This is a genomic window from Bacillus sp. FJAT-14266, assembly GCF_001719225.1.
Classification (GTDB): Bacteria; Bacillota; Bacilli; order Bacillales; family Bacillaceae; genus Bacillus; species Bacillus subtilis.
In genome coordinates this window covers 264,727-495,412 of the sequence record NZ_CP017072.1, presented here as the reverse complement: position 1 = coordinate 495,412, position 230,686 = coordinate 264,727, and the positions used below count along the sequence as shown (strand labels likewise).

Sequence of the window (230,686 nt, the reverse complement as noted above, 5' to 3'; positions counted from 1 at the left end):
TAATGATTTGCAGCTGCTTCTGATTAGAAAGCCCCTGGAGCACACCCGAATAAAAATCTTCTGAAAAGGGCTGAGTGGCAATGAGCACAATTTTTTTAGTCGGCTGAAAAGCAAGTTTTCGATAGAATATGGACATATCCATAGGCGTTCTGTTAAAAATCTGATCGAAGCGGGGATGTCCCGTTACGAGAATCTGCTCGGGTTTACAGCCTTTTCGTATGAACCACTCTGCTTCATACGCACCAAAAACAGCTTGATAGGTTGTAAAAACAGGAATGAAGGCTTCATCTCCCATCAATGCGCCATGCTGAAGACAAATGCTGACGGCCCCTTTTCTTTGACACATGAGAGCGAGCACCCTGCTGTAAATGTCTTCTGCCGTTCCGACAATAACAGCTGAAATCTTTTCCTGCTCAAACAGCGCATCAACTGTATCAATGGCCTCTATAAATAAAGGAATATCTTTGAAAAGCCGGTCGCGAAACGCTTGATCACCAAATGCCGGGTGATCATCATAAGGGGCGAGAAGCGAACAGGCTGTTTCGAGATACTGCTTCGAATCGCCTTTTTGGCATGAATCCGCAATCTCCCGCTTGCTAATTACAGGCAGATCACAATAATGCGGCAAACTCCATCTGGCCAAAACAGCCGTTTTTTCAGGATCAAATTGATAGTAATTTTCGTTTGAAAAACGCAGGTAATCAAAGTGCAAAATGACTTTCCCTTTAACAGGTTTGTCATTTGTTTTAACGATTTTTTGGATTCTTCCTTCAAAAAACGGCTGAATCTGTCCCTCATCGATATGCTGATCCACCGATCCGAATAATTCCGGTTCTTCTTCCATCATCACCCTCAGCTCAGGGCTGATGTATTGATAAAAATTACTGATAAGCCCAAGCGGAATCCCTTTGTAGCGAAGTTTGTCAAAAAGCTCCACGTACTTCCGGTACAGCACCCAATAATTGCTTAAATAGGCCGACAAGCTCTCACCCCATTCCAAGCTTTTTTAATGATTCACGCAGCTCTCGGCAATTTCGCTGCGGAGGAAGGTTCCTGACAAATTCATTTTTTTCTGATTCAAACAGCTGAAAGTGAATCGATTGGTCGGTAATATAATTCAGGTCCAGCTCCTCATCCAGTGGGTAAAACGGATAAAAATGATTGACTCTCCAAAAGAACCGGGCATCTCCTATACGGTAAAACGCCGGGCTTTCATCCCAATAGGAGCCAAACTTCTCCTTTACCTTCTCAAGCACCGAATACCTGTGCATCACCGAGCAATGATCAATTGCGCACGGTGCGTTCCATGTCACTTGAGCGGCAGGCCTGACAGTTTCTTTTACAATGTCGCGATTCTCGTTTAAATGATAGGTTTTGGAGGCTGAGTAAATCACAGCCTTTTCAGGATGGGTATCGAGCTCCCGCACCATTTTCAGGAGGCGGTCCGGCATATAGATGTTGTCATCCGTCGCATAGGTGATATATTCACCCTCCGCCATCTCAATCGCCTGATTGATCAGTGCCGCGTATCTCGTTTTTTCTGTTCTTTCCTTCACTCCAGATATATCGCTTTGATAAAAACGCACTCGGTTATCATTCAAAAAAGGACGGATTACATTCAGCGTCTCTTCATTGGAGTTGTCATCCATAATAAACAATTCAAAATCTGAAAACGTTTGTGAGAGTATGCTAGAAATGGACTTTGCCACATAATCGCTTTTGTTATAGCTCGTCATAATGACTGATACTTTAGGCAAATCCTACACCTCCTTCTTGGAACTTCACACCTGAAACTATCGTTATCTTATGTTGCTTATGCTCAAGTTGCGCTAGGGATACAAACCAATATGCGAAAAGTTTGTGTATGTCTCTGAAAAACAGCGGCTGCCTAGAGCGAAATCTGATCGGTCCGCTGTTCTTTTTCAGCATAATCCAAGCATCAGCCTCATAAGGTGAAAGAGATAAAAATCGCACCAGCGACTAAGATCGTTTTCCATCGGAGGTGAGTCATCGCGGAGCGTTCACCTATACATCCAGAACATGTTTTGAATGGTTTTCATAAAAAGGAGGAACGATATGAAACCGAAAAAAAATCAATATCAGCAAATGCAGGCATTTGATAATATGCAGGGGTATCAGCCTCAGTTTGGCGCCAACCCGTACCCGCAGCAAGGCCAAGGCTCACAAATGCAGCCAATGGGGATGCAGCCAATGATGCCAATGCAGCAGGGACAGCAAGGACAACAAGGACAGCAGGGATTTGGATTCCCGGGCCAGCAGCAGGGCGGCGGTTTTCAAATTCCATCGGGGCCTACACCGTCAGGACCGGGCCAAAGCGTTCCCGGCATGCTGCCTGTTGAGGAATCTTACATCGAGAATATTTTGCGCCTGAATCGGGGAAAAACGGCCACCATTTATATGACATTTGAAAACAGCAAGGAATGGGGCTCGAAGATTTTTCGCGGCGTCATCGAAGCTGCGGGCCGGGATCACATTATTATCAGCGACCCGAAATCAGGAACACGCTACCTGCTCCTGACAATCTACCTCGATTACATTACATTTGATGAAGAAATTGCTTATACGTATCCATATTCCATGGCGTCCTATTCGCCAAGATAAGAAAAAAGCCAATCACTCATATGATGAGGATTGGCTTTTTTGATTATAGATATTTGACGGCTGCGACAACGATCATAATCCAAGAAATAATAAACGCCACACCGCCGAGCGGGGTGATCGCTCCAAGAATGGAGATTTGCGTCACACTTAGAATATATAAGCTTCCGGAAAACAGTACAATTCCCGCAAACATCAGCCATCCGGCTGTCGTGACACTGCCTATGCCGGATAATTTATCAGCCAGAAACGCGACAACGAATAACCCAAGGGCGTGATACATATGATACTGCACGCCTGTGTGCCAAACCTGAAGATATTTATCAGGTATTTTCCCTTCTAATCCGTGAGCGCCGAATGCTCCGAGTCCCACGGCAAGCAGGGCGTTAATAGCCCCTAATATGATAAAAACTTTCATCTATCTCTCCCGCCTTTTCGTTAAACTCATATCATTTATCTTATCGCACCTGCACCAAAATTCAATGTTTGTTCTCCGTTGACACGAGATTGTCGGATTTTCTCCTGCGCCAAAGCTGGAACTGGTCAGCTGCTATTGCAGCAAGCGTCCCTAATACGAGCCCGTTGCTTAATAGAGAAATAAATACCGGATGCAATCCCTTTAACGCAGTTTCAGGAACAAACATGATACCGACCCCTGTCAGCAGTGAGATGCCGATGATAGACCGCACCCTTTTTGATTCTTCTTTCTCATACGAATCAAATTCGGCAAAGGCCAGACCGCCCATTGCGGAGAACACAACAAAATTCACCGCAAATCCAACGGGTGACGGCAGGCTCGCAAACGTATTCATAAAAAACGGGATTACGCTGATCACGATAACCAAAATACTGCCGAGCATAAACGGTTTTTTAGAAGGCATTTTGGTCGTTTCAATAAAACCCGCGGCTCCCGAAATCGGAACAGGCGCAATAGCTCCCGTCAAACCGCTAAGCAGATGGCTGAATGAAGCGGCAAAACCGGCATGGCGTTCATGATGCTTTCCATCAGGCTGTTTGCTGAATTTTTTCACGGCGATGTCCACAACCTTCATGCTCGCCAGCATATTCACAATCAGCAAGATGGTAATAAAAATAGAAGTGATGATCAGGCCGCTGTTAAATAACGGTGTCCCAAAAGGAAACAGGGAAGGCAGCTGAAACAGCCGGTCCGGCATTTCAATCGGCTTTGCCGCTCCGGCAGCCGCAAACAGCACCCACCCGCCGAACAAGGCTAATAAAATAGAATATTGCTTAAAAAACATGATGTTCGAATTTGTCATTATAAAAGCGGCAGCGATCACAACAAGCGCCAGGCCAAATACAAGACCGTCCACCCCGTCCTGTCGATAACCGATTCCGAGAATTCCTTTTATAATGGGCTGACTCAGCTGCATGACAAGAAGCAATAAATAGACGCCCGTTACAACCGGAGTAAACAATTTTGCAAGTCTGTCAATGACCTTGAAAACACTTAACAAAAAGAAACATACAGCGCTTACAAGAAGAGCTCCCTGCAACCCCCGCAGTGTGTCTCCATATGTCGCAAACACAGTTCCCGTCAGCCCTGCGTAGATCGTATACACTCCCCACCACAAGCCGGCTGGGCTTTCATTGATCGGCAGTCTGTGGCCTTTCAAACACTGAATGACGGCGGCAATTCCCAGTACAAAAAAAGTGCTTTGAATCAATCTTGCAGAATCTGAGTGATCCAGATGAAACGACTGGGCAACCGCCACCGGAACAACAATCGCCGCAGCAATAATAAACGCTGTCCATTGCAGCGCGCCAAGAACCAATTTCACGTAAGCTCAACCTCTCTCTTTAAAAATCAAATAAAGACTCTCCGTTTCCATCCTCTTCCTGCTTCTCTTTTTCTTGCTTTCGATATTTGTTTAATCCCGCGCTCCCCATCATTTTTTCCATCATCAGCTGGTCTGTCGATGGCGGCGCGGCGGGACTTGGCGTAACGCTCGGCTGTATGCGGGGCGCGCTCGCGTTCTCCGGCTGATCAAGCACGACATCACACAGAGAACGGACAACCGCTACATAACGCTTCAGCTCCTCATCCCGTTCAGCTGTTTTTGCTTTTTTCAGCTCCTCTTCCATCTTTTGAATTAATGCAGATATATGAATGTTCATGAAGCACCCTCCAAAAAAATAAATGTTGTCTTCCTGCATTTTATCAAATTCCTGCTGTAAACGCAGATATGAGTTTGTTATTTTTTCTGACAAACCTTGCGCGATTGACAAGCAGAAGAGATTTTTCACATAATAAATCACCATACATTACAAAAAGGAGAAACGGAATGAACAGCATCCCCTCTATCATCAGCAAGCATAAAGCCTATTTTGCGGCGGGACATACGAGACCGCTTGAATCGAGACTGAACATTTTGCGAAAGCTGAAACAAGCCGTCAGAACTCATGAAGCCGATCTCATAGCCGCTCTCTACCAGGATCTCCATAAATCCGAGCAAGAAGCATACTCAACAGAAATCGGAATCGTCTTGGAGGAAATCAGCTTTGTCATGAAACGGCTGAGAAAATGGTCCAAGCCGAAACGAGTCAAAACGCCGCTGACTCATCTAGGCTCCAAAAGCATCATCATTCCTGAGCCGTATGGAACCGTTTTGGTGATTGCGCCTTGGAACTATCCCTTGCAACTGGCGCTTTCTCCGTTGATTGGAGCCATTGCGGCGGGGAACACGGTCGTTCTCAAGCCATCAGAATATACGCCGGCTGTTTCCGCTGCACTTTCGGAACTCATCAGCAGCGTTTTTCCGACCGATTATGTCGCTATGGCAGAAGGCGGGCCCGACGTCAGCACAGCATTATTACAGCAGCCCTTTGACTACATTTTCTTTACAGGCAGTGTAGCTGTAGGAAAAATCGTCATGGAGGCCGCCGCCAAACAATTAATTCCCGTAACCTTGGAGCTCGGCGGCAAAAGCCCCTGCATCGTCCATAAAGATGCTGACATTCAGCTTGCCGCCAAACGCATCGTCTTCGGGAAATTTACAAATGCGGGACAAACCTGCATCGCACCGGATTATTTATTTGTACACGAGGACATCAAAACGAAGCTCACAGAAGAAATGAAGCGTGCGATCAGAGAATTTTACGGCCCTAAGCCTGAACGGAATCCACAGTACGGCAAAATCGTCAGTGAGCGCCACTATCAGCGGCTGCTCAGCTTTCTGAATGATGGCATCCCGCTCACAGGCGGACAATCTGATCCCACTCATCACAAAATTGCGCCGACCATTCTCGAACAAGTGAGGGATGACTCTCCAGTGATGCAGGAGGAGATTTTCGGGCCGATTCTTCCGCTCTTTACATACCGTGATATCGGGGAAGTCATTGAAAAAGTCCAATCGCGCCCAAAGCCGCTCGCCCTATATCTCTTCACCACAAACAAAGAAATTGAGCGCGCTGTTTTAGGAAATCTGTCGTTTGGCGGGGGCTGTGTCAATGATACGTTAATGCATGTGGCGACGCCGTATTTGCCATTCGGCGGCGTCGGGGAAAGCGGCATCGGCAGCTATCACGGCTTTGACAGTTTTAACACATTCACGCACAAAAAAAGCGTCGTCAAACAAACGAACCGCTTCGACTTCGCATTTCGTTATCCTTCCTCCAAAAACGGGCTGCGAATGATTCGAAAAATACTCAAATAAAAAAGCGCAGATCACCTGCGCTTTTTACAAATCCTTAATACACCAATCAATCGGCGCCTCACCCATTTTCTCCAAATAGGCATTCGCCCGGGAAAACGGTCTGCTCCCGAAAAATCCGTTTCTCGCCGAAAACGGGCTGGGATGCGTCGATTCAATGATAAAATGCTTGGACGTGTCGATCCGTTCTTTTTTCATTTGAGCATGCCGTCCCCACAAAATAAAGATAACCGGCCGCTCCCTTTCATTCAGCACGTCAATAATTCGGTCCGTCAGTCGCTCCCAGCCTTTTCCCTTATGGGAATTCGCCTGTCCGCGCCTTACTGTCAGCACAGTATTCAGCAAAAGAACGCCTTGCTTTGCCCAGCTCACCAGCGACCCGTGATTCGGGATGCTGCACCCGATGTCCTGCTGCAGCTCAAGAAAGATATTTTTTAACGAAGGCGGCTGCTTTACACCGGGCTTGACAGAGAAGCTTAAACCTTGAGCCTGTCCCGGCCCGTGATACGGATCTTGACCCAAAATGACGACCTTGACATCATCATATGATGTATAATGCAGCGCGTTGAAAATATCCCGGCTGTCCGGATAAATCGTTTGCTCCGCGTATTCCCGCTTCAGCATTTCTCTGAGCTCTTGATAATACGGTTTCTCAAACTCTTCCTTTAGCTGATTCCACCAGCTGTCTTGTAAAAGCTGTTTCAAGATTAGGCCCCCTTACGAACGATGAAGTCTGGAATAGACAGGCTCGCCATCCCAAACCATTTCACTTTTTGCTTCCCGCCTCTTCATCTCAGGCTCTTCAAGCAGGACGGCAAAGTTTTTCGTCGGCAGCTCCCCGAGTCCGTGCTTTTCACTTAAACGATCCAAATATTGCTTCCGCTTGGCGCCAAGGTCAGCAGACTGATTGTCTCCCGCGTCACTGAAGGCATAAATCACGCTGGCGCAAGGGACACGCTTCACCCGGTAATCCTTGGCCGCGCGCAGATAAAAATCCCAATCCCAGTAATTGTGCACATCAGCATCGAAATACCCGATTTCATCATGCAGAAAACGTCTGTACATGCTGCCCGACGGCACGTATGTAGAAAACACTCTCATATCCTCATAGTCAGCGGTATAAGCAAACAATTTCCTTGACACTGGATACCTTGTTCCGTTTTTCTCTTCAAACGAAACTATTTCCGCATCAGAATGAACGAAGTCTGCCGTTTCTATTTCCTTTGCCATTTTTTCGATATGCCCTGGCGTAAAGAAATCATCGTCATCACACAGCATAATGCAATCGCCAGACGCCTCTTTTACACCGGCATTTCTCGCAGCCACATGCCCCGAGTTCTTTTCTAAATTGATGACAGCAATCGGCAGCTCCGGATACAGTGCTTTGACCGGCACGACCGATTCACCGGCATCATTCACAATAATAATTTCATACGGCTTCAAGGTCTGGCGGGAAATCGACTCCAAAAGCTCACACAGAGCCGGAATCCGATTATAGGTCACAATTACGATAGAAATCTTCATGATGCTCTCCTTCTCATTTTCATAGTCATGTACTATTAAAACATATATTGGACGGGAGATCAGTGGGAATATCCTACTGAAACAGGAAAGGAGACCTTGAGAATACCAGATGATTTGCTAAGCCTTCTATATTGTGATACAGAGAAAATCTAACTATAATGAAAGACAAAACATGATGGAGGTTCAAGACATGTCTATGCATAAAGCACTCACCATTGCCGGCTCAGATTCCAGCGGCGGTGCTGGGATTCAAGCTGATTTAAAAACATTTCAAGAAAAAAACGTATACGGGATGACCGCCTTAACGGTGATCGTTGCGATGGACCCAAACAACAGCTGGGACCATCAGGTATTCCCGATCGATACTGATACAATCCGCGCCCAGCTTGCAACAATTACGGACGGCATCGGCGTGGACGCCATGAAAACAGGAATGCTGCCAACCGTTGACATTATCGAGCTTGCGGCAAAAACGATCAAAGAAAAACAATTAAAAAATGTGGTAATTGACCCGGTTATGGTTTGCAAAGGTGCTAATGAAGTCCTTTATCCGGAGCACGCCCAAGCCCTGCGTGAGCAATTGGCTCCGCTAGCCACTGTCATTACGCCCAACTTGTTTGAAGCCAGCCAGCTCAGCGGCATGGATGAACTAAAAACAGTTGACGATATGATCGAAGCCGCGAAAAAAATTCACGCACTCGGCGCTCAATATGTCGTCATTACAGGCGGAGGCAAACTCAAACATGAGAAAGCCGTTGATGTTCTCTATGACGGAGAAACAGCAGAAGTCCTTGAAAGCGAAATGATCGATACGCCTTATACACATGGCGCAGGCTGTACATTCTCAGCAGCCGTGACAGCGGAGCTCGCCAAAGGTGCGGAAGTCAAAGAAGCCATTTACGCAGCGAAAGAATTCATCACAGCGGCTATTAAAGAATCCTTCCCGCTAAACCAGTATGTTGGTCCTACGAAGCATTCTGCACTGCGCCTGAATCAACAATCATAAACAAAAGGGGCTGCCTTACAGAGAGGCAGCCCTTTTTAAATCACCGAAGACTTTTCACAGAAAAAACTGCCGATCCCATCGGCAGCCTGTTTATTTGATTTTTAAATTGTTTGCAGATTTCCTCAAAAATGTTTCTATCGACTGAACAAAAAGTGCATATTCCTTCATTTGTTCATATGCCCGCGTGAGAATTTCCGCCGTTTCACTGTGCGGCGTTGTTCCGCCAAGCATTTTTTTCAGCTGAAGCAGCACATCCTTATATTCTTCTCGCTTATCTTCAACTTGGTTAGCAGCCTTTTCCAAACATTCCGGTGTTATCTTCTGTTCATGTATATTCAAGAAAACAACTCCTTTTACAGAAAAAAATAGTAGGTTATCGTTGAAGAATAGCACAGATGGCTCAGATTTCACATAAGAAAATAGAAGGATTTTCTACATAAGTGTCCAAATTCCGACATTCATTTCAGATTTCCCGGTCGAACTGGCTGTTACTTCATGATTTCCCGGGAAAGGAAAATATCTCGCACTAAAGACCTCTTCTCCGTTATTCATAAAGATTTCCACAGATGACGCGTCCAGAAACATGTGTACGGTATGCAAATCCTTGATTCGGCAATGTCTCGCTTCTGTTCTTTTTCCGTCAAAGCTCTTTCGTTCCAGCGTAACAATCCCCTCGTCTTTATGGAAGGAAAACGTAGCCGTTCCGCGGATACTGATTGAAAAGCCAGACTCCGTATGAATGTCTTCCAGCAGAATCTCAGCTCTTTCAGGTTTTTCCACTGGAAGCGTACCAGATGATCCATGCATATTGATGTGTATTTTTTTCTCATTTCTGCGCATGGCTTTTAGCTCAGGCAGCGGCTGCTGAATCAGCTTCTGGCCTGAAAGCGTCAGCTGTCTCGGCAGCGTCATGCAGTGAATCCAGTGGCAGTCAATGGTCGGATGGGACCCTTCATCCTGATCAGGCACCGCCATCCATGCAAACAAAATCCGCCTTCCCTGATCGTCTTCAAGTGTTTGCGGCGCGTAAAAATCAAAACCTTGATCAAGCTCCGTAAATTCACCATGCTTCAGTTCAGGCTTGTTATAATCGAGACGGCCGACAAAATAACCTGATTGATATACGTTCTGATAACGGAAACCGTCAGCCTCAAGCCCTTGAGGCGAAACAATCAGCACGTCCGATCCTTGAAGGGAAAACAAATCAGGGCATTCCCACATGTATCCAAAATCGTCCAGCCCGTTGAAGCCCGCGCCGGTTATCGGGCCAAGAAATCTCCACTCACTCAGGTTATCAGAAGCAAACAATACAGCCTGCCCTTTCAAATTCTCTGTTTGCGCACCAATCACCATATACCATGTGCCTTCATGCTCCCATACCTTCGGATCGCGAAAATGCGCCGTATATCCTTCCGGAAGGCGGGCGACAACACCCTTTTTCTCAAAGGACAGCCCGTCGTCAGAAACAGCAAGGCATTGATACGTTTCCCGATTTCCATCCTGATCCCTGACATTTCCTGTGTAAAACAGATAGAGCCGATCGTCTTTCGTGACAGCGCTGCCCGAGTAGCAGCCGTTTTTATCAAACCAATCACTCGGAGCCAGCGCAATCTCTTCCCGCTTCCAATTCACAACATCCTGTGTCGTATAATGCCCCCAAAATTTTGCGCCGTGCCCTGTCTGAAACGGCTGCCACTGAAAGAATACATGATAGCTGCCCTTCCAATAAATCACGCCATTCGGGTCATTCAGCAGCCCAACCGGCGGCATGATGTGAAAATGCTGGCGGTACGGATCGCTGTTAGCGATGGGCTCTTTTTTCTCCACTTCTTCATAAGCCCGGCGACGAAGCTCCTGGTCATGTGCTGTCATTTTTTCCTCTCCTCATCCTCATTAATCTTCATGACAAATGCTGCAATGAACGCTGACACTGCTGCAATCGCCATGCCAATCAGATAGTGAATCAAGTTGCTGACGCCAAACGGAGCCGCAATGGCGATCATCGGAATTCCCGTTAACCCGTAAGCGTTTGCAGCTACATGTGTAAAGACGACATATGCTCCACCCAATGCGCCTCCGATCATCGCGGCGATAAACGGTTTTCGGTAGCGAAGATTGACTCCGAATATGACGGGCTCAGTAATGCCGAGAAAAGCGGAAAATGCTGCCGGAAGCGCGATTTCTTTTGTCTTTGCCTTTTTCGCCATAAAGAAGACGGCAAGACCTGCCCCGCCCTGTGCGACATTCGCCATTGACCAGATCGGCAGCAAGTAGTTTTTGCCTATATCTGCAATAAGCCCAGCCTCAATCGCATGGAAGCTATGATGAACGCCTGTCAGCACGATGAGTGAATACGTGCCCCCGAAAATCAGGCCCGCAACAAAACCGGCATGGTCATACACATAAGTTAAAGCAACCGTAATGCCGGAGCCAAGCGCTCTGCCTAGAGGGCCAATCGCGATAAAAGCAACAAACCCGGTGACAATCACAGTAACAAATGGTGTAACAAGCAAATCCACCGCATGTGGAACCACTTTTCTCGTCCATTTCTCTACCTTGCTCATCACATACACCGCAAGCAGGACAGGGATAACAGTTCCCTGGTAGCCGAGAAGAGCGATATCAAATCCGAAAAGATGCATGTAATCAGGTGTCGCTTCCGCCAATCCCCATGGATTTAAAAGATTCGGATGAATCATGATTCCCCCGATGACCGCTCCCAAGTATGGATTGCTGCCAAACTCTTTTGAAGCGCTTACTCCGATTAGAATCGGCAAGAAAATGAATGCTGCACTTGAAAACATATCAAGCAGCTGCAAAAGCGCAGAATCCTTGCTCATCCAATGAAACGCATTGATCATACCCAGCAATCCCATTAATAGGCCGCTGGCTACAATAGCCGGGATGATTGGAACAAAAATATTAGAAAGCGTTTTCGCAAATCTCGCAGCGGGATTCAGCTTTTCTTTTGCCGCATCCTGATGATTTACGTGTTCTTCACGCTCGATATCAGCTTCTTTAGCAAAGGCATCGAATACTTTATTCACAAGGCCTGTTCCGAAAATGATCTGGTACTGGCCAGAGCTGCTGAAAGCCCCTTTGACGCCATCAAGCTCTTCTACTTGTGCTTGATCTATCTTTGATTCATCTTTCATCACTAAACGCAGTCTTGTTGCACAATGAGCCGCGCTGATAATATTTTCTTTCCCTCCGAGAAGCTCAATGAGGCGTTTTGCAGTCTCTTTGTAATCCATCTATTTCTCCCCCTTTTATTTAAACAAAAAAGACCTAAAATTCGCCAACGAATAAAGGACACAGCGATCCTTTTTCATTTACGCAAATTTTAGGTCTTGCCTGCTTTACCAGTCACAATCCCGCTTATTCAGATTAAGAATACGCTTTCATCATAAATCATGACAGCGTTTTCGTCAACTATTTTTTTAGTTAAATAGTTTGATAAAACATGTAGACAAAAATTCGTAAAAATTAATTGTGAAATACTTCACAATATCGTGCTATACTATGCTCAATCATGAAAGAAAGCAGGAAAAGACAATGGAAACTCAAGCATTGCAAAAGGTTGAACAGTATGCTTTGAAAAAACAAAACATATTCGCTTCAAGCAAAATCCGTTATGTGCTTCGGTCCATTTTGGCCAGTATGTTTATTGGTTTTGGCATTACAGCCGCAAGCAAAACAGGCAGCTATTTCTTTATGGCTGATTCTCCGTTTGCCTTTCCGGCAGCCGCTGTCACTTTCGGGGCCGCTATTCTGCTGATTGCTTACGGAGGCGGAGATTTATTTACCGGCAACACCTTTTATTTCACCTATACCGCGCTCCGGAAAAAACTCAGCTGGCGCAACACCCTGTACTTGTGGATGTCAAGCTATGCCGGCAATTTAATCGGCGCCATTCTGTTTGCCATCCTGATCAGCGCGACGGGACTTTTTGAGGAGCCTTCTGTTCATTCCTTTTTGATTCATTTGGCAGAGCACAAAATGGAGCCGCCGGCTTCCGAATTGTTTTTCAGAGGAATGCTGTGCAATTGGCTTGTGTGCCTCGCCTTTTTCATTCCAATGTCTCTCAAAGGGGAAGGAGCAAAGCTTTTTACCATGATGCTTTTCGTTTTCTGCTTCTTTATTTCCGGCTTTGAACACAGCATTGCCAATATGTGCACATTCGCCATCTCGCTTTTGATCGAGCACCCTGATACAGTGACACTGATGGGAGCAGTCAGAAACTTAATCCCCGTTACGCTCGGCAATCTGACCGCGGGAATAGTTATGATGGGCTGGATGTACTACACACTGAATCCTGATCAATAAAAAAACTTCCAGAGATCACTCCCTGCAAGTCAAAGCGGTTATTCCGAGAGATCTTGAAGACGCTGGACATGCAGCGTGATATAGCCGGCCTCGGATTCCGGCAAATGTAATTGATATTCATTTTTCAAAAACTCCGCCAGCTCCAGCGCACATTGATAGGCGAATGAATACTTTTTTTGGATGAAATAAAGCATCTCCTCGTCCATACGATGGAGCGCTTCATTTGATTCCAACCGGCTGACCGCGTATCGCAAATGCGTGACAAGGCGTTGATAGGAAATGCTGTTTTCATCCACCTTTCGATTAAAGTATTGTTCTATTTTCTCTATCATTTCTTTGATCATGGTCGTATGCTTCAGCGCTGAATACATGCTCTCCGCATCCATCTTCGCCGTATGGATGTGAAGGGCAATATAACCCGCTTCATCTTCAGGCAGAGACACGCCCAATGTCTCTTTTACATGTCCGATCGCCCACAGGCCGATCTCATATTCTTTTTTATAGAGCGCCTTTATCTCATGCAGCAATTTATTCTGCACAAGCAGCCCATTTTGAATCCTTTCGATCGCAAAGGACAAATGGTCGGAAAGCGCGATATGAATGTGATCGCTCAGCGGCGCCGCGAGCTCTCCTTCCGCATAGCTGATGATATCCTCAGCTATTTCTATATGCTCCTCCGGCAGTGTTTGCAGGATTTGTTTGAACTTTTCATTCTCGTCGCGCACGACAAAGATCTTTTCCACTTTATTCATAGGGATGAGATCATTTTTCTTTTTTTGAAAAGCGATTCCCGGTCCCATCACGATTTTTTCCTGATCATCCTCTTTTATTAAAGCCGCATTGTTGTTTAATACTTTATAGATTTTCAAGAGGTTATCTCTCCCGCCAATTTGCTTTTGACTGGGATTTTACCTCCTTTTGACCGCCATGTAAAGATGCGGGCCCGCTCTCTCCTGCTTTGGCGATTCCTTGAAGGCTTGCAAACATCTTCTTTTATAAAGCGCGGCGGCTTTCGCTTTCTGCTTTTCTTCCTCATTCACAGCCATCCGCCACTCATAAAACGAAACGAGTCCTGCGGCCTGCACAGCCGCCTTTCTTTGGTATGTACGCTGAGCCGAATAGACCGCGGCAGCCGCAGTTTTTCTGTCCGGCGTCACCCAGTTCATCAAAAAGACCATCCACACCCGTAAAGATACAAGCAAACGTTTCATAGAAAAACATCCCTCCGCTTCTTTTTGGCAGGCAGCCTTTTTAGCAGCCCGTTTTCTCAGCCGCAGCCCGCAAGAAAAGACGGCCGATTTCTTTTCTCGCAAACTAGCGGCTCTAGCAAAACTCATGACTCTATGATAGACCGTGGAAAGAGAATTCTTTGTCACAATATGAGTGAAAAAACCAACTAGTTTTTAGAAGTTTTGTTGAAAGCTGAAAGAATTGAAATGAAAATTGGAGAACCGCTTTGAAAACTTTATACACAAGTTATCCCAAAGATAAGAACAACTTAATCACAAGAGATATCCACATGTCCACAAACTCTATCTATATTTTGTATACGAACGTATATTCCTAACTATATATATACACAGGTTTATTCACTTATACACAGGGTTCTGTGTATAACTCCTTCGTTATACACAAACAAAATCCAATAAATGGTCCAAATGACACAAGGATTTTTTTGAATTTTCAAGAAATATATACTAGATCTTTCACATTTTTTCTAAATACAAAGGGGGAAACACATTGAAAAAGGGGATCATTCGCTTTCTGCTTGTAAGTTTCGTCTTATTTTTTGCGTTATCCACAGGTATTACGGGCGTCCAGGCAGCTCCGGCTTCTTCAAAAACGTCGGCTGATCTGGAAAAAGCCGAGGTATTCGGTGATATCGACATGACGACAAGCAAAAAAACAACCGTTATAGTGGAATTAAAAGAAAAATCCTTGGCAGAAGCGAAGGAAGCGGGAGAAAGCCAATCGAAAAGCAAGCTGAAAACCGCTCGCACCAAAGCAAAAAATAAAGCAATCAAAGCGGTGAAAAACGGAAAAGTAAACCGAGAATATGAGCAGGTATTCTCAGGCTTCTCTATGAAGCTTCCAGCTAATGAGATTCCAAAACTTCTCGCGGTAAAAGACGTTAAGGCAGTGTACCCGAACGTCACATATAAAACAGACAATATAAAGGATAAAGACGTCACAATCTCCGAAGACGCCGTATCTCCGCAAATGGATGACAGTGCGCCTTATATCGGAGCAAACGATGCATGGGATTTAGGCTACACAGGAAAAGGCATCAAGGTGGCGATTATTGACACTGGGGTTGAATACAATCACCCAGATCTGAAGAAAAACTTTGGACAATATAAAGGATACGATTTTGTGGACAATGATTACGATCCAAAAGAAACACCAACAGGCGATCCGAGGGGCGGAGCGACTGACCACGGCACACACGTAGCCGGAACTGTGGCTGCAAACGGAACAATTAAAGGCGTAGCGCCTGATGCCACACTTCTTGCTTATCGTGTGTTAGGGCCTGGCGGAAGCGGCACAACGGAAAACGTCATCGCGGGCGTGGAACGTGCAGTGCAGGACGGGGCAGATGTGATGAACCTGTCTCTCGGAAACTCTTTAAACAACCCGGACTGGGCGACAAGCACAGCGCTTGACTGGGCCATGTCAGAAGGCGTTGTCGCTGTTACCTCAAACGGCAACAGCGGACCGAACGGCTGGACAGTCGGATCGCCGGGCACATCAAGAGAAGCGATTTCTGTCGGTGCGACTCAGCTGCCGCTCAATGAATACGCAGTCACTTTCGGCTCCTACTCTTCAGCAAAAGTGATGGGCTATAACAAAGAGGACGACGTCAAAGCGCTCAATAACAAAGAAGTTGAGCTTGTCGAAGCGGGAATCGGCGAAGAAAAGGATTTTGAAGGGAAAGACCTGACAGGCAAAGTCGCCGTTGTCAAACGAGGCAGCATTGCATTTGTGGATAAAGCGGATAACGCTAAAAAAGCCGGTGCCATCGGCATGGTTGTGTATAACAACCTCTCTGGAGAAATTGAAGCCAATGTGCCAGGCATGTCTGTCCCAACGATTAAGCTTTCATTAGAAGACGGCGAAAAACTCGTCAGCGCCCTGAAAGCTGGTGAGACAAAAACAACATTCAAGTTGACGGTCTCAAAAGCGCTCGGTGAACAAGTGGCTGATTTCTCATCACGCGGCCCTGTTATGGATACGTGGATGATTAAGCCTGATATTTCGGCGCCAGGGGTCAATATCGTGAGCACGATCCCAACACACGATCCTGACCATCCATACGGCTACGGATCAAAACAAGGAACAAGCATGGCATCGCCTCATATTGCCGGAGCGGTTGCCGTTATTAAACAAGCCAAACCAAAGTGGAGCGTTGAACAGATTAAAACCGCCATCATGAATACCGCTGTCACTTTAAAGGATAGCGATGGGGAAGTATATCCGCATAACGCTCAAGGCGCAGGCAGCGCAAGAATCATGAACGCGATCAAAGCCGATTCGCTCGTCTCACCTGGAAGCTATTCATACGGCACGTTCTTGAAGGAAAACGGAAACGAAACAAAAAATGAAACGTTTACGATTGAAAATCAATCTTCCATTAGAAAGTCATACACACTTGAATACTCATTTAATGGCAGCGGCATTTCCACATCCGGCACAAGCCGTGTTGTGATTCCGGCACATCAAACCGGGAAAGCCACTGCAAAAGTAAAGGTCAATACGAAGAAAACAAAAGCTGGCACCTATGAAGGAACGGTTATCGTCAGAGAAGGCGGAAAAACGGTCGCTAAGGTACCTACATTGCTGATTGTGAAAGAGCCCGATTATCCGAGAGTCACATCTGTCTCTGTCAGCGAAGGGTCTGTACAAGGCACCTATCAAATTGAAACCTACCTTCCTGCGGGAGCGGAAGAGCTGGCGTTCCTCGTCTATGACAGCAACCTTGATTTCGCAGGCCAAGCCGGCATTTATAAAAACCAAGATAAAGGTTACCAGTACTTTGACTGGGATGGCACGATTAATGGCGGAACCAAACTTCCGGCCGGAGAGTATTACTTGCTCGCATATGCCGCGAACAAAGGCAAGTCAAGCCAGGTTTTGACCGAAGAACCTTTCACTGTTGAATAAGAAAAAGCCCTGCCGATTCGGCAGGGCTTTTTAAAGATCAGTCAGCAAACGCCTCCTGCAATAATCGATACGATCGGAGCTTATCTTCAAAATGATGCGTGATGGTCACCACCATGATTTCCTCTGTTTCATACGCTTTACTCAAAGCTAGCAGCCGCTCCTTAACCTGTTCTTTCGTACCAACAATCATTCGATTTCGATTATCAGCAATTCGTCTCTGTTCATAAGGAGAATACGTATTTTTCCGAACAGCTTCATACGAAGGAACTCCCTCTAAAGGAATACCCTGCTCTCCCGCCAAAAGTGTAAAATCAAGCACAGCCCCAAGCTCCTCTGCCTTCTCCTCCGTGTCAGCACAAAGAACAAAAACAGCAACTGCCGCTCGGGGCGTATCTCCTAACACAGATGGTTTGAATCGCCTCTTATACTGTCTGACAGTACCCTCTCCGCCCTCTCCATTGATAAAATGGGCAAACATATAGCCAGCGCCAGATTCAGCTGCGAGCAGCGCGCTTTCTCCAGATGAGCCGAGCAGCCACACATCCGGAGCCGTTGAAATATGCGGCGCAGCCGTCAGATTCGGAAAACGGTGTTTATCATCCGCCAAATCATGCAAATACATGGTCAGCTCCTTGATTTGCTGCGGATACTGATCAGCATTGCGCTTACCGCCCTCATTCAGCGCCCATGATGCAATCGGCATTCCCCCCGGTGCTCTGCCAAGCCCCAGGTCAATTCTTCCTGGTGTCAGCCCCTCCAGAACACGAAAGTTTTCAGCAACTTTATAAGCACTGTAATGCGGCAGCATGACTCCTCCTGATCCAACACGGATTCGCTTTGTTTTCGCCGCTATATGACTGATTAGCACCTCAGGACTGGACCCTGCCAGCCGTTTTGAAAAGTGATGCTCAGAAACCCAAAATCTCTTATATCCAAGGTCCTCAGCAGCTTGAGCAAGCGCAACGGTTTGCTGTAAGGCCGTTTCTGCATTGCTGCCCTCTGATACTGGAGATTGATCTAATATACTTAATGAAACCATCCCTACCACCTCATCCTCATCGTATCACTGATCTTCTATTTTTTCTCCAAAGCCGCTCACACTGCTTATCAGTGTTCCCTATCATTCGCCATTTATTTGTGAAAGCCTGTCCCTATTTGTCGGAATATGTTACACGTGAAACATAAAAACCCCTCCAGACGGAGAGGTTTGCTTTAGTTTTTATTAAAGCCCTTTTCTTTCACGTAGTCATTTAAATACGTACGCGGCTTTTGCTTCATAAAGTTCAGTATTTGATCGGACCACGTTTCTTCCCGCTGCCCGTTTGTTCTTTCTCTATAGTAATCAGAAATGGTTTTGTCATACGTATTCATAGTATGACGGAAATCGTCTGTGTTCACATTATACGTATTCTCATGATAAACGGCCTGCTTTGGCAATCTCGGTTTTTTGCCGGAAAGGTTCGCAGGATGGCCTACTGCCAGTCCGAAAAGCGGGAGTACATGGTCAGGCGTTTGCAGCACCTCTGTCACCTTGTCCAGTTCATTCCGAATGCCGCCGATATAGCAAATGCCAAGCCCCATGGATTCAGCGGCAATGCTCATATTTTGCGCTGCCAGCGCCGCATCAATCAAGCTAACCATAAACATTTCTGTATTCTCGAGCAGCTCAGAAATATGTTCACCTTTTTCCTCAGCCAGTTGTTGATGGCGGTACAAATCCGCACAAAATACAAAAAAGTGTCCGTTCTTCTCAACGTAAGGCTGATTCCCAGCAAGCACGGACAGCTCGCGTTTTTTCTCAGGATCAGAAACCCCGATAATCGAATATGCCTGCACATAGCTGGATGTAGACGCAGCCTGCGCACTTTTCACTAATGTATCAATTTCTTCAGCTGTCAAAAGCTGATCAGTAAAAGACCGGATTGACCGATGATTCAAAATGGTTTCGATTGTGTTATTCATCACAAGAACCTCCTTATCACTTTTTATCATATCCGAAAAAAAGTGATCTCAAAAGTGAAATGCTCTGCACAAAAAAAAGACAGCCTCTGTAAAGGCTGTCTGCATATTAAGAATTAAAAAGATAACTTCTGTATTTCGTCAGCTGCACACTTGCATTATATACAATCCCAAATCCGATTAACGTGGAAAGTGTCGAGCTTCCCCCATAGCTGACAAACAGCAGCGGAATCCCGGTAACAGGCATAATGCCGATGTTCATTCCGATATTCTGGAATGTGTGGATCACAATTAACGCCGTATAGCCAACACAAAAGAAAGAAGCGAAACGGTTAAACGGATGTATTTTGTCTATCAGAACAACAAGCCTGTAGATTAAAAAGAAGAACATGATGACAACAATCGCACAGCCTATAAAGCCAAATGACTCACCTATTATAGAAAAGATAAAGTCAGTCGTACTCTCTGGAACATAAACCTTCAAATTAGAAATACCATTACCTAAAATACCACCAGATCCTATTGCCATGATGGCCTGGTCAACTTGCCAGCTGTCATTTGAATCTTCCTGTGTCTCATTTGAAGCAGACACCCAAGAAGTGACCCGCTTAATTTGATAATCCTGTATTCCAACTGATTTAGCAACGTCAGGAAAGTTTATCATTACTAATAAAATTAATGAAATGAGTAAGATACCTGAACCAGCTATGATCGCAATCAATTTCCAATTTATACCTGACATAAAAACCATTACAAGAACGATAAACATACATATTCCCGCAGTCCCAGCATCCTGCATCAGGATAAGACCTACAGGAATAACTGCGACACCCGCAATCTTTAATAACAAGTGGATATCATCCCTAAGCGTCCGAACTCCTTTAGGATTAGCTTTTCCAATAACTGAAGCAAGCATCATAATCAAACCAACCTTCATAAACTCTGACGGCTGTATTGTTATTCTACCGATCCTAAACCAACTTTTTGCCCCTTTAATAACAGGTGCAATAGACTCGGGACTGATTTTAAGAATAATCAAAGATAAAATACCAATGATAAAAATATATAAACTTAACTTTTCAAGCTGTTCTAAATCAAAGTACAAAAGAACTGTAATGGCAACAGCTCCCAAAAAATAAAACACAATTTGCTGAATCCAATCCGTGTTCCCATACTGCCCAAACTGACCGGCAGCATAAATTGATACTACGCTTATAATAAAAAACACACCAAATATAAAAATCAAATCCCCCTGGTAAAAGGGGCTTTGCTGTTTCTTATATCGACTCATTCTATCCCGCCTTACATTTTCATCGGAAAATCACTAATGTTTATTATACATGAACCACGTTCAAGATGACACGTGAAGCTCGCTTCCTTTTATGTTTTTTCAGCATTTGCAGCGCTTTTTCAGCTACACGAAATATGACGTATCATAAACCGAAATGTTTCGATTGACACAAAACTTTTCAAATGAAAAAAACGCCATACCAAAAGAATTTGTTAAAAAACGAATGCGATAATGTGTTATGTTCCCAAATAATGTGATACCTCATATAGAAACAGCTAAAAATTCAGAGCCCCATGCCCATACATTCTCCTAGCATATTGAACGAAAAAAATAAGACGATAGATCCAGTCCATTTCTGCAAAAACACGTATCAATTTCTGGAAAACATGGTATAATAATTGTAACAGAATGTTCAAAAAACAATCACAAAACAGACACAACTCAGTTCCTCTATTTCATTTTTGTAAACGCTATCACAAAATGAAAGGAGACGGGTATGATGGACATGTTTTTTGCTTACTTATTGGTTGCCAGCGCAACGCCTCTCTTTATTTGGCTTGATAACAAAAAAGTCGCACTCTCAGCTATACCGCCAATCATTTTAATGTGGGTATTCTTCTTCTTTTACGCAACAGAAAGCCTTTCTCCACTTGGACACACTCTCATGATTATCTTGTTTGCCGTTAACGTCATTGTCGCTCATATCGCCGCATTTATCATTTACGGCCTTCCGTATCTTCGCAGAAAGCGAAGCAGCTGAAGACAGCAAAAAACCCTCTTCCAATGAAGAGGGTTTTTGTATTATTCGTTATGGCCTGAATGCTCTGAGTGTTCAGCGCCTCCAGGAGGATTTCCGTCCATATGGTCACCATGGTGATAGTGAGCCGCGAAAATCCAGATGGATCCAAGTACGATAACGATCGCGCCAAAGAATCCGAACAGCGTGTTTCCGACTTGGATCGTGCCGTTTTCGCTCTCTGTCATATGCATAAACATGAGAAGCTGCAGCGCCGCCTGAATGAAGGCGAAGCCGAAGATAATCCAAAGTTTTGCTGATGAGCTCAGGTCAGTATACACTGCAACCCATAGAGCCAGCAGGGTCAAAACGATAGACAGGATAAAACCTACAATGTGTTTCCATGGAAAGTGACTGTGTTCAGCAGATTTGTTTGCCATTTTACAGACCCCCCAATCCCATGAGATAGACACCTGTAAAGATGAAAATCCATACAACATCTAAGAAGTGCCAGTACAAGCTTGAGATAAAGATTTTAGATGAAGTTTGCGGGGTTAAGCCGCGTTTCTTCAACTGAATCAGAATTCCTGTGATCCAGAAAATCCCGATTGTTACGTGAGTTCCGTGAGTTCCAAGTAAAACAAAGAATCCAGACCAGAACGCACTTGTACTGAGAGCCGCTCCTTCATGTACATAGTGAACAAACTCGTTGATCTCGCATCCGACGAAGCCGGCCCCGAGAAGAAGAGTGATAATTGTCCAAATGACTACGCCTTTTAAACTTCCGCGGCGCATTTCATGAACAGCGATCCCGCAGGTAAAGCTGCTGATCAGCAGCAAGAACGTCATAATCATTACCAGATTGACTTCAAATAGTTCGTCTGGCAAGACACCTCCAGCTGTTCTGTTTTTAAGAACGAAGAAGGTTGCAAATAGTGTTGAGAACAACACAATTTCTGCCCCTAAAAAGATCCAAAACCCGAGAATATTAAGTCTGCCGGTTTCAGATTGATATTCCATAGGCGCGTTAGAATTGCCGTGTTCTGCATGTTCCATAACTCACGCCTCCTTATTCGGAAATCTTTCTTTCCGTCTCTTTTATTTCATCAACACTAATGTAGTAGCCGTTGTCGTATTCGAATGAACGCAGAACCATGCAGAGCAGGACTCCGATCAATCCGACTACGCCCATCCAGTACCATTCAAAGACAAGTCCAAAGCCTGCAAGACCGAAGGCAACAGACATAAAGAACGGTCTGCCTGAGTTGCTTGGCATATGGATTTTCTTAAATTTGCTTTCAGGGTATAATTCAGTTTTTTCTTCTTTCATATGCAGGAATGCATCTTGAGATTTGACTTCAGGAAGCACCGCAAAGTTGTAATGCGGCGGAATCGCAGAAGAAGTCGCCCAATCAAGCGTACGTCCCACACCCCATGAATCTCCGCTGATTTCACGAGTAGAGTAACGGAAGCTGTAGTAGATGTTATAGCAAAGGATTAAGAATCCTACACCCATCATGAAAGCTCCGACTGTTGAGATAAAGTTCAATGTTGTCCAGCCGTCGTTCGGTCCGTATGTGTAAATACGGCGAGGCATGCCTTGAAGCCCCAAGAAATATTGCGGGAAGAAACAAATATTGAACCCGATCATAAAGATCCAGAAGAACCATTTTCCGATTCTTTCGTTCAGCTTGTGGCCGAACATTTTTGGATACCAGAAAATAAATCCGGCGAAACAAGCAAATACAGTACCCGCGATCAGCACATAGTGGAAGTGAGATACAAGGAAGTACGTATTATGGTATTGATAATCCGCTGCTGCCATCGCAAGCATAACCCCTGTAACCCCGCCGATAACGAAGTTAGGAATGAACGCAAGCGCCCACAGCATAGGTGTTGTAAAGCTGATTCGGCCTTTATACATTGTAAAGAGCCAGTTAAAGATTTTAACCCCGGTTGGGATTGAGATTGCCATTGTCGTAATTGAGAAGAATGAGTTAACGGACGCACTGTTCCCCATTGTGAAGAAGTGGTGAGTCCAAACTAAGAAACTCAATACAGAGATGGCGATAATAGAACCAACCATCGCTTTGTAACCAAACAATTGTTTTCTTGCAAAGCTTGAGATGATTTCTGAGAAAATACCAAACGCCGGAAGAATAACGATATATACTTCAGGATGTCCCCAAATCCAGAACAAGTTAGCCCAAAGCATCGGCATACCGCCTGCTTCCAATGTGAAAAAGTGAGCGCCGAACAAACGATCAAATGATAAAAGTGCTAATGCTACTGTAAGTACAGGGAAAGCAAACACGATAATAACCATTGTGATCAGTGTTGTCCATGTGAACATTGGCATACGCATTAATGTCATGCCTTTTGTTCTCATTTTTAAGATTGTTACCATAAAGTTGATCCCTGTCATCAGGGTACCGATACCGGCAATCTGAAGTCCGAGGAGGTAGTAGTTCTCACCCGGCCCAGGGCTCATGTCGTTACTTGCAAGCGGCATATAACTCGTCCAGCCTGCGTTCGGAGAACCTCCGATAACGAAAGAAATATTGAAAAGCATCGCCCCTACAAAGAACGTCCAGAAGCTCAGGTTGTTCAAGTAAGGGAACGCAACGTCGCGGGCACCGATTTGAAGAGGCACAACAACGTTAATAAGACCGATTAAGAACGGCATCGCCATGAAGATGATCATGATTGTACCGTGAGTTGTAAAAATTTCATTATAGTGGTTTGAGTCTAAAAAACTGTTATTCGGAAGCGCTAGCTGGGCACGCATCATCAGACCGTCGACACCGCCGCGGAATAACATAATTACAGCAGATATAATGTACATGATTCCGAGTTTTTTATGGTCAACAGTAGTTATCCATTCAGACCACAGCCATTTCCACTTTTTGAAGTAAGTCAGTACAAAAATAATGGCAATGGTTGAAAGCGCAATGGAAACTTGTGCGCCCAGAATTAATGGGTCACCAGTTACGAAAAATTCGTCCCATTTGAATTTCATGCAGGCTTCCTCCTTTCCTGATCAATATCATTCTTCTGTATCATCAGACTTCTTAAATTCGTTTTTCTTTACGTTTTCAAACGGATCTGTTTTAGAGTGCGGTGAAACGGCTTGATAGCCAAGGCGTTTGCGCGCCTCCATCGCGTACTCAGCGTCTTGTCCGTGATCAACGTATTTCAAGTGAGTAGAAGAGAACGTTAATTCGTCCACATTTTCAGGAAGCATCAATTCATCATACTTCTCTTTTGTCAGCTTAGGAGCCTCGTTCTGAGTCTTTTTCACCCAGCTGTTAAAGTCTTTTTCTGTAACTGCATTCACATCAAACTCTTGGTCTGCAAAATGTTCACCTGTGAAGTTCGCGTTGCGGCCTTCGTAAGTACCCACTTTGTCAGCCTGTAAGTATTGATCCATCAGCATTCCTGCCATCGCATATTTTTGCCCTCCAAGCTGAGGAATCCATAGCGAAGCCATTGAATCTGCAGATGAGATTTTGAACAAGATCGGGCGGTCGACAGGAATGTTTAAGTAGTTGACCGTTTCAATATCCTGTTCAGGGTAGCTGAATACCCATTTCCAGTCTACCGAAGTAGCATAAACAACAAGAGGCTCTTTATCTTTTGTTGCTTCAGGAGCTTTTTCTAACGAATATATCGTCTGTACTGTTGGCACAGAAAGTGCAATGACGATTAAAATTGGGATCACTGTCCAGACTACTTCTAAAAACGTGTTACCGTGAATTTCTGGGTTATAAGATCCATTATCTTTGCCTTTACGGTCGCGGTATTTTACTAAAATAATGGTAAATAGAACAAAGACGACCCCGACGATAAACAGCATAAATCCGATAGATAACAGGATTAAATCACTTTGCTGTTCAGCTACAGGTCCTTTCGGATCTAGTACTGAAGCATTGCTGCATCCCCCAAGGACGAAAACCACAGTTAACAGCGCTAATACAAGCAACGGTTTTAATGCTCTGAACAAGAAGATCACCATCCTTCCTATTGATGTAATAAATCTGAAGTGCATACTTCCTCAAAATCTTTTCTCTACTTTGTTATGCTATCAAAAACTTCACTTATTAGCTTTATTTTTTTATAAACTTCATCCCATTTTCGCTTAAATGTCATAAAATCGACAAAAATTGCTCCAACTTTATTCACATCTATCGCTTAAGATGAAAAGTTTCTAGTTATTTCCGCATATAAGTAAAGAAAAGATGATGAAGAACTAATTCTGACAAATAAAGGTTTACCACAATAAAAAACTTAGGTCAATCAAAAATTTCATTTTGTTAAACTTTCTAGATAGGAATTATTTTTTCCTTGTCTAGCATCTTTTCACACGGTTACCATTTTAACGCATCAAATATTGAAAGAAAAGGCGCAATGAAGAGCCAATATGCTCTGAATTGTCCGTATTTTTTAATGAGAGCATCCAGTTGTTTATCTTATACAAAAAAGAGGAATGATATAAGCAAATAAATAAAAAATAGGATGTGTTGCATGATGAGTTTTCTTATTTCACTTATCGTCGCTATTATTATCGGATGGCTTGGAAGCCTGTTTGTAAAAGGAGATATGCCCGGAGGAATTATCGGGTCTATGATCGCAGGTCTTATTGGCGCCTGGATCGGACACGGGCTGCTTGGAACATGGGGGCCGCACCTAGCCGGATTTGCCATTATTCCAGCGGTAATCGGTGCAGCCATTGTTGTCTTTCTAGTAAGCCTGTTAACCAGAAAAAGAGGATAAAAGCAGCAGCACCCGAAGCGTCAGCGCTTTGGGTGTTTGTTTTGCCATAAAAATCGAAAAAGCCTCAACCCTAGCGGTTGAGGCTTTTGACTGGTTTGGCGCCCAACTGGTCGATAAACCTTCTGAAGGCCTGTTTTCCTTCTGTTGTCTGTTTAAACACACCGGCGTGTTCAAGGATGCGCGCGAATACATGTCCCAGCTCTTCTTTTATGACTAGATCTGCATTCTCTTTTGTTATGGTTCTTTTTTCCATCATCCGATTAGCCCACTCACTATGTTTTGCCGTGAGCGGATTTTGTTCTAAAGCTGTTTTCGGATCAGCAGAGCATAGCGCCGCTGCCGTTTCTTTCATTTCCTCCTGTAAGCGGCCCGGCAATATCGCCAATCCCATGACCTCAATCAGGCCGATATTTTCTTTTTTAATATGGTGAACTTCTTTATGGGGATGAAATATCCCTAATGGATGCTCCTCATCCGTCCGGTTGTTCCTCAGTACGATATCGAGTTCGTACAAGTCTCCCCTGCGCCGCGCAATCGGTGTGACCGTATTATGGGGCGTATCGCCTGTATAGGCGGCAATGCCGGCTTTTTCATCGGAATACGTCTGCCACGTGCGGAAGATATGGTCAGCAGCTTCGGCGACATGACCCGGTTCGTCTCCTTGGAGCCTGAGCACAGACATCGGCCACTTCACTAAGCCCAGCGACACGCCGGGATAATCATTTAATCCATAAACGTCTTCTGCTTCTGCACGTGCCATTGGAAAATCATGCGCGCCGCCTTGAAAATGATCATGGCTTAGGATGCTGCCGCCGACAATCGGCAGATCCGCGTTTGAACCGATAAAATAATGCGGATACTGCCCGAGAAATGACAGCAGCCTTTCAAATGTTTTTTTGCTGATCTCCATCGGTTCATGTTCACCTTTTAAGACAATGCAGTGCTCTGGATAATAGACATATGGCGAGAATTGCAGGAACCATTGTTCGTCCTCAAGGGTGACCGGAATGATTCTGTGATTTTGCCGGGCTGGATGATTCACGCTACCCTCGAACCCGACATTTTCTTTACACAGCAAACACATCGGATAATTTGTCTGTTCCTGCTCTTTTGCAGCCGCAATCGCTTGCGGGTCCTTTTCAGGCTTTGATAGGTTAATGGTCATTTCCAGTTCGCCATATTCGGTCGGCACCGTCCAATGAACATTTTTGGCGATTCTGTCAGTCCGTATATAATAGACATCCTCTGAATATTGATAGAATTCCTTTGTCGCCTGTTTTGGGCCGTATAATGCTTTTGTCTCTTCAAATTTGCGAATGACCTCTGACGGAGCAGGTACAAAACAGCCCATCAGCTTTGCGCTGAGCAGGTCACGGTACGTATCTGTATCCGCTTCCATTCGGCCGGTTTCGGCAGCCCATTTATAGATGGGAGCGAGCAAGTCCGGCAGGCTTTGTGACTGCTTGATGCAGATGCCGGAGACCGGCTCGGGATGTGTGATGCCCAGCGCTTCATAAAGACGGTTTCTCGTATATTCCCGATCCCAGATCGAAATCAATTTTCGTTCCAGGCCATACTCAAGCAGCTGTTCCAGATGTTCAAAAATACTCATATGTCACTCCCCCTTTAGTTCTCTCGCTCCCTCTCCGATATCCGCGACATAAAAATCCGCTCGGAGCCCTGTTTTTTCTTGATATCTGTCTCCAACCTTCTGAATAAAATCATCAACGAATTCATCTTTTACAATGCTGATGGTGCATCCGCCAAAGCCTGCTCCCGTCATTCTTGATCCAATTACACCTTCGTGATCCCATGCCGCAAACACAAGCTCATCAAGTTCAGGGCATGTTACTTCATAGTCATCCTTCAATGAAAGGTGGGATTCCTTCATTAACTGCCCGATTTCATCTATATTGTTCTCTTTGAACATATGGGCCGTCTTAATAGCACGATGATTTTCGTATACAGCGTGCTTTGCCCGGCGTCTGTTCGTTTCATTTTGGATCAGGCTGGAATGCGCATCGAAATCAGAAGGCTTGATGTCGCCCAGTGCGGCAATATCGAGGCCTTTTTTCAAATCAAGCAATGCATCATTGCATTCTTGGCGTCTCGTATTATAGCTTGAGTCAGCCAATGTCCTTTTTTTGTTCGTGTTCGCGATGACCAGCGCGAGGCCTGAGACATTGAGTTTGCTATATTCATAGTCAAGCGTGTCGCAGTTCAGCAGCATCGCATGATGTTTTTTCCCCATTCCAATTGCAAATTGGTCCATAATTCCGCAATTGACGCCGATAAAATGGTTTTCCGCATGCTGCGCCATTTTCACAAGCTCAAGCGCATCTACTTCAGGATGAAAATAGCTTCGGAGCACGACCCCCATCAGCAGTTCAATAGAAGCGGAAGACGACAGCCCCGCCCCGTTTGGAATATTCCCTGAAAATACAATGTCAAAGCCATGGGGAACTGCATATCCCCTCTGTTGAAATTCATAAATCACGCCTTTTGGGTAGTTCGCCCAGTCGTCTTCTTTTTGATAGCGAATGTCGTCAAGGCTGCATTCCTTGATGCCTGCGTTTCTAAAGTTATCTGAATACATCCGGACAAGCCCGTCGTTTCTTTCTGCAACAGCAGCATATGTACCCATTGTCAGCGCGCACGGAAATACATGCCCGCCGTTATAGTCTGTATGTTCTCCAATCAGATTCACTCTTCCAGGTGCGAAAAAAAACCGTAACCCCTCTTTTTCTCCGAATACACTTGCAAATATCCCCTTTAGCTCTTCCCGCATGTGCAATCACCTTTCTGGTTTTTATTTTTTATTCCCCTTATTTCTCCATAGAAAACGGCAGATCATATGCTGCTGTCCTCTGTCATACCCCTTCTTCTTTTGTTTTTTTAAAGACGAGCCATTTGCTCGCAACATAGTTGACGACAACAATGACCGCGTTGTCGAGTATTTTGGCCAAGGTTTCATTTGTATTGAACTGGCTGACAAGAATGATCATCATGCCTAAATCTATGCCGAGAGACAGGACCCGAACGCTGAAAAAAGCAGTGAGCTCTTTCAGCAGGCTCTGCAGATCATGTGTTTTTTGCTGAAACACATATAATTTATTTGTTATGTAAGCAAACAGCACGGACAAAATCCAAGCGGCGACAGTGGCGGCTTTGTAATCCATATTCATGATCTCTACCAATATATAAAAGCTGGCGATATTCACAATGGTTGTGAAAACCCCCATAATGATATACATAATTATTTCTCTATACTTCACTGATGTTCCTCGCTTTCTGAAAAACTTTTCAAAATTCTTGGCGTCTCGTGCTCTCTGTCTAAAGTGAAAAATACCGAGAGTGCGTCTAAAAAGCTGCGGAAGGTGGCTGGCTGGCCCAATACATATGATTGTTTGATGATTCCGTCGAGGACTGCACATATTATTTTAGCCGTATATTCAGGATCAATACAGGCGTCAATCAGCTTTCTCTCCTTCAGCCACTTAATATATAACACATTTTCTTCCACCCACAATTCGTACAGCCGGACATAGGCCTTGCATTTCTTTAAAACTTTATATGTCGGCATGTTCATGGCAAACGAGGTGATGTCCCACGACGGCTTATTTATGTAATAGGAATAAAGCAGTTCTGCAGCGTGTTTTGCAGCCTCGTCCAATGTCAGCGATTTCACTGACTCCCGCTCCATTTGATCAAGATACCCTATAATGATCTTTTTTTTCATCTGACGTTTTTCGAGAAGGTACAGCAGAAAATCGTCCTTGCTGACAAAATGAACATAAAATGCTCCTTTGCTGTACCCGGCGGCTCTGCTGATATCTTCTACAGAAACCGGATCATACGCTCGGTCAATCAACAAATTCACGCCAGCGTCTATAAAACTTTCAAATGTTGCTTCTCTTTTAATTTGAAATTTGTTTTTTTTCATATTTTTCTCCTGGCGGTAATGATTACCCTTATCTTACACCGGATCAATCTTTAGCGGTATTTATTTCTTTGAACGGTTATGCTATTCGGTTTCCCAGGGGTCATTTTTAATAGGCTAAATGATTTATTTTCATTTACATACTATCCAGTCAGTATTTAATTGTTTATTATTATAAATAAGGTCCATTGGTTATATTAGTCATTTTTTTAGGGAATAGGTAGGTGGTTTTTCCTTCAGTTTGTGAACACCGAGCAACTATGTGTGAAATTTGTTGTACTCGCCTCATCATCGCGCTGGCTTGTCTTTTATTGCCCGCATGTTGCAGGAAAACATTTTATACAATTGGAGGTTACTATGAAAACTCATGTTAAAAAAGATTTGGACAAAGGTTGGCATATGTTAATTCAAGAAGCTAGATCCATTGGATTAGGCATTCATGATGTGAGGCAGTTTTTAGAATCTGAGACAGCATCGAGAAAGAAAAACCACAAAAAAACCGTCCGGCAAGACTAGTCCGAACAGGCGGATCTATTTACCTCTGGCTTTTCTATCACCTGATCTGAGTTTTCACCATATCCTCTATTCAAAAGCAAATCGCTGCGCTGAGCTTGAGGACAAACGGTGTGTCAGCTAACTACGACAGACAGCCGGTGATGCGATCACCTCTTGGCACATGCATTGTCATAAAGAGGTGATGCGAACATGATAACCGTGCTCTGGTAAACAGCAGCTTTGCTGAGAACAAGCTGCATTCGGTGAGGTTTTGAAAGCAAACTCGTTTATACACGGCCGAGCTTGAAAACCTTCGCCTGTCTTTAGACCACTGTGTTCACCTCTTCACGACTTCCTTCTTTTTTCATCCTCCAGATATTGTTCAACGCATAAATCGGACTTTCAGTACATACCTATTGGTGTACCTTTTTGCTTACGTTTAGCGAATAAAAGGAGGAAAGCCATGTACAAAGCTGATTATAAACAGATTGCTGCAACGCCGTCTTTTCAAGCTTTTTTAAAGCAGAAACGCGCTTTTATTGTTCCTTCTGCGATTTTCTTTTTTGTCTTTTATTTTTCACTCCCTGTTTTGACATCTTGTTTCACCTTTTTGAATGCACCGGCCATTGGAGCTGTTTCATGGGCTTGGCTGTTCGCCATCGCCCAATTCGCTATGACCTGGATACTGAGTACTGTGTATTCCCGGAGAGCCGCCCATTTCGATAAGTATGTAAGCGCTTTAAAAGAGGATCTGAAGGGTGAACAGACATGAATATGACTGCTTTTTTATTATTTTTGGCGATTGTTGGCCTGACGCTTATTATCACGTATTTTGCCGCGAAGCGGACGAAAACGACGAGTGAGTTTTATACGGCGGGCGGCGGGCTCACCGGCGTTCAGAATGGACTGGCAATTGCCGGTGACTACATGTCTGCCGCCTCGTTTCTCGGGATTGCCGGAATGATTGCGTTATATGGATTTGATGGCTTCTTTTACAGCATCGGTTTTCTGGTGGCTTATCTCGTTGTCTTGTACATCGTGGCGGAGCCGCTTCGGAATCTTGGAAAGTACACGATGGCAGACATGATTGCCGCTCGCTTTAAAGAAAAGAAAATCCGCGGTGTCGCGGCTCTCAATACCATTGCCATCTCTACTTTTTATATGATCGCCCAGCTCGTGGGGGCGGGCGCGCTGATCAAACTGCTTCTAGGGCTGGATTATACCGCGGCTGTCCTCATCGTCGGAGTGCTGATGACCATTTATGTCGTGTTTGGCGGCATGATCGCGACAAGCTGGGTTCAAATTATTAAAGCCGTTTTGCTGATGGCCGGGACACTCGTGATTTCGATTATCGTGTTTTCGAAATTCGGCTTTAGCCTTAATACCATGTTTGAACAGATGAAAACGGCTACTCCGCTGGGCGCTGATTTTTTGAACCCCGGAAATAAATACAAGGTGCCGCTTGAGACCTTGTCGTTAAACTTGGCACTCGTGCTGGGAACCGCCGGGCTTCCGCATATATTGATCCGGTTTTATACCGTTAAGGATGCCAAGACGGCCCGTACATCCGTTGTGTCAGCGACATGGATTATCGGTGTGTTTTACATTATGACGGTATTTCTCGGCTTTGGTGCCGCGGCATTTGTCGGTTTTGACGCGATTACGGCGGCTGATCAAGCGGGAAATATGGCGGCTCCGCTTTTAGCAAAAGCACTCGGAGGAGACTTTCTGTTCGCGTTTGTGTCAGCCATCGCCTTTGCCACCATTTTGGCTGTCGTGACAGGGTTGGTGCTGTCTGCCGCCTCAGCATTTGCCCATGATATTTACAGCCAGATCATCAGAAAGGGAGAAGCAACTGAAAAAGAACAGATGAAAGCGGCCAGATGGGCTTCTGTCGCCGTGTCAGTGCTCTCGATTCTCCTTGCGATTTTTGCACAATCCTTAAATGTGGCGTTCCTTGTTGCACTCGCGTTTGCGGTAGCCGCCAGCGCAAACCTTCCGCTGATTGTGTTTACAGTCTTCTGGAAACGATTCAATCCCTCAGGCGCTTTATGGGGCAGCCTGACAGGCCTGATCAGCGCGCTTGTGCTGGTGTCGATGAGCCCTAGTGTGTGGGACCCGGCCGGAGGTGCTATTTTTACCGGTGATCCGCTCATTCCGCTGTCTAATCCAGGGATTATTTCCATCCCGCTCGGCTTCCTCGGCGCGTGGCTCGGAACGGTGCTGTCGTCTGATAAAACAATTGATGAAGATACGTTTGCGGAAATACAGGTGAAGGCGCATACTGGCGTCCATATGGAACAGGAATAAAAAAAGCTCTCTTTATAGAGAGCTTTTTCCTTACTTTTTCTTCTGCTCGTCAGAAATCGCTTTTTCAAATACATCCTTGCCGGCAGCACCCGGAATTACAGTGTCGCCGATAATAAAGGTTGGAACGGCTGTGATGTCAGCCTCTTCATAGGCGTGCTTCAAGGCTTGGCGCTGCACGTCCTGATATGTTCTTGTTTCCAGTGCTGATTTGAATGATGCACCGTCTAATCCCACTTCCTCGGCGAGCTTCGTCAAGATGTCAATGTCGCCGATATTTTGGCCCTCCTGGAAAAACGCCTGAAAGACACGGGTGTTGTATTCATGTCCTTTATTGTATTTCTTCGCAAAATGGAAGCCTTCAAACGCGAGGTCTGTATACGGATGGGGCGAGACGTTTGGAAAATTGATCTCAACTCCTAATTTCTCCGCCATTGGCTGAATTGATGTCTGCCACATGTACTGTTTGGAAGGATCATTGACCGGATCAAGCTGAGGAGATGGGCTTGGGCGCAGTTCAAACGGCATCCACTCGACATCAACATCCTTTCCTTTTATCGCTTCTTCAAAAGCGGCTTTTCCAACGAAACAAAATGGGCAGACGTAATCTGAATAAACTTTAATGTGTACTGTCATGATAATCTCCTTTCGTATAAATTGATTTTAAACTGTAACAATTAAAGTTACAACTGTTTTTTAAATAAAGAAGCCTGTAAAGGCTTCTTTTATGATTCCAGCAAACGCTGGGCAATATATTCTCCTTTTTTGCAGCCGCCTGGGCATGCATATAAAGCAGAACCGATTGTTTGTGTATATTCGTTTAACGCATCCTTTGCTGAAAGAGCCTTCAGCATCGGGATAAACTGATTGTCGGGATTTTTTTGAAAACTGATAAACAGAAGACCTGCATCCATATAGCCGGTTTTCGGATCAAGTCCTTCTGTGTAAGAGAAAGCTCTTCGCAAAATTTGTTTTCCCGTAGATTTCGCTAGACTGACGTGTGAATTAGACGGAATTTGATTCAGCTTCACGGGATCTGTTTCCTTTTTCTGTCCGAAAGGCGCCCCTGAGCTTTTTCTGCGGCCGAAGGTATCCTCTTGGTCCTTGAGGGAAGAGCGGTCCCATATCTCAAGGAACATTTTGATTTTCCGGAAAGCCATATAGGTGCCGCCCGTCATCCAGTCAGGCTCACCGGACTGAACCCACACGATCGAGTTCATCAAGCTGTCATCCTCCGTGCTCTGGTTGCCTGTTCCATCTTTAAACCCGAAGAGATTGCGCGGTGTTTCGCCATTTTTTCCTCCGCTTAAAAAGCCTTTGTTCACAAAGCGGACCTCACAAGTGCCGACCGCTTGATTTAGCAGGTTACGCAGCGCGTGAAACGCCACTTGCTCATCGTCTGCACATACTTGAATGCAGATGTCCCCGCCTCCCTGCTTTTCATCCAGGTTGTCATTGGGCATCGCTGGAAGAGCGGCTAGGTGCTTCGGCTTTTTGCTTTTCAGCCCGAAGCGGTCCTTTCCGTCTTTTTCAAAAAAGCTAGGCCCAAATCCGAATGTGACCGTTAAGTTGGAAGGGGATAAATCAGCAGACTCACCTGTATCCTGCGGCGGCAGATATTGATTTCTCTGCTCCGCTGACATTTTCTTGCCAGATGTCAGCATCTGTGTGAGACTTGTCCAGTTTCTAAATAACGTAATGATGTCGCTTTTGTCTTTTGCTGTTACATCCAGGGCAGCAAAATAGACATACGTCTGATGGGCAGTTGTGATTCCGGCCTGATGCTTTCCGTAAAACGGAACAATCTGCTCCTCCTCTTTTTCATCCTTTTTCGATGGCTTAGCCGCAGTCTGAACAAGCGGAGCGAGACCGCCGAGACCGCTGGCACCGATCGCAACGGCTGCCCCCGCCATCGCTCCCCATTTTAAAATGTCCCGTCTGTGAATTTGTTCTGGCTTTTTTTGTTCATCGCTCATGATGTTACAAAACTCCTTTTATAGCACATTCGCAATCTTCGACATGGTTTCAGAAAGAGTCGTCAGCTTTGTGCTCAGCTCTCTGATTTGCTTTTCACTTAATTTATCATAAGACGTATAGGACTGATCATTTGTTTTGTATTTTGCCATTAAAACTTCAAATTCGCTGAACTCCGTATCCAGTTTTTCCGTCAAGTCGGAGTGATCTTTTACAAGCGCGCTTTTCACTGTTTGATAAACGGCTTCGGAGCCTTCCACATTTGCCATAAGGTCAACTAAATCAATCCGTGAGTAGCGCTCTTCTTCTCCCGTGATTTTCGAAATTCCGGCTTCGTTCAGAAGCTCCATCGCGCCTGCAACAATTTGTTCAGGGGTTAATTTCAGTGATTGAATTGAACCGTCAAGCTCTTTTACATCTTTGAGAAGCTGGTCAGCTGTTGCCTTTTCCCCGGAAATATCTTGATCCTTCCAAATGGCCTTCTCAAGCTTATGGAAGCCTGTCCATTTGTCTCCTTCTTCAACATCGTTTTCTCGTGCATCAATTTTCGGGTCAAGATCTCCAAGGCTTTCAGCGATCGGTTCGATACGCTCGTAATAAACACGCGCTTTCGCATATAACGTTTTAGATTTTTCGATATCGCCGGATTTCACAGCGCTTGTAAATGCTTCAGTCGCTTTGACAAGCTGGCCACTCTGCTTTTTGACATAGCCTTTATACTCATCTGCTGCTTTTGCCAGCTGATCGCTAGCCTTTTTGCCGCTCTTCTTCGCTTCTGTCAGGTCTTCTAAGGACGCTTTCAATGACTCGGATTCTGTCTTGATTTTTACTGTATCCGGTTTGTCTTTTTGTGCTTCTGTGTAGATTGGCTGAAGATGCTTTTCGATTTCTGTATATTCGAATGGATAGTCACTGCGAATATCGTTTTCAAAGGAAAGCCAGTAGCTGTTTAACTCTTTCCCCTTCTTTTCAATCTCTTTTTGGTCTCCTTTTTCCACTGAGTCATTCAGCTTAGAAATGATGGTTTCCATTTTATTTACGGATGCAGTGATTTCTTTAGTGACCCCGCTTTTTTCAGATGAAGCTTTTTCTTTGGTTGAAGATGTGTCATTGGCTCCGCAGCCTGCGCACAGCGCAAGGATGCATCCGGCTGATACAGCGATTTTTGTGAAATTCATTTTGTCAGTTCCTTTCCGTTTGTAAAATGTTTTGCCGCTTCTGAAACAAGCGCAATCAGTAAAAAGAGGAAAATCAACATTTGCGGAATCGTGCTGTACACAGACGGATAAATTCCTAGCACCGATACAGACGGCAGCCAGCTTTCTGCATCAGACGGAAGAATGCCCGCCAGCTGAAGGCTGTGAACGCCGGTTCCGAGAAATTTCACGCACATATACAGGACAACCGCCATTGATAGAAGAAAAAACGGCTTCAATGGAATGCGCATTCCGAGCTTGATCATCAGAACACCGACGATGACGAGAACGATAAGCCCTGCGGCAGTTCCGCCGATCAGTTCAGTGAGCGGGAGCTTCCCGACAAGCCCGATGAAAAAGATGACCGTTTCGAGACCTTCTCTTACAACTGCCAGAAATGCAATGAGCGCAAAGGAAAGCAGGCTTCGTTTTTTTAGTGCCTGTGACTTCTGGATATTGATTTTTTCTCTCCATTTATCCATTGAGGCGTTTCTGTGCAGCCACACCCCGACATACAAAAGCATGACAGCGGACAGTACGCCGGTAACGCCGCCAAGCAAGAAATTGTTTTCTCCGAATACACTGGAAGAGAACAGAACCGTGACACCGATGCCGGCTGCTAAGGAAACAGCCATGCCGGCGGACGCCCCGCCCCAGATCCATGTCGAGGAACGCGTAACCCGCGCTTTTTTTGTCATGGTTAATAGCGCTCCGATGACAAGGAGGGCCTCCATTCCTTCACGAATCGGGATCAGCGCCGCATCCCACCAGCTGTAGCTGCTTGAAGCGATCGGCTCGAGCAATTGAATCATTTCGTCAATTTGCTTTGATACCTTTTCAGGATGGCTGCCGATCTCCGCCTTCATCAGTGCCAGATTTTCCTCCGATGTCGTATAGGCTTCTTTCGATTGGGACACGACGTCTCCCTCAACGGCGAGCCAGGATGTAACTAAATTGTCGATTGCGGATGACGCTTCATCCAATTGTTTTTTTTCTATTAACTGTTTTGTGTCTTTCAAGCTTTGTATATAGGCTGTTAAGGACGCCCTTGATTGACCTGAGGATGTCTTTTTCAGCACGACAGCCTGCTGGTAGGTTTCTAAATGAGACGAAAGCTCTTCAAGCTGTGTTTTGAGCTTGCCTGCGTCTTGATTGATAAAAGAAAGAGAAATCATCGCGATATTCGCGTCCATTTCACTGTGAGAAGAAAGGTTTTCTTTCTTAATAGAAGGTTCTTCTTTTTTCCACTTCGCTTTGAAGGTTTCAAACGTTTGTTGTGCCGAATCCATATCCCCGTCTTTTACGGATTTGATCATTTGCTTGTTTAATTGAATTAATGCGGCGATCGGATCATCTTCCGCATGTGCCGCAGAACCGAAAACCATCAACAAGCTGAATAGAATAAGTGCCAGCCCCCGAGCCATCATGTTCCTCCTATAATTGAAAATGATTATCATTGTATAACATAATCATAGCCAGTTCTTGTCCTTTGTCAATTAAAATTTGAAGGTCTGAAAACCTTGATGGACAGCAAAAAAGCTGTCCTTTTACAGAACAGCCTTTTGAAGGAAGATGAACGATTATCTTTCTGTTTTATATGTTTGAATTTCCTCACGAAACTTGCGTGCAGCACTCTCAGGATCTTCCGCCTGACTGATGGCGCTGATCATACTGACGCCATCGGCCCCCGCTTGGATAACAGGTGCGGCATTATCTATTGTGATGCCACCGATGCCGACAATTGGAATGCTGATGCCTTGGCGGCGCACTGCTTCAATAAGAGATACCCCTTGTACCGCTCTCGTATCTTTTTTCGTTTCAGTCGGATAGATCGGCCCAAGCCCGACATAATCGGCTCCGTCTTCTTCAGCTTGCTTCACCTCAGACATCGTATGGGCAGAAACGCCGAGAATCATATCACCTATGGCAGCTCTTACCTCTTTCGCATTTGCGTCTTCCTGGCCGATGTGGATACCGTCAGCTTTCAGCTTCAGAGCCAATTCCACATCATCATTGACAATGAACGGAATACCAGCTTCACGGCAAGCTGCCTGCGCTTTTTCAGCAAATTCAATCCGAGCCTCTCCTGTCAGCGCATCCCCGCCTTTTTCACGGAACTGGTACAGGGTGGCACCGCCTTTTAACGCTTTTTGTACAACTGTAACAGGATCGGCTTTCGTATTGTTTGACCCCATAATGAAGTATACAGATAATAACTCTTTCATCATTTCCCGAGAAATACGAGTCATGAGACAGTCACCCTTTCTATAGCCGCCCATTCTTGGACGTCTTGTTCAGTAACAGTTGAAAGCTTGTTCAGCAATTCAATCTGAAAGCTTCCAGGGCCTTTGTCAGCCGTCTGCTGTGCGGCAAGCTGAGCGGCGACCCCATACGAAGTAATGGCCGCAATAGCAGCAAACAATGGATTTTCTTCCACAGCGCAAAACGCACCGACGACGGAAGTCAGCAGGCAACCGGCGCCTGTCACTTTTGTCAGCAGCTTGTGGCCGTTATGAAGGGTGTATACATGTGACGTGTCGGCTATGACATCAACTTCACCAGTTATCGCAATGACTGTGTTTAGCTTTTGTGCCGCCTGCTGAGCCAGCCGGATGATGTCGCCTCCGCCTTCACCCGCATCAACACCTTTGATCAGCCAATCGGTCACGCCGACGGTATGGGCAATTTCCGCCGCATTTCCTCTGATTGCAGCAAGGCGCACCTCACGAATGATGTCACGTGCCGATTCAGTGCGGAACGGTGTTGCTCCGGCACCGACAGGATCAAGAATGACGGGAACGCCATGTTCATTAGCTGATTTCCCCGCGATGATCATCGCTTCGACTGACTCCTTGCTCAGTGTTCCGATATTTAAAACGAGTGCACCCGCAATCTTCGCCATATCGGCGACCTCTTCTTTTGCGTACGCCATAACGGGCGATGCGCCGAGGGCGAGCAGGCCGTTTGCTGTGAAATTCGTTACGACATTGTTGGTTATGCTATGCACCAGTGGGCTATGCCGGCGGACAGCAGTAAGACATTTTGCTGCTGATTGTGCATCCATGTTTGCATCATCCTTTACTATCTTTTTTCGGGTCCCATAAATACGATTTCGTATGTTCGAGCCAAGCTCTGGCCGCAAACGACAAGTACCGGTCCTTTCTCCAAATAATGGCGAGGTGCCAAGGGATGACCGGATCGACAAGCGGAATGACTTTCACTTTTTCCGGGTCAAGGCCGCGGCAGATTCGTTCCGGCAAAAGTCCGATCCCAAGGTTGGCTGATACCATCTCACTGATAAAATCCCATTGTGATGTTTCATAAATGATATGGGGCCGGAACCCAGCCTTGATACATTCCGTCATAATTCGGTTGTGCAGGACAAAATCCTCTCTGAAGAAAATAAAAGGCTCGTCCTTCAACTCACGCAGCTGACATTCTTTCTCATCAGCCAGCCGGTGGGAAGGGTGAACGACAAGCATTAAGGTTTCTTTTACGATTGTAAACGAATGAAAGATATCTTCGTTTGCGGGAAGGACCACAACGCCGATATCAAGAGAGCCGTCCCCGACACCTTCTTGGACTTTTATAGAACCGTCTTCGACTAGCTGAAAGGTGACATTCGGATAGTTTTCACGGAAATCGCCGAGCACTCTGGGGAAAAACCCCGATCCGATCATCGGCGGCAGTCCAATCCGTACGTGCCCTTTCTTGACTTCCATAATATCATTTAATTCTGACGTCAGGTTTTGAAATGATTTAATGATTTCCTGCGCCTGCACATACATGCTATGGCCGGCATCAGTCAGTTCCACCTGCCTGCCGTTTCGGTAAAACAGTTCAATTCCGAGCTCTTCTTCTAAATTTTTGATCATTTTTGATATCGTCGGCTGAGAAACATAAAGGGATTGGGAAGCCTTCGTAAAACTTTTTAAACGGGCGACTTCCAAGAAATATGTTAAATGGCGGATATCCATGCGCTTCACCCTTTCTATAGACAAAAGGAATACTTCTTATTCTTAATATATATTTTACCTATAGAGAGACCTTATGTACAATAAGTATATAAGGGAGGCATCAATATGAAAAAACTGTTGCTAACCGTTATTCAAATCGCTCTGTTATTTATATTTGCTCGGCTGATTAATTGGGTGACAGCCCTTCTTCATATAAATATTCCCGGCAGTATAATAGGGATTGTGATTCTTTTCACATTATTGCACTTTAACATTATCAAGCTTGAATGGATCGAGCTTGGCGCGGCGTGGCTTCTCGGGGAGCTGCTTTTATTTTTTATCCCGTCTGCCGTCGGAGTGATTGAATACGGAGACATTATGTCGAAATTTGGTGTCAGCATTCTGCTTGTTGTCATCATCAGCACGTTTGTCGTGATGGTGTCTACAGGAACGCTTACACAACTCATTGCAAAGAGAAAGGAGAAAAAGCATACGTGTTCATCGGAATTGTAAGTTTGTTTTTAACGGTTTTGGTGTATTTAGGAGCAAAAAAGGTATATCAACGCTTTCCGCGTGTTTATACGTCGCCGCTATTGGTGACGCCCGCTGTGTTAGTCGGTCTGCTGCTGCTGGTGAATGTCCCGTACGAGTCCTATAATCTCGGCGGCGGATTGCTGACCGATATGCTACAGCCGGCCACCGTGGCATTCGCGATCCCGCTATATAAATATTTCCCTGTTTTAAAGAAATACGCAGTGGAAATTATCTTGAATGTGGCCGTCGGTTCATGCATCGCGATTATTTCTACCGCTCTTATTGCGAAATGGCTTCACCTCGGCACCGGCTTAATTGACAGCCTCGTCCCGAGATCAGTGACAACGCCGATCGCGATGAACGTATCTGAAATGATCGGCGGAATGCCTGCCGTCACAGCCGTGTTTGTGATTTTAACCGCTTTGCTCGGCACAGTGATCGGCCCGATGGTCATCCGTTATTTCCGCATTGATAACGAAATTGCGCGGGGCGTGTTGCTTGGCACAAGCGCGCACGGAGCGGGAACGTCAAAGGCATTTGAGCTCAGCTCTGTGTCCGGCACAATTTCAAGCGTATCGATGATCTTAGCTGCGATTATGACGCTTTGCGCGGCGCCATTTTTGCTTTCATTTATGTAAAAAACTGTCCTCTCGAGGGCAGTTTTTTTATGTGCTTCCCCTTATTGAAAAGCTGACGAATTCCAATATAATGTATTTGTGGATACCAAAGGAGGCACCCTGATGCACAACTTGCAGGTGAGACGGCATTATGCCGCGTTAAAAGGATTTTATTTGTTTGCTTTTCTCGGTACGGGCAGCATGATTCCCTTACTCAGTATGTATTTAACGAAGGAACAGCATTTAAGCGGATCACAGGTTGGCTTGATCATGTCACTGGGCCCGATTGTGATGATTTTCTTTCAGCCGTTTTGGGGCATGCTGAGCGACTATACGCAAAAAACGAAAGGCCTGCTGGCGGTTTGCACATCAATCACAGGCATCATTGGACTAGGCTATATTGCATTTGACAGCTTTCCTCTGTTTATTTTGATTGCGGCCTGTTTTGCAGCCTTTCAAAGCACGATTATTCCACTTTCGGACAGCATTTCACTAAGGTACACACAAGAAACAAACGGCAACTACGGCGGAATCCGCCTGTTTGGTTCTCTCGGCTTCGGTGTCGCGGTGTTTGCCATGGGACAGGTGACGAACCAGCTGTACCCCATTCACGTGATCTTTATCTTTGGCTGTGCCTTTCTATGCATTGCTGCCATATTGGCTTCACAAATGCCCGGCCAGCAGAAAACAAAAACAAAGGTCAATATCCGCAAAGGATTCCGGGAGCTTATCAGCAACAAAACTTTCCTCATCTTTATGATCATCACCTTTACGACATTTGCTCCAAACTTAGCGAACAATACGTATTTCAGTCTTTTTCTGGACAAAAGCGGCGCGTCACTTTCCGCTATCGGCATTTTATTTTTCATCGGTGTCATTTCAGAAATTCCATTTATGAGATTCGCCCAAACATTTATAGATAAAATGGGGCTGCTCAACGTCATTATGCTGTCAGGCGGAGTCTCATTATTCAGGTGGGCGCTCTATTTCACGGCGCCTTCACTATGGATCATTTATGCGACGGTCTTTCTTCAGGGAGTGGCCATCGGTTTATTTATCCCGGCGGCGCTTCAATATGTAAAAAAGATTACCCCAAGACACGTTGAAGCGACGGCGCTGACCATGTACGCCGCCATTGGCAACGGGTTCGGCAACTGGTTCTGCACATTTGCAGGCGGGTACATTTTTGACTACGTGTCGATTTTCGCGGTCTACTTGCTTTTTGGCATTCTGAGCATAGCAGGCTTTGGCCTGACATTATATTTAATGAAGGCTGAAAAAAACAAACATACACTTCATCAGCCGGCTGTTACTTTTAAATCATAATGACTATAATGAACAAAAGAAAGGATGTGCGTTATGAACGGGCAAGAGCGAAACAGCATTTCGAAAGGGTTGCAGGTTGATATTGTATTGAAAGCAGATCAAAAAACAGGAAAACTGACGAGAGGGACAGTGAAGGATATTTTGACGAAATCAAACTTTCATCCGCATGGCATTAAAGTCCGTCTTGAAGATGGCCGCATCGGCCGCGTCCAGCAGATCATTTCTACATAAAAAAAAGCTGCCCCTGAACAGGGCAGCTTTTTCATTATTTTTTCTGCAGAAGGACCACTTTCAGGTAGTTGCCTTCCGGAAATGCCGAAATCGTTTTGAAATCCTCCGGCAGCGTAAATTCCTCAATGATGGTGTAGCGTTCGTTCGTTTCTTTAAATGCGGCATCGATAAAGCCTTTGAATTTCTTCATGCCAAAGGCGCTGCTGTTTGTAGAGGCAACAATGACACCCTTGTCAGCAGTGATGGCGATCGTTTCCTTCAGCAGGTTTTTATAATCCTTGGCCGCGCTGAAGGTGCGTTTTTTTGTGCGCGCAAAGGAAGGCGGATCGAGAATAATCAGATCAAAGCGCAAATCCTTTTTTGCAGCATATGAAAAATAGTTAAACACGTCCATCACTTTAATGTCGTGCGCTTCGTAATCCAGCTTGTTCACGCTGAATTGCTCGATCGTTTTGGCCAGACTTCGGTTTGCCACGTCGACGCTTGTTGTTTTCTCCGCTCCGCCAAGCGCCGCTGCCACGGAGAATGCACCCGTATAAGAAAACGTATTTAAAACGGTTTTCCCTTTTGCATAGCGGTCTCTGATCGCCTTGCGCACCTCTCTCTGATCCAAAAAGATGCCCGTCATAGCGCCTTCATTCAGATCCACCGCATATTGAATGCCATTCTCCTGGATGATGATCGGGAACTCGCCCCTTCTCCCTTTCACGAAGTCATCATCTTCAACGTATTGTCCAGCTGTGTCGAAGCGTTTCTTCTCGTAAATCGCTTTATAATCAAGATCCATCTCATCCAATGCGGAAATCAGCATGTCTTTAAAGGTGTAAATCCCCTTGCTGTACCATTGAATCAGCAGGTAGCCGTCATAATAGTCGATGGTGACGCCGCCGACACCGTCGCCCTCACCGTTGAACAGGCGGAAAGCTGTTGTATCTTGAGCCTCAAATAGTTTGGCGCGCGCTTGGGCCGCTTTTGTTAATTTGGTGAGAAAAAATGCCTGGTCAACCTGTTCATGTTTATTGCGGGTAAGCGTCCAGCCGACCCCTTTGTTTTGCAGGCCATAATAGCCCCGCGCGAGAAACTCGCCGCTCTCAGATACGATGTCAACGAGGTCTCCTTCTTTCATGTGCCCCGCACTCCCTGCGAGAGCTTCTTTTTCAATAAGGGGATAGCCTTTTTTGATTTTGGCAGCGTGTGCTTTTTTTAGGGTGAGTAGCTTCATATATGTCGTCCTCTTTCCGTTTGCTTTCTCTTATGGTACCACAAAACGCCAAGATGTCTGCATTGACAGAAAGGAAAGGTTTTTCTACGATAGACAAAAAGAGTTACGAGGAGGAGCAGCATGCCAAAACGAATTGACCATACAGGCATCATGGTAAGAGATATTAACGCGTCCATCACATTTTATGAAGAGGTACTAGGCATGAAATTGAAGGATCGCATCACTCACACAAACGGTGTAATCGAGCTTGCTTTTCTTGGCTTTGAAGACGGCCCGGAAACTGAAATCGAACTGATTCAAGGCTACAGCAGTGAGCTTCCCTCCGAAGGAAAAGTGCACCACATTGCCCTGCTGACGGATGACATTGCGGCTGAATATACAAAAGCGGAAAGAATGAACGCGAAATTTATCGACGAAGAGATTACAACTCTACCAAACGGGTACCGTTACTTTTATATCGAAGGTCCTGATGGTGAGTGGATTGAGTTCTTTCAGCGGTAATAAAAAAGCAGCATAACGCTGCTTTTTTATTATTTAAACACTTACATCACTACACATTTTTATCCCCAGATTCAACCGCACTCTCTTCCCGCCATTTTTGATGATCCCATATTCTGAAAAACGGATAGTAGATGGCACAGGTGATCAGCAGGTTCACCAGCTGCATAACGGCACCCGACACCTTTCCGCCTGTCGCCAGGTAACCTGATATGAGCGGCGGCATCGTCCATGGCACCGCGATTCCGGCCGGTCTTGCCACCAGCTCGGTGCTCATGCCGATATAAGTCGCCGTAATCGTGAGGAGCGGTGCGATGATAAATGGGACAATAAGGAGCGGATTCATGACAATCGGCATGCCGAAAATGATCGGCTCGTTGATATTAAATAGCGCAGGGCCGATTCCTAATCGTCCAAGCTGCTTCATTTGTTTGCTCCGGGAGCGCACAAGCATCGTCAGGACAAGCGCCAGCGTCGCCCCGCTTCCGCCGACATTGATCCAAATTTGAAAAAACTGAGTCGTAAAAATACTCGGCAGCGCCTCGCCCGCTTGGAAGGCAAGACGGTTGGCATCCATCGCGCCGTACCAAATCGGCGACATGATTCCGCCAATGATGGAAGCCCCGTGAATCCCGCACGACCAAAGCAGCATCTGTACAAATTCAGCAATCAGGCTTCCGCCGAGACTGCCGCCAAGGATGGAAAGCGGTGTGCCAAGCAGGTCTCCTACGACATTGTGCAGACTCTGAAAAGGTGTCATTTCAATCAGAAGACGCGCCAGCCACACGAGAAACACAATGATAAAGCCGGGAATCAGCGCGACAAACGATTTGCTTACCGCAGGCGGCACACCGTCTGGCATTTTGAAGACGATATTTTTTTGAATAATGTACCGATAGATTTCGGTTGAAAACAAGGCGATCAGCATGGCGACAAATAAGCCCTTGCTGCCGAGCAGCGTGATCGGGATTCCGCCCCCTACCATGATGGACTCCGTTGAGCCATGCGGTGTAAACGGCACCTCAAACGGCGTTGCCAGCAGAAATGCGGCAATTGAAATCGCTCCGGCAGAAAGGGCATCGACACCATAGCTTTCTGCCAGCCGATAGGCGATCCCAAAAGCGGCAATCATCGCCATAATATCAAACGAAGCGTTAACAGGATATCCGAGCTTATCGGCCCACTCGTTCCCAAACACACTCGCCATGAAATCAGCATACCCCGGAATCGGCAGGCTCGTTAAAATCAAGAAGACAGACCCGATAATAATCAGCGGCATGGTCAGGATAATTCCGTCACGCAAAGCGCTGAGATGCCGCTGCCCGGCAATTTTCCCGGCGACAGGCATTATTTTTTCCTCCATCACCCGAGTGAATGTGCTCATCTTAAAAACCCCCTTTTCTCATTGCTTTGTGAACAACCTCCGCAATGTTTTCTTTATCTTATTTTGAAAACGCTTACAAATTCATTTGGAAAATTTCCTCTTCATGCGGAAAAAATCTGCATTTTGCTAAACAACCCTGCCCATGAAAAATTTTTTCCTTCTTACTATCAATCTCTCTTTTTTTCTCCGATATATATATCAAACATCATAGAAAAAGGAGATGAATCATGAAAAACATGTCTTGCAAACTTGTTGTATCAGTCACTCTGTTTTTCAGTTTTCTCGCCGTAGGCCCTCTCGCTCATGCGCAAAACAGCAGCGAGAAAGAGGTTATTGTGGTTTATAAAAACAAGGCCGGAAAGGAAACCATCCTGGATAGTGATGCTGATGTTGAACAGCAGTATAAACATCTTCCCGCAGTAGCGGTCACAGCAGACCAGGAGACAGTAAAAGAATTAAAGCAGGATCCTGATATTTTGTATGTAGAAAACAACGTATCATTTACCGCAGCAGACAGCACGGATTTCAAAGTGCTGTCAGACGGCACTGACACCTCTGACAACTTTGAGCAATGGAACCTTGAGCCCATTCAGGTGAAACAGGCTTGGAAGGCAGGACTGACAGGAAAAAATATCAAAATTGCCGTCATTGACAGCGGGATCTCCCCCCACGATGACCTGTCGATTGCCGGCGGGTATTCAGCTGTCAGTTATACCTCTTCTTACAAAGATGATAACGGCCACGGAACACATGTCGCAGGAATTATCGGAGCCAAGCATAACGGCTACGGAATTGACGGCATCGCACCGGAAGCACAAATATACGCGGTTAAAGCGCTTGATCAGAACGGCTCGGGGGATCTTCAAAGTCTTCTCCAAGGAATTGACTGGTCGATCGCAAACGGGATGGACATCGTCAATATGAGCCTTGGCACGACGTCAGACAGCAAAATCCTTCATGACGCCGTGAACAAAGCATATGAACAAGGTGTTCTGCTTGTTGCCGCAAGCGGTAACGACGGAAACGGCAAGCCAGTGAATTATCCGGCGGCATACAGCAGTGTCGTTGCGGTTTCAGCAACAAACGAAAAGAATCAGCTTGCCTCCTTCTCAACAACTGGAGATGAAGTTGAATTTTCAGCACCGGGGACAAACATCACAAGCACTTACTTAAACCAGTATTATGCAACGGGAAGCGGAACATCCCAAGCGACACCGCACGCCGCTGCCATGTTTGCCTTGTTAAAACAGCGTGATCCTGCCGAGACAAACGTCCAGCTTCGCGAGGAAATGCGGAAAAACATCGTTGATCTTGGTACCGCAGGCCGCGATCAGCAATTTGGCTACGGCTTAATCCAGTATAAAGCACAGGCAACAAATTTAGCGTACGCGGCAGCAGAGCAAGCTGTGAAAAAAGCGGAACAAACAAAAGCACAAACCGATATCAACAAAGCGCGAGAACTCGTCAGCCAGCTGCCGGGCTCCGACGCCAAAACTGTCCTGCAAAAAAGACTGGATAAAGTACAGTCATACAGAAATGTAAAAGATGCGAAAGACAAAGTCGCAAAGGCAGAAAAATATAAAACACAGCAAACCGTTGATACAGCACAAACTGCCATCAACAAGCTGCCAAACGGAACAGACAAAAAGAACCTTCAAAAACGCTTGGACCAAGTAAAACGCTACATCGCGTCAAAGCAAGCGAAAGACAAAGTTGCGAAAGCGGAGAAAAGCAAAAAGAAAACAGATGTGGACAGCGCACAATCAGCAATTGGCAAGCTGCCGGCAAGTTCAGAAAAAACGTCCCTGCAGAAACGCCTTAACAAAGTGAAGAGCACCAATTTGAAGACGGCGCAGCAATCCGTATCTGCGGCCGAAAAGAAATCAACTGATGCAAATACGGCAAAAGCACAATCAGCCGTCAATCAGCTTCAAGCAGGCAAGGACAAAACGGCATTGCAAAAACGGTTAGACAAAGTGAAGAAAAAGGTGGCGGCGGCTGAAGCAAAAAAAGTCGAAACTGCCAAGGCAAAAGTGAAGAAAGCGGAAAAAGACAAAACAAAGAAATCAAAGACATCCGCTCAGTCTGCAGTGAATCAATTAAAAGCATCCAACGAAAAAACAAAGCTGCAAAAACGGCTGAACGCCGTCAAACCGAAAAAGTAACCAAAAAACCTTTAAGACTTGCATTCCAGGTCTTAAAGGTTTTTTACATTCTAAGAACATCGTACACAACCTTTTTCCCATCCGCCTCACAGGCTTTTCATACTATTGCTATACAGCCATGAACAGCATAAAATGAACGTTATTACAGTTATCACCACATATGGCGGGATTGTGACTGGGCAGGCAGGCAAGACCCAATGATGCAAAGGGAGTATTAGTGCCTAAAAAGCAGGGCATTTTAACTCTTCTTTTCGTGTTGGGCTCATAACGGCGCCTTGGACAACCCCTATTCTAATGCTCCGTCGTCGACGCGGGCATTTTTGTCATTTTCAGCCGGTATTTCTCACTTTTTTCATTTTGATTGTCAACTTTTCATTTGATACGATGAACAAGCCGACTTTTCTTCAGCAAAGGAGGTTTTGATTGCTTGCATAAAGAGATTGCAAAAGAATTACTGCTGCTCGCAGGAGGAAAAAACAATATTATCAGCATCAGCCATTGTACGACCCGTCTTCGTTTTGATGTAAAGGACGAGACGAAAATTGATATACATGCCATTGAGAACCTGCAAGGTGTGCAGGGCACCTTTTTCCGTTATGGGCTTTTCCAGATTATCTTCGGAGCAGGCGTCGTCAACAAAATATATAAAGAAGTCGTTCATGTATGGGAGAACGCGCCTTCTGAAGAACCTGTCCACCAGAAAAAAGCCAGCCGGAAGCTGAACCCTGCCGCAGCTTTTGCGAAAACACTGTCCGATATTTTTGTGCCGATTATTCCGGCAATAACAGCAAGCGGCCTGCTCATGGGGCTGATCGGCATGATTAAGGTGTTTCACTGGTTCGCTGCCGGCAGCCCATGGATTAAAATGCTCGACCTCGTGTCCAGCACAGCCTTTATTTTACTGCCGATTTTAGTCGGCTTCAGTGCCGCACGGCAATTTGGCAGCAACCCATACCTAGGGGCAGTGATCGCGGGGCTTTTGACGCATCCTGATCTGCTGGACCCGTCTATGCTCGGCAGCAAAACCCCGTCTTCTTTAGACATATGGGGGCTTCATATCCCGATGATGGGGTATCAGGGTTCCATGATACCGATTCTTCTCTCCGTTTTTGTCATGAGCAAAATTGAGAAGCTATTAAAATCGATTGTGCCGAAGTCACTTGATGTCGTGATTATTCCCTTTATTACGGTCATGGTGACAGGGTGCCTCGCGCTGATTGTGATGAATCCCGCCGCGTCCATCATCGGCCAGATCATGACACAATCGATCGTCTATATCTATGATCACGCCGGCATTGCCGCCGGAGCCCTTTTCGGCGGCATCTACTCCACCATCGTCCTATCTGGATTGCATCATAGCTTTTATGCAATTGAGGCAACGCTGCTTGCTAATCCGCATGTCGGTGTCAACTTTTTAGTGCCGATATGGTCGATGGCGAATGTGGCCCAAGGCGGAGCGGGGCTTGCGGTATTCCTCAAAACGAAACAATCAAGCCTGAAGAAAATTGCGCTCCCCGCTTCTCTGACCGCGTTTTTAGGCATTGTTGAGCCGATTGTATTCGGGGTAAATCTCAAATTGATCCGTCCCTTTATCGGAGCAGCCATCGGCGGTGCTATTGGCGGAGCATACGTGGTTGCGGTACAAGTTGTGGCAAATTCCTACGGGCTGACAGGCATTCCGATGATTTCAATTGTGCTGCCGTTTGGCGCCGCGAATTTTGTTCATTATATGATCGGTTTTTTGATCGCAGCCGTCTCTGCTTTTATAGCTACATTGTTTCTCGGGTTTAAAGAAGAGACAGAATAACTGGATTTATTCGTTTTCATTCATAAAACGGGGGATGAAAGGACAAAAAAGCTATGAAAATTAAAAGAATCTTAAATCATAATGCTATCGTCGTAAAGGATCAAAATGAAGAGAAGATTCTCTTGGGTGCAGGAATTGCGTTTAACAAAAAGAAGAATGATATTGTCGATCCGTCAAAAATAGAAAAAACCTTTATCAGAAAAGATACACCTGACTATAAGCAGTTCGAAGAGATTTTAGAAACATTGCCTGAAGACCACATTCAGATTTCTGAGCAAATTATCTCTCATGCCGAAAAAGAGCTGAACATCAAAATCAACGAGCGCATTCATGTCGCTTTTTCAGACCATCTTTCTTTTGCGATTGAACGCCTGAGCAATGGGATGGTTATCAAAAATCCGCTGCTGAATGAAATCAAAGTCCTTTATCCAAAGGAGTTCCAGATCGGCTTATGGGCCAGAACACTGATTAAAGATAAACTGGGGATTCACATTCCTGATGATGAAATCGGCAATATCGCCATGCATATCCACACAGCAAGAAACAATGCCGGCGATATGACACAAACGCTTGATATTACAACAATGATCCGTGATATTATCGAGATTATCGAAATTCAACTGTCTATTAATATCGTTGAAGATACCATCTCTTATGAACGGCTTGTGACCCATCTCCGCTTTGCCATTCAGCATATCAAAGCAGGCGAATCCATTTACGAGCTGGACGCAGAAATGATCGACATCATTAAAGAGAAGTTTAAGGATGCCTTCCTGTGTGCCCTAAGCATCGGCACCTTTGTGAAGAAGGAATACGGCTTTGAATTTCCTGAAAAAGAATTGTGCTACATCGCCATGCATATTCAGCGGTTCTACCAACGGTCAGTCGCACGCTGAGACAAACAAAAAACGCTTTTGATCATCTCAAAAGCGTTTTTTTATATCTGTATTATTGGTTGATCGCCGGATTCCCAATCGTATTCCACTTCGTATAGGACATGTAATGGAAATACTCATCGCGATACGGATGTTTTGTATTGGAGTTCCAAGGCTTTTCTCCGCCGCAGAAGTGCACGATTGCCGGGTTTTCTCTTGTTTCATTATATTGCTTCCGCCCTAACAGAGTAGATGGGGTTTTCAGCTTTAACATGATATAGGTTTGAGCGTTCCAGCGCGGATGAAGTTCATACCACTGATCATACAAGATCGCATTCAGTGCATCTTGGTCATGCAGCACAAGAAAGTCTTCGTCTGGGTGTTCATTGATAAAGTTGATGACTTTTTCTGTGATGTTTTGCTTTCTCCAAGACTCAAAATCAATAATCATGATACCTGAGTTAAAATACTTCCCTGTATCAGTGACGTTCATTTCTTTCAGGCGTTCATGCTGCCCCGCATCCTCAACAGCGGCTACGGTGTATGGCGCAATGTCTAAGTCCCATAGCTTAGAAATATCCTCTAGGACAAGCGCATCACAATCGATGTAAATCATTCGTTTGATGCTTTCATCCTTAATTATGTCGGGAATCGAAATGCGGTAATACGCGGCTTTTGTAATATGGCTGCTCTCTACCGCATGTTCATACATTTTGGTATCCACTTCTAAAAACTCAATCGGCACTCCGAATTTCAAAGTGGTTTCTTCCAGTCTTTTTTTGTTATCAGGCTTAATTCCGCCATCAATGACGTATAATTTTACCTCTCTCTCCTGATCCATGTTAGTCAATAAAGAAACGAACATCCCACCTAAATGACGAGCATAATTATCATCTGCGCATGATACGATATGCATGATTTCATCTTTCCTCAATGGTATTCATCTCCCTTTTTGTTGTACAAGTTACATACCCTTTTTCAAAAAAATAAACACGTTCTCCGACATTTTTTTAAACAGAATGTGTGATACAACAAAAAAGGTGTCATTTTTTGAAGATGCGATAAAGCCAATAAAGAATGAAAAAGCTTGCGATTGTGATGCCTTCAGCCGAGACGATATACCACGGCCATGGCCCGAGAACATCTAAGAGAGAGGATCCGCCCGGTTTTTTCGTCAAATACATATAATTCGCGCCAAGCCAGCGATCAATCAGGAAAATACAGACGCCGTACACATTAACAAGCAGGACTGTCACCCATAACGAGCGCTGGCCCATTCTGTAGGTGCCAATCACAGCCATCAGCAGACAGGATAAAAACACAGACCCGTGAGAAATAAAAAAGAGGATATATCGGATATGCGGAAATGAAAACATTCCGAGGTCAGGAGTGGCAAGAGCCTGAATCGAACTGCCGATGCCGGCAAAAAACAAAAACACAAACAGCTTTCTGCTTTTTGTCACTAACATAATAGCTGACAAATACACCGACAGGTCACTAAGCTGGAGAGGCAATGAAGTGCGCACCGACCACCTGCCCGTGGCGACCATCCATATTTGATAGCCGATTTGCGAACCAAGCAAAAGAAACACAAACAGAGAACGCAAAAACCGGCTGGCCCTCGGCTGCTTGACCCCCTCTTGGAACAAAAACAACAGAATGGCCAAAAGGGCGATAATCGCTAACGTCACTACGTGCTCTGTCGAAAACAGATGAAACGGATCATGCTTATAGACGGATTGAACATATTTTTGCAAAACTGCACCCCCGTTTGCGGGTTTTTGTTTATTTTGGCGTTGTTTGGGCTTTTTTTATTCAACCGATATATGGGCTTGAAGTTCACATCAGACTCTGTTACAATTCGTTTCATAGCTAATGATTCTGATAATTTAAGGCAGGCCTAAAAAATGGAACGTTCACATCAACATCAGCAGCTTCGGAAGGAAGAACACGATACACTTTCTAAGCTCAAACAAATGCCCGTCGAGTCACTCAACCTGGAAGCCATTTCGATCGCTACGAATCTGTATCGGTCTGCACAAAGGCTCCGTGTCAAAATGGAGACTGAGGTTCTTTCTTCCTATAACCTTTCTTGGACCGCTTTCTCCATTCTTTATGATCTATGGGTATGGGGAGCGCTCGAAACGAGAAAAATCGCTGAGCTGTCAGGGATATCTACAGCTACAGCAAGCAACGTGATCAAAACGCTCGAAAAAAAGAATTTTTGCCGTAAAAGCATCGACACAAGAGATCGGCGACTCGTGTTTGTCTCTATCACCGATTCCGGCAAACAAGCGATCGAAGAACTCTACCCGGAGTTTCACAAAGGGGAAACAGAGCTCATTGCGGGAATGACGAAGGACGAACAGAAAATATTGACAGGGCTGCTTAGAAAGGTAGCTGACAATCTTCATACAACATAAGCTTTGACGGGAATCCAGTAGCGGTTTGTCTCCCTGTTTCAGAGAGCCGGCGGAAGGTGCGAGCCGGCACACAGCAAACGTGAATTACCTCCCCGAGCTTTCTTTGTGAACCTTAAAGGTAGCAAAGAACGGGAAACCGTTATTCGAATGAGCGGAAGACGATGTCTTCAACCAGGGTGGTACCGCGTGCATTGAGCCACGTCCCTTATCGGGATGGGCTCTTTTTTGTGTTTGTAAAAAAGGAGGAAAAATGATGAGAACATTTGAGCAGCTCACAGCGTCACAGCAAAAAGAGGTAGAAAGACAGCTTCAGCTATACATGACAGGCGCCCACGAAGTCATACCGCCGGAGGAATTAAAGGCAAAGCTCGTGAAATCAATTTCCACGGGCACGCCGCTTAAAATTAAGCTCGGATTAGATCCGTCTGCACCGGATGTACATTTGGGCCATACGGTTGTGTTAAATAAGCTTCGCCAATTTCAAGAAAACGGCCACATTGTCCAGCTGTTAATTGGGGATTTCACAGGAAAAATTGGTGATCCGACCGGAAAATCGGCAGACAGAAAGCAACTGACTGATGAAGAAGTTCAGCACAATGCCAAAACCTACTTTGAGCAATTCGGAAAAGTGCTTGATCCAGAAAAAGTCGAGCTTCACTATAACTCAAAATGGCTGAAAACATTGAATCTGGAAGATGTCATTGAATTAGCAGGGAAAATAACGGTAGCCCGCCTGATGGAGCGCGACGACTTTGAAGAACGCATCGCCATGCAAAAACCAATCTCACTGCATGAATTCTTTTACCCATTGATGCAGGGATATGATTCTGTCGTTCTCGAAAGTGATATTGAATTAGGCGGAACGGATCAGCATTTCAATGTTCTCATGGGACGGCATTTCCAAGAACGATACAACAAAGAAAAACAAGTCGTCATCCTTATGCCGCTCTTGGAAGGCTTGGATGGCGTCGAGAAAATGTCGAAGTCGAAACACAACTACATTGGCATTAACGAACATCCAAACGACATGTACGGAAAAACGATGTCACTGCCCGACAGCCTGATGAAAAAATACATCCACTTGGCGACAGACTTAGAGCTTGAAGAGAAAAAACAGCTCGTAAAAGACTTAGAAACCGGCGCCGTTCATCCGCGTGATGCCAAAATGCTTTTAGCCAAAACAATCGTCCGAATGTATCACGGAGAGAAAGCAACAGAAGCTGCCGAACACTCGTTTAAAACAGTCTTTCAGGAAAACAGCCTGCCGGAAGATATACCGGCCGTAAACTGGAAAGGCGAAAAAACGATAGCGATGATTGATCTGCTCGTCAAGCTAAAGCTCCTCTCTTCAAAGAGCGAGGCGCGCCGCATGATTCAAAACGGCGGTGTACGCATCGACGGAGAGAAAATAACAGATATTCACGCCAAAGCAGAGATAAGAGAGAATATGATCATCCAAGTCGGCAAACGCAAGTTTTTAAAGCTCCAATAGTTTGATATTCCGAAACGCTTATGACCCTTCATTCATAAGCGTTTTTTTGCAGGTATAAAGCACTGTCTTTTCAAAAACGCTCTTCATCTTGCAGGAAACTCCTTTAGCATCCCGAAATATTCCCCAACCATACTTTAGGGGAGGTTTATTTTTGATGAAAAAGCTTTTGACTGTCATGACGATGGCTGTTTTAACTGCCGGCACACTGCTCTTGCCGGCACAGAGTGTCACCCCTGCCGCGCACGCTTTACAAATATCAAATAGCGAGCGCGAGCTTCCATTCAAAGCAAAGCATGCGTACTCTACCATTTCTCAGCTAAGTGAAGCAATCGGCCCCAGAATAGCCGGAACTGCAGCTGAAAAAAAGAGCGCCCTATTGATCGCCTCATCCTTGAGAAAATTAAAGCTTGATGTGAAGGTTCAACGATTCAACATTCCTGACCGGCTTGAGGGAACACTGTCTTCAGCAGGACGCGATATTCTTCTCCAAGCGGCGTCCGGCTCAGCTCCGACTGAGGAACAAGGGCTGACGGCCCCGCTTTACAATGCGGGATTGGGCTATCAAAAGGACTTTACCGCTGACGTCAAGGGCAAAATCGCCTTGATTTCCAGAGGAGACCTGACTTATTACGAGAAAGCCAAAAATGCCGAAGCCGCCGGAGCAAAAGCTGTCATCATTTATAACAACAAAGAAAGCCTCGTGCCTATGACGCCAAACCTGTCGGGAAATAAAGTCGGCATTCCGGTCGTCGGCATTAAGAAAGAAGACGGCGAAGCACTTACCCAGCAAAAAGAAGCCACCTTAAAACTAAAAGCATTCACAAACCAAACCTCCCAGAATATCATCGGAATCAAAAAACCAAAGAACATCAAACATCCAGACATTGTGTACGTGACGGCCCATTACGACAGTGTTCCTTTTTCACCCGGGGCAAATGACAACGGCTCAGGAACCTCTGTTATGCTGGAGATGGCGCGTGTCTTAAAAAGCGTTCCATCTGATAAAGAAATCCGCTTTATCGCTTTCGGCGCCGAAGAGCTCGGCCTGCTCGGCTCCTCTCACTATGTAGATCATCTATCGGAAAAAGAGCTGAAACGAAGTGAAGTGAACTTCAACTTAGACATGGTAGGCACAAGCTGGGAAAAAGCGTCTGAGCTGTATGTCAACACATTGGATGGCCAATCTAACTATGTTTGGGAATCCAGTCATACGGCTGCTGAAAAAATTGGATTTGACAGCCTGTCTCTGACACAGGGAGGATCATCTGATCATGTGCCATTCCACGAAGCCGGCATTGATTCCGCCAACTTTATTTGGGGAGACCCGGAAACAGAAGAAGTTGAGCCGTGGTATCATACCCCTGAAGACTCGATCGAACATATCAGCAAAGAACGCCTCCAGCAAGCAGGCGATCTTGTGACAGCCGCTGTCTATGAGGCTGTGAAAAAAGAGAAGAAACCGAAAACCATTAAGAAACAAATGAAGGCGAAAGCATCTGACATTTTTGAAGATATCAAATAAAAAAAGACGGCACTTGGGTGCCGTCTTTTTTTTATAATGATCAGCTGTTTAGCCGTCTATAAGTAAAGCTTTCAGTTTATCAACTGTATTTTCTTTTTCTAACGTGCGATAAATGGTCAGTTTCAAATCAGGAGAGTCATATATTTGTAATGTCATATGCTCCATCACCATTGTTCCGGCTGCCGGGTGATGAAGTACTTTTTCTCCTGCGTGTGTGCCTAATACTTCGTGGTGGTTCCACCATTTTTTAAATTCCGGGCTTCTTTCAGTTAACTCATCGATCAGCTCTTTTATCCATGCTTCCCCAAGAAACCGGCTGGCTGTCGATCGAAACTGTGCGATAAGTTTTTTGGCGTGGCTTTCCCAGTCGTCAAGCAGATCCCGATACTCCTTCGAGGTGAAACATCGCCATATGGCATTCCTTTCCTTACTGCCCATTTGGCCAAAATTGCCGAACACAGCACAAGCTGCTGTGTTCCAAGCAATAACGTCCCACTTTTCGTCAGTCACATAAACAGGGCAATTGGTTAAATGATCAATAAAGTGCCGCACAGCTAGAGGAAGGCTCTTATTATCTTCATCCTGATCATCTAAAGGAACATGATGGCCAGCCAACAGAAAGACATGACGTTTTTCCTCATAATTCAATTTGAGCACTCTCGATATGCTTTCCAGTACCTGTGTTGATACCCGAATATCCCTTCCCTGCTCCAGCCATGTGTACCATGTGACACCTATACCGGACAGCTGGGCTAATTCCTCTCTTCTCAAGCCTGTTGTTTTCCTTCTGGTGCCCATAGGCAATCCAAACTCTTGCGGAGAAAGCTGTGCCCTTTTAAGTTTTAAAAACTCCCCTAGCTCTTTCCGTTTTTCTGCCATACTGTCCACATACACACTCTCCTTCTGCATAGAATTTCCTATTAGTATTCTACATAAAAAGGAGAAGGTTTTTATATTATTTGTTTCGTTCTGCAAATACTTCCGCGGCCACAGGAAGAATGGTATTGAGTGCATTCGGGAAACCTGAGTAAATAATCATCTGCATCATGACTTCTATGAGTTCTTCTTGTGTCCATCCGACATTCAGGGCTCCGTTAATATAGAATTTTAGCTGCTGGGTATTGCCCAATGCAGTCAATCCAGCAACGGTTGCTAATAATCTGGATTTCAGATCAAGACCTGGTCTTGAAAAAATCTGACCATAGTTAAACTCCACGGCAAGCACACCAAGGTCCGGAGCGATGGAATGTTTAAAATTGTCCACGATCGCTTCATAGTTCTCCTCATCAATTTGTTTCAGAATATCTAACCCTTTTTTATAACGTTCACTTGTTCGCACCAGCTTCTATCTCCCTTCCAATATCGTTTTTTTAGTAGTACGATTTATGGTAATCCTTGAACTGAAGGCAATACCGACCATGATCATCCCCAGAATACAAACACCGTTCCAATGAAACAGCATCCAGACTGCACCTCCTGCATACGATCCCAAGGCGCCGCCTAAAAACGTGCTGACCATAAAGAGGCCATTCAATCTGCTTCTCATTTCAGCCGACAATTGGAAAATCTCCGCCTGACACGCCACCTGATTCGCCTGAATGCCCATGGTGATGAATAAAGCGCCCAATACAATCACAATCAATGAAGTCTGGCCTGCCATTAATAAAACAAATGACAATAAGGTAAAAGACATACAAAGCTTGTTGGAAAAAGCAGCTCCTTTTTGATCAATAATCCGGCCGATCAGCGGAGTTGCAAAAGCCCCGCCAATTCCCACCAAACCGATTGTTCCGGCAGTCTGGCTGCCAAACGAGAATGGAGGTTCACTCACCATAAACACTAACGTCGTCCAAAATAAACTGAAGGCGCCGAACATGAAGCCTTGGTTTACACATGCTTTTCTTAACACTTTCTCCTTGATCAAAAGCGGAAATAATGAAGAAATGAGTTTTCCGTAATGAAATGCATGTGTCCCTTTGCTTTTCGGAAAGCAGAAGTGAATGATCAACATAATGATGACGGCTGCTGCACAGGCAATCCAATACATCACGCGCCAGCCATAATGGGCATCTATCGCCCCGCTGACCACTCTCGCCCCTAAAATTCCGCAAACCAAGCCGATGGCTACGTTTCCGAGTACTTTTCCTCTGTTCCTGTCATTTGCTAAACCTGCCGCAAACGGCACAAGGATTTGAGGAATAATCGTGAAGAATCCCAATAATAAATTTGTGATGACTAGCCATGGAAAGCTTACAGCTAACGCTGAAGCGGCCGAACAAACCCCCACTAAGAATAGCAGGCTCACAATTAAGCGGCGGCGTTCAAAAAGATCTCCCAATGGAACAAGCAGAAGGTTCCCCGCCGCATAGCCAATCTGCGCCAATGTAGCAATCATCCCAGCTTGTGCCGGCGTCACATGAAACGTGCCTGCCATGCTGACAAGCAATGTTTGATTGATATAGACATTAGCTACCGTAAACCCGCTAGTCACCGCGATAAGAAAAATCAAACCTCTCGATAATGAAATGGAATGGTTCATGTTTACCCCCTTTCTTCATGCATGATAAAGCAGGTTCAATCCTGGAAACAGAAGTGAGTTTATACTGGTATAAAAAGTACTAGCAAGCAAAGAAAAAAAGCGAAACCCTGTCAGGCTTCGCTTTTGTTATCAATCCACTTCTTTCTTAATCCCCAGCATTTTCTCATCTAGGTAATGGGCAATCTCCGCGGCTTCTTTCAGCTCATCTGTTAATTGCTTAGGAACGTCATTGTTCAATTTATAATAAATTTTATGTTCAAGGCTCGCCCAGAAATCCATCGCGATTGTCCGGATTTGAATTTCTGCTTTGACGTATTCCACACGGTTCGTTAAATTCACAGGCATCTCAATGATTAAATGCAGGCTTCGATAGCCATTCGGTTTGGGTGTCTGGATATAATCCTTTACCTTTACGATTCTCAAATCTTCATGCTGCTTCAACACATTCACGACATTATAAATGTCAGAAATAAAGGAACAGATGATGCGCACGCCGGCAATGTCGTGAATATGCTCCTTCATTTCCTTCGTCGTAATCTCACAGCCCTTTCTCATTAACTTATTCACGATGCTTTCAAAGCTTTTGACACGGGATTTTGTATGTTCAATCGGGTTGTGTCCGTGAATGAGGTTATATTCCTGGCTGATAATTGAGAACTTTGTATCGAGCGCATCTAGCGCAAATTTATAAACTAATAACTCATTTTTCCAATCTTCCATTACTGTTTTTAAATCGTCCATATGTGTTACAGATAAATCCATGTTCGTCATCTCCTTTAACGGAACTTTATCCGCTGTCCATGTACTAGACGTCCCTGTCTGCTGCAAGGTTCTATGAATTTTTTTACAAAATGCGGTCGATTGTAACAAAAAAAGACCGCATGAAACGAGCGGTCTTTTTTATTATCGGAAATAGCTGATCAATAATCCGATCGAGAGCAGGAATCCGAAAAATGTATTTGTTTGGGCTGTTGATTTCATTGCGACAATCATATTCATCGGCATTTCGTTCTGGACGAAGCCCTTCACTGCCTGAACCGGCTTAGGCACGCTCAAAAAGACGACAAACAGCCATGGGCTTGCGGCACCGGTAATAACCAAGCCGACAACCCAGATATAAGCGACGGCAAACGACGCAGCTAACAGAGTAACAGCTCCCTTATGCCCCATCAAAATCGCCAATGTTTTGCGTCCGCCTTTTTTGTCCTCTTCAATATCACGAATGTTGTTCGACAGGTTAATCGCGCCGACAAGAATCGCAATCGGGATGGAAATCAAAATGCTCTGCATATTGATCTTATCTGTCTGAATGAAAAACGAAATCAGCACAAACACCGAACCCATGCAAATGCCTGAGAATAATTCACCGAACGGCGTGTACGCAATCGGGAGCGGCCCGCCTGTATACAGGTAGCCGATCGCCATGCCGACAAGGCCGATCAGCGCAAGCCACCAGCTGCTGCTCGCACAAATATAGACACCGAGCAAAATGGCAATCCCGTATGAGGCCAGAGCTAATTGCAAAATCGTTTTAGGCTTCATTCCGTGGCGTACAATGGCCCCTCCGATTCCGACTGATTCTGCTGTATCTAATCCGCGTTTAAAATCATAGTATTCATTAAATAAGTTCGTCGCGATCTGGATCCATAGGCAAGAAAACAGCATAGCCAAAAACAGCAGCAGATCAACCTTCACATAAAACATCGCCAAAACGGTTCCGAGCAGCACAGGCACAAACGACGCGGTTAACGTATGAGGACGGGTTAACTGCCAAAGGATCTGCCCCATGCTTTCTTTTTGCGGCGCTGTCTGACCCTCACCCTTATTTGTTTGGTTCATCTTCCTCTTCCTTTCTATTAAAAGGCTTACTTTTTTTCAGCCGGCAGCTTAATAAAAAACTCCTTTTGCTTCCTTATCTATCATAATGACTTCTCCCTTATTTCACAAGATACCGCAAGAAGGCGTTTTCTTTCTTATTATACGCTTCTCGCCCTGATTTCATTAGGTTTCTGCTTTCACTTGAACGAACAGGTACAGAAAAATTTTTTTAAGTACATTACACTTTTTAAAAGTTAAAAAGATCTTTTGACTCCAGGTATCTTTTCCTTTATTATGAATCAGCTCGAAACATTCCATTCTTGCCCTTGCAGGTATAAAGATTCATTTTCAAAAACATACGCCGATATATTAATTTGAGGGAGATTAGGGAAAAAATGAAACTTTTTGAGCATCTGATCGTCAAATAATCATGTGATTGTCGAAAAAACGGGAAGGGAATTTTTGATATGCTGCAATTAATGAAACAGCTGTATGAAAAACCCGCTGTCAAGTGGACATGTCATACAGGCTTTTATTTGATGATACTGCTTGTTTTGTTTTTTATGTATGGTTTTCACACCGCGAATACCGGTTCATATATTTATAACGATTTCTAATTGGAGAGAGAATAACTATGAAACTTTTACATGCTATTCAAACACATGCGGAAACTTATCCGCAAACCGATGCCTTCCGCTCTCAAGGCCAGTCGCTCACGTATCAGGAATTATGGGAGCAGTCTGACCGCGCGGCTGCCGCGATCCAAAAACGCATTTCTGGGGAAAAGAAATCTCCTATCCTTGTGTACGGCCACATGGAGCCGCACATGATCGTTTCCTTCTTGGGAAGTGTCAAAGCGGGACATCCTTATATTCCGGTTGACCTTTCTATTCCGTCCGAACGGATTGCGAAAATTATCGAAAGCTCTGGAGCAGAATTGCTGATCCATGCAGCAGGACTCTCAATTGATGCAGTCGGCCAGCAGATTCAGACAGTTTCTGCGGAAGAACTGCTGGAAAACGAAGGCGGCTCTGTCAGCCAAGATCAATGGGTCAAAGAACACGAAACGTTTTATATCATTTACACTTCCGGAAGCACAGGAAATCCGAAAGGCGTGCAGATTTCCGCTGCGAATCTTCAAAGCTTCACAGACTGGATTTGTGCAGACTTTCCAGTCAGCGGAGGAAAAATATTTTTAAACCAAGCGCCGTTCTCATTTGATTTGTCTGTCATGGACCTATATCCGTGCCTTCAATCAGGCGGGACTTTACATTGCGTGACAAAGGATGCTGTGAACAAGCCGAAAGTCTTATTTGAAGAGCTGAAGAAGTCCGGGCTGAATGTGTGGACATCAACACCTTCCTTTGTGCAAATGTGCCTGATGGATCCAGGTTTTTCACAGGATCTGCTGCCTCATGCGGACACATTTATGTTTTGCGGAGAGGTTCTTCCGGTTTCTGTGGCAAAAGCGCTGCTTGAGCGTTTTCCGAAAGCGAAGATTTTTAATACGTACGGCCCGACTGAAGCGACAGTGGCTGTCACATCGGTTGAAATTACGGATGACGTCATCAGCCGCAGCGAATCGCTTCCAGTGGGCTTCGCCAAACCAGATATGAACATTTTTATTATGGATGAAGAGGGACAGCCGCTTCCTGATGGAGAAAAAGGAGAAATCGTCATTGCAGGGCCGAGTGTAAGCCGAGGCTACCTTGGTGAGCCAGAGCTGACGGAAAAAGCGTTTTTCTCTCATGAAGGCCAGTGGGCATACCGAACTGGCGATGCCGGCTTTATTCAAGACGGTCAGATTTTCTGCCAAGGACGTTTGGATTTTCAGATTAAACTTCACGGCTATCGAATGGAGCTGGAGGAAATCGAGTTCCATGTCAGACAGTCACAGTACGTTCGTTCTGCTGTCGTGATTCCTTATCAGCCAAACGGAACAGTTGAGTACCTGATCGCTGCTATTGTGCCTGAGGAGCATGAGTTCGAGAAGGAATTCCAGCTGACAAGCGCTATTAAAAAAGAGCTTGCCGCTTCTCTTCCGGCATATATGATCCCAAGAAAATTTATCTATCAGGATCACATTCAAATGACGGCTAACGGCAAAATTGACCGAAAACGCATTGGCGAAGAGGTTCTTGTATGACGCCCTACAGCTCGTTTTTATTCTTTATACTGCTTGGCATTCTTCTTCTGCCGACGATCATTCTCGGCTTAAACGGAAAAAGATTTCAAGCATACAACATGTTCATATCTATCATTATATTGGCTTTAATTTTTTCGCACGACTTACACGGGGTCATCGCGCTGTGCCTGTTTACAATATGGCAGGTGCTCCTGATCAGCGGCTATCTGGCATACCGGCAGAAAGCGAACAGCGGCTTTGTCTTTTGCGGAGCTGTTATCGCGTCTATTCTGCCTTTATTTCTGTCAAAAATATGGCCGTTTCTTTCACACCCGCAGCCGCATCATCCGCCGCATAACCTGATCAGCTTTTTAGGGATTTCATATTTAACCTTTAAAGGCGTTCAGCTGATTATGGAAGCAAGAGACGGACTGCTGAAAGAACAGCTGCCATTGCACCGCCTGCTGTATTTCATCCTGTTTTTCCCGACGATTTCCTCCGGCCCGATCGACAGATACCGCCGGTTCGTCAAGGATGAACAGAAGGCTTGGACGAAAGAAGAATACGCCGACCTGTTGTATACGGGAATCCATAAAATCTTCATCGGTTTCCTGTATAAATTTATTATCGGCTACGCGATCAATACGTACTTCATCATGAATCTTCCCGCAATCACGCACAATAAGATTCTTGGGAACCTGCTGTACATGTACGGCTACAGCATGTATTTATTCTTTGATTTCGCCGGCTACACGATGTTTGCCGTCGGGGTCAGCTACATTATGGGCATTAAATCACCAGAAAACTTTAATAAACCGTTTATCAGTAAAAATATTAAAGATTTCTGGAATCGCTGGCATATGTCTCTGTCATTTTGGTTCAGAGATTATGTGTTTATGAGATTCGTATTTTGGATGACTAAGAAAAAGTGGATCAAAAACCGTATGGCCGTCTCAAACATCGGGTATTTCCTGCTGTTTATGCTGATGGGGGTTTGGCACGGGCTCGCGCCGCAATATATCATTTACGGCCTCTATCATGCCGTTCTGATGACGTGTTACAACTTTTTCGAGAAGTGGAATAAGAAATATAAATGGCTGCCGTCCAACTGCTGGACAACCATTCTCGCGATTGTGATCACATTCCATTTCGTTTGCTTCGGGTTTTATATTTTCTCAGGAAAACCATTTCATCACCACCATTAAAGGAGATTAGAAAGCTATGGATTTTAAACAAGAGGTATTAGACGTTTTAGCAGAGGTTTGCCAGGATGACATCGTAAAGGAAAATCCTGATATTGAAATTTTTGAAGAAGGTTTGCTTGATTCTTTTGGAACAGTAGAATTGCTGCTTGCGATTGAAAACCGTTTTGATATTTTAGTGCCGATCACTGAATTTGACCGGGACGTTTGGAATACACCTAACAACATTGTAAATCAGCTGTCTGAGTTGAAATAATGAAAAAGCGTTTTTTCGGTCCAATTATTTTGGCGTTTATTCTATTCGCAGGCGCCATCGCAATTCCATCTTCATGGCTGACAGGCTTCATCACCGATAAGCGTGTGAAAGAGTCAGCAACAGCCTTGAATCCGAGTATGTTTCAAGGGCTATATTTACAAGATCAGATGCTCAAAGATCCGACATATCTTCCGATTTACGGGTCTTCTGAGCTTTCCCGGCTGGACGAGTTCCACCCATCTAATTATTTTCAAGTAAACAATGAGGGATTCACGCCATACCTTGTCGGCAAAGGCGGATCCCAGTCATTGATTCATTCTTTAAACTTCGCTGCCCATATGGATCAGCTGAAGGGCAAAAAAATCGTATTCATCGTGTCTCCGCAATGGTTTATTAAGCGCGGGTCTGATGAACAGCATTTCGCGCCGAACTATTCTGCGCTGCAAGGGCTTGATTTGGCATTTAACGATCAGATCGACCCTGAAATTAAAAAGAAAATGATGAAACGCATGCTGCGCTTTAAGGCTGTGCAAAACGATGCCATTCTTTCTGAGCTGTACAAAGCAATGGTAAACGGCCAGACGTGGAAAGTGAACGCGCTGAAGCCGGCGGCGAAAGTGTATTACAGCATGCTGGAAAAGAAAGATCTGTATTATTCAACGACAGAATCATCCGGGCCAAAGCGCTATATCTCGCAGTCAGTAAAGGATAAGTCATGGTCTGAATTGAATAAACTAGCGGATCAATCGGGCAAACGCCACTCCGGTTCTAACGATTTTCACATCGACAACCCTGTCTATAAAAAGCTGAAGCCGAAAGTGCCTAAGCTGAAAGGGAAAAACAAAGGAAGATCGTATGCGGTGTCACCGGAATATGGCGACTTTGAAATGATGCTCGATATCCTGAAGGATGCGGGCGCAGAGCCTATGTTTGTCACCATTCCTGTTAACGGGAAATGGTACGATTACACGGGCTTCCCGAAAAAAGGACGCACTGACTATTACAAAAAGGTAAATAAACAAATCAGAGCGAAGGGCTTCCAGGTTGCTGATTTCTCAGGGCATGAATATGACCCGTATTTCATGAAAGACACCATTCACATCGGCTGGAAAGGCTGGGTGTATGTCGATAAAGCAATTGACGAATTTTATAAAACCGGAAAAGTCACTTCATCCTGAGCATCTCATAGGACGCGGCTGCATATTTCCTGCTAAGATTTGAAATAGTAAAGGAATCACAGCCAACTTAATTAAGAGGTGTTACATCCAATGAAGATGACAGGCAATACGGTTTTAATCACAGGGGGTTCTGCTGGCATCGGGCTTGAACTGGCCAAGCGCCTGCTGGAGCTCGGCAATGAAGTTATCATTTGCGGACGCAGCGAAGCACGTCTTGCAGAAGCGAAGCAGCAGCTCCCAAACATCCATACAAAGCAATGTGATGTTGCAGACCGTTCGCAGCGGGAAGCATTGTATGAATGGGCTTTAAAGGAATATCCGAACTTGAATGTTCTCGTCAACAACGCCGGCATTCAAAAGGAAATTGACTTTAAAAAAGGGACAGAGGAGCTTTTTGTGGACGGTGATGAAATTGAACTTAATTTCCAAGCGCCTGTCCATTTATCCGCCCTTTTCACACCTCATTTGATGAAGCAGCCCGAGGCGGCAATCGTTCAGGTCACATCCGGGCTTGCGTTTAACCCGTTAGCTGTTTATCCGGTGTACTGCGCAACAAAAGCGGCACTTCACTCGTTCTCGCTTACGCTCAGACACCAGCTCCGCGACACGAGCGTGGAAGTGATTGAAATGGCACCGCCTATGGTGGACACGGGCTTAAACCAAAAATCACGCGATAAACAAGGCCTGACGTACCGGGGCATTTCATCTGAAGAATATGTTCAATATTTCTTGGACGGCTTGAAGGAAGGCAAACAGGAGATTACAAATGAACGTGTTGAAGGTCTTCGGGATGCCACTCGCGCCGATTATGACAGGTTATTCGAGCATATGAACACGCAGGAGAATTAATTTCTCCTGCTTTTTTCATATGAATTTCTTACAAATTTGAGCAAACCTATTGCGATTATTTGTTGAAGGTATACAATAGAATATAATTATTTTCAAATAAGTTTGATAATATAAACAATTTAACAGCAGGGAGATTGACCATGACTAAACAAACGATTCGCGTTGAATTAACATCAACAAAAAAACCGAAACCAGACCCAAATCAGCTTTCGTTCGGAAGAGTGTTTACAGACCACATGTTTGTAATGGACTATGCGGCAGATAAAGGTTGGTACGATCCAAGAATCATTCCTTATCAACCCTTATCAATGGATCCGGCTGCAATGGTCTATCACTACGGCCAAACCGTGTTTGAAGGGTTAAAGGCTTACGTGTCAGAGGATGACCATGTTCTGCTTTTCAGACCGGAAAAAAATATGGAACGCCTGAATCAATCAAACGACCGCCTCTGCATCCCGCAAATTGATGAAGAACAGGTTCTTGAAGGCTTAAAGCAGCTTGTCGCAATTGATAAAGACTGGATTCCAAATGCGGAGGGCACGTCCCTTTACATCCGTCCGTTCATCATCGCAACCGAGCCTTTCCTTGGTGTTGCGGCATCTCATACGTATAAGCTCTTGATCATTCTTTCTCCGGTCGGCTCTTATTACAAAGAAGGCATTAAGCCGGTCAAAATCGCTGTTGAAAGTGAATTTGTCCGTGCGGTAAAAGGCGGAACAGGAAATGCCAAAACCGCAGGGAACTATGCTTCAAGCTTAAAAGCGCAGCAGGTGGCCGAAGAGAAAGGATTTTCCCAAGTGCTTTGGCTGGACGGCATTGAGAAGAAATACATCGAAGAAGTAGGAAGCATGAACATCTTCTTCAAAATCAACGGTGAAATCGTAACGCCGATGCTGAACGGAAGCATCCTGGAAGGCATTACGCGCAATTCAGTCATCGCCTTGCTTAAGCATTGGGGCCTTCAAGTTTCAGAACGAAAAATTGCGATCGATGAGGTCATCCAAGCCCATAAAGACGGCATCCTTGAAGAAGCCTTCGGAACTGGTACAGCAGCTGTTATTTCCCCAGTCGGCGAGCTGATTTGGCAGGATGAAACACTTTCGATCAACAACGGTGAAACAGGGGAAATCGCAAAAAAACTATATGACACGATTACAGGCATTCAAAAAGGCGCTGTCGCAGACGAATTCGGATGGACGACCGAAGTCGCAGCGCTGACTGAAAGCAAATAAGAAAAAAGCCGGCCCATTACAGGCCGGCTTTTTTTACGCTTCAATTTTGTTGAAAAACTGCGGCAGATACGCTTTGTGCGCCTCCAGCATTTCGTCTAAAATCTGTTTGGCCACAGTATCGGACGGGACAAGCGGGTTAATCGTCATGGCAAGGAGCGCAGTTTGATAGTCACCTGTAACTGCCGCTTCTGCCGCGACACGTTCAAAGGATTTGATTTGCTGGACAAGGCCGCGGACAGACACCGGCAAGTCGCCGACAGCAATTGGCTTAGGGCCGGTTTTCGTCATCACACAGTTCACTTCAACTGCGGAATCGTCTGGAATACTCGCTATTGCACCATTATTGATCGTGTTCACCGGCTGAATGTCATGTTTATCATTATAAATGGAGCTGATTAAGTTACATGCTGCATCACTGTAGTAAGCTCCGCCCCGTTTTTCCAGTTGCGGCGGTTTAATCGCAAGGTTCGGATCTTTATAAAGCTCGAACAGCTCTTTTTCGACCTTCTGTACGACTTCAGCGCGGGTGCCCTCCGTTTGTGATGCTTCCAGTTCGTGCTCCAGCATCTCTTTTGTTTTGAAATAGTAACGGTGATAGCCGCAAGGGATGACATTGAGCGCTTTTAAGAAATCCGGTTCCCATTCGGCGCCTGAGATATTTTTCATCGTCATCGCGTTTTTCGGGTCGCCCATCGCCTCGATGACTTGCTCCTTCACACTTACGCCGTCCAAGAAAACATCCAGCCCAAATACCATATGGTTCAGTCCGGCGAATTGGACTTCTACGCGGTCCACATCTACATCAAGCGCTTTGGCTACGCCCATTTTGATGCCGATTGGAACATTACAGAGACCGACGACTTTCTTCAGGTTGGAGTAGCGAAGCAAGGCTTCTGTTACCATGCCGGCAGGGTTTGTGAAGTTAACAAGCCAAGCGTTCGGGCAAAGCTCTTCTATGTCCTTTGCGATCTCAAGGATGACCGGAATTGTGCGCAATCCTTTAAACAGGCCTCCCGGGCCGTTTGTTTCCTGGCCAATTACACCATATTTTAGCGGAATGCGCTCATCCTTTGCTCTTGCCTGCAAAAGTCCGACGCGGAATTGGGTCGTGACAAAGTCTGCGTCTTTCAGCGCTTTTCTCCGGTCGAGCGTAAGATGAATGTCAATCGGGACGCCAGCTTTTTCAACCATCCGTTTGGCGAGTGTGCCGACAATATTCAGCTTTTCTTCGCCCTCGGGGATATCGACAAGCCATAATTCACGGACAGGCAGCTCATCATACCGTTTAATGAACCCCTCCACTAGCTCGGGCGTATAGCTTGAACCTCCGCCAATCGTTACAATCTTCAATCCTTTTGTCATATGCTTGCTCCCCTTTGCTCGGTGATTTTTTCATATAACTCAATGATCTCTGCAGCCATATCCTTCACTGTCATTGCATTCATTAAATGATCCTGTGCATGAACCATCAGAAGCGTCATTTCCGTCTTTTCTCCGCCCGCTTCATTTTGGATCAGCTCTGTCTGATAATGATGGGCTTTTGACAATTCTTCAGCAGCGTCTTGAAGCTTTTTCCGCGCTTCTTCTGCGTCACCGCTTTTCGCAGCGGCAATGGCCTCCATTGCGGAGCTCCTACCGTTTCCTCCGTGAAGGATGATTTGAAAAATGATTTGTTCCATTTCCTCATTCACGCGATTCACTTCCTTTCTCTACAGAGCCGCTTCTTTGTCATCTGATGCTGCAGGCGTTTGAACCAGCTCCAGATCGTTTTCTTCTTTCAGCTTCTGCTTATCCCACATTCTGAAGAACGGGTAGTAGACAACAAAGGATACGACAATATTAATGGCTTGCATGACCGCGCCTGAGACTTTTCCTCCTGTCGCCAAGTAGCCTGAAAAGATCGGCGGCATGGTCCACGGCACTGCGATACCCGCCGGTTTGGCGACAAGGCCGGTGCTCATTCCGATGTACGTGAGTGTCACTGTGACAAGCGGTGTGATGATAAACGGAAGTAAGAGCATTGGGTTCATGACGATCGGCATTCCGAATATAATCGGTTCGTTAATATTGAAGATGGCCGGGCCGACCGCAAGCTTCCCGAGCTGCTTCATTTGTTTGCTTCGGGCGCGCAGGAACATCGTGACAACCAGTGCCAATGTGGCGCCGCTTCCGCCGATATTGACCCAGATATCGAAAAATTGCTGGGTGAAAATCTTAGGAAGCTCCTCACCGGCTTGGAATGCGATCCGGTTGGCATCCATTGCGCCGTACCAAATCGGTGCCATGACGCCGCCGACAATGTTTGCACCGTGAAGGCCGCAGGCCCATAAAAGCATTTTGACGGCTTCGGCGACAAGGCTTCCTCCAAGGCTTCCTCCAAGAATGGAAAGCGGAGTCCCCAATAAAACGCTTACAATATTATGAAGGCTTTCAAACGGTGTCGCTTCAACAATCAGCCGGGCTGCCCAAATCAGGAAGATGACCGCAAAGCCGGGGATTAACGCGACAAATGACTTGCTTACCGCCGGCGGAACACCGTCCGGCATTTTGAAGACTAAATTGCGCTGGATAATGAGGCGGTAAATCTCTGTGGACACCATTGCGATAATCATGGCGACAAACAGGCCTTTGCTTCCCATGAGCGAAAGCGGAATCCCGCCGCCAACCATGATTTCTTTCGTCACGCCATCCGGCATAAACGGCACTTGATAAGGTGTTGCTAATAAAAATGCCGCAAGGGAAATGGCTCCGGCCGACAAGGCATCAACGCCGTATTTCTCGGCGAGCCGGTAGGCGATGCCGAACGCGGCGACAAGACCCATAATTTCAAAGGTCGCGTCGACTGGGTAGGCCAGTTTTTCAGACCAGGAGCTGCCAAACGTTTTTGCCATAAACTCAGCGTATCCCGGGATCGGGAGGTTGCCAATGATGAGGAAAAAGGAACCGATGATAATCAGGGGCATCGTGAGGATGATACCATCACGCAGCGCCTGCAAATGACGCTGTCCCGCAATTCTTCCCGCTATAGGCATGACCTTTTCTTCTAAGATCTGATTGACTTTATTCACATAGCCCGCCCCTCTCTATGACACATGTCCAAGCTGTTCAGCTGATTTCAGCACTTCCGCCCCGTTGCACGTGCCATAATGGACGGTATTAATGACGTCTACCGGAACCCCCTTTGACTCTCCTAATTTTTTGAGCTGCGGAAGCATGTAACGGACTTGCGGACCGAGAAGCAATACATCCGCTTTATCGATATGATTTTGTACAGAATCGCCTGAAACTGCCCAAATGGTATAGTCTTTTCCCTGTTCCTGCGCACTTTTTTCCATCTTGCTCACCAGTAAACTAGTAGACATGCCTGCTGCACAAACGAGTAATATATTCATGTAAAAGACCCCCTAGAGTTTGATCAATTTTGTAATGTCCTGCTGTTGCTATCATCATATTATGAAATCGCTTTCATAAACACTCAGGGTTTTTCCGCAGGCAACGGAAAAAAGGTATATACAGGCTGTCAGCTCAGCATTTTTTGGTCAAACACATCCGAAAGCTCTTGATATGAACGGCATTTGATCAGCTGGTTCACCGCCGCCGGGTCATCCAAAATGCTGCCAAGCAGTTTATACATGCTTTGCAAATCCGCTTTGTTCTCCTTTTCGACACAAAGCAGACAGACAAATTGAACTCGCTGACTCTCCCAATCGATCGGTTTTTTGAGCGTACAAACGGCCCAAAACGTTGTTTTCGTCTGCGGAACAAGCGGGTGCGGGATGGCAACAAGATTGCCAAAACACGTTGGCGACATGTCTTCTCTTTCAAAAATGGAATCTATGATTTCTTCATCGGCAAAGCCGCATTCGACCGCTTTCTGCCCTAAAAATTGAATCACTTCTTCTTTTGAGCGCAGATCCTCCTGAAAAAAAACGAGTTCTTTTTTTAGGTAGCGATTGGCTTTTTCCTTTTCATCACTCAGAATAGATTCTATTTTTGTAAAGTCAGTTCCGCCTAAGATGGTGTTAACCTTCAGTACTGGTACAGGGAGCTCTTTTTTAATCGGAATAGTGCTGATGACAAAATCAATTGATTCGTAGGACATTTGATCAAGACTATAATACTCAGCCGTTCCAAGAATATCGAGCCGCTTGCCGAAATGGGAACGCAGTTTTTCGCGCAGAAGCTGGGCGCTTCCGGCTCCCGATGCGCATACAATGATACAGCGTTTCGGCGGGCTTTCTGTTTTTTTTCGTTCAATCGCGGCGCCAAAGTGGAGAGCCAAATATCCAATTTCGTTTTCATGAATCTCAATACCCGTTTGTTCCTTTATCACGATTCCGGCAATGATCCCGGCTTCAAAAGCGAGTGGATAATGTTCCTTGATCGCTGCCAGCATCGGATTTCGAAGATTCATGCCGTATCGGTTGCGGCTGATCGCCGGCTTCATATGCAGTGCCAAGCCGATTTTCAGCTCTTTGTCATGCAGGATGCCAAGCTTCAGTTCACGATCAACAGCTTTGATCATGGCAAGTGTCAGCTGATCGGTTTCCTCTTCTATTGAAAATGTGTCCTCTCCGCATTGTGATTGTGTCATTCGTTTTGTGCCAAGGAGATGCATGGTGATGTAGGCCGTCTCGTCTTTCGGAAACGTAACGGCAAGCTTTGATTCCAGCTCTTTTACGATGGCTTCTGCAGCCTGGTACTCCTTTTGATGCAGGATATGATCCATATCTTTCGGGAAAAGAGAAACATAGTTTTCCGTTCTGATCCGTTTACAGGCGATAGCGATATGGATAATGAGGTTATTCAGTCCCATGTTGGACAGAGGGATGCGGTCGTTTTTCATTTTTTTCAAGATGGCGGAACGGATGATCTCAATTTCTTCTTTTGGCAAAATATCAGCCTTTTCATTTAAAACATCTATCTCCGTTTCTCTTTCATCAACAATGTACTCCGCCATGCAGTACCTCATCTGCACCTCGTCCCCGCGCAGCTTGAAGCCGTAATTCGGACGTGTTTCCATGACGATGCGGTAAGGCAGCAGACGTTTCTTGACTTCCTTTAAATCCGTTTGGAGTGTAGATTTTGAGATAAATAGTTCTTCAGCAAGTTCATCGAGCTTGAGATAATGGTCCGCCAGCAGCAGACGTTTCATAAGATAGGCCATTCTCTCCTCCGGCAATACCGGCAGGCCCTTTTTTTGCTGAAATACATCTTGCAGCAGTGTTCTGAATACTTGCTCGTCATCAATGCGGAGCTTGTAGCCGGAGCCTCTTACAGATTGTACAAAGGCACCGTGGCCGCTTAGCACACCTTGCAGTTCCTTTATATCATTGCGGACTGTCCGCGTCGTTACGTTTAATTGCGCGGCAAAAAACGAACTTGTCACCGGGGCTTCAGCCGCCATCAGCAAGCACAGAATATCACGAAGTCGCCCATGAAGCATGAGAAAAACCTCCTATCTAGTAGATGCAGGGATTCAGTGAATAGGCAGAAAGGATGATGAAGGGATGCGAAATGTATATAAATTCTATAATGGAGAGAATGGCAAGTCAATGAACATCCGGAGGACTAGAGGGAAAACTGACCTATAAAAAAACAGCCGGGATCAGCCGGCTGTTCTAGATGCGGACATATTCTTTTGTTTAGACGCCTTGCGATCCTTCATGATTTTTCGAACAATCGGGTAAATGACCGGCGCCCATTTGATAACGGTTTTGATCATCTTTTTCAAAGCTCCGATTCTCCCTTCTTTTTTCTCAACCATTCCCCTGATTGCCTCTTCCTTAAACATGCTAACGCGACACGTACCTGTTTCCCGTCACCCAGAAACGCCATGGATAATCGCGTGCCTCCCCGCTGTTGTCAATGCCGATGCGCGGGCCGGTTGAAATTGCTTCCGGTGTGTACCCGCTTTCGATGTAAAGCGGCTGTTCCGTGATCCAGCGTCCGTAGTCATTCATCGTGACGCCAAGCGCTTTCGTCAGCTTTCCTGGTCCGTTTGTCCATTCCCTCGGACTCCTGCCCGGCCTTCTCTCCTCCATTAACAGCTGGCCTTCATGCGGCTCAATCGCCCTGATTAATACCGCTTGCGGGACATCCTCTTCCGCGGCAACGACATTCAGCAATGTATGGGTGTGCATCACGTATGTATATACCCGCCCAGCTTCTGCAAACATGATCTCAGTCCGCTTCGTCCGGCGGTTGTTAAAGCTGTGGGCCGCTCTGTCTCCAGCCCCCATATAGGCCTCTGTTTCCACAATATAGCCTGACGCTGTGCCTTCGTCTGTTTCTTTTACAAGAAGGCAGCCCAGAAGCGATGGGGCAAGCTCAAGAGCGGTTTTTTGATAAAACGTGATGGGCAGCGGATTTTTTTCTCTCGTCACGAATCGACCTCTCCTTTTACCGATTTTTGTACATTGTACCATTCCCGAAGCAGATCAAAAAAAACGGCTGTTTTAAAATCTTTCCATTCAGGGAATATTGTTACCGTTCAAAAAAGGAGGGCCAACCATTGAAAGATGATCATCAAAACAAGCAGCACCAAACAAATGCCCAAGGAAGCGAGGAAGCGCTTTCCCATAAGACATCCGGGAAAAACGAGTCAGAGGATACCTTAACGAATAGGCAGGGGCATCCTGTTACTGACAACCAGAATGTGAGAACCGTCGGGAATAGAGGGCCTACAACACTTGAGAACTATGATTTTCTCGAAAAGATCAGCCACTTCGACCGGGAACGCATCCCTGAGCGGGTTGTTCATGCCAGGGGAGCAGGTGCACACGGGTATTTTGAAGCGTACGGAAGCTTCGGAGACGAACCGATTTCAACATACACACGGGCCAAGCTCTTTCAGGAAAAAGGCAAGAAAACACCGGCATTTGTCCGTTTTTCAACTGTGAATCATGGAAAACACTCGCCTGAAACATTGAGAGACCCGCGCGGTTTTGCTGTAAAGCTATATACAGAAGACGGAAACTGGGATTTGGTCGGGAACAACCTAAAAATCTTTTTTATCCGCGACCCGCTGAAATTTCCGGATCTTGTACACGCATTTCAGCCTGATCCAGTGACAAACATCCAGGATGGTGAACGTATCTTCGATTTCATTTCTCAATCTCCTGAAGCGACACACATGATCACCTTCTTGTTTTCGCCTTGGGGCATTCCGGCCAACTACCGGCAAATGCAGGGTTCAGGCGTACATGCCTATAAATGGGTGAATGAGGAGGGCAAGGCCGTTCTCGTGAAATACCATTTTGAACCGAAGCAGGGCATCCGCAACCTGACACAGAAGGAAGCAGAAGAGATTCAAGGGAAAAACTTTAACCATGCCACACAGGATTTATATGACGCGATTGAAAATGGCGATTATCCAGAGTGGGAAGTGTATGCACAAATCATGAGCGATGATGAGCATCCTGAACTGGACTTTGATCCTCTTGATCCGACAAAACTGTGGTATAAAGACGATTTTCCATGGAAACCGATCGGCAAATTGGTTCTGAACAAAAATCCGGAAAACTACCATGCGGAAGTGGAGCAAGCTTCATTTGGAACGGGGGTGCTTGTCGACGGGCTTGATTTTTCAGACGACAAATTGCTCCAGGGGCGTACGTTTGCCTACTCTGATACGCAGCGCTACCGTGTAGGCGCAAATTACCTGCAGCTTCCGATCAACTCGCCGAAAAAGCATGTCGCCACCAACCAGGAAGGCGGGCAGATGCAATATCGGGTCGATAGAGCAGAAGGACAAAACCCGCACGTCAACTATGAGCCATCCATTATGGGCGGGCTGAAGGAAGCGAAGCAGGACGGAAAAGACCATACGCCGCATGTCGAAGGTGATGTAAAGCGTGAAGCGATTGACAGAACAAACAACTTCGGACAGGCTGGAGAAACGTACCGGAGATTTACTGAATTTGAGCGGAACGAATTGATTACGAATTTGGTGAATACGCTTTCTACGTGCCGAAAAGAAATTCAGGATCAAATGATTGAGAATTTCACAAAAGCTGATCCTGACTACGGAAAACGTGTAGCAGAAGGGCTAAAAAAGGTTTCCGAAAACAACAGCAACGGGCCGATCGGCACAACTGAAACGGAACAGGCTGCAAAGCAGGCTGAACAGGAGAGCCATCCATCTGATCCGTATTAACAAAAGCGAACAGGGCTTTTTTTGAAGCCCTGTTTTTTTATTTTTCTATTGAAACGTTTTCAACAATTGTGTTGTACTGGAAGGAAAGGGGTGGAGAGATACGATGGAATTACAGCAGGACTTGATTCCTCAGAAAAAAACAATCGGCGCCTTAGATCACGCCGTTTTTTTATGCATGGTATTTTGTTTCTGGTTTTCAGGCTATATTTACGTTCCTGTATTCAGTCTGTATTTGGAGGATCTGCACTTTTCATATGGCGCAATCGGCATCATTCTCGGCAGCTACGGGGTCACGCAAATCCTTCTGCGATTCCCGCTCGGCCTTTTGTCAGACATCCTGTTTTCCTTGCGCAAGCAATTGTTAATTGCCGGGTTCGGCTTTTCCGTCTTCAGCAGCCTGCTTTTTCTGATGTTTGATTCTTTCTTCTTCGTGCTGGCCGCCCGGCTTTTCGCGGGAATCACTGCTTCTATGTGGGTGATGGCGACCATTTTATACGCACATTATTTCAACAATGGCAATGCATCAAAAGCAATGGGCATCATGCAGTTTTTTACCGTCATGCCTCAGTTTGCCAGCATTGTGTTCTGCGGGCTCGCCGCAGCCCATTTAGGGAGGCAGGTTCCTTTTTGGATGGCGCTGGCAGCTTCTGCCGCAGGTCTGGTGATCTGCTGCTTTATTAAGGATCCGTCTGCTCCTCCCGCAAACCGTGACACCATTCGTGTCAATCAGTACATCAAAGATACATTGCGGCTGCCAAAGCTGAAGCTTTTCACCATCCTGTCTATGACGGCCCATGCCGTATTATTTATGACAGTGTTTGGTTTTACGCCGCTTTACATGAATCAGCTCGGAATGGGCGACGCGGAGCTGCTTTGGGTGATGAGCGCCTTTTTCCTCCCACACGCAGCCGCCACATTAAGCTTTGTGTTTCTGCGCTTTACAAGCCGTATCGCTTACTCCGTGATGCTCATTAGTTTCGCTGTCACCGGGGTCTGCTTGCTATACGTTCCTTTTTCAGCTGCATTGTTCACGGTTTGCATCACACACGCCTGTATTGGGCTGGCGCTCGGCTTCGTTTTCCCTCTGCTGCTAAGCCATGTCGTCGAAATCAGTTCTGCCCGTTTAAAAATGTCAGTGATGGGGTTTTATCAATCATTTTATGCGCTAGGCATCTTCCTCGGGCCCCTTCTTGCAGGAAAAATCGCACAGCTTGTCGGGCTTGCGGGAGTTTTTTATGGAGCCGGGTCTCTGGCATTTGCCGCCTTTTTTGTGATGCTCGCGCAAAAACGTAACATGATCAATTAATAGCTTTCATACCGCCGGAAGCGCCACACAGAAAACACGGCCAGAAGCATGATGCACAGAATGGAGAAAGTGAGTGACCATCCGAAAAAATCTGCCCGCTCTCCATGAAGAAGGATATGCTCCGCCTGCTTGCAAATCTCAGCCGGAAGCCACTTCGCACCATCTGGAAATAATGAAACAGCAAAGGAAACGGCTGCTGTGAGCCCGATCCCGCAAGCCGCAGCTGCTCCGACAGACCGGAATATCGTACTTCCGGCAAGGCCGGCGGTCACAATAAATATCACCCAAAGCGCGTAAAGGCCAAGGCTTGCGGCAAAGCGGCTGAATGATGCGTCCTCAAACAGCAGCCGGACGTAATAGTAAGCAAGCCCGTATCCAGCTGCAAACGACATAATGCCGATCACGCTTTGGATGAGCCATTTACTCACGATATAATGGGCTGCCGTCACAGGCCGCGACATAATCAGCGCTGTTACCCCTTGATTTCTTTCATTGGCTACACTGCCCATCACGCTAAAGATGACCAAAGCCATGCCAAGCGTGTTGAATTGAGAAAGCGTGCTGACCATCACTTCAGACCCGGAGGGCATCGTAAAACTGATTTTCATGCCGTCAGGAAGGTTCCCTCCATGTGCGATGATTTCCGGCATATAATAAATGGTCAGCGGCTGTGTCAGCCCGACGATCATCATCGCAATCGGCAGCCAAATCAGCTTGCCGCTTTTCCATCCTTCCAGCCACTCCTTCTGCAATAGCGCCATCATCACCTTCATGCGTGCACCACCTTTAGATAGACGTCTTCTAGAGACTCCGTTTTCTGTTCAAAGCGGGTGACGGTCAATCCCTTTCGGATACAGTCACTTAATAATGACCGGCCAGCGTGTATATCAGGCAGCTCGAAAACCGCTTGGGACGGATTCTTATAGACAATAGCTGAGACGTAAGGCTTCTCTTCAAGCCAACCTTCCAGCTTCTCTTTCACTGAAAGGGTAAAAACGTTCGTTTGCTGCTGTTGTTTCAGCTCCTGTAACTCGCCTTTCCATGAAATTTCACCGTTTTTCATAATCACCACTTGATCACACACCTGCTCTGCATCGTGCAAAACATGTGTAGAAAACAGAACGGCCATATGCTTTTTCAGCTCCCGCATTATGTCCAGCACCTCGAACCGCCCTGTCGGATCAAGAGCAGACACCGGTTCATCCAATATCAAAAACTGCGGTTTATGGAGCAGTGCCTGTGCCAGACCGAGTCTTTGTTTCATGCCTCCTGAATAGCCCCCGATCCTTTTGTGCTCCGCTTCATGCAAACCCACAAATTCCAGCATCTCGCCGATTTCCTCTTGGCATTTTCTCTTCGAAAGGCCGGACAGTCTCCCCGCAAATGTCAAAAATTCATTTGCGGTCATCCAGGAATAAAAAGCTGGATACTGCGGGAGGTACCCAATCAAACGCCGATCCGGCTTTTTTTCTCCTAACAGCTTAATGTTTCCGGAGGTTGGCGAAAGCAGTCCGGCCAGCATTTGCAGAGTCGTGGTTTTGCCGGCTCCATTAGGTCCTAATAGTGCGACACACTCATTTTCATTCACGTGAAAACTGACATTCTTTACAGCTTCATGATGCCTGTACGATTTGCATAATGATTCAATAGACAGCATATCGGCTTACCTTTGCTTTCTGCCGACGGTAAAAAACAAAATCGGCCCAATAATATTGATACATACAATGATTGCAGCCCACATCCACTTTGGCCCGTTTGTCCGCTCTTCTTTTATACAGCTGATAAGGGCAAACACCGCCAAAGCCAGCTGTAATACAATCAGCGGCAAAATCATTTCCCAAGAAATATTCATTGCTTGATCCCCCTTTTCTTCCGATCCGGCCTAATGACAAAAAAGTAATAACAAATCAGAGGCATCGGTGCTTGAATCAATCCGACAATCCCCCAAACCCATGCCATGCGATTACGTTTTTTCGCATCAATAAATAAAAAGATTCCCTGCGCCAATACGATGAGACAAGCCGCAACCGTTATGATAATTTCTGTTTGTGTCATCCGCGTTTCACCTCGCATTCGCCGAGATGCCTTTTTTTCTCAGCCGCAATCAAAATCGGCAGCACCGCAAGCACACAAACCTGAAGCACAATAAACACAGCAGGAGCTTGAGTGAAAGCTAAGATTGCAGCACTCACAACCATCAGCGCGCAGAATACAAATAAAATGATCTCTTGAAGAAGTTTTTTTCTGTATTCAGCTTTCATTTGTGACAGCTGGTGAAGCAGTTCTTTTTGATTCGGTATAGAGGGATTGGCTGTTTGATCAATTTTTTTCCATTCTGACTTTAAATGATCAGAAAGCTTTTCTTTATTCATCATCCCACTCCTTTCTGATTTGCTGGAGCCCTTTATGAACTCTGGACTTTACAGTGCCTTCTTTGATTTGAAGCATCACCCCGATTTCAGCGTAGGTATAGCCGTAGTAATGCCTTAATAAAACCGGTGTGCGCAGTTTAGGGTCCAGCTTTGAAAACAGATCGAGCGTTTCGCTCCACTCTGCCCCTTTCGCCGACACGTCCCACTTGATCTTGCGGATTGTTTCCTCCGTAACTGTCTGATTCCGTTTCCATTCTCTCTTTCTCTTTTTCTGGTGATCGAGATAGAGCCGCGATGCAATGGAGATCAGCCATGTGGAGAATTTTGAACGGCCCTGAAAGCTTCTTAAATGGATGTACCCTTTCAGAAAGGTTTCCTGAACAAGTTCCTCGCTGAGATCGGGGTGAAGGGAAAGCTTTAACAAGTATTTATATAAGAAAGAATAGTGATAGTGGAAAAGGGCTGTAAACGCCTCGTCGTTTCCCTCTTTCGCCTGCTGGATCAGCCGCTGTTCTTCATGTGTATCCAATGACCGTGATCCCCCCTTTTTTGTTTTTCTGCCTTATGAGACGACACCGGATTCAAAAGCGTTCATCTTTTTTACAATTCTTTTCAGCCATTGACAGATCAGGCTTCCCGGCCGTTTGGCTGCATATCCTTATTTGTAAACCCCCTTATAGTCTGTTAAGCTATGACTTTATGTCGATTTCAAAAAAACATCCAATATGGAGGACGATGCATTGAAAGTAGAAAGGCGAACGATTGAATATATTCCGAATGAAGAAAGACATGGTAAAGCGAAAGATTTATTTCCCGTATGGTTCGGGGCTAATATGCATATCACCACGTTAGTGACCGGCACGATTCCCGTTGCAATGGGACTTAATCTGTTTTGGAGTGTTGCCGCTATTATTTGCGGAACCTTAATCGGTGCCATATTTATGGCGTCTCATTCCGCGCAAGGCCCTCAGCTAGGCATCCCGCAAATGATTCAAAGCCGTGCCCAATTCGGCGTAATCGGAGCGATTCTTCCCCTCTTCTTAGTCATGTTTATCTACCTTGGTTTCTTCGCAAGCAGCACGATTCTGGCGGCCGGAACCTTAAGCAGCTTTGTTCCCATCCCGGGATCATGGAGCATTATAGGCTTAAGCGCCTTATGTTTTTTACTCACCATTTTCGGCCATGATTTGATTCACAAAATGCAAAAAATCCTTTCTTGGACCTCTTTTGCTGTATTTTTTGCTGCAACGATTCTCATTTTTCAATTGCCGATTCCGGCAGGCAGCTGGATTCCCGGAGCGATTGATCTGCCAATTTTCTTGGTGGCAGTCAGCGCAGTTGCGACGTGGCAGCTTGCCTACGCGCCATATGTTGCCGATTATTCAAGATATCTGCCAGTTAAAACACCGGCTTCAAAAACATTTTGGTACAGCTATGCAGGTACATCTGTCAGCTCCATCTGGATGATGCTGCTCGGCGCATTGCTGACAACCTCACTTCCTGACTTTACGGCAAACTCAGGCAGCCAGATTGTCCAATTGTTCGGTCCCTTCTCGTTTATTATGCTGATCATTGTGTTATTTGGGCAAATGGCGATCAATGTTTTTAACCTGTATGGGGCTTTCATGTCCACGACAACAACGCTGGAGCCATTTCTGAAATTAAAAGTCACGCCCAAAGTCAGAATCATCATGATCCTGGGTGTCACGCTTGTCGGCACAGTCTTAAGCCTACTGGGACAGAGCAATTTTATGGAGCTGTTTTTGAATTTTATCTTTTTCATCAGTTATTTCTTAATTCCGTGGACGGCAATCAATTTAGTCGATTACTACTTCGTCCGCCACGGAAAGTATCAAGTCAAAGCCATGTTCGACGTAAACGGGCCTTATGGAAAGGTCAATTGGATCACCACAATTGCGTTCGTGCTGTCTATCTTGCTGGAAATTCCGTTTATCAATACAAGCTTTTACATCGGACCGCTTGCCAAAATGTTTGGCGGCGGAGACATCGCATGGATTATCGGCTTGGCCGTGCCTTCTGTGCTTTACTATGCATTAATGAAACCGCGTCTGAAAAAACGGGCGGGGTATCAAGAAAAGCTGTCTTCTCTCTGAAGACAGCTTTTTTATCATTCAAATCGTTTCCACACGCGGGGCAGGATGTCAGATAGCTCATGAGCGAGCAACGTATGAGCGGAGTGCTCGTCCGTCCAGAGCTCGGCGCACGCACCATGCAAATAGACCGCGTTTAATATGGCGTGCTTTGGATCTTCATGGCAGCAGAGCATCCCCAATATCATGCCCGTCAGCGTGTCACCGGTTCCGCCCTTGGCGAGCGCCCCGTTTCCAGTTGGATTGAGCCAGCAGTCTCCATCAGGAAACGCGATGACGGTTTGGTTTCCTTTTAACACAATGACAGTCTGCAGCTGAGCCGCCCATTCCTTTGCATATTCCGCTCTTTTTTTCTGCAATTCGTTCACGGGCACCCCTGTCATTCGGGAAAACTCGCCCGGGTGCGGCGTGAGGATGACGGGGGCCTCCCGTTTCGGATATGTGCGCTTCGCCAGCGCTCCGGCATCCAAAATAACAGGACAATCAGCCGTAAGCACATGATCGACTGCCTGCTGTACGCTTTCCGTTTGCGGAAGGCCCGGTCCGATGGCAATGGCCCGGTACGTCTCTTCAAGCTGAGCATCCGCCGCCTTTTTCCAGCCGTCACGCCAATAGGTCGCCTCGGGCAAAACAGGAACAATTAGCGGGATTACGCTTTCTGATGTACCGATGACAAGCTTGCCGAGACCGCTCCGCATGGCCCCAAGCCCTGCAAGCAGCGCTGCTCCCGGCATGTCGTCACTTCCAGCCAGCAGCAAAGCCGTACCGTACGTGCCTTTATGGCTCTCCGCATCTCTTTCAGGAAGCGTGGCCCTTACATGCTCTTCCGTCCAAAATGGAACATTCATCTCTATCCCTCCTCTGCTTTCTTTTCCTATTTTTCCTGTCCCTTTTCTTTTTCAAACAAAAAAGACAGCCTTTTAGGGCTGTCTTTTATTTTACAGGAACATCAAGGTGATACAGGCGGCGATATCGTTCGTTTGCCGCCAGCAGCTCCTCATGGGTTCCTTCCATTTCTGTTTTGCCGTTTTCGAGAAATACGATTTTATCGGCTGCTTCCACTCCCGCGAGATGGTGTGTAATCCATAAAATCGTTTTTCCTTTCAGCACCTCAAACACCGTTTCCATCAATTCACGTTCGGTAATAGGATCGAGGCCGACTGTTGGCTCATCGAGGATGATGATCGGTGTATCCTGCAGCAAAATCCTCGCAAGTGCGATCCGCTGGCGCTCTCCACCGGAAAAACGGATGCCGGTTTCTTGTACAGAGGTATGATATCCATCAGGCAATGACTCAATGTAGTCATGCAGCTTGACCTGCTTTGCGGCGCGGCGCACATCCTCGTCGCTTGCTTCTCCGTTTCCGAGCCTGATGTTGTTCAAAATGCTTGTATCAAACAGGTGCGGTTTTTGATTTAACACGGCCACCGCATCCGCAATCTGATCCTTTAACAGCGCTGTCTCCATTCCGTTTAACGTCACAGAACCGGAGTCCGGTTTCAAGGCGCCTTCGATTAATGCAAGCGATGTTGATTTCCCAGAGCCGCTTCGGCCGAGCAGCGCCATTTTTTCTCCTTGGCGCAGCGTAAAGGAAAAGTTGTGCAGCACTTGGCTGCTGTTGTCATAAGAAAACGTCACATCACGAAAGGCCAAGGTGACATCTTGAAGATCGAGAATTTGATCCCCTGATTCAGTTTGTGACGCCTCCGGCTGAGGAGCCACATTGTTCATGCGTCTGATAGAATCCTGATAGCCCGGCACTTCGCCTAAGGCATCCGAAAGCGGCAAAAAGGCTTCCGTCAACGGAAACACCACTAGCACAAAAGCGGCAATCATCGTTTTAGCGAGCTCGCCGTCCGCTTGCTGTCCCGCTGTCCAAAACAGCATCAGCAAAATAAGGCCAGCGACAAGGCATTGCGCAGCAAAGTCCCGCCATCTTGTAAAGCGTTGTTTTTTCCGTTCAAGCTCAAACCAATCACGTTCCTCTTTTTCATAAGCATCAATAAAAGCATGCCGGCGTCCGCTGAACATCCAGTCGCTGACACCCATCACAGCATCTGTCAGACGGCTGTACAGCACATTCCGTCCGCTTTTCAGCTTCGCATTCTTCGCTCTCGTCACGAGCAAAGACACAACCGGAAACAATACAACAAGAACAAACAAATACAGCGCAAGCAATATGGCAAACGGCCAAGAGAAGAAGCCGAGCGCTATCACTGACACAGCATACAGGAGCAAGGCTGAGATCGCAGGAAAAATCGTTTTTAAGAAAGCATCCTGCAAATGCTCAATATCCTCAGACAAAATGCCGAGCATATCCCCCGTGCGAAAACGGGAACGCAGCATCAAAGCACCCGGCTCAAGCATATTGTAAAGGCGGACGCGCATGTCAGATACGATTTTCAAAATGATGTGATGGCCGACGAGCCGTTCCACATATCGCGACACAGAGCGCGCAATCCCAAAGGTGCGCACAGCGACAATCGGCACATAAATGAGCAGAATGTTTTCCGGCCTTGTCGCCGCTTTAGAAATCAAAAAACCTGAGGTGAACATGAGAAAAGCAGCAGAAAAAATCGTCACCGCACCCAAAAAGATAACCAGAACGAACAGGCGGGCATTTTGCTTGATATACGGCAAAATCCATTCTTCTTTCTTCATGCTCTTTCCCCCAGTTGTGCCTTCACGAGTTTGGTATACACACCGTTTTTCTCCAGCAGTTCATTGTGAGTCCCGATTTCCGCAACCCTGCCCCCGTCAAGCACGATAATTTCGTCCATATCGAGCATCCAGTGAAGGCGGTGAGTCGCGAGAAAGACGAGCTTATCCTCAAATAAATCCAGCATCGTTTCTTTTATTTCATATTCTGTTTCGATATCAAGATGGGCGGTCGGCTCATCCAGCAGCAGGATCGGACGGTTTCCCAAAAAGGCGCGGGCCAGCGCGACACGCTGTGCCTGGCCGCCGCTGAGCGCCCGGCCGCCTTCCCCGATCCGTCCCTCTAATCCGTCAGGAAGGTTGTTCACCAGCTCCGTCAGTCCCGCTGAGGCAGCAGCACGTGTTGTATCCTCTGCCGAAGCGCTTGGATGGTAGAAGCGAATGTTGTTGCCAAGCGTATCATCAAAAATGTACGGATGCTGGGGAATGTAAAGAAGGTTCTTCTGCCAGCTGCCGTCCTGCAAATGGGACCGGCTTGTACCATTAACCTCAATCATCCCGCCATCCGGCTCTAAAAATCCGCCGAGAATATCAATTAATGTTGATTTTCCGGCGCCGCTTGCACCGATAATGCCGATTTTTTTCTTGCCTTTGAATGAGAGATGAATATCAGACACCGAACGGCCGACTGACACGCCTGACAGCTTCAGCTCATCCTGATCGGACCAAGCTTCGAGCTGAAGCGGCGTCTCTTCTTTAAAACCAGGCTGCGACAAAATCTCTTGAATGGTTTTTCCTGCTTCCTGGCCGTTCAGCGTTGCATGATAATCATTCCCCACTTCCCGCACCGGCAAAAAATACTCAGGCGCCAGAATAAGCGCCGTTAAAGCAGGGCCAAGCAAAATATCGCCGTCAATGAGGCGCAGGCCCAGAAATACTGCGACTGTCGCCACCGACAGCATCGTGAAAAAATCGAGGGCGAATGATGACAAAAACGCCACCCGGAGTGTGCTCATCGTTGCCTTGCGATACCGCTCACTCACATAGAAAATATTTTTGCTGTGTGACTTGCTCAAACCTAGGAAACGCAATGTCTCCAGCCCGCGAAGAGAATCAACAAAATGATTGGAAAGTCTCTGATAGGATTTCCACTGACGATCCGCTTTTCTCTGCGCGACAAGGCCGAGGAGAATCATAAAGATGATCAGAATCGGCATAGCAGCGACTAAAATGATGGCTGATGTCCGATCCTGAAAAAACACATAAATGACAACTGCCGCAGGCACAATCGCCATGCTGACCATTTTCGGCAGAAACAGCTCCAGGTAGCGGCGGAACTGGCTGATGCCTTCCATCGCCAGCGTCACCATTTGCCCCGTCCCCTCTTTCTTTGCAAAGCGGGGGCCTAATCGGAACAGCTGATCAAGAAAACTTTTCCTCAAATCTGCTCCTGTCCGGGCGGCGTATTGATAGACGATTTTCTGTCGCGCCACCGTCACCCCGTGCCGGGCGATAAAAGCGATGAGGAAAAAGCCGATCATCGGAAAAAGGGAGGTAATGCCCTTCCCGTTGAACAGTCCGGTTACGGCCTCACTCAGCCACTCTGCCTGCATAATAATGGCGGCTGTCTGAATCATCGTTAAACAAGTAATCAAGGTGAGAATCCGCTTCATTCCTTTATATCGAAACAGGTCTTTTCCCATTAATAAGTCATAGGCTCCTTATGGCTGACGCGCTTCCGGAAGACATAATAGCTCCAGATCTGGCTGCCGATGACGAACGGCAATAGCGTTAATGCTGCAATTGACATGACTTTAAGCGAATAATCTCCGGAAGAAGCGTTAGCTACTGTTAAATCGTATGCGCTATGAAGCGAGCTGACCATTACACGAGGGAATAGGGAAATAAAGATCATTCCCACGGTCAGCGCCAGACCAGCGCCTGTCATCCCAAATGTCCAGCCGTCTTTTTTCTTACGAATAAATACAGCCGCGAGCATAAAGCAGATGACAATCAAAACAGCGAGCGGAATGGTAATCTCGCCGCGGCGTGTAAACATGTCTGTCTGATACGCAGAAAGGGCCGCGAAGGCAAGAACCACTACAAAAACAACACCCATTATCTTTTGCGCCATTTTCCGGGCGCGGTTTTGCAAATCACCAATCGTACGCAGCGTGATAAACATTAATCCATGCTGGAAGCAAAGAAGTGTTACCGTCACACCGCCAAGTATAGAATATACATTGATATAATCAGATACATGTGCGTGAATGTTCATGTCGGCATCAATCGGCATCCCGCGGAATAATGTCGTGAACAGCACACCAAGCACAAACGGAGGAATCAGACTGCCGAAGAAAACGACCCAGTCCCAAACCTTTACCCATTTTAAATGATCCACCTTGCCGCGGAACTCAAACGCGACCCCGCGGCCCATTAACGCAAGCAGCACTATGACAAACGGAATGTAATAACCGCTCAGCATCGTTGCATACCAGTTTGGGAATGCCGCGAAAATGGCGCCTGCGCCAGTCAAAAGCCAGACTTCATTCGCGTCCCAGAACGGCCCGATCGTGTTGATCAGCACTCTGCGTTCTAATTCATTATGGCCAAGAAAACGGGTCGCCATGCCGACCCCGAAATCAAAGCCTTCCAAAAAGAAGAAACCTACAAACAATACGGCAACGAGTATAAACCAAAGATCATGAAGAGATGCCATGGTATACCTCCTGACTAAATGGATCTGTTGATACAGGCACATCATGATGATTATCATGCTCCGCGCCTTTTTTAATCTCACGGATAAACAAGAAGACAAGCAGTGCGCCCAGAATCATGTACATCACACCGAATGCGATGATTGAGAATAACAAGGAACCCGCTGTTACGTTAGGCGACACAGATTGAGCGGTTGTCATTAACCCCATAACCGTCCAAGGCTGACGTCCGATTTCTGTCATAATCCAGCCCGCGGAGTTCGCAAGAAACGGGAAGGAAATCAACGCGATCATGATGCGCAAATACCATTTGCTGTTTTCAAGCTTTTTGCGGCGGTTTAACCAAAGGCCGCCTAACGCAGCAAGAATCATGACAACACCTGCTCCTACCATGATGCGGAAGCTCCAAAATGTCGTTTTCACTGGCGGAATGTAGTCGCCTTTACCGTATATTTTTTCGTACTCAGCCTGAAGGGTTTTCATCCCTTTGACACTTCCGCTGAATTTCTGATAAGCCAAGTAGCTCAAGGCATAAGGAACTTTGATTTCATTTGAGCTTTTTTCATTTTTTGTATCGATCGTCGCAAAAGCGGTCCAAGCAGCAGGGTCACCGCTGTCTTCCCATAGGCCTTCACTTGCAGCCATTTTCATCGGCTGTGATTCCATCAAGTGCTCAGCCTGCATGTGTCCGCTAAGGCCGACGCCAAGACCGGCACAAAGGCCGACGATCATTGCGAGTTTAAAAGATTGCTTAAAGAACGGCACTTCTTTTTTCTTCAGCAGTTTAAAAGCACTCACTCCGGCAATAAAGAAAGCTCCAGTGGCAAGCGCACCGAAAATAACGTGCGGGAATTCAACCCAAAGCTGAGGGTTTGTAATCAACGCGCCAAAATCATTCATTTCCGCGCGGCCGTTTTTGATCGTAAAGCCGACCGGCTCCTGCATAAAGGAGTTTGCTGTTAAAATCCAGAAAGATGACATGATCGTTCCGAATGATACGAGCCATATGCAGAGAGCGTGAATTTTCTTCGGCAGGCGGTCCCAGCCAAAAATCCATAATCCGATAAAAATAGATTCCATGAAAAACGCCAATAATGCTTCAATCGCAAGCGGAGCGCCAAATACATCTCCGACAAAACGGGAGTAATCTGACCAGTTCAGTCCAAACTGGAATTCTTGCAAAATCCCCGTTACAACACCGACTGCAAAATTTATTAAGAATAAGTGTCCCCAAAACTTTGCCATTTTGAGATACAGCTCATTTTTCTTTACAAGATAAAGAGTCTCCATCAACGCAACCATAAACACAAGCCCGATAGACATCGGCACAAACAAGAAGTGAAACAACGTTGTTGATGCAAATTGTATGCGGGCTAATACCAATTCACTCATGCTTTCTCCTCCATTTCCGGTTAAAACTGTTAATTTGCTCACTACTTCACAAATAGAACCGAGACTTTGATCAGTAATTCACAAAATAGACGAAAAAAATATTGTTCAATATTTCACAAATGTGTCAAAAAGTCGTTCAATATGAGGCAAGATTGCCAGACTGACCAAATGACACAATCTCTGACTGGTTCATATTAAGTACTTTACAACGATTCATTTCAAAAATAAAGCCTAAAATACCTAAAAAGTCCCGCACTATGTGACGGATTTTTGTCTATTTTGTTGCTTATTTATGTCGGCTGCTAGGATAAATGACCCTTTATTATCGTACATCAACACATCGTTCCTTGCGAACAAAATGCTTGCCCTGCACCAGCACTCGTTTCTCCGCACTCCGTCATAAACAGATTTTAGGCAGGATGCCTCTTTTCATTTGAACCGGCAAGTGGAGAAAAGTTGAATAGTAAATTTTTAATATATTAATAATTTCAATTTTTTAGTATACTTAACATAGTGAACAATTTCACTGCATCAAGAATAGGGGAGGTTTTTCAATGGGAGAGCTTCAAACACACATGCAATTGCAAACGGATACAATTCACGAAGGGGTTCGAAAAGAGAATTGGTTTGCGAAAGCGATGAATATAAAAGTAGGCATCATACCGCTTCCTGTGTATGCCTTGCTGTTTATATTAATCACTGTTTTTGTTATGCATCACGATGTAAAAAGTGACATTTTGACATCCATCGCCGTCATGGCGTTTTTCGGGTTTACCTTTGCCCAAATCGGCAAATCGATACCGATAGTTCGTTCTATCGGCGGCCCGGCCATCCTAGCTACTTTTATTCCGTCCGCTGTCGTGTACTATCACCTGCTGCCTAATGATATCGTCAAATCCACCACAGAATTTACAGAAAACTCAAACTTTCTATATTTGTTTATCGCCGGTATTGTCGTCGGAAGCATTCTCGGCATGAAAAGAGAAACACTCGTAAAAGCATTCATGAAAATCTTTATTCCGCTTATTGTCGGTTCTGTCACAGCCGCTATTGTCGGACTGGCTGTCGGGACATTGCTCGGACTCGGATTTCAGCATACCCTGCTGTACATTGTCATTCCGATCATGGCTGGAGGAGTCGGAGAAGGCGCTATCCCGCTGTCCATCGGATATTCTGACATCATGCCCATTTCTCAAGGGGAAGCGTTTGCACTTGTTCTGCCATCGATTATGCTGGGCAGCTTGTGCGCGATTATTCTAGCGGGATTGCTGAACCGAATTGGAAAGAAAAAACCGGAATGGACAGGCAACGGCAAAGTGGACCGATCCGAAGAAGAGTCCCCTGCGCTGGAGGAATCACAAAGCGGACAACAAATGTTCAACCTTTCTTTATTTGCGTCAGGCGGTATCCTTGCTGTTTCTTTATACTTAGTCGGCATGCTCGCTCACGATTTTTTCGGTTTTCCGGCACCCGTTGCCATGCTGTTACTGGCTGTTCTAATCAAGCTGTTCAGATTGGTGCCTGCCTCAATTGAAAATGGCGCGTTTGGAGTGTCCCGCTTTTTTTCAACAGCTGTGACCTACCCGCTTCTCTTTGCGATTGGGGTATCCATGACGCCGTGGGACAAGCTTGTCGCCGCTTTTAACCTCAGTAATATTATTACGATTCTGTCTGTCGTTGTGACCATGATGGCCGTTGGCTTCTTCACTGGAAAATGGCTGAACATGTATCCGATTGAAACCGCCATTATCAATGCGTGCCATTCTGGACAAGGCGGCACGGGTGACGTTGCCATTTTAAGCGCCGCTGAAAGGCTTGAGTTGATGCCGTTCGCCCAGGTATCTACCCGCATCGGGGGAGCGATCACAGTATCCTTAACCTTATTGCTGCTGCACCAGTTTTATTGATCCCCGCAAGCAAGTTCTTCGTCAAACGAAAGAGCTTGCTTTTTTGCATGTCCATATTTTTGCAAGTTCCCATCCCATGCTATAGTAATAGTTGGAAATACTAGATAGAAAGGAATCTGGCATGCCTATGGGAACTCATCTATTTCTCTTTATGCTTCTCGGGCTGGGATTTTATTTGATATCAGCCCTAGCTGCAAAACTCATTCCGGCCATAGACTTCTGGATTGATATTGTTCTATGGGTCGGCGCTGCAGTTTACATCTTCTCTCATCTCTCATTCATGGACGGCATTGTCTCACTCGCGACAATGTTCTACTGCTATTGGACCGCAATGGATCTCATTGTTTCAGAGCGTGTGGAAAAACCTTCGGGAGACTGGCAGGAAATCGAGCTGGCCAGAAACAAAACACGTCTCCTGTCAGACATTACGCTGACCGCCATTGTGTTTGCAGGGGCTGTTATTTTTTTCATCTATGGACCTGACCCAAGCCCTCTCAAATATGTGATCCTTCTCGGCATGATCTCCGGCGGAGGGGCACTGGTGAAGCGTATACTGAATGTTTTCAGCGTAAAGGTTTTTTATTCAGCAGCCTTAGAAAAATTGCATATCAGCTCACACTATGAAACCCGTACATACCCGCTTTCCGATTTGAAGGACATTCAGCTTGAATCAACAGCTGATCTCTTAAAGCTCCATCCGCTTCTGACGATGTATTCATCACGTTTAGATTTGACAACAAGCTTTCAGCAAGTCATTAAACTGTCTCTTCCCGGCGAAACACTGTTTCTGACGGTGAAGGAACCGCAAAAATGGAAAACAATTCTTCAGGAATACACAGATGCAAAAAACAATGTGGACAATGTGATTTCTGTTTTGCCGTTTTATCATAGAAAAAATGTGAAGCGGCTGCTCGGGAAGCTTTATTTTGCCGCCAGCGTAAAAGGGGTATCCGCTTACGCCTTATTGGTGCTCGCGTTATACGCATCACACGCCTCTCCATGGGTCATGGCTGTTGCCGTAATCCTATATTGGGTATTCAACATGTATATGTCAGACCGTGTGTTGCGGGCAGCGATGGACGCCAAGCCTTGTCATCATCCGCATGTACAGGCAGCGGCCGATATGATTTTCCGATCGGCCGGCATTTCCCATGTCCGCATATACGAAACGGAGAGTGATGATTACAACGGAATGGCAGTAGGCATGAATGTCGGGAGGTCAATGGTCATCCTGACAAGCGCCACACTAACACTTCCACAGCGTGTCATCGAAGGCATTCTGGCCCATGAGGCAATTCATATCAAAAAACGTGACGTTCTGTCATCACAGCTTTTGCGTTTTCTATATCTTGGAGCTGTCGTTGGGATTTTCCTCTTGTTTGAGCAGCATATCACCCATCCCGAGGCCCACAAAATTGCGCTTTGGGCTTTCATTATGGCAATCATTATCCTATTCCAGCTCTATCAATCCTTTTGTTCACAATGGATGGAGGTGCGTGCTGACAACCTTGGCGCATCCTTGCTGGAGGGCGGTTACAAACAAATGGCTGAAGCCTTGAAAATCTTGGCGGTTCAGCAGGATGAGGACATACAGAAACAAAGTGCCTACAGCTCTGAAGCCGGTGAAGACGAGCTTCAAATTGACTCTCTCACCCGTGATAAAAGCTGGTTTTTCAGATTGATTGATTTTCAGTTCGCTCCTCATCCCCCTATGTATTGGCGTGTCGGCACTTTATTGTCAAACAAAGGACATGGGGTGCTAAAGCGCTGGCTCAGAGACCGCCTGAAAGAATCGATCACTTTGAAATGAAACCGGTCAGCGTTTCATCCGTATAACAGATATGGTGAAAAAAGGGAGTGACCAGAAGTGATAGTGATCTTATTGATAATAGCTATTATTGTTTTTCTTTCAGTCATTCAGCCGCAGCCATCGGATAATAAAATCCGCCAGCAGGCGGACAGCGGGTATTTCGGTTATTCAGACAACGGCTCACACCATGATGGATGCAGCAGTGACGGAGGTTTCAGCGATTCCGGCTGTGGCGGCGGAGGGGGCGGCGATTAAACGCCGCCTTTTTTTATTTCATTGATTCGATGTACGCACCAAAAGCCGAGCCTGACATGCCTGGGGACACGCGCACACGATGAAGGGCATACATTCCCTGGTCTCTTGAAGCCACGCCCGGTTCTGTCGTCACGCCCATTTGATAGCCTGTTTTTTCAGCGGTCTTCAGCGTCTCCTCATTGTAGCGCCCTACCGGATAGCTGATGAGGGAGGTTTGCTGATGAAACATGTTGTCGAACAGCTTTTTCGAATCAGCCATCTCGCTTTGCTGCTGTTGAGGCGTTAATCCGTTCAGCTCAAGGTGGTCAATCGTATGGCTTTCAATCGATATGCCGTGCTGTGCCATTTCCTTCATTTGTTCCTCTGTCAGATGGTGCTTATGTCCGATCGATTTGCCGATCATAAAAATCGTTGCCTTCATCCCGTACTTTTTCAGCACCGGATACGCATCTTGATAATTGTCGGTGTACCCGTCATCAAATGTGATCAATACGCATTTCTCACTCGGTTTTTTATCCTGCGTCAGCATGAGATATGCCTCTTTCGGTGTTAATGTCTGATAGCCGTTATCATGAAGCCACTTCATATGCGCCTCGAATTCTTTCTTTGGCACACGGAGGCTGTTTCCTGAAGAAATGCTGTGGTACATCAAAATCGGCAGCTTTGCCGGTTTCTCTGTTTTGATCCATGCGGATGTATCGTCTTCTTTTTTCTGAACTTGTACTGCCTTTTTTTCCGGTTTCTTTTGTTCCGCTTTTGGCATCGGCTGCTCTGCATTCGCTTCTTGATCAGCGCAAGCCGCAAGAGCCAAACAGCTGCCCAAAAGAAAGATGCTTAAAAACAATCGTTTCATCGTTCTCCTGCTTTCTGTCTATTTCTTCCTCCTTTTTCATCGGTTTGATTCTGAAATTTTCAATAGCAAAAAACCGGACATGTCTCCATGTCCGGTTTTTTGATCTTATCGGATTCTCACTTCTGTCTCACTGTCAAAGAAATGACCTTTATTCATATCAAATGCGACCGTCAGCTCATCGCCCGATTGAATATCGAGGCGGGCGTCGATCCGCGCAATAAAGTCTTGGTTGTCGATCTGCGAATAAATCATGATTTCAGAACCGAGCAGCTCTGCAACATTGATTTTGGCCTTAATCGAAGAGTTCTTATATGATTCCACGACAATCAATTCATCATGTATATCCTCAGGACGGATGCCGAAGATGACCTCTTTGCCGATGTAGCCTTTTTCACGCAGCACTTTCATTTTTCCTTCCGGGACGGTTAATGCCGCAGAACCGATTTTGATTAAGCCATCCGTGAGCTTCCCTTTGAAAAAGTTCATCGCTGGTGATCCGATAAACCCGCCGACAAAGACGTTTTCAGGGAACTCGTATACATCCTTCGGCGTCCCGATCTGCTGAATTTTCCCATCTTTCATGACTACGATCCGTGTCGCCATCGTTAGCGCTTCTGTCTGGTCATGTGTCACATAAATCGTAGTAGTCTGCAGTCTCTGGTGGAGCTTAATGATTTCCGCCCGCATTTGCACCCTCAGCTTCGCGTCCAGGTTTGACAAAGGCTCATCCATCAGGAACACCTTTGCATCCCGCACGATTGCCCGGCCCAGCGCAACCCGCTGTCTCTGTCCGCCTGACAGCGCTTTCGGTTTACGGTGCAAATATTCCTCCAGCCCGAGAATTTTAGCGGCTTCTTCGACTCTTTTTTTGATTTCAGGCTTCGGCATTTTCCGAAGCTTGAGCCCGAACGCGATATTATCGTAGACCGTCATATGCGGATAGAGCGCGTAGTTCTGAAATACCATCGCGATATCCCTGTCCTTTGGCGCTACATCATTGACCCGTTTTCCTTCAATATAAAAATCGCCTTTCGAAATTTCTTCAAGTCCTGCGACCATTCGCAGCGTCGTTGATTTCCCGCAGCCGGACGGGCCGACGAATACGATAAATTCCTTATCGGCAATATGAAGGTTAAAGTCATCAACCGCCGGTTCCTTTTGATCATAAAATTTATAAATATGCTCCATCCGCAATTCAGCCATCTAACATCCCCCTTTGTTATTGTAAACGCTTTCTTATATTAAGTGTAACAGCAATTCCCTCTCGCTAAAATGGGCAGCGTTCATAAAATCACCCAGCCATTTTTCGTGCATATTTCCAATTTATTCTGAACTTTCATTTTGCAGGCAGATAAAATAGGCAAGAAGCGCGCCTTTGTACGATTTGATATCTATCCCTGACCGCTCAATAAATTTATCAATCCGATATTGCAGGCTGTTGCGATGCAGATGCAGCTTTTTCGCTGTTAATGTGACGTTTGAGTTGTTTTCAATAAACAGCTTAATGGTCTTCCTTAGCTCAGATTCACTTCCAAATAAAAGCTCAGCTTCTTCAGAGAGCAGTGTTTCTAGTTTTTCTTTTTCTGTTTCTAATAATAGAAAAGGAAAGATCATCTCAAAGGTCACACTCTGCACCTGAGGCAGCCGTTTTTCAGCAAACAGGAAATACGCCTGTTCACGAGTGTAATGTTTTCGCAGACACTCATCCGGCTCGTAAAATCTTCCGGCGTAAAAACGGACACTGAAGTAGAAATCACTTTCAAGAACTTTTGCGAGCGATTCCAGTTCGCCCTTCTTCGCCGCCGCTTCACTTTCCTGCTCGACAATCACGCCTCTGTCCTCATGAATCCACACAATCACAAAAGACACCGGCCAAAAATGGCGAACCGCTTCTGTAAAGGACGTCCTTTCTATTTTGCCGAATAAATGAAAGTGAACAAATCTCGTCCGTTTCTTTATGTACGCCGGCAATTCCCCTCTGGAAAAAAGGAACGAAAACCACTTGTTTTCCTCAGGTGATTTCATAGACAGTTGATTGCCCTCATCCGCAGGCGTCAAAAATGATTGCAGCACCAATACTTCTTTTTCACTGATCTCTGTTTTCGGAATGGAGATATATCTCTGATTGCTCTCATCAAAAAAACATAGACAGCCTTCCCTTATGCAAAGCTCCTCAGACACAATCGAACCGGGATAAATAGCCAGCAGCGATTTCATAGAGTCTCCTCTCTTATGTAAGGATCTGTATATTCAGTATAAGGCGAAACACACATGTTCTCCACTAAAAAAGAGTATATCCGGTATAGATAGACGAGAAACTGAAAGGGAAACCTCATTCGTTTACATATTGGCTTCAGCGGAAATAGAAGAGGATATGCAGGACCAAAGGAGGGCCATCTTATGAGTTTCGAAACGTTAAACAAAAGTTTTATCAACGGAAAATGGACTGAGGGAGAAAGCGGACGTACGGAGGACATTTTGAATCCGTATGACCAGTCTGTGATCACAGCAGCATCTTTGGCAACGGGCAAACAGCTGGAGGATGCGTTTGACATTGCACAGAAAGCCCAAAAAGAGTGGGCCAAGAGCACAACGGAAGACCGAAAAGCCGTCCTGCAAAAAGCGCGCGGCTATTTACAGGAAAACCGTGAAGACATCATTATGATGATCGCCCGCGAAACTGGCGGAACGATCATTAAATCAACAATCGAGCTGGAACAAACGATTGCGATTTTAGATGAAGCCATGACGTATACTGGTGAGTTAGGCGGCGTCAAAGAGGTGCCATCCGACATTGAAGGGAAAACCAATAAGATTTACCGCCTTCCGCTAGGTGTCATTTCATCGATTTCTCCATTTAATTTTCCAATGAATTTATCTATGAGATCCATTGCGCCCGCAATTGCGCTGGGTAACAGTGTTGTTCACAAGCCTGATATCCAAACTGCTATTTCCGGCGGGACCATCATTGCGAAAGCGTTTGAACACGCCGGTCTTCCTGCCGGTGTCCTTAACGTCATGCTGACGGATGTAAAGGAAATCGGGGACGGCATGCTCACCAATCCAATCCCGAGATTAATCAGCTTTACGGGATCAACAGCAGTCGGGCGCCACATCGGTGAAATCGCCGGGCGTGCCTTCAAACGAATGGCACTTGAGCTCGGCGGCAACAATCCATTTGCCGTTCTTTCAGATGCGGATGTCGATCGTGCTGTGGATGCCGCGATTTTCGGAAAATTTATTCACCAGGGACAAATCTGTATGATTATCAACAGGATCATCGTTCATCAAGATGTATACGATGAGTTTGTAGAAAAGTTCACCTCCCGTGTCAAACAGCTTCCGTACGGCGATCAAACCGATCCGAAAACCGTTGTCGGCCCGCTGATCAACGAGCGCCAAATCGAGAAAGCGCTGGAGATCATTGAGCAGGCAAAGGCAGACGGCATTGAGCTTGCGGTTGAAGGAAAACGCGTCGGAAACGTGCTGACGCCGTACGTCTTTGTCGGTGCGGACAACAACAGCAAAATTGCCCAAACGGAGCTGTTTGCCCCAATCGCGACTATTATTAAAGCTGGCAGCGACCAGGAAGCGATTGACATGGCAAATGATACCGAATACGGCCTCAGCTCTGCGGTTTTCACTTCTGATTTAGAAAAAGGCGAAAAGTTCGCCCTGCAAATTGACAGCGGCATGACCCATGTCAACGACCAGTCCGTCAATGATTCGCCGAATATTGCCTTTGGCGGAAACAAAGCAAGCGGTGTCGGCCGCTTTGGCAACCCATGGGTAGTAGAGGAATTTACCGTGACGAAATGGATTTCGATACAGAAGCAATACCGCAAATATCCGTTCTAAATGAAAAAATCCCTCTGCTTCAAGTACAGAGGGATTTTTCTTTATTTAGATATATCCACAAACCCTTCGCCAAACACATCGCGTACGTCATGAACGATCACAAACGCTTTTTTGTCGCAGCTTCTGATGATTTTTTTCAGCATGGACAGCTCCTGTTTGTTAATGACGATATACAAAATCTCTTTTGATTGGCCCGTATAATTTCCCTTCCCTGATAAAATCGTCACGCCCCGATCCATCAAGGTATTTACCTGCTCTGCAATCTCACTCTTATTTTCTGAAATGACCGTAATGGCTTTTTTCGTATTCAAACCTTCAATAATGAAGTCCATCACTTTGGTACCGATATACAGCATCACGATCGTAAACATCATTTTTTCTGCACCAATAATAAAATAAGAGCTAAATACTACGATTAAATCAAAAAACAAGAGTGCATAGCTGATATTCCAGTCTAAATATTTATTAGCAATTCTGGCCAGAATCGCGGAACCAGCCGTCGTCCCGCCGACCCGGATAATCATGCCGATCCCGACTCCCGCAAATACACCTGCGAAAATCGTATTAATGATCAATTCATCAGACGGAATGCTCCACCCATGTGTCAGATGAAGAAAAAGCGAATTTGCCGCAACCGCAATGATCGTATAAACCGTTGTTTTTCCATCCAGAAACTTGTAGCCGATTAAAAGCAAAAACGCATTTAAGATAAAGTTCGTGACACCAGGAGACCATTGAAACAGATAATACAATATCAGCGTAATCCCAGTGACTCCGCCTTCCCCAAGATCATTGGGAATCGCAAATAAATTAACCGCAAGCGCGAAGAAAAAAGCGCCAATCACAAGCATAAGTACATCCAGCATTCTCTTTTTCATCACGAAAACACTCCTTCTCATTGTTCTGTTCTAGCAAATAAAAAAACCCAGGAGAACGCTCTCGAAAAAGAGCAGAAACTCCTGGGCTTTTATCCCACCGTGTCATAACAGCCAAACTGCTATGTGTTTTCTCTCGGTCACAGTCCAATTTGCATTGCGGAACCCTAGAAAACCACTGTTTTTATCATATCCTTTTCACTTTCCAATATTAGCATTATAAGGGACGGTTCGAATTGGTTCAAGGGGTATTTGCGGAGTTTTCATCAGATAAGCTGGAAGAAAAAATGATTTATCTATTAAAAAAGAACAGATATAACCGATAAGAAAAAAAGCATATATTTTACAAGTAAATTTAACTATAAATGATAATAATTATGAGAAATTCATAATTTTATATTGACTAAGTGAAATAATATAGGCATTATAGTACATATGTTTCGTACATTTTATTACATAGGAGGAAATATAATGGCAGGAAAACTAGTACCCTGTAAAGCTTGCGGTCAAGAAATTGCAAAGGGTGTAAAAAAATGTCCTAACTGCGGTAAGGATCAACGTAACTTTTTTATGCGACATAAAATCATTACGTTTATTCTCGCAGTTGTTGTCATCATTATTATCGGTAATATGATTGGCGGAGGCGGTTCAGAAGCCACTTCCAAAACATCAAGCAGCAGCAAAGCAGAAACTGAAAAAACATACAATATCGGTGATACTGTAAAAACTGAAAAAACTGAAGTGACAGTTACGAAGGTAGAGGACAGAGATACTGTCGGTACTCAATATGTTGAAAAGAAAGCATCTGAGGGAGGTACTATTGTAGCTGTTCAATATACAATTAAAAACGTATCTAAAAAACCGATTAGCTCTTTTTCAATTCCAACTGTTAAATTAGTTGATGCTGATGGTACTTCTTATGATTCTGATATTGATGCTTCTGTAAACTATGCAACTGAGACAAAAGTTGATAACTCTAAAATTTTGAGTGATCTAAATCCTAATATTAAAGTAACAGGTGTAAAAGCATTTGAAGTTGACAAGGAAGCTTATGCAAAAGGCACTTGGAAACTAAAATTCAGTAATGATGTTATTGTGAAAATCAAATAACAGCTAAAAAGGGTGCCTGTTCAGGCACCCTTGTTCTTTAAAGGCCTTCTCTATTGAGAAGGCCTCCATTCTTATTCCGCACTCTTATACCCATTCACATTAGAAGACTGCCATCTCCAGGAATCAGCACACATTTCCTCAAGGCCGCGTTTCGCTTCCCAGCCCAGTTCCCGCTTGGCTTTCGCAGGATCTGCAAAGCATGTGGCGATGTCTCCCGGACGGCGGTCCGCAAAACGGTACGGAACCTCTTTCCCTGACACTTTTTCAAAGGCTTTGACCATTTCAAGCACGCTGTAGCCTGTGCCTGTTCCAAGGTTGTATGCATCGGCTCCTGTAGAGTTCAATACTTTTTCCAGCGCCTTGACGTGTCCTTCTGCGAGATCAACGACGTGAATATAATCGCGTACGCCTGTCCCGTCTTTTGTCGGATAGTCATTTCCGAATACGTTTAATTGCTCGAGCTTCCCGACTGCTACCTGTGCCACATACGGCATAAGGTTATTTGGGATTCCGTTCGGGTCTTCACCGATCCGTCCGCTTGGATGCGCGCCGAACGGGTTAAAGTAACGAAGCAGCGCAACGCTCCACTCATTGTCGGCTGTATGCAAATCACGCAATATTTGTTCAAGCATGAGCTTCGTCTGCCCATAAGGATTTGTCGCACCTAATGGAAAGTCCTCCGTAATCGGCGATGTTTCCGGAACGCCGTACACTGTCGCAGATGAACTGAATACGATTTTCTTAACGCCGTATTTCTCCATGGCCTCGCATAAAATAAACGTTCCTGTCAGATTGTTATGATAATATTTGAGCGGAATCGCCACAGATTCACCGACTGCTTTTAACCCCGCAAAATGAATCACAGCTTCGATTTCATTTTCCGCAAAAACGGAATCTACCGCTTCCCGGTCCAATAAATCTGCTTCGTAGAACGTTAAATCTTTTCCCGTAATCTCCTTGACACGGTTCAGCGCCTCAGCCGAACTGTTGGACAGATTATCAAGAACAACAATCTCGTATCCGCTGTTCAATAATTCAACACATGTGTGGCTGCCAATGTACCCGGCCCCGCCAGTAACAAGTATTGCCATGATGTAACCCTCCTAAAAAATGACCTGTTTTCATTATATAGTGTTTAAAACCGGTCCACATCCATTTTTAAGAAGTTTAATCGTTTATTAATAGTTTTTTCATATATTATCAGCATTTTCATACCTTTATGCAGCGTGAACAAGTATAGCAGCTGAAAAATCAATCTGCCGGTTGACGTTTTTCTTTCCCTTTTTCGCTATGCTTAATGCAGAAAGGATTTGATGACATGGCGATGAGCCCATATATTTTTATTGTATTGATTCTTATTATTTTATCGATGTACCGAGAGAGAGCTGTCAGACCCGGGAAGTTGCTGATCATTCCGCTGCTGCTCTTATGGGGCGTATCAGCATCGTTTCAGCCGGCGTATTTTCATTCCGTATTACATGTGGCGATCAGCGGCATTTTATTATTAATCGGGCTGGCCTGCGGGTTTGGCATTGGGAAGATGGTAAATGTGCGGATTCACCCGGAAACCGGAAAGGTCACTTCACGCGGCTCACTTGGGAGTGTTATCCTCATTCTAGTGATACTTTCTTTGCGCATGGCCGCGAGAACATGGCTGCCTGAGAGCAACGAGATGTTTATTGCCATTATTCATTCTATGTTCTTCGTTCCCCTCGGCACCATCACAGCCCGCAACATCATGCTTTACAAAGCATACAGACGGCTGACCGCCGGCAAAGTATCCATTCCATAACCGAAAGAAGGACCAGCATGAACGGACAAACTCCGGCTCGGCACTACTACAAGAAGCTTGTGCCGAGCCTTATTCTCATTTTGAATTGCATACAATTTTTATCTCATCCAACTAAGGCTGATCCCATTTTGTTAGCATTTGTATTTGCGGTATACTTAGCATTCATTTGGATCATTCCCTATGTGGCATCCACTGCTGTTAGTTTGAGCATATTCATCGGGCTTTGGCTCCTGACCGATTTCTTTTGGGCTGTTTCCGGCCAAGAGCAGAGTGCCGCCTATTTTTTGATTGTATTTTTAATGATATATGCCGCCTTTAGACTCCCTTCACGGCTATCCTTGATCTTCACAGCATGTTTAATTGGAGGCAACATATTCCTCCTATCCTCACATGGAGGAAGCTTGGAAACCATCATTAGCAACATCTCGATCATGATCGGACTCTACGTCTTCTTCTCCTCCATGCGTTTCAGACGAGAAGCGAGAAAGGAGGCTGAACGGAATCATGCTGAATTGGCAAAAATGCATGTGCAGCTGGAGCATGCTCATAAAGAACTCCAGAAAGCACATGCAGAGCTGCAGGAGGCTTCTGTTCTTTCATTAAGGTACGCGGTCCTTGAGGAGCGTACAAGAATTGCCCGCGACATTCATGACAGCATCGGTCACGAGCTGACTTCTGTGATTGTTCAGCTTCAATCTCTTCCCTATATCCTCAAAAGCAGCAAGGAGGATTCAGAAAAAGTCATTCAAAATGTACTGAGTGTCGCCAGAGAATGTCTTCAAGAAGTACGGTCTGTCGTTCACCAAATGGGCCGTAGTGAATCGATGGTGGGGCTTACCGCTTTGCGGGGGCTCATTCATCAAGTGGAGGAACGGAGCGGCTTGCACGTTTCTTTAGATACTGCCGGACTGTCAGAAGAGTCTTGGCCTCCAAACGTGAGCGAAACGATCTACCGCATCTTGCAGGAAGCGCTGACCAATATCATTCGTCACGCTGACGCTTCTCATGCGGCGGCCGTCATTTCTAACGACAAGTCCCATCTCTATGTCACAATCACCGACGATGGACAATTCACCGGCAGCCTTACTTATGGATTTGGCCTAACAGGAATGAAAGAGCGCGCAGAAAAAGCAGGCGGTTCCCTTACTTTCAGTGCCGTACAGCCGAGCGGCCTGAAAATTGAGCTGTCATTGCCGCTCATGACAACGCATAAGGAGCAAAAAGATGAACAAAGATAACATACGCGTCGCGCTTGCCGATGATCAGCCGCTTGTGCGTGAAGGCTTCCGCTACATCATCAACGCACAGCCGGATATGACGGTTTCTGGCGAGGCCGGCGACGGTCACGATATTATTCAATTGGCGGAGCAAACAAAACCCGATGTCATTCTCATGGATGTCCAGATGCCGCATTGCTCAGGCATCGAAGCGGCGAAAGACATTATGTCCGCACTTCCAAATACAAAGATAGTCATTTTAACCACCTTTGACACGGAAGAATACGTATTTGAAGGCATCCGTGCGGGCGCAGTCGGCTATCTGCTGAAGGATACACTTCCTGAGGAGTTAATAGATGCGATTCGCGCTGCGGCGAGAGGCGAGGCGATTTTCCGTACAGTCACAGCTGCTAAAATTATCAGTGAGACATTTCGAGCGAAGCAACAGCCCCATCCAGAAGAACTGGCAGAGCCGTTCACCAAAAGAGAGCTTGAGGTTCTTCAGCAAATGGCCTACGGATTGAGAAATGAGGATATTGCTGAAAAGCTTTTCGTCAGTGAAAGCACTGTGAAAACCCACGTGCACCGCATCCTGCAAAAATGCAATGCCCAAGACCGGACACAGGCAGTCGTTTTTGCCATTCGAAACGGTATTGTGCAATAGAAATCTCTCATCCCGCCATGCTAAAATAAGACAAAGGAGATGATTGGAAATGAAAGAAGAAATCATTGAACGGTTTACTACATATGTAAAAGTCGACACACAGTCCGATGAATCCGTTGACACGTGTCCTTCCACACCCGGCCAATTGACATTAGGAAACATGCTCGTTGATGAATTGAAGTCCATCGGCATGCAGGATGCAGCCATTGATGAAAACGGCTATGTCATGGCAACTCTTCCCTCCAATACTGAAAAAGACGTGCCGACAATCGGCTTTCTCGCTCACGTCGACACCGCTACAGACTTTACCGGCAAAAACGTGAATCCGCAAATCATCGAAAGCTATGATGGAAAAGACATTGTTCTTAACGAACAGCTGCAGGTCACCCTGTCACCTGATCAATTCCCTGAGCTGTCTGGCTATAAGGGCCATACACTCATCACCACAGACGGCACCACCCTTCTCGGCGCAGACAATAAGGCCGGTATCGCTGAAATCATGACAGCCATGGATTACCTCATCAAACACCCTGAAATCAAGCACGGCACAATCAGAGTCGCCTTTACGCCTGATGAAGAAATCGGAAGAGGGCCGCACAAATTTGATGTGAAACGGTTCAATGCTTCCTTTGCCTACACGGTTGACGGCGGGCCGCTCGGCGAGCTTGAATATGAAAGCTTCAATGCCGCTGCCGCAAAAATTACGATTAAAGGCAACAACGTACATCCCGGAACAGCTAAAGGAAAAATGATCAACTCTGCGAAAATCGCGATGAAGCTGAACAGCCTGCTGCCGGCAGACGAAGCGCCTGAATATACGGAAGGTTATGAAGGATTCTACCACCTGCTGTCGATTCAAGGAGACGTAGAGGAAACAAAGCTCCACTACATTATCAGAGACTTTGACAAAGAGAATTTCCAAAACAGAAAAGAAACAATGAAGCGTGCCGTTGAAGAACTTCAAAACGAATACGGGCAAGACCGGATTCTGCTGGATATGAACGACCAATACTACAACATGAGAGAGAAAATTGAACCTGTCATCGAAATCGTCAACATTGCCAAGCAAGCGATGGAAAACCTCGGCATCGAACCGAAGATTTCCCCCATCCGCGGCGGCACCGACGGATCACAGCTGTCCTACATGGGGCTTCCGACGCCAAACATCTTTACAGGCGGGGAAAACTTCCACGGCAAATTTGAATACATCTCAGTTGATAACATGGTCAAAGCCGTAAATGTCATCGTTGAGATTGCAAAGCAGTTTGAAGCGCAAGCCTAATGCCAAAAGCCAGTCCAAAAAAGGACTGGCTTTTTTGTGTGAAAATGAAACATTTTAAACACGTCCTCCGTAAAACAAGTATCAACAAATGAGGAGGAAAAACAATGACAAAACATGCAATCGCTGCAAAGAGTCTCTTGAAAAAATGGATCATTTCCAGGCCGCTTAACATGCAAAAGAAATCCAGCCCATTTCAAAAAATCAGAAAAATGTTCAAACGCTTCTTCAAATAAAACATTCAAATCCCCTAAATACAATCCGTATTCACCCGTACCGCCCAAATGCTCCGTAATTTGGGTTTTTTGTGTTCAATTCCGCAAAATAGGGTATAAACCAAACAAGCAAGAAAACAGCACCCAAAAACAGGTAATTCGAATTACGTAAACTTAGGTTAAAAGTTATATAAAGGAATTTATTTTATCGTCGATAGTAACTATAGAACCAATCATCAACGAGAGCAAACAGCGTAATTCAAGACTATTTTCAGGTCATCAGGTAATACTGTTTTAGAGGGACAGTTTCTTGTTATTTATTGATTTAGAATTTTTTGAATACTTTTTGGCATTTTATCCGTACAATAGAGAGTACCAAAACTTTTTTTGGGAGGTATGTAATATGATCCTATTTATTATCATCGCATTATGCGGCTATCTTCTTTTTTCTTTCAGCAAGGACAATCGCCGCAAACCGCAAAAGACAAGCCCTCTGCCAGCAGCCGCACCTCATCACAACAACCTAATCGACCTTGACGCCATCCGCCAAAAACGCCGGATGCATCTTTCCTAATTCTATATTTCAAACGAAAAGGCTGCTGAATCACGCAGCCTTTTAAAATTGTTTTGATTTAGAGCCTGAAACCTTTTCGCCACATATCCGTAATTTCATACAAGGCAAACCCAAAGGAGACTTCAGCAATGATCGAGTTATTTATGAAACAAAAAATGTTCTCATTTAAAGATGCATTTCACATTTATGACCGGGATGAACAAGAAACATTCAAGGTGGAGGGGCGTTTTTTCTCGTTAGGAGACTCATTACAAATGACAGATTCATCTGGGAAAACGCTCGTTTCCATAGAACAAAAACTAATGTCTTTATTGCCGCGCTATGAGATTTCAATTGGCGGGAAAACAGTTTGTGAGGTAACGAAGAAAGTAACGTTTTTCAAACCGAAATTTGTGATTTCCGGGCTTAACTGGGAAATTGATGGTGATTTATGGAGGGATGAATTCCAGCTGACGGACGGGGAAAATGTCCGGATGTCAGTGAGCAAAAAGTGGCTCAGTTGGGGTGATTCCTATCACTTGCAGATTGCAAACGAGGAAGATGTTCTGATTTGCACTGCCATCGCTATCGTGCTTGATATGGTTTTATATAACGATGAAGATGAAGGTATTTTCTAAAAAGCATTGACAATTGATCCAAAAGTAATAATATTAAGATAATTGAAATCTGAATATGAAGTTATACCTTATCAAGAGAGGTGGAGGGACTGGCCCTATGATACCCGGCAACCGCTGTTTCAAACAGAATGGTGCTAAATCCTTAAGAACATTGTGTTCTTGCAGATGAGGCGGAGATTTGATCGTTCAAGCTCTTCCTTACACAAAGGAAGAGCTTTTTACATGCTCAATATTTCAGAAAAGAGGCGAATAACATGGCTCAACAAACGAATGTTGCAGGACAAAAAACAGAAAAACAACGCAAAGCACCTTTCCGCGCCGATCATGTCGGCAGCTTGCTTCGTTCCGTTCCGGTAAAGGAAGCCCGGCAAAAAAAAGCGGCTGGTGAGATGACAGCGGAACAGCTTCGTGATATCGAAAATCAAGAGATCACCCGCATCGTGGAAAAACAAAAAGAAATCGGTCTCGATGTGGTAACAGACGGGGAATTCCGTCGTTCCTGGTGGCATTATGACTTCCTGGAAGGGCTTGACGGTGTGGAACCGTTCATTCCGGCTGAGGGGATTCAGTTCCATAACACAAAAACGAAAGCGCGCAGCATCAAAGTGACGGGAAAACTCGATTTTACGAGCCACCCAGCGCTTGCTGATTATCAATTTTTACATGAGATTGCCGGTAACGCGACGCCAAAATTGACCATTCCCAGCCCAAATATGCTGTTTTTTGGCGAAAAGGCGGATAAAGGGATTTATGACGATCAAGAGGAATACTTTCATGATCTGGCCCAAGCGTACAAAAAAGCAATCAAAGCCTTCTATGATGCTGGCTGCCGTTATCTCCAGCTCGATGATACGTCATGGTCTCTCTTCTTTGAGGAAAAAGGCAGAGAGGTTGTCCGGGCGCTCGGCGGCGATCCAGAAACATTGCCAGCCATATTTGCCAAAACAATTAACGATGCCGTCGCAGACCGGCCTGACGATTTAACGATCACAATGCACATTTGCCGCGGCAACTTCCGCTCAACCTGGGCGGCATCAGGAGGGTACGACGCTGTAGCGGAAACGATTTTGGACGGCTTAAACCTTGACGGCCTTTTCTTGGAATACGATGATGACCGCTCCGGAAACTTTGATCCGCTCCGATTTGTGAAGCGCAAGGATCTGCAAATTGTGCTCGGCTTGATCACATCGAAATACGGCGAGCTTGAAAATCCTGAGGATGTGAAACGCCGTATCAATGAAGCCGCGCGTTTTGTCAGCTTGGACCAGCTATGCCTGAGCCCGCAGTGCGGTTTCGCCTCTACAGAAGAAGGCAACCTTCTGACAGAGGAGCAGCAATGGGCAAAGCTTCGCCATGTCATCGACATTGCCAACGATGTGTGGAGATAATCTATCATTGACAGAAATAGAAAATGTGTGAATAATAGATACTATCAGAAAATTTCATAAAAAGGTTTTCCTTATCAAGAGAGGTGGAGGGACTGGCCCTGCGATACCCGGCAACCGCTGTTTAACAGAATGGTGCTAAATCCTTTAGAGCAATGATTGCTCTTGAAGATAAGGTTGAGATTGTCACGCAAGCTCTTCCTTATCCAAAGGAAGAGCTTTTTTACATTTGAATGGAAAGAAGGAATGGACAACATGTCACAACAAACAACACCCGCAGAACAAAAATCACTTCAAAGAAAAAAACCGCCGTTTCGCGCGGATCAAGTCGGAAGCCTGTTGAGATCTGAGCCCGTTAAAAAAGCGCGGCTGCAAAAAGCGGCCGGCGATATGACCGCTGAGCAGCTTCGCCAAATTGAAAACGATGAAATCATCCGCATTGTGGAAAAACAGAAGGAAACCGGCCTGAACGTCGTGACAGACGGTGAATTTCGCAGAGCATGGTGGCACTTTGATTTCCTGGAGAACCTGGATGGCGTTGAGCCGTTTACTCCTGAGCAAGGCATTCAATTCCATAACGTACAAACAAAAGCACGCGGCATTAAAGTCACAGGCGATATCGACTTTTCAACTCACCCAATGCTTGAAGATTATTCATTTCTCCATAGCATTGCCGGTGACGCGACGCCAAAGATGACGATTCCAAGCCCGAATATGCTGTTTTTCCGCGGAAAACTGGAAAAGGATGCGTATAAAAAAGATTATCACCTTTTCCAGCATGATGTATCCAAAGCATATAAAAAAGCGATTCAAGCGTTTTATGACAGAGGCTGCCGCTACCTCCAGCTTGATGATACAGCGTGGGCCGTTTTCTTATCTGAAAAAGGCTTAAAACAAATCGAAGCGTTCGGAACAACGCCTGACGAGCTTCGCCAGCTGTTTGCGAAATCGATTAACGACGCGATTGCAGACCGCCCGGATGACTTGACGGTAACCATGCATATTTGCCGCGGCAACTTCCAGTCCACTTGGACAGCGGAAGGCGGCTATGACGCAGCAGCCGAAACCATTTTTGACGGCTTGAATCTTGACGGACTTTTCTTAGAGTATGATGATTCACGCTCAGGCGGATTTGAGCCGCTCCGTTACGTAAAACGGTCTGATCTTCAGCTTGTTCTTGGCTTAGTGACATCTAAATTCGGTGAGCTTGAAAATCCGGACGACGTGAAACGCCGTATCGAAGAAGCGTCCCGTTATGTAAGCTTAGACCAGCTTTGCCTCAGCCCTCAATGCGGATTTGCTTCAACAGAGGAAGGCAACAAGCTGACTGAAGAACAGCAATGGGCGAAGCTCCGCCATGTGGTTGAGATCGCTAATGATGTTTGGAAATAAGAAAAGAAAAAACACACTTGATTCCCTAGCGGAGCAAGTGTGTTTTTTATGTCATTGTGCGGTGTAGCCCCCATCAAGGACGACAGCCTGCCCAGTGACGCCCTTCGCCTTCTCGCTTGCCAAAAACACGGCATAATCCGCAATTTCCTTGACAGAAAGCAGTCGCTTTTGCGGCACAAGCGGAAAAATGACTTGTTCAAGTACAGAGTCGTAAGGGACATTTCTAGTTTTTGATAGATCGCTAAGCTGATTGCGTACAAGCTGGGTATCGACATAACCCGGACAGAGCGCATTGACTGTTATGCCGTGGGGCGCGCCTTCCAGCGCCCCTACTTTTGTGAGTCCAATGACGCCGTGCTTGGCGCTATTATAAGCGGATTTCCCTGCAAAGCCGACTAATCCATTAACAGACGCGATATTAATGATTCTGCCAAACTGCTGTTTTTTCATGATCGGAAAAACATGCTTCATTGCAATAAAGGGGGCCGTCAGCATGACCTTGATCAGCTGTTCAAAGGTGTCTGTCGGAAACTCTTCAATCGGAGCGACGTGCTGAATACCGGCATTGTTCACCAGAATATCCAAGCGGCCGTATTGTTTTTGGATGACGTTCACCGTATCAGCAACTTGCGCTTCCTTTGTCACATCATACGGAATGGCCGCCGCGTCAAAGCCTTCTTCTGCAAGTTTGGAGGCTGCTTTTTCACATGCTTCCGGACGGAGGTCTGAAACGATGACGCTGGCACCTTCCCGGGCGAATTCTCTTGCCATTTCGAATCCGATTCCGCCGGCAGCCCCTGTCACCAAGGCGACTTGTTTTCTCATGTCAAACACCTTCCCATTAAGAATTGAGTACAGACTGGCTTACAGCGAAATCAGCTTCTGTTTTTTCATAAACCTCTTCAATTGTGACACCATCCTGAAGCTCCGTCAGTGTCATGCGGCCGTTCACAAAATCAAATACAGCCAAATCCGTAATCAGCCTGTGCACGACTTTCTGGCCTGTCAGCGGAAGGGAGCATGTTTTTTTCACCTTTGATTCACCATGCTTATTGACGTGCTCCATGATGACAACGATTCGTTTCGCCCCGTTGACGAGATCCATGGCGCCGCCCATCCCTTTTACCATTTTGCCCGGGATCATCCAATTGGCCAAATCCCCCTGCTCCGAAACCTCCATTCCGCCGAGAATAGCCAAATCGATATGCCCGCCTCTTATCATCGCGAATGACTCAGCGCTGTCAAAATAAGAGGCGCCGGTCACTTCAGTGATCGTTTCCTTTCCCGCATTGATCAAATCCGCGTCTTCCGTTCCTTCCAGAGGATAGGGGCCAATTCCGAGCAAGCCGTTTTCCGACTGAAGCATGACGTGAACGCCATCGGGTATCTCATTTGCGACAAGCGTCGGCATGCCAATCCCGAGATTCACATTCATGCCGTCCTTGATTTCTTGTACAGCCCGTTTGACCATTCGTTTTCTCGCTTCCTTCACTTGGCCTCACCCTTTCCCGATGCTTGCTGAACTGTTCGTTTTTCAATCCGTTTTTCTTGGCTCGCGCCAAGCACGACATGCTGTACGTAAATTCCCGGCGTATGGATGTGATCTGGATCGAGCTCTCCTGCTTCCACGATTTCTTCCGCCTCGGCAATCGTGATCTTGCCTGCCATGGCGGCAATGGGATTGAAATTTCTCGCCGTTTTCCTAAAAACCAAATTGCCCATGGTGTCCGCTTTCCACGCTTTGACGATCGCCACATCGCCGGTAATGCCTCGCTCCAGCACATAAGTCCGGCCGCCGAATGTTTTATGTTCTTTTCCCTCGGCTATGGAGGTGCCGACGCCTGTCGCCGTATAAAATCCCGGTATGCCTGCACCGCCTGCACGAATTCTCTCAGCGAGCGTTCCTTGGGGAACAAGCTCGACCTCAAGCTCTCCGCTTAAAAACTGCCGCTCAAAAATTTTATTTTCACCGACATAGGAAGCGATCATTTTCTTGATTTGCTTGTTAGCCAGAAGCAAACCAAGCCCCCAGTCATCGACTCCGCAGTTATTGCTGACAACGGTTAAATCCTTTACTCCCTGATCTCTTATAGACAAAATAAGCTGTTCAGGGATGCCGCACAGCCCAAATCCTCCCGCGATCAGCGTATCCCCATCATGAATCAGTTTCGCAGCTTCCTTGCTTGATGACAGCACTTTTCCCATATTGATGCCCCTTTCGTTTTCTTCTACACTAGACCAGTCAGGCTGTAAATCGCGATCACAGCAAATACGGCAGCCGTTTTAATGAGCGTGATCGCAAAAATATCGCGATAGGATTGCCGGTGTGTCAAACCCGTCACGGCCAGAAGCGTGATAACAGCGCCATTATGCGGCAGTGTGTCCATCCCGCCTGATGCCATTGAAATGACCCGATGCATCACCTCTGGCGGAATATTGTAAGCCTGAATCGCCTGTAAGTATTGTTCTGACATCGCGCTTAACGCAATGCCCATTCCTCCTGAAGCCGAGCCGGTGATTCCCGCCAGCGCAGTTGTTGTAACGGCGCCATTGACAAGCGGATCGGTAAAAGTATGTGAAATTCCGCTGCTCAGCTTATGAAACCCCGGCAGCGCGGCGATAATGCCGCCGAACCCGTACTCGGCACCCGTATTCATAGATGCCAGCAAGGCGCCGCCAATTCCTTCATTCAGCCCTTCCTTCAATTGGGCAAACACACTTCTCCAATCAAATAAAATCGTTGTGATGATGCCAATCACTAAAGCAATCTCCACCGACCAAATAGCAGCCGCTGAAGAAATATCAAGCCTGCCGAACTCCTTTAATCCTATGGAAGAAAAATCAAATCCATTCGGATACCACTTTGGCAGGTAAATGGTAAAATATTTATTCACTGCACCGACGAGAATAAGCGGGACAAAGGCAAGTGCGTGCCGAATCGGGCTTTTGTCCGGTTCAGCCGCGGACTCAATCGATTCAGGAGCATTCTGCGAATCAAAACCGCCATATCCTTCGCCAGATGCCTGCGCTTTCTTCCGCCTTGATTCCAAATAGAACATCCCAGCTGCCAGCACAATCACTGCGCCCATCAAGCCCAGCCAAGGGGCGGCATAAATGTCTGTTTTGAAAAACGACGTCGGGATGACATTTTGGATTTGCGGCGTCCCCGGAAGTGCGTCCATCGTAAACGTAAAAGCACCTAAAGCAATCGTTCCCGGGATGAGGCGTTTTGGTATGTTTGCTTCTTGGAACATGTTTTTCGCAAAAGGATATACGGCAAATACGACAACAAACAGGCTGACACCGCTGTACGTCAAGACAGCACCCATCAACACAATGGCAAGTATCGCTCTTTTTGCCCCGACAAGCCGGACAATTGTTTTCGCGATTGATGCCGCAAGCCCGGCCATTTCAACGACCTTTCCAAAAATGGCACCGAGCAAAAACACTGGGAAATACAGCTTAATAAAACCCGCCATCTTCTCCATAAAAATTGATGAAAAAAAAGGAAGCACATGGCTTGGATCTGTCAGCAGCACCGCGAATAACGCGCAAATCGGCGCAAACAATATGACAGAAAATCCCCGATACGCCGTAAACATCAGCAAACCTAACGCCAATAGAATGATGATCAGTTCCACACACATCCCCCGTTTCCGCGAACTAGAAAGCGTTTACATAAACCTGTCCGCATCGGCTGTTTCCGTCCCCTTTCCATATTTACGAGAAGCGTGGGCCAACTATTCCGATTAAAAAAGGAAAGCTCCTTTTTTCGGAGCTTTCCTCTGCCATTCATTTCATTCCTATTAGGATATCAACATCAACCGTAATATCGGCTGATTTCATCTCTTTCAGGAGGCTGACTCGATCTTTCGGCGCCGACCAGGCAAGCGGCGTCATCTTGAGAAGCCAGTGGATCGCCTGCTGGTCAAGCGTTTTAACATAGCGCAGCCTGACAGGACGGCTGTGTGCTGCATTTGCTGCAAAACGCTCAACAGCTGCCGCATTGGAATACGTGCGCCTTGGTGAATCAGCATATAAAAATTGCCTTAATTCTATTAAATAGTCGCTTCGCGGCACTACTTTTACGAGCATGCCATCATTCTTCAGCAGTCTATGAAACTCTGCATAATTGGACGGCGAAAAAATAGACAGCACAACATCAAATTGGCGATCATGAAAAGGAGCACGCGCCACATCGGCAACCGCCCACATCTGATCTTTGAATGCCTTAGAAGCTTTTAAGATCCCATCCTTCGAAAGATCTATGCCGGTTCCTATCGCTGCTTTCCCTGCATAATCAAACCCGCAAAGCGCATTCAAATGAGAACCCTCCCCGCAACCGCTGTCCAGGATGGTGAATGCCTCATGACCAGATGTGGGATGACTGATGAGTTCTGCAATCACATCATGGAGCGGGTCAAAAAAACCACATTCTCCAATCAGCCTGCTCCTCGCTTCAAAAAGCTCGGCACCGTAACTGGTTTTGACCGGCTTCGTCAGAAAGTTCACGTAGCCGTGCCGAGATAGATCAAATGTATGTCCTCGTTCTGTACAAATCAAGCTTTTCCCTGATGCCGCATCCATAGAAGAATCGCAGAGCGGGCATCGAAACATGCTGAAATCAACTGTTCGCTTCATGATAAAAAACACCCCATTCATTCATTTTTAGATAAATGAAAAAGGCATAGACAAATAAACCTAGGCCTATCTCAAAAATTGGCCAGGTCTGGCAGTTTGTCTACACCTGTCATTATCTATAACGAATGAATTGGATAATCATGAAAAAAACTCCCTTTCTGCTGTATGGGTTTCCCCGTTTCCATCATACAACAAATATCCAGGAGCTGGAACCTTATAGTGAAGAAAAATCAGTACTGACATGCTGGTATCCCGCCAACATCATATCAGCATAGCAATCCAGCATGTTTTTCCTTTATTTTCTCATTTTAGAATATAAATTTTATTATTGTGAAAATAGTTAAAAAGGTTGATTTTCAAAAAGTGAAAGGATAAAATACTGCTATCATCTTAGAAAAAGACATTCTTGTATATGATCAGTAATATGGTCTGATTGTTTCTACCTAGTAACCGTAAAAAACTAGACTACAAGAAAGTTTGAATAAATTTGAACGAGTTGAAAAGGACAAGTTCTTTTCTGTTTGCTCTTATTTTTCACACTTTCTGCACTTCCAGAATTTGTGAAGGATAAGAGCTTTTTTTGTTTCCATAATAACCCTCATAGGAGTTGCTATCATGTACTTTTTACTAAACCTTGTCGGTCTCATTGTGATTATGGCAGTTGTATTCCTATGTTCTCCGCAGAAAAAGAAAATCAAGTGGCGCCCGATCATGACGTTAATTGTTCTGGAATTGCTGATTACTTGGTTTATGCTGGGAACAAAAGTCGGAAGCTGGGCTATCGGTAAAATCGGTGATTTCTTCACTTGGCTGATTGCTTGCGCCAGTGACGGTATCGCGTTTGCCTTTCCGTCAGTGATGGCGAATGAAACAGTAGACTTTTTCTTTAGTGCGCTTCTTCCAATTATCTTTATCGTCACATTCTTTGATATTTTAACGTATTTCGGCATTTTGCCTTGGCTGATTGATAAAATCGGATGGGTGATTTCAAAGGCTTCCCGCTTGCCGAAATTAGAAAGCTTTTTCTCTATTCAAATGATGTTTCTTGGAAATACCGAAGCACTTGCGGTTATCCGCCAGCAGCTAACGGTTTTAAGCAACAACCGCCTGCTCACATTCGGCTTAATGAGCATGAGCAGCATCAGCGGCTCCATTATCGGATCTTATCTTTCAATGGTGCCTGCGACATACGTGTTTACAGCCATTCCTTTGAACTGCTTAAACGCGCTGATTATCGCAAACCTGCTGAATCCTGTTCACGTGCCGGAGGATGAAGATATCATCTATACACCGCCTAAAGAAGAGAAGAAAGACTTTTTCTCTACGATTTCTAACAGTATGCTTGTCGGCATGAACATGGTTATCGTTATTTTGGCAATGGTGATCGGATATGTCGCATTAACGTCAGCAGTTAATGGCATTCTTGGCGTTTTCGTACACGGCCTGACCATCCAGACGATTTTTGCTTATCTGTTCAGTCCGTTCGCATTCCTGCTTGGACTGCCAGTGCACGATGCGATGTATGTTGCTCAGCTGATGGGCATGAAATTAGCAACAAACGAGTTTGTTGCGATGCTTGACTTGAAAAACAATCTCAAATCCCTTCCGCCTCACACCGTTGCGGTGGCGACGACATTCCTGACGTCCTTTGCAAACTTCAGTACTGTCGGCATGATTTACGGCACGTACAATTCGATCCTTGACGGAGAAAAATCAACGGTCATCGGGAGAAACGTGTGGAAGCTGCTCGTCAGCGGAATTGCGGTATCTTTATTAAGTGCTGCGATTGTCGGCCTGTTTGTGTGGTAGAAACATTGAGCCATATCCCTTTTCGGATATGGCTCTTTTCATTATTGATAAATAGAGGCTGGCACCTGCACATTCCGGATTCCCGCTGCATAAGGCCCCAAGTCATACTGGCCAAAGACGATGGCGATCCCGTTTGCCGTAAAGTAAAACATTGTGTCTTTGTTTAGGGTTATATCCTCTTTCTTAACATCAGGGAAAAACAGCTCATCGTGTTTTTTGATATAGCTATATAGATAATCTCTCGTTTTGCTGACTTTTGTTTTGGTGTTCAGAATCTGATCCAGCGTCACCCGCTTTTGTGCTTTCAAGTCATAGTTGAAGGACTGGACAGACGTTAAACCGTGGGCGCCCCCTGAATAGATATAATTGAGTGTTTGAATGCTGAGCTTGCCTGCCGCATTGTATTTGACGCTGAAGGATGTTTGATATTCCGTTTTAAAGCCCTGCTGTTCGCCTGCTTTTTTGTTTTTCAGGTATTCCTGATACGATTGTTCAATGTAGGCTTTCAGCTCTTGATTGATTTTCTTTTCAAACGCAGCATTCCCGATGTGATGCACTTGTGGATACTTTAATTCCTTGATCTTTTTGTACGTATGGGTGCTGACGGTCGGTTTTTTCGTTTGAACTGCGTTTAAAGATGGGGCCGCATATGCAAATACGGAAAAAAGCAAGACTGCAATCCCCGCGGCTTTCAGCATTTTATTCCATTTCATACAATCTCCTCCTTTGATGTCGTTGTTTATCATTCCCTTATTTAAGCAATACACACTTTTATAGACTGATTAAATCGAAAGAAGTTTCTAGGTCTAACAGCATGATTTTCCCAATAAAAAAAGAGACACAGGATGTCTCTTTTTTTACTGTTTGCGCCCAGAAATCGCTTCATGAACGGCTTGTGCCAAATCTGTATTTCCGAATATCTCTAATACCGCAATGACAGTCTGGTCCGGAATGTGCTCTGCTTCGTGTTTTGGCACGACCAGATCGTCCATGGTTTTTTTCAAGCTTTCATTCAGCTTTTGCTGCGGATACGCTTTGGCGTACAGCTCCATCGGATCAAGATCATGGTTTACACACCATTGGGCAAACACCAAAATCATCATATTTTCATCGCGTTCGTAAGCTTCAGCGAGCTGTTTTTCGTTCATTTGCCATGCTCCTTATGAAAAGTATCTTCCTTAAAGATACAGGAGCCGATCAAATTCGTCTATCCCAATGGCGATGAGCAGCAACCGCATCGATAAATGCCTTGCTGAAAGCGGTGTAGTCAGGTTCTTCTTCAGCTGTTACAATGCCTGGCCCCTCTGTTGTCCCGACAGAGGATTGAAGAAGGTCAATTCCTTCATTTGCCGCACCGATCGCCTTGTAGTGATTGTAAGCTTCTCTGATAAACGCCATCGCTTGTTTGTTGTCTTTTAACTCCGGCCCTCCTGCAGCATAGACGGCATCATACAGAACAGAATCAACCGTCAGGAACGTGCCGCTGGCCTCAAGCTGCTGTCCGCTGCCGCTTGTCATATACCCCAGATTTTGACTGATGATATCCACTGTGATTCCTTCTTGCTTTAAGGCGTCCAGCACTGTTTGCAGCTCTTTTTCATGAAATCCGTTTCCGGCGAGTACAGCGACTTTTCTTGTTGACGCGGTTTTCACTGTACGGGCTTGGCTTAACGCAGGCGAAGTAAGAATTTCTTTAGATGCTTTACGCTTCGCGGGCGCCGCCACTCCTACTCCTTTGGCGATTTCTTCTGCTAAATCTGCATCGACATTGCTGAAGACATCAACGACCTGCCGCTGTACGTCTTTGTTTTTGACCTTCCCGACCTCGAAGCAGAAAGCAGAAATGATATGCTGTTTCTCCACAGGAGACATGCTGTTCCAGAAAAGCTTCGCCTGTGAGTAATAATCGTTGAAGCTGTCGCTTCGCTGTCGGATTTTTTTGCCCTCGACTTTTTCCTGATAGTGGACGTAGCCGCCTTCTTCAGCTGTCGCAGGCGACGGATCATTGTTTTGCAGTGAGTTTTTATGATAAGCGACAGGTCCCTTATTGATCGTCATCCGGTGATAGCCGTCGTATTGATTGTTATGGAATGGACATACCGGCCGGTTAATCGGAAGTTCATGGAAGTTCGGACCGCCAAGACGGATGAGCTGTGTGTCTGTATAAGAGAAAAGCCGCCCCTGCAGGAGCGGGTCATTTGTAAAGTCGATGCCCGGCACGACATTTCCCGGGTGGAATGCGACTTGTTCTGTTTCCGCAAACACATTATCCTGGTTGCGGTTCAGCGTCATTTTCCCAATGATCTTCACCGGCACAAGCTCTTCCGGCCACAGCTTAGTCGGATCAAGAATATCAAAATCAAACTTGAATTCATCTTCCTCATCAATCATCTGCACGCCGAGCTCGTATTCAACCTTGCCGCCGTTTTCAATTGTTTCCCACAGGTCACGGCGGTGGAAATCCGGATCTTTCCCTGCAATTTTCTGCGCTTCATCCCATACGAGAGAATGCACGCCGAGCACCGGCTTCCAGTGAAATTTCACGAAACGTGCCTTTCCTTGTTCATTGACAAAACGGAACGTGTGCACGCCGAAGCCCTCCATCATTCTGTAGCTGCGGGGGATGCCTCTGTCAGACATCGTCCACATCACCATGTGGGCAGACTCAGGGTTATTGGCGACAAAATCCCAAAACGTATCGTGAGCAGTCGCGGCCTGAGGCATTTCATTGTGTGGCTCAGGCTTAAACGCATGAACCAAATCCGGAAATTTGATCGCATCCTGAATGAAAAACACCGGAATGTTATTTCCCACAAGGTCATAGTTTCCTTCTTCAGTATAAAATTTTGTCGCAAAGCCTCTGGCATCCCGCACCGTGTCTGCGGAGCCTTTAGAACCCGCGACCGTAGAAAAACGGACAAATACCGGTGTCTTCACCGAAGGGTCCTGAAGAAATTTGGCCCGTGTATATTCCGTCATTGGTTCGTAAACCTGAAAAAAGCCATGCACGCCAAATCCGCGCGCATGCACAACGCGCTCCGGAATCCTCTCATGGTCAAAGTGCGTCATTTTCTCCCGGAAGTGAAAATCCTCCATCAGCGTCGGGCCGCGAACCCCGGCTTTTAACGAATGCTCATCCTCTGACACCCGCAAGCCTTGGTTTGTCGTCATTTTCTTCCCGCTGTTATCGGCCCTGTACTGCTCAAGCTGCTCGTCCTTTGAGTGTTCATTTACACGTTTGTTTTGGTCATCACTCATGTCTGCTCCCCCTTTTTAAAACGAAACATTCTACAGCACATTTACCCGTGGCGTTCTTCATATAAACTGCTAATCCGCTCATTAGGATTTTTGGTCTACATATAAATATGCGGTCATACACATTTGAAATAAGCCTTCTTCACAGAAAGAAAGGATGGAAGCGCTTACCAAAAAAGCTGTTGAATAGGGGAGGTCATATCATGCTTGCCATACTCGGTTTTGTGATGATGATTGTCTTTATGTACCTTATTATGTCTAACCGGCTTTCCGCTCTTATTGCTTTGATTGTCGTTCCTATTGTGTTTGCCCTGATCAGCGGATTTGGCAAAGATCTCGGCGAGATGATGATTCAGGGCGTTACAGACCTCGCCCCTACCGGTATCATGCTGTTATTCGCCATCCTGTATTTCGGCATTATGATTGACTCAGGCCTGTTTGATCCTCTCATTGCCAAAATCTTATCGTTTGTCAAAGGAGATCCGTTAAAAATCGCCGTAGGCACAGCGGTTCTGACCATGACCATTTCGCTGGACGGAGATGGGACAACAACCTATATGATTACCATTGCAGCGATGCTGCCTCTCTACAAACGGCTCGGCATGAACCGTTTGGTGTTAGCCGGAATAGCGATGCTCGGTTCGGGGGTTATGAATATTATCCCGTGGGGCGGGCCGACTGCGAGGGTTTTGGCTTCCTTAAAATTGGACACGTCAGAGGTTTTCACGCCGCTGATTCCCGCTATGATCGCCGGCATTCTCTGGGTGATCGCCGTTGCTTATATCCTCGGAAAGAAAGAGCGGAAGCGGCTCGGCGTCATTTCGATTGATCACGCACCGTCTTCCGATCCGGAGGCCGCACCGCTCAAGCGCCCCGCTCTTCAATGGTTTAACCTGCTGCTGACTGTCGCTCTGATGGCCGCACTGCTCACCAGCCTGCTGCCGCTCCCTGTTCTTTTTATGACTGCGTTCGCCGTCGCCTTGATGGTCAACTATCCAAATGTCAAAGAGCAGCAGAAACGAATCTCGGCGCATGCGGGTAATGCGTTAAACGTTGTCTCAATGGTGTTTGCTGCGGGCATATTCACAGGCATTCTCTCCGGCACAAAAATGGTCGATGCCATGGCGCATTCTCTCGTTTCACTCATCCCTGATGCCATGGGCCCGCACCTGCCGTTGATCACTGCGATCGTCAGCATGCCATTCACCTTTTTCATGTCGAATGACGCCTTTTACTTCGGTGTCCTTCCCATCATCGCCGAAGCCGCTTCCGCTTACGGAATAGACGCCGCTGAAATCGGAAGGGCCTCCTTGCTGGGGCAGCCTGTGCATCTGCTCAGCCCACTTGTGCCTTCCACCTATCTATTGGTAGGAATGGCAGGCGTCAGCTTTGGCGACCATCAAAAATTCACTATTAAATGGGCCGTGGGAACAACGATTGTGATGACGATTGCCGCACTTTTGATTGGGATTATTTCTTTCTAAATGTATGAGCTTGATCGTAGCATTGAGTGAGTACGTGATTTACAGAGGGGAGAAGATCAAATAGGATATTATGAGTGAATAGAAGATTCACGCCAACAACTTCTCATTACAATCATAAGAGCCTGCTATATTGCAGCAGGCTCTTTCACATTTGGCATTATTTTTTTGTATAGCGCACCCAGTCATAATGAGCGTATAGCGGATTTACACCATTGTAGGAGCCAAGCCATTCATCGACACCCGTGCCGTTCCACAAGTTCATCATGATCTTTCCAGGTGTTGTCGGAATTTGGTTTGTTGCAGTATGTTTTAATTGCCCATCGACATACCATTTAATAGAGTTTGGCTGCCAATCGAATGCATACGTATGATAGGCATTGGCTGCATCAAACCCGAGATCAACAATCTTCTCATGGTTTCCTGCACCATTTGTATAATAGTTAAATTGAACCTTCGTTGTGTCTTTTCCTAAAAATTCGATATCAATCTCATCCCAAGGAGTTCCATCTGTTGGACCTGTGTAAGTGAAGAACGATGAAACGATCCCTGTGTTTTTAGCTGGTTTCATTCTGACTTCATAAAGTCCATAGCCATATGTTTGAACAGAACGGTTTTCCCCGCAGTCAAACTTGTTATAAGATGGGCTTGTTAGCGCTAAACGCATTTCACCCAATGACGTCACTGATACGTTATTAGCCCGCCACGTGCAGTTGAACATATTTCCATTCGAATAACCATCTGCTTTTTGCCAAAAACCGGAGTTATAGCCGTTAAAAGGGTCAAAAAACGATCCACCTGTTTGAGCTGAGGCAGTAGAAGTGACTGCAAACAAACTCATAAACAATCCAGTGACAAGAAGCAGCAACACTCGTTTCAGATAAGGCATATTGGCATTCCCCTTTCATTGAAAGCGTTTTCTATGTTGATCTTACATGATTCTTTTAAAAGGGAACATCGGTCAAAATAATGATAATACCGAATCTTACTTACTTGAATCCTGTAACTATCTTCATCTTCCCCCTGAAAAAAATAAAAACCTAAATTACCATCAGCACAGACAGAGATGATCCGCACTCATTGTAATTTAGGTTTTGCCTGCTTTATCAGTAACAATCCTGCCATTTTCATATGTGAATGTAAGAAAAAACGAACACACGAAAATAAAAATGTCAGCGCTCTCATTATGCTTGTTTAACTACCCTTTCTATGTGAATGGTTAAATACAGCAGCTCGTCACTTGTGAGCTTGTGCTCATACTCCCGCTCAATGTAGGTTTGGATTTTCTTCGTGCATTCATACGCGCGATGATACTTTTCTTTCACTGTATCCAGCAAAAAATCGTCCTGGCTTTCCATGTGAGTGCCGTTAAAAAGACGCTGCGCGAAAAATTTTAAGTGGGTGACGAACCGATAATAGTGAAGCGATTCTTCGTTGAATTCAATCTTAAAATGGTATTTTACAATACTCAAAATCTCTTGCATGACTTTTGTAATGTTGATAATATTGGGCATCTCTTCATTCAGCTCGGCATTTACAATATGCAGAGCAATAAAGCCCGCTTCATCCTCTGGCAGAGACACACCAGTCTTGTTTTTTACCATAACCAACGCTTCTTTGCCGATCGCAAATTCGTCTTTGTACAGCCGTTTTGTTTCCCACAGCAAGGCGTTTTTGATATCAAGCCCTTTCTGGTTGCGCTGGATGGCAAAGTTAATATGGTCGGTCAGCGACACATAGATGCTGTCGTTGAGCTTTTTGCCGAGCTGTAATTTTGCGTAGCTGATAATCTCTTCGGATACTTCCATACACTCGATCGGTATATCATACAAAAGGGTTTTGAACTTTTCTGATACATCCTTGTTATCGAGCGTGAACACTTTCTCAATGCGGGCTTCATCGACATCATCGCCGGACTTTTTCTGAAACGCGAGCCCCCTGCCCATGACGACCAATTCTTTCCCCTGTTCATTGACCACACTGATCACATTATTGTTGATCACCTTCGCAATTTTCATGACATGTCCCTCCATTCAACTAAGAACAGACTATATCTTGATTGTACATTCTTTTTGTACTAGGTCAATATCATCAGGGAAAGACGGAAGCTGGTCAGTACAATTCACTCCGTACCTGCTGCCCGGGCTGTTTTTGAAGCAGCGCCTCCAGATGGCGTTCAAATGATGCCTTGTCAGCTTTCTGCTTTTTGACAATGCTGTTCATGATTTTGACGCTTTCGGCGCTGTATTGTGTATATTGTTTTTTCAGCTGATCCAGCTGCTGTCTTGTCTTCTTCGCGTTTTTCGGTGTGACTTGGCCGATGAGTTTGATCATATTGTCTGCGGTCTCAAAAAAAGCGGCTCTATTTTCTGTCAGCTGCTGAATTTCGATCCGGCTCATGTCTTGATTACGCGTTTTTTGAAGCAAGGCGACCGCCTCGCTGTTTTGTTTTTTGAGCGATTTGTTCTCAAGCTTAATCGATTCGAGATTCTCCTTCGCAATGTCTGCTTCTTCTTCAGTCATGCTGATTCGCACGAAGTATTCTGGATTGCCGATTCCATAATCAAATGCTTCGCTCACTTGTATCATGGAACTGAACACAATGGCCAGCTGCCTGTCGCTTGCGAGGGCTTGGAAATCCTGCTTTTTCTTGCTGCTCATCGGTTTGGCTGCGGTTTGTTTTACTGTCTTTTGATCACAGTCTGCGAACATCTGAGCCTCACCTTCACTTTCGCATGCGCTCATCACAAGAACTGTGACCAGCAGGCTTATACACAAGCCTATTCGCCTCATGCTCTGTCTCCTCTCTGCTGAATCCCTTCTGGAAAATACCATGAAATATAGTTAAATGGTACCAGATACACCTAACCCCAGCAATAAATCAAAAGTATGATTTGAAGCGAAAAAACATAAATATTTTGTAAAAATTGACGTGCATTCCATTCTTTTCAGGCCTATTTCTCGTACAATAGAAGTATCGTTACCGGAGAGGGGCTCTGATGATGAAACGTTTTACGAAACAAGAAAACAGCTGGGTGTTATATGACTGGGCAAATTCTGCTTACTCAATTGTCGTGACCACCGCGGTATTTCCGTTATTTTATAAATCAGCAGCTGCGGAAAGCGGTGTCAGCGCCGCTCAATCGACTGCCTATTTGGGCTATACCATTGCGATTTCAACGTTTATTCTTGCGATGCTCGGCCCTATTTTAGGCACAATCGCCGACTATGAAGGGTGCAAGAAAAAGTTCTTCGGTTTCTTTGTGTCAGCCGGTGTCGCCAGCACCGCGATGCTCGCCTTTATCCCTAGTGAACATTGGCTGCTATTGTTGCTGTTTTATACGATATCGGCTATCGGTTTTTCCGGCGCCAATGTGTTTTATGATGCCTTTCTCGTGGACGTTACGCCTGAGAAGCGGATGAATCTCGTCTCGGCACGGGGTTTTGGCTTAGGATACATTGGAAGCACGATTCCATTTATCATCAGTATTGCTGTCATCCTGCTCGCACAAGCAGAGACGATTCCAGTGTCTGTATCGGCCGCAAGCCAGCTGTCCTTCTTCATAACGGCTGCCTGGTGGGGGCTGTTCACCATCCCAATGATTAAACATGTCCATCAACGCTATTACATCAAAAAAGAACCTCATATTGTCATCAACAGCTTTAAGCGGCTCGGCCAAACGATGAAACGGATCAGACAATACCGGGCACTTTTCCTCTTCTTGCTCGCTTATTTCTTTTATATCGACGGAGTCGGCACGATTATTACGATGTCGACATCCTATGGATCAGATTTAGGGATCGGCTCCTCAAGCCTTCTGATCATCCTATTTGTCACTCAGGTGGTCGCTGCACCGTTTTCGATTATATACGGAAAACTGGCAGAACGCTTCACGGGGAAGACCATGCTGTACGTCGGGATCGTCATTTATATGATCGTTTGCGTGTATGCCTATTTTATGAAGACAACGCTTGATTTCTGGATACTGGCTATGCTTGTCGCCACCTCGCAAGGCGGTATTCAAGCCCTAAGCCGTTCCTATTTCGCCAAGCTTGTGCCAAAGCGCCACGCCAATGAATTCTTCGGTTTTTACAACATTTTCGGAAAATTCGCCTCAATTATGGGGCCGCTGCTCATTGCCGTGACAGCCCAGCTGACCGGGAAATCCTCGACTGCGGTGTTCAGTCTGATCATTTTGTTTGTAATTGGTATTGTGATTCTTGCCTTTGTTCCGGAGGAGACCAGCGCCGATGTCAGCCAGCAGCAAAATGACCTGCCCCTTTAACTGGGAGCAGGTCATTCATCATTTATTCGCTTTATTCACCTTCAGCTGTTTCCCTTTGACGGTTGTGTTCTTCATCACTTTGAGAACATGAGGGCCTTTACCATTTAAAATCTCAACGTATGAGGCGTTATCCATGATCGTAATGATGCCGATGTCGTCAGCTGACACACCGTCAATTTTGGCAATCGTTCCTACAAAATCAACGGCTCTGATTTTCTTTTTCTTTCCGCCGTTAAAATACAGCTTCATAATGTCTTTATTCAGCTCTTCACTTTTGTCCTTTTTGCTTTCCGGACGGTCATTCAGTTTAGCTAGAAATTCTGGTTTCTTCCTTGCCACTTCCTCTTGAGAAGGTGCTTCTATTTTTTGGATTTCAAATCCGATATATTCTTCAATGTCGGCTAAAAACCGTTTTTCGAAGGCCGTGACAAACGAAATGGCCTTTCCTTTGTTCCCTGCGCGTCCCGTTCGGCCCGTGCGGTGGACATAGCTTTCCTTTTCAACCGGCAGATCATAGTTGATAACAAGGGAGATATTTTCAATATCAATCCCGCGCGCGGCGACATCCGTCGCGACTAAGTAACGGTACTCGCCACGTTTAAATTCATTCATGACGTCGAATCGGTCTTCCTGAATCATTCCGCCGTGAATTTTATCGCATGGATATCCTAAGTCATCCAATTCATCGGTCAGCTGATTGACGTGCTCCTTCGTTCGGCAGAAAATGATGCAGCTGTCGGGATTCTCCGTCATCAGCACATCTTTCAGCAATGAAAATTTATTCTCTTCTCTTACTTGAATCACCGCATGTTCAATATTCCTTGTGGTTAGGCCGGCCGCTTTGACTTCGATATGCTCGGGGTTTTGCATATATTGACGGCTCAGCTTCTCGATATCCTGCGGAAGCGTCGCTGAAAACAGCATCGTCGTACGCTCAGTCGGCAGATGCTTGATAATCGCCTCCACCTGCTCAATGAAGCCCATATTCAGCATCTCATCCGCTTCATCAATGACCAAATAAGAGAGACGATCCAACGGCAGCGTGCCTTTTTCGATATGATCCAGAACACGTCCCGGCGTGCCGACAACAATGTGGCTTTTTTGCTTAAGCTCAGCTTTTTGTTTATCAAAGGAGGATTTTCCAAATACGGCTGTCGCTTTGATCCGTTTAAATCGTCCGATGTTCGTGATATCTTCCTTTACTTGCACCGCAAGCTCACGGGTCGGTGTTAAAATAAGCGCCTGCGGCTTGTTTTCATCCCAATTCGCCAGCTCACAGAGAGGAATCCCGAACGAAGCCGTTTTCCCGCTTCCTGTCTGTGATTTGACGACAAGATCCTTTCGTTCAAGGGCAGCGGGGATCACACTCTGCTGCACCTTGGTCGGTTCTGTATATCCCAGTCCTTCCAATGCTCGTAAAATGTCATGACTGATTTGATAGTTTTTAAAATGACTCATGTATAAACTCCTGTCTCTTGCAGATGTTCTCATTATACTCTAATTGACGAAGGCATATGTGTTTTGACGAAAAATGATGTATTAAAAGCCATCGATTCCCTGGCGTTTTAGCTCCTGAACAGCCAATCGCGCCAGTGCGTCGGCCCCCGCGCGATTCGGGTGCAGCGTATCTCCATCCATATAAAGCCCGAGTGTTCTTTCCGGACCGATCGATGTAAAGTATGCCGAGCTGAGGACATTTAAGTCAATGAGATATGTTTTTTCCTCTTCGGCCAAAGCTAAAATAGAGGCCCTGTACCATCTGTTTACAGACGAATGGATGCCTTCAGAAGTAAAATCGGTTGCCCGGCCCTGAGGCGTTGATAGGATGACGTCCGCTCCTTTCGCTTTTACCTGACGAATCATATCACGCATCATCTCTTTAAACTCCGCTTCAGATTCATTATGCTTCGGATTTGTGTCATTAATGCCAAGCTGCAATATAAAATAATCTCCCGGTTTAATATACTTCAGGATCGCCTCAAGCTGTCCATCATTTCTGAACCCTCTCGCGATCTGCCCGCCGGACGCCATGTTTCTCACTTGAAAGGTGTGTTTATCGATATAGTGAGGCAGCATCTGCCCCCAGCCCGCCTGCTTGCTGCTGTTGAGCGGATAATAATTGCACACCGTCGAGTCGCCGCCGACATAAATGGTTCGGTTCGTCACCGGCTGATCAGACAATTTCTTTATTTTCAAGGCGCTAAGCGTAAAAGCGGTGCCGGCTTTCCCCTCTGTCACCAGTAGATTCAGCTGCCCGTCGGTGACAGGAATTTGGAACGTATCCTCCGCGCCATCCCCTGTCATATTGATGACCTGAAACACGCCCTCCGCCGCCACACTGGCCCTTGCCGTATTGCCAAGCGTCACCTTCACCTCATAAAGCCCATTCGGGAGATCCACATTAAACGTGTTATTGCTTTTCGTCCCATACGCTAAAAACTGAACCGCATCACTCTTCACACCAGTCCCGGATGCCGCCACATCCCTCATATTCTCCGGTGTTTGAAAACCGTAGCCCTTTGATCGGTCATACCGATCAGACGCCCTGACACCAATATAATCAGGCTCCACCGAACCGCTTCCAAAGTCAAACTGATACACCTTCGGCTCCACTGCCTTCACACTCTCAATCCCGTCAAAACCCAACATCAACATCATCACAAAAACCGTTGCCATCCATTTTTTCATCAAGACTCCCCCTCTATGAAAACGCATACATTAATGCATACTCGGTGATTGTTTCTTTATGATGACTGAATGCAGAAAAAATGGCGTTGAAAAATAAAATTGATGTGCCATATTTAAAAAGGGGGGTCTCAAGCAAAAAAGGGGAAAATCAGTGTGACTTCTTGTCACACTTGATCACATCCCAACCTCCGCAATAGAAACTCATCTGATCTTCTTGATCATACACATAATAACGGAGTCTTTCCCATTGATCGTCAGTCGGTTCAATCTCCAACTCAACCGCATCGATGGATTCAAGGTCATCCAGCTTTGATGCACTAATGTCTTCAAACCGCAAATGAATGTCACAGGTTTGAGCTGATCGTTTTCATTCAAACACAGGAATTTGAATATAACGATCATCTTCTTTCATATAGAAAGAAAACTCGTTTAATGTAAATGGACCTGTATCCTCATCAGAAAGATGCTTTTTCAATTTCTCGTATTGTGTGATATTCAAATGAATTCCTCCTATTTTTAGTTACCTCCAACCATATAGATCTCCGCAGCATCGTATTCAAACCATATGATCCGTTCGCCTGAGTCCGTTAGGCATTGGAGCTTCCCTTCTGAAAAATAGCTTTTATCCGGTTGAGGATCAGTGATCAGAAAAACATCATAATTGATGGAAGCTAGCAGAAAGAGAAAATCTGCAATATCCCGGTCTGCTTCATGTACTACGCATTGGAAATGAAATTGCCTTTTCGCCAGCTTCGTCACCTTGTAAGCATAGCCTTTGACAAACTCTGACAGGTCTTCTATAAATGAACCAGTCGTTATCACCTGTATCATGATTCGCTCACAGGTAAGCCCTTGCCAAAAACGATAAAACGACTCTGCATCTTTAAGTTCGCATGACGTAACGATTTGGTCAGGTTTAAGATCAACCATGTCCAAATTGCCGATACTGCTTATAGAGGTTTTTTCCATAAAACCTTCCCCCTTATCAGTTGGATAGCGCAACGCAAATCTCTTGTCTGACTTGCTCATACAAGAGAATGTGATGATACAGTTCGTTATTGTTTTTGATCATTGCCGGTGGTATTTCAGGATACAGCTCAAAAAAGCTTTTCTCCAACGAATGCCGCTGATGCCAGGGCATCCTTTTATTCGCCAGGACATAATCCAAACTGCCGGCAACAAGCATAAAAAACTCATGTATTTCCGCTTCAAAGCCGTACATTTCATCAGGGTACGGCTTTTCTTCAAGCACTTGCTGTCTTTTTTTCAGCTTTTGAAGCACGTTGATCCTCTCCCTCCGCAACAAACTCATTTATCTTGAAACAGGATAGGCGGATTATTATCTATCACCTCCAACAGCTCTTCACCAAACACAGTGATTGTCAATTTCCACGGGTCTCCCAAAAGCCCCCAAGAAAAGTCCTGATAAAAAAAGAAATAATAATCTCCGTTTGGAAATACCGGAACAGGCCATTCGCCAAATTCATCCTGAGGCATTGTCTGATGAGGGCTAAAGATATATCCGACATGCTGCCAGTCTAATGCGTACATCACATCGTGTTTTCCAGTACATGATTGAAATGCTTTTAAAATCGAAGTCTCTAAATCATTCAGCACTCTGACCACATCATCATTACTGGCTTTACCGCTCATCCCGCTAGAAATATCAAACACTCGATATGGATCAGGCGGGATGATGTGATGGCATCTGCTTCCGGGTTTCCATTTTATGATCTTGTTCACTTCTGACCAGATGCGGTCTTGTTTTGTCTGACTTAAAGCGCGCCAATTCATCATAATCTCATCCCTACACCTTATTGGATATCATGCTTATAAACACCAGAAGAGGTCACTGCGTAAACAGCGTTACTTGTCAGTTTCAGCTGTTGAACATCTAGGCCTTCACCGTTCGAATCACAGCATGTTATCTCTTTCATCTCTTGACTCACATCGGCAGAAATTAAATAAAGAAACGACTCAAGCTCTTCACTGTAACAATTGAACGTCCCAACCAAAAAACCTTCTTCGGATATCGCGAGCTGATCAAATGCTTCTGAGTCCGGCTCTTTATCCGACAGAATCCACACTCGTCTCACGACCGTTTCATCAAATGCGGCAATGACTGCGTCTCCGTAATACAGCATATAAATCAAGCCGTTTTTTTCTGCAAGTCCATAACAATCATCTACAGCCGGCGCATCCATTTCTTCGAGCTTTCTATCAATGTGTATTTCCTTCTGCTGACCATCTAACGTAAAACACCACACACTATGGCCGTTGGGATTCTCATCATGATAAATACCTTCATCACATAAACCGACCCAAAGCTGTTGTTTTTCATCCAAAAGACAGCAGGAAACCCCTGAAGGTAAGTGAAAAGCACTTTTCACCCTTCCCTCTTCTGAAAAAACCTTTACCTTCGGCTCATACGATTCGTAATAAACGAAGACATAGCCATCTGCACATTGTTGAAAGAGCAGGATATCACTGTATGAAATCTGCTCTTTCACTTTAAAAACCCGAATATCACCGGAAGGATCATAGATTGAGATGGTCACATCACCTTTCACACCTTTTCCAATGTAGACACGCCCCAGTGGATCAGCATGGAAAAAACAATCTTGGGTGTCCATGTTGATAATTTTATTCATTTTTAATTTTTTCATTTGTTATGCTCCCAGTTTAGAAATGAAGTGATAATTAAGCATTTATTAGCTATTAGTAACGGACAGCCTAGTTTCATTAATCGTTTTGATATAAAGCTACTTTCCAATTCAGTCTTAAATCATTTAGTGTTTAATTGGTATGCATAAAACGATTGATCATCAAAGCGAACTGTTTCAGCTTCTATAGCAATCAGCATTCTGTTCATGTCAATAAGAAAGTTAGCATTTGATTGATACTCCGGAATTATAGAATTTGATAGATTCCCGATTCCTTCTGGATGATAACTCATCTCAAATACTTGCCAATTGTATTCTTCCGGATCTATTTTTTCCAATCTCATGTCGCCAACATCTGCACTATAATAAGCGGATGCCACATTTTGAAATAATATTTTATGGGTATATTCAGCTTCACTTTCAAAAACCTTTATATTAAGTGAGAGCTCTTTTTTAAACACATTAAAATCTAAATAAAGGACACTGCACCCCTCATCAATGTAATCAACCCATTCACTAATTGTTTTGTACATTGTCATCTCCTGCCTCTTTTTTAATCAATAACACCTTACCACCAAACACAAATTACTCCATATATTGTTTGATCCAATCATTCAAATCATCTGTTGAATGTAAATAAGTTTCAGGAGAATCTTTCAAATCAATCCCACTTAGAAGGATTAACATACTCCAGACTCTATCATCTTCTACTTCGGGGTCATCCGCATGAACATAAGTTCCAGCCCAATCCGACACTTCTTCTCTTGTTGTTTGTCCATTTAAGACACTTTTGATTTTATTTATGCATTCTATTAGCTTTGGCTCGCTCAATTTGATCACCACGTATTCAAGTACTAAATGATTTGTTATTAGTATGCAAAGCACCGTACTGATATTTAGATATTGAAGCTTTTTCCGTAAAAGATATGTTCCAAAAGGTTTCCAATCTACCAATAAACAAGCTCACATCCGTATTCCGTGTGCAATATACATAAACCAAACTGGCACTTAGGCTCAACCAAAATAAAACTATGATTGAGAATCCCTTCATCGAACTCAATACACTCCAATAAGCAGTCAAGGTGCTCGAGACATTTTCCAAAAGAACAAACTAACGCACCAATTTCGCTGCTGTATTGATGAAACAGCAGAACGTCCCGGTCATCGTAAGCAACATATGACTGAGATATTTTCCAGATCAGCTGTTTCGCTTCCGTTTTTTCGAGGGCATCAACCTCACGGGTGTTGGCTGGTATTGAATTTGATAAAACCAGCTCAAGCAATTGCCTGCTTTGCGCCAGATCAGCAAAACGATAAGTGAAGCCTCTTTCTGCACAAGGGACTAGTTTTTCTCTGATTTCGCTCATCAATAAACGTCTTTTATTCTCGGCGAGTTTTTCGATCAATCTTTTTTGCATGAGCCGCATTCCCTCCGCTGTCAATTTCTCAAGTTCTTTTAAATTGATTCATCATTCTCTTGTTTTCGTTGTCGTTCATGTTTAGATTTGTTCTAAAAAAGCTTGTATCGCTTATCGATACAAGCTTTATCTTCAACTGCTTAAAACTCACCCAGTGGGCTTTTCACAAAACGCTGGGAACCTTTTTGGCAAATCCTCTTCATCCCAATCAATTCTATATTTTTAGATTCTTTTGTCATACAAATAAGAGAGGATGGTAACATCTCTTATTTAATGTTCCATCAATAAATGCCCCATTTTTATCCAATGCAGAAATTATTTATAATTAAGGAAGTTTAGAAGGATTTTTTGTATTTTCAAGATTTAATTTTAAAGCGGTCACAAAAGACTCTAGCTTTTCTTCATTACAATTAATTTCGAACAAGTTGGAGTTCGACTTACTTTCTTTATAATCATCAAATATAATTTTAATCTTAATTCTGTAATTTCCGTTTTCTTGATCAATACTAAGAAATAAGAATGGTTCAATAGTCTCTAAACTGATACTGTCTTGATTTCCTTTTATCATAGTTTCGATCCCAGATATCAACACCTTATATTCACTTTCTAATAAAACAGCAGAAAAATCGCGAACGACGGCTTTCTTATTTTCCAACAATTCAAATACAGATAAAATAAATGGATCATCGTCCAACTCTTGATACCTTCTCGGTGTTAATTCAAGTTCTATACAATCATCTTTTATTTTGGCCATATTTCCTCCTCATTTAAAGTTTAAGTGAGGGTAGTTGTCATCCCCCCCTCGCTTAACCTTATTAACGCCTTCTCTTAGATTTATTTCCTTTTCCGTGTGTATGGAATACGTGTTTAGAACCCTTAGCTCTTGAACTTCCATAAGCTGTGATTACTTTACCCCTTTTATTTAAAACAACTGTAGCTTTTTTTCCAACATATTTCGTTGCCCCATTAGGTTGTTTTATTACTTTTTTAGGGCTTCGCACAGCATTCAGTTTGGCCCTTAAATTGACTCCACGGCCTCCATTTCTTCCTATAGATTGATTAAGTCCATGTCTTGTATGACCTGTGATTTTAACTGCCTTCTTCGTAAACTTATAGGCGCGACTAGCACCCTTAAATATCTTCCCAGGACCAAAATTAGAAGCAGCTGCCCAAGCAGCACCTTTCCATCCTTTACCTGATTTATATGCCTTATATCCATCATAGGCTGCAAATCCGGCATTTACCACAAGCCATACCCAATGCCCGTCCGGATCAACATTCATCACAGGGTTATTATTTCCATAAGCATACCCATTCTGATCCAATGAGTCTCCGTCGCTACCTGGGTCTGGGTCGAGCGATAGGAACACGCCGTTTCTTGGCTCGTAGTAGCGGGCCATGAGATAGTACAGGCCGGTTTCTTCGTCGTATTGGTAGCCTGCGTAGCGGTAGCGGTTGTCTTTCACTTCGTCGCTTGCTTCGGTTTTTGTTGGATTTCCCCATGCGTCGTACTGATATTTGGCAACCGTTTTTCCAGTGCTGTCTGAGATCGCGATGACATCGCCGTGTGCGTTGTAGTGATAGAAATATTTCTTGCCATTTTCTGTGTAGGAAAACAGCTGGCCGCTGTCTCCGTACGTGTATGATTTTGTGACGTTGTTGTCTGCGTCTGTTTCATACAAGACGTTCAAGCTGTCTCCGTCGTAGAAGTAATTCGTGACTTTTCCGTTGACCGTTTTTTGGATTCTGTTTCCTTTTTCATCATACTTATACGTTGCGAATGGCTTGTCTTCGCCTTTTTTGGTAACGGCGGTCAGGTTGTCTTCTGCATCCCACGTATATGTGAATTTGCCGTCGGATGTGCGGTTGCCGTTTTTATCGTACGAGATGCTTTCTTCATTGACTTTTGTCAGCTGGTTCATGATGTTGAAAGAGGCGTTCACCGTTTTGCTCGAACCGTCTTTTACAGTTGTAACGGTTTTCCGGTTTCCGAATCCATCATATGTGTATTCAATAACAGTACCGTCTTCATGGGTTTCTTTGACAAGCTGATTCAGCTTCCCATACTCATATTGCACCTTGCCGCTTGCTGAGCTGTTTATCGTTGTGCGATTGCCGTTGGCGTCGTATTCATAGCTTTCTGTCAGAATGCTTCCGCCATTTTTGTCGCCGATATGCAGCGAGCTTACAAGGTTTCTTTCGTCATATGAAAAACTTGTTCCACCGCCGTTGCCCGTAATAAAGGTTTGGACGTTTCCATTTTCATCATAATCAAATGAATAGGAAGATGTACTGTCTTCCATCTCAATCATTTGGTCCAGCTTGTTATACGTAAATTGATTCGTTCCTTTTTGATCCCCATGGCTCCACGAGAAGGTTTTCAGCTTATCGGAGTCACTAGGATATGTCCAAGTTTGGCTGCCGCCGCGGTCAGTCAATTCGGTTAAACGGTTTTTATTGTCAAATGTCCGTTTTTTTGTGGTGTTCTGCTCTTTATTGACGACCGACGTTTCATTTCCATTTTTGTCATACGTGAAATTGTACTTTTCTGTACCGTTATACGACTTTGATTTCACCCGGTCTGTTCCATCATAAGAAAGAGACACTTCGTTGCCATTTGGTGAAATGGTTTTGGTCAGGTTGCTGTTGGCATCATATTCGCTTGCTAACACATTGCCCAGAGGATCAGTTGTTTTGACAAGCTTGCCCATCACATCATATTCGTATTTATAGGTTTGATCTGCTCCCGCCCGGATGGTTTTGCTTACCTCATTGCCTTCCTTATCATAGCTGTGAAGGATAGACGTGCCGTTAGAGAGCGTCATGTTTGTCAATTGGTCTGCCTGATCATACGTATAGGTTGTTTTTTCACCTTTTGCATCCGTTTCAGACGTTTTCTTACCAGTTTCATCATAATCAGTTGAAGTGGAGAAACCTAGTTCGTCCTCTTCCTTGGTCACATAGTTGCCATTACTGTCGTACGTGCTTTTTGTCAGAAGGCTTCCTTCAATCAGACGGATATCATCAAACCAGACTGTGCCTGTCGCACTCTTTTGGAACAGAATGCTAACGTCCACTTTATTAATCGGCTTTGTTTTCGGTATAACAACTGCAGCCCGGTTCCATTCCTGTGTTCCAGAAGGGAATTTGGCATTGTATACACCTGTGCTGCCGTCCGCGTAAGTGACATTAGCCTGCAGAGAATAGTCTTTTTCATCTGTAAACTTGACACTGCTTGCTTTCGACATGCCTGTCAGTGTGAGATAAACCGGTTTGTCATTTGCGCTTTGCCCTAAGACAACGGTTTGTTTTGTTACTGATCCGGCTTGGGACGCACTGGTCCGGGCAGCTTTTAACGATACATCATCATTAAAGCCTTCTTCAGAATCAACGGATGTCCCGCTTACATTCCAGTTTTCCGTTGCTGATGTGAAGCTGCTGTTTTGAACTGGGTTATAGCTCGATGATACTTCGCCTTTTTCCAGCTGGACTTCATCAAACCATGCTTTTCCTTTGCCATCTTTATCTTTATGATCGACTTCCATATACACAACAGCTTTTCCTGCATTCGCTGGAGTCGTAAAAGTGATTTGCCGTTTTGTCCAGTCATTTTTTCCGGCTAATGCACTGTATTCATTGTGAATCCATTGAATTCGTTTTTGATCTTTGTCTCGCAAATCAATGTTAAAGTAGGCTCTTGATTTCGCAAGATCTGTTTTGATTTTCCCGCTTAATGTATAGGTTGTATTCGGCTCCAGCTCAACTGTTTGTGTTGCTGACGAATACCCATGATCTGTTCCGGCAGACGTTGATTGGCTCAAGACTTCCAATGCCTTTGATCCGGAAAGAACCCCGCTTTTATCGGTGATAATTGAGATTTTGCCGCTGTCTTTAGAAGCAGTCATATTCCAGCCGGATTTTTGTGCTTCAAAGCTTCCATCTTTCAAAATATTAGTTGAAGCTGATAAATCTTTGCTGGATTGAATCAGATTTCCGTATTTATCATAAACGGCTGCTGACGATGATTTTCCACTCTGATCGGTTTCGGATACAGCATCCAGTCCGTCATAAGCAATATCCGTGACATTGCCCTCGGTATCCTTCATTTTTGTGACATCGTTGTTTTTGTTGTATTCGTATGTCTCAGTTCCATATGCGTCTTTAACAGACGTAACGTTGCCATCTTTGTCATATTGATAGCTTTCCGTTGCTTTTCCGGTGCCGACGTCGTTTGGATCGACATCTTCTACAACATTGTTGCCTTCATACTTTGTATTCGTTGTAATTTTTAACCCTTCCGCATCATCAATGACCTGAATCGGATTTCCCGCTTCATTATAGCCGTACTGTACTTTCCGGCCATTCGGCTGTGTCATGAGAAGCGTCTTTTTATCAGCATCATAGCTATAGACATATGTCTCTTTCTTAGCGTTAATCGCTTTATCGAGACGGTGTCCATTATACTGATATTCGGTAAAGACAGGCTTTGCTTCGGTACTGTTGGCTGAATATTGTTTGACAAGGCGCCCTTCGCCATCATAGTCATAGCTTGTGACAGTCCCGTCTGTATCTGTAACCTTCTTCAGCAAATCATTCTCATATGAGTAGGTGACTTTCTTATTCTTAGGTCCGGTGATGGAAGTCACATGGCCGTTTTCATCATAGGTAAATGCAAGCTTGCGGCCTGATGCATCTGTAATGGCGGTCAGTTGATTTTTGTCATTGTAAGTATAGACAGTTGCATTGTTGTGGCCATCCACTACTTTTTGGAGTTTGCCGCCTTTTTTATTGAAATAAGCATTGGTTTGATCTTTTGTTTTTAATATGAACTGATCAGCTGTTTCTGTTAATTCAAGATATACACCGGTCGGCGGCTGATACGTGCCATCGGCTTTTTTCGTGAATCGATGTGTCGTAGCGTCTTCATCGATATACATTGCCCCGCCATCCGTTGAGATGACAGATGTTTCTGCATCAGCATACCAGCCTTGCCCAAATAAGTGATCAGAGCTGTCAAGACTGTTGTAGGTTCTCGATAAGCCAAGTCCCGGACCGCGTCCGTCAATTGACAAATCTTCTTCATTCACAATGACATTGCCTGTCGCACCATTTAACTGGCCGCTTGGGATATCAATGATAGACCAGTATTCTTCTGTCCCAAGGAATTCTGCGCCTTCATGGAACGTTGGGTTAAAGGGCGCTGTCGGAATCGTTTCACCATTCGCATCATAAGCGACAAGCGTGAAAGAATAATTCTTCTTCCCTTTGTAATTTCCATTTGCATTGTTATAGACAGGTGACGGATCGAGGGCTAATTCCCCGCCTTTTCCATCTGTATGAAGCTTATAGCTTCCGGCTTTGATTTCCTCAGAAGTCGGCCAAATGTTTTTATTTTGGGTTGTCCAATGATCCGCGTCACCCACATCAAAGGACTGATATTCCTTACCGTTGTAAATGTTAACTTTATAGCCTTTCGCATTTTGAACCTTTTCCCATATCAAATTCACATAACCCGTTTGACTCGATTTTGTATTTGTATACAAATAGCCAGTTACATTCTTTGGCCTAGCGATATCAGGAAGTGCCGGGTTAGCAGCCGGGGATGCAATCGCTTCGCCGTCTTTGTTGTATGCGATAATTTTAAACGAGTAATTTCTTTTGGCTCCATCTCCCCCGGCGTTTTTATAGGTTGGTCCGGGATTGATCGGCAGCTCTGCTCCGCTTCCGTCCTTTAGGTGAAGAGCATATTTTCCCGCCTTGATTTCTGCACTTGTCGGCCAGATCTTTTTCCCTTTTGTGGTCCAAGACGTCTGATTTCCGAGATCAAGTGTCTCAAAGCCTTTCCCATTGAACACCTGAACCTTATAGCCGGTTGCACCGGATACAGCTTTCCAAGAAAGGTCGAAGTATCCTGTGGCATTCCCATTATTGTAGCCCTTTGCTGACGGTGCTTGTGCTTTTCCTACATTAGGGATAACGGGCTTTGCCGGTGCGGACATCGCTCCTTCACCTTGGTCAAATATCGCACTGACGCCAATCCAATAGTTTTTGCTTGTGGCATAGCTTCCGCCGGAGTTCTTATAGACCGGGGATGGGTCTAATGCCAATTCAGCTCCATCCTTGCCGTCCAGATGCAGTTTATATCGCTTGGAGGCAATTTCTGCGCTCGTAGGCCAGATTTTTTTCCCTTTTGTGCTCCACGACGTGACGTTGCCTGTAGAGATCGCTTGATATTCTTTACCATTGTAAATCCATACCTTATACCCTTTCGCACCTTCAACCTTTTTCCAACTGATATCAAAATAACCAGTGGAATCACCATTGTGATAGGCTTTAATTGTAGGGGTGTTTCCCTTTGGTATGGTATACGTCACTTCAATATACGGTTTATTGGCGGAGTTCGCTGAAGAAATTAGTTTTTTCCAGTATTCCTTACCGTTTCCGTTTGTATGAAGCTTAAACCCATAGTTGGCCCCGCCGGAGTTCCATGACTTTACAGCAGCGGTCACATCATAACTCGCCCACTGTCCTTTATGGACGTCGGCTTTTCCGATATTTTTAGATGCCGGTTTGGTGTTCCATGTCACTTTTGCATTATCATAATTGCTGTTGACCGTATCCAGCCAAAGACCGGTTGCCTTTGTTCCATAATAGGAATGGGCTACGTATGTTTTTAATGTAGCTTTAGTGACAGTCATATTTTGAATTGGCTTTAGGTTGTTAAATTTCATGAACGCATAGTTTGTGCCTGTTGTTTTGTCATAATAGCCCGTTTTCAGTACATAGGCCTTTAAATTAGCATCCCATTTTTGTGAGGAGGCCGAATAGTTCGTCGTCGGGTAGGCACTCATGACAAACGTATCCGATGAAACAGATAAAGAAGTTGACGGGTCGATAGATACTGGATATACGCGTTCTGGGTCTTTCAGCCAGTTCTCGTCTGCCGTAAGATGAAGCAAATACCCTTCTTCATTCTTTTCTAGCTTATAGCTGACTTTGTCTGACCGTTCAACCTCGCCGGAAAGCTCATCTAGTTTTGAATCCGTCATAAAAGGTTTAGGCACAGAAAAAACAACTTTGCCTTTTTCATCAGAAAAATCAATGGATCCATCCTCTTGTTCTTTAGCCTGCAAATCGGTTTTTAACTGAAATGTAAATGTGTTGTATCCATCATACTGATGAAGGACTAAATCTTCTTTTATGTTTTCATTGAATGTGAAAGTCTGAAGATCAATATTCGGAAAAACATCCGGATACACAATCTCATTACTGTCAGTCTTATAATCTGCTGAGGTATCTTTCGGAGTAAGTGAAGTTTTATTCGGGCCTTTCGCTTCTACAAGTGAATATGTAACCTTATGGTCATTATGCTCAAAAGTCGCATAAAGCCCGTTCTTCATTTGCTTTTGAAAATCTGAATTCAAAATAGCGTTCTCTGTCTGGACTTGTTTGCTTGTCGACTCTTTTAACTCAGGAGAAATGTCTTCCCAGTCGGCATCAGGTGTTTCCTTTGTATGAATAGGATCAAGGTATACTTCCTGTTTATAGACACCGTCACCTTCATAATAGAGTTTTGTATTTTCTGTTCTTTCAGAGGTGATCTCACCCTCTTTGTTTATATCTTTTGGATCAAAAGGTACAGCTTCCTCAGATTGTTCTTTCTGAAGAGTTTCTTCTGGATCATCGGCAGCAATACGATTTCCATTCTCTTCTTCTGTGGTTTTTGCCAGTACATCGGCTGGCACTAATGAAATTATTAAAGCCAACACTAAAAATGCTGCAATGAACCTTTTAAAGTTTCGCCTCTTTCTTTTTTTCATTTTCTCTCTCCTTTTGTAATAAAAGTAATATTTACTCAATAATCTTAACTAGACTGAAATATTATTACAATATTTTTCTAGAAAATTTATCTTATTTTAAGGATTAGCGAGAGTCAATTGACCTAAAACAAAAAAAGGCCGCATAGGCCTTTTTACATTTTCCATTATTGCATTTGTTCAATATCCGTACCCTCAGCTGCCACATTCACCTTCCCCTGCCTCCTGACAAGCGTCAAGGCCATGCCCGCAAAGATCATTACGATGCCAAGCGTTTGATAGAGGTCAGGGCGGAAGCCTGTGAAGACGGTATCGAGCACGATTGCGACAGCGGGGTCGAGAAATACAATAATTGAAATAAATTTCGTTGATAAAAATCGCAAACTGTCAAAAAACAACAAATATACAATACCCGTATGGATGATGCCGGTAGATACCACCATAATCCAGTTTCCCTGAGATAGGTCAGCAAAAGCGCCAAAGTGAATAAACGGAATCAAGATGATAACCCCTAAACCCGTCTGCAAGAAGGTGGTCGTGTAAGGACTGAGATTGTGAATGCCTTTTCCCAATAAAGTGGTGAACGCATAAAACAGTGCGGCGAGAACTGCCCATATGATCCCTGATCCCATCAGCTGTGTCAATGAAGTGCTGCCGTTAATCCCGGAAATCAGCGCAGTTCCCAGAAAGCAGATGATAATGGAGCTGACGGAGATCACATTTAATTTCTCTCTGTAGAAGAAGCTCCCCAGAAGAAGAACAAGCACCGGCGCTAGATGATAAACGGAGATGGCAATTGTAACGGACGTTTCTTCAAAAGACTTAAATAAAAACACCCAGTTGAATACAAGAAAGAAACCGCACGCCAATGTTTGCAGCACGTCTCTCTTGCTCCATTTTTCAGTTTTATACTGGCCGGACGCCAGCCAGCAAAGGCCTAAAAATAGCGTTGCGCAAAGGCAGCGGACAAAGACCAATTCAAATGACGGCAGATTGGTATGCTCTGAGAAAAAGCCGATGGAGCCGAAAATCACCATAGAGATGACCATTTTGATTACGGCTGTTGATTTTTGTTTTGGTGTGATTGAGAGATCTTGCTGCATCAAGCGTATTCTACCTCCAATACTGCATAGCATAAACTGTTTTTTGTGAATTCAGAAATCTACACATAGAATTCCTCTTTTTTACATGTAGATATTATAACACTTCTATTCTAAATAAAAAAAAGCGCCCAAGGGCGCTTTTTTTACAAATCTATCGAACAATCAAAACCGGGCATGTTGATAATTGAGACACTTTATGGCTGACGCTTCCAAGCATCATTTCTTTCAGGCCGCTGATCCCCCGGCTACCAACTACAATCAGGCTGACGCCTTTCTCTTTTGCGTGATTTAGTATCTCATGCGCCGGCTCGCCATTCGTGTAAATGGTTTCAGCTTGAACGCCTTTTTTGGCTGCTTTTTCTTTTGCATTTTCAAGGATTTTCAGGCCCTCTTTTTTAACCTCGTTCCTGATTTCATCAATAAAGTGTTCAGGCACATAGACAATTCCCGTCAGAGAAGAAGTCGTGACGACGGCTTCTCTCCCCACATGAAGAATGCTTAGTTCCGCTTGCTGCTCTTTTGCCAAATGCACTGCGGCATCAAGCGCTTTTGCACTCATGTCTGATCCGTCAATCGCTACTAACATTTTGTTAAACATGCTCTTCCCGCCTTTCGGACTGTGGGTGGTTCATCTTTCTCTTTTATTGTCAGCCTGCATTTCGTTATTGTCAATTGAAGCGCATGAGTTTTCAAAAATTTGTCAGATACTCTCTCCGTTTGTGGCGATGACCTGCTGATACCAGTTGAAGCTTTTTTTCTTGATGCGGTTAAATGTTCCATTTCCTTCATTGTCCCTGTCCACATAAATGAAACCGTAGCGTTTTTTCATTTCCGCAGTAGATGCGCTGACAAGGTCAATTGGCCCCCATGATGTGTATCCGATTAATTCAACGCCGTCCGCAATGGCTTCGCGCGCTTCAATTAAATGATCACGCAGATAGTTGATTCTGTAATCGTCCTGAATCGTGCCGTCCTCTTCAACCTTGTCTACAGCGCCAAGGCCGTTTTCAACAATGAACAGCGGCTTCTGATAACGGTCGTATAAGGTGTTGAGCGTGATGCGTAAGCCTTTCGGATCAATTTGCCAGCCCCATTCTGATGATTTGAGGTAAGGGTTTTTGACTCCGCCCAGCAGGTTGCCCCCTGATTTTGCAAGCTCTTCCGGATCTGTGCTCGCCGCCATCGACATGTAGTAGCTGAATCCAATATAATCCACCGTATGTTCTTTCAAGAGCTCTTCATCGCCTTCAGCCATTTCAATTTCAATATTGTTTTCTGCCAGATAGCGTTTCATATATCCCGGGTATGCGCCTCTTGCCTGAACATCTGAGAAGAAAAGTGTTTTGCGCTCATTCTCCATTGCCGCGAAGACATCCTCCGGCTTAGAAGTCATCGGATAGGTTGTCGTTGCCGCTATCATACAGCCGATTTTCGAATCAGGAATGATGTCGTGACCCGCTTTGACAGCAAGAGCACTGGCCACAAATTGGTGGTGTGCCGCCTGGTACATCGCGTTTAATTTGTTTTCTCCTTCTTCAAAAACAAGACCGCCTCCGGTAAATGGCGCATGGAGCACTACGTTAATTTCATTAAACGTCATCCAATACTTCACTTTGTGTTGATAGCGTTTGAAAACCGTTTTGGCATAGCGTTCATAAAACTCTATGACTTTGCGATTCTTCCAGCCGCCATAATTTTTCACTAAACCGAGCGGCATTTCATAATGAGAGATGGTTACGACAGGCTCAATATGATGCTTTAACAGCTCATCAAACAGATCATCATAAAATCTGAGGCCGTCTTCATTGGGCTCCTCTTCATCGCCATTCGGAAAAATTCTCGTCCACGCAATCGATGTGCGGAACGCCTTAAATCCCATTTCTGCAAATAAGGCGATATCCTCTTTATAACGATGATAAAAGTCAATCCCGTTGTGATACAGATTCAAGGAAGTCATTGATTCATCAAATGGAGACATGATCCCGTTCGGCGATACGTCAGCTGTCGAAAGCCCCTTACCACCCTCGTTATAAGCACCCTCCACTTGGTTGGCAGCAACTGCGCCGCCCCATAAAAATCCTTCTGGAAATCGTTTTGCGTTTGAACTCATATTGATCACCCCATTAGTTTTTTCAAGATAAAGCAAGCAGCGCTTCTTTTGTCTGCACTTTACCGATCTCTTTCACCGGCGAAAATGAATATTGGTCTGTGTTGGTCACGATCACCGGGGTAATGACGTCATATCCCGCGGCTTTGATTTGCTCCAGATCAAAGGACACGAGCGGATCTCCCGGTGCGACCTTGTCGCCTTCTTTGACGTGAGCCGTGAACCATTGTCCCTCCAGCTTCACCGTGTCCAATCCAATGTGTATGAGTATTTCAGCTCCCTGATCACTCGTAATGCCAATTGCGTGTTTTGTTTTAAAAATGGTGGTAACGCTTCCACGAACAGGCGACACAACTTCTCCTTCTTCAGGCTCTATGGCAAATCCTTTTCCCATGATCCCGGCAGAAAACACTCCATCATTGACTTCACTTAATGCTTTCACTTCTCCTTTAATCGGGCTATGAATAATCTCTCTGCTGCCCGGCTGCTGGCTGCCGTCAGAAGGCACATCCTCGAATCCAAGCAAATACGCAGCTGCTGTTCCCGCCGCAAACGCAATCACAAGGCCGATCATCGCGTAAATAAACGTTGGGCCGATAAAGACAGGGATGCTCGGGAGACCTGCATTCCCCCGACGATATAGGAAGCAACACCCGTCATGCCGTAAAACGCGCCACCGGCTGCACCGCCAATCAAAGCGGCCGCAAACGGCTTTTTCAATCGCATATTCACGCCGTACATCGCAGGTTCTGTGATCCCCATCAGCGCCGTGATGCTCGTGGTAAGCGCGAGTGATTTAAATTTTTTGTTTCTGGAGCGAAGGAAGACGGCAAATGATGCGCCTGCCTGCCCCATATTCGCCAAAAACATAGCTGGCAGTAAATAATCGTGGCCGTTTTGAGCGATGTTGTTGATCATAATTGGCACAAAGGCATAATGCATGCCCGTCATAATGATTAAAGAGAATGTTCCCGCCAGCAAAATCATCGCCACAAGCCCTGCATGATCAAACAAATAATTGACCCCAGAAGACAAGTATTCTCCTAAAATAGCACCAAGCGGACCGACTGTAATCAATGTCAGTGGCACGACAATCAATAATGTCAACGTCGGAACCACAATCAATTTGAGAGACGAGTGTGTAAAACGGTCAATCCATTTTTCTACGTACGAAGCAATCCAAATCGCCAGCAAAATTGGGATGACCGTTGACGAATAAGTGGCAGCGGTTACAGGAAGCCCGATAAAGGAAATCGGTTTCCCCGCACCGAGCAGGGCTGTCAAATCCGGATGCAGAATCGCCGCCGCAATGGCTGCCGCTACGTACGGATTGCTTCCGAATTTTCTCGCCGCACTCATCGCTAGCAGGAGCGGCAGGAAGTAGAACGCACCGTCACCGACAGCCGTCAAAATGACATGAACCTGGCTCTTCTCCGCCATCCAGCCAAACGTAACTGCCAGCGCAACAAGCCCTTTGATCATCCCCGCTCCCGCAATCGCAGGCAGAATCGGGGTAAACACACCAGAAATCACATCAAAGACCGCACTCAGCACATTCTTTTTCTGAGAGGATGAACCAGCGCTCTTTTCATCACTGAGATTGCTGTGCCGCACAATCGCCTGATACACCTTCGGCACATCGTTTCCGATAATGATTTGAAACTGCTCGCCGCTGATATTGGTGCCCATCACTCCAGGCAGCTGCTCCAGCTGACTGCGATCCGCCTTCGAATTGTCATGAAGATTAAAACGCAGCCTCGTCATGCAGTGAATCACGCGCTGAACGTTGTCTTCACCGCCTACGAGTTGTAATATGTCCTTCGATAATTTATCATAATCCATGTGTATACCTCCTTTTTATGGGGGGACTGCTGGGAGAAAGGTGGCCGCCTTTCACCAGCTTTTTTTGTATCAAATGCTGCATCACCTCCTAAAAGAGAATAAAAAAAACCTAAATGACACAGATTGCGAGAGTCTCCTCCTGCACCTGCACCATTTAGGTTTTGCCTGCTTTCGCAGTAACAATCCTGACGGGTCGTTTTATTTGTTTGCAGGTATACTTTAGCACTAGATTCGCGTGATGTCAACGCTTTCATTTTTGGTGTTGACTATCGTTTCTAGAACAAAAGTAATCATAAAGATTTGAACTTAGTATTAACTTCAATAAAAAATTATTGTAATTAAAAACCTTGAAAGGATTTTTTTCCAATCAAGGTTATAAATCGTTACCGTTTAAATTTTTTTTTAAAGACTTCTTTATCTGTACTATTACATTCTTTAGCCAATCTATTGGTTCTAAATTAAACGCAGGAAAATACACGCCATCTGCGCAAGATTGAATGTAATCGTTTTTCTTATTATCTGAATGCTCACTTTCAATAAAATCCGTTAAAAAGACAATAGCATTCTCCAAATATTCCTTACTTTCCTCTGTTAATAACTCTTGTATAGCGTCATCAGGAGTTTCAATATCTTGATGGAATGTTCCAGCCAAAAATTGAAAAACAGGGTCCTTCTGTTTATTGATGCTCCTTTAAGGGAGAGGTAACGGGATAATGTTAAAATCATTCATCATCTAATAAATCAAGATAATACTGATCATTCTCTTCTATTTTTCTTAAGAACTCGGTAAGAGAAGTTGCAATTTGAATATCATAATAGTAAATCGGATTTTTATTATTATCATTTAATTCAATTGACATTAATGCCGATTCACTACCTTCAAAAAATATTAATTTATCATTCTCAAACTCATCATATATTTCTATGTCAGGATAAAATTCAAAGTCATTTATCCTCAATCGAAAGTCTCTTACAGAATATGGATCCAAAATGCGATTAGTATTAAACTCTGATCCTTTAATAAACCCATAGCCAACTTCTAAATAAAAATTCACTAATTCACTAGGTAATTTTAAGTTTAAATTTTTTTCAACCTCTTCAATCTCACTTTGATTCACTGGATAAAAATCATTTTCTTTGTTTGATTTTATAAAATTATAACTCATTTTTTTTTGCCTCCTTTAAATAATTCATTTGCTGGTGAGCCTGTACCATGAATCCCAGCTTGATGCTCGTTAGGAAATTTTGCTGGATGCATATTCCACCATTCATGTTCTCCGCCAAAAGTATTTTCAATTATATGGTGAGCATCATACTTATCCCCTTTTTTTCTAATAATTTTACCTGTTTTTTCAGATACAACATTTTCCTTATAAACAGGCCATTTTTGTCCAGTGTTTTCTTCCCATTCTTTTATAACTTTATTTTTTACTTTATCAAATTTAGTCCTGTGTTTTGCAGTCTCTATTGGTGACATTTTTTTATATTCTTTATTTCTTAATGCTTCCTTTAATTTATCTATTTGATTTTTAGGTAATTCTCTACCTGTGCGTTGTTCTATATCTCTAGCATACTTTTTTATTAAATCAGAATTAATTTTATTAGCAGATCCACTTACATCATTCGCAATTTTCCCTTTATCCTTAGCAACGTTTTTAACTTCCGAAGCCTTCTTAGCCTTTTTCCCATCATTAATAAGTTTATTAATATCTATTAACTTTTCTAACTTAGCTATTTTGGCAAATGGTACTGAGTTTATGGAGGCAACAACACGGTCTTTCCCTGTGACTTTTTCGCCTGATACCGGATCTCTGCCCGTGGCTGCCTTAAAAAGATCATACACGCCGGTAAGTTCTACAGCCGTCTCCAAAATTTTCACATATCCATTCTCATCCACTTTAATGTCCGAAAGCGAGACGACAGGTTCAAGCTTCATGTCATTACCAGATATGTATACATTGTAAAGTGTATCATTATAAACGACTTGCTTAACCTCTGCATTTGAGAAATCAGTTTTTATATGTTCTCTATGTTCACTCGTATTATACACTTTACCATTGATAACGATGATATTTTTACTTACCTTTTTAGAATCACCCGTTTTGACAACTGAATCCACTTTAGACTTTTCATTCTCGGCTAATTTCTTCAGCATCATCTCCAGCGGAGAATCATCCGCCTGCTTCATTTGCGGGTTAATCGCGCCGAAGGTTTGGTTGATGTTTTCTTCTTCCTGTGATTTCAGGATAGAGCCGCTTTTGTAGCCTGTGATTTCAATTTTCGGATCGGTGTACATGGTTTCGAGCTGGTCTATATATTTTTTCATCGTTTGAAAATCTGATTTTGCGGTTTCTAGTGCTTGGGTTTGCTGGCCGTCAAATTGAAAGAGCTTATGCAGGGTGTCCGAAATCAGTCGCTCAGCCTGTTCTGTTTCCATTCGGAAAAAGGTATCATTGACTGCCGGCAAGCTGACGATGTGGCCGATGGCTGATGTCTGGCGATTGACTGCGTCAGTGAGCTGCTCTGTCACTTCTCGTGCATGCTTGACCCCGTGTCTTGCATCGTGTGAGAGAAAAGCCTCTGCAATCATGCCGTGGGAGTCAGATTCTACAGAGGAAATCGCATGCTGTGTTTGTTTCAGCACTTTTTTGTATTCGTCGATAAACATGCCAAAGAAAAGGAGAAAAGGCTTGTGACACTCCTCGTAAAAAGTCCGGATGGCATCTCCGCCTTTTCCTTTTAGCGCATCCTTCATGCCTGCCAGGTGCTCAACGCTTTTTTCCAGCTTCTCCAGCTGTTGTTTTTGCTTGTCCAGTTTCTCAATCGTATGCTGAATGCCCTCGTGAAGAGCATGGACATCTAATGTTTTCAATCCCTTGTCCTCCCGCGCTTTATTTCATGGAAGATGATATGTTTTCGTCCGTTTCCTTCATGGCGTTTACCGCGCTTTCCGTTTGTGCGATATGCTTGGCCAGAACAGACGCATATGCTTCAGTGAGCTCTTTGATGTCCTTATTTAATTGCTCGATGGACTTTACAACATTCAAATGGTTTCTGCCTGAGAGATGGCCGGGCAAGGAGGATTTGAGTTCCGCTGAATTCTTAAGCTGAGAGAGCCCTTGCTTCACTGTGCCATAGACCATTTTGATTTCCTGTGCCATTTGTGCTCACCTCACTTTTTATGTTTTTCCTTCTCTATTTCATGCTCTATCCTCGTGATTTGGCGTCTTATAGAATACACATCGCCCTCTAATGAATGGATTTTTCCTTCTATGCTTTCGATGATTCCGCTGACTTGATCGCTTTTGATTTGCTGATATGCTTTGTTCATTCCTTCACGAATATCTTCAAACCGCTGAGCATGTGTTCCTCTCCATGCCTCCCGGTTAAGATGAGGCCGGTGAATGAGATGCTGGGCCTCGGAGAATTCGTGTTTGATTTGCCTGATTTCGTGCAGCACTCGTTTTAACTGATGGATCTGTTCCTGCTTTTCATGTAAGTCGGCTTTTACCGAATGTAACAACATTTCACTATGCATGCCGCAACACCTCGTGTTTCTATCAAACTGTGTCAATTCTTGACAATACAGACTATTTTCATATTACATGATGGGTCATATTGGATAAATAGGTAAAAAGGATTGTCTTGAGGAACTTTATCCCGGTTCTAAATAGCTAAAAATTCAATTTCATAACTTTGTAAGAGGGAGAATCATCATAATGGGGACTTTTCGTTTAGGTCTTGAACCCCGCTATCACTTCTGTTTTTTCTCTCGCTCAACCATTTCTTATAGTCAATAAAACTCATAAAAAAGCGCCTTCTCTAGAAGGCGCTTCTCCATCTTATTTAGATCCCCATACAGCCTCACCGCTGCCATTCAACACACTAAACGTCATCACGTTCTTCTCTCTCACCGAATTCCACTGGCGTAAAAATACGCCATTATACTTCTTGCCAGCTAACGTAAGTTCAGCTGTATTCTTTCCGGTGTTCTGCCATGTTCCGGTCATTTCCCCGGAAATGGTGTGGTTTTTGTTGAGCTGGATGTTGATGGGTTTTTTGATGTCGGCTGAGATGTCTTTTCCGTGCTGAATGAGCTTGTATGTTCCTGTGATGTCTTTTTGTTTTACTTCTTTCAATGTTTCGCCCGCATAACGATAGGGCGCTGCTACCGGCCAGCCGTCTTTGTTCATGAACAATTGGTGGACTCTGACTTCGTGTTCCTCACCCCTGCCCGGGAAGCGGGTGTGGAAGATTAAATAGGAACGCCCGGTTTTCTGGTCATAGTATGCGGAGTTGTGGCCTGGTGAGACGTACCCGGTGCCTTTTTCATTTTCTGTTTCAAAAGTGTAGCTGCCCATGAGTTTGACGCCGTATGGTTCGATGGAACGGTCGTCGAAGAATGTGCCTTCTTTGCCGCGGACGTCGAGCATTGGATTGCCTTCTGCATCATAGTAAGGGCCGTCTGGTTTCTTGGAGCTGGCCACACGGATGTTATAGCCGCCTGTTGCATCGAGACCGCCATATGATAGGTATAAGTAGTAGTATTGGGTGTCTGGATTGTAGAGAACATACGGGCCTTCGATTCTGCTGTGGTTGCCGCCGAGCAGTTTTTTCCCGTATCCCTGCCCAGGAAGCGGGAAGCCCGTTTTCGGATTCATTTCAAGTATGAAAATGCCGCCTGAGTATGATCCGTACACCATCCACAGCTTGCCGTCTTTATCAAAGAAGGTATGCGGGTCGACGACATTCGGGTGTTTGGTTGCGTCATACGGTGTTCCATCGCTGCTTGTGCCTTCCATTCCTGATTTCAAAAAGATGCCTTTGTTTTTGTATGGGCCTTCGATGTTGTCAGCAACGGCAACACCCATGGCGGATCTTGGCGAATCGCCGCGGCAGGCGTTGTAGTACATGTAGTATTTGCCGTCCGCCAGCTGCGTGACGTCAGCCGCCCAAAGAGTATCGGATTGCGCCCATTCGAAGGTTTCTTTTAATTCTTCATAGACATTCGGGATAAGTGGGTTGTCATTGCTTACGCTGGTGGTCAGCTGCTGCCATTGCATGAGGTCATTCGATTTAGCTGAAGCGAGATGAGATCCAAAAACATAAAAAGTGCCGTTTGTTTCAATGATGGAAGGGTCATGGACGCTGACTTCTTTAAATATAGGTTTTTGTGCATAGACGGAGTTTGGGAGGGTGAAGGCCATGATAAGAGCTGCAAGAAAACATACACAGAACAATCGGTTGAACATCTAAACAATTCGCCTCTCTTTTTTATTAAATTTTAAACGCTTACATTTTCTATGAAGAAACACCGGCCCTTTAGGAAGGCCGAATGTTTTCATATTCAAACGGATAGGTGATTTCTCACTTCACTTACATAGTCAGACTGATGTCTGTCTGTTTTGCGCAGAACTTGTTGCTTGCATATCCTCTCCTTCATAGTTCAACTCTTTTGCTGTTTCTCCTTCTTCAATTACTTCTGTTTCTACATTTGCGTACGTAATGAATACCTTGTCCAGCCTTGTGAAGTCGTCGACTTTTCTCCGGTAACTACGCCTCTTTTGGGCACTTTAGCCATCATTGTCAGCAATATGACAGCGGCCGCTTCCACTTCTGTCAGGGTATCGTATGCAATGTGCTGAAAAAACCCATCCTGCTTTCTGCGTCGCGCTATTACAATAGCAATCTAACTTGTTAAAGACTGTAAAAAATCTTTTGACTTCTGCTGCTGAACCAATTAATATAATACTCAGTTAATAGTTATCAGAATTTTTAGGAATTGAGTGATTCATATGACACTGCATAAAGAGCGTCGGATCGGCCGGCTGTCTGTTCTCCTGCTGCTGAATGAGGCGGAAGAAAGTACGCAGGTTGAGGAGCTGGAGCGAGACGGATGGAAGGTCTGTCTTGGCAAGGTAGGATCAATGGACGCGCATAAAGTAGTAGCCGCAATTGAAACCGCTTCCAAAAAGAGCGGTGTCATTCAATCTGAGGGTTATCGGGAGTCACATGCGCTTTATCATGCGACGATGGAGGCTTTGCATGGCGTGACCAGAGGTGAAATGCTGCTAGGATCGCTGCTTCGGACGGTGGGCTTGAGGTTTGCCGTTTTGAGGGGAAATCCTTATGAAAGTGAAGCGGAAGGCGATTGGATTGCTGTCTCGCTTTACGGAACAATCGGGGCGCCGATTAAAGGTCTTGAGCACGAGACATTCGGTGTTGGAATTAATCACATATGAAACAGCCCATAGATCTTAGACGATAGGGGGCTATGCGTGAAAACAGAAGTTCACAGCATAGCTCCTTTTTGTATGGGTGCTTTACCAAAGTAAAGAAAAAGGAGTTGGGCTTATGGTGACTTTAGACGGTTCTTCATTGACAACAGCCGACGTCGCTCGTGTGCTGTTTGATTTTGAGGAGGCAGCGGCTTCTGAGGAAAGTATGGAGCGCGTGAAAAAAAGCAGAGCGGCAGTGGAACGGATTGTACGCGACGAAAAGACAATCTACGGCATCAACACCGGATTTGGCAAATTCAGCGATGTCCTGATTCAGAAAGAAGACTCGGCGGCGCTGCAGCTGAATTTAATCCTTTCTCATGCCTGCGGAGTCGGCGACCCTTTTCCTGAGTGTGTTTCCAGGGCAATGCTGCTTTTGCGCGCCAATGCGCTGTTAAAAGGCTTTTCCGGTGTACGCGCTGAGCTGATCGAACAGTTGCTTGCTTTTTTAAATAAACGCGTCCATCCTGTCATCCCCCAGCAGGGATCACTTGGCGCAAGCGGAGATCTGGCGCCGCTTTCCCACCTGGCGCTTGCGCTGATCGGGCAAGGAGAGGTCTTTTTTGAGGGGGAAAGAATGCCGGCAATGACAGGCTTGAAAAAAGCCGGTATTCAGCCGGTAACGCTGACATCCAAGGAAGGGCTTGCCTTGATTAACGGGACTCAGGCCATGACTGCAATGGGAGTGGTCGCCTACATCGAAGCTGAGAAACTAGCCTATCAAACAGAGCGAATTGCCAGCTTAACGATTGAAGGTTTGCGGGGAATTATCGATGCATTTGACGAGGATATTCACTCAGCACGCGGCTATCAGGAGCAGATCGATGTCGCAGAACGAATTCGCTTTTATCTATCTAACAGCGGCCTGACAACCTCCCAGGGAGAACTGCGGGTTCAGGATGCCTATTCATTGCGCTGTATTCCGCAAGTACACGGTGCGACTTGGCAGACACTAGGCTATGTCAAAGAAAAATTAGAGATTGAAATGAACGCTGCTACAGACAATCCACTCATTTTCAATGACGGTGACAAAGTGATTTCCGGCGGAAACTTTCACGGACAGCCAATCGCCTTTGCCATGGATTTTCTGAAAATCGCAATATCAGAGCTTGCGAATATCGCAGAGCGTAGGATCGAACGACTTGTGAATCCGCAGCTGAATGACCTGCCGCCGTTCCTGAGCCCTCATCCCGGTCTGCAATCCGGTGCAATGATCATGCAGTACGCCGCGGCCTCACTCGTTTCTGAAAATAAAACACTGGCCCATCCTGCAAGTGTGGATTCCATTCCGTCATCCGCCAACCAAGAGGACCATGTCAGCATGGGAACCATCGCCGCTCGGCATGCTTATCAGGTGATCGCAAATACAAGGAGAGTCATTGCGATCGAAGCCATTTGCGCATTGCAGGCTGTTGAATACAGAGGCATAGAACATGCAGCGTCCTATACGAAACAGCTTTTTCAAGAAATGAGAAAAGTCGTGCCGTCCATTCAGCAGGATCGTGTTTTTTCCTATGACATTGAACGCTTGACTGACTGGCTGAAGAAAGAATCTTTAATACCTGATCATCAGAATAAAGAACTAAGGGGATGAACATATGACTGATGTAAAAAAATCAATCCGTGCCAACAGAGGAACAGAGCTTGAATGCTTAGGATGGGAGCAAGAGGCAGTGCTTCGGATGCTTCGAAACAACCTTGATCCAGAAGTCGCCGAGAAGCCGGAGGACCTCATCGTATATGGCGGGATTGGCAAAGCCGCACGGGATTGGGACGCTTTTCACGCCATTGAGCATTCCTTGAAAACATTAAAAAATGATGAAACATTGCTCGTGCAATCCGGAAAGCCCGTTGGCATGTTCCGTACACACCCGCAGGCCCCTCGCGTGCTCCTAGCAAATTCTGTTCTTGTTCCGAAGTGGGCAGACTGGGAGCATTTCCACGAACTTGAGAAAAAAGGGTTAATGATGTACGGACAGATGACGGCTGGCAGCTGGATTTACATTGGCTCACAAGGCATATTGCAAGGAACCTATGAAACCTTCGCTGAGCTGGCGCGACAGCACTTCGGGGACAGCTTAAAAGGAACGTTGACGCTGACAGCGGGTCTCGGCGGAATGGGAGGCGCCCAGCCGCTGTCAGTCACGATGAATGAAGGCGTCGTGATTGCCGTCGAGGTTGACGAGAAACGCATCGACAAGCGGATCGAAACAAAATACTGCGATCGAAAAACAGCATCGATTGAGGAAGCCTTAGCTTGGGCTGAAGAGGCAAAGCTGGCAGGAAAACCTTTGTCCATTGCACTTCTCGGAAACGCAGCTGAGGTGCATCACACACTTTTGAACCGAGGCGTCAAAATTGATATTGTGACAGATCAGACATCTGCCCATGACCCTTTAATCGGTTATGTTCCCGAGGGCTATTCCCTTGATGAAGCTGACCGTTTGCGTCAAGACACTCCAGAGCTTTACGTGCGCCTTGCGAAGCAAAGCATGAAAAAACATGTCGAAGCCATGCTGGCCTTTCAGCAAAAGGGCTCTATTGTATTTGACTACGGCAACAATATCCGGCAAGTCGCAAAGGATGAAGGGCTGGAGAATGCCTTCGATTTTCCGGGGTTTGTCCCTGCCTACATCCGCCCCTTATTCTGTGAAGGAAAAGGGCCGTTCCGCTGGGCGGCGCTTTCCGGAGATCCGGCAGATATTTACCGTACGGATGCGTTATTAAAAGAGCTGTTTCCGACAAATAAAGCCCTTCACCGCTGGATTGATATGGCACAGGAAAAAGTCACCTTCCAAGGCTTGCCGTCCCGTATCTGCTGGCTTGGATATGGAGAACGAAAAAAGATGGGCCTCGCCATTAACGAGCTGGTTAGAAGCGGGGAGCTAAAAGCGCCTGTCGTTATTGGGAGAGATCATTTGGACTGCGGGTCTGTCGCCTCTCCAAACCGGGAGACAGAAGCGATGAAGGACGGAAGTGACGCTGTTGGTGACTGGGCTGTGCTAAATGCGCTTGTCAACACGGCGGCGGGTGCAAGCTGGGTTTCTTTCCACCATGGCGGCGGTGTCGGAATGGGCTATTCCCTGCATGCCGGCATGGTTGCAGTGGCCGATGGAAGTGAGCTGGCTGACGAGCGGCTCGCGCGGGTCTTAACGAGCGACCCAGGAATGGGCATTATCCGTCATGCGGATGCGGGTTATGAACGTGCCGTTGAAGTAGCGAAGGAACAGGACATTATCGTGCCGATGCAAAAATAAAGGAGTGATGACATGCCAAAGCAAATTGATACGATTCTCATCAACATCGGTCAGCTTTTGACGATGGAAAGCAGCGGTCCGCGGGCAGGCAAAAGCATGCAGGATCTTCATGTGATCGAAGACGCTGTTGTCGGCATCCATGAACAGAAAATTGTGTTCGCCGGACAAAAAGGGGCTGAAGCCGGTTACGAGGCAGACGAAATCATTGACTGTTCGGGACGCCTTGTAACGCCCGGCCTCGTTGATCCGCACACCCATCTTGTATTTGGCGGATCTCGTGAAAAGGAGATGAACCTTAAGCTTCAGGGCATTTCATATTTGGATATTCTGGCGCAGGGCGGCGGGATTCTGTCTACAGTCAAGGATACCAGGGCGGCTTCAGAAGAAGAGCTGCTGCAAAAAGCCCATTTTCATCTGCAAAAAATGCTGTCCTACGGCACAACCACAGCAGAAGTGAAAAGCGGCTACGGCTTGGAAAAAGAGACAGAGCTCAAACAGTTGCGTGTCGCAAAAAAACTGCATGAAAGCCAGCCTGTTGACCTTGTTTCCACATTTATGGGGGCCCATGCGATTCCTCCCGAATATCAAAACGATCCAGATGAATTTCTGGATCAAATGCTTTCCCTTTTGCCGGAAATCAAAGAGCAGGAGCTCGCCAGCTTTGCTGATATTTTTACAGAAACAGGCGTTTTTACAGTCAGCCAATCCCGCCGTTATTTACAAAAAGCAGCTGAGGCAGGCTTCGGATTAAAAATACACGCAGATGAAATCGATCCGCTTGGAGGTGCTGAATTAGCAGGTGAGCTAAAGGCCGTCTCAGCCGACCATTTGGTAGGGGCATCGGACGAAGGCATAAAGAAATTGGCTGAGGCAGGAACGATCGCCGTCCTCTTGCCGGGCACGACATTTTATCTTGGCAAAAGCACATACGCCAGGGCAAGAGCTATGATTGATGAAGGGGTATGTGTCAGCTTGGCAACGGATTTTAACCCTGGCAGCTCGCCGACTGAAAATATCCAGCTGATCATGTCGATTGCCGCGCTTCATCTGAAGATGACTGCAGAAGAAATATGGCACGCGGTCACAGTCAATGCCGCATATGCCATAGGAAAAGGAGAAGAAGCCGGTCAGCTCAAAGCTGGCCGCTCAGCTGATCTTGTCATTTGGCAAGCCCCGAACTATATGTATATTCCGTATCACTACGGGGTCAATCATGTACATCAAGTCATGAAAAATGGAACAATTGTTGTCAACAGGGAGGGAGCCATTCTTGGATAAGTACCCTTTTCTCAGAGAGGCCGGATCTTCGTTTAAAGACCGGGATGTCACAAAAATGAGCGACCTGATCGCAACATGGGACGGCCAGGACATTAAGGGACCGGCGTTGATAGGTGTCCCCCTATCAAAATCCTCCATCAGTCATTCAGGCGCTTCCTTTGCACCCGGAACAATACGCCAGGCTCTGAAACATTCATCAGCCTATTCTGCTGAGCTTGGAGAGCACGTCGTATCAGAGCTTCTATATGACCTGGGGGATATCGATATTCATGTCACTGATATCGTAAAGTCACATCATCACATTTTCCAAACCATGCACGCTCTGCTTTCGGATCATCCGGATTGGGTGCCGCTCATACTTGGGGGAGATAACTCTATCAGCTACTCCACAATAAAAGCGATAGCACAAACAAAAGGAACGACAGCGGTGATTCAATTTGATGCCCATCACGATGTTCGCAATACGGAGGACGGGGGGCCGACAAACGGCACCCCCTTCCGCCGCCTTTTGGATGAAGAGATCATTGAAGGTCAACATTTGATCCAGCTGGGTATCAGAGAATTCAGCAACAGCCAGGCCTATGAAGCATATGCAAAAAAACATAACGTGAACATTCACACGATGGACATGATCCGGGAAAAAGGACTAATCCCAACGATAAAAGAGATTTTGCCTGTTGTTCAAGATAAAACAGATTTCATTTTTATATCTGTTGACATGGATGTCTTAGACCAGTCCCATGCACCCGGCTGTCCAGCGATTGGCCCGGGCGGCCTCTATACAGACGAATTGCTTGAAGCAGTCAAGTACATCGCACAACAGCCCAATGTTGCCGGGATTGAAATTGTTGAAGTCGACCCTACCCTCGATTTTCGAGATATGACAAGCAGAGCTGCAGCTCATGTTCTGTTACACGCATTAAAAGGAATGAAACTCTCCCCATTCAAGTGATCTTCTGGCAGGTTGTATTTTGGGTATAAGAAACTCATCTGCCTAAGGAATGGCAGCTAAAAGGAGGGCGAGACAGTGAATCTTCAGGAGAACAGCAGCCAACAGCTAAAACGCACAATGAAAAGCAGGCACCTATTTATGATCTCATTGGGAGGCGTCATAGGCACAGGACTTTTCCTCAGTACGGGCTATACGCTACATCAAGCCGGACCCGGCGGTACGATACTCGCTTATGTAATCGGCGGGTTGATGATGTACCTCGTCATGCAATGTCTCGGCGAATTGTCGGTTGCCATGCCGGTGACCGGCTCTTTTCAAAAATATGCTACAACATTTATCGGTCCATCTACCGGTTTTATGGTCGGCATCATGTACTGGATCAATTGGGTGGTGACGGTAGGCTCTGAGTTTACCGCATCCGGTATTCTCATGCAGCGCTGGTTCCCTGACAGCAGTGTATGGATGTGGAGTGCGATTTTTGCAGCCCTTCTTTTTATATGCAACGCATTTTCAGTTAAGTTATTTGCGGAAACTGAATTTTGGTTTTCCAGCGTAAAGATTGTCACCATTATTTTATTTATCATTTTAGGAGGAGCCGCCATGTTTGGCCTGATCTCTTTAAACGGAACGGCGGATGCTCCTATGTTGTCAAACTTCACAGATCATGGCGGGTTGTTTCCAAATGGCTTTCTCGCCGTTTTTATCGCGATGATATCTGTGAGCTTCGCCTTTTCCGGTACAGAGTTAATCGGCGTTACAGCAGGAGAATCAGCAAATCCTCAAAAGGATATACCGCGATCCATCCGTAATGTCGCATGGAGAACCGTGATTTTTTTCATTGGCGCTGTCTTCATATTATCCGGGTTGATTTCATGGAAGGACGCAGGCGTGATTGAAAGCCCGTTTGTCGCCGTATTTGCGGAGATCGGAATCCCTTACGCTGCTGATATTATGAATTTCGTGATATTAACAGCCTTGCTGTCTGTCGCCAACTCAGGCTTATATGCTTCGACCCGTATGATGTGGTCTTTAGCAAATGAAAACATGATCAGCTCCCGTTTTAAGAAAGTGACATCTAAAGGCATTCCTTTAAATGCCTTAATGATCAGTATGGCTGTATCTTGTTTATCTCTCGTTTCCAGTATCGTGGCCCCTGGAACTGTCTATGTGGTGATGGTAGCAATTGCTGGATTTGCAGGAGTCGTGGTCTGGATGAGCATTGCCTTGTCCCAGCTCTTGTTTCGAAAGAGATTTCTGAAAAAAGGGGGGAATGTAAAAGATCTGACATTTCGCACGCCGCTTTATCCTCTTATGCCTATAGCCGCTCTCTTATTATGTTCTGCTTCTTGTATCGGTCTTGCTTTTGATCCCAATCAAAGAATCGCACTTTTCTGCGGAGTTCCTTGTATCATCCTTTGCTATCTGATCTATCATATCAAAAGAAATGTTACAAAAGCGAAAAAAATCAGCCAAGAGGAATATCAGGCTGATCACATCCTGTAATCAAAAAAGCACACCCCACTCAGGATGGGATGTGCTTTATTTTTATTCAGTAATCAACGTATGAATCAGCTTCGGCGCCTTCGCTTCCGCGGCAATGCGGATGTTGTCATAGACTTTTGCAATGACTTCATCAACATTTTCGCGGTTGGCGTAAAGCGTCACGAGCGGTTCGTCTTTTTCTACTTTGTCGCCGACCTTCTTGCGGAGCATGATGCCGACGGCTAAATCGATCTCATCTTCTTTTGTGGCGCGACCGGCACCTAACAGCATCGCCGCGACGCCGATTTCGTCCGCAACGATTTCAGAGACGACACCCGCTTCTTTGGCAGGCACATCAATTTGATATGCGGCTTGCGGAAGCTTAGACGGATCGTCAACAATTGAGCTGTCGCCGCCTTGGTTTTTCAAGAAATCCTTGAATTTCTCAAGTGCTTTGCCGTTTTTCATGACTTCTTCCAGCTTCGCTCTCGCTTCGTCCAATGTATCGGCTTTTTTCGCAAGCACAACCATCTGGCTGCCGAGCGTTAAGACAAGCTCATGAAGATCCTCAGGCCCCTCGCCTTTGAGTGTGTCGATCGCTTCTTTGACCTCAAGCGCATTTCCGATCGCAAAGCCGAGCGGCTGGGACATGTCTGAAATGACAGCCATTGTTTGACGGCCGACGTTATTTCCGATGCGTACCATCGCTTTGGCAAGTTCAGCTGCGTCTTCTTCTGTTTTCATGAAGGCGCCCGCTCCCGTTTTTACGTCAAGCACGATGGCGTCCGCCCCGGCAGCGATTTTTTTGCTCATAATCGAGCTTGCAATGAGCGGAATGGAATTGACCGTTCCCGTTACATCACGAAGCGCGTACAGTTTTTTATCAGCCGGCGTTAAATTGCCGCTTTGGCCGATGACCGCAACCTTGTCGCGGTTCACAAGTTTAATAAATTCATCCTTCGTCAGTTCCACGTGGAAGCCGTCGATTGCCTCTAACTTATCAATCGTGCCGCCCGTATGGCCGAGGCCGCGGCCGGACATTTTGGCAACCGGCACGTCAAGAGCCGCAACAAGCGGAGCGAGAACGAGTGTTGTCGTGTCGCCGACGCCGCCAGTGGAGTGTTTATCCACTTTAATTCCTTCAATGGCAGAAAGATCAATCGTTTCACCGGAGTTCACCATAGCCATCGTCAAGTCCGCGCGTTCACGGTCACTCATATCCTGGAAGAAAATCGCCATAGCAAGCGCGCTTGCCTGATAATCAGGAATGCTTCCGTCTGTATAGCCGTTCACGAAAAATTGAATTTCTTCAGTGGTGAGTTCTTTTCCGTTTTGTTTTTTGATGATGATATCTACCATTCTCATGTTTGGTCACCGATCCTTTTCGATTAAGTTCAGTAAATCAAGCCCACAATTGCTGCTGATAAAAAGCTGACAAGCGTAGCACCGTATAATAATTTCAAGCCGAAACGAGCGACGACATTTCCTTGCTTTTCATTCAGTCCTTTTACGGCACCGGCAATGATTCCGATTGAGGAGAAGTTCGCAAATGACACAAGGAATACCGATACGATCGCTGTTGTACGGCCGCTGAAATGGAAACCGTTTTGCGTAAGCGACGTCATGGCGACAAATTCATTCGATACCATTTTTGTTGCCATAATGCTTCCCGCATTAACAGCTTCATTCCATGGGATACCGACAAGAAAAGCGAATGGAGCAAACACATATCCAAGAATGCCTTGGAACGAAATACCGAATACTGCATTAAAAATGCCATTGATCAATGCAATAATCGCGACAAATCCAATCAGCATCGCAGCGACGACAACCGCTACTTTGAAACCGTCAAGGATGTATTCTCCGAGCACTTCGAAGAAAGATTGTTTTTCTTCTTCCTCAACACGAAGCATATCCTCTTCTTTTGCAACCTCGTACGGATTAATAATAGAAGCAATTATGAAACCGCCAAATAAGTTCAAGACCAGCGCTGTTACAACATATTCCGGTTTCAGCATTGTCATATACGCGCCGACAATCGACATTGATACAGTTGACATCGCAGATGCGCAAAGCGTGTACAAGCGCTGCTGATTTAAAAGACCGAGTTCTTTCTTCAAGGAGATAAATACTTCTGACTGCCCTAAAATCGCAGAAGCCACTGCGTTATACGATTCCAATCTTCCCATACCGTTTACCTTGCTGAGGGCAAGGCCGATATATCTAATAATAAACGGGAGGACTTTCCACTTTTGCAGAATCCCGATCAGAGCGGAAATAAACACGATCGGCAAGAGAACATTCATAAAGAATGTCGTTTGGTCCGCATTCACCAAGCCGCCAAACACAAAGTTAATTCCCTCTGCCGCGTATTCAAGCAGGTAACCGAAACCTTTTGCAAATCCTCCTACGAGGAAATTCCCTATCCCGGTATTGAGGAGAATGTAGCCAAGAATAAATTGCAAAATGAGCATAACAACAATTGGGCGGATCTTAATTCTTTTTTTGCCGCTGCTCGCGATCCACGCGAGGCCTAAAAACACGATTAAACCGATAATCCCAATCAAATACTTCATATGTGTTTCTCCTTTATTTGTATTCGCTTACAATCACTGTTTCCTCAGAAAACGGAAAGCAGTCTGCCTTCCGTCAGCTCTTAATAGTTGTCTCCGCCTGATGCATTTTCTCCTTTTACGATAGAAACGCCTGCGCTGGCGCCAATTCGGCTTGCTCCGGCCTCTACCATTATGTCTACATCTTCTTTCGTTCTGACGCCGCCAGATGCTTTCACGCCGATATCAGGTCCTACTGTTTTGCGCATTAAGGCGATATCTTCCTTCGTTGCGCCGCCTGTAGAAAAGCCTGTTGATGTTTTTACGAAATCCGCTCCCGCAGACACCGCTAAACGGCATGCACGTTCTTTTTCTTCATCAGTCAGAAGGCACGTTTCGATAATGACTTTGACAAGCGCTTTTCCGGCTGCAGCTTCCACTACACCGCGGATATCAGCTTCCACCACATCGTCTTCCTTGTCTTTTAAAGCGGCAATATTAATGACCATATCCACTTCAGTGGCGCCTTTTGAAATGGCGTCTTTTGTTTCGAACGCTTTTGTTTCAGTTGTATTGGCACCGAGCGGGAAGCCGATGACCGTACAAACGTCGACTCCAGTTCCCTTAAGCTCTTTTGCAGCAAGCTCCACCCATGTCGGATTGACACATACTGAAGCAAATTTGTATGTTTTCGCTTCTTCAATTAGTTTTAGAATGTCCGCTTTTTGTGTATGCGGTTTCAAAGCTGTATGATCAATTATGTTGGCTAATGACATCCTTCGCACACTTCCTTTTTTGTTAAGATATTTTTTAGCATAACCGACTTTTGAACATATGTAAATTGGTAATTGAAATTTTGTTCAACGAAAGGTTTGAACGTGTCACAAATCATTAACAAGCGCCCTCGCGGTATGCTGGTCAATGATTAAAACGTTGGCATATTTTCCGGTTAATGCTCCGTGAATGGAAGATACTTTTCTGCTTCCGCCGGCAACTAAAATGGAGCGTTCCTTCAGCCTGAGGTCTTCAAGCTCAACACCGATGGTCCGGTCATTGATGGCACTGCTGCAAATATTCCCTTTCGCATCAAAAAAGCGTGAACAAATATCCCCGACGGCCTGTTTTTTCAGCAGGGCTTTCTCTTCTTCGTTAAAATATCCGAGCCGAAACAACAGCGCTTCATCACGGACAGTCCCGACCGTAAAGAGAGCGATATTCGCCTGCTTGCCCATCTCAATAATCCGCTCAATATGACGGTCTTTCTCCACCATTCGCTTCACATCCGCATTATCAAACACGACGGGAAGCGGGAGATAGCGCGGCATCGTTTGAAAAGCCTCCGCAAACAGCTGAATCGTTTCAGCCGAATACGTGTTTACCCGGGAATGGCTGATACCGCCTTTCAGCTGGACGACCTCGACGCCTTTTACCTGCTTCGGCTGCATGTTTTGCGCGATTTGATACATGGTGGTTCCCCAGCTGACGCCGACAATGTCGCCGTCTTTTACCGTTTCATGCATATATTCTGCACCATAGCGGCTTAGGTCATGTGTAATTCCTGCATAATCGGGTGTCGGGGAAAACACAACATGCGCCTCAAGGAGCCCGTATTTCTCTTCAAGTATGGAACCGAGCGCATCCAAATCCTCAAAAGGGTCCATGACGCGAATCTGGACATACCCTTTTTCCTTTGCATATTGCAGCAGCCGGGAAACGGTTGGCCTTGAAATGTTGAGCTGCTCAGCAATTTGCTGCTGACTGTAGTCAGACTGATAGTAAAGCCTTGCCGCTTCTATGCTTAATTGTTGTTTTTCCCGATCCATTCTGCACCTCCCTGTGGATCAGTCCTGATAAAACTGCTTTTGATTTGCTTTTATTATACAGGCTGGCGCCGGCTTTCATCCACCTGATTTCTAAGAAACTGAAAAACGCTCTGGGCGCGGACCTGCCCAGAGCTTACTTCTCCCAGGTCATATGCTGATAAATGCCTTTCATAATGGCGTACATTCCATATAGGATCAGGCCTAATGCCAATATAGACAGAATCAATTTGCCATGCGGCTGCTGCGCGAGTTCGGCGAGCGCGCCGTCAAAGCCTCTTGTGTCGTCGGGATCAGCGGTCATGGCTGTCTTGATGAGAAAATAGCCGATAGCCGAGAAAATAATGGCCCGGGCGATATTGCCTGCGCGTCCTGTGTTTTTCGTGATGCATATCATCTGTTTGTTCATTTTTGATGTATCGAATTCTTTCATAAAAGCAGCCCGAACGCCTTTCATAAATTGAACAATCGCAAATACGATAAAACCCGCACCCGTAAGCCCTGTGAGCCATTGGCCGAACGGCTGCGCCAATACATAAGCGGACCACGTCTGTTCTGAAGTGCCGCCGTCCCCTTGGCCAAACACAAATCGCAAGGCATTCCAAGCGATGGATGTGTAAACAGCGGCACTGAAAAAGTTTCCTATTCTCCGCGACAGGCCTCGCCTGCTGTTTCCGTGCCCCTCCGTGTCCTTGATCGCGCTTAACACCATCCAGATCACATAGCCGATAAGGCCGATGCCTATAAAAAAAAGCAATAGTGACCCATACGGCATGCGTGATAGCGTTTGGAGAGCTCCGCTCGAATCTTTGGCGCGGCCTGCCCCGGCAGCCGTCAGAAAAGCCAAAACCCCAAGCAGAATAAAAACGCCGCCGAATGCAAAATAACCAAGCCTCCCGAATCGTTTGATCCAAGGCTTGGTTTCCTGTTTTATTTTTGACATGTACCGGTCTTTCACCGCCATGTGTCCAACCCTCTTTCACAGAAATCTTTACTGTAACATTCCCGATTGGACAAAGTTGAAACAGCTTCTGCCTCAGCTATGGCTGGCTGAGATACGTTTTTGCTGTTTAGCTGATTGTGCAGGTGTCATCCAAGCAGCCGCTGCGGCAGCTGTGACTCCGCCTGCTAATTTCCCAATGATCATGGCCGCCGCCATTTCTTTTTTCATTCCAGCTACAAAACCGAGATGGCTGCCGAGTACAAAGGCGCCGCTGACCGCAAACGCGACATTGATGACCTTTCCTCTCGGCGTCATATCCTTTAATGAAGCCAGCATTGGGATATGATGCGCCAAAGAGGTCACTAAGCCTGCTGTTGCTGTCTCATCTAAATGAAGGCATTTCCCCAGAGCATGAAGCGGTTTTTTAAAGGTTTTTGTAATAAATGCCGTCATCGGGAACGCCCCTGCCAGAGCAATGGCGATGGTCCCTGTCGTTTGTATCCCTGTCTCGACATTCTCCATTCCCGGAATCAGCACAATGCCGGTCATCGTTTCAACAGAAACAGCTGCAAGCCCGATAATCGCAACAACACTGACCGCTTTCCCGAAGAGATGAAACAACTGAATCATTCTGTCGGTGTATCGCCATAACCCAAAAGCGATGACAGCAGATAACAGACTCGGGATCAGAAGATTTTTACCTATCATGCCGATGTCAAAGCCTGCGCATAATCCGCCGATTAAGCAACCGATCGGCACTGTGCACAGCCCGATTAATATGCCTTTCGCAAAATACGGATGATCCTCTTTTTCGATGATGCCAAGAGCGACGGGAATCGTGAAGACGATTGCCGGCCCCATCATTGTTCCTAAAAACACCCATGAAAACAGCCCGGCCTGCGGATCTTTCGCCATTTCTCCAGCCAGCGCATATCCTCCCATATCAATCGCCAAAATGGTGTTCGCAAAGGAAGAAGGATCCGCGCCAATCGCTGTGTAAAACGGAGCAACAATGGGAATCAGGATTGCTGCCAGCACGGGCGCCAGCGACACAATTCCGATCATGGACAGCGCCAGCGGCCCCATAGCCTTAAAGCCGTCCGCAAACCGCTCGCCTAGCCCCCATCTGTTTCCCAAACAATAATCCGCCGCTCCCCATAGTAAAAAGGCAGCCAAAATGAATACAACCGCGTCATTCACCGTCATGGTTTTCTCCTTTTTCAAACGTATGATTGGTTTTATCATATCATCTGAAATCACCGAATAGAGTTGATCTTATTCAATATGAGCTAAAAATTCTGTTATATCGGCTTTTTCAACGGCTGTTATGATTCTCCGCGCTTTTTCTTGCGGGACCGTTAATGTCAATTTTTCTTTTATGTCTTCTTCAGACAGCTCATTTCCTGGCGCCCCTTTTGGGCAGTCCACACGCGCTTCGCAAATCCGGCCGTCTGATAAATAGGCCCGGACAATCGTGAAACGGCCTTTTGGAACGGCATGAGGAGCCGGCTGAATAGCATTGTCATATACGCGCTGAATTCGCCCCATTGTCGTTTGAACCCCGCTTGGGATCGGCTGGCTGCTGAAATGTTCAACGGTCAGGCCGTGTCCATGCAAAGCAAGAGCAATCACATATTCAACGCTGAAACGGCCTTCCTCTCCAGTTTTTGGAGATCTTTCCGTCAATGCAGCATCTCCGCCTGGCGGAAATATCACTTCAATACGTTCGGTATTGGCAGCAGAAATGGTTTCTTCGGAGATAAGCTGTCGTACCGCATCTGCAGCATGGTGTGCCGCGGAACAAAATGGATAGATTTTAAACCATAGACCCGGCTGCACAATTCTCCACGGTGCCCCCCAATCGTTTAGCAAAGTGTGTTGTGCTTTCTCAACGTCACCGTACAGACTGAAGAAACCAGTTTCTCCATCAAATGCCGTGCGGGACCCGCCAAATTCTGATTGGGCCAGCTTAACGGCCAGCAAGCCAGCCTGAGCCGCCAAACCGGCGTGCAGCGGTTTCATTTCTGTTCCAAATTGCACCCTCATCCCAGCAGATTGCGTAGCCGCAAAACCAATTGCTTTTTCCAGCTCTTCCTGAGTCAGCTCCTCAGCATAACCTACGGCGCAGGCAGCAGCGATGGCACCAAGCGTTCCTGTATTATGCCAGCCCTTTTCATAGTGGCGGCTGCCAATTGATTCTCCCAGCCGTGCCATCACTTCAATACCAACAATATAAGCGCCAAGAAGCCGCTCGTCATGTCCGCGAGCGGCAGAAGCAATAAGGGCCGGTACAATGACTGCACTGGGGTGTCCTCTTACATCGGAGTGGACATCATCAAAATCCAATGCATGGGCGATAAATCCATTCAGCATCGCGGATTGTAATGGCGCGGCCTTTTTGCCCTGTCCGATAATAGGAACAAGGGGCCGGCCTCCTTCATCCTCTATCAGACGGAGGAGCTTTTGAATGCCTTTATCTTCTCTTCCTGCGAATGAAGCGGCAATAAAATCAAGTAATCCTTTTTTTGCTTCGCGAATCGCGTCAACTGAATACTCAGGTTGTGACGTTCTCACAGCCGCTGCAAGACCTGCTGTCAGCCCTTGTTTGCTCATTTGATGGTCTCCAATACAATAACCGCCAGCTCCGCAAAGTATTGAGAGGCAACCGTAAGGGCTTCTTCATCCAGTGTAAAGGCCGGATGATGCCACTCCTCCGTCCCGTTCGTTCCCATCCAGACAAAAAATCCCGGAATCTTCTCTTGATACAGAGCGAAGTCTTCTCCGCCCGGAGACTGCTCAGCGTGAACGGTTTGATAGCCAAGCCGTGCCGCAGCTTCGGATGCCGCATTCAAAAATGTGCCGTCATTCTGAACGGAAGGCAAATAAGGAAACCACTTGAATTCTGCTTGTGCCCCATAGCCCGCTGCAATTCCTTCAGCCACTCGTCTCATATGCTCCGGAACAGCCTGCCGCGCTTCTTTTTGAAAGGTTCGAACCGTCCCCTCCATTTCAGCTTGGTCTGGAATTACGTTCCACGAGGTGCCCGCCTGTACTCTTGTGATACTGACGACTGCGTTTTGCAGTGAGCTGATATTGCGGCTGACCACAGATTGCAGCCCGCTGATGATTTGTCCGGCTGCAGCGATTGGATCAATACTGTTATTCGGGATGCCGGCGTGTCCGCCTTTCCCTTTGATGACGATCTCAAACCGGTCAACACTTGCCATAAGCGGACCTTCCTTTACACCAATGGTTCCGACAGGCAGATCCGGCTTATTGTGCATGCCGAAAATCGCAGTAACGTCATTAAGTACGCCAGCTTCTAGAACCTTTCTTGCTCCTGCGGCAATTTCTTCGGCCGGCTGAAAGATAAAGCGGACTGTACCTTTCAGCTCGGCCCTTCTTTGATTCAGCAACATCGCTGTGCCAATAATAGAAGCAGTATGAAAATCGTGTCCACATGCATGCATTGTGCCATCAACCTTAGATGCAAATGGGAGATTCGTCTGTTCTTGGATCGGGAGCGCGTCAATATCCGCTCGTATTGCTATCACGGGGCCGTCTTCCCGTCCTTTGATTTCTGCAATCACGCCAGTCTCCAATTGAGGAACATCAAGTATTTCGATTTGCTCCTCCTCAAGCCAGCGGCGGATTTTTTTCGTCGTTTCAATCTCTTGAAATGACAGTTCAGGATGTTCATGAAGATCACGCCGCATATTGATTAAACGGGTATGAAACGTTTTGTCGGCCATTGTTCTTCTCTCCTTCTTATATAAGCTCTGCAGGCTCTCCCACCTGCTTGATAAATCGTTTCGTCCGTTCGTTTTTCGGATGGTCAAACAATTCCTCTGGCGTTCCCTGCTCGATAATATGGCCGTCTGCCATAAAAATCACTTGATCAGCAACCTCTTTTGCAAACGCCATTTCGTGTGTAACAATGATCATCGTTGTTTGTTTTTCCGCAATGGACTTGATGACCTGAAGCACCCCTGTGACGAGCTCAGGGTCAAGCGCTGACGTTGGTTCATCCAGCAAAATCGCATGCGGATTGACCGCAAGCGCCCGCGCAATGCCGATTCGCTGCTGCTGGCCGCCGGACATTGTGATTGGATAGCTGTCAGCCTTATGCTCCAGACCGACTTGTTTCAGAATCTCCATTCCAATACGTTTCGCTTCGTCGCGTGGTTTATGTTGAGCCACGATTAAAGCTTCTGTAATGTTTTGCAGAGCCGTTTTATTTTTAAACAGATTGTAGTTTTGAAAGACCATGGCCGTTTGCTGGCGAAGCCGATGTGCTTCCTTGCGTGTAAACTTTTCCGCATTCAGTTTGGCTTCTCCGATTTCAATAAGGCCTTGATCCGGACGCTCTAATAGATTTAAGCACCGGAGAAGCGTTGATTTTCCGGAACCGGACGGACCGATGATTGCCACCACTTCTCCGCGTTTCACTTCTAGATCGATTCCGTCGAGCACGACGAGATCTTTAAACGCTTTGCGAATATTTTTTACTGTTATCAACTGATTTCACCTCTAAGTCCGGTATGGCTTGCTCATGGCACGTTCAAACAAGTCCTGCAAAATGCTGTAGATAATGGTAAGAACCCAATAGACGATCGCAACCGCCAAGTACGTCTCAAAATATTTGAGGTTTCCTGAAGCGTACATCTTCCCTTGGGCGAACATCTCCATGACCCCTAATGTAAAGGCCAGTGACGTTTCTTTCAGGAGCCCGATAAATGTATTGCCCGTTGCCGGAATCGCATTTCGGATCGCTTGCGGCAAAATAATCCGTCTGTATGCCTGAAATTTTGTCATACCGACAGACAGGCACGCCTCCAGTTGCCCGTCATCAACAGAATTGAGGGCAGCCCGGAAGATTTCTGCCAAATATGCTGCATTTTTTAAGCTTAACCCGATGATGGCAGCTGTGAGAGCTGTCATTTTGCTCATCTCTGGAAACAGCTGCGGCAGCCCGTAATAGATTAAGAACAGCTGCACCAGTGTCGGCACGCCTCGGAAAAAGGATATATACAGCTTTGACAGCTGATGAAGCACTGGAATTTTGTTCTTTGTGATGAGTGCGAGAATAAGTCCTCCGATAATGGCAAAAATCATAGCCGCTATAGCCATAAACAACGTGATCGGAAGGGCCTGAATTAAAGTCGGGAACGCTGATATCATGAATTCCCAATCAATCGTGTTCATTCTGGTGAGTCACCGCCGTTTCTTAATGCTTCTGTTCTACTGTGATATCTTCATTAAAGTATTTTTCAGAGAGTTTTTTCAGTGTTCCGTCTTTACGCAATTCATCTAGCGCCTTATTGACTTTTTTGCGGAGCTTGTCGTGCGCATCGTCCTTGGCAAATGGGAATGCAACCTGTTCGTAAACAATCGGATCTCCTGCAAGCTTTAATGGCAAACCGGTCTTCTTGATTTGCGCGATCAATACAGTTCGGCTGTTGACATAAGCGTCTACACGGCCGTACGCAACATCCTTCAGCGTACCCTCTTGTGTTTCGTACGTTTTGATATTGATTTTTTTATCAGGATCTTTGCTTTCAAGGTTTTTCGCGTGGTTTGAACCGAGAACGGCTGCGACTGTCTTGCCTTTTAAATCGTCTACTGATTTGATGTCTGTATTGTCTTTTTTGACGACAATCTGTGTTCCCGCATAAGCGTATGGTTTCGTAAAGTTATACGTTTCCTTACGTTCGTCTGTCACAGCTACCTGGTTGGAAATGGTGTCAAGCTTGCCTGTTTGAAGCTCTCCCATCAGCCCGCTGAATTCAAGCAGCTTCCAGTCCAGTTTCATGTCAATTTTCTTAGCGACCGCTTCCATCACTTCCACGTCAAAACCTGTCAGCTTTCCGTTTTCTTTATAAGCAAATGGGTAACTTTGTCCTGTCGCACCGACATGAAGCACATTGTCATCCTCTTTACTGCTGCTGTTTCCATTGCCGCAAGCTGAGAGCACCGCTAATAATGCAGCAACGACCAGCACTGTCCATTTTTTCATCTTCATTTGATTTTCCCGCCTTTTCTATTTTTATAGATCATGTCGCAATTGTTTTTTCATATAGACTGTGATATGCCCTTTTCCAAGGTCTTGTTCACCTGAGCGGACATACCCTTTTCGTTCATACATCTCAATCAGCCACGGATGCTTATCCGCTGTTCCGAGTGAGACAAACGGAACCTTTAACGTATCGCGAAGGATTGTTTCCTCCAGCCATTGAAGCAGCTTTGTTCCGATTCCTTTTTTTTCGGTGTCGGGGTCCACAGCAAACCACCAGATATGCGGAACGCCATACGGTCCCGGCTGTTTTCCCCAAGGCATTCTCAAGGTGATGGTCGCGATGATCCGCCCGTCTTCTTCCATGACGTAGCAAGCATTTTCCCGAATATTTTTCAGCACCAAATCCAAATCCGCATGAGCGGCAGCAAAACGAATGCCGAGCTTTCGAATCGGTTCATAAGCCCGCAATGTCAGCTCGAGAAGCTGTTCGGCATCACGTTCAACTGCAAGGCGGTATCGTGGCTTCATCTAGCGTTCCTCCTTACTTTGCATAGCGGTTTACCGGCTTTTCCAAACCGAAATGCTCTCGTAATGTTGTGCCTTCATATTCTTTTCTGAACACGCCGCGCTCCTGTAAAATCGGAACCACTTGATCAACAAACACTTCAATTCCTTCTGGAAGAAGCGGAGGCATGATGTTAAACCCGTCACACGCTTTCGTATCCACCCATTCCTGCATCTTGTCGGCGAGCTGCTCCGGCGTGCCGACGAAGATATGGTGGCCTCTGGAGCCTGCAACGTATTTGTAAAGCTCTCGTATCGTCATATTGTCACGTTCAGCCATCTCCTGAACAAGCTTGAAGCGGCTCTTCACCGCATTGGAAGCTTCGGCGTCAAGCTTCGGCAGCGGCCCATCAAGCGGATATGCCGACAAATCAATTCCGCCTAAGTAATTTTGGAGAATTTGCAGACCGACAGATGGGATAATCAGATCTTGGAGCTCCTTGTATTTGGCTTGCGCTGCTTCTTCTGTATCGGCAATGATTGGGAAAATACCCGGCATAATGGCAATTTTTTCTGGATCACGTCCGAATTCCGCAGCCTGTTCTTTAATGGATTGATAAAATTCCTGAGCTGATTCCAGGTGGTTTTGTGCTGTGAAGATCACTTCTGCTGTTCTGGCAGCCAGCGCTTTTCCGTCTCCTGATGATCCTGCCTGGATAATGACCGGCTGGCCCTGCGGCGTTCTTGAAACGTTCAGAGGTCCGCGAACCGAGAAATATTCTCCTTTGTGGTTCAGCTCATGCATTTTTTCTTTGTCAAAGAATTCACCCGTTTCTTTATTACGGATAAAGGCGTCCTCTTCCCATGAATCCCAAAGCCCCTTTACAACCTCGACAAATTCCTCTGCCCGCTGATAGCGCAAATGGTGTTCGAGGTGCTTTTCACCGCTGAAATTCAGCGCTGTTGATTCAATAGATGAAGTGACAACGTTCCATCCGGCACGGCCGTTGGACAAATGATCCAATGACGCAAACTGTCTGGCAATATGGAATGGCTCGCTGTATGTAGTGGAGGCTGTTGCTGTCAGTCCGATTTTTGATGTGACCTGCGCCAAAGCAGAGAGCAGGGTGAATGGCTCAAACCTTGTTAATACATTTGGATGTGATTTGCTGTCAATTGAAAGGCTGTCCGCTAAAAACAGCATATCCAGCTTGCCCCGCTCCGCTGTTTTCGCAAGCTCTTTAAAATAATCCAAATTCATGCTCGCATCTGACGGCGCGTCCGGGTGCCGCCAAGACGCAACATGATGGCCTGTACCTGCTAAAAATACCCCTAATTTGATTTGTTTCTTTTTGCTTGTCATGACGATACTCCTTTTATCATGTTTTTAGGCTGAATAATCCGAAAAATAAACTCCTATATTCCTAGTCGTTTAATATGAATAAATCAAAATGTACCTTTGTCTTGGACGTTTGTCAATGAGTTAAGATTAAATTTTTCTTTTTAAGCTGAAAACTCGCGGGATCATGGGGCGGCATTTGTGCAACCTGTATACTGGCAAAACCAGTCTGATGCTGAGACTCGTTTTGATCCAAAGTTTTATATAAATGTAGCTTGCACCTTATCTCTACTTCCGACCATACGCATTTTGCCGCCGCTTTTGCTCTTTGCTAATAAACGCGCGTGGTCGCCGTCGTAGAACGGTCCATTTTCCCACTCATTCAGAAGCTGAGACATCACATAAAAAATAAGCTGATCCCGGATTCATACCGAAATCAGCTAATTGAATCTTAATTAAGTTCTAGAATACTTTCTTCTGCTTTAGCAGAAAACTCTTTAGGCTCAAGGCGGTCTAGGTCTTCATGAAATAAACTCACTTTTTGGATTTGCCGATTGTCATAGTGGTGGAAATAGTAGTTTCCAGTTTCGTTGCACATCACGGAAGTATATTGCGTATAATGAATTTCGTCTTCTTCCGTTATCACTGCGCCCTTTGGTATCGTCATATTTGCCAAAATTTGAAAAGCGGCTGTTACACCTTTCGTTTCATCGGCCGCCGGCTCTAGATGTTCTTTCAAATAAACAGCTCTGACAAACCGGGAAGGCGGTGTGTAATCCCCCGGCAGACCAACAGTTCCTAAGCCTTGGCCAAAAGCAGAAAGGGCTAATCCGCCCATCTCTTTGCTCTCTAATTGCTTCGGTCTGATTCCTGTATATTGCTGCAGATTGGTTACATGCCATATAAAGTCGGGGCTGTTCGTCATGACACCAGGTTGATTATCATAGACTTTGAGGCCGTCTGCTCTTGGTTCTATCGTCAGGCTTCGGCCCGTCCGGTCTGACAATATCCAGTGAAGCGGTAAAACTGTATCCAATAGATCTAATTTTTTCTCTACAATCGTTAAAGATCGAATCTTTTCTTTTACGTCTTCCAAAGACTGACAGACTGACAGCACCCATGTCACAAACTCATGCGGGACAATGTGAACGGTATCTTCCCGTATCGTTTTTTCGTACTCCGCATAGCCCGGAAAATAAAGCGCCGCACAAGATAAACCGCTTTCATTAACACCGTCGGCAAATAATATATTTCCAAGTTTTCTCCCCATACCGATAAACGCGTACTGTGTCTGATGGGCCTTTCCGTCAGCTTCACTCTTCCAGCTGTAACGGCGCGGATAGAGAATGACCTCCGTCCCCAGCTGAAATGCAAAATCCATTGTTCTCGCTAATAAATGATTCCGGTCAGCAGTTTCCAATGTAAGACTTGTGCACATTTGATCAGTCCCCTTTTCAATTCAGATTAATATCATACATATTGTGAACGAATTGGTTTTATCAGCATAACGAAAGTCAAATCGATTCGTCAAAGAATTGACATTACATCAAATAAAACGAAAAAATCCAGCCTTCTAAGAGGCTGGATTTTTTATTATTTAGCCAAAACAAGCTCGTGAATCGCATGCGCAACACCATGTTCATTATTGGAGCGCGTTTGAAAGTTTGCGGCTTCCAATACTTCTGGGATGGCGTTTGCCATGGCAACCCCGCAGCCCGCCCATTCGATCATTGTCAGGTCGTTCCCGTTGTCGCCTATGCACATGACTTCCGCCTGTTCAATTCCAAGCAGCTGAGCCAGCTGGCGTACAGCATTTCCTTTGCTGGCTTCCGAGTGCAGAATTTCATAAAAGAAAGGCGCGCTTCTGACCATTGTATATTTTTCTCTCACGTCATTTGGAATCGATGTAATGACGCGGCTTAAGTTCTCCGGTTTATCAATAAACATCACTTTCGGGATGAGGATATCTTTTGGCACCTCGTCAATTTTGCGGAAATGAAGCGGCACCTGTGTCACATAGGATTCGTATACGGTAAATTCGCTAATGTCCCGGTTAGGCGTATACAAATTAGATGAGTCAAAGAAATGCATCGGCGTCTTCAGCTCTAAACTCAGGTCATATAATGAAGTCAAATCATCATAACCGAGAGACAGCTCCGAGACCACTTCATTTGTATGCGTATTTTGAACAAGTGCTCCATTATACGCAATAACATAGTCGCCTTCTTCAATTAAATTCAGTTCATCTAAATATCTCTGCACACCCCCGATAGGCCGGCCGGTGCAAAGCACAATTTTGACACCTTCCGCTTTTGCCGCGTGAAGGGCGTCGCGGACCTCCTCTGTTACTTCATGATGATCATTTAAAAGTGTTCCATCCATATCAATTGCAATTAGTTTGTACATCCTGCATCTCCTTCATGTCGTTTTCAGGCTATAGTCCCATCATATCGTTTTTTCTTTTTGATATTCAACCGGAAGAGATGGTTTTCTCCGAATTCTATTTAGACGCCGCCCTTGTCTTCGGATACGCAAGCGCGGTTTCCGCTTTCTTTCTGCCTTGACGCCGTTTTCTGCTTTTTTCTGTTTCATCAGCAGAAAGCCGGCAGCTAAAAATGGAATGCCGGTTATATTCAAGATGGCAAGCTTCACACCCGCAGCGATTAAAAAGAACCCCCATGAAGATGATGGATTCCGCCTGATCATGACGTAAGCCGCCATTTCCAGAACAATCAGGATGGCATGAAGCACTATGCCATAAATCAGCCATACAAGGGCAAAAAACAATACATAATTCACGATTGCCCCTGAGTACATCATAGCGCGCATCATTTGTATAAACGATAAGGACTGCATGGAGCCGCTGATGACATTAGGGTTATAGATCGTATAGTCACTAAATAAATGTTTGACTTTGAGAAAAGCCCATAATATAAATATCCACTGAATAATATGTAAAACAAGCCCCGCTGCCACCAGTCTTTCAGCTTTTTGATTTCTCATCTTTCTCCTCCCTGCCGGTCTTTGATTCGATTCTTGTCATCGTTTTTGTCTGGCCATTTTGCTCCCATATCAATGTCCCGTTTTCTCCTCTTTTCAGCGTGCTTTTGAGCGGATAATAGGGGCCGAGGTACTGAATCTCGATAGACCCGTCAGTGCTTTGGGAAATCACCTTGTATGCCATAAAAGGCAGCTGTACCTCTCCTCTTCCTTCCATCACTTCCGTTTCCACAACCTCGTCTTCGGTAAATGTGACTGTTGCTGATTTCACGCCGTCCGTTGGCCCGGGGGCAAGCCCCTCATCCCACGTTCCGTAATAAAACGGCGTCTCTTCTTTTTGCTGCTGGCAGCCCGATACCATGATGCATACAGCAATTAAAAACAAAATGCCATATTTGTTTCTCAAGGGGATCACCATTCTTTCCTCCTTTTTTGGGCGAATGCCGTGCCACTGTGCCAATGACTACATAAGTTATAAGGAATTCACCCACAAGGAGACTGATCACATGAACCCTTATCAATATTACAGCCCTCAGCTGCCTCAGCAGGAACCTTACTATAGCCACTATGAGTACAATCCTTATCCGCAGCAGGATGTATACGATCCATACCAAATGGACAGACAGCCGGCATTGGAAAGAAGAATCGCAGCACTTGAACGGCAAAATGAACAGCAGTCAAGAGAATTAACCCGTCTGACAAACGAAGACCGCCGTCAAAATCGGGAAATTGCACGGATTGCCGAACAGGTCAATCAGTTAAGCCAGGCTGTTGAACGCCATACACGCCGCCTAAATCGGCTCAATCAGCGCCTCCGTACAGTAGAAAACCGGCTGAATATCCCATTTACTGCAGGGGAAGGCGGTTTCTGAGCGAAACAAAGAAAAAAAGCGGAATACGATTCTCCCATCTCAGGGTTTCGTTTTCCGCATTTCTTATATGTTAAAACGGAACATTTACATAAAAAGGGTTTGTACCCAGTATACAATCTTTACCGTTTTCATTCAAAGATAGAGGGGCTGAGGAAAATAATTGTAGTTCCTCTTTGACGGAATTTCTTTTCATTCAAGTTGCATGATAATACCGACTCACGTCAATCGATACATGGAGGGATCATTCATGCATAATACACAACACGGCTTGCAGCAGCTGAACCAATGCCGCCAAACTGCTCAGCAGCTCATTCAGCAAACACAGCAAAGCAGCCAGCAATATCGCCAAATGCTTCATCAGGAACAGCAAAACATCCAAATGCTGCAGCAGATTCTAAACCACGAACAACAAGCTGCACATACCATTCAGCAAGCACTGCACGGGCATGATATGGCGATTCAAAAGTGCCAGCAGGTTGTCAACATGTGCAACCAAATGCAACAGGAACTTACTGGACAATCCAGCGTCATGAATACGAATGTGTCTACACTTCCATTCGGCCAAAACACGCCATTTCAGCAGCAATCCTATCAGCAGTAACATATAAAAAGCTCAACACAATGCGAGTGTTGAGCTTTTTTTCTTACTGTTCTTTGCGAATATGTATATCCTGAATAGACTGTTTCGGTGCATGAAATCTGCTCTCGGCTTCACTTCTTGCCTCGGCAAAAGCCCGCGCCTCCACATGATCTTTGTAGACATCCAGCTGAATCAAATACAGCGGGCGCACTTTAAATCCATGAATAATGGTCACCGCCCATAACGGGACCACAATAAAAACACCGGGCAGATCGGGCAAAACAAAACCAAACGCAAAAATGAAAAAATAAATGATGCCGTACATGATCCACTTTCTATTTCTAACCTTGATGCCAATAAATAAAAAGGCAAAAAAACTGGTAATGGCAAAAGGCATGAAAATAAACAGCATCCACCAGCTATGCAGCCATTCCCAAGCGGAACCTCTTTTTGTAATTCCCATATTTTTCTCCTCCTATTTACCTATAATAATCGATTAGGCATACCGCGTCACCCATAAACAGGAAAAACTTTCTCCCTTAAAAATAGTGATAGACGGGGAACAGGTTTCTTGCTATATTATTAATTGATAATGATAATCATTACTAATCTATTGAGATACATAGTGGGAGGGTTCTTGATGAAAAAGAACATATTGCTCGTGGGCATGTTTGTGCTGCTTCTCATGTTTGTCAGCGCTTGCAGCGGCACGGCTTCTAAAGGGAGCTCAAGCGATTCTGCTTCCGAAAAAACAGAAGTGAGAACATACAAATCACCAAAAGGGAACGTCAACATTCCTGCACATCCGAAACGCATCGTCACTGATTTTTATGCCGGTGAATTGCTGTCTGTCGGGGCCAATGTGGTCGGCTCAGGCTCATGGTCATTTGATAATCCGTTTTTAAAATCAAAGCTGAAAAATGTGAAGGATGTTGGTGATCCAATAAGCGTTGAAAAAGTGATGGAGCTTCAGCCTGACTTAATTGTTGTCATGAATGAAGAGAATGTTGATAAATTAAAGAAAATCGCTCCGACTGTTGTCATACCTTATAACACAGCGAAAAACGTAGAAGATACAGTCAGCATGTTCGGAGATATCGCCGGATCGAAAGACAAAGCAAAATCCTTTATGGCTGACTTTAACAAAAAAGCGGAAGCAGCTAAAAAGAAAATTGCCGGCGTCATTGACAAAGATGCGACCTTCGGCATTTATGAAAACACAGACAAGGGCGAATTCTGGGTGTTCAATGACAATGGCGGACGCGGCGGCCAAGCTGTATACAATGCACTTGGGTTAAAAGCGCCTGAAAAAATTGAGCAAGATGTCATCAAAAATGGAGAGATGAAACAGCTCTCTCAAGAGGTTATTCCTGAGTATGCCGCAGATTATATGTTCATTACGGATTACAACCCGAAAGGCGAAAGCAAAACACTCGACAAGCTGGAGAATTCCTCTATTTGGAAAAACCTTGATGCTGTTAAACATAATCGCGTGTTTATCAATGACTTTGACACGTTCTACCCGTACGACCCGATTTCTGTCAGCAAACAGGTGGATATCATCACCGACATGCTGATCAAACGGGCCGAAGAAAATAAAAAATAAAAAAACGGCACAGTCATGACGCTGTGCCGTTTTTTATGATTCACTTTAATTTTGATTGTACGGAGTCCGGCATATCTTCAAACTTGACTTCTTCCCAAGTCTCGACATACTTTCCTTTCGCCTTCACCTTCAAATACGCGTTCTTCCGAAGCTCTTTGCCGGCGAAAAAGGTCACTTCTTCTTTTTTTCCGGATGCATTATATCCGTCTAATGTATATTCAGTACCGCCCGGACTAAGATGTCTGCCATCTCGATCAATCTGAACATAGACATCTTGCTGGTGAATAAACGGATTAAATCTGTCTGTAACATCGTTATGAAAAAAGAGAAGCCCGCATATTACGGCAGCAGCCGCCAAGACGGCCAGGATTGCCATTGCTTTTTTCATCTTTGCACTCCCCTTACTTGTTCATTTTTTTCAAATAGCTTGACCGCACCGCGAGGAAGAATAGAAGCTGAAAAATGAAAAACCCTCCGATGGTGAGACTGAGCGGCCCCGCTACATCGGAATAGCCTTCCACAGCCAATGTTCTCAAGGCAAACAGTGTATGCATGACAGCAATGACAAATGGAAAGAAGAAAAGAATGGCCAATTGTATTGTCACGCTTTGTGCCATTTCACGCTCACTCAGGCCGATTTTGGCCAGTGAACGGTAGCGCTCCCGGTCTTCATCTAAATCAGTGAACAGCCTGAAATATAAGAAACTTGCTGCCGCGACAAAGAATACAATTGCGATAAACAGGCCGATAAATAAACTCAGGCTCGGCAGCTGCACCGTATCATAGTAAGTCCCAGCTTTTGAAGCAAAATCAGAATGCACGTCGATATAATTGCCGTAAATCTCATTTTGCAAGGATTGGCTGATCTCAAGACTGTCTTTCCAATGATCATAGCTGTAGCCGTATAATGACGCTTTATCACCGAGTGATTTCAGCTGATCAAAGGTTTGATCATTCACCGCGATGATGGCATTCAATGAGGTCAGCGGTTTTTTGACTTCTTTTACCGACAGTTTTTGATCAGACAGCTCCCCTTTTTGGTTCAGCAGCTTCAGCTGATCCGGCGCTTCGTTTTTGAAATTGCGGTCATACGTTCCCGGGAAATAGACAGCCTCGTCTTCTTTCAGGCCGTTCACTTTGACATGGAAGTATTTTGCCGCATCCGATTCTCTGATCATGTAAACAGGGGGAACAGTATCTCCTTCCTGATAGCGAACATAGGAAACATCTATTTTGTCTTTCGTATACGTAAAACCGTGTGTTTTCAGTTCATGGTCAATATCTTTCAAATGAGTCTGTTCTTTTGGATTGTTGCTGTAAGATAAATACTCCATTTCATAAGCGGACTCTTCCGCTCCGACGGTCGATTTGTACATTGCGAGCACGCCTGTCGCAGTAAACGCAACCGCGGAAATAATGCTGACAATAAAGAACAGGCGGGCGTTGTCTTTTAGACGATAGACAAGGTCAGAAACCCAAATGATGTTTTTCCCGCGCAGATAAAAGGTTTTCCACTTCTTCAGCGCGCGCAGAATCCATATGCTGCTTTGGCTGAAAAAGAAATATGTTCCGATAACGGTGAGCAGTAAAATGATAAACGGTTCGGCCCCGTGGACATTGCCTTTAAGAACCATGCCGTACCCGCCGCACAGACAGGCGATGCCGAATAAGGACAGAAGCACGGACGGCTTAGGCTCCGGTTTAACCTTGCCAGTGCCCTTTATTAATTTGATAACCGTATTTGATCTGACAAAAAGGATCGTAAACTGCGATAAAAAGAAAAATAAGAGCAGAAATCCGCAGGCCGTAATACCGAGCGCTTTCCAAGGCATATACAAAGGCAGCGCGTCCATTTCTAAAATATAAGCGCCGACCGTAAAGAACGTCTTTGAAAAAATGAATCCTCCGATAATGCCGGCTGCAATTGACATGACGCCGATGATCATATTTTCCGCAGTAATGAGCTTTCTCAGCTGCCCCGGCGTGATGCCCTGCATGAGCAGGATGCCGAATTCTTTATTTCTCGATTTCAAAAATGCGTTAACCGAATACAGAACAAATAAGAAAGAAAAAACAAAGATCATCCATTCCGCGGCGGTTAAGCCTTTTTTGGCGATGTTATTCAGGTAGCCTTCCTTTAATGCCGGATGAAACAGGAACATCGCAAAGGTAAAGAAAATCAAAACGGAAAAGGCGCTGCTTAAAAAGAATGCAAGATAGGCCCTTTTGTTTCTCGTGACGTTTTTATAAGCGAACTGAAGAAAGGTCATTTGCGTTTCCCCCCAGCATAGACAGCACATCGAGAATTTGTTCATAAAAGACTTGGCGGTTTTCCCCGCGGTAAATCTCATTAAACAATTCGCCGTCTTTTATAAAGATGACGCGGCGGCAGTAGCTTGCCGAAACCGGATCGTGGGTCACCATCAAAGCCGTGACATGATCATCCCTATTCAGGCTCTGCAACGTTTCCATGACGTCTTTTGTCGCTTTGGAATCAAGGTTTCCAGTTGGTTCATCGGCCAGAATGAGTGACGGCTTATGAATGACTGCTCTTGCGATGGCGGCCCGCTGGCGCTGGCCTCCGGATACTTCAAACGTCCGTTTGTTGAGCAGGTTTTCGATACCGAGCTTTGCCGCGATGCCGTGCAGTTTTTCTTCCATGACAGACGGCGCTTCTTTTTCAAGCGTTAACGGCAGCATGATATTTTCACCGATCGTCAGCGTGTCCAGAAGGTTGAAATCCTGAAACACAAATCCGAGCTGCTTGCGGCGGAAATGAGCGAGCTTTGTCCGCTTCAGGCGATGCGGGTTTTCTCCGTTAATCAGGATATCGCCTGAATCTGGACGGTCAATCGTTGAAATGATATTCAAAAGCGTTGTTTTTCCGGACCCGGACGGCCCCATCACCGCCGTGAACTCGCCTTCTTCTATTGAAAATGAAATTTGCTTTAAGGCCTGATAGGACACTTGTCCTTTATAGGTTTTATTTATATGTTTGACTTCAAGCATATTCGCCATGAAAATCCTCCTTATGGTTTTATTCTTGTTGATCTGGGCTGCTTTCATGTAGTGCCGGGACGTTCAACATAAAAATCCCCTTGACATAAATCCATGTTATCAAGGGGAAACAAAGCGGGCTATGTTGTTTTCTTAACGCAGCCTTACATTTTTGTAAGAAATGAAAATCGAACTGATGTCCCTTCACCGGGAGACGAGCTGATGTCCACCGTATGATTGAGCTTATCTGTAATTTCTTTGACGAGATGGAGGCCGATTCCCGTAGATTCTTGGAAACGCCGCCCGTTTTCACCGGTGTAATAAGGGTCAAACACCCGCTTGATGTCTTGTGAGGGAATCCCGACACCGTAATCTTTAACTTCAAGCACCGTCCTGTCTTCATCGCGGAAGACATTCAGCTCAAGTCTGTCACTCTTGCCCGCTGAATACTTGACCGCATTTGTGACCACTTGGCCAATCGCAAATTTGAGCCATTTGGCATCGGTGTAAATCTGATGATCATTGCAAACGTTCATTTTCGGATAAACGCGATATTGAATAAAAAATCGTTTATAGCTTTGAATGACTGATTGGAGAAGCTCGGACAGGGAAACCGCTTCGATTTTAAAATCCCGTTCAAACAGGTCGAGCCTTGAAGAATAAAGAAGCGTCTCCAGCCCGAATTCAATCTGCCGGACTTCTTTTTTGATTTGTTCAAAAACGGGCTCATCCTCTTCTTGAATGATTAAATTAATGACCGACAGCGGTGTCTTCACTTGGTGCACCCATTGATTCATATACGTCACCCGCGCGTCAAGCTTGGCTTCGGTCTCATGGAGCTTCTGGTGCTGCAGCCGGACCAGCTCCATCTGCTTTTCATACAGCTCTGAACAGAACACTGAAGAACCGAGATACGGGATATCCGTCCCTTCCTGCCCCGAGCTGAGCCAATGATACACGCCGCGGTCTTTGTACCAGCGATAGGCAAGATAGCCCGCCAAAATAAGAAGCTGCACGCCCAATATGTAAAACAAGTGAGAAAAAGAATGAAGACCCGCAAACCAGTAATAAAAGAAGACAAACAGCCCTTGAAGGAGAAAAAGCAGAATCAGCACTGCATGAGACCGGAGAAACAGCTTCATGACTGCGCCCTCAGCTGGTAGCCTTCGCCCCGCACCGCTTCAATAGAAACAGGCGCATTCAGCTCCCGCAGTTTTTTTCTGAGCCGCGTGATATACACGTTAAGTGTATTATCATCGATGAATATGTCGGTGTCCCACGTCTTTTCCATGAGACGGTCCCGACTCGTCACCTTTTCTCCCCGCTCAAGCAGCACTTCCAAAAGCTTGCTTTCTTTTTTAGAAAGCTCGCTTTTTTCATCCTGAAAACGCAGTTCAAACCGTTCCACAAAGAGCTGAACGCCGGCATATTCAACCACTTTCTCTCCCTGCTTTGCGGCGTACTCCCCGTACGCCCTCCGGATCTGGCTTTTGATTTTCGCCAGCACAATATCATAAGAAAACGGTTTTTCGATATAATCGTCTCCCCCATTTTCAATCGCCATCACCTGATCCATTTCCCCGCTTCTGGCAGAAATAAAGATGATCGGGCTTGTGGAGTGCTGGCGGATTTGCCGGCACCAATAATATCCGTCATATGCCGGCAAATTGATATCAAGCAGCACCACATCGGGCTTTTCCCGCAAAAAGACATCAAGAACAGCTGTAAAATCCGCGGCGACCACTGTTTGATATCCGTATTTTTCAAGGTAATTCTGCAATAGTCCGCGAATGTCTTCACTGTCTTCCACAATCATGATTTTATTCAAACTGAACCACTCCCGTTTCTTACACTGCTGCCATCATCATAATCGTTTTGGGCGTATGGACGCAACACCGCACAAAAAAACCGCCATCTCGGCGGTTTCTGGTCTCTTTAGCCGACCTGCTGCTTAGCTGCTTTACCGGCTGATCCGAACTCTCTCATTTTGCTTCGCACTGTCTCTTCCACGGCTTCAATGCCGGGTGTCAAATAGCCGCGCGGTTCGTACAGATCGCTGTTTTCCTGAAACATGCGGCGTGTTTCGTCTGTCCACGCTACCATACATTCCGTATTGATATTGATCTTCGCGTGGCCGAGCGTGATGGCTTTTTTGATCTGATCCCGCGGAATCCCGGATGCCCCGTGAAGAACGAGGGGAATATCAGTCATGCGGGAGATAGCCTCCATTTCCTTAAATCCGAGATTCGGCTCACCCTGATATTTGCCGTGTACAGAGCCGAGGGCGGCGGCCAGCGCGTCGATATTGGTTTCTTTAACGATCCGCTCACATTCCGTGATATCGGCATAGCGGACCCCGCCGACCAGTCCATCTTCCATTCCGCCGACCGTGCCGACTTCGGCTTCTACTGACACGCCGTGTTTTGCGGCATAATCGGTGACTTCTTTTGTCATCGCGATATTCTCGTCAATCGGCTGATGGGAGCCGTCAATCATCACTGAGCTGAATCCGGCATCAATGGCCTGTCTGCAGCGTTCCGCACTGCTGCCGTGATCGAGATGAAGCACGACCGGAACGGTAATCGCCATGTCCTCCATTAACGCGCCTACCATGGCGGCAATCGTTTTAAATCCGCCTAAATAGTCGACCAGGCGATCGGAAGCCGCGGCGATGACCGCTGATTGCTCCTTTTGCGCCGCCTGCAAAATCGCCTTCGTCCATTGCAGGCCGTTGATATTAAACTGGCCAATTGCATATTGCTCCCGCTTTGCATCTTCAAGAAGCTCTTTCATCGATACAAAAGCCATGTCCACCCCTCCTTTATCCATTACATGTTGAAGTATTTTGATACGACGTCCACTGTTGTTTTTTTCGCTGTTTGAATGGCTTCCTCAGCAGTCAGCTTATAGTATTCAGGCCGGAAGAGCTCAACCGATACAACATCAGAGAAGCCGATTTCCTTCAGTGCTGATAAGTGGGCATCTAAGTCAATTGCCCCTTGTCCCGGCCATACACGATCCTCATCTGTTAAAAAGCCGATTGGGAAATCTTCTGTATCATCGATATGATAGATGAAGATTTTCTTTCCGTCCGCCTGCTTTAAGCTCTCAATATTTGAACCCATTGCATGGAAGTGAAAACTATCAAAGACAAGCCCGACATTGTCACGGTTAACTGTGTTTACGATCTCATACGCCTGTTCAAACGTATTGACCGTACATTGCGGATGGCCGACAAATTCAAGCGCGATTTTTACGCCGTACGGCTCCGCGATATCTGACAGCTCAGTCAGCACGTCTACACTGCTCTTTTTGATCTCTTCTTTTACAATCTTCTGCTCTGTCACAAGCGGAACGGCCACCACATATTTCACACCGAGGGTTTTGCATGTTTCCATCATGCCTTTAAATTCAGTGATGATCTCGTTGTGGCCCTTTTCATCACGGTTGTTGAAGAAAACAAGCGCGTTTAAAGCAAGCGGTTTGATGTGATGGGTTTGAAAATATTCCGCAAGATCTGCCAATGAATGATCTTTTAAGTACTCGGGCAGCTTATCCATTGTGCGGATTTCAATATAATCATAGCCGTGCTTTTCGCATAGTTCTAAATCCTGTTTAAGGTTTGAGTTTTCCAATGTTGTCGCTTCATTAAAACAAAGTTTCATGCCAGACTCCCCCATCTGCGTTTTAGATATGAAGGGAGTTCGGCAGGAAGGCTGTCGTCATATCCCGCCGAACTCCATGCTCAGCTTATGCCAGACCTAATTCTTCTTTCATTTTCTTAAGCATAAATCGGCTTGATTCATCCGCTCTTTCATCGACCCAAGCAAATACGGCATTCGTCGCAATTCCGTCGAACTTCATCTCTCTCAGTTTTCTGAAAATCGTATCAAAATCAACCTCGCCTTGGCCAATGTCCAAATGCTGGTGAACCGTTACTTTTGCGTCAGGCGGATTGACGATGTAGCGAAGGCCATGAGCCGCTTTATGATTATAGGTATCTGCAAATAAAACATGTGTGAGGCGGTCGCCGGCTTCGTCAAACATGGTCTCGATGTCGCCTTTGCCGTCATCATAGAAGAACGTATGCGCAGTCGAGTAGACAAGATTGATCCAATCCTTGTCAAGCGCGCGGATCATATCCATCGCACCCTTGTGCGTTTCGATAAAATCGTATGGGTGGGCTTGAAGATTGAGTTTAATACCTTCTTTTTCAAAGACTGGCAGAAGCTCATCCATGGATTTGATAAATTTTTCTTCACTTGTTAAAGGATCATATTTTGAACCGCTGAATTCGCTGTTCATCAAATCGACTTCAAGTTCAACCGCAATTTCGATTGCCCGTTTCCAGTTGCGCACTGCTGCCTGGCGGCGGTCTTCATCGGGTCCCGCCCAGTGGTAAAGAGGAAGAAGCGATGAAAGCTTAACACCTGTATCTCTTAAAAGACGCTTTAATTGTTTGATCTTTGCTGAATCGACTTTCGGATATTTATAAAACGGGCAAAAATCCTCGCGCGGAGACAATTCGATATATTCATAGCCAAGCTCCGCCGTTTTATAGACCGTTTCCTCTAAAGTTAAATCATCACGATACATGGATGGATCCAATGCTAACTTCATATTTTCACTCCTCTGTTTTTTAGTTTTGAACTGTTGTAAAAGATTGATAGAATTCCGGTTTTTCCTTCAATTCAACCTTTTCTTTTTGTCCAGATTCCTGGGCTTTTACACACGCGTCAGTCGTGACAGCAGCAATATAGCCATCCCATGCCGTCGGTCCGCTGACCTCGCCTTTCTTTTGAATCGAATCAATAAAGTCTTGGATTTCCACATCGTACGCAGCGACAAAGCGTCTCTGCCAATCCATCAAAATATCAGTGCTAAATTTGCCTTCTTTTCTCAAGCTGATGCTTGATGGTTCGGGAAGCTTGATGATGCCGTCTTCTCCGACGATTTCGCATTGAATGTCATAGCCGTATTTACAGTTCACATAGATTTCAGCATTGATGACGATACCGCCTTTTGTTTCAATTACGACGATTTGCGGATCTTTTAAATGCGGCAGCGCGTTTTTCGATTTTTTCGGGTAGATGACTTGAACGGACTCGTAGTCATCGTTGACGAGCCAGTGCAGCACATCAATTTCATGAACAAGCGTGTCGACTACGGCCATATCGGTTGTGTAGTTATCTCCTACAGTCGGGTTGCGGTGCGCGCAGTGAATCATAAGCGGTTCGCCAATCACATGGTTATCGAGTGCTTCCTTCAGCTGTACGTAACCGCTGTCATAACGGCGCATGAATCCGACTTGAACAAGGCGTTTGCCCACTTTGATTTCTTCTTCGACGATTCGCATGCATCCTTCAGCCGTTGTCGCGAGCGGTTTTTCACAGAACACATATTTCTGGGCTTTAATGGCTTTCAGCACGCTTGACTCATGCGCAGGCCCCCAGCTTGTCACTAAGACAGCGTCTACATTTTCGTCTGCAAGCAGGCTGTCATCATTCGGATAAACCGTCGCGTTTAATTGGTATTGCTCAACGACCTTTTGTGCAGCTTCTTGATTGACATCCGTTACAGCTACAATTTCTGCGCCGGACAGCTTGTTGGTGATGCGGTTAATATGTTCTTTTCCGATTGCTCCAGTTCCAATTACGCCAATACGTAAACTCATTGACAGCCACTCCTTCTGTTGATTACATAATTTTGCTTTCTGTTTCTTGCTTTACTTGGCTCTGAGGAGATCCGTAGAGTTCCTCTTGAATTTGTTCAAGCGACTTGCCAGACGTATTCGGCGCAAAGAGCAGCCCGATGATCATACTGGCCGTCACACATCCGAGAAGAATTGCAGCCATCGTTCCAATGCCGAAATTGGTGATAATCATTGGGACAAACAGACTCCAAATCCCTATTGAAATACGGACAAGGAAAAACATCAGTCCTTGTGCGGAAGCACGATATTGCGTAGGAAAGATTTCGCTGGCCCATAACTGATAGTTCGCTTGCTGCCCGGCTCCGTTATTGATGCCGATCACGACAATAAACAGGAGCAGAATCGGCAGGCCTTCAACTGGCAGCAGAAACAGTGTCCACCCGATCACCGCCATGAAAGCGGCAATTCCAAATACGGTTTTTCTATATTTGTCGGCAAAGGGCATGAAGATCAAAGCGACCCCCAATCCTGTGAAGATAAACAGCCCCATTTGCAAAAGGTTGGCCATGTTGGCAGATACACCGCCGACCTGCTGATAAATGTATGGCATAAAGAAGCCCATGACCCCGGCGGCTAAGTTCCAAACCAAGTACACACCCATCAAAAACAGGATGCTTTTTAGATACATAGGCTTGAGCAAATCAAAATACGATGTCTTATTCAATACAGCCGGCTTTGCTGCCTGAGCATCCTCCGGCTGATTTTTTGTCTGCCAGGCGTCTGATTCCGGAAGCCTGATTCTCAGGATGTATGTAATCAGCGCAATCACAAGCAGATGGGCAAATACGATTTTATTCCCCAAGAGTCCCAAGTCACCGGCCAGTACGGAGAGGAGCAGTACAACGACAGCGCCCGCGGCCCAAGCGACTTGTGCTACGCCACAATGCCTGGCCCGATTCTTCTTTGGCGCATTTTCCGCAATAATGGTCCATGACGCGGTTATATCAGCTCCTACTGATAAACCGATAATGATGTAACCGCTTAACAACATGGGGAAATTAACCCCGAACAAAACCAAACAAATCCCTAGTGCATAAACCAGCATACTATTGGTATAAACAGCCTTCCGTCCGACTTTATCAGCCAGAAACCCGCCAAGCAGCGCGCCGACAGCTGCAGAAATCGCATTTGCGCTCAGCGCGCCGAGCAGCCCGATTTGTGTATCGGATAGCTTAAGGTAACTGACCCATAATGATAAACCGGCGGAGCCTGCCACAATTGAACCGGCATCAATATAGTTGGCCAATGCTGCCGCGATTGTCCGTTTATTGAAGGCTGAATCTCCATTGGTATTGCCCATATGTTCATTCCCCATTAAGCCATATCCAACAACTGCTGATCAATATAGTTTCTCGCAATCAATGCATACTCCAGCGGGTTTGCAACATCGGGGTCTTGTTCAGCTTCAATGACAATCCATCCGGAATAACTGTGCTTCAACAGCAGCTGATATACTTCTCTAAAGTCAATGCAGCCGTCACCGGGAACCGTAAACATGCCTTTTAAAAATGATTGCCGGAACGATTGTCCTTCGAGCCTGCATTGTTCCATGACATTCAGGCGGGCATCCTTAAAGTGCACATGCTTAATGCGGCCGATATGCTTCTCAAGCATCCCCATGTAATCGCCGTCAGAAATATACGCATGCCCTGTATCATAGAGGAGGTGTACATGCGCAGGGTCTGTTCCTGCCATCAGGCGGTCCACTTCTTCCGCTGTTTGGACACCAGTGCCGAGATGATGATGATAGACAAGCTTCAAGCCATGCTGAGCGGCAATTTCGCCAAGGTGATTCAGCCCTTCGCAAAGCCGCTCCCATTCATCATCCGTAAAGTGCGGCTTCTCTGTGAACACGTTTTTCTCCAAGCCTTGCACGCTGTACGTTTGTTCAGAGACAACTGCGACATCCGCGTTTACTTGCTGCAAATACTCACAATGCAGGGTAAATGTCTTTGCCGCTTCACCAAGTCCGTCACGCAAAATAAAACTGCTGAACCATTTTCCTGCAATGCGTAAGTTCCGAAGCTTCAGCTCTTTGTTCAGGACGGCAGGTTCGGGGAAAAAGCCCCCGACTTCCGTGCCTTGAAAACGTGCGACAACGATATCACTTAACAAATGCTGAAGTGTATTTCCCGCTCCAATTTCAGGCATGTCATCATTCCGCCACCCAATGGGAGCGATTCCCCACAGGATTTCATTTTTGCCCATCTTGGTGCCTCCCCTCTAATACTGCTTCGCAGATTCCAGCTTTTTCTCTTTTGCTTCGTATGCCTTCTGAACGCTTTCTTGTTCAGATACCTCTGCCACCCCGACATGCCACCAGCTATCATAGCCGTCCGTCATTGTTTTAGGCAGCACCTTCATTTCAATTAATGTTGATACATCCTGTTTCTTCGCATCCTCTAACGCCGCTTTTAATTCTTCTACTGTGTTTGCGCGGTAGGTTTTCGCGCCGTATCCCTCAGCGACTTTCGCGTAATCGACATTCAGGATTTGGTTGTCATCTGTGCGGAACTCGCAATAGTAGCTGCCGCTGCCGTGATCCATTTGCAGGTTGTTGATGCATCCGAATCCTGAGTTGTCAAAGAGCAGCACATTGATTTTCTTGTTGTACTGAATCGCCGTGATCAATTCAGAATGAAGCATCAGGAAGCTGCCGTCTCCGACGATTGAATACACTTCTCTGTCAGGGTGGGCCAGTTTAAGACCGAGTGTCCCGGACACTTCATAGCCCATGCAAGAATATCCATACTCCAGGTGATACGTATTCGGAACATTAGAATGCCACAGACGCTGCAAATCTCCTGGGAGTGAGCCTGCTGAACAGATGATGACGCTGTCTTCAGGAATCGTCTCGTTGATTGTCAGCAATGCCGTTGTTTGCGGAAGCTCCGTATTCAACGCGTCAGCATATTCATTCAGGACCTCTTGAGAAAAGTGATTTTTGATTTCCGGATCAAATGCTTCCCGCTTAAACGTCACTTTGCTGAGACGCTCGCGTTCAGCTAGCCATTCGTCCTTCAGCTCCCGGATCGTTGTGCCGAACTCGCTCTCATAGCCTTCAAGCAAGCCGTGCAGTTTGCCAAGCGTCACTTTCGCATCCGCCACCACTTGGAATGCATCAAGTTTATACGCCTGCATTCGGCTGACGTTAATGTTCAAAAACTTCGCTTTATCAAAATCAAAAGCGGTCTTAGAGGATGTCGCAAAATCTGTATACCTTGTGCCTATGCCGATAATCAAATCAGCTTGGCGGGCCGCTTTGTTTGCCGCAAGTGTACCTGTGATGCCCATTCCGCCAAGGTTGTTCGCAAAATCTGCCTCAACGGTAGACTTTCCTGCCTGCGTTTCAACTAACGGAATGTTATAGGCTTCAGAAATGGCAACCAATTCATCGCGCGCACCGGAATATTTTGCGCCTCCGCCGACGAGAATCACAGGTTTTTTGCTGGATTTAATCAGCTCCGCCGCACCTTGAAGCTCGCGCTCGCTCGGCTGCATGCGATCAATATAGTGAACCCGTTTGACGAAGAAACTTTCATCAAAATCGTATGCTTCCCCTTCAACATCCTGAGAAATACAAATCGTTGCCGGACCTGCTTTTGCCGGATCAGTCATGACTTCAAACGCGCGCAGCAAACTGCTCATCAGCTGCTCAGGGCGCGTAATGCGGTCCCAGTATCTCGATACAGGCTTCAATGCATCGTTTGTCGTAATCGCCGCACTGTATTCTTGCTCCATTTGCTGCAGTACAGGGTCTGGCTGTCTTGTCGCAAATGTGTCTGCCGGAATCAAGAGAACTGGGATATTATTTGCCAATGCAGTGCCGGCTGCCGCCACCAAGTTAGCCGCTCCAGGTCCGACGGATGTAGACACCGCATATATTTTTCTTCTCAGCATTTGCTTGCTGTACGCCATGGCCGCATGCGCCATTCCTTGTTCATTTTTCCCTTGATAGACTTTCAAATGGCCTGCATCCTGCTCAAGCGCCTGCCCGATCCCTAATACGTTTCCATGACCGAAAATCGTGAAGATCCCTTCGACAAAAGGCTCTTCCTTTCCATCTACATGGATGTACTGCTGGTTTAAGAATTTAATCAGCGCCTGCGCAGTTGTTAAGCGAATTTTCTTACCCACAAACGATCCCACCTTTACTCGATCTTTTTCAATTATGACTGTGCTTCAATAAGCTGTTCGATTTCTTCCGCAGTCGGCATCGCTTCTGACGAACTGTGCTTGCTCACCACAATGGAGGCTGAAGCACTGCCGTATTTCAATGCCGTTTCAATGTCTTTTCCGCTGACAAGGCCATAGATAAAGGCTGACGCATAGGAGTCACCGGCCCCAAAGGTTTTCAGCACTTTTGTCTTGTACGCTTGAGCGCGGAATACCTCGCCGGATTTGCTGTATGCGTAAGAGCCTTCGACGCCGTGTTTGATGACAACGAGGTCGGCTGAATGGCCAAATAAATGATTGACGGATTCTTCATTGCTTCCGCCTGTGCGGTTTTCCATCACATCAAATTCATCGCGTGTGCCGATGACGATATCAGACTGCTCGGCAACCAAAGAATAATAAACGGCTGTTTCATCTGATGACTGCCACGTATATGGCCGGTAATCCAGTTCGAATACCACCTTAACCTGATGCTTTTTCGCGTATTGAACAGCTTTTAACACCGCTTCCCGTGACGGGCTTTTGGCGAGCGCTGTCCCGGAGACAAGCAGCATTTTCGCATTTGCGATATAGTCCTCACTTACCTCTGAAGGCTCAAGATAAAGATCCGCCACATCATCGCGATACATTAAGATGCTGCATTCTTCAGGGCTGAGGATTTCTGTAAATGCAAGGCCTGCTTTGTGTCCATCTTGATCAACAATCATCTGTGTAGTATCCACGCCGGTCTTTCTCATATAGGACTCTATGAATCTTCCATGCTGGTCATCCGGAATTTTGCCGATGAAGCCCGCTTTTAAGCCAAGCTTCGCGCTGCCGATCGCGATATTCGCAGGTGAACCGCCGACATATTTCGAAAATGTCATCGTTTCTTCCATTGGGCGGTTGTATTCGACTGCGTTCAGATCAATACATGCCCGGCCGATGGCAACAATATCAAAAGCCTTCTCTTCATTGAATGTATACTTCATCGTAAACAGCCACTCCTCACTTGTTAGCGTTCTAAAATCCATTCATGCGCCGGGTCGTTATAAAACTTCCATTTTCGCGTCGGCCCTGCCATGACATTTAAATAGTAGGATGTGTATCCGTCCGGAACGCCTACCGGGTGGTATCCCGCAGGAACGATGACAACGTTTTCATTTCCCACAGTCATTGTCTCGTCAATAGAACGGTCATCTGTGTATACGCGCTGAAACACAAAGCCCTGTCCCGGGTCTAACTCATGGTAGTACGTTTCTTCTAAGAAAGATTCTTCCGGCAAGTTGTCTTGGTCATGTTTGTGAGGCGGGTAGCTGGACCAGTTGCCGCTGTCTGTATAGACTTCAACTACTAATAGACTGTTAGCTGAAGGGTCTGAATCCGGAAGAATGTTATGAACAGTACGTTTGTTTGAAAATTGCCCGCGATGCTCAATTCCGTTGTCTTCCGCTTTGATCAGCTTTGTCGGAAGCTGCTTTTCCGATGGAGAATAGCAAAGCGCCACTCTTGCGTCGCTGACCGCTGTGATCTCAAATGCACGGTCATTTGAAATATAGACGCTGTCTGTCGGTTTTCGTTCAAATACGCTTTCGCGCGTGCCGATATTCTCAAAAGTCGACTCATGATCTGTCACTGTAATTTTCCCCGTTACCGCCACAATACAGATTTCTTGTTTTTTCAATTCTTCTGTATAGCTTGAACCTGATGCAAGATCTAACACTTTAAACTCTACATAAGTGAGATCAGAGTTGGATGTCGTTACTTCGTGCACGAGTTTGACCCCATTAGACACTTCATGCGACTGCGGCTTACGCAACAAATAACTCATAGAGAAGCCCTCCTCTTTCTATTGGCAGAATGAGTCCGAACAGCGCACATGGACGCCGTTCGGCTGTTCGTCGTTTAGTTGAAATCAGGTGCCGGATATCTTGCCGTCACCACTTTTTTACGTGTATAGAAGTCGACGCTGTCTTTTCCGTTCGCATGCAGCGTTCCAAAGAATGAAGATTTCCAGCCTGAGAATGGGAAGAACGCCATTGGAGCCGGCACACCAAGGTTGATGCCTAGCATTCCCGCATCAATGTTTTCACGGAAGTAGCGGATTGCGTTTGAGTTGGATGTGAACAAGCAGGCGCCGTTCGCAAACTCAGACTTATTGGCGATTTCAATCGCTTCTTTCAGGTTTTTCACACGGATGACAGATAAGACCGGAGCGAAAATTTCATCTTTCCAGATCGTCATTTCTGTTGTGACATTGTCAAAGATCGTCGGGCCGACAAAGTAGCCGTCGTCAGACACATTTTCACGTCCGTCACATACGAGTCTGGCACCTTCTTCAAGACCTTTTTCGATATAGCTGAGCGTGCGCTTCTTGTTGTCTTCGCGAATCACCGGTCCTAAGAACACGCCGTCATCAAGGCCGTTACCGATTTTAATGTCCGCCACTTTTTCCTGCAGCTTCGCCATAAATTCATCGGCGATTCCTTCTTCAACTGTCACAACCGCACAAGCCATGCAGCGTTCACCGGCAGAACCGAAGGCAGCTCCAACGATGTTTGTAACCGTGTCTTCAAGATTCGCATCGTTCAAGACAATCGTATGGTTTTTCGCGCCAGTCAGAGATTGAACGCGTTTTAAGTTTTCGCTTCCTTTTTTGTAGACGTATTCGCCTACTGGCTTGGAGCCTACAAATGAAATCGCTTTAATTTCGGGATGCTCGAGGATGCCGTTCACAACGTCATGCGCACCGTATACGACGTTGAACACCCCTTTCGGAAGGCCCGCTTTTTCAAAAAGCTCAACCAATTTCTCTGTTAACAGCGGAGTCCGCTCAGATGGCTTTAAAATAAATGTGTTGCCGAGCGCGATCGCCATCGGGAACATCCAGCAAGGAACCATCATCGGGAAGTTGAATGGCGCGATTCCGCCGACAACTCCGATTGGGTAACGGTAGTTCGCCGCTTCAACGTCCGTTGCGATGGAAGCAAGTGAGTCACCCATCATCAGGGAAGGTGCTCCAGCGGCGAACTCTACGTTTTCAATCCCGCGTCCCACTTCACCTAAAGCTTCTTTCGTGTTTTTTCCGTTTTCAATGGTAATTAGATGAGCAAGTTCTTCTTTATGCTGAGACAGCAGCTGCTGGAAGTTAAATAGAATTCTGGCGCGGCGAGGAACCGCCACCTTTGACCATGTTTTAAATGCTTCAGCCGCTGTTTGCGCTGCGTAATCAATATCCTCTTTTGTAGAAATCGGCACTTGGCATAGCACTTCTTTCGTCGCCGGATTGACGACATCTTCATATTGATCTGTTTTGCTTTCAACCCATTCACCGTTGATGTAGTTTTTTAATTTTCTGATTTCTGCCATTCTTATTGCCTCCTTCATTAGTAAACACATACACTTGTATGGATGGTTCCGGATAGATTCATATCAATATCCACTTTTCAGCAAGCCAAGAATTAAACGCTTTCAAAAACACCAAAAAAATAAATGGCGGATGCATATTTACATACAAGCAACCATTTCATGCACAACAGGTTACTTTTTGGTCATTTCTTGGTTATATTCTAATCGCATAATACCCATAAGTCAATCATAAACACTACATTTTTTCATTATTTTTATTATATTAATCTTTTAATCAAGTAAGAGAAGTAAGAGAAGGCCGTCCAATCTTGCAAAAGATATACACCGATGTTATCATTTTTTAAGCAACTATTGATTAACTTTTGGTTTTTATTATATATTTATGTTACGTAAAGATTCAAGAAGGAGTTTTTTATATGAAACTGATGCGGATTCAGGAAATGGAGGAGTACATTTTATCGCATGGCACTGTTTCCTTAGATGAGCTGTGCCAGGTGTTCAATGTCTCCAAAAACACAGTCAGACGTGATATCAACAAGCTAACAGAAAAGGGTGCGATTGAAAAAGTATACGGCGGCGTAACATCTATTGAAAAAACCGCATTAGTTCCTTTTGAAAATCGCACCATTCAGCACCAGGATGAAAAAACAAAAATCGCCCATTATGCTTCCCGATTTATTGAAGATCACGATTTGGTCTTCATTGATTCAGGAACGACGACAAAGTCTATTCTTGATACGCTTGATCCAGCCAAAAATGTCACCATCTTAACCAACAGTTTAGACATTATCAATGCGGCGTCAGCTTTGAAGAATATCAACTTAATCATTATCGGAAACAACTATAAGAGAAAAACCCGCTCCTTTGTCGGCATGGACGACCCGGCTATGCTTGATAAGTACAATATCAACAAAGCCTTTATGTCCGCTACCGGAACGACGCTGACACACGGATTGACCAATTCGGATCTGCTGGAGTATGAAATTAAAAAGAGGATTTCAGAAAAAGCAAAAGAAGTGTATCTATTGGCTGACCATTCTAAATTCGGAAAATCAACGCTTCTGACGTATGCACCGTTTGACAGGCTGCATTGCATTGTGACCTCTCAGCCATTAGACGACGAGTACACGCAGTACTGCAATGAGCATCAAATCGGCATTCATCTGGCCTAACGTTTACAATAGTGTTGAGAGTCTATCATCCATTTTATTCTAGGAGGCAGATCATGAAAAAAGCGAAGCTCGGAAAATCAGACTTGCAGGTATTCCCTATCGGATTAGGAACAAATGCTGTCGGAGGACATAACCTCTACCCTAACCTAAATGAAGAAACCGGAAAAGAATTGGTGCGCGAGGCGATCCGTAATGGCGTGACAATGTTAGACACCGCTTATATTTACGGGATCGGCCGTTCCGAAGAATTAATTGGTGAAGTGCTGCGTGAATTCAACCGTGAAGATGTTGTCATCGCGACAAAAGCCGCTCACAGAAAACAAGGCAATGACTTTGTCTTTGATAATTCACCAGAATTTCTTAAAAAATCAGTTGATGAAAGCCTGAAGCGCTTGAATACCGATTATATCGATTTGTTCTACATTCACTTCCCTGACGAACATACGCCTAAGGATGAAGCTGTTAACGCGCTGAATGAGATGAAGAAAGCCGGAAAAATCCGCTCCATCGGTGTATCCAACTTCTCTTTAGAGCAATTGAAAGAAGCAAACAAAGACGGTTTGGTAGATGTATTGCAAGGCGAATACAACCTGTTAAACCGTGAAGCGGAAAAAACATTCTTCCCGTATACGAAGGAGCATAATATTTCATTTATCCCTTACTTCCCGCTCGTATCAGGTTTATTGGCAGGAAAGTATACAGAAGATACAACGTTCCCAGAAGGCGACCTGCGAAACGAACAGGAACACTTCAAGGGCGAGCGTTTCAAAGAAAATATCAGAAAGGTCAACAAGCTTGCGCCGATTGCCGAAAAACACAACGTGGATATCCCTCACATCGTATTGGCCTGGTATTTAGCAAGACCGGAAATTGATATTTTAATCCCGGGAGCAAAACGTGCCGATCAGCTGATTGATAACATCAAAACAGCCGACGTGACGCTTTCTCAAGAGGATATTTCATTTATTGATAAGCTGTTCGCATAAGAAGAAAGCAGCCTTCTCCAATGGAGAAGGCTGTTTTTTTGTGCGATAAATTCCTAAATAACTGATTTTGAAGCAAAACCTTACAAAATGAGCCATAAATCCGATAAAATAAAGGTAGTTTATCTCAGAAAGAAAGTGATTGAGAAAGCAAAAGTATGAAACGTTCATATCATCTAGCTCATATGAAATAAAGCTGACCCAGCTTCTTTTATTTGCTGGTCAGAATAGCGGACCGTTTCGATGGTCTATGGAGGAAACAGAATGAAACTTAAATATGTAAAAGCCTTAGTTGCAGTAACCGTTGCTTTAGGTGTACTGCTGCCATCAACGATTTCTCATGCAAAGAGCTTTAGCGGCCGCTCATCATCTAGTTACAGCAGCCGAAGTTCAAGCTCGTCATACAGCGGAAGCTATAAATCAAGCCCGAAATCAAGCTACAGCTCAGGATCAAGCTCTTCTAGCAAAAAATCCAAGACGCCTGACGATTCATCATCATCGATTTCGCTTAAAAAGAAGCCTTCGGAAAAGGCAAGCTCATCAAGCTCTAAAAAATCGTCAGGCACCTTTTCCGGCGCTACATCAAAAGTAACCGGAAAGACATACAGCGGAAAAACGTCTAAAGCCTATGTTGGCGGACGTTATGTTTCAGTCAATCATTACTATCACGCAGGTTTCGCGCCATCAGGATGGTTTGGATATTATAGCGGATTTACAATGGGTATGTTCATGATCAGCATGATGCACCCGTGGGGTTACACCTATCATCCAGTCGGAGGCCCCGGCTATGTTTCGTATGGCGCTTCACCCATTGCCTGGATCGTTGATATCATTGCTTTGATCATTATTTTAATCATTGTCATCGCGTTGATTCGCGCATTTAAAGCACCGAAGACGTATAGAAGGAGATTTTAGGCAATGAGATTAATATTAAATGAGCAAGAAATTGTAGACGGAATTTGCGTGTATATTTCTAATGAAGAAGATATCTACCCTGAAGACGTTGAAGTAAAAGAACTATCGTACAACAAGCGTACAGGGTTCTTCGCTGAAGCCACATTTGGCCTGCACCACAAGCAGCTTATGTCAGATGACATTTCAGAAGGCATTATTCAGTTCTTAGAGGAATACCACAACTTCAATCCGGAAGTTACCGTCGTTGAATTGCAATTTGATAAGAAAAAAGGCTTCTCTGCCTTGGTTTTCGTCAACGAAGCAGAAGAATAAAAATGTCTTAATCAAAACCTTACTCCGCGCGGGTAAGGTTTTTTTAATGGTTTCTCTGAGCATAAAGTTATTTCGTTTTTCCTAAACTCAGCGGATCTGTGATCATCTCTTTTGGCTTTAACGTTTCCGTTTGTTCAAAACAAATGTTTCAAATGAGATAGGAAATGGGTACTAATCTATTAACTTTGTTATACATTTTAGATACTCATTGGCTCAACAACTGAGGAGGAGACATTTGTGAAGAAAGACACAAGGAAATATATGATCTACTTTTTCGGCGCTTTAGGGGGACTGCTATATGGTTACGATACAGGTGTTATCTCCGGAGCACTCCTGTTTATCAATAACGATATTCCTTTAACGACATTGACAGAAGGATTGGTTGTCAGCATGCTGCTCCTTGGCGCGATTTTCGGTTCTGCCTTGAGCGGCACATGCTCAGACCGCTGGGGCAGGAGAAAGGTTGTATTTGTCCTTTCCATCATTTTTATTATCGGTGCGCTCGCTTGCGCATTTTCTCAAACAATCGGCATGCTGATTGCATCTAGGGTGATACTCGGGTTGGCCGTCGGCGGTTCAACGGCACTTGTGCCCGTGTATCTTTCCGAAATGGCACCGACGAAAATTCGCGGGACACTCGGCACAATGAACAACTTAATGATTGTCACCGGGATTTTGCTCGCCTATATCGTTAACTACCTGTTCACACCGTTTGAAGCGTGGCGCTGGATGGTCGGTCTGGCCGCAGTGCCTGCCGTGCTTCTATTAATCGGCATCGCGTTCATGCCGGAATCGCCAAGATGGCTCGTGAAGCGCGGCCGTGAAGAAGAAGCGAGACGCATCATGAACATCACTCATGATCCCCAAGACATCGAAATGGAATTGGCAGAGATGAAGCAAGGGGAAGCGGAGAAAAAAGAAACGACACTCGGCGTGCTGAAAGCCAAATGGATTCGCCCCATGCTTCTGATTGGCGTCGGCCTTGCCATTTTCCAGCAGGCGGTCGGCATTAACACGGTCATCTACTACGCGCCAACCATTTTTACGAAGGCCGGTCTTGGTACATCAGCTTCGGCGCTCGGCACAATGGGAATCGGCATCCTCAACGTCATCATGTGTATCACTGCCATGATCTTAATTGACCGAGTCGGCCGCAAAAAACTTCTGATCTGGGGAAGTGTCGGCATCACACTGAGCCTTGCTGCTTTATCAGGCGTGCTCCTGACACTCGGACTTTCCGCATCAACAGCGTGGATGACAGTAGTCTTTCTAGGTGTCTATATCGTCTTTTACCAGGCGACATGGGGTCCGGTAGTGTGGGTGCTCATGCCTGAGCTCTTCCCATCCAAAGCACGCGGAGCCGCGACAGGGTTCACGACTTTGGTGTTATCGGCGGCCAACCTGATCGTGTCGCTTGTCTTCCCGCTGATGCTAAGCGCGATGGGCATCGCATGGGTCTTTATGGTTTTCTCAGTCATTTGTCTTCTCTCATTTTTCTTCGCGTTCTACATGGTACCGGAAACCAAAGGGAAAAGCTTGGAGGAAATTGAAGCAAGCCTGAAAAAACGGTTTAAAAAGAAGAAAAGCACCCAAAACCAAGTGCTGAATGAGCGTACATTATAAAAAAAGGAATCGTCTCCTTATGAGACGATTCCTTTTTCTGTTTACACCATGACCTTGCAAATATTGTTCGTAAATTCCACAGGGTCCTGAATCGGCAGGCCTTCGATGAGAAGCGCCTGATTGTACAGAAGGTTTGTGTACAGTCTCAGCTTCTCTTTATCTTGTTCAAACGCGTCCTGCAGCGTTTGGAATACCTCGTGATTCGGGTTGATTTCCAGCACTTTTTCCGCCTTCACATTTTGGCTGTCAGACATCGCGTTTAAGATTTTTTCCATCTCAATTGTCACTTCGCCGTCAGCAGCAAGGCAGACTGGATGTGATTTAAGCCGTTTTGAGATTCTGACGTTTTTCACTTTGTCTGACAGAATGTTTTTCATTTCCTCAAACAGATCCTTATACTTGTTTTCCTCTTCCTCGGACTGCTTTTGATCCTCATCCGTGTCTATGCCAAGGTCTCCGCTTGATACGGACTTGAATTCTTTTTCCTGATAAGAAGCCAGCATTTTAATTGCAAACTCATCGATGTCCTCAGTAAAGTAGAGGATTTCATAGCCTTTGTCCGCCACCATTTCCGTTTGCGGCAGTTTCTCAATGCGGTCGTAAGAATCACCGGTCGCGTAATAAATGAATTTCTGCTCCTCTGGCATTCTGGAAACATACTCGTCTAAGCTGACCAGTTTTTTCTCTTTTGAAGAGTAGAATAAGAGGAGATCCTTCAATTGATCCTTATTCGCGCCAAAATCATTGTACACGCCGAATTTCAGCTGTCTGCCGAACGACTTGTAGAACGTCTCGTATTTCTCGCGGTCTTTTTTCAACAGGCTTTGCAGCTCGCTTTTGATTTTCTTGCTGATGTTTTTCGCGATCAGCTTCAGCTGGCGGTCATGCTGCAGCATTTCTCTGGAAATATTCAGCGACAGATCCTCAGAATCGACCATGCCCTTCACAAAGCTGAAGTGGTCCGGTAGCAGGTCTGCGCACTTATTCATGATCAGCACGCCATTGGAATACAGCTCCAAGCCTTTCTCATATTCCTTGGAATAGTAGTCAAACGGCATGTTTTCAGGGACGAATAGAATCGCGTTGTAGCGAACGGCTCCATCCACACTGATATGAACGTGTGTGAGCGGTTTATCAAACCCGTAATGCTTTTCAGCATAGAATTTTTCATAATCCTCATCTGTCAGCTCGCTTTTGTTTTTTCTCCAGATCGGCACCATGCTGTTGACCGTCTGCTCTTCCTGCACCTCTTCAAATTCATTTTCGCTGCCTTCCTTCGGCTTATTAATGGTTGTATCCATTTTGATCGGGTAGCGAATGAAGTCGGAGTACTTCTTGATGATCGCTTTTAAACGATATTCCTCTAAAAACTCGTCATAGCTATCATCTTCTGTGTTCTCTTTGATTTTCAGGATAATGTCTGTACCGACAGAATCCTTTTCACACGGTTCAATCGTATAGCCGTCTGCACCCGCAGACTCCCATTTATAAGCTTCTTCGCTGCCAAGCGCTTTACTGATGACTGTCACGACATCGGCAACCATAAATGCCGCGTAAAAACCGACACCGAACTGCCCGATAATGTCATGTCCGTCTTTCAGCTCGTTTTCCTTTTTAAACGCGAGGGAACCGCTTTTTGCAATTGTTCCAAGATGCTGTTCAAGCTCATCCTTTGTCATTCCGATCCCCGTATCAGAGATGGTTAATGTTCTCGCATCTTTGTCAGCTGCGACCTTTATGTAGTAACTGTCTTTATCAAACGTAAGCGCATCGTCCGTAAGCGCTTTGTAATAGATTTTGTCAATCGCATCACTCGAATTGGAGATTAACTCGCGCAGGAAAATTTCTTTTTGGGTATAAATGGAGTTAATCATCATATCCAGCAAGCGTTTAGACTCTGCTTTAAACTCTTTTTTTGCCACTCTTGATCGCTCCTTTACCATTATGTAAACCCTTTTCAGCATCTATTTATCACATAAGATGACAATTGTCAATTAGATTGATAGATGCATATATATGTAAATTTAACATTAGTTGGATTTGTTTTCACTCTTTTTCTCACTCATTCTCATAAAAAAGAGAGGCTTCATCATCCTCTCTTTTTTTCTGTGTCATTCCAGCGGCCAAACTCCCGCTTCATCCATATATGCACCGGGTAGAAAAACAAACCGAACGGTATAAAAAACAATAGATTATGCCATGAAGCATTCAGAAATGCGCTTGCAGTCACCGGAAACGTAATCTCTTGCAATAAAAAAGAGATGACAGTCAGCACAACAAATGCAGATGGAATGGTAATGAAGCAATAAAACTTGAGCTCCTTCTTATGCTGTACCTTCAAACATACAAACCTCCCAACAATTTCTAATTCATCTTAACATATGCTGGCCTTTCTTTTCTCGCATGTTTATCACTGCACATAGCGGGAAGACAATTAGAAAAAGGAGGTCTCGTATCATGGGAAGACTTGAAAACAAAACAGCAGTGATCACAGGCGCCGCGACAGGCATTGGGCAAGCGACGGCAGAGGTTTTTGCCAATGAAGGCGCGCGTGTGATAATCGGAGATATCAATAAAGATCAAATGGAAGAAACAGTTGACGCAATCAGAAAAAACGGAGGACAGGCAGAATCCTTTCACCTCGATGTGTCAGATGAAAACAGTGTGAAAGCATTTGCTGATCAAATCAAGGATGCATGCGGAACGATTGATATTCTGTTTAATAATGCCGGCGTTGATCAGGAAGGCGGAAAGGTACACGAATATCCGGTTGACCTGTTTGACCGCATTATCGCCGTCGACCTGCGCGGCACGTTCCTTTGCAGCAAATATTTGATTCCGCTCATGCTCGAAAATGGAGGCTCCATCATCAACACCTCCTCCATGTCAGGCCGTGCCGCGGACCTTGACCGCTCCGGCTACAACGCCGCAAAAGGCGGTATCACCAACCTGACAAAGGCAATGGCAATCGACTACGCACGAAACGGCATCCGCGTCAATTCCATTTCACCGGGTACGATCGAAACCCCGCTGATTGACAAATTAGCAGGCACCAAAGAACAAGAAATGGGTGAAAAATTCCGCGAAGCCAACAAATGGGTCACGCCGCTCGGCCGCCTCGGCCAGCCGAAGGAAATGGCGACAGTGGCCCTGTTCCTCGCGTCAGACGACAGCTCATACGTCACAGGAGAGGACATCACCGCAGACGGCGGCATCATGGCATACACATGGCCAGGGAAAATGCTGATTGATGAGAAATGGAAGAAAGAAACGAGATAAGAGAGGGGATGTCCCTCTCTTTTTGTCTTTCAAAGCAATACAACCTTATACTTTTTCACATCCAAAAACTGCAAAAATTCCCTCGCCAGCACTTCAGGCGGATGCGCCTTTCCTTCATCCAGCCGATACAAAAGCAACCCAATAATCATTGCGGATACATAATGGACATAAAGCTTTTTCTCTGCGTGAATATCAGTTTGCTGATGCAGATAAAACGATTCCAGCGCTTTGAACATATCAGGTATCACATGAGGAACACCCCATTCCCGATTGAGAAAATGGACAATGGGCATGTTTGACAAAGCAGAAAGCAGACTGGCGAGCGCCTTCTCCGCTTCCTTTAAGGAAAATTCATTCGGGCTGGAGGCAATCGTCAGGTGATCAATGATCTCCGCACATGATCGCTGTATCATGGTTCGGAGCAATTCCTCCTTATTGGCATAGTGATCATAAAAGGTTGCACGGCGGATATTGCTTTTCCGGGTAATATCCGAAATCGTGATGGCTGCGTAGTCTTTTTTCTCCGCCAGCACGTCCAGAAATGCCTTCTGGAGCGCCTCTCTCGTTCGAACCACACGCCTGTCGATTTGCTTGTTCTTCTCTCGCTCTCCTGGCACAGCTTGTCCAAACAGCCAATAAAATCTCTTTTGAGAAACAAGCTCCCATACCTTTTGGCTGATAGCTTCCGGAGTCGCGGCCGCATCCTCATTCAGCCAATACAGGATAATCGCGTACGTGTACAAGGCCCGGTAATGTCCGTAAATTTCCCGTTCGATCGGCGTCAAATTCACATGGACCGGAGTCAGCAGAACATCCTGCTGAAACACATCCCTAAAAAAACGATGGAAATGCCCTCTGTTCATCATCACAGAAAAAAAGGATCGATGCTCATGAACAAAGGACAGCGTCGGATGCACCGTTTGCCGTTTTTTGTTCAAATGAAGGGTATCCATATGACTGAAGGCGTCAAAAAGCGCTTTGCCCAGTCCTTCCTTCATGTCTTCGATCACATCCTCAATGATTGAAAACTTATCCTCATAATAAAGGTAGAGCGATCCGCGGCTCACTTTGGCCTTTTCAGCGATTTCTTTCATTGTGATGTGTTGAATATCTCTTTCTTCCAATAAAGCCAGCAGCGCCTCTTTCACTTGAGCTTCGGCAGATTCCGGCACAAAAGACACCCCCAATCATTAGACAGATCTTCGATATATGTACGGTAACGTATAGATGGTTCACCGTTGTCTTTCTTACAGAAAAGGTACCACCTTATAATAGGTCCGAGAAAAGAAGAAAGCAAATGAGGGGGATTTTACAATGGAACAGCAAGTAAAGGACGACATCCATCGTGTCTTTCAGCTTCAGAAAAAACAGCAAAAAGCCTTGCGCGCTTCAACAGCGGAACAGCGGAGAGAAAAGCTTCAACGCTTTTTAGATTCCGTCATCGCCCATGAAGAAGAAATCATCGAAGCGATCCGCAAAGACGTCCGCAAACCATATCACGAAGTCAAAAAAGCGGAAATCGAAGGAACAAAAAAAGCGATTAGAGATAATATGAATAACCTGGAACAATGGATGGCGCCTAAAGAAGTCGGTTCATCGTTAAGCCCTGACGCAAACGGAATTCTTATGTACGAGCCTAAAGGCGTCACACTCATCCTCGGCCCGTGGAACTATCCGTTTATGCTGACGATGGCGCCGCTTGCCGCTTCTCTCGCAGCCGGAAACAGCGCGATTGTGAAGCTGTCCGATTTCACGATGAACACGAGCAACATTGCCGCTAAAGTGATAAGAGACGCTTTTGATGAAAAAGAAGTCGCGATTTTTGAAGGAGAGGTTGAGGTGGCAACCGAACTACTTGATCAGCCGTTCGACCATATTTTCTTCACTGGAAGCACAAATGTCGGGAAAATCGTCATGACAGCGGCTGCCAAACACTTGGCATCTGTCACACTTGAGCTTGGCGGCAAGAGCCCGACGATTATTGACAGTGAATACGATCTGATGGACGCAGCGAAAAAGATCGCCGTCGGGAAATTCGTAAACGCCGGCCAAACCTGCATCGCACCTGATTACCTGTTCATTAAAAAAGACGTTCAGGACAGGTTCGCGGGGATTTTACAAACAGTCGTCAACGCTGGATTTATGGAGGATGATCATACCCCAGACCGCAGCAAATTTACGCAGATCGTCAATGACCGCAACTTCAACCGCGTCAAAGATCTGTTCGACGATGCCATCGAAAAAGGGGCGGAAGTGGTGTTCGGCGGCGTATTTGATGCCAGCGACCGCACGATCTCGCCAACCGTTTTGAAAAACGTCACGCCTGATATGAAAATCATGCAGGAGGAAATCTTCGCACCGATTCTGCCAATGATGAACTATGAAGACATCGACGAGGTCATCGATTACGTAAATGACCGCGATAAACCGCTTGCACTTTATGTGTTCAGCAAAAACCAAGACCTGATTGACAACGTCCTTCAGCACACGACATCAGGAAATGCGGCCATCAATGATGTCGTCGTCCATTTCAGTGACGTCAACCTGCCATTCGGCGGCGTCAACACAAGCGGAATCGGCTCCTATCATGGGGTATACGGATTCAAAGAGTTTTCTCATGAGAAGGGTGTATTTATTCAAGCCTCTAAATAATCATAATGAAGAGAATCTGCATCATCTTGCAGGTTCTTTTTTTATCTTTATATCACCTAAATAAAGAGATTAAAAGTGATAAAATACAATTTTCAAACGAGACAAAATTCCTCTAGTCTATCTCATTGAAACCCTGCAGCCCCTAACGTATAATACCCAGAAAACTTTAAAGGAGTAAAATGATACATGGAAAAACCAGCAGGATTTTGGATTCGGGCAGCCGCCTCGATTATTGATGTATTTATTATAGCTATATTCTCTTTCATTATGATTTTCATTAACACCTTCATTGTGTTGCCACTCATTGATGCAGCAGGTACACACATGTCAGAAGCCCAATATGAGTTTTTCATGTTGATCATTGGCACAATCCCTGTTTTGGCCATCATATTTATTTTCGCTATTCTTTACTATAGCTTGCTGACTTCCTCAAACATGCAAGCAACATTGGGAAAAAACTCATGGGCATCATCGTTGTCAATCAGTATGGCGAGCGTATTTCTTTTTGGCACAGCTTCGGCCGTTTCTTCGCTTACACATTATCTAAGATCTTATATATCGGTTTTATCATGGCGGCCTTTCCCTCTAAACTGGCATTACATGATTATATTTGCGGGACAAAGGTTGTCTATAAAAATAAATATCTTGATTGATCAAAAAAACAGGCTGCCGAGTTAACCTCGCCAGCCTGTTTTACTATTTCCCAAAAGCCATCAGCTTCGTATAACTTCCAATATAAAGCGTTCCGTCCTCAGCGAGCTGAGGAGAAGACACGACGTTGCTGTCGGTTTGATAGCTCCATAATTCATTGCCGTTTGCGTCTGCCGCATAAACCTTCATATCATCTGACCCGAAATACACCGTTCCCTTCGCGTCAATCAGCGGCGCCGTTCTGACAGGACCGTCTGTATAGAATGACCAGTTCATATCCCCGTTTTTGCTGATGGAAAACAGCTCGCCGCTTCCTGAGCCGATGTAGATATTGCCATTATGATCAATCGCAGGAGATGAGCTGGAGAACCCGTTTAACGGGAATGTCCATTTCAAACTGCCTGTTGATGTATAGGCATACAGCTGTCCATCTTGGTTGCCGGCATAAATGTTTCCGTCCTTATCAATCACCGGATATCCTTTAAACGCATTTGACGTCGTTCTGGACCATTTCACCTGTCCGGTTCCGGAGTTGATCGCATAAAACACGTAATTATATGTGCCGACATACACGGTGCCGTTTTTGGCAAGCACCGGCACAGAGCTGACGACACCATTTGTTTTCAACTTCCAGCGCTCTGTCCAGGTTGATTTTGACGTCGGTTTGATCGCGTGAACATAATTATCAAGTGTTGAGAAATACAACGTCCCGTCTGAACCGATCACCGTTTCAGAGCTTGGCCCGCCGCTTAACGGAACCGTTGTTAAAATTTCTCCCGTTTCTTTGTCAATAAAATAAATCTTTTTGTCATAGGATGCCAAATAGATAACGCCGTTGGTCCCAAGTACAGGAGATTGCGTATATGTTTTTCCAAGATTGCCAGTCACCCATTTGACTGAGCCGTCTGGATTAAAGGCTTTCATTTCCCCGTCTCTGGAATGAAGATATACTGTGCCGTCTCCGTCAATCACAGCCCCCGCTCCATTTTGCGGAGTCGTTCTGATGTCGTTTTGCCATTTCAGCGTCCCGTCTGTATTTCCGGCGAACCGGCTTTCGCGTGACCAGTTAAACATGGCAGGCGCCATCGCTTGTACATCATATCTTCCTGGCAAAAAGCCAGATGCTCCATTATTTTGAGAAAACACCGTTTCCGCCGCATAAGCAGCTGTCGGCTGAAGCACTTTGGCAGCGGGCACATCAGAAACAGCGCCGGCCGAAACAGCCGCCGCCACCGCAGCTCCCGCAATCAAAGCTTTCATACGAAATGACTTGACCATCATTGAGACCCCCATTATATGTAACTTCTAATTTGTGACCATCATAACATATTCATCCATTTTATAAATCTATTTCACAAAAACATCACAAACTAGAAAACTATGTAAGAGTATTCACGGACGTTTTTTCAGCACCCGATCGAAATGCAGCCACAAACCAAATGACGTTGACAGCAGCCGCAGCGAGACTAACTCCCAAAACAAAGATCACCTCAGAAAGCAGATGGTCACTAAAGAAACTAAACATCAAGATAAAACCGGCCGAAGACAAATGAATCAAAAGCCCGAAGCCGCAAAGCACCGCCATGACATACCTCATTGCATCGACTCCGAGCATATAAACGAGAAATGGAATGAAATACAAGACAAGGATCATACCGACAGCTGACCACATGCCAGCTGAATTAAACTGATTGGCCGCCGCTCCCGTTCCGGCCAGCGGCGAAAGTGAAGCCGCCACAATCACGGCGCAAAAAAGAAACGCAGAAATGGTTGTCATGATCGCCACGCTATTTTTTTTTGACATCAAACTCCTCCTTTAATAGAAATATTAACCTTTTTTATTATAAGTAAGTTGAATGTTATATTCATTATATTTTTAAAAAATTCCAGAATACATACACAAATGCTATGCTTCTTTCTAGTATATTTATATAGTAAAAAACAAAGGATAAAAGACTCATTTTTCTGTAATATCAGGATTTTATCACCATACCATATTGCATGTACTTGTTTTTCAAAGTATACTATTCCAGATTAATTCAGAGGAGAGAGAAAAATACATGGAAAAACCAGCAGGATTTTGGATTCGTTTTTTAGCTTATTTTATTGATGGCATTATTGTATCTGTTCCTAGTTATATTATTCTATTTGTGATCAATTCTGTTTTTGTAGCTGGGGCTGTGGCAACAAACCCTTACATGACGGAAGAAGAGTATTTAGTAAAATACATGACGCTTGCATTTTTGCCTACTATGCTGATCATGATCGTCATCAGTGTGTTATATTACGGGCTGCTCACAGCTTCTAAAATGCAAGGCACACTTGGCAAAAAAATTCTTGGCCTGAAAGTGGTCAATGAACAAGGCGAACGGGTTTCTGTCGGACAGGCAATTGGCCGTTACTTTGCCTATATCTTATCTGGAATCATCTTTTATATCGGGTTTATCATGATCGCCTTTGGAGAGAAAAAAGGCCTGCATGACATCATTTGCAAAACACGTGTCGTGTATAAATAATAGAAAAAAGTCTAGACGCCAATAGGCATCTAGACTTTTGTTTTCTTTACAATAGGCTGCCACGACAGATACGTAGCGCTTCTCCACAGCCACTCAAACGGCCCCATCCGAAAGACACGAAGCCAAAGGTGGCTGAAGACCATTTGAACGGCACAAACAGCAATTGTAATGAGCACACCGGCAGCAGGGTACACTTTTCCATACAGGCCCAAGCCGTAATGATAAAAAATCCAAGTACATACAATAGACTGCATCAGATAATTGGTAAATGCCATCCTCCCAACAGCGGAGAATGATTGCAGCACTGTTCTCACTCTTGTTTTATGATAAAGATAGACAACCGTTGTAACATAGAAAAACATGAGGAAAGGCGCGCCAATCAGCAAACATATTTCTTTATCCGTTACATTGTACAGCACCTGGGCGCCGATGCCGATGACAAGCCCAGCCATCCATAATCGTTTTAATCCTTTGCGATGCTTTTCCGGTTCATGCAAATACCGTGATTTTGCTGCCACAGCTCCCAGCAAAAACATGCTGAAATAAGGAATGGATGCAAAGAAGAAGTTGAGCGGATTATACGTAAGCATGCCATTCGAAGACATATAAACAAGACGGTCATGGATCCGCTGTTCTGCAATGTCCTTCAGGCTGCCGCTTCCATAAACATGAATCGCTTGTTTTGCCTGCTGTTTTACCGCTTGTACCCATTCCTGTCCGTTTGATTGATCAAAACTTGTCAACATGAGCGGAATGGAAAACAGAAGATACAAAGAGACCGCCCATATCAGCAGTGTTTTCGGCTTTGCTTTTCGAAACAAGAGCAGGACAAAACCGAGCAAGGCATATTCTGTTAAAATATCCCCGTCCCATATCAAAAAGGCATGAATCGTTCCAAACAAGAGAAGCGCCATTAACCTTCTCACATATAACGGAACAAACCGTTTCCCTTTGTTTTCTGCTCTCTCCATCATGACAACCATGCCAAATCCAAATAAAAAGGAAAACAATAAAATACATTTTGTTTGAATGAAGAATTTCAGTATATCTGCGGCGGCAAAATCAGCTTCAGACCACTTATCCATGAAAAAATTCTCTTTTCCAAGCATAGACAAATACATATCCGGATAACTGAAATGTGCCAGATTGACAAATAAGATGCCGAAAATCGCCATTCCTCTCAGCACATCAAGCACACCGATCCGCTCATTTGTTAAAGTCGGCTGTAATGAAGACATAGCCATCACGCTCCTTTTTTCTGTACCTTAAGGGTATGAAAAAATGAAGCGCGGAAACATCGATTTAGGTGTCAGGCCGGCATGAAAACCTTACAATCTTGTCATCTTTATGGTTTCATCACCTTTAAATCTAATGCTTCGATATTCTGCAAAACGCGATCAAAGCGCAAAGCCTGAGGCTCACATGGGAAGATGTGGCCTTCATACGGGTCGCCTAACGTCCGGAAAAACGGTTCAAATAAACCAGGAACCAATACGCCCACCATCTTTGTATAGTAAGAATCAAGGCGATAGGAGTGAACGGTATTTGCAGGGACATGCAGGAAATCTCCCGGATTCAGCTGAATTTCCTGGCCATCTGCCCACATCGTCATCTGACCTTCAAGGCAATAAAATGTTTCTGTATGATGTTCATGGTAGTGATCAACGATTCGGTCACCTTTAGGGCCTTCAGAGGATACGACGATAAACTGGCCATCTGTATTTTTTTGTGCAGCCACAATGCGGTGAAGCTGATCTCCAGTCAACAGGCGATCTCCTTCTCCAGATTCAAGAACGTATGGAACCGCTCCATCTGGCAGCTCTGTAAGTTCCGCTAATTTGGCCGAACATGCAGGCTTTCCTTCATCTAGAAATACAATGTCCGCTACAGCGGCTGCTTCTGCAAATCGCTCGTTTGAGACTTCTTCGCTTGCGTACGGCGGATGTTCAGCGTGATCATACGGATTCCCAATAACGGAATACAAGTGCGCTACGTTTCCTTTCATCGTGTAAGATACCAGTCTTGTTCTGTGGCTCTGCATCCGGTAGCTGTGCGGTGTTCCCGCCGGAATGTTCGCATAATCACCTGATATTAATAAATAGCGTTCACCATCAAGTGTCAGTTCCAGTTTCCCGTCCAAAACGAGAATTCCTTCATGTGTGTCCTTGTGGACGTGAAGCGGAAAGGCATCTCCTTTTCCCCCGGAAAGAAGCACGATCTCAAACAAATCACCTGTGCTCCTCCCATTCGCCATCACCGTGGCAACCTGTCTGCCGAACAGATAGCGCTCGCCTTCTCCGCTCCGGAGCAAATAAGGCATTTTTTCTTTAGGCAATGAATGTGTACATAATGTTTTCATATTATCATTTCCTCCAATTTAGACCAGTCTATATATTATCATTCATTTGTCTAGACCGTTCTATATAATTGTAGGAGAAAGGATAACAAAATGCTACCCTTTTTTTCTCACCAGCACTGGTATTTGTTCGGCAATGAGAAGAAGGGGCGTTTTGTCTTTATTCGTTAACGAAAGCATGATGCCGCCCTCAATCATCGAATTAATCAGCGTTCCAAGCTGATTTGCTTCTTCTTCTGCAAATCCGTTTTCCATTAATTTTCTGGCAAAAACCGCTTCCCAGCTTTTAAACACCTTCATGCAAACCGTCCGCAGCGGTTCACTGATTAACGCTGTCTCACTCGCCAGCAAACCGACTGGAATACCTTTAATGCTTTCTGTGTTGTCAAATTGGCTGGCTGTTTTTTTGATAAAAAGCTGAATCGCTTCTGTTGGATCAGAGGACTCATCCATGCTTTGCTGTATCAGATGTTCAACGATCTTACCTGTATATGTAACCGCTTCAATTGCTAATTCTTCTTTGCCATTCGGAAAAAAGTGATAAAGCGACCCCTTAGGAGCACCGCTTTCTTTTACAATCTGGTTCAAACCTGTCGCGTGATATCCTTGCAGCTGGAACAGACGTGACGCCGTGTGAAGGATTTTTTCACGTGAATCTCCTCTGCTAGTCATTAAAACATTCCCTCCTAGGTATGGTAGAGCGACTTATATAATATAAAAAAGAACCCTGTGATTGTCAAAAGGGGTAAGACCCTTCCGGATGGGGTAATGTACAAAAACAGCGTCTAGGAGGGATCTCTCAATGACAATCGATCATTCAGTCACGAATACAGAGCAGCTTGAACAACAGAACCCCGGCATGAAAACGAAGATCAAACTGAAAAAACTCAAGGATCAGGTGATCGTCATTACCGGCGCTTCAAGCGGAATCGGACTTGTCACGGCGAGAATGGCAGCTGAAAAAGGCGCAAAGGTCGTGGCAGCAGCGCGAAATGAAGAGGCGCTGAAGGAGCTCACTGATGAACTTAAGGAAAAAGGGCACGACGCCATATGGGTAAAGGCGGATGTCGGAAAAGAAGAGGACGTCAACCGCATCGCAGAAACCGCGATCAGCACATTCGGCCGCTTTGACACATGGGTCAACAATGCGGCCGTCTCGACTTTCGGACATGCCATGGACGTCACCGTTGAAGACATGAAGCGCATGTTCGACACAAATTTCTGGGGACCTGTTTACGGAACAAGAGCTGCTGTCAAACACTACACCGGCAGAGGTGTGCCGGGCGCACTCATTAATGTAGGAAGCCTGTTCGGAGACAGGGGAACGGTCATTCAATCCACATATGCATCTGCCAAATTTGCGCTTCACGGCTGGACGGAAAGCATCCGAATGGAGCTTGAAAAGGAACAGGCGCCCGTCTCGGTAACGCTCATCCACCCGGGCAGAATTGACACACCATATAACGAGCATGCGCACAGCTACCTCGACAAACAGCCGGCTCATTACCGCTCCATGATCTATCCGCCGGAAGCGGTCGCCGAAGCGATCCTGTTTGCCGCCGAACACCCTAAGCGCGACATGTACATCGGCTCACAGGCCAAAGCCATCGCCATGCTGGGCGCGCTTTTTCCTCGTCTGACCGACAGACTGATGGAAAAAATCATGTATCACAGCCAGCATGCCGAAAGACCGTCCAAACCGAGAGAAGAAAGCGCTCTTTATGATGCGGGCTGCGGTATGCATGACAGAGGCACAAATAAAGGATGGATGAGGTCAAGAAGCTACTACACAAAAGCGACGAAGCGCCCAATTGTATCGGCGGCTGTTATTGCCGGACTAGTGGCTTGGGCTGCCGCCAAACGATGCAGATAATCTCTGACCATGATAGAAAAACCCATGCTGTTCCAGCGAACCATGGGTTTTTCAGCTGTTAATCGATAAAAGCCTTGTTCATACGCTGCAGCAGCTCGCCAAACATCTCTTTTTCCTGTGTTGACCATTCTTTCAGCATCTGTTCATAACGTTCAAGGCGCTTTTGCTGATCGCCTTTTAATAGTTGTTTGCCGAGTTTTGTAATGGTAAACAGGCTGACTCTCCCATCAGATGGGTCTGAGAAACGATAGATAAGCTCCTTTGCCTCTAATGCAGCTGCTTGTCTTGAAAGAGTAGAAATATCAAGCTTAAACGATTCTGCCAATTCCTTAACACGAGCAGGCCCAAACTCATCCAATTGTCTCAGTAATAAGTACGAAGATCTCTCCAAATTCCCTGTTCTTTTCTCTGATTGATCCAGATAAACAGCTCTCCTGATAAAAGTCGTCAGCTCATATTCAATTAATTCAACTGGATTTTGATTTTGCAATCGCTCTCGCTCCCTATTCCAATCTCCGGCATTGACAACATCATATATACTTGTATAATACAAATGTACATTAACTGAATAAATACAAGTCGTTATATGACTAAATCAATCATTATACTTGTATAGTACAATCATATAAAAAGAAAGTAAAGCGATTCCTCAGAACCATCCTAGAAGCAAGCACCAGAAAGGAGGAAGCTGTTCTGATTGGAGAGCAGCACTTGATGTGAAAGTCATACGAATTATCTTGCAAGTGTTGATATTATATGTATTTTTTATGATCGGGGAAGCCATTCAGCATCTGTTTCATTTACCCGTGTCAGGAAGCATCGTTGGATTGGTATTGCTTCTGATCTGCTTGGGCCTCCGTATTGTTCCCGTCTCCATCATTGAAGACGGAGCAGGGTTTTTATTATCCTTCCTTCCATTGTTGTTCATCCCGGCAATGACAGGAGTGATAAACTATCCGTCTCTCATTTCATTCAATGGTCTGATGCTGCTGATTACAGTCGTTCTGAGCACCATCGTCACGATCATTGCGGCTGGATTCGCCAGCCAGCTATTAGAGAAAAAAGCAAAAAAACGGGAGGAGAAAGAGAAATGCAGCAAGCATGTATCGCGATCATTATAATTCTTTTAACAGTTGCCGCTTATTTAGCGATGGTCAAACTCTATAAGCGATTCCCGCTTCCATTTCTGATCCCCGTTCTGACAACGACCATTTTGATTGTAGCGGTTTTGATGATGTTCCATGTTTCCTATGAAGGCTATATGATCGGGGGGAAATGGATCAATTCTTTGCTTGGGCCGGCTGTCGTGGCACTGGCCTATCCGCTTTATAAACAATGGCATATCATTGTCAAACATTGTGTTCCCATTTTAGGCGGCGTCCTGGTCGGATTATGCATGGGAATGATCAGCGGGCTGATCTTCGCAGAAGCATTCGGGATTGATCATGATCTCTTATTATCCATTCTGCCAAAGTCGATCACAACCCCTGTCGCTATTCAGATCGCCGCCGGTCTTGGCGGCGTCCCTTCCATGACAGTCGTATTTGTCATGATTGCGGGCTTTTCAGGCGTCATCCTCGGGCCGCTTTTCCTAAAATGGCTTCGCATACGCAGTTCCCTTGGACAAGGCATTGCATTAGGCAGCGCCTCCCACGCACTGGGTACCTCCAAAGCATTGGAATATGGGGAATTGGCCGTATCCATGAGTTCCGTCTCCATGACGCTTTGTGCGGTGCTCGGCTCATTCTTCGGCCCGCTCGTCGTCTGGCTGTTTCATATTTAACAAAGAAAGACTGCCCCGGGGGAGGGCAGTCTTTTTCGTTTATGAAGCAAAAAAATCAATCAGCGGCTGAAAGTCCTTAGATAAATCAACGTCATTCGGTTCTGCTTGAAGCAGGCGGTCAATCATACGCTCCAGCTCCTCAACATCATTCTTATCCGTATATTCAATGAAGTTTAAGCTTTCAAGCCAATCCCTATATGAATGTTTGGCTTTGCCATAGCTGTTTCCAAAGACAAGGCAAGGTGTTTTGGTGATAATCGAGAAAATCATCGCGTGAAGGCGGTCGGTAATCACCAATTTACTGGAGCCGATGCGGTCCAGCATCTCCATAAAATGCTTTTCACGATCAGCGTAATCGATGGTGTCTACCGTATCCAGCACCGTATCGGTACGCTCTGTGTAAGTTGTTTTTTCTGCCCATTTCTTCATCTGTGAAATAAAATCTTCGTCAGTCACTTTCTCCTTATCCGCTCTTAAAATAAAGAGAACGCCGTCCCGCTCGAGCTCTCGCGGCACAATATCCAAGGAAAGCACCATGTCCGGTGTAAAGATCACATGGGAGTTGAAGGTCTCTTTCACAACATCCAGTGTTTGCGTCTCACGCGCAGCAATCGTTAAGTTTGTATTTTGATGGTACGCATCCTGTGTTTTTTTCTTTTCCTTCTGTCCTTCCTCTGTATCCTCAAAATAAACGGATTGTGGCAGAGAAATTGATTTGTAGTCTTTAAACGCCGAAAAGACCTTTCTTCTGTCTTCCTCAATATCGAGATAAAGGTTTCCTAAGTTCCCTCCGCCTGTAAAGCAGACAATATCGTCTTCACGAATGATCTCCTTCACCAGTTCAATGCCCTCATCCGTCGCATAATCCATAATCTCAATGTATTCATAATACGGAAAATGATTTTTGACAAATTTCTCTTCCGCATACGCAATCGCTTGGTCGCCAATATTTGTGTAACTAGGGGAACCAAACAAAAATACTTTTCGTTTATCATTTAACAGAGCTTCCGGCTCCACATTTGGCGCAATGCCTTTTACTAGTTTTTTGCCTTTGATTTCTTGTACAGTCATATCTGCGTCCTCCTTCTGGGATGAATTCCTCATTGTGTGTTAACTGTCTCTACCCAAAAAGAAGGATGGCTATGCATTGGCATGTGCATCGGCTATATCAGAAACATCGTTTTCGCCAATTTGATAGACGCTGCAATGTCCCGCGCCGTTCTTTCCATATATTCCGCGGCATGTTCAAACGCATCTTCTAGCGGCACGGCTCCGGGGACGATGCTGAAAAGCGCATCGATTCCGTGTTGATAGACGGCATCACTGTCACGTGATACTGATCCCGCAATACCGATGACAGGCACATCGTATGATTTAGCCGCCTTGGCTACGCCGATCGGCGTTTTTCCATGAGCCGTTTGGCTATCGATCCTTCCCTCGCCGGTAATCACAAGATCTGCATCCTGAACGATATTTTCAAAATCAACCGCTTCAAGGACAATATCAATGCCTCTTTTCAGGTCAGCCTGAAGATAAGTCAGCAGGCTCCATCCAAGACCGCCCGCTGCACCGGCGCCCTCTGTATCTCGGAAGGTTGATCCGAGCTCTTTTTCTGTCATATCAGCGAAATGGCTTACGTTCTGGTCTAGTACATCCAGCATGTCGGCCGTCGCGCCTTTTTGCGGTCCGAAAACAGCAGTAGCACCCTTTGGTCCTGTTAACGGATTGTCCACGTCACAGGCAACTTCCAGTTTGACATTCCGCAATCTGGAATCAAGCCCGCTCACATCTATTGATGCAAGCTGAGATAACGCGCCGCCCCCTGGACCAATCTCGCTGCCTGAGTTATCAAGAAGCCTTCCGCCCAATGCCTGAATCATCCCGGCTCCCCCGTCGTTCGTGGCGCTTCCGCCGATTCCGATGATCAAACGCTCCGCTCCCGCATCAAGAGCTGCTCCGATTAATTCTCCCGTTCCCCTTGTTGTAGTGATGAGCGGATTTCGCTTATCTACAGGCACCAGATGCAGCCCTGAAGCAGCAGCCATTTCAATCACAGCTGTTCTCCCATCTCCCATCATGCCAAAGAAAGCTCTCACCGGTTCCCCCAGCGGCCCTGTGACAACTTGCTCTATGATCCTTCCATTGGTCGCATCGACCAGAGATTGAACGGTTCCCTCGCCGCCATCCGCCACCGGCAATTTTCTGTAATCAGCACCCGGAAAGACCGATTTGAAACCTCTTTCTATCGCTTCGGCTGCCTCCAGAGCTGATAAGCTTTCCTTAAAAGAATCAGGTGCAATGATGATTTTCATCCAAATCGCCTCTTTCAAAACATGATTCACTTATGCTAGTTATCTCCAATGTACCATATTCCATTTAGAAATAAATACCATAATGATTGGTAAAAATTTTATTAAAAATTAGAAATGAAAGTGTTTGCATAAAAGAAATATTCACGTTATCATACTTGTATACAAGTATACTTCTTGAGTGAGGAAGGTGAGTGTATGCTAGACTCCAAAGACCTGTTGTATCCCGCAAAATGGCTCTCAAAAGCGTCAACCGGGGTTCGTGTCGCATACGAGCTGAGAATGCGGATCGTTTCAGGCCTGATTGAAAGCGGTACCATTTTATCAGAAAATACAATCGCCGCCGAGTTTTCAGTAAGCCGTTCGCCGGTTCGCGAAGCGCTAAAAATACTCGCATCCGAAAAAATCATCCGCTTAGAACGAATGGGAGCGGTCGTAATTGGTTTAACTGAGAAGAAAATCGCGGAAATTTATGATGTGCGGTTACTATTAGAAACATTTGTCTTTGAACGGCTTGTCAAAATAGACATTGAGCCTTTAGTTAAGGATCTCAGCAAAATTCTTGAAATGATGAAAGTCTCAATCAAATATGAGGATGCTGACGAATTTTCATTTCAAGATGTGCTGTTCCATGAAACGATTATCCGAGCGATTGATCATTCATACATTCAGATGATCTGGAACAATCTAAAACCCGTCATGGAAAGCTTTATTCTTTTATCGATGCGGGTACGGTTAAAGGAAAAGTATGAAGACTTCACAAGGATTTTAGATAACCACGAGCTTTATATTCAAGCCATCAAAACAAAGGATAGGGCGCTGATGATTCAGTCTCTTCACCAAAACTTTGATGATGTGCAGGATAAGGTAGAAGACCTATGGCTCTCACAACAAATGCTGGCAAAAGGAGCTGAATACAACAATGACTAGTTATATGTTAGGAATCGATATCGGCACGACAAGCACAAAAGCTGTGCTGTTCAGTGAAAACGGAGATGTGGTACAGAAAGAAAGCATCGGCTACCCGCTCTATACACCGGACATCTCAACAGCTGAACAAAATCCGGAAGAGATTTTTCAGGCAGTCATCCATACAACAGCGAGAATTACAAAACAGCATCCCGAAAAACGGATCTCTTTCATTTCGTTCAGCAGCGCCATGCACAGCGTCATTGCAATCGACGAAAATGACAAGCCGCTGACGCCATGCATTACATGGGCCGACAACAGAAGTGAAGGCTGGGCGCATAAGATCAAAGAGGAATTGAACGGACATGAGGTGTACAAACGGACGGGAACACCGATTCATCCGATGGCACCGTTAAGTAAAATTGCCTGGATCACGAATGAAAGAAAAGAAATCGCTTCCAAGGCAAAAAAATATATCGGCATCAAAGAATACATTTTTAAACAGCTGTTCAATGAGTATGTCATCGATTACTCATTGGCATCAGCGACAGGCATGATGAACCTGAAGGGCTTGGATTGGGACGAAGAGGCACTGCGCATCGCAGGCATCACGCCGGATCACTTATCCAAACTCGTGCCGACAACCGAGATCTTTCAGCACTGCAGCCCGGAAATAGCGATCCAAATGGGAATCGATCCGGAAACGCCTTTTGTCATCGGCGCCAGCGACGGCGTGCTGTCCAACCTCGGCGTCAACGCCATTAAAAAGGGTGAAATCGCCGTCACCATCGGTACAAGCGGTGCCATTCGGACGATTATTGACAAGCCGCAAACCGATGAAAAAGGGAGAATTTTTTGCTATGCCTTGACGGACAAGCATTGGGTTATTGGGGGACCTGTGAACAATGGGGGCATCGTCCTTCGCTGGATCAGAGACGAGTTTGCCTCCTCCGAAATCGAAACAGCGACACGGCTGGGCATTGATCCATATGACGTGCTGACGAAAATTGCCCAACGCGTCAGACCCGGTTCTGACGGTCTGCTGTTCCACCCATATCTCGCCGGAGAACGCGCTCCGTTGTGGAATCCGGATGTACGCGGCTCATTTTTCGGCTTGACCATGTCGCATAAGAAAGAGCATATGATACGCGCGGCATTGGAAGGCGTCATTTACAACCTGTACACGGTGTTCTTGGCGTTAACTGAATGCATGGATGGCCCGGTAACCCGCATCCAAGCGACAGGGGGTTTTGCAAGGTCAGAGGTTTGGCGCCAAATGATGTCGGATATCTTCGAATCAGAGGTTGTCGTTCCGGAAAGCTACGAAAGCTCATGTCTCGGCGCCTGCATTTTAGGCCTGTATGCAACAGGAAAAATTGACTCTTTCGACGCCGTGTCCGACATGATCGGCAGCACATACAGACATACGCCGATCGAAGACTCAGCCAAGGAATACAGAACATTAATGCCGATTTTCATCAATCTATCAAGATTATTAGAAAATCAATATACACAAATTGCAGATTATCAGAGGGGCTTAATCACACACAAATAGTACATGACATGAAGGGGAGGGCATTACCATGCCGTTAATCATCGTTGCACTTGGGATCTTAGCATTACTATTTCTGATTATGGGCTTAAAATTAAACACATTTATTTCCCTGCTGGTCGTATCGTTCGGCGTGGCACTGGCACTCGGGATGCCGTTCGATAAAGTTGTCAGCTCCATCGAAGCAGGGATAGGGGGGACTCTTGGCCACATCGCGCTCATCTTCGGACTCGGTGCGATGCTGGGCAAGCTGATCGCGGATTCAGGAGGCGCACAGCGCATTGCGATGACGCTCGTCAACAAATTTGGCGAGAAAAATATTCAATGGGCCGTTGTCATTGCCTCATTCATTATTGGGATTGCGTTATTTTTTGAAGTAGGACTGGTTCTATTAATTCCGATTGTCTTTGCGATTTCAAGAGAATTGAAGATTTCTATTTTATTTCTCGGAATCCCGATGGTCGCGGCACTATCCGTCACACACGGTTTCCTGCCGCCGCACCCGGGACCTACGGCGATCGCCGGTGAGTATGGCGCAAACATTGGAGAAGTGCTGCTGTACGGCTTTATCGTTGCTGTTCCGACAGTGCTCATCGCAGGGCCGTTATTTACAAAGTTTGCGAAAAAAATCGTTCCTGCATCATTTGCGAAAAACGGCAATATTGCATCACTCGGCACACAAAAAACGTTTAACCTTGAAGAAACACCCGGCTTTGGAATCAGTGTCTTTACCGCAATGCTCCCGATTATCATCATGTCGGTCGCGACCATTATCGACCTGCTTCAAGAAACAATCGGGTTTGCAGATAACGGAGTTTTAGCTTTTATCAGATTGATTGGAAACGCATCGACTGCTATGATTATTTCGTTATTGGTCGCAGTCTATACAATGGGCATCAAGCGCAACATTCCAGTCAAAACCGTGATGGATTCTTGTTCAACTGCCATTTCACAAATCGGCATGATGCTTTTGATCATCGGAGGAGGCGGCGCCTTCAAACAAGTGCTGATCAACGGCGGTGTCGGCGATTACGTAGCAGACTTATTCAAAGGAACGGCATTATCGCCAATCATTCTGGCATGGCTCATCGCGGCGATCCTGCGCATTTCTCTAGGATCAGCGACTGTTGCCGCACTAAGCACAACAGGTCTGGTCATTCCGTTATTGGGCCATTCTGATGTTAACCTGGCGTTAGTCGTACTCGCAACAGGCGCCGGAAGTGTCATCGCTTCACACGTCAATGACGCCGGCTTCTGGATGTTCAAGGAATACTTCGGATTAAGCATGAAAGAAACATTTGCCACATGGACATTGCTGGAAACCATTATTTCCGTTGCTGGACTGGGATTCATTTTATTGTTAAGTTTAGTTGTATGAAATTAAGAAGGAGCTGTAACACATGTTCAATACGATTGGTGTCATAGGCTTAGGCGTAATGGGAAGCAACATCGCCTTAAACATGGCAATTAAAGGCGAAAACGTCGCTGTCTATAATTACACCAGAGATTTAACGGACCAGCTTATCCAAAAGCTGGATGGACAATCTCTCAGCCCGTATTACGAGCTTGAGGACTTTGTTCAATCGTTAGAAAAACCAAGAAAAATCTTTTTGATGGTCACAGCGGGAAAACCCGTAGATTCCGTCATCCAATCATTAAAGCCTTTGCTTGAAGAAGGCGACGTCATCATGGACGGAGGAAACTCCCACTATGAAGACACAGAAAGAAGATATGAGGAGCTGAAGAAAAAAGGGATCGGCTACCTGGGAGTCGGCATTTCCGGCGGTGAAGTCGGCGCATTAACAGGACCTTCTATCATGCCGGGCGGAGATCGCGACGTCTATGAGAAAGCCGCTCCTATCCTGACAAAAATCGCAGCCCAAGTCGGAGATGACCCTTGCTGTGTCTATATCGGACCAAAAGGGGCAGGGCACTTTACAAAAATGGTGCACAACGGCATTGAATATGCCGACATGCAGCTGATTGCAGAAGCGTATACGTTTCTAAGAGAAACGCTTCGTCTGCCGCTAGATGAAATTGCATCTATTTTTGAAACATGGAATCAAGGTGAGCTGAAAAGCTATTTAATAGAGATTACAGCTGAGATTTTACGCAAAAAAGACGAAAAAACAGGACAGCCTCTGATCGATGTCATCCTTGATAAAACCGGACAAAAAGGCACTGGGAAATGGACGAGCATGCAGGCGATTGATAACGGCATCCCGTCCACGATCATCACAGAGTCCTTGTTCGCCCGCTACTTGTCATCCTTAAAAGAAGAACGGATGGCAGCTCAAGACGTATTAGCAGGCCCGGAATCCGAAGAAAAACATTTGGATAAAGACACCTGGATTGAATACGTCAGACAGGCTCTTTACATGGGGAAAGTATGCGCCTATGCACAAGGCTTTGCCCAATATAAGATGTCATCTGAGCTTTACGGCTGGAATCTGCCGCTCAAAGACATTGCCTTGATTTTCCGAGGCGGCTGCATCATCCGCGCTGATTTCCTAAACGTGATCAGCGAAGCATTCAGTGAGCAGCCAAATCTGGCAAACCTGCTGATCGCGCCTTATTTCACAGATAAGCTCCATGACTATCAAACAGGCCTGCGAAAAGTCGTTTGCGAGGGTATCAGCACCGGAAGCTCATTCCCATGCTTAACAACAGCGCTCTCTTATTACGACGGCTACCGCACAGGGCGTTCCAATGCGAACCTCTTGCAGGCGCAGCGCGATTACTTTGGCGCTCATACGTATGAACGGACTGATATGGATGGCGTTTTCCATACAAATTGGTCTGAATAACCTGTATCAAAAACACGGTCAGTTTCAACTGAACCGTGTTTTTTTCTTCTATCCCAAACAACAGAAGACATAAGTTATGTTTTAAATATCATAAACAGTGATACAATAATAGCTAGAAACAATCCCCAAGATCATCATGTGACAGCAGCTTGCTGTTCCGTTCAATTCTGCTTTTTGGCCATTGTCCTTTGCCCTTGCCCATGGTGTCATAAAATGTTCAAATGCCAAAACGGCCTGTCATTCTGATTTACAAAAGTCCCTGAAAACCTTGTCTAATTGAGAATCAGCCTCTCATTTGTTATAAAAGAAATGCCTAAATCCTACCTGTCACACCTTTAGTAAGATGAAAAAAAGTAGGTTATGGCTTGACAAAAAATATATATTAATTAATAATTCATATATAATTAGAATTATTATTGAAAGCGATTATGCTTTCTAATACATTTTTAGGAGGAATATACATTATGTCTTTAATCGGTAAAGAAGTACTTCCATTCGAAGCAAAAGCATTCAAAAACGGTGAATTCATCGATGTAACAAACGAAGATTTGAAAGGCCAATGGAGCGTATTCTGCTTCTACCCAGCAGATTTCTCTTTCGTATGCCCAACTGAGCTTGAAGATCTTCAAGAACAATATGCTGCTCTTAAAGAATTAGGTGTTGAAGTCTACTCTGTTTCTACAGATACTCACTTCGTACACAAAGGCTGGCATGACAGCTCTGAAAAAATCAGCAAAATCACTTACGCAATGATCGGTGACCCATCTCAAACAATTTCTCGCAACTTCGATGTTCTTGACGAAGAAACTGGCCTTGCTGACCGCGGAACATTCATCATCGATCCAGACGGCGTTATCCAAACTGTTGAAATCAATGCAGGCGGTATCGGCCGTGACGCAAGCAACCTTGTAAACAAAGTAAAAGCAGCTCAATACGTTCGTCAAAACCCAGGTGAAGTTTGCCCGGCTAAATGGGAAGAAGGCGGCGAAACTCTTACACCTAGCCTTGATCTAGTAGGTAAAATCTAAGGAGTGCATTCAATTGGTACTTGATGCAAACATCAAAGCACAATTAAATCAATATATGCAGCTAATTGAGAATGATATTGTTCTCAAAGTTAGCGCAGGCGAAGATGACACTTCTAAGGACATGCTGGCTCTCGTTGATGAGCTGGCTTCCATGTCATCGAAAATTTCAGTTGAAAAAGCTGAATTAAACAGAACGCCGAGCTTCAGTGTCAATCGTGTCGGAGAAGACACTGGCGTGACTTTCGCCGGTATCCCTCTGGGCCACGAATTCACATCATTAGTGTTGGCGCTGCTCCAAGTGAGCGGCAGACCGCCTAAGGTGGACCAAAAAGTCATTGATCAGGTGAAGAAGATCAGTGGTGAATACCACTTCGAATCTTATATCAGCCTGACATGCCACAACTGTCCTGATGTTGTACAAGCTTTAAACATGATGAGCGTGCTGAACCCGAACATTACGCACACGATGATTGACGGTGCAGCATACAAAGCAGAAGTTGAAAGCAAAAACATCATGGCAGTGCCGACCGTTTACCTGAATGGCGAATCCTTCGGAAGCGGCCGTATGACGCTTGAAGAAATTCTTGCGAAAATGGGCAGCGGCACAGATGCATCTGAGTTTGCTGACAAAGAGCCGTTTGACGTTCTTGTTGTCGGAGGCGGACCTGCTGGTGCAAGTGCAGCGATCTACACTGCACGTAAAGGCATCCGCACTGGTGTTGTCGCTGAACGCTTCGGCGGACAGGTACTCGACACCATGAGCATCGAAAACTTCATCAGCGTCAAAGCGACGGAAGGACCGAAGCTTGCGGCAAGTCTTGAAGAGCATGTGAAGGAATATGATATTGATGTCATGAACCTTCAGCGTGCGAAACGCCTTGAGAAGAAAGATCTGTTCGAACTTGAACTCGAAAACGGCGCTGTCCTGAAAAGTAAAACAGTGATCCTTTCAACAGGTGCACGCTGGCGCAATGTCAACGTACCAGGTGAACAAGAGTTCAAAAACAAAGGTGTCGCATACTGCCCGCACTGTGATGGGCCATTGTTTGAAGGCAAAGACGTAGCGGTAATCGGCGGCGGAAACTCTGGTATTGAAGCAGCGATTGACCTTGCAGGTATTGTCAATCACGTTACTGTGCTAGAGTTCGCACCGGAACTGAAAGCAGACGAAGTCCTGCAAAAACGTCTCTACAGCCTGCCTAACGTTACTGTTGTAAAAAACGCACAAACAAAAGAAATCACAGGCGATCAGAGCGTTAACGGCATCACATACGTAGACCGCGAAACAGGCGAAGAAAAACACGTTGAACTTCAAGGTGTATTCGTCCAAATCGGTCTCGTGCCAAACACAGAATGGTTAGAAGGAACGGTTGAACGCAACCGCATCGGCGAAATCATTGTCGACAAACACGGCGCAACAAGCGTACCAGGCTTATTTGCTGCCGGCGACTGCACAGACAGTGCGTACAATCAAATTATTATTTCTATGGGATCAGGTGCAACTGCCGCCCTCGGCGCGTTTGATTACCTAATCCGTAACTGATAAAAAAATCCGCTATATTGCCAGATTGGCAGGATAGCGGATTTTTCTTTTTCTACAGAAAAACCCGAACCAGGCACTACGGTAAAAGTGCTCGATTCGGGCCAGCTTCTTATAGTTCCTCGCCGTTCGTTTGAATGACATTTTTGTACCACTCAAAGGAATCTTTCTTATACCGCTTCATGGATCCGTTTCCTTCATTGTCACGATCAACATAGATCATGCCGTAGCGTTTTTTCATTTCGCCAGTTGTGAAGGAGACAATATCAATAATGCCCCACGGCGTGTAGCCAATTAAATCAACACCATCGTACGTGACCGCTTTTTTCAATGCTTCAATATGCGATTTTAAATATTGAATGCGTTCCGGATCATGAACCTTGCCGTCCTCCTCCAGCGTATCCACTGCCCCAAAGCCATTTTCAACGATGAATAACGGGATTTGGTATCGGTCATAAAAACGATTTAACGTATATCTCAGCCCGGTTGGATCAATCGCCCATCCCCAGTCACTCGAAGTGATGTACGGATTTTCGACACCATTCGGCAAGCCGCCATTGACAATATCGCCAGTGTTATCATTTTTCACATCGCTTTTCACAGTTGTTGACATGTAATAGCTGAAGCCTAAGTAATCGACGGTTCCGTTTCTTAAAATCTCATCATCGCCGTCTTCGAATGTGATGTTGTAGCCTTCGCGTTCAAATTCCTTCAACGCGTAGCTTGGATAATAACCGCGCACCTGTACATCAGGGAAGAAATAGCGCTGCCTCATTTCTTCTTCAGCCAGCATCACATCTTCAGGATTGGAGGAGAAAGGATAAATCGGCACATGTGATACCATAGCCCCGATCTGGAACTCTGGATTGATGTCTTTTCCTTTTGCCACTGCTAATGCGCTCGCCACTAGTTCGTGGTGCGCCGTTTGGTACATGACTTCCTTGGCGTTTTCGTTTTCGTCAACCACAACACCTGAATTCGTCCATAGGAACAGCGGATTGTTCACATCCATTTGGTTGTTGATCTCGTTAAATGTCATCCAGTACTTCACTTTCTCTTTGTAACGGGTAAAGCAAGCATCTGCAAAGTTGACGAAGAAGTCCACGACTTTCCGGTTTCTGAAGCCGCCATATTCTCTTGCCAGGTGCAGCGGCATTTCAAAGTGAGACAGGGTAATGACCGGCTCGATCCCATGCTTCAGCAATTCATCAAACACATCATCATAAAACTGCAAACCAGCTTCGTTCGGTTCAGCCTCATCGCCTTTCGGAAAAATGCGGCTCCAGCCGATGGACGTCCGCAGACATTTTAATCCCATTTCCGCAAACAAAGCGATATCTTCCTTGTATCTGTGATAGAAATCAATGGCTTCATGGTTTGGATAAAATTCGTTTTCTTCAATCGTGTCAGTGATTTTTCTCGGCACGCCGTGCGCACCCGCTGTCATCACATCGACGACACTCGGCCCTTTACCGCCTTGATTCCATCCGCCTTCAAATTGGTGGGCAGCTAAAGCACCGCCCCATAAAAAATCCTTTGGCATGTTTCCCATGTTTAATTCCTCCTAAGCTTACGACTGTAAATATTTTTTGATGTAATGCACTTTCCTCAATGTCTTCAATGAAAGCTTTATCAAACTCAACAAGCACTTCGCCTTTTTTGACGGTATCGCCTTCTTTTACCTTCAAGGAAAAAGGCGTGCCGTCAAATGTCACCGTATCCAGCCCGATGTGCGCAAGCAATTCGACGCCGGACGCTGAACGCAGGCCAATCGCATGCTTTGTAGGCGTAACCATGACAACCGTAATGACGCCGGGATGGTAGCATCGATTTCACGATATCCTTCGCTTTAGGGGTAGACCGCTTCAGCACCAATCGAAGTCTGGAAGCGCAGCGAGAAGCCCCAATCACATTCTCTTCCCCGCCTACGGCCTCTAAAATGTCTTTTGCTAGTCTCGTATAATCTCTCACTTTCCCCGACATTTCACCCACCCCTTCGTTTTGGTTACGCTTTCATTATAATTGTACCGGTATAATTTATCAACGCCGAAACAAAATATTTACGCACTAACTATCATTGTAAGCGGTTTATGCTATAATTTTGACAAGTGAAACTAAACGAATAAATGAGGAATGCGTATGTTAAAATACCAGCAAATCGCAACGGAAATTGAAACATATATAGAAGAACACCAGCTTCAGCAGGGAGACAAACTGCCAGTCCTAGAAACCCTCATGGCCCAGTTTGAAGTCAGCAAAAGCACCATCACAAAGTCCCTCGAGCTATTAGAGCAAAAAGGCGCGATCTTTCAGGTCAGAGGAAGCGGCATTTTCGTCAGAAAACATAAACGAAAAGGCTATATCAGCCTTCTGTCGAATCAGGGATTTAAAAAAGATCTCGAGGATTTCAACGTCACCTCAAAAGTCATCGAACTGGACGTGAGAAAGCCAACACCGGAAGCGGCGGAAAACCTGAATATCGAAATAAACGAGGACATCTACTATGTCAAAAGGGTCCGCTACATCAACGGCCAGACCCTTTGCTACGAAGAGTCTTACTACAACAAATCGATCGTGACGTATTTAAACAACGAAATCGTCTCCCACTCCATCTTCCATTACATCCGGGAAGGACTGGGGTTGAAGATTGGTTTTTCTGATTTGTTTCTGCACGTGGACCAGCTTAATGAGGAGGAAGCGGAATATTTGGGGTTAGAGGCTGGACTGCCGAAGCTGTATATAGAAAGTATTTTTCACCTGACAAATGGGCAGCCGTTTGATTACTCGAAGATTTCGTATAATTATAAGCAGTCGCAGTTTGTGGTGCAGGCTAATAGTTTTTTATTGTGAAATTCGGTATCTAATAGGATTTCTTTTAATAATTCTCCACCAAATATTATGTTCAAAAAAAGCTACTTCACAGTGAAGTAGCTTCCTTTATTAAATGCCCATTTTGATCCATCTAGTTTTAGAAAAGCGAAGGATAATCGCATTTATGATAATAATTGAAACTAAATACAAAATAATAAATAAAACATCATTACTCCCAAGTGTCATGTTATCAGATTGCAGCACTCTTTCTATTCGGGGATACATAGTGTTACCTGCCTCAAAAGGAGCAATGAAACCAAACGTTTTATTGCTTATAGCTACTAAGATAACAGAAGTCATCCAATAAACGATACTGACACCTATACTAATTAATATATTAGGACATAACATGCTTATAGTTCCGATAATTAGAATATACTGCAGTATAACTGCAGAAAATAAAAAAAGTAATAATGCAAAATGCGAAAAATCATGGTACATCAACGATATGATTAGCAGGCCTAGCGTTATAAATGCAAAACATTCCAAAAATAAAACAGCTATCTTTTTATAAAAGAAAGTATAGATGTTCTCTCCAATTAACTTGTAAAAGAGAATATTTTTGTTTGAATACTCTCTATTAATAAAGAAAGCTATAACAAATGAAAATAACATCAAACCAAACTGGGTCGCAACAGTATAGGAGCTAAAGAAAAACATTTCAGGTGTAACATTGCTGACTTTATCAATTCCAACAAGTAAAAAATAACCCAGCAAAAATAAAAATACAAACATTGCTCCTAAAATAATGATAACTTTGTTGCTAATACTCTTTTTAAACTCTAATTTCATCTCAAGCCCCCACTGTTTTATTACTCATTTATATACACTTCAATTAATTTATCCACTGAATGATATTGTTGAATTTCTTGGTGATTAAATATATAATAATCCCCTTCTATCGCCTTTAAATCAGACAAATCATGTGTAATGTTGATGATAATCTTCTCGGGGTTCTCCTGAATATACTTGTTTAAGAAGCCATGAATCTCTATAACCGTTTTTTTGTCTAATGAATTCGTTATTTCATCTAAAACAATAATATTTTTATCCTCTAATAAGAAACTGAGCAATTTTAATTTTTGCTTTTGTCCATCACTCAAATTTTTGATCAGAACTTTTCCATCAATATTATCCAGATTAAGTAAATGTGCGATTTTATCTATCATTTCTGCATCAAATTTTTTACTCAAAAAGTGTAATAAAAAGTCCTTAGAAACATCATTAGGTATATTCGAAGAGCTGGATATTAAAGAAACATTTTGACGAATATCTCTGCCGATTCTTTTGCTATTATTTAACAAAAAGTCTTTAGCAAGCTGTGATTTACCGACTCCATTTTTTCCAACAACGTGATTAATTTTCCCGCTCGAAAAATGCAAGTTGGTGTCCTGAAGTAACGTTTTGCCTTTCACTTTTAAAGTGTAATTCGCTATATTCATATACATACTCCTAGGAAATATTTGTATTTTCGAGGTGCCTCTTTCGTTTCCGGTTTGGAAATGTAAGAAATGTTTTTCGATGATTAATCTGGATATCTTTTACTCTAGTTTACAATATATAACACTCAATGTACAACAACGGCAGTTTCCTCAAGGCAATTCCTTACAAGATAACTGACAACAAGCTAAATAAATGGATCGTCAATACCATATCAATGCATATTGATAACAACAATAAGGAGGATACTGAACCTTTTAGCCTAAGCCCTTGACTAAATAACCTCCTCCGTAAATTCTGCTGAAAGGTTTTTCAGCTCTAGCTGCCTTAATCTTTCACTCGTTTCAATTGTCTATAAAAGCAGTTATGCGGTACTATCATATAAAGGTCCAATGATGAAAAACAATGACATACTTTTAAATGCACCTTATCATGCACATGATCATATATAGGGGTTTATTCTAAAAAGGGGATGGACGATTTTGGAAAGCAAGTACCTAGATCTACTCGCGCAAAAATACGATTGTGAAGAAAAAGTGGTAACAGAAATCATTAATTTGAAAGCGATATTGAACCTGCCAAAGGGCACCGAGCATTTTGTCAGTGATTTGCACGGGGAGTATCAGGCATTCCAGCACGTGCTGCGCAATGGTTCAGGACGAGTCAAAGAGAAGATACGCGACATTTTCAGCGGTGTCATTTACGATAGAGAAATCGATGAATTAGCAGCACTGGTCTATTATCCGGAAGACAAACTGAAGTTAATCAAACATGACTTTGATGCGAAAGCAGCATTAAACGAGTGGTATAAAGAAACGATTAACCGAATGATTAAGCTCGTTTCATATTGCTCCTCCAAGTATACCCGCTCCAAACTGCGCAAAGCACTGCCTACTCAGTTTGCTTATATTACGGAGGAGCTGCTATACAAAACAGAACAAGCAGGCAACAAGGAGCAATATTACTCCGAAATCATTGATCAGATCATTGAGCTTGGCCAAGCCGATAAGCTGATCACCGGCCTTGCTTACAGCGTTCAGCGGCTGGTGGTCGACCATCTGCATGTGGTCGGCGATATTTACGACCGCGGCCCGCAGCCGGATAGGATTATGGAAGAACTGATCAACTATCATTCTGTCGATATTCAGTGGGGAAATCACGATGTCCTTTGGATCGGAGCCTATGCCGGGTCCAAAGTGTGCTTGGCCAATATTATCCGCATCTGTGCCCGCTACGATAACTTGGATATTATTGAAGACGTGTACGGCATCAACCTGAGACCGCTGCTGAACCTGGCCGAAAAATATTACGATGATAATCCAGCGTTCCGTCCAAAAGCAGACGACAACAGGCCAGAGGATGAGATTAAGCAAATCACAAAAATCCATCAAGCGATTGCGATGATCCAATTCAAGCTTGAGAGTCCGATTATCAAGAGACGGCCGAACTTTAATATGGAAGAGCGGCTGTTATTAGAGAAAATAGATTATGACAAAAACGAAATCACGCTAAACGGAAAAACATATCAATTGGAAAACACCTGCTTTGCGACGATTAATCCGGAGCAGCCAGATCAGCTATTAGAAGAAGAAACAGAAGTCATAGACAAGCTGCTGTTCTCTGTCCAGCATTCCGAAAAGCTGGGCCGTCATATGAATTTTATGATGAAAAAAGGCAGCCTTTATTTAAAATATAACGGCAACCTGTTGATTCACGGCTGTATTCCTGTCGATGAAAACGGCAATATGGAAACGATGATGATTGAGGATAAACCGTATGCGGGCCGTGAGCTGCTCGATGTATTTGAACGATTCTTACGGGAAGCCTTTGCCCACCCGGAAGAAACCGATGACCTGGCGACAGATATGGCCTGGTATTTATGGACAGGCGAATACTCCTCTCTCTTCGGAAAACGGGCCATGACGACATTTGAGCGGTATTTCATTAAAGAGAAGGAAACGCATAAAGAAAAGAAAAACCCGTATTATTATTTACGCGAGGACGAGGCAACCTGCCGAAACATCCTGGCAGAATTCGGCCTCAATCCAGATCATGGCCATATCATCAACGGCCATACACCGGTAAAAGAAATCGAAGGAGAAGACCCAATCAAAGCAAACGGAAAAATGATCGTCATCGACGGCGGCTTCTCCAAAGCCTACCAATCCACAACAGGCATCGCCGGCTACACACTGCTATACAACTCCTACGGCATGCAGCTCGTCGCCCATAAACACTTCAACTCCAAGGCAGAAGTCCTAAGCACCGGAACCGACGTCTTAACGGTCAAACGATTAGTGGACAAAGAACTTGAGCGGAAGAAAGTGAAGGAAACGAATGTGGGTGAGGAACTGTTGCAGGAAGTAGCGATTTTGGAGAGTTTGCGGGAGTATCGGTATATGAAGTGAGGTATACGGGGTTCAGAGATTATTCTCTGGGCTCTTTTTTTGGTTTTCCATTATCTCATTTAGCACTGTAAATTACAATTTTCTGCAACGTTTTAATTCATAAATGCGTAAATAAAATGCCAATACAAATATAGAGTGTGCTATTTTGTATGAACAAAAAATGAAAAATGAAATGATTTGCTATCAAACAAACCCCCAAAAAGATTACCATGAAGTTTACTTATTAACATGAAAAAGAAGGGCATGGGAGCCGGAAATGATTTAAAGGGCAGAGGGCATTTCTTTTTTAAGAACACATGAACTAAATAATCACTATCAGTTAAATTTCTATTGATCTCCTCTAACTTTAGTAAAGTGAATTGCATTGTGCGCATCCAATTGATACAAAGAATTATAAATAAAAGGAGAGAGCCTGACAGTAAAAACCAAGCTCTTTCTAAAATTAATATTAAAATACCGAGAGTTATTATAGAACGTTCTCTCTTAGCATGTATCCAGCTACTGATCCTTTCTCCACTAAAAAGTTTAATATTACGAGAACTTCTTGTTTTAGTTTTGTTTCTCTTTTTATTCTTTCCCGATTCTTATAAATATAACTTTTTACCAAGTTTTCTAAATGATAAGTAGTATTCTCTTCTAATTTCGCTGCCCATATATTATTGTTTTCAATTAAGAGTTTGGAAATCCAAGTGATCCCATTATTCAGATACTTTTGCCCAACTCCATTTAGTAATTTTGCTATTGAATATAAAACAGATGGAGATTCCCCCATTCTTCTCGCAACCTTACTTAAAAATCTTTTATTATTATCTTTAAACGCATGCCATTCAGATACATCTTCATTCCATGGTATCGAAGCAAAGAGATAACTTTTAATGATTTTTTGATTATAATAACTTTCACCTTTTGACAACTGGGCGACTTTGTCATAAAACAAGTCCCATACTAGCCAAAAGTTATCATAAGTTCTTAGTATATCTTCTGCCAAGATGAATTCTTCAAATAAATCTGCCATAGGTTCATTGTTATTAAAGCTTTCAATAAACGGTTGTAGAAACAAAGAAACATCATCCCTATGTGATGTTAAAACAATCCTAGAGAATTTCCTTAAGAAATCATGGCTCACTTCGTAATCAACTATATCTTCTCTATCATTCGATAATAATTTTTCTGCAAAAGCAGTTATAATATGTTGAGTAATTATTTTATGAGATTCATCATAATTATTTAATGGAATTAATTGAAAAGCTGTTCTTAAGATACATAAGTTTATATTTTTTATATATTTTATTTCATCTAAAGTAATTGAATTTGTTATGACCCTCTCTATATCTTTTTCATACTCTCTTATGAATGTCTCGATTAACTCATTCTCATATAGCTTATATTTATTTTGCTTAGGGTGTTCTTGTCTCATACTCTCTCGCATTTCATCATATTTTGGCTTTAAGTATAGGAACCCAAGGAGTAGAGATTGTGCATCATCATAACTAATGTCCCACAAATTATTTAAGATTGTCTCAGCTGAGTAATCGGAAAATTTTTTATACATTCCTATTGAATGGGAATCGAACAAAGTTAATAACAGAATGCCTTTTATATATTCTTTTTCTTCAGGAAACTTCTCTAATATAAGGGGCAATACTGATATCGCCGCTTCAACACCATCCCATATCTGATACATATAATTCGGTCTGAAAGATGAAGATGCAAATGTTAAAATTAAATCTTTACAAAGTTCCTTTTCAGATTTTGAAAGTTCCTCAAAATAATCCCGTACTAAAACAGTGCAAACATGAGCAGGAATCGCCTTATTAGAAAGTTGAAATTCAACATCACTCTTTTTTAATTTTTCAAGAATTTGCTTAACTTCCTTCAACGCCTGTTTTGGATTCTCTTCATATTTAGTATACTCTTTGTACTTCTCATCATTTTTGACTTTATAGTCAGCCCACAGTTTTAATGAAAGGTATTTCATTGCTTCAGAACTCTCTTGGAGAGCTACTTCACTATACTCCTTTAAGCCAGGATCGACTTCTGGATTAAGATTTATCTGCAATCCTTCATCGACTTCTTCAAAAGTAGGATTCATTTTTCTCCTGTCCATTCGAGCAAGAAAAAGTCTCCATGTTTTA

The 230,686-nt window shown here is 45.2% G+C and carries 222 protein-coding genes, 4 pseudogenes, 4 riboswitches and 1 other annotated feature (2 of these 231 running past the window's edge); of the genes and pseudogenes, 77 read left to right on the top strand and 149 right to left on the bottom strand.

The genetic code is table 11. From position 1 onward, the window contains the following. Both BGM23_RS02640 and spsA read right to left on the bottom strand, forming a co-directional pair. Positions 1–982: the 5' portion of a CDP-glycerol glycerophosphotransferase family protein gene (locus BGM23_RS02640; RefSeq protein WP_029726213.1), read on the bottom strand. 443 nt of this gene lie to the left of the window's left edge; the window shows 982 of its 1,425 coding nt (coding positions 1–982); the start codon lies at positions 980–982; its stop codon lies off the left edge, out of view. 4 nt (positions 983–986) lie between these two features. Further along, entirely contained in the window at positions 987–1,757 is a 771-nt protein-coding gene (spsA, locus tag BGM23_RS02635; protein ID WP_015250957.1) for a spore coat dTDP-glycosyltransferase SpsA, read from the bottom strand. A gap of 319 nt (positions 1,758–2,076) precedes the next feature. Between spsA and gerQ the strand changes: the two genes are divergently transcribed. Then, positions 2,077–2,622: a spore coat protein GerQ gene (gerQ, locus tag BGM23_RS02625; RefSeq protein WP_014481253.1), complete on the top strand. Its 546-nt coding sequence runs from the start codon at positions 2,077–2,079 to the stop codon at positions 2,620–2,622. Between the two features lie 43 nt (positions 2,623–2,665). Here gerQ and BGM23_RS02620 read toward each other — a convergent pair whose 3' ends face one another. The 3 genes from BGM23_RS02620 to BGM23_RS02610 all read right to left on the bottom strand — a co-directional run bounded on the left by BGM23_RS02620 (position 2,666) and on the right by BGM23_RS02610 (position 4,758). Next, positions 2,666–3,037 (bottom strand): DUF423 domain-containing protein, encoded by a 372-nt coding sequence (locus tag BGM23_RS02620; RefSeq protein ID WP_003227446.1) that lies wholly within the window; start codon positions 3,035–3,037, stop codon positions 2,666–2,668. Positions 3,038–3,098: 61 nt separating this feature from the next. After that, positions 3,099–4,421, bottom strand: a complete 1,323-nt coding sequence (locus BGM23_RS02615) for a purine/pyrimidine permease (RefSeq protein WP_015384975.1) — start codon at positions 4,419–4,421, stop codon at positions 3,099–3,101. Positions 4,422–4,440: 19 nt separating this feature from the next. Then, positions 4,441–4,758 (bottom strand): YwdI family protein, encoded by a 318-nt coding sequence (locus BGM23_RS02610; RefSeq protein WP_003243806.1) that lies wholly within the window; start codon positions 4,756–4,758, stop codon positions 4,441–4,443. A gap of 167 nt (positions 4,759–4,925) precedes the next feature. Here BGM23_RS02610 and BGM23_RS02605 point away from each other — a divergent pair, with 167 nt between their 5' ends. Further along, complete coding sequence (locus tag BGM23_RS02605; protein ID WP_046664008.1) at positions 4,926–6,296, top strand: aldehyde dehydrogenase; 1,371 nt, start codon at positions 4,926–4,928, stop codon at positions 6,294–6,296. 24 nt (positions 6,297–6,320) lie between these two features. On the opposite strand, the gene BGM23_RS02600 is transcribed toward BGM23_RS02605, so the two are convergent. Continuing rightward, on the bottom strand, positions 6,321–6,998 hold the full coding sequence (locus BGM23_RS02600) for a uracil-DNA glycosylase (protein WP_014478341.1): 678 nt from the start codon (positions 6,996–6,998) through the stop codon (positions 6,321–6,323). A 12-nt stretch (positions 6,999–7,010) separates the two neighbouring features. Then, positions 7,011–7,817, bottom strand: a complete 807-nt coding sequence (locus BGM23_RS02595; protein ID WP_015250953.1) for a glycosyltransferase family 2 protein — start codon at positions 7,815–7,817, stop codon at positions 7,011–7,013. A 190-nt stretch (positions 7,818–8,007) separates the two neighbouring features. Here BGM23_RS02595 and BGM23_RS02590 point away from each other — a divergent pair, with 190 nt between their 5' ends. Further along, a complete protein-coding gene (locus tag BGM23_RS02590; RefSeq protein ID WP_014665830.1) occupies positions 8,008–8,823 on the top strand; it encodes a bifunctional hydroxymethylpyrimidine kinase/phosphomethylpyrimidine kinase in 816 nt (271 codons plus the stop codon). A 90-nt stretch (positions 8,824–8,913) separates the two neighbouring features. Here the strand turns inward: BGM23_RS02590 and BGM23_RS02585 are convergent, their stop codons facing one another. From BGM23_RS02585 to scrA, 3 genes are all read right to left on the bottom strand, one after another. Continuing rightward, positions 8,914–9,162, bottom strand: coding sequence for a hypothetical protein (locus tag BGM23_RS02585; protein WP_003243437.1), 249 nt, complete (start codon positions 9,160–9,162; stop codon positions 8,914–8,916). A gap of 93 nt (positions 9,163–9,255) precedes the next feature. After that, the gene (gene sacA / locus BGM23_RS02580) at positions 9,256–10,695 is read right to left on the bottom strand and encodes a sucrose-6-phosphate hydrolase (RefSeq protein ID WP_029726209.1); all 1,440 of its coding nucleotides are present in this window, start codon (positions 10,693–10,695) and stop codon (positions 9,256–9,258) included. Further along, positions 10,692–12,077, bottom strand: coding sequence for a PTS system sucrose transporter subunit IIBC (gene scrA, locus BGM23_RS02575; RefSeq protein WP_029726208.1), 1,386 nt, complete (start codon positions 12,075–12,077; stop codon positions 10,692–10,694). Before scrA ends, sacA begins: the two co-directional genes overlap by 4 nt. A 301-nt stretch (positions 12,078–12,378) precedes the next feature. On the opposite strand from scrA, the gene BGM23_RS02570 reads away from it, so the two are divergent. Continuing rightward, on the top strand, positions 12,379–13,149 hold the full coding sequence (locus tag BGM23_RS02570; RefSeq protein WP_014481261.1) for a formate/nitrite transporter family protein: 771 nt from the start codon (positions 12,379–12,381) through the stop codon (positions 13,147–13,149). A 38-nt stretch (positions 13,150–13,187) separates the two neighbouring features. Here the strand turns inward: BGM23_RS02570 and sacT are convergent, their stop codons facing one another. Next, on the bottom strand, positions 13,188–14,018 hold the full coding sequence (sacT, locus tag BGM23_RS02565; RefSeq protein WP_003227423.1) for a sac operon transcriptional antiterminator SacT: 831 nt from the start codon (positions 14,016–14,018) through the stop codon (positions 13,188–13,190). Between the two features lie 39 nt (positions 14,019–14,057). Continuing rightward, positions 14,058–14,360, bottom strand: coding sequence for a hypothetical protein (locus tag BGM23_RS02560; RefSeq protein WP_003222155.1), 303 nt, complete (start codon positions 14,358–14,360; stop codon positions 14,058–14,060). A gap of 529 nt (positions 14,361–14,889) precedes the next feature. On the opposite strand from BGM23_RS02560, the gene vpr reads away from it, so the two are divergent. Further along, positions 14,890–17,310, top strand: coding sequence for a serine protease Vpr (gene vpr / locus BGM23_RS02555; protein ID WP_029726207.1), 2,421 nt, complete (start codon positions 14,890–14,892; stop codon positions 17,308–17,310). A gap of 37 nt (positions 17,311–17,347) precedes the next feature. On the opposite strand, the gene BGM23_RS02550 is transcribed toward vpr, so the two are convergent. From BGM23_RS02550 to rodA, 3 genes are all read right to left on the bottom strand, one after another. Continuing rightward, complete coding sequence (locus tag BGM23_RS02550; protein WP_029726206.1) at positions 17,348–18,349, bottom strand: LLM class flavin-dependent oxidoreductase; 1,002 nt, start codon at positions 18,347–18,349, stop codon at positions 17,348–17,350. Positions 18,350–18,522: 173 nt separating this feature from the next. Next, entirely contained in the window at positions 18,523–19,272 is a 750-nt protein-coding gene (gene nfsA, locus BGM23_RS02545) for an oxygen-insensitive NADPH nitroreductase (protein WP_014478349.1), read from the bottom strand. Positions 19,273–19,378: 106 nt separating this feature from the next. Next, positions 19,379–20,560 carry a cell shape-determining peptidoglycan glycosyltransferase RodA gene (rodA, locus tag BGM23_RS02540; protein WP_015250943.1) on the bottom strand — a complete coding sequence of 394 codons (1,182 nt, stop codon included), beginning with the start codon at positions 20,558–20,560 and terminating at the stop codon, positions 19,379–19,381. 496 nt (positions 20,561–21,056) lie between these two features. Here rodA and ywcE point away from each other — a divergent pair, with 496 nt between their 5' ends. Continuing rightward, on the top strand, positions 21,057–21,320 hold the full coding sequence (ywcE, locus tag BGM23_RS02535) for a spore morphogenesis/germination protein YwcE (RefSeq protein WP_003227411.1): 264 nt from the start codon (positions 21,057–21,059) through the stop codon (positions 21,318–21,320). A 41-nt stretch (positions 21,321–21,361) separates the two neighbouring features. On the opposite strand, the gene qoxD is transcribed toward ywcE, so the two are convergent. The 4 genes from qoxD to qoxA are packed head-to-tail and all read right to left on the bottom strand — an operon-like array spanning position 21,362 to position 25,308. Further along, positions 21,362–21,736: a cytochrome aa3 quinol oxidase subunit IV gene (gene qoxD, locus BGM23_RS02530; RefSeq protein ID WP_003227410.1), complete on the bottom strand. Its 375-nt coding sequence runs from the start codon at positions 21,734–21,736 to the stop codon at positions 21,362–21,364. A gap of 1 nt (position 21,737) precedes the next feature. Then, positions 21,738–22,352, bottom strand: a complete 615-nt coding sequence (qoxC, locus tag BGM23_RS02525; protein ID WP_003227409.1) for a cytochrome aa3 quinol oxidase subunit III — start codon at positions 22,350–22,352, stop codon at positions 21,738–21,740. Between the two features lie 13 nt (positions 22,353–22,365). Further along, entirely contained in the window at positions 22,366–24,315 is a 1,950-nt protein-coding gene (gene qoxB, locus BGM23_RS02520; protein ID WP_003227407.1) for a cytochrome aa3 quinol oxidase subunit I, read from the bottom strand. Positions 24,316–24,342: 27 nt separating this feature from the next. Next, the gene (gene qoxA, locus BGM23_RS02515; RefSeq protein WP_010886637.1) at positions 24,343–25,308 is read right to left on the bottom strand and encodes a cytochrome aa3 quinol oxidase subunit II; all 966 of its coding nucleotides are present in this window, start codon (positions 25,306–25,308) and stop codon (positions 24,343–24,345) included. A 515-nt stretch (positions 25,309–25,823) separates the two neighbouring features. Between qoxA and BGM23_RS02510 the strand changes: the two genes are divergently transcribed. Then, positions 25,824–26,069: a GlsB/YeaQ/YmgE family stress response membrane protein gene (locus BGM23_RS02510; protein ID WP_009968363.1), complete on the top strand. Its 246-nt coding sequence runs from the start codon at positions 25,824–25,826 to the stop codon at positions 26,067–26,069. A gap of 70 nt (positions 26,070–26,139) precedes the next feature. Here the strand turns inward: BGM23_RS02510 and galT are convergent, their stop codons facing one another. From galT to slrC, 4 genes are all read right to left on the bottom strand, one after another. After that, positions 26,140–27,681, bottom strand: a complete 1,542-nt coding sequence (galT, locus tag BGM23_RS02505; RefSeq protein ID WP_029726204.1) for a UDP-glucose--hexose-1-phosphate uridylyltransferase — start codon at positions 27,679–27,681, stop codon at positions 26,140–26,142. Positions 27,682–27,684: 3 nt separating this feature from the next. Then, a complete protein-coding gene (locus tag BGM23_RS02500) occupies positions 27,685–28,857 on the bottom strand; it encodes a galactokinase (RefSeq protein WP_015250940.1) in 1,173 nt (390 codons plus the stop codon). An 82-nt stretch (positions 28,858–28,939) separates the two neighbouring features. Continuing rightward, positions 28,940–29,323: a GtrA family protein gene (locus BGM23_RS02495; RefSeq protein WP_029726203.1), complete on the bottom strand. Its 384-nt coding sequence runs from the start codon at positions 29,321–29,323 to the stop codon at positions 28,940–28,942. 17 nt (positions 29,324–29,340) lie between these two features. Beyond that, positions 29,341–30,012, bottom strand: a complete 672-nt coding sequence (gene slrC / locus BGM23_RS02490; RefSeq protein WP_014478350.1) for a transcriptional regulator SlrC — start codon at positions 30,010–30,012, stop codon at positions 29,341–29,343. Between the two features lie 354 nt (positions 30,013–30,366). On the opposite strand from slrC, the gene slrA reads away from it, so the two are divergent. From slrA to BGM23_RS02475, 3 genes are all read left to right on the top strand, one after another. After that, the gene (gene slrA / locus BGM23_RS02485) at positions 30,367–30,525 is read left to right on the top strand and encodes a transcriptional regulator SlrA (protein ID WP_003243648.1); all 159 of its coding nucleotides are present in this window, start codon (positions 30,367–30,369) and stop codon (positions 30,523–30,525) included. A 442-nt stretch (positions 30,526–30,967) separates the two neighbouring features. Then, a complete protein-coding gene (locus BGM23_RS02480) occupies positions 30,968–31,276 on the top strand; it encodes a DUF485 domain-containing protein (protein WP_029726202.1) in 309 nt (102 codons plus the stop codon). Beyond that, the gene (locus tag BGM23_RS02475; RefSeq protein ID WP_029726201.1) at positions 31,273–32,814 is read left to right on the top strand and encodes a solute symporter family protein; all 1,542 of its coding nucleotides are present in this window, start codon (positions 31,273–31,275) and stop codon (positions 32,812–32,814) included. Before BGM23_RS02480 ends, BGM23_RS02475 begins: the two co-directional genes overlap by 4 nt. A 30-nt stretch (positions 32,815–32,844) precedes the next feature. On the opposite strand, the gene BGM23_RS02470 is transcribed toward BGM23_RS02475, so the two are convergent. The 7 genes from BGM23_RS02470 to cidR all read right to left on the bottom strand — a co-directional run bounded on the left by BGM23_RS02470 (position 32,845) and on the right by cidR (position 39,958). Further along, entirely contained in the window at positions 32,845–33,447 is a 603-nt protein-coding gene (locus BGM23_RS02470) for a DsbA family oxidoreductase (protein WP_029726200.1), read from the bottom strand. 89 nt (positions 33,448–33,536) lie between these two features. Further along, positions 33,537–34,787, bottom strand: a complete 1,251-nt coding sequence (gene efeB, locus BGM23_RS02465) for an iron uptake transporter deferrochelatase/peroxidase subunit (protein WP_029318658.1) — start codon at positions 34,785–34,787, stop codon at positions 33,537–33,539. A gap of 18 nt (positions 34,788–34,805) precedes the next feature. Continuing rightward, positions 34,806–35,963: an iron uptake system protein EfeO gene (efeM, locus tag BGM23_RS02460; protein ID WP_029726199.1), complete on the bottom strand. Its 1,158-nt coding sequence runs from the start codon at positions 35,961–35,963 to the stop codon at positions 34,806–34,808. Continuing rightward, positions 35,960–37,405 carry a ferrous ion permease EfeU gene (gene efeU / locus BGM23_RS02455; protein WP_029726198.1) on the bottom strand — a complete coding sequence of 482 codons (1,446 nt, stop codon included), beginning with the start codon at positions 37,403–37,405 and terminating at the stop codon, positions 35,960–35,962. Before efeU ends, efeM begins: the two co-directional genes overlap by 4 nt. A 156-nt stretch (positions 37,406–37,561) precedes the next feature. Then, on the bottom strand, positions 37,562–38,230 hold the full coding sequence (thiE, locus tag BGM23_RS02450; protein WP_015250933.1) for a thiamine phosphate synthase: 669 nt from the start codon (positions 38,228–38,230) through the stop codon (positions 37,562–37,564). Then, entirely contained in the window at positions 38,227–39,045 is an 819-nt protein-coding gene (gene thiM, locus BGM23_RS02445; protein ID WP_029726196.1) for a hydroxyethylthiazole kinase, read from the bottom strand. The genes thiE and thiM overlap by 4 nt, the downstream gene beginning before the upstream one ends. Positions 39,046–39,052: 7 nt before the next feature. Next, complete coding sequence (gene cidR / locus BGM23_RS02440) at positions 39,053–39,958, bottom strand: cidABC operon transcriptional activator CidR (protein ID WP_003227377.1); 906 nt, start codon at positions 39,956–39,958, stop codon at positions 39,053–39,055. Positions 39,959–40,063: 105 nt separating this feature from the next. Between cidR and BGM23_RS02435 the strand changes: the two genes are divergently transcribed. The 4 genes from BGM23_RS02435 (at position 40,064) to BGM23_RS02420 (ending at position 42,645) form a co-directional block, all read left to right on the top strand. Continuing rightward, positions 40,064–40,450 (top strand): CidA/LrgA family holin-like protein, encoded by a 387-nt coding sequence (locus BGM23_RS02435; protein WP_003227375.1) that lies wholly within the window; start codon positions 40,064–40,066, stop codon positions 40,448–40,450. Further along, a complete protein-coding gene (locus tag BGM23_RS02430) occupies positions 40,432–41,109 on the top strand; it encodes a CidB/LrgB family autolysis modulator (protein WP_003227371.1) in 678 nt (225 codons plus the stop codon). Before BGM23_RS02435 ends, BGM23_RS02430 begins: the two co-directional genes overlap by 19 nt. A 102-nt stretch (positions 41,110–41,211) precedes the next feature. After that, positions 41,212–42,414 carry an MFS transporter gene (locus BGM23_RS02425; RefSeq protein ID WP_015714923.1) on the top strand — a complete coding sequence of 401 codons (1,203 nt, stop codon included), beginning with the start codon at positions 41,212–41,214 and terminating at the stop codon, positions 42,412–42,414. A 33-nt stretch (positions 42,415–42,447) separates the two neighbouring features. Next, complete coding sequence (locus BGM23_RS02420) at positions 42,448–42,645, top strand: YwbE family protein (RefSeq protein WP_003227367.1); 198 nt, start codon at positions 42,448–42,450, stop codon at positions 42,643–42,645. A gap of 34 nt (positions 42,646–42,679) precedes the next feature. Here the strand turns inward: BGM23_RS02420 and BGM23_RS02415 are convergent, their stop codons facing one another. Next, positions 42,680–43,867: a class I SAM-dependent rRNA methyltransferase gene (locus tag BGM23_RS02415; RefSeq protein WP_015714924.1), complete on the bottom strand. Its 1,188-nt coding sequence runs from the start codon at positions 43,865–43,867 to the stop codon at positions 42,680–42,682. Between the two features lie 120 nt (positions 43,868–43,987). Between BGM23_RS02415 and glxA the strand changes: the two genes are divergently transcribed. Then, positions 43,988–44,368 carry a glyoxalase GlxA gene (gene glxA, locus BGM23_RS02410; protein WP_014665869.1) on the top strand — a complete coding sequence of 127 codons (381 nt, stop codon included), beginning with the start codon at positions 43,988–43,990 and terminating at the stop codon, positions 44,366–44,368. A gap of 49 nt (positions 44,369–44,417) precedes the next feature. On the opposite strand, the gene celB is transcribed toward glxA, so the two are convergent. Further along, positions 44,418–45,749, bottom strand: a complete 1,332-nt coding sequence (gene celB, locus BGM23_RS02405; protein ID WP_029726195.1) for a PTS cellobiose transporter subunit IIC — start codon at positions 45,747–45,749, stop codon at positions 44,418–44,420. A gap of 227 nt (positions 45,750–45,976) precedes the next feature. Here celB and epr point away from each other — a divergent pair, with 227 nt between their 5' ends. The 3 genes from epr (at position 45,977) to sacY (ending at position 50,617) form a co-directional block, all read left to right on the top strand. Then, entirely contained in the window at positions 45,977–47,914 is a 1,938-nt protein-coding gene (epr, locus tag BGM23_RS02395; protein WP_029726194.1) for a minor protease Epr, read from the top strand. 427 nt (positions 47,915–48,341) lie between these two features. Continuing rightward, complete coding sequence (gene sacX, locus BGM23_RS02390) at positions 48,342–49,721, top strand: SacY negative regulator SacX (protein ID WP_024572918.1); 1,380 nt, start codon at positions 48,342–48,344, stop codon at positions 49,719–49,721. A gap of 53 nt (positions 49,722–49,774) precedes the next feature. Continuing rightward, positions 49,775–50,617, top strand: a complete 843-nt coding sequence (sacY, locus tag BGM23_RS02385) for a transcription antiterminator SacY (RefSeq protein WP_003227349.1) — start codon at positions 49,775–49,777, stop codon at positions 50,615–50,617. A 52-nt stretch (positions 50,618–50,669) separates the two neighbouring features. Here the strand turns inward: sacY and BGM23_RS02380 are convergent, their stop codons facing one another. Continuing rightward, entirely contained in the window at positions 50,670–51,530 is an 861-nt protein-coding gene (locus tag BGM23_RS02380; protein WP_019712838.1) for a glycosyltransferase family 8 protein, read from the bottom strand. Positions 51,531–51,639: 109 nt separating this feature from the next. After that, positions 51,640–52,353 carry a YwaF family protein gene (locus BGM23_RS02375; RefSeq protein ID WP_019712839.1) on the bottom strand — a complete coding sequence of 238 codons (714 nt, stop codon included), beginning with the start codon at positions 52,351–52,353 and terminating at the stop codon, positions 51,640–51,642. A 150-nt stretch (positions 52,354–52,503) separates the two neighbouring features. Between BGM23_RS02375 and ywaE the strand changes: the two genes are divergently transcribed. The 3 genes from ywaE (at position 52,504) to ywaD (ending at position 56,033) form a co-directional block, all read left to right on the top strand. Continuing rightward, positions 52,504–53,019, top strand: a complete 516-nt coding sequence (ywaE, locus tag BGM23_RS02370) for a tyrZ transcriptional regulator YwaE (RefSeq protein WP_019712840.1) — start codon at positions 52,504–52,506, stop codon at positions 53,017–53,019. Next, positions 53,014–53,228: a binding site (T-box leader), on the top strand. Its footprint overlaps the gene before it by 6 nt. A 41-nt stretch (positions 53,229–53,269) precedes the next feature. Then, complete coding sequence (tyrS, locus tag BGM23_RS02365) at positions 53,270–54,511, top strand: tyrosine--tRNA ligase (protein ID WP_072692793.1); 1,242 nt, start codon at positions 53,270–53,272, stop codon at positions 54,509–54,511. Between the two features lie 154 nt (positions 54,512–54,665). Beyond that, positions 54,666–56,033 carry an aminopeptidase YwaD gene (gene ywaD / locus BGM23_RS02360; RefSeq protein WP_015250921.1) on the top strand — a complete coding sequence of 456 codons (1,368 nt, stop codon included), beginning with the start codon at positions 54,666–54,668 and terminating at the stop codon, positions 56,031–56,033. A gap of 48 nt (positions 56,034–56,081) precedes the next feature. Here ywaD and BGM23_RS02355 read toward each other — a convergent pair whose 3' ends face one another. The 6 genes from BGM23_RS02355 to BGM23_RS21710 all read right to left on the bottom strand — a co-directional run bounded on the left by BGM23_RS02355 (position 56,082) and on the right by BGM23_RS21710 (position 60,708). Next, on the bottom strand, positions 56,082–56,921 hold the full coding sequence (locus tag BGM23_RS02355) for a helix-turn-helix transcriptional regulator (protein ID WP_046664010.1): 840 nt from the start codon (positions 56,919–56,921) through the stop codon (positions 56,082–56,084). Between the two features lie 67 nt (positions 56,922–56,988). Continuing rightward, positions 56,989–57,372, bottom strand: coding sequence for a carboxymuconolactone decarboxylase family protein (locus BGM23_RS02350; protein WP_019712843.1), 384 nt, complete (start codon positions 57,370–57,372; stop codon positions 56,989–56,991). 6 nt (positions 57,373–57,378) lie between these two features. Next, positions 57,379–58,572 carry an MFS transporter gene (locus BGM23_RS02345; RefSeq protein ID WP_017697251.1) on the bottom strand — a complete coding sequence of 398 codons (1,194 nt, stop codon included), beginning with the start codon at positions 58,570–58,572 and terminating at the stop codon, positions 57,379–57,381. Between the two features lie 129 nt (positions 58,573–58,701). Then, positions 58,702–59,334, bottom strand: coding sequence for a GTP pyrophosphokinase YwaC (gene ywaC, locus BGM23_RS02340; RefSeq protein ID WP_003244564.1), 633 nt, complete (start codon positions 59,332–59,334; stop codon positions 58,702–58,704). Positions 59,335–59,475: 141 nt separating this feature from the next. Then, the gene (locus BGM23_RS02335; protein WP_009968370.1) at positions 59,476–60,411 is read right to left on the bottom strand and encodes a 1,4-dihydroxy-2-naphthoate polyprenyltransferase; all 936 of its coding nucleotides are present in this window, start codon (positions 60,409–60,411) and stop codon (positions 59,476–59,478) included. 162 nt (positions 60,412–60,573) lie between these two features. Next, entirely contained in the window at positions 60,574–60,708 is a 135-nt protein-coding gene (locus BGM23_RS21710; RefSeq protein WP_003227332.1) for a hypothetical protein, read from the bottom strand. A 149-nt stretch (positions 60,709–60,857) separates the two neighbouring features. On the opposite strand from BGM23_RS21710, the gene BGM23_RS02325 reads away from it, so the two are divergent. The 7 genes from BGM23_RS02325 to BGM23_RS02295 all read left to right on the top strand — a co-directional run bounded on the left by BGM23_RS02325 (position 60,858) and on the right by BGM23_RS02295 (position 67,232). Further along, positions 60,858–61,007: a teichoic acid D-Ala incorporation-associated protein DltX gene (locus tag BGM23_RS02325; protein ID WP_003227330.1), complete on the top strand. Its 150-nt coding sequence runs from the start codon at positions 60,858–60,860 to the stop codon at positions 61,005–61,007. Between the two features lie 17 nt (positions 61,008–61,024). Continuing rightward, positions 61,025–62,536, top strand: a complete 1,512-nt coding sequence (dltA, locus tag BGM23_RS02320; protein WP_015250915.1) for a D-alanine--poly(phosphoribitol) ligase subunit DltA — start codon at positions 61,025–61,027, stop codon at positions 62,534–62,536. After that, positions 62,533–63,720 carry a D-alanyl-lipoteichoic acid biosynthesis protein DltB gene (dltB, locus tag BGM23_RS02315; protein WP_015250914.1) on the top strand — a complete coding sequence of 396 codons (1,188 nt, stop codon included), beginning with the start codon at positions 62,533–62,535 and terminating at the stop codon, positions 63,718–63,720. The genes dltA and dltB overlap by 4 nt, the downstream gene beginning before the upstream one ends. A gap of 16 nt (positions 63,721–63,736) precedes the next feature. Further along, positions 63,737–63,973: a D-alanine--poly(phosphoribitol) ligase subunit DltC gene (gene dltC / locus BGM23_RS02310; protein WP_003227325.1), complete on the top strand. Its 237-nt coding sequence runs from the start codon at positions 63,737–63,739 to the stop codon at positions 63,971–63,973. After that, positions 63,973–65,151, top strand: a complete 1,179-nt coding sequence (dltD, locus tag BGM23_RS02305) for a D-alanyl-lipoteichoic acid biosynthesis protein DltD (protein WP_003227323.1) — start codon at positions 63,973–63,975, stop codon at positions 65,149–65,151. Before dltC ends, dltD begins: the two co-directional genes overlap by 1 nt. A 90-nt stretch (positions 65,152–65,241) precedes the next feature. Then, positions 65,242–66,000, top strand: coding sequence for an SDR family oxidoreductase (locus BGM23_RS02300; protein WP_029726191.1), 759 nt, complete (start codon positions 65,242–65,244; stop codon positions 65,998–66,000). 140 nt (positions 66,001–66,140) lie between these two features. Continuing rightward, entirely contained in the window at positions 66,141–67,232 is a 1,092-nt protein-coding gene (locus BGM23_RS02295) for a branched-chain amino acid aminotransferase (RefSeq protein ID WP_003244231.1), read from the top strand. A 33-nt stretch (positions 67,233–67,265) separates the two neighbouring features. On the opposite strand, the gene licH is transcribed toward BGM23_RS02295, so the two are convergent. The 7 genes from licH to BGM23_RS02260 form a co-directional block, all read right to left on the bottom strand. Then, a complete protein-coding gene (gene licH / locus BGM23_RS02290; protein ID WP_003244285.1) occupies positions 67,266–68,594 on the bottom strand; it encodes a 6-phospho-beta-glucosidase LicH in 1,329 nt (442 codons plus the stop codon). After that, the gene (gene licA / locus BGM23_RS02285; RefSeq protein WP_003227313.1) at positions 68,591–68,923 is read right to left on the bottom strand and encodes a PTS lichenan transporter subunit IIA; all 333 of its coding nucleotides are present in this window, start codon (positions 68,921–68,923) and stop codon (positions 68,591–68,593) included. The genes licH and licA overlap by 4 nt, the downstream gene beginning before the upstream one ends. 18 nt (positions 68,924–68,941) lie before the next feature. Then, a complete protein-coding gene (gene licC / locus BGM23_RS02280) occupies positions 68,942–70,300 on the bottom strand; it encodes a PTS lichenan transporter subunit IIC (protein WP_032722724.1) in 1,359 nt (452 codons plus the stop codon). Between the two features lie 15 nt (positions 70,301–70,315). Beyond that, a complete protein-coding gene (gene licB / locus BGM23_RS02275; protein WP_003218755.1) occupies positions 70,316–70,624 on the bottom strand; it encodes a PTS lichenan transporter subunit IIB in 309 nt (102 codons plus the stop codon). Between the two features lie 128 nt (positions 70,625–70,752). Next, positions 70,753–72,678 carry a transcriptional regulator LicR gene (gene licR / locus BGM23_RS02270; RefSeq protein WP_032722725.1) on the bottom strand — a complete coding sequence of 642 codons (1,926 nt, stop codon included), beginning with the start codon at positions 72,676–72,678 and terminating at the stop codon, positions 70,753–70,755. A gap of 162 nt (positions 72,679–72,840) precedes the next feature. Beyond that, the gene (locus BGM23_RS02265; protein WP_009968374.1) at positions 72,841–72,999 is read right to left on the bottom strand and encodes a hypothetical protein; all 159 of its coding nucleotides are present in this window, start codon (positions 72,997–72,999) and stop codon (positions 72,841–72,843) included. Between the two features lie 28 nt (positions 73,000–73,027). Continuing rightward, positions 73,028–73,618 carry a DNA-3-methyladenine glycosylase gene (locus tag BGM23_RS02260; protein ID WP_003227303.1) on the bottom strand — a complete coding sequence of 197 codons (591 nt, stop codon included), beginning with the start codon at positions 73,616–73,618 and terminating at the stop codon, positions 73,028–73,030. A 128-nt stretch (positions 73,619–73,746) separates the two neighbouring features. On the opposite strand from BGM23_RS02260, the gene katX reads away from it, so the two are divergent. Both katX and BGM23_RS02250 read left to right on the top strand, forming a co-directional pair. Beyond that, positions 73,747–75,390, top strand: coding sequence for a catalase KatX (katX, locus tag BGM23_RS02255; protein WP_015250908.1), 1,644 nt, complete (start codon positions 73,747–73,749; stop codon positions 75,388–75,390). 103 nt (positions 75,391–75,493) lie between these two features. Then, positions 75,494–76,696 (top strand): MFS transporter, encoded by a 1,203-nt coding sequence (locus BGM23_RS02250; protein ID WP_046664011.1) that lies wholly within the window; start codon positions 75,494–75,496, stop codon positions 76,694–76,696. Here the strand turns inward: BGM23_RS02250 and BGM23_RS02245 are convergent. The 6 genes from BGM23_RS02245 to sigY are packed head-to-tail and all read right to left on the bottom strand — an operon-like array spanning position 76,693 to position 79,597. Beyond that, positions 76,693–77,469: an ABC transporter permease gene (locus BGM23_RS02245; RefSeq protein ID WP_003243335.1), complete on the bottom strand. Its 777-nt coding sequence runs from the start codon at positions 77,467–77,469 to the stop codon at positions 76,693–76,695. The two genes, BGM23_RS02250 and BGM23_RS02245, sit on opposite strands and share 4 nt — an antisense overlap. Then, positions 77,466–78,353: an ABC transporter ATP-binding protein gene (locus BGM23_RS02240; protein ID WP_015250906.1), complete on the bottom strand. Its 888-nt coding sequence runs from the start codon at positions 78,351–78,353 to the stop codon at positions 77,466–77,468. The genes BGM23_RS02245 and BGM23_RS02240 overlap by 4 nt, the downstream gene beginning before the upstream one ends. Positions 78,354–78,359: 6 nt before the next feature. Continuing rightward, positions 78,360–78,548: a sigma Y negative regulator YxlE gene (gene yxlE, locus BGM23_RS02235; RefSeq protein ID WP_003227293.1), complete on the bottom strand. Its 189-nt coding sequence runs from the start codon at positions 78,546–78,548 to the stop codon at positions 78,360–78,362. Next, positions 78,545–78,751, bottom strand: coding sequence for a sigma Y negative regulator YxlD (gene yxlD / locus BGM23_RS02230; RefSeq protein ID WP_003227291.1), 207 nt, complete (start codon positions 78,749–78,751; stop codon positions 78,545–78,547). The genes yxlE and yxlD overlap by 4 nt, the downstream gene beginning before the upstream one ends. After that, the gene (locus BGM23_RS02225) at positions 78,748–79,068 is read right to left on the bottom strand and encodes a YxlC family protein (protein WP_003227289.1); all 321 of its coding nucleotides are present in this window, start codon (positions 79,066–79,068) and stop codon (positions 78,748–78,750) included. Before BGM23_RS02225 ends, yxlD begins: the two co-directional genes overlap by 4 nt. Beyond that, positions 79,061–79,597, bottom strand: a complete 537-nt coding sequence (gene sigY, locus BGM23_RS02220) for an RNA polymerase sigma factor SigY (protein ID WP_015250905.1) — start codon at positions 79,595–79,597, stop codon at positions 79,061–79,063. Before sigY ends, BGM23_RS02225 begins: the two co-directional genes overlap by 8 nt. A 211-nt stretch (positions 79,598–79,808) precedes the next feature. On the opposite strand from sigY, the gene BGM23_RS02215 reads away from it, so the two are divergent. Continuing rightward, a complete protein-coding gene (locus tag BGM23_RS02215; protein ID WP_029726190.1) occupies positions 79,809–81,182 on the top strand; it encodes a cytosine permease in 1,374 nt (457 codons plus the stop codon). Between the two features lie 14 nt (positions 81,183–81,196). Here the strand turns inward: BGM23_RS02215 and BGM23_RS02210 are convergent, their stop codons facing one another. From BGM23_RS02210 to cydA, 5 genes are all read right to left on the bottom strand, one after another. Next, complete coding sequence (locus BGM23_RS02210; RefSeq protein WP_029726189.1) at positions 81,197–82,027, bottom strand: NAD(P)H-hydrate dehydratase; 831 nt, start codon at positions 82,025–82,027, stop codon at positions 81,197–81,199. Positions 82,028–82,112: 85 nt separating this feature from the next. Further along, on the bottom strand, positions 82,113–83,840 hold the full coding sequence (cydC, locus tag BGM23_RS02205) for a thiol reductant ABC exporter subunit CydC (RefSeq protein WP_041054180.1): 1,728 nt from the start codon (positions 83,838–83,840) through the stop codon (positions 82,113–82,115). Continuing rightward, positions 83,837–85,540, bottom strand: coding sequence for a thiol reductant ABC exporter subunit CydD (cydD, locus tag BGM23_RS02200; RefSeq protein ID WP_015250901.1), 1,704 nt, complete (start codon positions 85,538–85,540; stop codon positions 83,837–83,839). The genes cydC and cydD overlap by 4 nt, the downstream gene beginning before the upstream one ends. Beyond that, the gene (cydB, locus tag BGM23_RS02195; protein WP_003227274.1) at positions 85,540–86,556 is read right to left on the bottom strand and encodes a cytochrome d ubiquinol oxidase subunit II; all 1,017 of its coding nucleotides are present in this window, start codon (positions 86,554–86,556) and stop codon (positions 85,540–85,542) included. Before cydB ends, cydD begins: the two co-directional genes overlap by 1 nt. After that, a complete protein-coding gene (cydA, locus tag BGM23_RS02190) occupies positions 86,540–87,946 on the bottom strand; it encodes a cytochrome ubiquinol oxidase subunit I (RefSeq protein ID WP_003243795.1) in 1,407 nt (468 codons plus the stop codon). The genes cydB and cydA overlap by 17 nt, the downstream gene beginning before the upstream one ends. 554 nt (positions 87,947–88,500) lie before the next feature. Here cydA and cimH point away from each other — a divergent pair. The 3 genes from cimH (at position 88,501) to BGM23_RS02175 (ending at position 91,918) form a co-directional block, all read left to right on the top strand. After that, positions 88,501–89,853 carry a citrate/malate transporter CimH gene (gene cimH / locus BGM23_RS02185; RefSeq protein ID WP_003227271.1) on the top strand — a complete coding sequence of 451 codons (1,353 nt, stop codon included), beginning with the start codon at positions 88,501–88,503 and terminating at the stop codon, positions 89,851–89,853. Between the two features lie 121 nt (positions 89,854–89,974). Continuing rightward, positions 89,975–91,663 (top strand): M56 family metallopeptidase, encoded by a 1,689-nt coding sequence (locus tag BGM23_RS02180; protein WP_015250900.1) that lies wholly within the window; start codon positions 89,975–89,977, stop codon positions 91,661–91,663. A gap of 57 nt (positions 91,664–91,720) precedes the next feature. Further along, on the top strand, positions 91,721–91,918 hold the full coding sequence (locus tag BGM23_RS02175; RefSeq protein WP_046664012.1) for a hypothetical protein: 198 nt from the start codon (positions 91,721–91,723) through the stop codon (positions 91,916–91,918). A 13-nt stretch (positions 91,919–91,931) separates the two neighbouring features. Here the strand turns inward: BGM23_RS02175 and BGM23_RS02170 are convergent, their stop codons facing one another. From BGM23_RS02170 to BGM23_RS02160, 3 genes are all read right to left on the bottom strand, one after another. Then, positions 91,932–92,771, bottom strand: a complete 840-nt coding sequence (locus tag BGM23_RS02170; RefSeq protein WP_015714953.1) for a polysaccharide deacetylase family protein — start codon at positions 92,769–92,771, stop codon at positions 91,932–91,934. 105 nt (positions 92,772–92,876) lie between these two features. Continuing rightward, the gene (gene msmX / locus BGM23_RS02165; RefSeq protein WP_003242648.1) at positions 92,877–93,974 is read right to left on the bottom strand and encodes a maltodextrin ABC transporter ATP-binding protein MsmX; all 1,098 of its coding nucleotides are present in this window, start codon (positions 93,972–93,974) and stop codon (positions 92,877–92,879) included. A 120-nt stretch (positions 93,975–94,094) separates the two neighbouring features. After that, complete coding sequence (locus BGM23_RS02160; RefSeq protein ID WP_046664013.1) at positions 94,095–94,988, bottom strand: PucR family transcriptional regulator; 894 nt, start codon at positions 94,986–94,988, stop codon at positions 94,095–94,097. Between the two features lie 183 nt (positions 94,989–95,171). Here BGM23_RS02160 and BGM23_RS02155 point away from each other — a divergent pair, with 183 nt between their 5' ends. Beyond that, a complete protein-coding gene (locus BGM23_RS02155; protein WP_046664014.1) occupies positions 95,172–96,629 on the top strand; it encodes an aldehyde dehydrogenase family protein in 1,458 nt (485 codons plus the stop codon). A 41-nt stretch (positions 96,630–96,670) separates the two neighbouring features. Here BGM23_RS02155 and BGM23_RS02150 read toward each other — a convergent pair whose 3' ends face one another. Next, positions 96,671–97,507, bottom strand: a complete 837-nt coding sequence (locus BGM23_RS02150) for a YitT family protein (protein WP_003242615.1) — start codon at positions 97,505–97,507, stop codon at positions 96,671–96,673. Between the two features lie 76 nt (positions 97,508–97,583). After that, a riboswitch (guanidine-I (ykkC/yxkD leader) is annotated at positions 97,584–97,686 on the bottom strand. 388 nt (positions 97,687–98,074) lie between these two features. On the opposite strand from BGM23_RS02150, the gene BGM23_RS02145 reads away from it, so the two are divergent. Continuing rightward, positions 98,075–98,614 (top strand): DUF4352 domain-containing protein, encoded by a 540-nt coding sequence (locus tag BGM23_RS02145; RefSeq protein WP_121549361.1) that lies wholly within the window; start codon positions 98,075–98,077, stop codon positions 98,612–98,614. A 71-nt stretch (positions 98,615–98,685) separates the two neighbouring features. Here the strand turns inward: BGM23_RS02145 and galE are convergent, their stop codons facing one another. Next, positions 98,686–99,705 carry a UDP-glucose 4-epimerase GalE gene (gene galE / locus BGM23_RS02140; protein ID WP_029318629.1) on the bottom strand — a complete coding sequence of 340 codons (1,020 nt, stop codon included), beginning with the start codon at positions 99,703–99,705 and terminating at the stop codon, positions 98,686–98,688. Between the two features lie 227 nt (positions 99,706–99,932). On the opposite strand from galE, the gene BGM23_RS02135 reads away from it, so the two are divergent. From BGM23_RS02135 to BGM23_RS02095, 9 genes are all read left to right on the top strand, one after another. Further along, positions 99,933–100,406: a DUF1453 family protein gene (locus BGM23_RS02135; RefSeq protein WP_015714958.1), complete on the top strand. Its 474-nt coding sequence runs from the start codon at positions 99,933–99,935 to the stop codon at positions 100,404–100,406. 17 nt (positions 100,407–100,423) lie between these two features. Continuing rightward, a complete protein-coding gene (gene yxjM, locus BGM23_RS02130; protein ID WP_015714959.1) occupies positions 100,424–101,644 on the top strand; it encodes a two-component system sensor histidine kinase YxjM in 1,221 nt (406 codons plus the stop codon). Further along, a complete protein-coding gene (yxjL, locus tag BGM23_RS02125; RefSeq protein WP_015714960.1) occupies positions 101,631–102,287 on the top strand; it encodes a two-component system response regulator YxJL in 657 nt (218 codons plus the stop codon). Before yxjM ends, yxjL begins: the two co-directional genes overlap by 14 nt. A 49-nt stretch (positions 102,288–102,336) precedes the next feature. Continuing rightward, positions 102,337–103,569 (top strand): peptidase T, encoded by a 1,233-nt coding sequence (gene pepT, locus BGM23_RS02120; protein WP_003244314.1) that lies wholly within the window; start codon positions 102,337–102,339, stop codon positions 103,567–103,569. A gap of 104 nt (positions 103,570–103,673) precedes the next feature. Continuing rightward, on the top strand, positions 103,674–103,802 hold the full coding sequence (locus BGM23_RS22285) for a hypothetical protein (protein ID WP_003227241.1): 129 nt from the start codon (positions 103,674–103,676) through the stop codon (positions 103,800–103,802). 289 nt (positions 103,803–104,091) lie between these two features. Continuing rightward, positions 104,092–104,355, top strand: a complete 264-nt coding sequence (locus BGM23_RS21215) for a hypothetical protein (RefSeq protein WP_010886640.1) — start codon at positions 104,092–104,094, stop codon at positions 104,353–104,355. Positions 104,356–104,483: 128 nt separating this feature from the next. Then, positions 104,484–104,972, top strand: coding sequence for an LURP-one-related/scramblase family protein (locus tag BGM23_RS02105; RefSeq protein WP_003227238.1), 489 nt, complete (start codon positions 104,484–104,486; stop codon positions 104,970–104,972). Between the two features lie 65 nt (positions 104,973–105,037). Continuing rightward, a riboswitch (SAM riboswitch) is annotated at positions 105,038–105,144 on the top strand. Between the two features lie 82 nt (positions 105,145–105,226). Next, positions 105,227–106,360 (top strand): 5-methyltetrahydropteroyltriglutamate--homocysteine S-methyltransferase, encoded by a 1,134-nt coding sequence (locus tag BGM23_RS02100; RefSeq protein ID WP_015714961.1) that lies wholly within the window; start codon positions 105,227–105,229, stop codon positions 106,358–106,360. 68 nt (positions 106,361–106,428) lie between these two features. After that, a riboswitch (SAM riboswitch) is annotated at positions 106,429–106,535 on the top strand. 77 nt (positions 106,536–106,612) lie between these two features. After that, positions 106,613–107,749: a 5-methyltetrahydropteroyltriglutamate--homocysteine S-methyltransferase gene (locus BGM23_RS02095; protein ID WP_046664015.1), complete on the top strand. Its 1,137-nt coding sequence runs from the start codon at positions 106,613–106,615 to the stop codon at positions 107,747–107,749. Positions 107,750–107,800: 51 nt separating this feature from the next. Here the strand turns inward: BGM23_RS02095 and BGM23_RS02090 are convergent, their stop codons facing one another. The 5 genes from BGM23_RS02090 to BGM23_RS02070 form a co-directional block, all read right to left on the bottom strand. Further along, positions 107,801–108,574 carry a 3-hydroxybutyrate dehydrogenase gene (locus BGM23_RS02090; RefSeq protein ID WP_014481333.1) on the bottom strand — a complete coding sequence of 258 codons (774 nt, stop codon included), beginning with the start codon at positions 108,572–108,574 and terminating at the stop codon, positions 107,801–107,803. Between the two features lie 16 nt (positions 108,575–108,590). Continuing rightward, the gene (locus tag BGM23_RS02085; RefSeq protein ID WP_003243049.1) at positions 108,591–109,241 is read right to left on the bottom strand and encodes a CoA transferase subunit B; all 651 of its coding nucleotides are present in this window, start codon (positions 109,239–109,241) and stop codon (positions 108,591–108,593) included. Beyond that, positions 109,238–109,954, bottom strand: coding sequence for a CoA transferase subunit A (locus BGM23_RS02080; RefSeq protein ID WP_014481335.1), 717 nt, complete (start codon positions 109,952–109,954; stop codon positions 109,238–109,240). The genes BGM23_RS02085 and BGM23_RS02080 overlap by 4 nt, the downstream gene beginning before the upstream one ends. Positions 109,955–109,977: 23 nt before the next feature. Beyond that, on the bottom strand, positions 109,978–111,390 hold the full coding sequence (locus tag BGM23_RS02075; protein ID WP_046664016.1) for a GntP family permease: 1,413 nt from the start codon (positions 111,388–111,390) through the stop codon (positions 109,978–109,980). Between the two features lie 151 nt (positions 111,391–111,541). Next, positions 111,542–112,390, bottom strand: coding sequence for a methyltransferase domain-containing protein (locus tag BGM23_RS02070; protein WP_032676955.1), 849 nt, complete (start codon positions 112,388–112,390; stop codon positions 111,542–111,544). A 386-nt stretch (positions 112,391–112,776) separates the two neighbouring features. Further along, positions 112,777–112,878: riboswitch (purine riboswitch) on the top strand. Between the two features lie 127 nt (positions 112,879–113,005). Between BGM23_RS02070 and BGM23_RS02065 the strand changes: the two genes are divergently transcribed. Next, the gene (locus tag BGM23_RS02065) at positions 113,006–114,199 is read left to right on the top strand and encodes a NupC/NupG family nucleoside CNT transporter (RefSeq protein WP_014478419.1); all 1,194 of its coding nucleotides are present in this window, start codon (positions 113,006–113,008) and stop codon (positions 114,197–114,199) included. Between the two features lie 41 nt (positions 114,200–114,240). On the opposite strand, the gene BGM23_RS02060 is transcribed toward BGM23_RS02065, so the two are convergent. The 3 genes from BGM23_RS02060 to BGM23_RS02050 form a co-directional block, all read right to left on the bottom strand. After that, on the bottom strand, positions 114,241–114,912 hold the full coding sequence (locus BGM23_RS02060; protein WP_046664017.1) for a DUF3298 and DUF4163 domain-containing protein: 672 nt from the start codon (positions 114,910–114,912) through the stop codon (positions 114,241–114,243). A gap of 144 nt (positions 114,913–115,056) precedes the next feature. Beyond that, complete coding sequence (locus BGM23_RS02055; RefSeq protein ID WP_003227209.1) at positions 115,057–115,347, bottom strand: hypothetical protein; 291 nt, start codon at positions 115,345–115,347, stop codon at positions 115,057–115,059. A gap of 49 nt (positions 115,348–115,396) precedes the next feature. Further along, the gene (locus BGM23_RS02050; RefSeq protein WP_046664018.1) at positions 115,397–117,457 is read right to left on the bottom strand and encodes a catalase; all 2,061 of its coding nucleotides are present in this window, start codon (positions 117,455–117,457) and stop codon (positions 115,397–115,399) included. 200 nt (positions 117,458–117,657) lie between these two features. Between BGM23_RS02050 and citH the strand changes: the two genes are divergently transcribed. Further along, a complete protein-coding gene (gene citH / locus BGM23_RS02045) occupies positions 117,658–118,938 on the top strand; it encodes a citrate transporter CitH (protein WP_046664019.1) in 1,281 nt (426 codons plus the stop codon). A 157-nt stretch (positions 118,939–119,095) separates the two neighbouring features. Here citH and bglS read toward each other — a convergent pair whose 3' ends face one another. From bglS to BGM23_RS02030, 3 genes are all read right to left on the bottom strand, one after another. Further along, positions 119,096–119,824, bottom strand: a complete 729-nt coding sequence (gene bglS, locus BGM23_RS02040; RefSeq protein ID WP_021480986.1) for a beta-glucanase — start codon at positions 119,822–119,824, stop codon at positions 119,096–119,098. 295 nt (positions 119,825–120,119) lie between these two features. Then, a complete protein-coding gene (licT, locus tag BGM23_RS02035) occupies positions 120,120–120,953 on the bottom strand; it encodes a transcriptional antiterminator LicT (protein WP_003242598.1) in 834 nt (277 codons plus the stop codon). A gap of 94 nt (positions 120,954–121,047) precedes the next feature. Further along, positions 121,048–121,728: a hypothetical protein gene (locus BGM23_RS02030; RefSeq protein ID WP_046664020.1), complete on the bottom strand. Its 681-nt coding sequence runs from the start codon at positions 121,726–121,728 to the stop codon at positions 121,048–121,050. A gap of 206 nt (positions 121,729–121,934) precedes the next feature. Between BGM23_RS02030 and BGM23_RS02025 the strand changes: the two genes are divergently transcribed. Then, on the top strand, positions 121,935–123,221 hold the full coding sequence (locus BGM23_RS02025) for an MFS transporter (RefSeq protein ID WP_074794371.1): 1,287 nt from the start codon (positions 121,935–121,937) through the stop codon (positions 123,219–123,221). Positions 123,222–123,239: 18 nt separating this feature from the next. Here BGM23_RS02025 and dbpA read toward each other — a convergent pair whose 3' ends face one another. From dbpA to BGM23_RS22080, 25 genes and pseudogenes are all read right to left on the bottom strand, one after another. Next, entirely contained in the window at positions 123,240–124,679 is a 1,440-nt protein-coding gene (gene dbpA / locus BGM23_RS02020) for an ATP-dependent RNA helicase DbpA (protein ID WP_046664021.1), read from the bottom strand. Between the two features lie 81 nt (positions 124,680–124,760). Further along, positions 124,761–125,909 carry a rhamnogalacturonan acetylesterase gene (locus BGM23_RS02015; protein WP_015714974.1) on the bottom strand — a complete coding sequence of 383 codons (1,149 nt, stop codon included), beginning with the start codon at positions 125,907–125,909 and terminating at the stop codon, positions 124,761–124,763. A gap of 148 nt (positions 125,910–126,057) precedes the next feature. After that, positions 126,058–126,246, bottom strand: a complete 189-nt coding sequence (locus tag BGM23_RS21210; RefSeq protein WP_044052424.1) for a hypothetical protein — start codon at positions 126,244–126,246, stop codon at positions 126,058–126,060. Positions 126,247–126,276: 30 nt separating this feature from the next. After that, entirely contained in the window at positions 126,277–126,408 is a 132-nt protein-coding gene (locus tag BGM23_RS02010; protein WP_015714975.1) for a hypothetical protein, read from the bottom strand. Between the two features lie 17 nt (positions 126,409–126,425). Beyond that, positions 126,426–126,878: a hypothetical protein gene (locus BGM23_RS02005; RefSeq protein WP_015714976.1), complete on the bottom strand. Its 453-nt coding sequence runs from the start codon at positions 126,876–126,878 to the stop codon at positions 126,426–126,428. Positions 126,879–126,894: 16 nt separating this feature from the next. Next, positions 126,895–127,191 (bottom strand): YxiJ family protein, encoded by a 297-nt coding sequence (locus BGM23_RS02000; protein WP_015714977.1) that lies wholly within the window; start codon positions 127,189–127,191, stop codon positions 126,895–126,897. Between the two features lie 26 nt (positions 127,192–127,217). Further along, on the bottom strand, positions 127,218–127,706 hold the full coding sequence (locus BGM23_RS01995; protein WP_074794375.1) for a DUF2716 domain-containing protein: 489 nt from the start codon (positions 127,704–127,706) through the stop codon (positions 127,218–127,220). Between the two features lie 17 nt (positions 127,707–127,723). Then, positions 127,724–128,176, bottom strand: coding sequence for a hypothetical protein (locus BGM23_RS21205; protein ID WP_074794406.1), 453 nt, complete (start codon positions 128,174–128,176; stop codon positions 127,724–127,726). A 72-nt stretch (positions 128,177–128,248) separates the two neighbouring features. Further along, positions 128,249–128,575: pseudogene (locus BGM23_RS21200) on the bottom strand (DNA-binding protein); the annotation flags it as partial. Positions 128,576–128,694: 119 nt separating this feature from the next. After that, complete coding sequence (locus BGM23_RS01985; protein WP_015714980.1) at positions 128,695–129,111, bottom strand: YxiG family protein; 417 nt, start codon at positions 129,109–129,111, stop codon at positions 128,695–128,697. Positions 129,112–129,157: 46 nt separating this feature from the next. Then, positions 129,158–129,526: a hypothetical protein gene (locus tag BGM23_RS01980; RefSeq protein ID WP_015714981.1), complete on the bottom strand. Its 369-nt coding sequence runs from the start codon at positions 129,524–129,526 to the stop codon at positions 129,158–129,160. After that, a complete protein-coding gene (locus BGM23_RS01975; RefSeq protein WP_015714982.1) occupies positions 129,520–129,990 on the bottom strand; it encodes a YxiF family protein in 471 nt (156 codons plus the stop codon). Before BGM23_RS01975 ends, BGM23_RS01980 begins: the two co-directional genes overlap by 7 nt. A 325-nt stretch (positions 129,991–130,315) precedes the next feature. Then, positions 130,316–130,744, bottom strand: coding sequence for an immunity protein WapI (gene wapI, locus BGM23_RS01970; RefSeq protein ID WP_003227169.1), 429 nt, complete (start codon positions 130,742–130,744; stop codon positions 130,316–130,318). Positions 130,745–130,805: 61 nt separating this feature from the next. After that, positions 130,806–137,810 carry a tRNA nuclease WapA gene (wapA, locus tag BGM23_RS01965; RefSeq protein WP_046664022.1) on the bottom strand — a complete coding sequence of 2,335 codons (7,005 nt, stop codon included), beginning with the start codon at positions 137,808–137,810 and terminating at the stop codon, positions 130,806–130,808. 164 nt (positions 137,811–137,974) lie between these two features. Next, entirely contained in the window at positions 137,975–138,910 is a 936-nt protein-coding gene (locus BGM23_RS01960) for a DMT family transporter (protein WP_038428163.1), read from the bottom strand. A gap of 151 nt (positions 138,911–139,061) precedes the next feature. Further along, positions 139,062–139,508 carry a universal stress protein gene (locus tag BGM23_RS01955; RefSeq protein WP_046664023.1) on the bottom strand — a complete coding sequence of 149 codons (447 nt, stop codon included), beginning with the start codon at positions 139,506–139,508 and terminating at the stop codon, positions 139,062–139,064. A 102-nt stretch (positions 139,509–139,610) separates the two neighbouring features. Next, complete coding sequence (gene bglH / locus BGM23_RS01950) at positions 139,611–141,020, bottom strand: aryl-phospho-beta-d-glucosidase (RefSeq protein WP_046664053.1); 1,410 nt, start codon at positions 141,018–141,020, stop codon at positions 139,611–139,613. A 22-nt stretch (positions 141,021–141,042) separates the two neighbouring features. After that, positions 141,043–142,859: pseudogene (bglP, locus tag BGM23_RS01945) on the bottom strand (PTS beta-glucoside transporter subunit IIABC). Positions 142,860–143,232: 373 nt separating this feature from the next. After that, a complete protein-coding gene (locus BGM23_RS01940; RefSeq protein WP_046664025.1) occupies positions 143,233–143,544 on the bottom strand; it encodes a contact-dependent growth inhibition system immunity protein in 312 nt (103 codons plus the stop codon). Between the two features lie 37 nt (positions 143,545–143,581). Continuing rightward, a complete protein-coding gene (gene yxxD, locus BGM23_RS01935) occupies positions 143,582–144,025 on the bottom strand; it encodes a type II toxin-antitoxin system antitoxin YxxD (protein WP_003244256.1) in 444 nt (147 codons plus the stop codon). After that, positions 144,022–145,731: an LXG family T7SS effector ribonuclease toxin YxiD gene (gene yxiD, locus BGM23_RS01930; protein WP_046664026.1), complete on the bottom strand. Its 1,710-nt coding sequence runs from the start codon at positions 145,729–145,731 to the stop codon at positions 144,022–144,024. Before yxiD ends, yxxD begins: the two co-directional genes overlap by 4 nt. Positions 145,732–145,750: 19 nt before the next feature. Next, on the bottom strand, positions 145,751–146,020 hold the full coding sequence (locus tag BGM23_RS01925; protein ID WP_003218942.1) for a YwqI/YxiC family protein: 270 nt from the start codon (positions 146,018–146,020) through the stop codon (positions 145,751–145,753). A gap of 11 nt (positions 146,021–146,031) precedes the next feature. Beyond that, positions 146,032–146,397: a YwqH-like family protein gene (locus tag BGM23_RS01920; RefSeq protein ID WP_003218945.1), complete on the bottom strand. Its 366-nt coding sequence runs from the start codon at positions 146,395–146,397 to the stop codon at positions 146,032–146,034. Positions 146,398–146,701: 304 nt separating this feature from the next. After that, positions 146,702–148,111, bottom strand: coding sequence for an arabinan endo-1,5-alpha-L-arabinosidase AbnB (abnB, locus tag BGM23_RS01915; RefSeq protein WP_032676949.1), 1,410 nt, complete (start codon positions 148,109–148,111; stop codon positions 146,702–146,704). 132 nt (positions 148,112–148,243) lie between these two features. Beyond that, positions 148,244–148,339: pseudogene (locus BGM23_RS22080) on the bottom strand (hypothetical protein); the annotation flags it as partial. A gap of 315 nt (positions 148,340–148,654) precedes the next feature. Between BGM23_RS22080 and hutP the strand changes: the two are divergent. The 6 genes from hutP to BGM23_RS01880 all read left to right on the top strand — a co-directional run bounded on the left by hutP (position 148,655) and on the right by BGM23_RS01880 (position 156,127). Then, positions 148,655–149,101, top strand: a complete 447-nt coding sequence (gene hutP / locus BGM23_RS01905) for a histidine utilization transcription antiterminator HutP (RefSeq protein WP_003243875.1) — start codon at positions 148,655–148,657, stop codon at positions 149,099–149,101. 112 nt (positions 149,102–149,213) lie between these two features. Further along, on the top strand, positions 149,214–150,731 hold the full coding sequence (hutH, locus tag BGM23_RS01900; protein ID WP_069280907.1) for a histidine ammonia-lyase: 1,518 nt from the start codon (positions 149,214–149,216) through the stop codon (positions 150,729–150,731). A 4-nt stretch (positions 150,732–150,735) separates the two neighbouring features. Further along, on the top strand, positions 150,736–152,394 hold the full coding sequence (hutU, locus tag BGM23_RS01895; protein WP_003227141.1) for a urocanate hydratase: 1,659 nt from the start codon (positions 150,736–150,738) through the stop codon (positions 152,392–152,394). A 12-nt stretch (positions 152,395–152,406) separates the two neighbouring features. After that, positions 152,407–153,672, top strand: coding sequence for an imidazolonepropionase (gene hutI / locus BGM23_RS01890; RefSeq protein WP_046664027.1), 1,266 nt, complete (start codon positions 152,407–152,409; stop codon positions 153,670–153,672). After that, complete coding sequence (hutG, locus tag BGM23_RS01885; protein WP_003243908.1) at positions 153,665–154,624, top strand: formimidoylglutamase; 960 nt, start codon at positions 153,665–153,667, stop codon at positions 154,622–154,624. The genes hutI and hutG overlap by 8 nt, the downstream gene beginning before the upstream one ends. A 75-nt stretch (positions 154,625–154,699) precedes the next feature. Further along, positions 154,700–156,127 (top strand): amino acid permease, encoded by a 1,428-nt coding sequence (locus BGM23_RS01880; protein ID WP_032722753.1) that lies wholly within the window; start codon positions 154,700–154,702, stop codon positions 156,125–156,127. Between the two features lie 42 nt (positions 156,128–156,169). Here BGM23_RS01880 and BGM23_RS01875 read toward each other — a convergent pair whose 3' ends face one another. The 17 genes from BGM23_RS01875 to BGM23_RS01795 all read right to left on the bottom strand — a co-directional run bounded on the left by BGM23_RS01875 (position 156,170) and on the right by BGM23_RS01795 (position 172,698). Then, on the bottom strand, positions 156,170–157,471 hold the full coding sequence (locus tag BGM23_RS01875) for a pyrimidine-nucleoside phosphorylase (RefSeq protein ID WP_032722754.1): 1,302 nt from the start codon (positions 157,469–157,471) through the stop codon (positions 156,170–156,172). A gap of 29 nt (positions 157,472–157,500) precedes the next feature. Further along, positions 157,501–158,682 carry a nucleoside permease NupC gene (gene nupC, locus BGM23_RS01870; protein WP_003244143.1) on the bottom strand — a complete coding sequence of 394 codons (1,182 nt, stop codon included), beginning with the start codon at positions 158,680–158,682 and terminating at the stop codon, positions 157,501–157,503. A gap of 80 nt (positions 158,683–158,762) precedes the next feature. After that, positions 158,763–159,434: a deoxyribose-phosphate aldolase gene (deoC, locus tag BGM23_RS01865; protein WP_032722755.1), complete on the bottom strand. Its 672-nt coding sequence runs from the start codon at positions 159,432–159,434 to the stop codon at positions 158,763–158,765. 105 nt (positions 159,435–159,539) lie between these two features. Then, entirely contained in the window at positions 159,540–160,481 is a 942-nt protein-coding gene (deoR, locus tag BGM23_RS01860; RefSeq protein WP_014478458.1) for a DNA-binding transcriptional repressor DeoR, read from the bottom strand. A gap of 133 nt (positions 160,482–160,614) precedes the next feature. Next, positions 160,615–161,442 carry a DUF1206 domain-containing protein gene (locus BGM23_RS01855; protein ID WP_032722756.1) on the bottom strand — a complete coding sequence of 276 codons (828 nt, stop codon included), beginning with the start codon at positions 161,440–161,442 and terminating at the stop codon, positions 160,615–160,617. A 72-nt stretch (positions 161,443–161,514) separates the two neighbouring features. Beyond that, entirely contained in the window at positions 161,515–162,627 is a 1,113-nt protein-coding gene (gene eutH, locus BGM23_RS01850) for an ethanolamine utilization protein EutH (RefSeq protein ID WP_032722757.1), read from the bottom strand. A gap of 69 nt (positions 162,628–162,696) precedes the next feature. Next, positions 162,697–164,034 carry an MmgE/PrpD family protein gene (locus BGM23_RS01845; protein ID WP_032722758.1) on the bottom strand — a complete coding sequence of 446 codons (1,338 nt, stop codon included), beginning with the start codon at positions 164,032–164,034 and terminating at the stop codon, positions 162,697–162,699. Further along, positions 164,031–165,173 carry an N-acetyl-sulfur-metabolite deacetylase SndB gene (gene sndB, locus BGM23_RS01840; protein WP_032722759.1) on the bottom strand — a complete coding sequence of 381 codons (1,143 nt, stop codon included), beginning with the start codon at positions 165,171–165,173 and terminating at the stop codon, positions 164,031–164,033. Before sndB ends, BGM23_RS01845 begins: the two co-directional genes overlap by 4 nt. A 16-nt stretch (positions 165,174–165,189) precedes the next feature. Further along, positions 165,190–165,939: an amino acid ABC transporter ATP-binding protein gene (locus tag BGM23_RS01835; RefSeq protein ID WP_003243284.1), complete on the bottom strand. Its 750-nt coding sequence runs from the start codon at positions 165,937–165,939 to the stop codon at positions 165,190–165,192. Positions 165,940–165,951: 12 nt separating this feature from the next. Further along, positions 165,952–166,626, bottom strand: coding sequence for an amino acid ABC transporter permease (locus BGM23_RS01830; protein ID WP_003243465.1), 675 nt, complete (start codon positions 166,624–166,626; stop codon positions 165,952–165,954). A 22-nt stretch (positions 166,627–166,648) separates the two neighbouring features. Continuing rightward, positions 166,649–167,443 carry an amino acid ABC transporter substrate-binding protein gene (locus BGM23_RS01825; protein ID WP_003227109.1) on the bottom strand — a complete coding sequence of 265 codons (795 nt, stop codon included), beginning with the start codon at positions 167,441–167,443 and terminating at the stop codon, positions 166,649–166,651. A 24-nt stretch (positions 167,444–167,467) separates the two neighbouring features. Then, the gene (gene snaB, locus BGM23_RS01820) at positions 167,468–167,965 is read right to left on the bottom strand and encodes a sulfur-containing aminoacid acetyltransferase SnaB (protein ID WP_046664028.1); all 498 of its coding nucleotides are present in this window, start codon (positions 167,963–167,965) and stop codon (positions 167,468–167,470) included. Positions 167,966–167,978: 13 nt separating this feature from the next. Further along, positions 167,979–169,304 carry an LLM class flavin-dependent oxidoreductase gene (locus tag BGM23_RS01815; protein WP_015715007.1) on the bottom strand — a complete coding sequence of 442 codons (1,326 nt, stop codon included), beginning with the start codon at positions 169,302–169,304 and terminating at the stop codon, positions 167,979–167,981. A 427-nt stretch (positions 169,305–169,731) separates the two neighbouring features. Beyond that, positions 169,732–170,718 (bottom strand): penicillin V amidase, encoded by a 987-nt coding sequence (yxeI, locus tag BGM23_RS01810; protein WP_046664029.1) that lies wholly within the window; start codon positions 170,716–170,718, stop codon positions 169,732–169,734. Between the two features lie 155 nt (positions 170,719–170,873). Then, positions 170,874–171,686 carry a sugar-phosphatase gene (gene yidA, locus BGM23_RS01805; RefSeq protein WP_003227099.1) on the bottom strand — a complete coding sequence of 271 codons (813 nt, stop codon included), beginning with the start codon at positions 171,684–171,686 and terminating at the stop codon, positions 170,874–170,876. A 39-nt stretch (positions 171,687–171,725) separates the two neighbouring features. Then, positions 171,726–172,283, bottom strand: coding sequence for a hypothetical protein (locus BGM23_RS01800; RefSeq protein ID WP_003227097.1), 558 nt, complete (start codon positions 172,281–172,283; stop codon positions 171,726–171,728). Continuing rightward, positions 172,264–172,698 (bottom strand): DUF3255 family protein, encoded by a 435-nt coding sequence (locus tag BGM23_RS01795; protein WP_015715009.1) that lies wholly within the window; start codon positions 172,696–172,698, stop codon positions 172,264–172,266. The genes BGM23_RS01800 and BGM23_RS01795 overlap by 20 nt, the downstream gene beginning before the upstream one ends. An 88-nt stretch (positions 172,699–172,786) precedes the next feature. Here BGM23_RS01795 and cotNE point away from each other — a divergent pair, with 88 nt between their 5' ends. Beyond that, complete coding sequence (gene cotNE / locus BGM23_RS01790; protein ID WP_003227093.1) at positions 172,787–173,152, top strand: inner spore coat protein CotNE; 366 nt, start codon at positions 172,787–172,789, stop codon at positions 173,150–173,152. A gap of 247 nt (positions 173,153–173,399) precedes the next feature. Further along, complete coding sequence (locus tag BGM23_RS01785; RefSeq protein WP_003236356.1) at positions 173,400–173,753, top strand: hypothetical protein; 354 nt, start codon at positions 173,400–173,402, stop codon at positions 173,751–173,753. A gap of 43 nt (positions 173,754–173,796) precedes the next feature. Here the strand turns inward: BGM23_RS01785 and BGM23_RS01780 are convergent, their stop codons facing one another. Further along, positions 173,797–174,195, bottom strand: a complete 399-nt coding sequence (locus BGM23_RS01780; protein WP_003227087.1) for a hypothetical protein — start codon at positions 174,193–174,195, stop codon at positions 173,797–173,799. 177 nt (positions 174,196–174,372) lie between these two features. Between BGM23_RS01780 and BGM23_RS01775 the strand changes: the two genes are divergently transcribed. Then, on the top strand, positions 174,373–175,338 hold the full coding sequence (locus BGM23_RS01775) for an iron-hydroxamate ABC transporter substrate-binding protein (protein ID WP_046664030.1): 966 nt from the start codon (positions 174,373–174,375) through the stop codon (positions 175,336–175,338). A 40-nt stretch (positions 175,339–175,378) separates the two neighbouring features. Here the strand turns inward: BGM23_RS01775 and BGM23_RS01770 are convergent, their stop codons facing one another. From BGM23_RS01770 to iolA, 15 genes are all read right to left on the bottom strand, one after another. After that, the gene (locus BGM23_RS01770) at positions 175,379–175,726 is read right to left on the bottom strand and encodes a YxeA family protein (RefSeq protein ID WP_003227084.1); all 348 of its coding nucleotides are present in this window, start codon (positions 175,724–175,726) and stop codon (positions 175,379–175,381) included. A 13-nt stretch (positions 175,727–175,739) separates the two neighbouring features. After that, entirely contained in the window at positions 175,740–177,608 is a 1,869-nt protein-coding gene (gene yxdM / locus BGM23_RS01765; RefSeq protein WP_046664031.1) for an ABC transporter permease YxdM, read from the bottom strand. After that, positions 177,583–178,356 carry an ABC transporter ATP-binding protein YxdL gene (gene yxdL / locus BGM23_RS01760; RefSeq protein ID WP_003243557.1) on the bottom strand — a complete coding sequence of 258 codons (774 nt, stop codon included), beginning with the start codon at positions 178,354–178,356 and terminating at the stop codon, positions 177,583–177,585. Before yxdL ends, yxdM begins: the two co-directional genes overlap by 26 nt. A gap of 143 nt (positions 178,357–178,499) precedes the next feature. Then, positions 178,500–179,477: a two-component system sensor histidine kinase YxdK gene (gene yxdK, locus BGM23_RS01755; RefSeq protein ID WP_019712858.1), complete on the bottom strand. Its 978-nt coding sequence runs from the start codon at positions 179,475–179,477 to the stop codon at positions 178,500–178,502. Continuing rightward, the gene (gene yxdJ / locus BGM23_RS01750) at positions 179,474–180,163 is read right to left on the bottom strand and encodes a two-component system response regulator YxdJ (RefSeq protein ID WP_003243527.1); all 690 of its coding nucleotides are present in this window, start codon (positions 180,161–180,163) and stop codon (positions 179,474–179,476) included. The genes yxdK and yxdJ overlap by 4 nt, the downstream gene beginning before the upstream one ends. Before the next feature lie 107 nt (positions 180,164–180,270). After that, the gene (gene iolJ, locus BGM23_RS01745; RefSeq protein WP_019712596.1) at positions 180,271–181,143 is read right to left on the bottom strand and encodes a 6-phospho-5-dehydro-2-deoxy-D-gluconate aldolase; all 873 of its coding nucleotides are present in this window, start codon (positions 181,141–181,143) and stop codon (positions 180,271–180,273) included. 20 nt (positions 181,144–181,163) lie between these two features. After that, the gene (gene iolI, locus BGM23_RS01740) at positions 181,164–182,000 is read right to left on the bottom strand and encodes a 2-keto-myo-inositol isomerase (RefSeq protein ID WP_019712597.1); all 837 of its coding nucleotides are present in this window, start codon (positions 181,998–182,000) and stop codon (positions 181,164–181,166) included. 85 nt (positions 182,001–182,085) lie between these two features. After that, positions 182,086–182,955 carry a sugar phosphate isomerase/epimerase family protein gene (locus BGM23_RS01735; RefSeq protein WP_015250852.1) on the bottom strand — a complete coding sequence of 290 codons (870 nt, stop codon included), beginning with the start codon at positions 182,953–182,955 and terminating at the stop codon, positions 182,086–182,088. Positions 182,956–182,974: 19 nt separating this feature from the next. Then, a complete protein-coding gene (iolG, locus tag BGM23_RS01730; RefSeq protein WP_014481414.1) occupies positions 182,975–184,009 on the bottom strand; it encodes a bifunctional inositol 2-dehydrogenase/D-chiro-inositol 1-dehydrogenase in 1,035 nt (344 codons plus the stop codon). A 22-nt stretch (positions 184,010–184,031) separates the two neighbouring features. After that, entirely contained in the window at positions 184,032–185,348 is a 1,317-nt protein-coding gene (gene iolF / locus BGM23_RS01725) for a myo-inositol transporter IolF (RefSeq protein WP_026009840.1), read from the bottom strand. Positions 185,349–185,362: 14 nt separating this feature from the next. Continuing rightward, the gene (gene iolE, locus BGM23_RS01720) at positions 185,363–186,256 is read right to left on the bottom strand and encodes a myo-inosose-2 dehydratase (protein WP_019712599.1); all 894 of its coding nucleotides are present in this window, start codon (positions 186,254–186,256) and stop codon (positions 185,363–185,365) included. 15 nt (positions 186,257–186,271) lie between these two features. Beyond that, a complete protein-coding gene (iolD, locus tag BGM23_RS01715; protein WP_003242642.1) occupies positions 186,272–188,185 on the bottom strand; it encodes a 3D-(3,5/4)-trihydroxycyclohexane-1,2-dione acylhydrolase (decyclizing) in 1,914 nt (637 codons plus the stop codon). A 32-nt stretch (positions 188,186–188,217) separates the two neighbouring features. After that, positions 188,218–189,195: a 5-dehydro-2-deoxygluconokinase gene (gene iolC, locus BGM23_RS01710; protein ID WP_003243753.1), complete on the bottom strand. Its 978-nt coding sequence runs from the start codon at positions 189,193–189,195 to the stop codon at positions 188,218–188,220. 23 nt (positions 189,196–189,218) lie between these two features. Continuing rightward, on the bottom strand, positions 189,219–190,034 hold the full coding sequence (iolB, locus tag BGM23_RS01705) for a 5-deoxy-glucuronate isomerase (RefSeq protein ID WP_003243247.1): 816 nt from the start codon (positions 190,032–190,034) through the stop codon (positions 189,219–189,221). 74 nt (positions 190,035–190,108) lie between these two features. Beyond that, positions 190,109–191,572: a methylmalonate-semialdehyde dehydrogenase gene (gene iolA, locus BGM23_RS01700; RefSeq protein WP_003243682.1), complete on the bottom strand. Its 1,464-nt coding sequence runs from the start codon at positions 191,570–191,572 to the stop codon at positions 190,109–190,111. Positions 191,573–191,988: 416 nt separating this feature from the next. On the opposite strand from iolA, the gene iolR reads away from it, so the two are divergent. The 5 genes from iolR (at position 191,989) to BGM23_RS01675 (ending at position 196,577) form a co-directional block, all read left to right on the top strand. After that, complete coding sequence (gene iolR, locus BGM23_RS01695; protein WP_003227050.1) at positions 191,989–192,744, top strand: myo-inositol utilization transcriptional regulator IolR; 756 nt, start codon at positions 191,989–191,991, stop codon at positions 192,742–192,744. A gap of 53 nt (positions 192,745–192,797) precedes the next feature. Beyond that, on the top strand, positions 192,798–193,730 hold the full coding sequence (locus tag BGM23_RS01690; RefSeq protein WP_003227049.1) for an aldo/keto reductase: 933 nt from the start codon (positions 192,798–192,800) through the stop codon (positions 193,728–193,730). 261 nt (positions 193,731–193,991) lie between these two features. Next, positions 193,992–194,642 carry a hypothetical protein gene (locus tag BGM23_RS01685; RefSeq protein ID WP_019712600.1) on the top strand — a complete coding sequence of 217 codons (651 nt, stop codon included), beginning with the start codon at positions 193,992–193,994 and terminating at the stop codon, positions 194,640–194,642. Between the two features lie 3 nt (positions 194,643–194,645). Further along, positions 194,646–194,954, top strand: coding sequence for a DUF2653 family protein (locus tag BGM23_RS01680; RefSeq protein WP_019712601.1), 309 nt, complete (start codon positions 194,646–194,648; stop codon positions 194,952–194,954). A gap of 237 nt (positions 194,955–195,191) precedes the next feature. Beyond that, a complete protein-coding gene (locus tag BGM23_RS01675) occupies positions 195,192–196,577 on the top strand; it encodes a sugar porter family MFS transporter (protein WP_019712602.1) in 1,386 nt (461 codons plus the stop codon). A 41-nt stretch (positions 196,578–196,618) separates the two neighbouring features. On the opposite strand, the gene htpG is transcribed toward BGM23_RS01675, so the two are convergent. Both htpG and BGM23_RS01665 read right to left on the bottom strand, forming a co-directional pair. After that, entirely contained in the window at positions 196,619–198,499 is a 1,881-nt protein-coding gene (gene htpG, locus BGM23_RS01670; RefSeq protein WP_015250846.1) for a molecular chaperone HtpG, read from the bottom strand. A 167-nt stretch (positions 198,500–198,666) separates the two neighbouring features. Next, positions 198,667–198,918, bottom strand: coding sequence for a hypothetical protein (locus BGM23_RS01665; protein ID WP_003227043.1), 252 nt, complete (start codon positions 198,916–198,918; stop codon positions 198,667–198,669). A gap of 116 nt (positions 198,919–199,034) precedes the next feature. Here BGM23_RS01665 and BGM23_RS01660 point away from each other — a divergent pair, with 116 nt between their 5' ends. After that, the gene (locus BGM23_RS01660) at positions 199,035–199,856 is read left to right on the top strand and encodes an SDR family oxidoreductase (RefSeq protein ID WP_003227042.1); all 822 of its coding nucleotides are present in this window, start codon (positions 199,035–199,037) and stop codon (positions 199,854–199,856) included. 29 nt (positions 199,857–199,885) lie between these two features. On the opposite strand, the gene BGM23_RS01655 is transcribed toward BGM23_RS01660, so the two are convergent. Further along, positions 199,886–201,028 (bottom strand): TetR/AcrR family transcriptional regulator, encoded by a 1,143-nt coding sequence (locus BGM23_RS01655; protein ID WP_015250844.1) that lies wholly within the window; start codon positions 201,026–201,028, stop codon positions 199,886–199,888. Between the two features lie 142 nt (positions 201,029–201,170). Here BGM23_RS01655 and BGM23_RS01650 point away from each other — a divergent pair, with 142 nt between their 5' ends. Further along, positions 201,171–202,508 carry an aldehyde dehydrogenase family protein gene (locus tag BGM23_RS01650; protein WP_003227040.1) on the top strand — a complete coding sequence of 446 codons (1,338 nt, stop codon included), beginning with the start codon at positions 201,171–201,173 and terminating at the stop codon, positions 202,506–202,508. A 186-nt stretch (positions 202,509–202,694) separates the two neighbouring features. Next, positions 202,695–203,161: pseudogene (locus tag BGM23_RS22325) on the top strand (RDD family protein). Between the two features lie 43 nt (positions 203,162–203,204). Here the strand turns inward: BGM23_RS22325 and BGM23_RS01640 are convergent. Together BGM23_RS01640 and BGM23_RS01635 are read right to left on the bottom strand one after the other, a co-directional pair. Continuing rightward, a complete protein-coding gene (locus tag BGM23_RS01640; protein ID WP_003243209.1) occupies positions 203,205–204,437 on the bottom strand; it encodes an outer membrane protein assembly factor BamB family protein in 1,233 nt (410 codons plus the stop codon). A 100-nt stretch (positions 204,438–204,537) separates the two neighbouring features. Further along, positions 204,538–204,963, bottom strand: a complete 426-nt coding sequence (locus BGM23_RS01635; RefSeq protein ID WP_003242533.1) for a DUF5391 family protein — start codon at positions 204,961–204,963, stop codon at positions 204,538–204,540. A 256-nt stretch (positions 204,964–205,219) separates the two neighbouring features. Between BGM23_RS01635 and BGM23_RS01630 the strand changes: the two genes are divergently transcribed. Then, entirely contained in the window at positions 205,220–205,675 is a 456-nt protein-coding gene (locus BGM23_RS01630) for an RDD family protein (protein WP_019712603.1), read from the top strand. A 29-nt stretch (positions 205,676–205,704) separates the two neighbouring features. Here BGM23_RS01630 and BGM23_RS01625 read toward each other — a convergent pair whose 3' ends face one another. The 3 genes from BGM23_RS01625 to yxaF all read right to left on the bottom strand — a co-directional run bounded on the left by BGM23_RS01625 (position 205,705) and on the right by yxaF (position 208,703). Then, on the bottom strand, positions 205,705–206,913 hold the full coding sequence (locus BGM23_RS01625; RefSeq protein WP_019712604.1) for a DUF418 domain-containing protein: 1,209 nt from the start codon (positions 206,911–206,913) through the stop codon (positions 205,705–205,707). Positions 206,914–207,020: 107 nt separating this feature from the next. After that, on the bottom strand, positions 207,021–208,034 hold the full coding sequence (gene qdoI / locus BGM23_RS01620) for a quercetin 2,3-dioxygenase (RefSeq protein WP_019712605.1): 1,014 nt from the start codon (positions 208,032–208,034) through the stop codon (positions 207,021–207,023). Positions 208,035–208,127: 93 nt separating this feature from the next. After that, the gene (yxaF, locus tag BGM23_RS01615; protein ID WP_019712606.1) at positions 208,128–208,703 is read right to left on the bottom strand and encodes a transcriptional regulator YxaF; all 576 of its coding nucleotides are present in this window, start codon (positions 208,701–208,703) and stop codon (positions 208,128–208,130) included. A gap of 130 nt (positions 208,704–208,833) precedes the next feature. Here yxaF and BGM23_RS01610 point away from each other — a divergent pair, with 130 nt between their 5' ends. Next, the gene (locus tag BGM23_RS01610) at positions 208,834–209,904 is read left to right on the top strand and encodes an SDR family oxidoreductase (RefSeq protein WP_019712607.1); all 1,071 of its coding nucleotides are present in this window, start codon (positions 208,834–208,836) and stop codon (positions 209,902–209,904) included. A gap of 58 nt (positions 209,905–209,962) precedes the next feature. Here BGM23_RS01610 and BGM23_RS01605 read toward each other — a convergent pair whose 3' ends face one another. Then, a complete protein-coding gene (locus BGM23_RS01605) occupies positions 209,963–210,394 on the bottom strand; it encodes a MarR family transcriptional regulator (RefSeq protein WP_019712608.1) in 432 nt (143 codons plus the stop codon). A 226-nt stretch (positions 210,395–210,620) separates the two neighbouring features. Here BGM23_RS01605 and BGM23_RS01600 point away from each other — a divergent pair, with 226 nt between their 5' ends. Beyond that, positions 210,621–211,025 carry a CidA/LrgA family holin-like protein gene (locus BGM23_RS01600; protein ID WP_009968420.1) on the top strand — a complete coding sequence of 135 codons (405 nt, stop codon included), beginning with the start codon at positions 210,621–210,623 and terminating at the stop codon, positions 211,023–211,025. Next, on the top strand, positions 210,995–211,687 hold the full coding sequence (locus BGM23_RS01595; protein WP_014478506.1) for an LrgB family protein: 693 nt from the start codon (positions 210,995–210,997) through the stop codon (positions 211,685–211,687). The genes BGM23_RS01600 and BGM23_RS01595 overlap by 31 nt, the downstream gene beginning before the upstream one ends. A 39-nt stretch (positions 211,688–211,726) precedes the next feature. Here BGM23_RS01595 and BGM23_RS01590 read toward each other — a convergent pair whose 3' ends face one another. Then, complete coding sequence (locus BGM23_RS01590) at positions 211,727–212,758, bottom strand: polysaccharide pyruvyl transferase family protein (protein WP_019712609.1); 1,032 nt, start codon at positions 212,756–212,758, stop codon at positions 211,727–211,729. Positions 212,759–212,850: 92 nt separating this feature from the next. Beyond that, positions 212,851–213,999, bottom strand: a complete 1,149-nt coding sequence (locus tag BGM23_RS01585) for a glycerate kinase (RefSeq protein WP_019712610.1) — start codon at positions 213,997–213,999, stop codon at positions 212,851–212,853. A gap of 195 nt (positions 214,000–214,194) precedes the next feature. Between BGM23_RS01585 and gntR the strand changes: the two genes are divergently transcribed. The 6 genes from gntR to ahpF all read left to right on the top strand — a co-directional run bounded on the left by gntR (position 214,195) and on the right by ahpF (position 221,835). After that, a complete protein-coding gene (gene gntR / locus BGM23_RS01580) occupies positions 214,195–214,926 on the top strand; it encodes a gluconate operon transcriptional repressor GntR (protein ID WP_003243132.1) in 732 nt (243 codons plus the stop codon). Next, on the top strand, positions 214,919–216,460 hold the full coding sequence (gene gntK / locus BGM23_RS01575; RefSeq protein WP_009968422.1) for a gluconokinase: 1,542 nt from the start codon (positions 214,919–214,921) through the stop codon (positions 216,458–216,460). Before gntR ends, gntK begins: the two co-directional genes overlap by 8 nt. A 28-nt stretch (positions 216,461–216,488) precedes the next feature. Continuing rightward, entirely contained in the window at positions 216,489–217,835 is a 1,347-nt protein-coding gene (gntP, locus tag BGM23_RS01570; RefSeq protein WP_003243139.1) for a gluconate permease GntP, read from the top strand. Positions 217,836–217,857: 22 nt separating this feature from the next. Beyond that, positions 217,858–219,264: a decarboxylating NADP(+)-dependent phosphogluconate dehydrogenase gene (gnd, locus tag BGM23_RS01565; protein WP_003227004.1), complete on the top strand. Its 1,407-nt coding sequence runs from the start codon at positions 217,858–217,860 to the stop codon at positions 219,262–219,264. Between the two features lie 464 nt (positions 219,265–219,728). Continuing rightward, positions 219,729–220,292: an alkyl hydroperoxide reductase subunit C gene (gene ahpC / locus BGM23_RS01560; RefSeq protein WP_003243686.1), complete on the top strand. Its 564-nt coding sequence runs from the start codon at positions 219,729–219,731 to the stop codon at positions 220,290–220,292. Between the two features lie 13 nt (positions 220,293–220,305). Beyond that, positions 220,306–221,835 (top strand): alkyl hydroperoxide reductase subunit F, encoded by a 1,530-nt coding sequence (gene ahpF, locus BGM23_RS01555; protein WP_038428098.1) that lies wholly within the window; start codon positions 220,306–220,308, stop codon positions 221,833–221,835. Positions 221,836–221,944: 109 nt separating this feature from the next. Here ahpF and bglA read toward each other — a convergent pair whose 3' ends face one another. From bglA to BGM23_RS21195, 3 genes are read right to left on the bottom strand one after another with little or no spacing between them, the layout of a single operon-like run. After that, positions 221,945–223,384: a 6-phospho-beta-glucosidase BglA gene (bglA, locus tag BGM23_RS01550; protein ID WP_046664033.1), complete on the bottom strand. Its 1,440-nt coding sequence runs from the start codon at positions 223,382–223,384 to the stop codon at positions 221,945–221,947. Then, positions 223,326–223,628, bottom strand: a complete 303-nt coding sequence (locus tag BGM23_RS22065) for a PTS sugar transporter subunit IIA (protein WP_375847020.1) — start codon at positions 223,626–223,628, stop codon at positions 223,326–223,328. Before BGM23_RS22065 ends, bglA begins: the two co-directional genes overlap by 59 nt. Continuing rightward, entirely contained in the window at positions 223,537–223,815 is a 279-nt protein-coding gene (locus tag BGM23_RS21195) for a PTS sugar transporter subunit IIB (RefSeq protein WP_082359940.1), read from the bottom strand. Before BGM23_RS21195 ends, BGM23_RS22065 begins: the two co-directional genes overlap by 92 nt. A gap of 156 nt (positions 223,816–223,971) precedes the next feature. Between BGM23_RS21195 and BGM23_RS01540 the strand changes: the two genes are divergently transcribed. Next, positions 223,972–224,682, top strand: a complete 711-nt coding sequence (locus BGM23_RS01540) for a GntR family transcriptional regulator (protein WP_046664034.1) — start codon at positions 223,972–223,974, stop codon at positions 224,680–224,682. Positions 224,683–224,772: 90 nt separating this feature from the next. Here BGM23_RS01540 and BGM23_RS01535 read toward each other — a convergent pair whose 3' ends face one another. Next, positions 224,773–225,495, bottom strand: coding sequence for a peptide ABC transporter permease (locus BGM23_RS01535; protein ID WP_014478516.1), 723 nt, complete (start codon positions 225,493–225,495; stop codon positions 224,773–224,775). A 20-nt stretch (positions 225,496–225,515) separates the two neighbouring features. Continuing rightward, positions 225,516–226,145, bottom strand: a complete 630-nt coding sequence (locus tag BGM23_RS01530) for an ATP-binding cassette domain-containing protein (protein ID WP_032722784.1) — start codon at positions 226,143–226,145, stop codon at positions 225,516–225,518. Between the two features lie 480 nt (positions 226,146–226,625). Here BGM23_RS01530 and fbp point away from each other — a divergent pair, with 480 nt between their 5' ends. Beyond that, positions 226,626–228,551 (top strand): fructose-1,6-bisphosphatase, encoded by a 1,926-nt coding sequence (fbp, locus tag BGM23_RS01525; protein WP_032722785.1) that lies wholly within the window; start codon positions 226,626–226,628, stop codon positions 228,549–228,551. Between the two features lie 466 nt (positions 228,552–229,017). On the opposite strand, the gene avs4 is transcribed toward fbp, so the two are convergent. Then, a protein-coding gene (avs4, locus tag BGM23_RS01515) for an AVAST type 4 anti-phage nuclease Avs4 (protein WP_046664035.1) crosses the window boundary here: on the bottom strand, positions 229,018–230,686 show its end. 3,032 nt of this gene lie beyond the right edge of the window; the window shows 1,669 of its 4,701 coding nt (coding positions 3,033–4,701); its start codon lies off the right edge, out of view — the gene reads right to left on this strand; its stop codon occupies positions 229,018–229,020.

Excerpts from the sequence above, each read along its gene's own strand:
- gerQ (WP_014481253.1), top strand. The coding sequence starts at position 2,077 with ATGAAACCGAAAAAAAATCAATATCAGCAAATGCAGGCATTTGATAAT.
- BGM23_RS02620 (WP_003227446.1), bottom strand. The coding sequence starts at position 3,037 with ATGAAAGTTTTTATCATATTAGGGGCTATTAACGCCCTGCTTGCCGTG.
- BGM23_RS02610 (WP_003243806.1), bottom strand. The coding sequence starts at position 4,758 with ATGAACATTCATATATCTGCATTAATTCAAAAGATGGAAGAGGAGCTG.
- BGM23_RS02605 (WP_046664008.1), top strand. The coding sequence starts at position 4,926 with ATGAACAGCATCCCCTCTATCATCAGCAAGCATAAAGCCTATTTTGCG.
- BGM23_RS02595 (WP_015250953.1), bottom strand. The coding sequence starts at position 7,817 with ATGAAGATTTCTATCGTAATTGTGACCTATAATCGGATTCCGGCTCTG.
- BGM23_RS02590 (WP_014665830.1), top strand. The coding sequence starts at position 8,008 with ATGTCTATGCATAAAGCACTCACCATTGCCGGCTCAGATTCCAGCGGC.
- sacA (WP_029726209.1), bottom strand. The coding sequence starts at position 10,695 with ATGACAGCACATGACCAGGAGCTTCGTCGCCGGGCTTATGAAGAAGTG.
- scrA (WP_029726208.1), bottom strand. The coding sequence starts at position 12,077 with ATGGATTACAAAGAGACTGCAAAACGCCTCATTGAGCTTCTCGGAGGG.
- BGM23_RS02570 (WP_014481261.1), top strand. The coding sequence starts at position 12,379 with ATGGAAACTCAAGCATTGCAAAAGGTTGAACAGTATGCTTTGAAAAAA.
- BGM23_RS02560 (WP_003222155.1), bottom strand. The coding sequence starts at position 14,360 with ATGAAACGTTTGCTTGTATCTTTACGGGTGTGGATGGTCTTTTTGATG.
- BGM23_RS02550 (WP_029726206.1), bottom strand. The coding sequence starts at position 18,349 with ATGGTTTCATTAAGTATATTAGATCAATCTCCAGTATCAGAGGGCAGC.
- nfsA (WP_014478349.1), bottom strand. The coding sequence starts at position 19,272 with ATGAATAACACAATCGAAACCATTTTGAATCATCGGTCAATCCGGTCT.
- rodA (WP_015250943.1), bottom strand. The coding sequence starts at position 20,560 with ATGAGTCGATATAAGAAACAGCAAAGCCCCTTTTACCAGGGGGATTTG.
- ywcE (WP_003227411.1), top strand. The coding sequence starts at position 21,057 with ATGATGGACATGTTTTTTGCTTACTTATTGGTTGCCAGCGCAACGCCT.
- qoxD (WP_003227410.1), bottom strand. The coding sequence starts at position 21,736 with ATGGCAAACAAATCTGCTGAACACAGTCACTTTCCATGGAAACACATT.
- qoxC (WP_003227409.1), bottom strand. The coding sequence starts at position 22,352 with ATGGAACATGCAGAACACGGCAATTCTAACGCGCCTATGGAATATCAA.
- qoxB (WP_003227407.1), bottom strand. The coding sequence starts at position 24,315 with ATGAAATTCAAATGGGACGAATTTTTCGTAACTGGTGACCCATTAATT.
- BGM23_RS02510 (WP_009968363.1), top strand. The coding sequence starts at position 25,824 with ATGAGTTTTCTTATTTCACTTATCGTCGCTATTATTATCGGATGGCTT.
- galT (WP_029726204.1), bottom strand. The coding sequence starts at position 27,681 with ATGAGTATTTTTGAACATCTGGAACAGCTGCTTGAGTATGGCCTGGAA.
- BGM23_RS02500 (WP_015250940.1), bottom strand. The coding sequence starts at position 28,857 with ATGCGGGAAGAGCTAAAGGGGATATTTGCAAGTGTATTCGGAGAAAAA.
- BGM23_RS02495 (WP_029726203.1), bottom strand. The coding sequence starts at position 29,323 with ATGTATATCATTATGGGGGTTTTCACAACCATTGTGAATATCGCCAGC.
- slrC (WP_014478350.1), bottom strand. The coding sequence starts at position 30,012 with ATGAAAAAAAACAAATTTCAAATTAAAAGAGAAGCAACATTTGAAAGT.
- slrA (WP_003243648.1), top strand. The coding sequence starts at position 30,367 with ATGAAAACTCATGTTAAAAAAGATTTGGACAAAGGTTGGCATATGTTA.
- BGM23_RS02480 (WP_029726202.1), top strand. The coding sequence starts at position 30,968 with ATGTACAAAGCTGATTATAAACAGATTGCTGCAACGCCGTCTTTTCAA.
- BGM23_RS02475 (WP_029726201.1), top strand. The coding sequence starts at position 31,273 with ATGAATATGACTGCTTTTTTATTATTTTTGGCGATTGTTGGCCTGACG.
- BGM23_RS02470 (WP_029726200.1), bottom strand. The coding sequence starts at position 33,447 with ATGACAGTACACATTAAAGTTTATTCAGATTACGTCTGCCCATTTTGT.
- efeB (WP_029318658.1), bottom strand. The coding sequence starts at position 34,787 with ATGAGCGATGAACAAAAAAAGCCAGAACAAATTCACAGACGGGACATT.
- efeM (WP_029726199.1), bottom strand. The coding sequence starts at position 35,963 with ATGAATTTCACAAAAATCGCTGTATCAGCCGGATGCATCCTTGCGCTG.
- efeU (WP_029726198.1), bottom strand. The coding sequence starts at position 37,405 with ATGGCTCGGGGGCTGGCACTTATTCTATTCAGCTTGTTGATGGTTTTC.
- thiE (WP_015250933.1), bottom strand. The coding sequence starts at position 38,230 with ATGACTCGTATTTCTCGGGAAATGATGAAAGAGTTATTATCTGTATAC.
- thiM (WP_029726196.1), bottom strand. The coding sequence starts at position 39,045 with ATGGATGCACAATCAGCAGCAAAATGTCTTACTGCTGTCCGCCGGCAT.
- cidR (WP_003227377.1), bottom strand. The coding sequence starts at position 39,958 with ATGGATATCCGCCATTTAACATATTTCTTGGAAGTCGCCCGTTTAAAA.
- BGM23_RS02435 (WP_003227375.1), top strand. The coding sequence starts at position 40,064 with ATGAAAAAACTGTTGCTAACCGTTATTCAAATCGCTCTGTTATTTATA.
- BGM23_RS02425 (WP_015714923.1), top strand. The coding sequence starts at position 41,212 with ATGCACAACTTGCAGGTGAGACGGCATTATGCCGCGTTAAAAGGATTT.
- BGM23_RS02420 (WP_003227367.1), top strand. The coding sequence starts at position 42,448 with ATGAACGGGCAAGAGCGAAACAGCATTTCGAAAGGGTTGCAGGTTGAT.
- BGM23_RS02415 (WP_015714924.1), bottom strand. The coding sequence starts at position 43,867 with ATGAAGCTACTCACCCTAAAAAAAGCACACGCTGCCAAAATCAAAAAA.
- glxA (WP_014665869.1), top strand. The coding sequence starts at position 43,988 with ATGCCAAAACGAATTGACCATACAGGCATCATGGTAAGAGATATTAAC.
- celB (WP_029726195.1), bottom strand. The coding sequence starts at position 45,749 with ATGAGCACATTCACTCGGGTGATGGAGGAAAAAATAATGCCTGTCGCC.
- epr (WP_029726194.1), top strand. The coding sequence starts at position 45,977 with ATGAAAAACATGTCTTGCAAACTTGTTGTATCAGTCACTCTGTTTTTC.
- sacY (WP_003227349.1), top strand. The coding sequence starts at position 49,775 with ATGAAAATTAAAAGAATCTTAAATCATAATGCTATCGTCGTAAAGGAT.
- ywaE (WP_019712840.1), top strand. The coding sequence starts at position 52,504 with ATGGAACGTTCACATCAACATCAGCAGCTTCGGAAGGAAGAACACGAT.
- tyrS (WP_072692793.1), top strand. The coding sequence starts at position 53,270 with ATGATGAGAACATTTGAGCAGCTCACAGCGTCACAGCAAAAAGAGGTA.
- ywaD (WP_015250921.1), top strand. The coding sequence starts at position 54,666 with ATGAAAAAGCTTTTGACTGTCATGACGATGGCTGTTTTAACTGCCGGC.
- BGM23_RS02345 (WP_017697251.1), bottom strand. The coding sequence starts at position 58,572 with ATGAACCATTCCATTTCATTATCGAGAGGTTTGATTTTTCTTATCGCG.
- ywaC (WP_003244564.1), bottom strand. The coding sequence starts at position 59,334 with ATGGATTTATCTGTAACACATATGGACGATTTAAAAACAGTAATGGAA.
- BGM23_RS02335 (WP_009968370.1), bottom strand. The coding sequence starts at position 60,411 with ATGAACCAAACAAATAAGGGTGAGGGTCAGACAGCGCCGCAAAAAGAA.
- BGM23_RS21710 (WP_003227332.1), bottom strand. The coding sequence starts at position 60,708 with ATGGAATGTTTCGAGCTGATTCATAATAAAGGAAAAGATACCTGGAGT.
- BGM23_RS02325 (WP_003227330.1), top strand. The coding sequence starts at position 60,858 with ATGCTGCAATTAATGAAACAGCTGTATGAAAAACCCGCTGTCAAGTGG.
- dltA (WP_015250915.1), top strand. The coding sequence starts at position 61,025 with ATGAAACTTTTACATGCTATTCAAACACATGCGGAAACTTATCCGCAA.
- dltB (WP_015250914.1), top strand. The coding sequence starts at position 62,533 with ATGACGCCCTACAGCTCGTTTTTATTCTTTATACTGCTTGGCATTCTT.
- dltC (WP_003227325.1), top strand. The coding sequence starts at position 63,737 with ATGGATTTTAAACAAGAGGTATTAGACGTTTTAGCAGAGGTTTGCCAG.
- dltD (WP_003227323.1), top strand. The coding sequence starts at position 63,973 with ATGAAAAAGCGTTTTTTCGGTCCAATTATTTTGGCGTTTATTCTATTC.
- BGM23_RS02300 (WP_029726191.1), top strand. The coding sequence starts at position 65,242 with ATGAAGATGACAGGCAATACGGTTTTAATCACAGGGGGTTCTGCTGGC.
- BGM23_RS02295 (WP_003244231.1), top strand. The coding sequence starts at position 66,141 with ATGACTAAACAAACGATTCGCGTTGAATTAACATCAACAAAAAAACCG.
- licH (WP_003244285.1), bottom strand. The coding sequence starts at position 68,594 with ATGACAAAAGGATTGAAGATTGTAACGATTGGCGGAGGTTCAAGCTAT.
- licB (WP_003218755.1), bottom strand. The coding sequence starts at position 70,624 with ATGAATATATTACTCGTTTGTGCAGCAGGCATGTCTACTAGTTTACTG.
- licR (WP_032722725.1), bottom strand. The coding sequence starts at position 72,678 with ATGCTTCATGGGCGACTTCGTGATATTCTGTGCTTGCTGATGGCGGCT.
- BGM23_RS02265 (WP_009968374.1), bottom strand. The coding sequence starts at position 72,999 with ATGGTTGAGAAAAAAGAAGGGAGAATCGGAGCTTTGAAAAAGATGATC.
- BGM23_RS02250 (WP_046664011.1), top strand. The coding sequence starts at position 75,494 with ATGGAATTACAGCAGGACTTGATTCCTCAGAAAAAAACAATCGGCGCC.
- BGM23_RS02245 (WP_003243335.1), bottom strand. The coding sequence starts at position 77,469 with ATGAAGGTGATGATGGCGCTATTGCAGAAGGAGTGGCTGGAAGGATGG.
- BGM23_RS02240 (WP_015250906.1), bottom strand. The coding sequence starts at position 78,353 with ATGCTGTCTATTGAATCATTATGCAAATCGTACAGGCATCATGAAGCT.
- yxlE (WP_003227293.1), bottom strand. The coding sequence starts at position 78,548 with ATGAATATTTCTTGGGAAATGATTTTGCCGCTGATTGTATTACAGCTG.
- yxlD (WP_003227291.1), bottom strand. The coding sequence starts at position 78,751 with ATGACACAAACAGAAATTATCATAACGGTTGCGGCTTGTCTCATCGTA.
- BGM23_RS02225 (WP_003227289.1), bottom strand. The coding sequence starts at position 79,068 with ATGAATAAAGAAAAGCTTTCTGATCATTTAAAGTCAGAATGGAAAAAA.
- BGM23_RS02210 (WP_029726189.1), bottom strand. The coding sequence starts at position 82,027 with ATGAATGTTCCATTTTGGACGGAAGAGCATGTAAGGGCCACGCTTCCT.
- cydC (WP_041054180.1), bottom strand. The coding sequence starts at position 83,840 with ATGAAGAAAGAAGAATGGATTTTGCCGTATATCAAGCAAAATGCCCGC.
- cydD (WP_015250901.1), bottom strand. The coding sequence starts at position 85,540 with ATGGGAAAAGACCTGTTTCGATATAAAGGAATGAAGCGGATTCTCACC.
- cydB (WP_003227274.1), bottom strand. The coding sequence starts at position 86,556 with ATGGCATCTCTTCATGATCTTTGGTTTATACTCGTTGCCGTATTGTTT.
- cydA (WP_003243795.1), bottom strand. The coding sequence starts at position 87,946 with ATGAGTGAATTGGTATTAGCCCGCATACAATTTGCATCAACAACGTTG.
- cimH (WP_003227271.1), top strand. The coding sequence starts at position 88,501 with ATGGGAGAGCTTCAAACACACATGCAATTGCAAACGGATACAATTCAC.
- BGM23_RS02180 (WP_015250900.1), top strand. The coding sequence starts at position 89,975 with ATGCCTATGGGAACTCATCTATTTCTCTTTATGCTTCTCGGGCTGGGA.
- BGM23_RS02170 (WP_015714953.1), bottom strand. The coding sequence starts at position 92,771 with ATGAAACGATTGTTTTTAAGCATCTTTCTTTTGGGCAGCTGTTTGGCT.
- msmX (WP_003242648.1), bottom strand. The coding sequence starts at position 93,974 with ATGGCTGAATTGCGGATGGAGCATATTTATAAATTTTATGATCAAAAG.
- BGM23_RS02160 (WP_046664013.1), bottom strand. The coding sequence starts at position 94,988 with ATGAAATCGCTGCTGGCTATTTATCCCGGTTCGATTGTGTCTGAGGAG.
- BGM23_RS02155 (WP_046664014.1), top strand. The coding sequence starts at position 95,172 with ATGAGTTTCGAAACGTTAAACAAAAGTTTTATCAACGGAAAATGGACT.
- BGM23_RS02150 (WP_003242615.1), bottom strand. The coding sequence starts at position 97,507 with ATGAAAAAGAGAATGCTGGATGTACTTATGCTTGTGATTGGCGCTTTT.
- BGM23_RS02145 (WP_121549361.1), top strand. The coding sequence starts at position 98,075 with ATGCGACATAAAATCATTACGTTTATTCTCGCAGTTGTTGTCATCATT.
- galE (WP_029318629.1), bottom strand. The coding sequence starts at position 99,705 with ATGGCAATACTTGTTACTGGCGGGGCCGGGTACATTGGCAGCCACACA.
- BGM23_RS02135 (WP_015714958.1), top strand. The coding sequence starts at position 99,933 with ATGGCGATGAGCCCATATATTTTTATTGTATTGATTCTTATTATTTTA.
- yxjM (WP_015714959.1), top strand. The coding sequence starts at position 100,424 with ATGAACGGACAAACTCCGGCTCGGCACTACTACAAGAAGCTTGTGCCG.
- yxjL (WP_015714960.1), top strand. The coding sequence starts at position 101,631 with ATGAACAAAGATAACATACGCGTCGCGCTTGCCGATGATCAGCCGCTT.
- pepT (WP_003244314.1), top strand. The coding sequence starts at position 102,337 with ATGAAAGAAGAAATCATTGAACGGTTTACTACATATGTAAAAGTCGAC.
- BGM23_RS22285 (WP_003227241.1), top strand. The coding sequence starts at position 103,674 with ATGACAAAACATGCAATCGCTGCAAAGAGTCTCTTGAAAAAATGGATC.
- BGM23_RS02105 (WP_003227238.1), top strand. The coding sequence starts at position 104,484 with ATGATCGAGTTATTTATGAAACAAAAAATGTTCTCATTTAAAGATGCA.
- BGM23_RS02100 (WP_015714961.1), top strand. The coding sequence starts at position 105,227 with ATGGCTCAACAAACGAATGTTGCAGGACAAAAAACAGAAAAACAACGC.
- BGM23_RS02095 (WP_046664015.1), top strand. The coding sequence starts at position 106,613 with ATGTCACAACAAACAACACCCGCAGAACAAAAATCACTTCAAAGAAAA.
- BGM23_RS02090 (WP_014481333.1), bottom strand. The coding sequence starts at position 108,574 with ATGAGAAAACAAGTCGCCTTGGTGACAGGGGCTGCCGGCGGAATCGGA.
- BGM23_RS02080 (WP_014481335.1), bottom strand. The coding sequence starts at position 109,954 with ATGGGAAAAGTGCTGTCATCAAGCAAGGAAGCTGCGAAACTGATTCAT.
- BGM23_RS02070 (WP_032676955.1), bottom strand. The coding sequence starts at position 112,390 with ATGAAGCGAACAGTTGATTTCAGCATGTTTCGATGCCCGCTCTGCGAT.
- BGM23_RS02065 (WP_014478419.1), top strand. The coding sequence starts at position 113,006 with ATGTACTTTTTACTAAACCTTGTCGGTCTCATTGTGATTATGGCAGTT.
- BGM23_RS02060 (WP_046664017.1), bottom strand. The coding sequence starts at position 114,912 with ATGAAATGGAATAAAATGCTGAAAGCCGCGGGGATTGCAGTCTTGCTT.
- BGM23_RS02055 (WP_003227209.1), bottom strand. The coding sequence starts at position 115,347 with ATGAACGAAAAACAGCTCGCTGAAGCTTACGAACGCGATGAAAATATG.
- BGM23_RS02050 (WP_046664018.1), bottom strand. The coding sequence starts at position 117,457 with ATGAGTGATGACCAAAACAAACGTGTAAATGAACACTCAAAGGACGAG.
- citH (WP_046664019.1), top strand. The coding sequence starts at position 117,658 with ATGCTTGCCATACTCGGTTTTGTGATGATGATTGTCTTTATGTACCTT.
- bglS (WP_021480986.1), bottom strand. The coding sequence starts at position 119,824 with ATGCCTTATCTGAAACGAGTGTTGCTGCTTCTTGTCACTGGATTGTTT.
- licT (WP_003242598.1), bottom strand. The coding sequence starts at position 120,953 with ATGAAAATTGCGAAGGTGATCAACAATAATGTGATCAGTGTGGTCAAT.
- BGM23_RS02030 (WP_046664020.1), bottom strand. The coding sequence starts at position 121,728 with ATGAGGCGAATAGGCTTGTGTATAAGCCTGCTGGTCACAGTTCTTGTG.
- BGM23_RS02025 (WP_074794371.1), top strand. The coding sequence starts at position 121,935 with ATGATGAAACGTTTTACGAAACAAGAAAACAGCTGGGTGTTATATGAC.
- dbpA (WP_046664021.1), bottom strand. The coding sequence starts at position 124,679 with ATGAGTCATTTTAAAAACTATCAAATCAGTCATGACATTTTACGAGCA.
- BGM23_RS02015 (WP_015714974.1), bottom strand. The coding sequence starts at position 125,909 with ATGAAAAAATGGATGGCAACGGTTTTTGTGATGATGTTGATGTTGGGT.
- BGM23_RS02005 (WP_015714976.1), bottom strand. The coding sequence starts at position 126,878 with ATGGAAAAAACCTCTATAAGCAGTATCGGCAATTTGGACATGGTTGAT.
- BGM23_RS01995 (WP_074794375.1), bottom strand. The coding sequence starts at position 127,706 with ATGATGAATTGGCGCGCTTTAAGTCAGACAAAACAAGACCGCATCTGG.
- BGM23_RS01985 (WP_015714980.1), bottom strand. The coding sequence starts at position 129,111 with ATGACAATGTACAAAACAATTAGTGAATGGGTTGATTACATTGATGAG.
- BGM23_RS01975 (WP_015714982.1), bottom strand. The coding sequence starts at position 129,990 with ATGCAAAAAAGATTGATCGAAAAACTCGCCGAGAATAAAAGACGTTTA.
- wapI (WP_003227169.1), bottom strand. The coding sequence starts at position 130,744 with ATGGCCAAAATAAAAGATGATTGTATAGAACTTGAATTAACACCGAGA.
- wapA (WP_046664022.1), bottom strand. The coding sequence starts at position 137,810 with ATGAAAAAAAGAAAGAGGCGAAACTTTAAAAGGTTCATTGCAGCATTT.
- BGM23_RS01960 (WP_038428163.1), bottom strand. The coding sequence starts at position 138,910 with ATGCAGCAAGATCTCTCAATCACACCAAAACAAAAATCAACAGCCGTA.
- BGM23_RS01955 (WP_046664023.1), bottom strand. The coding sequence starts at position 139,508 with ATGTTTAACAAAATGTTAGTAGCGATTGACGGATCAGACATGAGTGCA.
- bglH (WP_046664053.1), bottom strand. The coding sequence starts at position 141,020 with ATGAGTTCAAACGCAAAACGATTTCCAGAAGGATTTTTATGGGGCGGC.
- yxxD (WP_003244256.1), bottom strand. The coding sequence starts at position 144,025 with ATGAGTTATAATTTTATAAAATCAAACAAAGAAAATGATTTTTATCCA.
- BGM23_RS01925 (WP_003218942.1), bottom strand. The coding sequence starts at position 146,020 with ATGGCACAGGAAATCAAAATGGTCTATGGCACAGTGAAGCAAGGGCTC.
- BGM23_RS01920 (WP_003218945.1), bottom strand. The coding sequence starts at position 146,397 with ATGCATAGTGAAATGTTGTTACATTCGGTAAAAGCCGACTTACATGAA.
- abnB (WP_032676949.1), bottom strand. The coding sequence starts at position 148,111 with ATGTTCAACCGATTGTTCTGTGTATGTTTTCTTGCAGCTCTTATCATG.
- hutP (WP_003243875.1), top strand. The coding sequence starts at position 148,655 with ATGACACTGCATAAAGAGCGTCGGATCGGCCGGCTGTCTGTTCTCCTG.
- hutH (WP_069280907.1), top strand. The coding sequence starts at position 149,214 with ATGGTGACTTTAGACGGTTCTTCATTGACAACAGCCGACGTCGCTCGT.
- hutU (WP_003227141.1), top strand. The coding sequence starts at position 150,736 with ATGACTGATGTAAAAAAATCAATCCGTGCCAACAGAGGAACAGAGCTT.
- hutI (WP_046664027.1), top strand. The coding sequence starts at position 152,407 with ATGCCAAAGCAAATTGATACGATTCTCATCAACATCGGTCAGCTTTTG.
- BGM23_RS01875 (WP_032722754.1), bottom strand. The coding sequence starts at position 157,471 with ATGAGAATGGTAGATATCATCATCAAAAAACAAAACGGAAAAGAACTC.
- nupC (WP_003244143.1), bottom strand. The coding sequence starts at position 158,682 with ATGAAGTATTTGATTGGGATTATCGGTTTAATCGTGTTTTTAGGCCTC.
- deoC (WP_032722755.1), bottom strand. The coding sequence starts at position 159,434 with ATGTCATTAGCCAACATAATTGATCATACAGCTTTGAAACCGCATACA.
- deoR (WP_014478458.1), bottom strand. The coding sequence starts at position 160,481 with ATGGATCGGGAAAAACAACAATTAAGCATAGAAGCGGCAAGGCTTTAC.
- BGM23_RS01855 (WP_032722756.1), bottom strand. The coding sequence starts at position 161,442 with ATGGCGGTGAAAGACCGGTACATGTCAAAAATAAAACAGGAAACCAAG.
- eutH (WP_032722757.1), bottom strand. The coding sequence starts at position 162,627 with ATGACGGTGAATGACGCGGTTGTATTCATTTTGGCTGCCTTTTTACTA.
- BGM23_RS01845 (WP_032722758.1), bottom strand. The coding sequence starts at position 164,034 with ATGAGCAAACAAGGGCTGACAGCAGGTCTTGCAGCGGCTGTGAGAACG.
- sndB (WP_032722759.1), bottom strand. The coding sequence starts at position 165,173 with ATGGCCGACAAAACGTTTCATACCCGTTTAATCAATATGCGGCGTGAT.
- BGM23_RS01830 (WP_003243465.1), bottom strand. The coding sequence starts at position 166,626 with ATGAACACGATTGATTGGGAATTCATGATATCAGCGTTCCCGACTTTA.
- BGM23_RS01825 (WP_003227109.1), bottom strand. The coding sequence starts at position 167,443 with ATGAAGATGAAAAAATGGACAGTGCTGGTCGTTGCTGCATTATTAGCG.
- snaB (WP_046664028.1), bottom strand. The coding sequence starts at position 167,965 with ATGAAGCCACGATACCGCCTTGCAGTTGAACGTGATGCCGAACAGCTT.
- BGM23_RS01815 (WP_015715007.1), bottom strand. The coding sequence starts at position 169,304 with ATGACAAGCAAAAAGAAACAAATCAAATTAGGGGTATTTTTAGCAGGT.
- yxeI (WP_046664029.1), bottom strand. The coding sequence starts at position 170,718 with ATGTGCACAAGTCTTACATTGGAAACTGCTGACCGGAATCATTTATTA.
- yidA (WP_003227099.1), bottom strand. The coding sequence starts at position 171,686 with ATGTACAAACTAATTGCAATTGATATGGATGGAACACTTTTAAATGAT.
- BGM23_RS01800 (WP_003227097.1), bottom strand. The coding sequence starts at position 172,283 with ATGAGAAATCAAAAAGCTGAAAGACTGGTGGCAGCGGGGCTTGTTTTA.
- BGM23_RS01795 (WP_015715009.1), bottom strand. The coding sequence starts at position 172,698 with ATGGTGATCCCCTTGAGAAACAAATATGGCATTTTGTTTTTAATTGCT.
- cotNE (WP_003227093.1), top strand. The coding sequence starts at position 172,787 with ATGAACCCTTATCAATATTACAGCCCTCAGCTGCCTCAGCAGGAACCT.
- BGM23_RS01785 (WP_003236356.1), top strand. The coding sequence starts at position 173,400 with ATGCATAATACACAACACGGCTTGCAGCAGCTGAACCAATGCCGCCAA.
- BGM23_RS01780 (WP_003227087.1), bottom strand. The coding sequence starts at position 174,195 with ATGGGAATTACAAAAAGAGGTTCCGCTTGGGAATGGCTGCATAGCTGG.
- BGM23_RS01775 (WP_046664030.1), top strand. The coding sequence starts at position 174,373 with ATGAAAAAGAACATATTGCTCGTGGGCATGTTTGTGCTGCTTCTCATG.
- BGM23_RS01770 (WP_003227084.1), bottom strand. The coding sequence starts at position 175,726 with ATGAAAAAAGCAATGGCAATCCTGGCCGTCTTGGCGGCTGCTGCCGTA.
- yxdM (WP_046664031.1), bottom strand. The coding sequence starts at position 177,608 with ATGACCTTTCTTCAGTTCGCTTATAAAAACGTCACGAGAAACAAAAGG.
- yxdL (WP_003243557.1), bottom strand. The coding sequence starts at position 178,356 with ATGGCGAATATGCTTGAAGTCAAACATATAAATAAAACCTATAAAGGA.
- yxdK (WP_019712858.1), bottom strand. The coding sequence starts at position 179,477 with ATGAAGCTGTTTCTCCGGTCTCATGCAGTGCTGATTCTGCTTTTTCTC.
- iolJ (WP_019712596.1), bottom strand. The coding sequence starts at position 181,143 with ATGGCTTTTGTATCGATGAAAGAGCTTCTTGAAGATGCAAAGCGGGAG.
- iolI (WP_019712597.1), bottom strand. The coding sequence starts at position 182,000 with ATGAAACTTTGTTTTAATGAAGCGACAACATTGGAAAACTCAAACCTT.
- BGM23_RS01735 (WP_015250852.1), bottom strand. The coding sequence starts at position 182,955 with ATGAAGTTAGCATTGGATCCATCCATGTATCGTGATGATTTAACTTTA.
- iolG (WP_014481414.1), bottom strand. The coding sequence starts at position 184,009 with ATGAGTTTACGTATTGGCGTAATTGGAACTGGAGCAATCGGAAAAGAA.
- iolF (WP_026009840.1), bottom strand. The coding sequence starts at position 185,348 with ATGGGCAATACCAATGGAGATTCAGCCTTCAATAAACGGACAATCGCG.
- iolE (WP_019712599.1), bottom strand. The coding sequence starts at position 186,256 with ATGGGCAAAAATGAAATCCTGTGGGGAATCGCTCCCATTGGGTGGCGG.
- iolC (WP_003243753.1), bottom strand. The coding sequence starts at position 189,195 with ATGAAGTATACATTCAATGAAGAGAAGGCTTTTGATATTGTTGCCATC.
- iolB (WP_003243247.1), bottom strand. The coding sequence starts at position 190,034 with ATGAGTTATTTGTTGCGTAAGCCGCAGTCGCATGAAGTGTCTAATGGG.
- iolA (WP_003243682.1), bottom strand. The coding sequence starts at position 191,572 with ATGGCAGAAATCAGAAAATTAAAAAACTACATCAACGGTGAATGGGTT.
- iolR (WP_003227050.1), top strand. The coding sequence starts at position 191,989 with ATGAAACTGATGCGGATTCAGGAAATGGAGGAGTACATTTTATCGCAT.
- BGM23_RS01690 (WP_003227049.1), top strand. The coding sequence starts at position 192,798 with ATGAAAAAAGCGAAGCTCGGAAAATCAGACTTGCAGGTATTCCCTATC.
- BGM23_RS01685 (WP_019712600.1), top strand. The coding sequence starts at position 193,992 with ATGAAACTTAAATATGTAAAAGCCTTAGTTGCAGTAACCGTTGCTTTA.
- BGM23_RS01680 (WP_019712601.1), top strand. The coding sequence starts at position 194,646 with ATGAGATTAATATTAAATGAGCAAGAAATTGTAGACGGAATTTGCGTG.
- BGM23_RS01660 (WP_003227042.1), top strand. The coding sequence starts at position 199,035 with ATGGGAAGACTTGAAAACAAAACAGCAGTGATCACAGGCGCCGCGACA.
- BGM23_RS01650 (WP_003227040.1), top strand. The coding sequence starts at position 201,171 with ATGGAACAGCAAGTAAAGGACGACATCCATCGTGTCTTTCAGCTTCAG.
- BGM23_RS01640 (WP_003243209.1), bottom strand. The coding sequence starts at position 204,437 with ATGGTCAAGTCATTTCGTATGAAAGCTTTGATTGCGGGAGCTGCGGTG.
- BGM23_RS01635 (WP_003242533.1), bottom strand. The coding sequence starts at position 204,963 with ATGTCAAAAAAAAATAGCGTGGCGATCATGACAACCATTTCTGCGTTT.
- BGM23_RS01630 (WP_019712603.1), top strand. The coding sequence starts at position 205,220 with ATGGAAAAACCAGCAGGATTTTGGATTCGTTTTTTAGCTTATTTTATT.
- BGM23_RS01625 (WP_019712604.1), bottom strand. The coding sequence starts at position 206,913 with ATGTCTTCATTACAGCCGACTTTAACAAATGAGCGGATCGGTGTGCTT.
- qdoI (WP_019712605.1), bottom strand. The coding sequence starts at position 208,034 with ATGAAAACATTATGTACACATTCATTGCCTAAAGAAAAAATGCCTTAT.
- yxaF (WP_019712606.1), bottom strand. The coding sequence starts at position 208,703 with ATGACTAGCAGAGGAGATTCACGTGAAAAAATCCTTCACACGGCGTCA.
- BGM23_RS01610 (WP_019712607.1), top strand. The coding sequence starts at position 208,834 with ATGACAATCGATCATTCAGTCACGAATACAGAGCAGCTTGAACAACAG.
- BGM23_RS01595 (WP_014478506.1), top strand. The coding sequence starts at position 210,995 with ATGCAGCAAGCATGTATCGCGATCATTATAATTCTTTTAACAGTTGCC.
- BGM23_RS01590 (WP_019712609.1), bottom strand. The coding sequence starts at position 212,758 with ATGACTGTACAAGAAATCAAAGGCAAAAAACTAGTAAAAGGCATTGCG.
- BGM23_RS01585 (WP_019712610.1), bottom strand. The coding sequence starts at position 213,999 with ATGAAAATCATCATTGCACCTGATTCTTTTAAGGAAAGCTTATCAGCT.
- gntR (WP_003243132.1), top strand. The coding sequence starts at position 214,195 with ATGCTAGACTCCAAAGACCTGTTGTATCCCGCAAAATGGCTCTCAAAA.
- gntK (WP_009968422.1), top strand. The coding sequence starts at position 214,919 with ATGACTAGTTATATGTTAGGAATCGATATCGGCACGACAAGCACAAAA.
- gntP (WP_003243139.1), top strand. The coding sequence starts at position 216,489 with ATGCCGTTAATCATCGTTGCACTTGGGATCTTAGCATTACTATTTCTG.
- gnd (WP_003227004.1), top strand. The coding sequence starts at position 217,858 with ATGTTCAATACGATTGGTGTCATAGGCTTAGGCGTAATGGGAAGCAAC.
- ahpC (WP_003243686.1), top strand. The coding sequence starts at position 219,729 with ATGTCTTTAATCGGTAAAGAAGTACTTCCATTCGAAGCAAAAGCATTC.
- bglA (WP_046664033.1), bottom strand. The coding sequence starts at position 223,384 with ATGGGAAACATGCCAAAGGATTTTTTATGGGGCGGTGCTTTAGCTGCC.
- BGM23_RS22065 (WP_375847020.1), bottom strand. The coding sequence starts at position 223,628 with ATGGTTACGCCTACAAAGCATGCGATTGGCCTGCGTTCAGCGTCCGGC.
- BGM23_RS21195 (WP_082359940.1), bottom strand. The coding sequence starts at position 223,815 with ATGTCGGGGAAAGTGAGAGATTATACGAGACTAGCAAAAGACATTTTA.
- BGM23_RS01540 (WP_046664034.1), top strand. The coding sequence starts at position 223,972 with ATGTTAAAATACCAGCAAATCGCAACGGAAATTGAAACATATATAGAA.
- BGM23_RS01535 (WP_014478516.1), bottom strand. The coding sequence starts at position 225,495 with ATGAAATTAGAGTTTAAAAAGAGTATTAGCAACAAAGTTATCATTATT.
- BGM23_RS01530 (WP_032722784.1), bottom strand. The coding sequence starts at position 226,145 with ATGAATATAGCGAATTACACTTTAAAAGTGAAAGGCAAAACGTTACTT.